Annotated in this window: 202 protein-coding genes, 4 tRNA genes and 2 pseudogenes (1 of these 208 cut by a window edge); 93 read left to right on the top strand and 115 right to left on the bottom strand. The window is 65.5% G+C overall.

Features of this window, described 5'->3' with window-relative positions; genetic code table 11:
• From ribA to IFT54_RS01025, 4 genes are all read right to left on the bottom strand, one after another.
• Positions 1-418, bottom strand: partial view of a GTP cyclohydrolase II gene (gene ribA, locus IFT54_RS01040; RefSeq protein ID WP_244648434.1) — the beginning only. The gene continues 638 nt to the left of window position 1, outside the view; the window shows 418 of its 1,056 coding nt (coding positions 1-418); the start codon lies at positions 416-418; the stop codon falls past the left edge of the window.
• Positions 415-1,197: an exodeoxyribonuclease III gene (gene xth / locus IFT54_RS01035; protein WP_192069349.1), complete on the bottom strand. Its 783-nt coding sequence runs from the start codon at positions 1,195-1,197 to the stop codon at positions 415-417. Before xth ends, ribA begins: the two co-directional genes overlap by 4 nt.
• A gap of 261 nt (positions 1,198-1,458) precedes the next feature.
• Entirely contained in the window at positions 1,459-2,079 is a 621-nt protein-coding gene (locus tag IFT54_RS01030) for a LolA family protein (protein WP_192069348.1), read from the bottom strand.
• 210 nt (positions 2,080-2,289) lie between these two features.
• Complete coding sequence (locus IFT54_RS01025; protein ID WP_056406624.1) at positions 2,290-4,605, bottom strand: DNA translocase FtsK; 2,316 nt, start codon at positions 4,603-4,605, stop codon at positions 2,290-2,292.
• Between the two features lie 143 nt (positions 4,606-4,748).
• On the opposite strand from IFT54_RS01025, the gene IFT54_RS01020 reads away from it, so the two are divergent.
• Positions 4,749-5,963 carry a UbiH/UbiF/VisC/COQ6 family ubiquinone biosynthesis hydroxylase gene (locus tag IFT54_RS01020; RefSeq protein ID WP_192069347.1) on the top strand — a complete coding sequence of 405 codons (1,215 nt, stop codon included), beginning with the start codon at positions 4,749-4,751 and terminating at the stop codon, positions 5,961-5,963.
• Here IFT54_RS01020 and IFT54_RS01015 read toward each other — a convergent pair.
• The 7 genes from IFT54_RS01015 to IFT54_RS20330 form a co-directional block, all read right to left on the bottom strand.
• A complete protein-coding gene (locus tag IFT54_RS01015) occupies positions 5,945-6,577 on the bottom strand; it encodes a DUF2238 domain-containing protein (RefSeq protein WP_192069346.1) in 633 nt (210 codons plus the stop codon). The genes IFT54_RS01020 and IFT54_RS01015 overlap by 19 nt on opposite strands.
• Positions 6,577-6,765, bottom strand: a complete 189-nt coding sequence (locus IFT54_RS01010; RefSeq protein ID WP_031395356.1) for a Trm112 family protein — start codon at positions 6,763-6,765, stop codon at positions 6,577-6,579. Before IFT54_RS01010 ends, IFT54_RS01015 begins: the two co-directional genes overlap by 1 nt.
• Positions 6,762-7,364 (bottom strand): LON peptidase substrate-binding domain-containing protein, encoded by a 603-nt coding sequence (locus IFT54_RS01005; RefSeq protein ID WP_031395355.1) that lies wholly within the window; start codon positions 7,362-7,364, stop codon positions 6,762-6,764. The genes IFT54_RS01010 and IFT54_RS01005 overlap by 4 nt, the downstream gene beginning before the upstream one ends.
• The gene (locus tag IFT54_RS01000; protein ID WP_192069673.1) at positions 7,361-8,257 is read right to left on the bottom strand and encodes a tetratricopeptide repeat protein; all 897 of its coding nucleotides are present in this window, start codon (positions 8,255-8,257) and stop codon (positions 7,361-7,363) included. The genes IFT54_RS01005 and IFT54_RS01000 overlap by 4 nt, the downstream gene beginning before the upstream one ends.
• An 88-nt stretch (positions 8,258-8,345) precedes the next feature.
• Complete coding sequence (locus IFT54_RS00995) at positions 8,346-11,729, bottom strand: error-prone DNA polymerase (RefSeq protein ID WP_192069345.1); 3,384 nt, start codon at positions 11,727-11,729, stop codon at positions 8,346-8,348.
• Between the two features lie 7 nt (positions 11,730-11,736).
• Positions 11,737-13,242 (bottom strand): Y-family DNA polymerase, encoded by a 1,506-nt coding sequence (locus IFT54_RS00990; protein ID WP_244648533.1) that lies wholly within the window; start codon positions 13,240-13,242, stop codon positions 11,737-11,739.
• On the bottom strand, positions 13,211-14,008 hold the full coding sequence (locus tag IFT54_RS20330) for a hypothetical protein (RefSeq protein ID WP_192069344.1): 798 nt from the start codon (positions 14,006-14,008) through the stop codon (positions 13,211-13,213). The genes IFT54_RS00990 and IFT54_RS20330 overlap by 32 nt, the downstream gene beginning before the upstream one ends.
• Positions 14,009-14,171: 163 nt before the next feature.
• Here IFT54_RS20330 and IFT54_RS00980 point away from each other — a divergent pair.
• Together IFT54_RS00980 and IFT54_RS00975 are read left to right on the top strand one after the other, a co-directional pair.
• A tRNA-Gly gene (locus IFT54_RS00980) sits at positions 14,172-14,246 on the top strand.
• A gap of 244 nt (positions 14,247-14,490) precedes the next feature.
• Positions 14,491-15,996 (top strand): globin-coupled sensor protein, encoded by a 1,506-nt coding sequence (locus IFT54_RS00975; protein WP_244648433.1) that lies wholly within the window; start codon positions 14,491-14,493, stop codon positions 15,994-15,996.
• Between the two features lie 52 nt (positions 15,997-16,048).
• Here the strand turns inward: IFT54_RS00975 and IFT54_RS00970 are convergent, their stop codons facing one another.
• Positions 16,049-17,695 (bottom strand): uroporphyrinogen-III synthase, encoded by a 1,647-nt coding sequence (locus IFT54_RS00970; RefSeq protein WP_192069342.1) that lies wholly within the window; start codon positions 17,693-17,695, stop codon positions 16,049-16,051.
• Positions 17,692-18,600 carry a hydroxymethylbilane synthase gene (gene hemC, locus IFT54_RS00965; RefSeq protein WP_192069341.1) on the bottom strand — a complete coding sequence of 303 codons (909 nt, stop codon included), beginning with the start codon at positions 18,598-18,600 and terminating at the stop codon, positions 17,692-17,694. Before hemC ends, IFT54_RS00970 begins: the two co-directional genes overlap by 4 nt.
• Before the next feature lie 75 nt (positions 18,601-18,675).
• Here hemC and tsaD point away from each other — a divergent pair, with 75 nt between their 5' ends.
• Both tsaD and IFT54_RS00955 read left to right on the top strand, forming a co-directional pair.
• Positions 18,676-19,704, top strand: coding sequence for a tRNA (adenosine(37)-N6)-threonylcarbamoyltransferase complex transferase subunit TsaD (tsaD, locus tag IFT54_RS00960; RefSeq protein ID WP_192069340.1), 1,029 nt, complete (start codon positions 18,676-18,678; stop codon positions 19,702-19,704).
• Positions 19,701-20,678, top strand: a complete 978-nt coding sequence (locus IFT54_RS00955) for an NAD(P)H-dependent glycerol-3-phosphate dehydrogenase (protein ID WP_192069339.1) — start codon at positions 19,701-19,703, stop codon at positions 20,676-20,678. Before tsaD ends, IFT54_RS00955 begins: the two co-directional genes overlap by 4 nt.
• 45 nt (positions 20,679-20,723) lie before the next feature.
• Here the strand turns inward: IFT54_RS00955 and IFT54_RS00950 are convergent, their stop codons facing one another.
• Positions 20,724-22,553, bottom strand: a complete 1,830-nt coding sequence (locus IFT54_RS00950; protein ID WP_342354740.1) for an AsmA family protein — start codon at positions 22,551-22,553, stop codon at positions 20,724-20,726.
• A 242-nt stretch (positions 22,554-22,795) separates the two neighbouring features.
• Entirely contained in the window at positions 22,796-22,954 is a 159-nt protein-coding gene (locus tag IFT54_RS00945; RefSeq protein ID WP_081874308.1) for a DUF1674 domain-containing protein, read from the bottom strand.
• 102 nt (positions 22,955-23,056) lie between these two features.
• On the opposite strand from IFT54_RS00945, the gene IFT54_RS00940 reads away from it, so the two are divergent.
• The 4 genes from IFT54_RS00940 to purH all read left to right on the top strand — a co-directional run bounded on the left by IFT54_RS00940 (position 23,057) and on the right by purH (position 28,614).
• Positions 23,057-24,334 (top strand): RsmB/NOP family class I SAM-dependent RNA methyltransferase, encoded by a 1,278-nt coding sequence (locus IFT54_RS00940; RefSeq protein WP_107045199.1) that lies wholly within the window; start codon positions 23,057-23,059, stop codon positions 24,332-24,334.
• A gap of 71 nt (positions 24,335-24,405) precedes the next feature.
• On the top strand, positions 24,406-25,065 hold the full coding sequence (gene rpe / locus IFT54_RS00935; RefSeq protein ID WP_166746596.1) for a ribulose-phosphate 3-epimerase: 660 nt from the start codon (positions 24,406-24,408) through the stop codon (positions 25,063-25,065).
• Positions 25,066-25,094: 29 nt separating this feature from the next.
• Positions 25,095-26,798: a heparinase II/III family protein gene (locus tag IFT54_RS00930; RefSeq protein WP_192069671.1), complete on the top strand. Its 1,704-nt coding sequence runs from the start codon at positions 25,095-25,097 to the stop codon at positions 26,796-26,798.
• A gap of 253 nt (positions 26,799-27,051) precedes the next feature.
• Complete coding sequence (purH, locus tag IFT54_RS00925; RefSeq protein WP_192069337.1) at positions 27,052-28,614, top strand: bifunctional phosphoribosylaminoimidazolecarboxamide formyltransferase/IMP cyclohydrolase; 1,563 nt, start codon at positions 27,052-27,054, stop codon at positions 28,612-28,614.
• A gap of 33 nt (positions 28,615-28,647) precedes the next feature.
• Here purH and IFT54_RS00920 read toward each other — a convergent pair whose 3' ends face one another.
• From IFT54_RS00920 to IFT54_RS00880, 9 genes are all read right to left on the bottom strand, one after another.
• Entirely contained in the window at positions 28,648-30,165 is a 1,518-nt protein-coding gene (locus IFT54_RS00920) for a lipopolysaccharide biosynthesis protein (RefSeq protein ID WP_056406599.1), read from the bottom strand.
• A gap of 118 nt (positions 30,166-30,283) precedes the next feature.
• Complete coding sequence (gene polA / locus IFT54_RS00915) at positions 30,284-33,058, bottom strand: DNA polymerase I (protein ID WP_031440871.1); 2,775 nt, start codon at positions 33,056-33,058, stop codon at positions 30,284-30,286.
• A gap of 78 nt (positions 33,059-33,136) precedes the next feature.
• Positions 33,137-34,246 carry a serine hydrolase gene (locus IFT54_RS00910; protein WP_192069336.1) on the bottom strand — a complete coding sequence of 370 codons (1,110 nt, stop codon included), beginning with the start codon at positions 34,244-34,246 and terminating at the stop codon, positions 33,137-33,139.
• A 116-nt stretch (positions 34,247-34,362) separates the two neighbouring features.
• Complete coding sequence (gene nadB, locus IFT54_RS00905) at positions 34,363-35,940, bottom strand: L-aspartate oxidase (RefSeq protein ID WP_192069335.1); 1,578 nt, start codon at positions 35,938-35,940, stop codon at positions 34,363-34,365.
• Between the two features lie 101 nt (positions 35,941-36,041).
• Positions 36,042-37,319 (bottom strand): MFS transporter, encoded by a 1,278-nt coding sequence (locus IFT54_RS00900; protein ID WP_192069334.1) that lies wholly within the window; start codon positions 37,317-37,319, stop codon positions 36,042-36,044.
• Positions 37,320-37,372: 53 nt separating this feature from the next.
• Positions 37,373-38,623: an SLC13 family permease gene (locus IFT54_RS00895; protein ID WP_192069333.1), complete on the bottom strand. Its 1,251-nt coding sequence runs from the start codon at positions 38,621-38,623 to the stop codon at positions 37,373-37,375.
• Between the two features lie 398 nt (positions 38,624-39,021).
• Positions 39,022-40,329: a xylose isomerase gene (gene xylA, locus IFT54_RS00890; protein ID WP_192069332.1), complete on the bottom strand. Its 1,308-nt coding sequence runs from the start codon at positions 40,327-40,329 to the stop codon at positions 39,022-39,024.
• 9 nt (positions 40,330-40,338) lie between these two features.
• Positions 40,339-41,784 carry a xylulokinase gene (gene xylB / locus IFT54_RS00885; protein ID WP_192069331.1) on the bottom strand — a complete coding sequence of 482 codons (1,446 nt, stop codon included), beginning with the start codon at positions 41,782-41,784 and terminating at the stop codon, positions 40,339-40,341.
• Positions 41,784-42,956, bottom strand: a complete 1,173-nt coding sequence (locus tag IFT54_RS00880) for a glycoside hydrolase family 43 protein (protein WP_244648431.1) — start codon at positions 42,954-42,956, stop codon at positions 41,784-41,786. The genes xylB and IFT54_RS00880 overlap by 1 nt, the downstream gene beginning before the upstream one ends.
• A gap of 259 nt (positions 42,957-43,215) precedes the next feature.
• Here IFT54_RS00880 and IFT54_RS00875 point away from each other — a divergent pair, with 259 nt between their 5' ends.
• Positions 43,216-44,301 (top strand): LacI family DNA-binding transcriptional regulator, encoded by a 1,086-nt coding sequence (locus IFT54_RS00875; RefSeq protein ID WP_192069330.1) that lies wholly within the window; start codon positions 43,216-43,218, stop codon positions 44,299-44,301.
• Between the two features lie 57 nt (positions 44,302-44,358).
• Here the strand turns inward: IFT54_RS00875 and IFT54_RS00870 are convergent, their stop codons facing one another.
• Genes IFT54_RS00870 through IFT54_RS00830 form a run of 9 tightly spaced genes read right to left on the bottom strand, consistent with a single transcriptional unit; the run spans position 44,359 to position 53,086 of the window.
• The gene (locus IFT54_RS00870) at positions 44,359-46,035 is read right to left on the bottom strand and encodes a GMC family oxidoreductase (RefSeq protein ID WP_031440861.1); all 1,677 of its coding nucleotides are present in this window, start codon (positions 46,033-46,035) and stop codon (positions 44,359-44,361) included.
• Between the two features lie 21 nt (positions 46,036-46,056).
• Positions 46,057-46,902 (bottom strand): sugar phosphate isomerase/epimerase family protein, encoded by an 846-nt coding sequence (locus IFT54_RS00865; RefSeq protein ID WP_166746603.1) that lies wholly within the window; start codon positions 46,900-46,902, stop codon positions 46,057-46,059.
• Positions 46,899-47,474, bottom strand: coding sequence for a gluconate 2-dehydrogenase subunit 3 family protein (locus tag IFT54_RS00860; RefSeq protein ID WP_192069329.1), 576 nt, complete (start codon positions 47,472-47,474; stop codon positions 46,899-46,901). The genes IFT54_RS00865 and IFT54_RS00860 overlap by 4 nt, the downstream gene beginning before the upstream one ends.
• Positions 47,471-48,316: a 3-keto-disaccharide hydrolase gene (locus IFT54_RS00855; RefSeq protein ID WP_244648429.1), complete on the bottom strand. Its 846-nt coding sequence runs from the start codon at positions 48,314-48,316 to the stop codon at positions 47,471-47,473. Before IFT54_RS00855 ends, IFT54_RS00860 begins: the two co-directional genes overlap by 4 nt.
• Positions 48,313-49,224, bottom strand: coding sequence for a hydroxypyruvate isomerase family protein (locus tag IFT54_RS00850; RefSeq protein ID WP_192069328.1), 912 nt, complete (start codon positions 49,222-49,224; stop codon positions 48,313-48,315). Before IFT54_RS00850 ends, IFT54_RS00855 begins: the two co-directional genes overlap by 4 nt.
• Positions 49,225-49,237: 13 nt before the next feature.
• A complete protein-coding gene (locus tag IFT54_RS00845) occupies positions 49,238-49,627 on the bottom strand; it encodes a c-type cytochrome (protein WP_192069327.1) in 390 nt (129 codons plus the stop codon).
• Positions 49,624-50,766 carry a Gfo/Idh/MocA family protein gene (locus tag IFT54_RS00840; RefSeq protein ID WP_183935941.1) on the bottom strand — a complete coding sequence of 381 codons (1,143 nt, stop codon included), beginning with the start codon at positions 50,764-50,766 and terminating at the stop codon, positions 49,624-49,626. The genes IFT54_RS00845 and IFT54_RS00840 overlap by 4 nt, the downstream gene beginning before the upstream one ends.
• A complete protein-coding gene (locus IFT54_RS00835; protein ID WP_192069326.1) occupies positions 50,763-51,827 on the bottom strand; it encodes a sugar phosphate isomerase/epimerase family protein in 1,065 nt (354 codons plus the stop codon). Before IFT54_RS00835 ends, IFT54_RS00840 begins: the two co-directional genes overlap by 4 nt.
• Positions 51,824-53,086, bottom strand: coding sequence for an MFS transporter (locus IFT54_RS00830; RefSeq protein ID WP_244648427.1), 1,263 nt, complete (start codon positions 53,084-53,086; stop codon positions 51,824-51,826). Before IFT54_RS00830 ends, IFT54_RS00835 begins: the two co-directional genes overlap by 4 nt.
• Positions 53,087-53,210: 124 nt before the next feature.
• Between IFT54_RS00830 and IFT54_RS00825 the strand changes: the two genes are divergently transcribed.
• The 3 genes from IFT54_RS00825 (at position 53,211) to IFT54_RS00815 (ending at position 55,323) form a co-directional block, all read left to right on the top strand.
• Positions 53,211-54,218 (top strand): LacI family DNA-binding transcriptional regulator, encoded by a 1,008-nt coding sequence (locus IFT54_RS00825; protein ID WP_192069325.1) that lies wholly within the window; start codon positions 53,211-53,213, stop codon positions 54,216-54,218.
• Between the two features lie 145 nt (positions 54,219-54,363).
• On the top strand, positions 54,364-54,582 hold the full coding sequence (locus tag IFT54_RS00820) for a hypothetical protein (RefSeq protein ID WP_192069324.1): 219 nt from the start codon (positions 54,364-54,366) through the stop codon (positions 54,580-54,582).
• A gap of 144 nt (positions 54,583-54,726) precedes the next feature.
• A complete protein-coding gene (locus IFT54_RS00815) occupies positions 54,727-55,323 on the top strand; it encodes a sugar transferase (RefSeq protein ID WP_042466930.1) in 597 nt (198 codons plus the stop codon).
• Here IFT54_RS00815 and IFT54_RS00810 read toward each other — a convergent pair.
• A complete protein-coding gene (locus IFT54_RS00810) occupies positions 55,317-56,405 on the bottom strand; it encodes a glycosyltransferase family 4 protein (RefSeq protein WP_192069323.1) in 1,089 nt (362 codons plus the stop codon). The genes IFT54_RS00815 and IFT54_RS00810 overlap by 7 nt on opposite strands.
• Before the next feature lie 248 nt (positions 56,406-56,653).
• On the opposite strand from IFT54_RS00810, the gene IFT54_RS00805 reads away from it, so the two are divergent.
• Genes IFT54_RS00805 through IFT54_RS00790 form a run of 4 tightly spaced genes read left to right on the top strand, consistent with a single transcriptional unit; the run spans position 56,654 to position 61,268 of the window.
• Positions 56,654-57,538 (top strand): glycosyltransferase family 2 protein, encoded by an 885-nt coding sequence (locus IFT54_RS00805; RefSeq protein WP_244648529.1) that lies wholly within the window; start codon positions 56,654-56,656, stop codon positions 57,536-57,538.
• On the top strand, positions 57,535-58,629 hold the full coding sequence (locus IFT54_RS20850; protein ID WP_192069321.1) for a glycosyltransferase: 1,095 nt from the start codon (positions 57,535-57,537) through the stop codon (positions 58,627-58,629). Before IFT54_RS00805 ends, IFT54_RS20850 begins: the two co-directional genes overlap by 4 nt.
• Positions 58,622-59,770 carry an acyltransferase family protein gene (locus IFT54_RS00795; RefSeq protein ID WP_192069320.1) on the top strand — a complete coding sequence of 383 codons (1,149 nt, stop codon included), beginning with the start codon at positions 58,622-58,624 and terminating at the stop codon, positions 59,768-59,770. The genes IFT54_RS20850 and IFT54_RS00795 overlap by 8 nt, the downstream gene beginning before the upstream one ends.
• Before the next feature lies 1 nt (position 59,771).
• Entirely contained in the window at positions 59,772-61,268 is a 1,497-nt protein-coding gene (locus IFT54_RS00790; protein WP_192069319.1) for a lipopolysaccharide biosynthesis protein, read from the top strand.
• 48 nt (positions 61,269-61,316) lie between these two features.
• Here the strand turns inward: IFT54_RS00790 and IFT54_RS00785 are convergent, their stop codons facing one another.
• Positions 61,317-62,291 carry a glycosyltransferase family 32 protein gene (locus IFT54_RS00785; RefSeq protein WP_192069318.1) on the bottom strand — a complete coding sequence of 325 codons (975 nt, stop codon included), beginning with the start codon at positions 62,289-62,291 and terminating at the stop codon, positions 61,317-61,319.
• Positions 62,292-62,461: 170 nt separating this feature from the next.
• Here IFT54_RS00785 and IFT54_RS00780 point away from each other — a divergent pair, with 170 nt between their 5' ends.
• Positions 62,462-63,514, top strand: coding sequence for an acyltransferase family protein (locus IFT54_RS00780; protein WP_192069317.1), 1,053 nt, complete (start codon positions 62,462-62,464; stop codon positions 63,512-63,514).
• A gap of 8 nt (positions 63,515-63,522) precedes the next feature.
• On the opposite strand, the gene IFT54_RS00775 is transcribed toward IFT54_RS00780, so the two are convergent.
• From IFT54_RS00775 to IFT54_RS00755, 5 genes are all read right to left on the bottom strand, one after another.
• Complete coding sequence (locus tag IFT54_RS00775) at positions 63,523-64,977, bottom strand: hypothetical protein (RefSeq protein WP_192007829.1); 1,455 nt, start codon at positions 64,975-64,977, stop codon at positions 63,523-63,525.
• Positions 64,968-66,641, bottom strand: a complete 1,674-nt coding sequence (locus IFT54_RS00770) for a hypothetical protein (RefSeq protein ID WP_192069316.1) — start codon at positions 66,639-66,641, stop codon at positions 64,968-64,970. Before IFT54_RS00770 ends, IFT54_RS00775 begins: the two co-directional genes overlap by 10 nt.
• Positions 66,638-67,678, bottom strand: coding sequence for a glycosyltransferase (locus IFT54_RS00765; RefSeq protein ID WP_244648525.1), 1,041 nt, complete (start codon positions 67,676-67,678; stop codon positions 66,638-66,640). The genes IFT54_RS00770 and IFT54_RS00765 overlap by 4 nt, the downstream gene beginning before the upstream one ends.
• 151 nt (positions 67,679-67,829) lie before the next feature.
• Positions 67,830-70,064 carry a GumC family protein gene (locus IFT54_RS00760; RefSeq protein WP_342354739.1) on the bottom strand — a complete coding sequence of 745 codons (2,235 nt, stop codon included), beginning with the start codon at positions 70,062-70,064 and terminating at the stop codon, positions 67,830-67,832.
• 58 nt (positions 70,065-70,122) lie between these two features.
• Positions 70,123-71,424, bottom strand: a complete 1,302-nt coding sequence (locus IFT54_RS00755; protein ID WP_192069315.1) for an outer membrane beta-barrel protein — start codon at positions 71,422-71,424, stop codon at positions 70,123-70,125.
• 624 nt (positions 71,425-72,048) lie between these two features.
• Here IFT54_RS00755 and IFT54_RS00750 point away from each other — a divergent pair.
• From IFT54_RS00750 to IFT54_RS00735, 4 genes are all read left to right on the top strand, one after another.
• The gene (locus IFT54_RS00750; protein WP_192069314.1) at positions 72,049-72,366 is read left to right on the top strand and encodes a hypothetical protein; all 318 of its coding nucleotides are present in this window, start codon (positions 72,049-72,051) and stop codon (positions 72,364-72,366) included.
• Positions 72,363-73,475 (top strand): acyltransferase family protein, encoded by a 1,113-nt coding sequence (locus IFT54_RS00745; RefSeq protein WP_192069313.1) that lies wholly within the window; start codon positions 72,363-72,365, stop codon positions 73,473-73,475. The genes IFT54_RS00750 and IFT54_RS00745 overlap by 4 nt, the downstream gene beginning before the upstream one ends.
• Positions 73,476-73,541: 66 nt before the next feature.
• Positions 73,542-74,114: a polysaccharide biosynthesis/export family protein gene (locus tag IFT54_RS00740; RefSeq protein ID WP_192069312.1), complete on the top strand. Its 573-nt coding sequence runs from the start codon at positions 73,542-73,544 to the stop codon at positions 74,112-74,114.
• A gap of 57 nt (positions 74,115-74,171) precedes the next feature.
• Positions 74,172-74,741: a hypothetical protein gene (locus tag IFT54_RS00735; protein WP_192069311.1), complete on the top strand. Its 570-nt coding sequence runs from the start codon at positions 74,172-74,174 to the stop codon at positions 74,739-74,741.
• Here IFT54_RS00735 and IFT54_RS00730 read toward each other — a convergent pair.
• The 10 genes from IFT54_RS00730 to IFT54_RS20845 form a co-directional block, all read right to left on the bottom strand.
• Positions 74,728-75,951, bottom strand: coding sequence for a glycosyltransferase family 4 protein (locus IFT54_RS00730; protein WP_192069310.1), 1,224 nt, complete (start codon positions 75,949-75,951; stop codon positions 74,728-74,730). The two genes, IFT54_RS00735 and IFT54_RS00730, sit on opposite strands and share 14 nt — an antisense overlap.
• Positions 75,948-77,129, bottom strand: a complete 1,182-nt coding sequence (locus IFT54_RS00725) for a polysaccharide pyruvyl transferase family protein (RefSeq protein WP_192069309.1) — start codon at positions 77,127-77,129, stop codon at positions 75,948-75,950. Before IFT54_RS00725 ends, IFT54_RS00730 begins: the two co-directional genes overlap by 4 nt.
• Positions 77,130-77,447: 318 nt before the next feature.
• Positions 77,448-78,659: a nucleotidyltransferase family protein gene (locus IFT54_RS00720; RefSeq protein WP_192069308.1), complete on the bottom strand. Its 1,212-nt coding sequence runs from the start codon at positions 78,657-78,659 to the stop codon at positions 77,448-77,450.
• A complete protein-coding gene (locus IFT54_RS00715; RefSeq protein ID WP_192069307.1) occupies positions 78,653-79,156 on the bottom strand; it encodes a lasso peptide biosynthesis B2 protein in 504 nt (167 codons plus the stop codon). Before IFT54_RS00715 ends, IFT54_RS00720 begins: the two co-directional genes overlap by 7 nt.
• The gene (locus tag IFT54_RS00710; protein ID WP_192069306.1) at positions 79,135-80,187 is read right to left on the bottom strand and encodes a 50S ribosomal protein L11 methyltransferase; all 1,053 of its coding nucleotides are present in this window, start codon (positions 80,185-80,187) and stop codon (positions 79,135-79,137) included. The genes IFT54_RS00715 and IFT54_RS00710 overlap by 22 nt, the downstream gene beginning before the upstream one ends.
• Positions 80,187-82,151 (bottom strand): asparagine synthase-related protein, encoded by a 1,965-nt coding sequence (locus IFT54_RS00705; RefSeq protein ID WP_192069305.1) that lies wholly within the window; start codon positions 82,149-82,151, stop codon positions 80,187-80,189. Before IFT54_RS00705 ends, IFT54_RS00710 begins: the two co-directional genes overlap by 1 nt.
• A gap of 37 nt (positions 82,152-82,188) precedes the next feature.
• Positions 82,189-82,470 (bottom strand): PqqD family peptide modification chaperone, encoded by a 282-nt coding sequence (locus tag IFT54_RS00700; RefSeq protein ID WP_192069304.1) that lies wholly within the window; start codon positions 82,468-82,470, stop codon positions 82,189-82,191.
• Positions 82,471-82,607: 137 nt separating this feature from the next.
• Positions 82,608-82,967, bottom strand: coding sequence for a hypothetical protein (locus IFT54_RS00695; RefSeq protein WP_192003553.1), 360 nt, complete (start codon positions 82,965-82,967; stop codon positions 82,608-82,610).
• A gap of 385 nt (positions 82,968-83,352) precedes the next feature.
• Positions 83,353-84,273, bottom strand: a complete 921-nt coding sequence (locus tag IFT54_RS00690; protein ID WP_192069303.1) for a hypothetical protein — start codon at positions 84,271-84,273, stop codon at positions 83,353-83,355.
• Positions 84,270-86,072 (bottom strand): ATP-binding cassette domain-containing protein, encoded by a 1,803-nt coding sequence (locus tag IFT54_RS20845; RefSeq protein ID WP_192069302.1) that lies wholly within the window; start codon positions 86,070-86,072, stop codon positions 84,270-84,272. The genes IFT54_RS00690 and IFT54_RS20845 overlap by 4 nt, the downstream gene beginning before the upstream one ends.
• Positions 86,073-86,438: 366 nt before the next feature.
• On the opposite strand from IFT54_RS20845, the gene IFT54_RS00680 reads away from it, so the two are divergent.
• Positions 86,439-86,936, top strand: coding sequence for a PilZ domain-containing protein (locus IFT54_RS00680; RefSeq protein WP_084215047.1), 498 nt, complete (start codon positions 86,439-86,441; stop codon positions 86,934-86,936).
• A 217-nt stretch (positions 86,937-87,153) separates the two neighbouring features.
• Positions 87,154-88,935 carry a hypothetical protein gene (locus IFT54_RS00675; RefSeq protein ID WP_183935916.1) on the top strand — a complete coding sequence of 594 codons (1,782 nt, stop codon included), beginning with the start codon at positions 87,154-87,156 and terminating at the stop codon, positions 88,933-88,935.
• 40 nt (positions 88,936-88,975) lie between these two features.
• On the opposite strand, the gene IFT54_RS00670 is transcribed toward IFT54_RS00675, so the two are convergent.
• Positions 88,976-89,899, bottom strand: a complete 924-nt coding sequence (locus IFT54_RS00670) for an ABC transporter ATP-binding protein (RefSeq protein ID WP_192069301.1) — start codon at positions 89,897-89,899, stop codon at positions 88,976-88,978.
• 280 nt (positions 89,900-90,179) lie between these two features.
• On the opposite strand from IFT54_RS00670, the gene IFT54_RS00665 reads away from it, so the two are divergent.
• Both IFT54_RS00665 and tldD read left to right on the top strand, forming a co-directional pair.
• Complete coding sequence (locus tag IFT54_RS00665) at positions 90,180-90,413, top strand: zinc-finger domain-containing protein (protein ID WP_031393477.1); 234 nt, start codon at positions 90,180-90,182, stop codon at positions 90,411-90,413.
• 18 nt (positions 90,414-90,431) lie between these two features.
• Positions 90,432-91,862 carry a metalloprotease TldD gene (tldD, locus tag IFT54_RS00660; RefSeq protein WP_056406534.1) on the top strand — a complete coding sequence of 477 codons (1,431 nt, stop codon included), beginning with the start codon at positions 90,432-90,434 and terminating at the stop codon, positions 91,860-91,862.
• Positions 91,863-91,886: 24 nt separating this feature from the next.
• Here tldD and IFT54_RS00655 read toward each other — a convergent pair whose 3' ends face one another.
• Positions 91,887-93,089 (bottom strand): phospholipase D-like domain-containing protein, encoded by a 1,203-nt coding sequence (locus tag IFT54_RS00655; RefSeq protein ID WP_192069665.1) that lies wholly within the window; start codon positions 93,087-93,089, stop codon positions 91,887-91,889.
• Between the two features lie 164 nt (positions 93,090-93,253).
• On the opposite strand from IFT54_RS00655, the gene rpoZ reads away from it, so the two are divergent.
• Positions 93,254-93,598, top strand: a complete 345-nt coding sequence (gene rpoZ / locus IFT54_RS00650) for a DNA-directed RNA polymerase subunit omega (protein WP_031439727.1) — start codon at positions 93,254-93,256, stop codon at positions 93,596-93,598.
• Between the two features lie 408 nt (positions 93,599-94,006).
• Here the strand turns inward: rpoZ and IFT54_RS00645 are convergent, their stop codons facing one another.
• On the bottom strand, positions 94,007-94,687 hold the full coding sequence (locus IFT54_RS00645; RefSeq protein WP_031393473.1) for an RlmE family RNA methyltransferase: 681 nt from the start codon (positions 94,685-94,687) through the stop codon (positions 94,007-94,009).
• The gene (locus IFT54_RS00640) at positions 94,684-95,703 is read right to left on the bottom strand and encodes a Ppx/GppA phosphatase family protein (protein ID WP_031439729.1); all 1,020 of its coding nucleotides are present in this window, start codon (positions 95,701-95,703) and stop codon (positions 94,684-94,686) included. The genes IFT54_RS00645 and IFT54_RS00640 overlap by 4 nt, the downstream gene beginning before the upstream one ends.
• 185 nt (positions 95,704-95,888) lie before the next feature.
• On the opposite strand from IFT54_RS00640, the gene IFT54_RS00635 reads away from it, so the two are divergent.
• From IFT54_RS00635 to IFT54_RS00620, 4 genes are all read left to right on the top strand, one after another.
• Positions 95,889-95,962, top strand: a tRNA-Gln gene (locus IFT54_RS00635).
• A gap of 424 nt (positions 95,963-96,386) precedes the next feature.
• Positions 96,387-97,028: a polysaccharide biosynthesis/export family protein gene (locus IFT54_RS00630; RefSeq protein ID WP_341786141.1), complete on the top strand. Its 642-nt coding sequence runs from the start codon at positions 96,387-96,389 to the stop codon at positions 97,026-97,028.
• A gap of 19 nt (positions 97,029-97,047) precedes the next feature.
• Complete coding sequence (locus IFT54_RS00625; protein WP_166746627.1) at positions 97,048-99,261, top strand: GumC family protein; 2,214 nt, start codon at positions 97,048-97,050, stop codon at positions 99,259-99,261.
• Positions 99,262-99,299: 38 nt separating this feature from the next.
• Complete coding sequence (locus IFT54_RS00620; protein WP_192069300.1) at positions 99,300-100,430, top strand: tetratricopeptide repeat protein; 1,131 nt, start codon at positions 99,300-99,302, stop codon at positions 100,428-100,430.
• A gap of 499 nt (positions 100,431-100,929) precedes the next feature.
• Here the strand turns inward: IFT54_RS00620 and IFT54_RS00615 are convergent, their stop codons facing one another.
• Entirely contained in the window at positions 100,930-101,100 is a 171-nt protein-coding gene (locus tag IFT54_RS00615) for a hypothetical protein (protein WP_192069299.1), read from the bottom strand.
• Positions 101,101-102,943: 1,843 nt separating this feature from the next.
• Here IFT54_RS00615 and IFT54_RS00610 point away from each other — a divergent pair.
• From IFT54_RS00610 to IFT54_RS00600, 3 genes are all read left to right on the top strand, one after another.
• Positions 102,944-104,269: a hypothetical protein gene (locus IFT54_RS00610; protein WP_192069298.1), complete on the top strand. Its 1,326-nt coding sequence runs from the start codon at positions 102,944-102,946 to the stop codon at positions 104,267-104,269.
• A gap of 34 nt (positions 104,270-104,303) precedes the next feature.
• Positions 104,304-104,459 carry a hypothetical protein gene (locus tag IFT54_RS00605; RefSeq protein ID WP_192069297.1) on the top strand — a complete coding sequence of 52 codons (156 nt, stop codon included), beginning with the start codon at positions 104,304-104,306 and terminating at the stop codon, positions 104,457-104,459.
• Between the two features lie 517 nt (positions 104,460-104,976).
• The gene (locus IFT54_RS00600) at positions 104,977-105,156 is read left to right on the top strand and encodes a hypothetical protein (protein WP_192069296.1); all 180 of its coding nucleotides are present in this window, start codon (positions 104,977-104,979) and stop codon (positions 105,154-105,156) included.
• A 405-nt stretch (positions 105,157-105,561) separates the two neighbouring features.
• On the opposite strand, the gene IFT54_RS00595 is transcribed toward IFT54_RS00600, so the two are convergent.
• Together IFT54_RS00595 and IFT54_RS00590 are read right to left on the bottom strand one after the other, a co-directional pair.
• The gene (locus IFT54_RS00595; RefSeq protein ID WP_192069295.1) at positions 105,562-106,665 is read right to left on the bottom strand and encodes a sulfatase-like hydrolase/transferase; all 1,104 of its coding nucleotides are present in this window, start codon (positions 106,663-106,665) and stop codon (positions 105,562-105,564) included.
• A 211-nt stretch (positions 106,666-106,876) separates the two neighbouring features.
• Complete coding sequence (locus IFT54_RS00590; RefSeq protein WP_192069294.1) at positions 106,877-108,307, bottom strand: O-antigen ligase family protein; 1,431 nt, start codon at positions 108,305-108,307, stop codon at positions 106,877-106,879.
• Between the two features lie 507 nt (positions 108,308-108,814).
• Between IFT54_RS00590 and IFT54_RS00585 the strand changes: the two genes are divergently transcribed.
• Positions 108,815-109,852 carry a hypothetical protein gene (locus tag IFT54_RS00585; RefSeq protein ID WP_192069293.1) on the top strand — a complete coding sequence of 346 codons (1,038 nt, stop codon included), beginning with the start codon at positions 108,815-108,817 and terminating at the stop codon, positions 109,850-109,852.
• Here IFT54_RS00585 and IFT54_RS00580 read toward each other — a convergent pair.
• The 10 genes from IFT54_RS00580 to IFT54_RS00535 all read right to left on the bottom strand — a co-directional run bounded on the left by IFT54_RS00580 (position 109,781) and on the right by IFT54_RS00535 (position 118,394).
• Complete coding sequence (locus IFT54_RS00580) at positions 109,781-110,875, bottom strand: hypothetical protein (protein ID WP_192069292.1); 1,095 nt, start codon at positions 110,873-110,875, stop codon at positions 109,781-109,783. The genes IFT54_RS00585 and IFT54_RS00580 overlap by 72 nt on opposite strands.
• The gene (locus tag IFT54_RS00575; RefSeq protein ID WP_192069291.1) at positions 110,872-111,606 is read right to left on the bottom strand and encodes a hypothetical protein; all 735 of its coding nucleotides are present in this window, start codon (positions 111,604-111,606) and stop codon (positions 110,872-110,874) included. The genes IFT54_RS00580 and IFT54_RS00575 overlap by 4 nt, the downstream gene beginning before the upstream one ends.
• A gap of 8 nt (positions 111,607-111,614) precedes the next feature.
• Positions 111,615-112,511 (bottom strand): methyltransferase domain-containing protein, encoded by an 897-nt coding sequence (locus IFT54_RS00570; protein ID WP_192069290.1) that lies wholly within the window; start codon positions 112,509-112,511, stop codon positions 111,615-111,617.
• A gap of 50 nt (positions 112,512-112,561) precedes the next feature.
• A complete protein-coding gene (locus tag IFT54_RS00565) occupies positions 112,562-113,533 on the bottom strand; it encodes a glycosyltransferase family 2 protein (protein ID WP_192069289.1) in 972 nt (323 codons plus the stop codon).
• Between the two features lies 1 nt (position 113,534).
• Positions 113,535-114,254, bottom strand: a complete 720-nt coding sequence (locus IFT54_RS00560) for a WecB/TagA/CpsF family glycosyltransferase (RefSeq protein WP_192069288.1) — start codon at positions 114,252-114,254, stop codon at positions 113,535-113,537.
• On the bottom strand, positions 114,251-115,387 hold the full coding sequence (locus IFT54_RS00555) for a hypothetical protein (RefSeq protein ID WP_192069287.1): 1,137 nt from the start codon (positions 115,385-115,387) through the stop codon (positions 114,251-114,253). The genes IFT54_RS00560 and IFT54_RS00555 overlap by 4 nt, the downstream gene beginning before the upstream one ends.
• Before the next feature lie 94 nt (positions 115,388-115,481).
• Positions 115,482-116,594 (bottom strand): DegT/DnrJ/EryC1/StrS family aminotransferase, encoded by a 1,113-nt coding sequence (locus tag IFT54_RS00550; RefSeq protein WP_192069664.1) that lies wholly within the window; start codon positions 116,592-116,594, stop codon positions 115,482-115,484.
• A 2-nt stretch (positions 116,595-116,596) separates the two neighbouring features.
• Complete coding sequence (locus IFT54_RS00545; RefSeq protein WP_166746642.1) at positions 116,597-117,007, bottom strand: WxcM-like domain-containing protein; 411 nt, start codon at positions 117,005-117,007, stop codon at positions 116,597-116,599.
• Positions 117,004-117,489, bottom strand: coding sequence for an acyltransferase (locus IFT54_RS00540; protein ID WP_166746643.1), 486 nt, complete (start codon positions 117,487-117,489; stop codon positions 117,004-117,006). Before IFT54_RS00540 ends, IFT54_RS00545 begins: the two co-directional genes overlap by 4 nt.
• Positions 117,486-118,394: a sugar transferase gene (locus IFT54_RS00535; RefSeq protein ID WP_166746644.1), complete on the bottom strand. Its 909-nt coding sequence runs from the start codon at positions 118,392-118,394 to the stop codon at positions 117,486-117,488. The genes IFT54_RS00540 and IFT54_RS00535 overlap by 4 nt, the downstream gene beginning before the upstream one ends.
• Before the next feature lie 694 nt (positions 118,395-119,088).
• Here IFT54_RS00535 and rfbC point away from each other — a divergent pair.
• The 6 genes from rfbC to IFT54_RS00505 all read left to right on the top strand — a co-directional run bounded on the left by rfbC (position 119,089) and on the right by IFT54_RS00505 (position 126,234).
• Positions 119,089-119,658, top strand: coding sequence for a dTDP-4-dehydrorhamnose 3,5-epimerase (rfbC, locus tag IFT54_RS00530; RefSeq protein WP_192069286.1), 570 nt, complete (start codon positions 119,089-119,091; stop codon positions 119,656-119,658).
• 11 nt (positions 119,659-119,669) lie between these two features.
• Positions 119,670-120,725 (top strand): dTDP-glucose 4,6-dehydratase, encoded by a 1,056-nt coding sequence (gene rfbB, locus IFT54_RS00525; RefSeq protein WP_192069285.1) that lies wholly within the window; start codon positions 119,670-119,672, stop codon positions 120,723-120,725.
• Complete coding sequence (gene rfbD, locus IFT54_RS00520; protein ID WP_244648418.1) at positions 120,722-121,663, top strand: dTDP-4-dehydrorhamnose reductase; 942 nt, start codon at positions 120,722-120,724, stop codon at positions 121,661-121,663. The genes rfbB and rfbD overlap by 4 nt, the downstream gene beginning before the upstream one ends.
• Entirely contained in the window at positions 121,660-122,529 is an 870-nt protein-coding gene (gene rfbA, locus IFT54_RS00515; protein WP_192069284.1) for a glucose-1-phosphate thymidylyltransferase RfbA, read from the top strand. The genes rfbD and rfbA overlap by 4 nt, the downstream gene beginning before the upstream one ends.
• Positions 122,530-123,320: 791 nt before the next feature.
• Positions 123,321-124,847 (top strand): DUF1800 family protein, encoded by a 1,527-nt coding sequence (locus tag IFT54_RS00510; protein ID WP_197984535.1) that lies wholly within the window; start codon positions 123,321-123,323, stop codon positions 124,845-124,847.
• A 4-nt stretch (positions 124,848-124,851) separates the two neighbouring features.
• Positions 124,852-126,234, top strand: a complete 1,383-nt coding sequence (locus IFT54_RS00505) for a DUF1501 domain-containing protein (RefSeq protein WP_192069283.1) — start codon at positions 124,852-124,854, stop codon at positions 126,232-126,234.
• Positions 126,235-126,364: 130 nt separating this feature from the next.
• Here IFT54_RS00505 and IFT54_RS00500 read toward each other — a convergent pair.
• Positions 126,365-126,715: pseudogene (locus IFT54_RS00500) on the bottom strand (YciI family protein); the annotation flags it as partial.
• Between the two features lie 332 nt (positions 126,716-127,047).
• Here IFT54_RS00500 and IFT54_RS00495 point away from each other — a divergent pair.
• Positions 127,048-127,436 (top strand): annotated as a pseudogene (locus IFT54_RS00495) (recombinase family protein).
• Positions 127,437-128,194: 758 nt separating this feature from the next.
• Here IFT54_RS00495 and IFT54_RS00490 read toward each other — a convergent pair.
• Entirely contained in the window at positions 128,195-128,665 is a 471-nt protein-coding gene (locus IFT54_RS00490; protein WP_192069282.1) for a GFA family protein, read from the bottom strand.
• Between the two features lie 243 nt (positions 128,666-128,908).
• Between IFT54_RS00490 and IFT54_RS00485 the strand changes: the two genes are divergently transcribed.
• The 4 genes from IFT54_RS00485 to hisN all read left to right on the top strand — a co-directional run bounded on the left by IFT54_RS00485 (position 128,909) and on the right by hisN (position 132,238).
• A complete protein-coding gene (locus IFT54_RS00485) occupies positions 128,909-129,343 on the top strand; it encodes a VOC family protein (RefSeq protein ID WP_192069281.1) in 435 nt (144 codons plus the stop codon).
• A 170-nt stretch (positions 129,344-129,513) separates the two neighbouring features.
• Entirely contained in the window at positions 129,514-130,305 is a 792-nt protein-coding gene (locus IFT54_RS00480) for a DeoR/GlpR family DNA-binding transcription regulator (protein WP_192069280.1), read from the top strand.
• 17 nt (positions 130,306-130,322) lie between these two features.
• Positions 130,323-131,465, top strand: coding sequence for an MFS transporter (locus tag IFT54_RS00475; protein ID WP_192069279.1), 1,143 nt, complete (start codon positions 130,323-130,325; stop codon positions 131,463-131,465).
• Positions 131,462-132,238, top strand: coding sequence for a histidinol-phosphatase (gene hisN / locus IFT54_RS00470; RefSeq protein ID WP_192069278.1), 777 nt, complete (start codon positions 131,462-131,464; stop codon positions 132,236-132,238). Before IFT54_RS00475 ends, hisN begins: the two co-directional genes overlap by 4 nt.
• Positions 132,239-132,286: 48 nt before the next feature.
• On the opposite strand, the gene IFT54_RS00465 is transcribed toward hisN, so the two are convergent.
• On the bottom strand, positions 132,287-132,796 hold the full coding sequence (locus IFT54_RS00465) for an ester cyclase (RefSeq protein WP_192069277.1): 510 nt from the start codon (positions 132,794-132,796) through the stop codon (positions 132,287-132,289).
• Between the two features lies 1 nt (position 132,797).
• Positions 132,798-133,715: an aromatic alcohol reductase gene (locus IFT54_RS00460; RefSeq protein WP_192069276.1), complete on the bottom strand. Its 918-nt coding sequence runs from the start codon at positions 133,713-133,715 to the stop codon at positions 132,798-132,800.
• 67 nt (positions 133,716-133,782) lie between these two features.
• Between IFT54_RS00460 and IFT54_RS00455 the strand changes: the two genes are divergently transcribed.
• The gene (locus IFT54_RS00455) at positions 133,783-134,259 is read left to right on the top strand and encodes a winged helix-turn-helix transcriptional regulator (protein WP_166746657.1); all 477 of its coding nucleotides are present in this window, start codon (positions 133,783-133,785) and stop codon (positions 134,257-134,259) included.
• A 75-nt stretch (positions 134,260-134,334) separates the two neighbouring features.
• On the opposite strand, the gene IFT54_RS00450 is transcribed toward IFT54_RS00455, so the two are convergent.
• Positions 134,335-134,847 carry a TlpA family protein disulfide reductase gene (locus IFT54_RS00450; RefSeq protein WP_342354738.1) on the bottom strand — a complete coding sequence of 171 codons (513 nt, stop codon included), beginning with the start codon at positions 134,845-134,847 and terminating at the stop codon, positions 134,335-134,337.
• A 139-nt stretch (positions 134,848-134,986) separates the two neighbouring features.
• Here IFT54_RS00450 and argH point away from each other — a divergent pair, with 139 nt between their 5' ends.
• The 5 genes from argH to IFT54_RS00425 are packed head-to-tail and all read left to right on the top strand — an operon-like array spanning position 134,987 to position 139,594.
• Positions 134,987-136,354, top strand: a complete 1,368-nt coding sequence (gene argH, locus IFT54_RS00445; RefSeq protein WP_192069660.1) for an argininosuccinate lyase — start codon at positions 134,987-134,989, stop codon at positions 136,352-136,354.
• A complete protein-coding gene (locus IFT54_RS00440) occupies positions 136,351-136,602 on the top strand; it encodes a hypothetical protein (protein WP_031394336.1) in 252 nt (83 codons plus the stop codon). The genes argH and IFT54_RS00440 overlap by 4 nt, the downstream gene beginning before the upstream one ends.
• 12 nt (positions 136,603-136,614) lie before the next feature.
• On the top strand, positions 136,615-137,877 hold the full coding sequence (lysA, locus tag IFT54_RS00435) for a diaminopimelate decarboxylase (protein WP_192069274.1): 1,263 nt from the start codon (positions 136,615-136,617) through the stop codon (positions 137,875-137,877).
• Positions 137,874-138,644, top strand: a complete 771-nt coding sequence (locus tag IFT54_RS00430) for an NAD(P)-dependent oxidoreductase (RefSeq protein WP_192069273.1) — start codon at positions 137,874-137,876, stop codon at positions 138,642-138,644. Before lysA ends, IFT54_RS00430 begins: the two co-directional genes overlap by 4 nt.
• On the top strand, positions 138,641-139,594 hold the full coding sequence (locus IFT54_RS00425) for a zinc transporter ZntB (protein WP_056409642.1): 954 nt from the start codon (positions 138,641-138,643) through the stop codon (positions 139,592-139,594). The genes IFT54_RS00430 and IFT54_RS00425 overlap by 4 nt, the downstream gene beginning before the upstream one ends.
• A 4-nt stretch (positions 139,595-139,598) precedes the next feature.
• Here IFT54_RS00425 and IFT54_RS00420 read toward each other — a convergent pair whose 3' ends face one another.
• The 14 genes from IFT54_RS00420 to IFT54_RS00355 form a co-directional block, all read right to left on the bottom strand.
• Complete coding sequence (locus tag IFT54_RS00420; RefSeq protein ID WP_043158241.1) at positions 139,599-139,991, bottom strand: flagellar export chaperone FliS; 393 nt, start codon at positions 139,989-139,991, stop codon at positions 139,599-139,601.
• Positions 139,991-141,505, bottom strand: coding sequence for a flagellar filament capping protein FliD (gene fliD / locus IFT54_RS00415; protein WP_192069272.1), 1,515 nt, complete (start codon positions 141,503-141,505; stop codon positions 139,991-139,993). The genes IFT54_RS00420 and fliD overlap by 1 nt, the downstream gene beginning before the upstream one ends.
• 51 nt (positions 141,506-141,556) lie before the next feature.
• Positions 141,557-142,696 carry a flagellar type III secretion system protein FlhB gene (gene flhB / locus IFT54_RS00410; RefSeq protein WP_192069271.1) on the bottom strand — a complete coding sequence of 380 codons (1,140 nt, stop codon included), beginning with the start codon at positions 142,694-142,696 and terminating at the stop codon, positions 141,557-141,559.
• Complete coding sequence (gene fliR / locus IFT54_RS00405) at positions 142,696-143,469, bottom strand: flagellar biosynthetic protein FliR (protein WP_192069270.1); 774 nt, start codon at positions 143,467-143,469, stop codon at positions 142,696-142,698. The genes flhB and fliR overlap by 1 nt, the downstream gene beginning before the upstream one ends.
• A 4-nt stretch (positions 143,470-143,473) precedes the next feature.
• Entirely contained in the window at positions 143,474-143,743 is a 270-nt protein-coding gene (fliQ, locus tag IFT54_RS00400) for a flagellar biosynthesis protein FliQ (protein WP_031395965.1), read from the bottom strand.
• Positions 143,744-143,879: 136 nt separating this feature from the next.
• Positions 143,880-144,755, bottom strand: coding sequence for a flagellar type III secretion system pore protein FliP (gene fliP, locus IFT54_RS00395; RefSeq protein WP_192069269.1), 876 nt, complete (start codon positions 144,753-144,755; stop codon positions 143,880-143,882).
• On the bottom strand, positions 144,752-145,006 hold the full coding sequence (locus IFT54_RS00390; protein WP_031394023.1) for a flagellar biosynthetic protein FliO: 255 nt from the start codon (positions 145,004-145,006) through the stop codon (positions 144,752-144,754). Before IFT54_RS00390 ends, fliP begins: the two co-directional genes overlap by 4 nt.
• Positions 145,007-145,010: 4 nt before the next feature.
• Positions 145,011-145,313 (bottom strand): flagellar motor switch protein FliN, encoded by a 303-nt coding sequence (gene fliN, locus IFT54_RS00385; protein ID WP_031394024.1) that lies wholly within the window; start codon positions 145,311-145,313, stop codon positions 145,011-145,013.
• Positions 145,310-146,260: a flagellar motor switch protein FliM gene (locus tag IFT54_RS00380; RefSeq protein WP_031441299.1), complete on the bottom strand. Its 951-nt coding sequence runs from the start codon at positions 146,258-146,260 to the stop codon at positions 145,310-145,312. Before IFT54_RS00380 ends, fliN begins: the two co-directional genes overlap by 4 nt.
• A 3-nt stretch (positions 146,261-146,263) precedes the next feature.
• Positions 146,264-147,259: a flagellar basal body-associated FliL family protein gene (locus IFT54_RS20310; RefSeq protein ID WP_244648414.1), complete on the bottom strand. Its 996-nt coding sequence runs from the start codon at positions 147,257-147,259 to the stop codon at positions 146,264-146,266.
• Positions 147,252-148,256 carry a flagellar motor switch protein FliG gene (gene fliG, locus IFT54_RS00370; RefSeq protein WP_031394705.1) on the bottom strand — a complete coding sequence of 335 codons (1,005 nt, stop codon included), beginning with the start codon at positions 148,254-148,256 and terminating at the stop codon, positions 147,252-147,254. Before fliG ends, IFT54_RS20310 begins: the two co-directional genes overlap by 8 nt.
• Complete coding sequence (gene fliF / locus IFT54_RS00365) at positions 148,256-149,947, bottom strand: flagellar basal-body MS-ring/collar protein FliF (RefSeq protein WP_192069268.1); 1,692 nt, start codon at positions 149,945-149,947, stop codon at positions 148,256-148,258. Before fliF ends, fliG begins: the two co-directional genes overlap by 1 nt.
• A 4-nt stretch (positions 149,948-149,951) precedes the next feature.
• Positions 149,952-150,314 carry a flagellar hook-basal body complex protein FliE gene (gene fliE, locus IFT54_RS00360; protein ID WP_056409658.1) on the bottom strand — a complete coding sequence of 121 codons (363 nt, stop codon included), beginning with the start codon at positions 150,312-150,314 and terminating at the stop codon, positions 149,952-149,954.
• Complete coding sequence (locus IFT54_RS00355; RefSeq protein WP_192069267.1) at positions 150,311-151,627, bottom strand: sigma-54 interaction domain-containing protein; 1,317 nt, start codon at positions 151,625-151,627, stop codon at positions 150,311-150,313. Before IFT54_RS00355 ends, fliE begins: the two co-directional genes overlap by 4 nt.
• Before the next feature lie 242 nt (positions 151,628-151,869).
• Here IFT54_RS00355 and IFT54_RS00350 point away from each other — a divergent pair, with 242 nt between their 5' ends.
• Positions 151,870-152,697: a flagellin N-terminal helical domain-containing protein gene (locus IFT54_RS00350; RefSeq protein WP_192069266.1), complete on the top strand. Its 828-nt coding sequence runs from the start codon at positions 151,870-151,872 to the stop codon at positions 152,695-152,697.
• Positions 152,698-153,086: 389 nt separating this feature from the next.
• Here IFT54_RS00350 and IFT54_RS00345 read toward each other — a convergent pair whose 3' ends face one another.
• The 8 genes from IFT54_RS00345 to IFT54_RS00310 all read right to left on the bottom strand — a co-directional run bounded on the left by IFT54_RS00345 (position 153,087) and on the right by IFT54_RS00310 (position 159,312).
• The gene (locus IFT54_RS00345) at positions 153,087-153,866 is read right to left on the bottom strand and encodes a FliA/WhiG family RNA polymerase sigma factor (protein ID WP_192069265.1); all 780 of its coding nucleotides are present in this window, start codon (positions 153,864-153,866) and stop codon (positions 153,087-153,089) included.
• Positions 153,863-155,923 carry a flagellar biosynthesis protein FlhA gene (gene flhA, locus IFT54_RS00340; protein ID WP_056672994.1) on the bottom strand — a complete coding sequence of 687 codons (2,061 nt, stop codon included), beginning with the start codon at positions 155,921-155,923 and terminating at the stop codon, positions 153,863-153,865. The genes IFT54_RS00345 and flhA overlap by 4 nt, the downstream gene beginning before the upstream one ends.
• 3 nt (positions 155,924-155,926) lie before the next feature.
• Complete coding sequence (locus IFT54_RS00335) at positions 155,927-156,793, bottom strand: lytic transglycosylase domain-containing protein (protein WP_166746670.1); 867 nt, start codon at positions 156,791-156,793, stop codon at positions 155,927-155,929.
• A gap of 72 nt (positions 156,794-156,865) precedes the next feature.
• Positions 156,866-157,183, bottom strand: a complete 318-nt coding sequence (locus IFT54_RS00330; RefSeq protein WP_031394268.1) for a hypothetical protein — start codon at positions 157,181-157,183, stop codon at positions 156,866-156,868.
• Positions 157,170-157,484: a flagellar biosynthesis anti-sigma factor FlgM gene (gene flgM / locus IFT54_RS00325; RefSeq protein WP_192069264.1), complete on the bottom strand. Its 315-nt coding sequence runs from the start codon at positions 157,482-157,484 to the stop codon at positions 157,170-157,172. Before flgM ends, IFT54_RS00330 begins: the two co-directional genes overlap by 14 nt.
• Positions 157,485-157,550: 66 nt before the next feature.
• On the bottom strand, positions 157,551-158,072 hold the full coding sequence (locus IFT54_RS00320) for a flagella basal body P-ring formation protein FlgA (RefSeq protein ID WP_320481756.1): 522 nt from the start codon (positions 158,070-158,072) through the stop codon (positions 157,551-157,553).
• Entirely contained in the window at positions 158,069-158,665 is a 597-nt protein-coding gene (locus tag IFT54_RS00315; protein ID WP_192069263.1) for a flagellar motor protein MotB, read from the bottom strand. The genes IFT54_RS00320 and IFT54_RS00315 overlap by 4 nt, the downstream gene beginning before the upstream one ends.
• Positions 158,662-159,312, bottom strand: a complete 651-nt coding sequence (locus IFT54_RS00310; protein ID WP_192069262.1) for a motility protein A — start codon at positions 159,310-159,312, stop codon at positions 158,662-158,664. The genes IFT54_RS00315 and IFT54_RS00310 overlap by 4 nt, the downstream gene beginning before the upstream one ends.
• A gap of 272 nt (positions 159,313-159,584) precedes the next feature.
• On the opposite strand from IFT54_RS00310, the gene IFT54_RS00305 reads away from it, so the two are divergent.
• From IFT54_RS00305 to IFT54_RS00245, 13 genes are all read left to right on the top strand, one after another.
• Positions 159,585-159,929 (top strand): flagellar basal body protein, encoded by a 345-nt coding sequence (locus IFT54_RS00305; RefSeq protein ID WP_192069261.1) that lies wholly within the window; start codon positions 159,585-159,587, stop codon positions 159,927-159,929.
• 3 nt (positions 159,930-159,932) lie between these two features.
• A complete protein-coding gene (gene flgC / locus IFT54_RS00300) occupies positions 159,933-160,343 on the top strand; it encodes a flagellar basal body rod protein FlgC (protein WP_031394680.1) in 411 nt (136 codons plus the stop codon).
• Between the two features lie 2 nt (positions 160,344-160,345).
• A complete protein-coding gene (locus IFT54_RS00295) occupies positions 160,346-161,026 on the top strand; it encodes a flagellar hook assembly protein FlgD (protein ID WP_031394681.1) in 681 nt (226 codons plus the stop codon).
• A gap of 36 nt (positions 161,027-161,062) precedes the next feature.
• On the top strand, positions 161,063-162,334 hold the full coding sequence (locus IFT54_RS00290; RefSeq protein ID WP_031440257.1) for a flagellar hook protein FlgE: 1,272 nt from the start codon (positions 161,063-161,065) through the stop codon (positions 162,332-162,334).
• A gap of 26 nt (positions 162,335-162,360) precedes the next feature.
• Positions 162,361-163,113 carry a flagellar basal body rod protein FlgF gene (locus IFT54_RS00285; protein ID WP_031394683.1) on the top strand — a complete coding sequence of 251 codons (753 nt, stop codon included), beginning with the start codon at positions 162,361-162,363 and terminating at the stop codon, positions 163,111-163,113.
• Between the two features lie 14 nt (positions 163,114-163,127).
• Positions 163,128-163,916: a flagellar basal-body rod protein FlgG gene (gene flgG, locus IFT54_RS00280; protein ID WP_031394684.1), complete on the top strand. Its 789-nt coding sequence runs from the start codon at positions 163,128-163,130 to the stop codon at positions 163,914-163,916.
• 14 nt (positions 163,917-163,930) lie between these two features.
• Positions 163,931-164,626 carry a flagellar basal body L-ring protein FlgH gene (locus IFT54_RS00275; RefSeq protein WP_192069260.1) on the top strand — a complete coding sequence of 232 codons (696 nt, stop codon included), beginning with the start codon at positions 163,931-163,933 and terminating at the stop codon, positions 164,624-164,626.
• 10 nt (positions 164,627-164,636) lie between these two features.
• Entirely contained in the window at positions 164,637-165,728 is a 1,092-nt protein-coding gene (locus IFT54_RS00270; protein WP_192069658.1) for a flagellar basal body P-ring protein FlgI, read from the top strand.
• On the top strand, positions 165,725-166,054 hold the full coding sequence (locus IFT54_RS00265) for a rod-binding protein (protein WP_037530507.1): 330 nt from the start codon (positions 165,725-165,727) through the stop codon (positions 166,052-166,054). Before IFT54_RS00270 ends, IFT54_RS00265 begins: the two co-directional genes overlap by 4 nt.
• Positions 166,051-167,400 (top strand): flagellar hook-associated protein FlgK, encoded by a 1,350-nt coding sequence (gene flgK / locus IFT54_RS00260; RefSeq protein ID WP_192069259.1) that lies wholly within the window; start codon positions 166,051-166,053, stop codon positions 167,398-167,400. Before IFT54_RS00265 ends, flgK begins: the two co-directional genes overlap by 4 nt.
• Positions 167,401-167,405: 5 nt before the next feature.
• Positions 167,406-168,299, top strand: a complete 894-nt coding sequence (locus IFT54_RS00255) for a flagellin N-terminal helical domain-containing protein (RefSeq protein WP_192069258.1) — start codon at positions 167,406-167,408, stop codon at positions 168,297-168,299.
• A gap of 111 nt (positions 168,300-168,410) precedes the next feature.
• Positions 168,411-169,274, top strand: coding sequence for a flagellar motor stator protein MotA (gene motA / locus IFT54_RS00250; RefSeq protein ID WP_031394196.1), 864 nt, complete (start codon positions 168,411-168,413; stop codon positions 169,272-169,274).
• A gap of 1 nt (position 169,275) precedes the next feature.
• Complete coding sequence (locus IFT54_RS00245) at positions 169,276-170,178, top strand: flagellar motor protein MotB (protein ID WP_031441540.1); 903 nt, start codon at positions 169,276-169,278, stop codon at positions 170,176-170,178.
• Positions 170,179-170,315: 137 nt separating this feature from the next.
• Here IFT54_RS00245 and IFT54_RS00240 read toward each other — a convergent pair whose 3' ends face one another.
• Both IFT54_RS00240 and IFT54_RS00235 read right to left on the bottom strand, forming a co-directional pair.
• Positions 170,316-170,807: a MucR family transcriptional regulator gene (locus tag IFT54_RS00240; RefSeq protein ID WP_192069257.1), complete on the bottom strand. Its 492-nt coding sequence runs from the start codon at positions 170,805-170,807 to the stop codon at positions 170,316-170,318.
• Between the two features lie 584 nt (positions 170,808-171,391).
• A tRNA-Leu gene (locus IFT54_RS00235) sits at positions 171,392-171,478 on the bottom strand.
• A 102-nt stretch (positions 171,479-171,580) separates the two neighbouring features.
• On the opposite strand from IFT54_RS00235, the gene IFT54_RS00230 reads away from it, so the two are divergent.
• The 7 genes from IFT54_RS00230 to IFT54_RS00200 all read left to right on the top strand — a co-directional run bounded on the left by IFT54_RS00230 (position 171,581) and on the right by IFT54_RS00200 (position 181,476).
• Positions 171,581-172,558, top strand: coding sequence for a complex I NDUFA9 subunit family protein (locus IFT54_RS00230; RefSeq protein ID WP_192069256.1), 978 nt, complete (start codon positions 171,581-171,583; stop codon positions 172,556-172,558).
• A gap of 72 nt (positions 172,559-172,630) precedes the next feature.
• A complete protein-coding gene (locus IFT54_RS00225) occupies positions 172,631-173,440 on the top strand; it encodes an undecaprenyl-diphosphate phosphatase (protein ID WP_192069255.1) in 810 nt (269 codons plus the stop codon).
• Positions 173,441-173,592: 152 nt separating this feature from the next.
• Positions 173,593-175,035: an NAD(P)-dependent oxidoreductase gene (locus IFT54_RS00220; protein WP_192069254.1), complete on the top strand. Its 1,443-nt coding sequence runs from the start codon at positions 173,593-173,595 to the stop codon at positions 175,033-175,035.
• Positions 175,032-175,613 (top strand): DUF2059 domain-containing protein, encoded by a 582-nt coding sequence (locus tag IFT54_RS00215; protein ID WP_192069253.1) that lies wholly within the window; start codon positions 175,032-175,034, stop codon positions 175,611-175,613. Before IFT54_RS00220 ends, IFT54_RS00215 begins: the two co-directional genes overlap by 4 nt.
• A gap of 2 nt (positions 175,614-175,615) precedes the next feature.
• Positions 175,616-180,130 carry a glutamate synthase large subunit gene (gene gltB / locus IFT54_RS00210; protein WP_166746678.1) on the top strand — a complete coding sequence of 1,505 codons (4,515 nt, stop codon included), beginning with the start codon at positions 175,616-175,618 and terminating at the stop codon, positions 180,128-180,130.
• Between the two features lie 324 nt (positions 180,131-180,454).
• The gene (locus IFT54_RS00205; protein ID WP_031396481.1) at positions 180,455-181,129 is read left to right on the top strand and encodes a glutathione S-transferase family protein; all 675 of its coding nucleotides are present in this window, start codon (positions 180,455-180,457) and stop codon (positions 181,127-181,129) included.
• A gap of 2 nt (positions 181,130-181,131) precedes the next feature.
• Positions 181,132-181,476: a tRNA-binding protein gene (locus tag IFT54_RS00200; RefSeq protein ID WP_192069252.1), complete on the top strand. Its 345-nt coding sequence runs from the start codon at positions 181,132-181,134 to the stop codon at positions 181,474-181,476.
• Between the two features lie 34 nt (positions 181,477-181,510).
• Here the strand turns inward: IFT54_RS00200 and pepN are convergent, their stop codons facing one another.
• Positions 181,511-184,123 carry an aminopeptidase N gene (pepN, locus tag IFT54_RS00195; protein ID WP_192069251.1) on the bottom strand — a complete coding sequence of 871 codons (2,613 nt, stop codon included), beginning with the start codon at positions 184,121-184,123 and terminating at the stop codon, positions 181,511-181,513.
• Between the two features lie 119 nt (positions 184,124-184,242).
• Here pepN and IFT54_RS00190 point away from each other — a divergent pair, with 119 nt between their 5' ends.
• Entirely contained in the window at positions 184,243-185,985 is a 1,743-nt protein-coding gene (locus tag IFT54_RS00190; protein ID WP_192069250.1) for a M28 family metallopeptidase, read from the top strand.
• On the top strand, positions 185,982-186,818 hold the full coding sequence (locus IFT54_RS00185; protein WP_183937546.1) for an NAD(P)-dependent oxidoreductase: 837 nt from the start codon (positions 185,982-185,984) through the stop codon (positions 186,816-186,818). The genes IFT54_RS00190 and IFT54_RS00185 overlap by 4 nt, the downstream gene beginning before the upstream one ends.
• Here IFT54_RS00185 and IFT54_RS00180 read toward each other — a convergent pair.
• The 3 genes from IFT54_RS00180 to IFT54_RS00170 form a co-directional block, all read right to left on the bottom strand.
• A complete protein-coding gene (locus IFT54_RS00180) occupies positions 186,731-187,663 on the bottom strand; it encodes a DMT family transporter (protein ID WP_192069249.1) in 933 nt (310 codons plus the stop codon). The genes IFT54_RS00185 and IFT54_RS00180 overlap by 88 nt on opposite strands.
• A complete protein-coding gene (locus IFT54_RS00175) occupies positions 187,660-188,661 on the bottom strand; it encodes a threonine aldolase family protein (RefSeq protein WP_192069248.1) in 1,002 nt (333 codons plus the stop codon). Before IFT54_RS00175 ends, IFT54_RS00180 begins: the two co-directional genes overlap by 4 nt.
• A 116-nt stretch (positions 188,662-188,777) precedes the next feature.
• A complete protein-coding gene (locus IFT54_RS00170; protein WP_192069247.1) occupies positions 188,778-190,967 on the bottom strand; it encodes a transglycosylase domain-containing protein in 2,190 nt (729 codons plus the stop codon).
• A gap of 118 nt (positions 190,968-191,085) precedes the next feature.
• Between IFT54_RS00170 and IFT54_RS00165 the strand changes: the two genes are divergently transcribed.
• Positions 191,086-191,712 (top strand): NADPH-dependent FMN reductase, encoded by a 627-nt coding sequence (locus IFT54_RS00165; protein ID WP_244648413.1) that lies wholly within the window; start codon positions 191,086-191,088, stop codon positions 191,710-191,712.
• Between the two features lie 68 nt (positions 191,713-191,780).
• On the opposite strand, the gene IFT54_RS00160 is transcribed toward IFT54_RS00165, so the two are convergent.
• Genes IFT54_RS00160 through IFT54_RS00150 form a run of 3 tightly spaced genes read right to left on the bottom strand, consistent with a single transcriptional unit; the run spans position 191,781 to position 197,676 of the window.
• Positions 191,781-193,265, bottom strand: coding sequence for an efflux transporter outer membrane subunit (locus IFT54_RS00160; protein WP_192069246.1), 1,485 nt, complete (start codon positions 193,263-193,265; stop codon positions 191,781-191,783).
• Positions 193,266-193,269: 4 nt separating this feature from the next.
• On the bottom strand, positions 193,270-196,467 hold the full coding sequence (locus IFT54_RS00155; RefSeq protein WP_192069245.1) for an efflux RND transporter permease subunit: 3,198 nt from the start codon (positions 196,465-196,467) through the stop codon (positions 193,270-193,272).
• A 6-nt stretch (positions 196,468-196,473) separates the two neighbouring features.
• Positions 196,474-197,676, bottom strand: a complete 1,203-nt coding sequence (locus IFT54_RS00150) for an efflux RND transporter periplasmic adaptor subunit (protein WP_031395481.1) — start codon at positions 197,674-197,676, stop codon at positions 196,474-196,476.
• 128 nt (positions 197,677-197,804) lie between these two features.
• Here IFT54_RS00150 and IFT54_RS00145 point away from each other — a divergent pair, with 128 nt between their 5' ends.
• The 3 genes from IFT54_RS00145 (at position 197,805) to mdoH (ending at position 201,913) form a co-directional block, all read left to right on the top strand.
• Complete coding sequence (locus IFT54_RS00145) at positions 197,805-198,380, top strand: TetR/AcrR family transcriptional regulator (RefSeq protein ID WP_320466530.1); 576 nt, start codon at positions 197,805-197,807, stop codon at positions 198,378-198,380.
• Between the two features lie 113 nt (positions 198,381-198,493).
• The gene (locus IFT54_RS00140; RefSeq protein WP_192069244.1) at positions 198,494-200,041 is read left to right on the top strand and encodes a glucan biosynthesis protein; all 1,548 of its coding nucleotides are present in this window, start codon (positions 198,494-198,496) and stop codon (positions 200,039-200,041) included.
• Positions 200,042-200,044: 3 nt separating this feature from the next.
• Entirely contained in the window at positions 200,045-201,913 is a 1,869-nt protein-coding gene (gene mdoH / locus IFT54_RS00135; RefSeq protein ID WP_192069243.1) for a glucans biosynthesis glucosyltransferase MdoH, read from the top strand.
• 25 nt (positions 201,914-201,938) lie between these two features.
• On the opposite strand, the gene IFT54_RS00130 is transcribed toward mdoH, so the two are convergent.
• Positions 201,939-203,906 carry a beta-N-acetylhexosaminidase family protein gene (locus tag IFT54_RS00130; protein WP_244648412.1) on the bottom strand — a complete coding sequence of 656 codons (1,968 nt, stop codon included), beginning with the start codon at positions 203,904-203,906 and terminating at the stop codon, positions 201,939-201,941.
• A gap of 204 nt (positions 203,907-204,110) precedes the next feature.
• Positions 204,111-204,185: transfer RNA gene (locus IFT54_RS00125), tRNA-Thr, on the bottom strand.
• A gap of 89 nt (positions 204,186-204,274) precedes the next feature.
• Here IFT54_RS00125 and IFT54_RS00120 point away from each other — a divergent pair.
• Positions 204,275-204,424, top strand: a complete 150-nt coding sequence (locus IFT54_RS00120; protein ID WP_192069241.1) for a hypothetical protein — start codon at positions 204,275-204,277, stop codon at positions 204,422-204,424.
• Positions 204,425-204,429: 5 nt separating this feature from the next.
• On the opposite strand, the gene IFT54_RS00115 is transcribed toward IFT54_RS00120, so the two are convergent.
• A complete protein-coding gene (locus tag IFT54_RS00115) occupies positions 204,430-206,241 on the bottom strand; it encodes an aminopeptidase P family protein (protein WP_192069240.1) in 1,812 nt (603 codons plus the stop codon).
• A gap of 258 nt (positions 206,242-206,499) precedes the next feature.
• Between IFT54_RS00115 and IFT54_RS00110 the strand changes: the two genes are divergently transcribed.
• The 3 genes from IFT54_RS00110 to IFT54_RS00100 all read left to right on the top strand — a co-directional run bounded on the left by IFT54_RS00110 (position 206,500) and on the right by IFT54_RS00100 (position 209,739).
• The gene (locus IFT54_RS00110) at positions 206,500-208,587 is read left to right on the top strand and encodes a S9 family peptidase (RefSeq protein ID WP_244648411.1); all 2,088 of its coding nucleotides are present in this window, start codon (positions 206,500-206,502) and stop codon (positions 208,585-208,587) included.
• Positions 208,588-208,780: 193 nt separating this feature from the next.
• Complete coding sequence (locus tag IFT54_RS00105) at positions 208,781-209,344, top strand: VTT domain-containing protein (RefSeq protein ID WP_192069238.1); 564 nt, start codon at positions 208,781-208,783, stop codon at positions 209,342-209,344.
• Complete coding sequence (locus IFT54_RS00100; RefSeq protein ID WP_192069237.1) at positions 209,341-209,739, top strand: acyl-CoA thioesterase; 399 nt, start codon at positions 209,341-209,343, stop codon at positions 209,737-209,739. Before IFT54_RS00105 ends, IFT54_RS00100 begins: the two co-directional genes overlap by 4 nt.
• Positions 209,740-209,846: 107 nt before the next feature.
• Here the strand turns inward: IFT54_RS00100 and ppc are convergent, their stop codons facing one another.
• The 3 genes from ppc to IFT54_RS00085 form a co-directional block, all read right to left on the bottom strand.
• Positions 209,847-212,540, bottom strand: coding sequence for a phosphoenolpyruvate carboxylase (gene ppc, locus IFT54_RS00095; RefSeq protein WP_192069236.1), 2,694 nt, complete (start codon positions 212,538-212,540; stop codon positions 209,847-209,849).
• A 105-nt stretch (positions 212,541-212,645) separates the two neighbouring features.
• Positions 212,646-213,023, bottom strand: coding sequence for an EF-hand domain-containing protein (locus IFT54_RS00090; protein WP_056409745.1), 378 nt, complete (start codon positions 213,021-213,023; stop codon positions 212,646-212,648).
• Positions 213,024-213,060: 37 nt separating this feature from the next.
• A complete protein-coding gene (locus IFT54_RS00085) occupies positions 213,061-213,627 on the bottom strand; it encodes an HNH endonuclease (protein WP_031440448.1) in 567 nt (188 codons plus the stop codon).
• A gap of 89 nt (positions 213,628-213,716) precedes the next feature.
• On the opposite strand from IFT54_RS00085, the gene gluQRS reads away from it, so the two are divergent.
• On the top strand, positions 213,717-214,580 hold the full coding sequence (gene gluQRS, locus IFT54_RS00080; protein ID WP_342354737.1) for a tRNA glutamyl-Q(34) synthetase GluQRS: 864 nt from the start codon (positions 213,717-213,719) through the stop codon (positions 214,578-214,580).
• 123 nt (positions 214,581-214,703) lie between these two features.
• On the opposite strand, the gene IFT54_RS00075 is transcribed toward gluQRS, so the two are convergent.
• Positions 214,704-216,179, bottom strand: coding sequence for a S41 family peptidase (locus IFT54_RS00075; protein WP_244180484.1), 1,476 nt, complete (start codon positions 216,177-216,179; stop codon positions 214,704-214,706).
• Between the two features lie 137 nt (positions 216,180-216,316).
• On the opposite strand from IFT54_RS00075, the gene IFT54_RS00070 reads away from it, so the two are divergent.
• The 4 genes from IFT54_RS00070 to egtD all read left to right on the top strand — a co-directional run bounded on the left by IFT54_RS00070 (position 216,317) and on the right by egtD (position 219,452).
• On the top strand, positions 216,317-216,544 hold the full coding sequence (locus IFT54_RS00070) for a twin transmembrane helix small protein (protein ID WP_031395690.1): 228 nt from the start codon (positions 216,317-216,319) through the stop codon (positions 216,542-216,544).
• A 19-nt stretch (positions 216,545-216,563) separates the two neighbouring features.
• Positions 216,564-217,130, top strand: coding sequence for a cob(I)yrinic acid a,c-diamide adenosyltransferase (locus IFT54_RS00065; protein ID WP_031395689.1), 567 nt, complete (start codon positions 216,564-216,566; stop codon positions 217,128-217,130).
• Positions 217,131-217,197: 67 nt separating this feature from the next.
• Positions 217,198-218,475, top strand: a complete 1,278-nt coding sequence (gene egtB / locus IFT54_RS00060) for an ergothioneine biosynthesis protein EgtB (protein WP_192069234.1) — start codon at positions 217,198-217,200, stop codon at positions 218,473-218,475.
• On the top strand, positions 218,475-219,452 hold the full coding sequence (gene egtD, locus IFT54_RS00055; RefSeq protein WP_037531658.1) for an L-histidine N(alpha)-methyltransferase: 978 nt from the start codon (positions 218,475-218,477) through the stop codon (positions 219,450-219,452). Before egtB ends, egtD begins: the two co-directional genes overlap by 1 nt.
• A 144-nt stretch (positions 219,453-219,596) precedes the next feature.
• On the opposite strand, the gene ppa is transcribed toward egtD, so the two are convergent.
• From ppa to IFT54_RS00040, 3 genes are all read right to left on the bottom strand, one after another.
• A complete protein-coding gene (ppa, locus tag IFT54_RS00050; RefSeq protein ID WP_031393175.1) occupies positions 219,597-220,175 on the bottom strand; it encodes an inorganic diphosphatase in 579 nt (192 codons plus the stop codon).
• Between the two features lie 77 nt (positions 220,176-220,252).
• Complete coding sequence (locus IFT54_RS00045; protein WP_192069233.1) at positions 220,253-222,166, bottom strand: M61 family metallopeptidase; 1,914 nt, start codon at positions 222,164-222,166, stop codon at positions 220,253-220,255.
• A gap of 238 nt (positions 222,167-222,404) precedes the next feature.
• Positions 222,405-223,055, bottom strand: coding sequence for a DUF1345 domain-containing protein (locus IFT54_RS00040; RefSeq protein ID WP_031393173.1), 651 nt, complete (start codon positions 223,053-223,055; stop codon positions 222,405-222,407).
• 49 nt (positions 223,056-223,104) lie between these two features.
• Here IFT54_RS00040 and hisS point away from each other — a divergent pair, with 49 nt between their 5' ends.
• From hisS to IFT54_RS00020, 4 genes are all read left to right on the top strand, one after another.
• Entirely contained in the window at positions 223,105-224,349 is a 1,245-nt protein-coding gene (gene hisS, locus IFT54_RS00035) for a histidine--tRNA ligase (RefSeq protein ID WP_192069232.1), read from the top strand.
• 106 nt (positions 224,350-224,455) lie between these two features.
• A complete protein-coding gene (gene prfA, locus IFT54_RS00030; RefSeq protein ID WP_037531654.1) occupies positions 224,456-225,529 on the top strand; it encodes a peptide chain release factor 1 in 1,074 nt (357 codons plus the stop codon).
• 117 nt (positions 225,530-225,646) lie between these two features.
• On the top strand, positions 225,647-226,498 hold the full coding sequence (gene prmC, locus IFT54_RS00025) for a peptide chain release factor N(5)-glutamine methyltransferase (protein WP_192069231.1): 852 nt from the start codon (positions 225,647-225,649) through the stop codon (positions 226,496-226,498).
• Positions 226,499-226,758: 260 nt separating this feature from the next.
• Positions 226,759-227,994, top strand: coding sequence for a DUF4167 domain-containing protein (locus IFT54_RS00020; protein ID WP_192069230.1), 1,236 nt, complete (start codon positions 226,759-226,761; stop codon positions 227,992-227,994).
• Between the two features lie 99 nt (positions 227,995-228,093).
• Here IFT54_RS00020 and IFT54_RS00015 read toward each other — a convergent pair whose 3' ends face one another.
• Positions 228,094-228,384, bottom strand: a complete 291-nt coding sequence (locus tag IFT54_RS00015) for a hypothetical protein (RefSeq protein WP_031394022.1) — start codon at positions 228,382-228,384, stop codon at positions 228,094-228,096.
• Positions 228,385-228,455: 71 nt separating this feature from the next.
• Here IFT54_RS00015 and IFT54_RS00010 point away from each other — a divergent pair, with 71 nt between their 5' ends.
• The gene (locus tag IFT54_RS00010) at positions 228,456-228,908 is read left to right on the top strand and encodes a CBS domain-containing protein (protein WP_031394021.1); all 453 of its coding nucleotides are present in this window, start codon (positions 228,456-228,458) and stop codon (positions 228,906-228,908) included.
• A gap of 30 nt (positions 228,909-228,938) precedes the next feature.
• On the opposite strand, the gene IFT54_RS00005 is transcribed toward IFT54_RS00010, so the two are convergent.
• On the bottom strand, positions 228,939-230,474 hold the full coding sequence (locus tag IFT54_RS00005) for a lipopolysaccharide biosynthesis protein (RefSeq protein WP_192069229.1): 1,536 nt from the start codon (positions 230,472-230,474) through the stop codon (positions 228,939-228,941).
• Positions 230,475-230,686 lie beyond the last annotated feature (212 nt).

The raw sequence follows: 230,686 nt of genomic DNA, 5'->3' as shown, positions 1-230,686 counted from the left end.
CGCTGCCCAGGAAGAAGGCGGGCAACAGCCCGGCGATCCGTGCGAGCCGCAACGCCGCCGCGGCGGCGTCGGGGTGCGGGACGGGCAGGGTGCGGAACGGACCCTTGAGCGGCGTCGCGAGGTCGAACTGCGGGTCGGCAAGCGCGGTCGCGGCAGGAAAATCGATCCAGGGCGCGCGATCGACCAGGACGGGGGCGGTCGGGTCGGCCGCCTCGAGCTGATTGGCGAGCTTCAGCGTCACCGCCCGTCCCGACGAGATCAGCACCCCGCCGGTCGCCGGCGGATCGAATGCCGCGAGCCGGTCCGCGTCCGCCGTCTCGACCGCGAGCAACGTCAGTCCGTCGATCGCGATCGGCCAGCCGCGGCGCAGGGCATCGACCACGCGGGCCGCGGCGCGCGGATTGGGGCGATCGCTCAAAAGGCGAACTCGGTCAGGATCGGGATATGGTCGGAGGGCTTGAGCCAGCTGCGGCACGGCTCGAAGACGTGATGCGCGACGGCGGCGTCCGCGGCCGCGCCCGTCGCCCACATGTGATCGAGCCGCCGCCCGCGATCGGACGTCGCCCAGTCCTTCGCGCGGTAGCTCCACCAGGTGAACAGCCGCGCAGGGGCGGGATGGAAGCGGCGGCCGAGATCGACCCAGTTTCCTGCGGCCTGGAGCCGGGCGAGCGCCTCGACCTCGACGGGCGTATGGCTGACGACATCGAGCAGCTGCTTGTGGCTCCAGACGTCCGCCTCGAGCGGCGCGATGTTGAAATCGCCGACCAGGATTGTCGGGCCGCTCAGCGTTTCCGACCAGCGCGTCATCCGCTCGAGAAAGTCGAGCTTCTGGCCGAATTTCGGATTGGCGTCGCGATCGGGGACGTCGCCGCCCGCGGGAATATAGACATTCTCCAGCCGCACGCCGTTTTCGAGGCGCACGCCGACGTGGCGGGCTTCGCTGTTCGCCTGCCAGTCGAACCGGTCGTCGGCGACGATCGGCACCTTGCTCAGGATCGCGACGCCGTGATGCATGCGCTGGCCGTGGAGCACGATATGCTCATAGCCGAGCGCGCGGAACGTCTCGAAGGGGAAGTCGTCGTCGACGACCTTGGTTTCCTGGAGGCACAGGATATCAGGCGCGGCTTCCTTCAGAAACTGCTCGACGATGGCGATCCGGAAGCGGACCGAGTTGATGTTCCAGGAGACGATTTTCACGCGTGCGATGTAGCGCCGCGTGGGGGTGGCGACAAGGATCGCGCGGCGGCGTGCCGATCAACGAAAAGACCCCCGCTCCGGGGGCGTGGAGCGAGGGCCGACTCAGCGTTCGTCACGCAGGCAGACAATGGGGACACCATCCGGGCAACAGGGGGAAAAATCCCGAATGCCCCACATCCGCGACTCAACCCCTAGCGCCAGGAACCTGTCGCCGGGATGAATGAAACGACAATGCCGTTCATTTTCAGGAGGTGAACAGACTCACCGGGTCCGGCGCGGGTCGTTCCACCGGAAGGTGTTGTCGCTGACCGGTCCGCCGAATTTCTGCTTGGACAGGCGGATGGTGGTCCGGTTGTTCTGGCTGTCGAGCGCGACCCAGCCCTGCAGCATCAGCCCGCCGGGGGCGGCGGCATCGCGTGCGAAGACCAGGGTGATCCTGCCTGCCTCAGGGTGTTTCGGATCGTTCACCTCAACGGATACAATCCGCGGGTCATAGCCGGGGACGAGCTTGGCATAACGCGTGATATCGCGTGACGGATCGAGAAAAACGACCAGCGGTGAATTCTTGATCGGCCAACGCTGCACCTGCTTCACCGAATAGTCGATGAAGGTCAGCGCGCCGCCCTCGGCGACGATCAGGATTGGCACGCCCTTCTCATACTGGAATCGGATCTTGCCGGGCTTTTTGAGCGTCAGCACGCCGGTCAGAACCTTGCCGTTGCGATCCGCCTGCGAAAAATCAGCGGTCATCGTCACCAGAGATTGCAGAGATTTCTGCACTACGGCCAGATCCCCGGTCGCCTGTGCGGCGATCGGCGATGGCACTGCGGCGACCGAGAAAGCGGCGATCGTCGCGATCACCGCGGGGCGGGTGTTGAACATCGAAATCTCCTTGGACGCCGGGCAATGCCGGGCCCGGCTTGAACGGGTTGTGAACTGGGATGCGTGAGGATTGGGCCATCACCGCCAGAGCCTGCGTCATCCTGGGCCTGACCCAGGATCCAGAGCCGCATAGGCCGGGTTTTGTGGCTCTGGATCCCAGCCTTCGCTGGGATGACGGGCAGGCTGTGCTGGACGCCACCCCCCAAGCCCTCAGATCGCATGCCCTTCGGTATCGCGCAGGACCTCGCGGCGTCCGACATGATCGGGCCGGCCGACGATGCCATCCTTTTCCATCCGCTCGATCAATCGCGCGGCCGAGTTGTAGCCGATCCGCAACTGCCGCTGCAGCCACGAGGTCGACGCCTTTTGCGATTCGCAGACCAGCTGGATGGCGTTGCGATATTGCTGGTCCTCCGCCGAATCCTCGCCGGTCGGGGAGCCTTCGAGCGTGAAGCCGTCCTCGGGCTCCTCGGTGACCGACGAGATGTAGTCGGGCAGGCCCTGCGACCGCCAGTGATCCGCCACTAGCCGGACCTCGTCATCGCTGACGAACGGGCCGTGGACGCGGACGATGCCCTTGCCGCCGGGCATGTAGAGCATGTCGCCCTTGCCGAGCAGCTGTTCGGCGCCCTGTTCGCCGAGAATAGTGCGCGAATCGATCTTCGACGTGACGTGGAAGCTGATCCGGGTCGGCAGGTTTGCCTTGATGACGCCGGTGATGACGTCGACCGACGGCCGCTGAGTCGCCATGATCAGGTGGATGCCCGCCGCGCGCGCCTTCTGCGCCAATCGCTGGATGAGGAATTCGACCTCCTTGCCCGCGGTCATCATCAGGTCGGCGAGCTCGTCGACGATCACCACGATCTGCGGCAGCACGTCATATTCGAGCTTCTCCTCCTCGTACATCGGCGCGCCGGTGTCGGGATGATAGCCGGTCTGCACCTTCCGACCCAGCGGTTGACCCTTGGCCTTGGCACCACGCACCTTGTCGTTGAAGCCGGCGAGGCTGCGCACGCCGACCGACGACATCTGCCGATAGCGATCCTCCATCGTCTCGACCGCCCATTTGAGCGCACGCACCGCCTTGGCGGGGTCGGTCACGACCGGCGACAGCAGATGCGGGATGTCGTCGTACATGCTCAGTTCGAGCATCTTCGGATCGATCATGATCATCCGGCACTGGTTCGGCGTCAGCTTGTACAGCAGCGACAGGATCATGCTGTTGAGCCCGACCGACTTGCCCGACCCCGTCGTACCCGCGACCAGCAGATGCGGCATCGGCGCGAGATCGGCGATCACCGAATCGCCCGCGATGTTCTTGCCGAGGATGATCGGCAGCTGCGCGGCCTGATCCTCGAACGTCTGACTGCCGACGAGCTCGTGGAGCGACACCGCCTCGCGCCGCGCATTGGGCAGTTCGATGCCAATCACATTGCGTCCCGGAATCACCGCGACGCGTGCGGAGATCGCCGACATGTTGCGCGCGATGTCGTCGGCCAGCGCGATCACGCGGCTCGCCTTGATGCCGGGCGCGGGCTCGAGCTCGTACATCGTCACGACCGGGCCCGGCCGCACCTCGATGATCGATCCCTTGACGTGGAAATCGTCAAGCACGTTCTCCAGCAGCCGCGCGTTGCGTTCGAGCCCGGCCTTGTCGACGACATTGCCCTGGCTCGGCGGCGACGGCGTCAGCAGGTCGACGCTGGGCAGCGTGTAATTGTCGCGCAGGTCGAGCTGGCGTTCCTTGGGTTTCGCCTGCGACGGCGCGTTCTGGCGGTCGGCGATGACGGGCGCGGGGCGTGGATCGGGTTCGGCGATCGCGCGCGGCTCGACGGGCTTGCGCGTCAGCGTCAGCGGCTCGTCCTCGTCGTCAGGCCCACCGACATAGCCGTCGGCCCCGTCATCATAGCCGAGCGCCGGGATCCGGTTGCGCCGGAAGCGCCACTTGCGCTCGCCCAGATCGATCTCGATGCTCTTGCCCCAGACGATCGCACCCGCGATCGCGGCGACCAGCCCGACGGCGCGCGCCGACCAAAGTTCGGCGACCGGCTGACCCAGGAATCCAAGACCCCAATGCACCGCATTGGCGACCGACAGGCCGATGATGCCACCCCAGCCTGCAGGAAGTGCGAGCACCGACGCATCGGACACGAAGGCGAGCGCGCTGGCCATCAGCGCGACGCCGAGCGCCGCACCGCGCAGCATCCGTGCCCAGCGTCCGACCGGCAGGTCGCGCCACAGCCGCATCGCGAGGATTGGCCCGACCGGCAGCAGCAGCGCGACGGCGGGGCCGAACAGCGACAGCGCGATATCGGCGAACCACGCGCCCGGCGGGCCGATCAGGTTGGCGGGATAGCCGCCCGACGCGGTGTTCAGCGCCGGATCGCTGGCATGATAGCTGGCCAAAGCCAGTGCCATCAGCAACGTCGCGACGAACAGCGCGATCGCGGCAATCAGCGCGCCGCTGCGCACCGCTCCCGCCTTTACCGTCTCACGCCATAAGGCTGGCTGCGCGCGGCTGGCCATGACCTCAAATCCTTCAATGTGCGAAAATCCGACTTTTCATCGCGCCGGGCGGGTCCGACGTCAAGGCGAGCACGCGACAACACGGGTTAAAGCGACCCCGGATCTGCGTTGGCAGCGGCGGGCGGGCGGGATAGAGCGGCACCATGGACACAGATGTACTCATCCTCGGTGGCGGGCTGGTCGGTGCGACGCTCGCCGTGGCGCTCGACGTGCACGGCATCTCGACGATCGTGATCGATCCGGCGGACCCCGCGGTCACGCTGGCGCCGGGCTTCGATGGCCGGGCTTCGGCGGTGGCGAGCGCGAGCCACCGGATGCTCGATGCGATCGGCGTCGGCGCGACGCTGGCGGGGCAGGGCTGCGCGATCCGCCAGATCCGGGTCAGCGACGGGCTGGAACCGGGCAAGCTCGATTTCGTCCCCGCCGCGGACGACGGCGCGCTGGGCACGATGTACGAGAACAAGCTGCTCCGTCACACGCTGTTCGATGCCGCGAGCGCGGCGGCGCATGTCGACCTGCGGATGATGACGCGCGCGACCGATCTCGACCGCAGCGCCGCGGGGGTGACCGCGACGCTTGATTCGGGCGCGGTGGTCCGCGCGCCGCTGGTCGTCGTCGCCGAGGGGCGCAAGTCGCCGACGCGCGAGGCGGCCGGGATCACGATGGCGCACTGGTCCTATGATCACACCGCGATCATCGCCGCCTTTCATCACGAACGCTCGCATGAGGACGTCGCCTACGAGATCTTCTACGCCAGCGGCCCATTCGCGCTGCTGCCGCTGCCCGACGATGCGGAGGGGCATCGCTCGGCGATCGTGTGGACGGTCGACACGAAGAACGCCGCGGGCATGCTCAAGATGGGTGACCGCGCGTTCCTCGCCGAAGCGACCAAGCGCATGGGCGGATTTCTCGGCGAGCTGTCGACGCTGACGCCGCGCTCCTCCTATCCGCTCGGCTTTCAGCACGCCGCCCGGATCACCGACACGCGGCTCGCGCTGGTCGGCGATGCGGCGCACGGCATCCATCCGATCGCCGGACAGGGGCTCAATCTCGGCTTTCGCGACGTGGCGACGCTCGCCGAGGTGCTGGTCGAGGGCAAACGCCTCGGCCTCGACCTCGGCGATGCGGCGCTGCTCGCGCGTTACCAGCGCTGGCGCGGGCTCGACACGTTCATGACCGCCGCCGCGACCGACACGCTGACCCGGCTGTTCGGCATGCCCGGCAAGACCGCGAGCGCGGTGCGCCGCTTCGGCATCAGCGCGGTCAACGCGATACCACCGCTCAAGGATCGCTTCATGGCAGAGGCGCGCGGCGAGAGCGGCGACCTGCCGAAGCTGCTTCAGGGTCTGACGATCTGACCATCGCCCGTCCGCGCGATCTGGCGATCGTGCGGGCGGGACAGCAGCATGACGGAAAGCGCGCCGCCGATCAGGCACATCAGCATGTCCCACTGCGTATCCCAGGGGTCGCCCTGCGTCCCGAGAAACGCGTCCGCACCCTCGCCGAGCGAAACCGCCGCGCCGAATTCGATCAGTTCGTACAGCGCGCTGATGGCGAGGCAATAGGCCAGGACGGTGACGGTCAGCAGCCGTGGCGACGCGATATGCCGACCCCGGATCAACAGCTCGCGCAGCACGATCGCGGGGACGAACCCCTGGATCAGGTGACCGAACCGATCATAGGGATTGCGCGCCAGATACAGCCAGTCCTGCACCATGAAACCGACCGGGACGCGGGCATAGCTATAGGCGCCACCCAGCATCAGCACGAAGCCATGAAACGCGATCAGGACCAGCGCCAAAGGGGTGAAGGCGAACCGGTGACGCAGCGCCACCAGGATCGGAAAGGCGATCAGGACGGGCGCTACCTCCATCCACCAGGTGGCGCGGTCGAAGGGCGACCATCCCGATGCCGCGAGCCCGATGCTCCAGGCCACCCCTAGAATGACGAGGCGGCGGTCGGGTTTCGCCATCAGGCGGTTGCGGCACCATCGATTGGCCGCGCCTCTTCGACCAGCATCACCGGCACGCCGTCACGGATCGGATAGGCGAGCCCGGCGGCGTCAGAGATCAGTTCCTGCGCGGCCTCGTCGTAGCGCAGGGGCGTGCGCGACACCGGACAAACGAGGCGTTCGAGCAGCCAGGGATCGAGTCCGCTCATTGCAGCGTCACCTGTTCGTCGCCGTCGTGTCGCCCGAAGAACTGCATCAGCTGGATGATCAGTTCGGCACGCGTTTCGATGTCGGGAGCCTCGAGCAGCGCCTGCTTGGCGGCGGAATCGAACGGGGCGATCTGCGCGATGCCGTTGACCAGACTCTCGTCGTCGAGCCGAGCGACCGCGTCCCAGTCGACCGCATAGCCCTGCACGTCGGCGAAGCGGCGGGATTCGAGTTCGAGCGACGAGCGGCGGCCGAGCGACAGCGTGTCGTCCTCGATCACCGGCAGCAATTCGGCCTCGACTTGGCGGAAGGGCGTGGTGACATCGAGTTCGCGGACGATGCGGAACATCGCGACGCCCTCCAGCACGACATTGTACCGGCCGTCCTCGAGCGCCTCGACCTCGGCGATCTTGCCGACGCAGCCCAGTGCGTAGAGCTCTCCATCATCACCGCGCGGCTGGATCATGCCGATCCGCCGGTCGCGCGCCATCGCGTCGCTGATCATTGCCCGATAGCGCGGCTCGAACAGGTGCAGCGGCAACTGCATGCCCGGGAACAGCAGCGCGCCGGGCAGGGGGAAGATAGAGAGCCGGGTCGTCATCCGAACAGGATCGCAGACAGGCGCCGCCGCTGTCCAGAGACCCAGGGATCCTCGAGCCCCACCACCTCGAACAATTTCAGCAGCTGCGTCCGCGCGGCGCTCTCGTTCCAGTCGCGATCCGCGGCGATGATGGCGAGGAAGCTGTCTGCGGCGGCATCGCGGTCGTTCGCCGCCATCTGGCCATTGGCGAGCGCGAAGCGCGCGGCCAGGTCGTCTGGTGCTGCCTCGACCGCGGCGATCAGTGGCGATAGGTCGGCGACCGGCGGCGCGGACTGCGCCAGCGCCAGCGCGGCCTGCGCGCGGTGGATCGCCGGATCCTTGGCGATCGCCGGGTCCAGATTCGCAAGCCAGTCCGCCGCCTCGTCGAGCTGCCCGGTCAGGACGAGCGCGCGGACGAAGCCGGCATGGACCGCAGGGTGCTCGGGGGCCATGTCGGCGATCTGGCGGAAGATCCCCAGCGCGCGTTCCCCGTCGCCCTCGGCAAGAACCTCCTCACCCATCGCGATCAGCGGTTCGATGTCGGGGGCGTCGGTATTGGCATCCGCTTCGATCGGCAGCTGCTTGAGCAACTGATCGAGGATCACGCGCAGCTGTGAATCGGTGCGTGCGCTCGTCATGTCGGCGACCAGTTGTCCCTGGTACATCGCATAGACGGTCGGGATCGACTTGATCTGGAATTGCGCGGCAATGAACTGGTTCTTGTCGGTATCGACCTTCGCCAGCACGACGCCCTTGTCCGCATAATCGGCGGCGACCTTTTCCAGCGTCGGACCGAGCGCCTTGCACGGCCCGCACCATTCCGCCCAGAAGTCGATGATCACGAGTTTCGTCATCGACGGTTCGACGACATCGCGACGGAACGCCTCGACGGCGTCCTTCTCGGCAGGCGACATTCCAAGCGTGGCCAACATACACTCCCGTATTGAACTCTGCGCTATCTGGGGCGGCGGCGCGGTGATTGCCACCATCTTACCGACACTCTCAATGGAAGTCGCGCGACTTGGGCAGGACACGCACGTCGCGGGGATGCTGCGCGCGCGAGGGTTGCGACAGCGACGTCCGTGGATCCGGACTGCGCGTCGGGACGGAGCGGACCACTTCATCCGCGCGGCACAATGGCGCATCGAGTGCGTGGTCCTCGGACAGGAACCGGAGCATCGCGCTACGATCCTGGACGCGCGATGCGATCAGATGCGTGACACCCTCCTCGCTGCGCTGGATCACCCCTTCGAGAACCATCAGCCGCGAGGCCATCACCGCGCGGCGGTTCGCCTCGAAATCGCGCGCCCAGATCAGCCCGTTGGTGACGCCGGTCTCGTCCTCGATCGTCACGAAAATCGCATTGCCCTTGCCCGGGCGCTGGCGGACGAGGACGATGCCTGCAACTCTGGCGCGCCGGCCGTCCCTGGTGGCACAGGCCTGGGCGCTCGACAGGATCCCCTCGGCGGCGAAGCGATCGCGCAGGAACGCCATCGGATGCGCCTTCAGCGACAGGCCGGTCGTCTGGTAATCCGCGGCGACCTGTTCGGACAGCGGCATCGCGGGAAGCTGCGCATCGGGTTCGACCCCCAGCTCGGGCACGTCGGCGGCGGCGAACAGCGCGAGCTGCCTGGGCGGGGTGCGGCGGGCGTCCCACAGCGCCTCGCGGCGATCCTTGGCGAGCGAGCGGAACGCATCCGCATCGGCGAGCAGGTTCATCGCGCGCTGCGGCAGGTCGGCGCGGCGGGCGAGGTCCTCGATCCCGGTGAAGCGCGCGCGCGTGCGCGCCGCGACGAGATTGTGCGCCCATTCCGCACGGAACCCGTCGACCTGCCGAAAGCCAAGGCGCAACGCCTCCTGCCCGGCGGTGGTGCCGGCTTCGAGGCCATTGTCCCACAGGCTCGCATTCACATCGACGGGCAGCACGGTCACCCCATGTTCGACCGCGTCGCGTACCAGCTGTGCCGGGGCGTAGAACCCCATGGGCTGCGAATTGAGCAGCGCGCAGGTGAACACCGCGGGGTGGAAGCATTTGATCCACGACGAGACATAGACCAGCCGCGCGAAGGACAGCGCATGGCTTTCGGGAAAGCCGTAGGATCCGAACCCCTCAATCTGTTTGAAACAGCGTTCGGCAAACTCCGCTTCATAGCCACGGCGAACCATGCCTCCGATCAGCTTGGCGTGGAAATTATCCATGCCGCCGACCTTGCGGAACGTCGCCATCGACTTGCGCAACTGGTTCGCCTCGCCCGGCGTGAACCCGGCCGCGACGATTGCCAGCTTCATCGCCTGTTCCTGGAAAAGCGGAACGCCATAGGTGAAGCGAAGCAACTGCTGGAGTTCGTCGGGCGGGCCGAAACGCGGGTGGGGCGAGGGGAAGTCGACCTTCTCCTTGCCGCTGCGACGGCGGAGATAGGGATGGACCATGTCGCCCTCGATCGGTCCGGGGCGGACGATCGCGACCTGTACGACCAGATCATAGAGTTTGCGCGGACGCAGCCGCGGCAACATGTTGATCTGCGCGCGGCTTTCGACCTGGAACACGCCGATGCTGTCGCCCCTGCACAGCATGTCATAGACACGATCGTCCTCGGCGACGGCGATCGTGTCGAGCAGGTGATCGCCGTGGCCATGCTCGCGCATCAGGTCGAAGCTCTTGCGGATGCAGGTCAGCATGCCGAGCGCGAGGATATCGACCTTCATCAGCCCCAGCGCGTCGATATCGTCCTTGTCCCATTCGATGAAGGTGCGGTCCGCCATCGCGCCGTTGTGGATCGGCACCATCTCGTCGAGCCGCCCCTGCGTCAGCACGAACCCGCCGACATGCTGCGACAGATGCCGCGGAAATTCGAGCAGCCGGTCGACCATCTCGCGAAGCCGCGCGATTTCCGGATTGTCGGGATCGAACCCGGTTTCGGTGAAGCGGCGTTCGTCGAACCGGCTCGAAAAACTGCCCCAGACCGTGCTCGTCAGTTTCTGCGTCACGTCCTCGGTCAGGCCCAGCGCCTTGCCGACCTCGCGCACCGTGCTCTTGGGGCGATAATGGATGACCGTCGCGGCGATCGCCGCGCGGTCGCGACCATAGCGACGATAGATATACTGCATCACCTCCTCGCGCCGTTCGTGCTCGAAATCGACGTCGATATCGGGGGGCTCGTCGCGTTCGCTGGACACGAAGCGCGAGAAGAGCAGGTCGTATTTCATCGGATCGACCGAGGTGACGCCGAGCAGATAGCAGACCACCGAATTGGCCGCCGAGCCGCGCCCCTGACACAGGATCGGCGGGTCGCAGCTGCGCGCAAACCGGACGATGTCGGAGACGGTCAGGAAGTAATAGGCATAGTTCTTCTCGCGGATCAGCGTGAACTCCTCGTGGAGCAGCGCCAGCATCCTGTCGGGTACGCGGTCGTCATAGCGTTCGAGCGCGGTCTGCCAGACGAGATGCTCCAGCCAATCCTGCGCCTCCCATCCCGGCGGAACAGGCTCATGCGGATATTCGTAGCGCAGGTCGTCGAGCGAGAACGCGATCCGCGCCATCAGGCGGGCGCTTTGCCCCACCGCATCGGGACGATCGCGGAACAGCCGCGCCATCTCGTCTGTGTCCTTCAGATGGCGTTCGCCATTGGCGGCGAGCAGGCGACCGGCCTTGTGGATGCTGGTCCCTTCGCGGATGCAGGTGACGATGTCGTGCAGGTCGCGGTCGTCGGGATAGGCATAAAGCGCGTCGGTGGTCGCGAGCACGGGTATGCCCGCGGCGTCGGCGAGCCGCGCCAGCCGTGCCAGCTGCCGCCGATCGCGTCCGCCGCGCGGCATCGTCACGCCGAGCCAGACACAGTCCGCCCCCAGCCGCTTCACCGCGTGGAGGACGCTCGACAGGTCGCGGTCGCGGCGTTCGGGCAGCGTGTCACCGTCGGGCAGCGGCGAGACGGCCGTTGCGCCACGCGAGCTGCTCTCGGGCATCACCACGAGCATCATGTCGGCATGATGCGCGATCAGGTCGCCGAGCCCGAGGATGCAGCCGCCTTTTTCGGCACGTCGGTTGCCGACGGTGAGCAAGCGGGTCAGTCGCCCCCAGCCACGCCGGGTCGAGGGATAGGCGACGATGTCGGGGGTCCCGTCCTCGAACACCAGCCGCGCCCCGACGATCAGCCGGAAGTCGATCGGCGGCAGCATCATCCCCAGCAGTCCGTCTTTGGCCTTCTTCAGCGCCTGGTGCGCGCGGACCACGCCGGCGACGGTATTGCGATCGGCGATGCCGATGCCACCAAGGCCCAGCTCGACCGCGCGACCGACCATGGTTCCGGCATCGCTCGCGCCGTCGAGGAACGAGAAATTGGTCGCCGCAACGAGTTCAGCAAAGGCGGGATCGGCAAAGGCGGTCACGGCGCGGTCATGCGAAGACGCCGTGGAGATACCAGCGCGGGGTCTCGACCTCCGAATACAGGCCGTGCCGGAAGATCCAGAAGCGCCGGCCGCGGCGATCCTCGACCCGGTAGTAATCGCGCGTCGGAATGTCCTGACGCCGCCACCATTCGCCCGCGATGCGTTCGGGGCCTTCGCTGTGCGCGACGTCGTGGACGGTGCGGCGCCAGCGGAACCGGTGCGGCGGACCGTCCGGGACCTCGGCCATCATCGATTCGATCGGGTGCGGGGGATCGAACAGGTAGATCGGGCGCAGCGGTGGTTCGCCCGATTCAGGCGCGGCCCACGGTGCCGGGCGCGCACTGACCGCGGCGGCGTCCGCCGCCGGCAGCATCAGTTCGGCCTGTTCGGGAATATGGCTGTCGCGCGCCGCGAACCGCCTTACCCGTGCCCGACCGAGCCGCGTGCCGAGCTGGTCGACGAGTTGCGCCACGTTCCGGTTCTGGCCGTCCCGGTCCTGACCGTCTCCCTTCTGCCCGCCCTCCAGTTTCAGTTGCGTCGCATCCAGCCGTTCGGCGAGCGCGATGTCGAGGCGGATCAGGTCATAGCCGAAGCCGGGGTCGAGCGGATCGGCGAGACTGTCGATCCGCTCGCGGAACAGCCGCATCAGCACGGCGACGTCGCGGGTCGGCTGACCCGTCTCGATCCGCAACCGCTGGACAAGCCCATCGGCGCGAAACAGCCGCGCCTCCCAGCGCCTGCCACCCTCATGGCGTTCGGCGAGCTGGATCCCGGCCTCGGTCGCAAGCTCGGACAGGATCTCGAGCGCATAGTCGGTGCGCGCGATCGGCTCGGCAAAGCGGCGTTCGACGCCAATCCTCGCAACCGTCTGCCGCGGCACGATCGGCCCTTTCACCGATCCGTCGAGCCTGCGGATCATCATCGCGGCGTCTTCGCCGAATCGCGCCGCGATCACGCTGAGCGGGCGTGCCATCACGTCGCCCACCGTCTTCAACCCGGCGCGCGACAAGGCGGTCGTCGCATCGTCATCGAGGCCGAGTGCTGCGACCGGCAGGCGCTTCACCGCGCGGCGTTCGTCGGGGGCAGGCGCCCCGGCGAACCGCGCGAGCGCCCGCGCGGTATCCGGCGTGTCGCCAAAGGCATGTCGCACCAGCAGGCCGCGGCGGGCCAGCCGTTCCTCGAGATCGGCGGCAAGCCGGCGCTCACCCTCGAATTCATGGACACAGCCGGCGATGTCGAGGATCAACCCGTCCGGGGCATCGAGCGCGACCGACGGGGTATAGCGCTGACATCCGTCCGCCAGCCGCTCGAGCCATTCGTGATCGGCATGCGGATCATGCTGATAGGTTTCGAGTCCGGGCACGCGCGCCCGCGCATCGGCAAGCGTCAACCCGGGTTCGAGCCCGGCGCGAAGCGCTTCGCGGTCGAGCGACTTGAGCCGTACCCCGCCCGCAACCGTCTCGACGAACGCGATCGGTGCCTCAGCCCGTCCTACGAACAGATGGGGGCGCATCGTCCGCAGCCGCTCGATCGGCAACCATGGGAATACCAGCGCCAGATAGCGGCGCGGTATCGATGCCGGTTTCGGTGCCGGGTTGGGGGAGGGCTTGTTCGAAGTCATACGCGTCACGATTCCACTCCACGCGCCAGCGCAGGCCGGCCTGGCCTCCGCGTCGACGCAGCAATTCGATATCGAAGGCCGGCTTGCCCGGGGCGTCCGCGTCCAGCGGTTGCGACCGGCACGATGTCACCTGCCAGCGCGTCGCGGCGGCGCTGGGCATGGGGGCCGCATCGATCCTGAGGCTGAGGATGGTCACGCCCGAGGTTTCGGCGGCCAGCATCAGCCGACGCGTCGCCGTCAGGTCGATGCTCGCCGCCCGACCCCAGGATTCGATGACCAGCGTTCCCAGCCCCTGGCACCGTGCGGCATCCGCGGCGGTGCGCAACAGGCTGGCCTCGTCATCGACCAGCGCGAGGACCAGCGACGAGACGTCGAGCCCCATTTCCACCAGACCGTTTGCGTGGAGTCGCCCGCCCTGGCGCTCGCTCGCCTCGGTGCGCAGCCACAATAGCGGCACCGCTCGCGCGGCCAGAGTTGTCGCGACCGCGAAACCCGCGGCGCTTGCCGAATCGTCGACCGACGCGAAGATCTCGTGCAGCTGCGCCTTGGCCATGCCCTCGGTCATCCAGGCCTCGACCGCCCGGCCATCGCGCTGCGATGGCAGGCCGGTCGTCGCGATCCGCTTGAGGCGGGCGATCAGGGCGGTCGAGTCGTTCACAATTGTTCTTGTAATGTTCTATTGGGGGAGTCGCCAAGGACATTCTTCGCGATGATCGCTGCAAATTTTGCAAAGAAGGCGCTTGCCGGATCCGAAACCCCGGGCTAATAGCGCGCCTCACCCCGCCACCGTGTCGTTACTGACCGGCGGCACAGGCGCCAGAGCGGGCGTAGCTCAGGGGTAGAGCACAACCTTGCCAAGGTTGGGGTCGAGGGTTCGAATCCCTTCGCCCGCTCCAGTCGCTGCCTCGAACGGCAGCGACTTTTGCCGATCGGGTAATTCCAAGCCCCCACACCAGACCATCAGATCCTGTCATGCCGTGCGTACGGCATGCTTGATCTATGTATGTCCGACGATGACGATTTGTTGAGGCGGCCCTGACCGATAGCGACGTTGCGTTCCTATAAATTGGTCATCTACCGCTATATTCGGAGCCGTCCGTGTCCGTTGACCAAGTTTCGTCGCGTCTCGCATTCATGGAAATGGGAGCCGATCAGCAGGCGACCGTCGCTGCCGTCCGGCCCTTGATCGAATCCCTGATCGGCGGCGCGCTCGACAAATTCTACGACCGGGTCCGCAATCAACCCGAAACCTCGCCCTTCTTCCGCGATGCCGGCCACATGACTTCGGCCAAGTCGGCTCAGGCCAAGCACTGGATGAACATCGCGCGAGGCCAGTTCGACGCGAGCTTCTATGACAGCGTACGGCGGATCGGGACCGTTCACGCGCGGATCGGGCTCGAGCCACGATGGTATGTCGGCGCCTATGCGCTCGTTCTCGAAAATCTGCTTGAGGGGATCGGCCGCCACTACAGCCCCTGGCGGCGGCTGGTGAAGGGGCTCCGCACGCCGAGCGCGACCGATGCCAGCATCGCGATCGTCAAGGCGGCGCTGCTCGACATGGAATTGTCGCTGTCGATGTATATCGAGGAAGCCCAGGTTGAACGCAACGCGGCGATCACGACCATGGGCAAGGCGCTGAACGCGCTCGCCGCCGGGGATCTGTCGACGACGCTGACGGGGCTCCCGGCCAGCTTCGCGCCGCTCGAGGACAGCTATAACGACGCGCTCAACCAGTTGCGCACGCTGATCGGCGCGGTGTCCGAAAGCGCCACCGCGATCCGCACCGGATCCAACGAGATCGCGCAGGCATCGGAGGATCTTGCCCGCCGGACCGAGAGCAATGCCGCGTCGCTCGAGGAGACCGCTGCGTCGGTGACTCAGATGGATGGCCGGCTTCGTGCTTCCGTGACCGCGGCCGGCCAGACGGTCGAACGTGCCGATCAGGCGATCGCGACGGTCGGGGGCGGTCGCACGGTGGCGGATCTGGCGGTACAGGCAATGGGCCGCGTATCGGACAGCGCCAAGGGTATCGACAGCGTGATCGAGGGGCTGGACAAGATCGCCTTCCAGACGCGCGTTCTGGCGATGAACGCCGCGGTCGAGGCGGGAAGGGCCGGCGATGCGGGTCGCGGATTCGCGGTCGTCGCCGATCTGGTATCCGCGCTCGCCATGCGTGCGGAGGAAGAGGCCAAGCGCGCGCGCGACCAGCTGACGGTGACTCAGACCGACATCGTCACCGCGGTCGATGCGGTGACAAAGGTCGATGGCGCGCTCGCGGCGATATCGGACGACGTGGCGCAGGTTCACGCCCTGCTCGCCACCATGGCGCGGGACAATCAGGCCCAGTCGGTCGCGATCACCGAGATTTCCGCGACGATCGGGACGATGGACCAGACGACGCAGCAAAATGCCGCGATGGTGGAGGAAACGTCGGCGGCGGCGCGCAACCTAGCCGCCGAGGTAGGCACGCTGGCCGACCAAGCCCGACGGTTCCGCACCAGCGATTCGCGCGCTGCCAAGCCGCCGGTCGCGCCTGCGAAACAGGATTATGGCCAGCCCGAAAGCTATACGTCGCCGGTCAAGCCGCTGCCGCCAGCCGCAATCCCGGCGATGGTTCGCCACGAGGACGACTGGAACTCCTTCTGACGCCCTGACAAGTCCTAGGCGACAGGCCTCGGCCGGTCGACCCGACGGGGTGTCAGGGGGCGGGTACGGCGACCGGCGCCTCGGTCTGCGTCGATGTCGCCACCGGTGGCAGCACCGGGGTGGTGACCACGATCGGGCTTGGCTGGGGCTGGCCCGCCTGGCCCATCAGCGCGGTGTTCTCGAGGATATCCAGCGCCTTGCGCGCGACGATGTAGCGGCGGGCGGCGTCCATCCAGTTGCTCGCCTGCGTCGCGCCGGGCAGGCGCTCGACCTCGGCGCGGGCCGCCTCGACCTGGCCGGCCTCGAGCAGACGACGCGCCCGTGCAAGGCGGTCTGCCGGCATGGGCGAGGCCATGCTTTCCTCGCGCAGCACGATCAGGTTGCTGAATTCACGCCGCACGGTCTGCAACCAGCTGTCATTGGTCGTCCCGTTGGTGCTCGTGATCTGCGGCGCGATCGTATCGAGCCCCTGGCGCAGATCCTCGATCGTGACCGGCTGGTGCGCGGCCTGGATCACCGCGGCCGTGGCGCGCGGCTGGGCGCGACCGAAGCGCAGTCGCAGCTGCTCCTCGATATAGCCCAGTCCAACCCCACGATCGATCGCCCGACGCGCGGCGAACGCGACCATCAGGCCTTCCGCGCGGGTCGCCTGACCCCCGGCTGCCATCGCGTCGCTCGACACGGCCGCGGTCCGGGCCTCGAGCGCGGTGAGCTGGCCCGCCAGCGTCGCCTCGCGCGTTGCCAGCATTGCGGTGTCGACCCGCGGCTGTTCGCCATTTGCGTTAAGCGGTTGCGCGGGGGTGAAATCGGGATTGCCCGATGCCGCCGCGGCCGTGGTCGATCCAGCGGCCGTCAGACCGGTGCGCTGACCAAACCATGGCATTGTTTTCAGCGCATAGCCCATCGCTACCGATCCGGCGATAAAAGCCAGTCCGATCAATATGATGATAACACCCAGGCGGGGGCCGCGTGCCCGGGGACGCTCGATCGGCACGTGGTCGCTCATGACGCGCTTATCCCCGCGACGCGCGTCAGGGTCAATCGCGCGCTTTGCGGCGATCGTGACGAGCGCATCGTCGGTGGGAGTCTCCGCCACGACCACCGCAGCCCAGCCGCTGCCCGCCGCGTCTGCCGCGGCTTGGCTGATCGCAGCGATCGTGACGCGCGACCGGTCGACGCCGGCCTGTGCGACATGCTCGGCGAAGGCACGCGCGGCGCGGGGCGAATGGATCAGAACGAGCAGGTCTTCGTGCCGAGGCAACACGCTATCGCCGATCCCCAGCGCCTCACTCGCATAGACGGTGCACGCGACGACGTCCGGGCCGGTCGGCCTGCGGTCGCGGCCCGCCGGGTGGAACAGGCGGTCGAACCCGGATGCCCGCGCTGCGTCGATCGCGGCATCGACGTTGCCGGTGCCGGTCACCGCGACATTGAAGCCAGCGCGTCGGGCGGCGGCGGCGGTGGCGTCGCCGACCGCGATCACCGGCAGCGTCTTGAGCGTGTCGGGCAGGGCGCCATGGCGAATCGCGTTCGCGCTGGTCAGCAGAACGGCATCGAACCCGCCCAAGTCAGGCGGCGTCCAGGCGACGGGGACGACCGTGAACACCGGCATCGCCAGGGGCTCGAGCCCCAGTCCGCGAAGCTTGGCGCATGTGTCGGCATTGCCCGGTTCGGGGCGCAGCACGACGATGCGGGTCATGCGGCGAACAGGCGCCGGACGCTGGCGGGGGCGCGGGTCAGCAGATCGAGCGCGAGCGCGGTACCAAGATCTTCGTCGATCCCGCCTTCGATCGCGCCGGCGACGTCGCACGACCCGTCCTCGGCGATCAGTTCGCCGCGCAGCGTCAGCGTTTCGCCGGCGAGCGAGGCAAGCGCTGCCACCGGCGAATGGCAATCCGCTCCCAGCCGCGCGAGCAACGCGCGTTCGGTCCGGACGCACAGACTGGTATCCACGTGATCGATCGCCGCGACGATCGCCTGTGCCGGCTTGCCGACCAAGGTCTCGATCCCGACCGCACCCTGAGCGGGCGCGGGCAGCATGATGTCGGTCGGGATGGCATGACCGATCGCCGTCCGCCCGAGACGATCGAGCCCGGCGGCGGCAAGCAGCGTCGCGTCCATGTCGCCGGCCGCGACCCGCGCGAGTCGCGTATCGACGTTGCCGCGGATCAGCACGATGTCGAGATCGGGGCGCGATCGCAGCATCTGCGCGCGTCGCCGCGGCGAGCTGGTGCCGACGACAGCACCCTGGCGCAGGTCGGCAAGCGTTTCCGCGCCGATCAGCCGGTCGCGCACGTCCGCGCGCGGCAGCATCGCGGCGATCTGCAGGGTCTGCGGGCGGATCGTCTCGACATCCTTCATCGAATGCACGGCGCAATCGATCTCACCGTCGTGCAGCGCGCGATCGAGTTCCTTCGTCCACAACGCCTTGCCGCCGATCTCGGCGAGCGCGCGATCCTGCACACGGTCGCCCGTGGTGCGGATCACGACCGTCTCGATCCGATCCGGGGACCAGCCATGCGCGGCGCACAAGGCGTCGCGCACCATGCCTGCCTGCGCGAGGGCGAGGGGCGAGCCGCGTGTGCCGAGCCGAAAACTAGTCATGACGCCTGCATGCAGAAACGCGGCGCGTTCGACAAGCGTGAGGACAAGCCTTGTCCGGCGCGATAGGGATATGGGATGATCATTCTGGGTATCGAATCCTCCTGCGACGAAACCGCCGCCGCGCTCGTCACCGCCGATCGACAGGTGCTGGCGCACCGGTTGCTCGGGCAGGAGGCGGCGCATGCGCCGTTCGGCGGGGTCGTGCCGGAGATCGCGGCACGCGCGCATGTCGAGGCGCTAGAGCCGCTGATCGTCGCGGCGCTGGCCGATGCGGGGCTCAAGCTGGCCGATGTCGATGCGATCGCGGCGACGGCCGGGCCGGGGCTGATCGGCGGGGTCATGGTCGGGCTCGTCACCGGCAAGGCGCTCGCGCATGCCGCGGGCAAGCCGTTGATCGCGGTCAACCATCTGGAAGGCCATGCGCTGTCGCCGCGGCTGTCCGATCCCGATCTCGCTTTCCCCTATCTCCTGCTGCTGGTGTCAGGCGGGCATTGCCAGTTGCTGCTGGTCGAAGGGGTCGGCGCGTATCGACGGCTCGCGACGACGATCGATGATGCGGCCGGCGAGGCGTTTGACAAGACCGCCAAGATTCTCGGCCTCGGCTTTCCCGGTGGCCCCGCGGTCGAGCGTGCCGCCGCGCTGGGCAATCCAAAGGCCGTGCCGCTGCCGCGCCCGCTCAAGGGTTCGGCCGAACCGCATTTCTCCTTTGCCGGTCTCAAAAGTGCGGTCGCGCGGGTCGTCGGGGACTATGCGCCGGAGGATATCGCCGCGTCGTTCCAGGCCGCGGTGGTCGATTGCCTGATCGACCGCACGACCAGGGCGCTGAACGGTCTGACGGTCACACCCACCGCGCTGGTCGTCGCGGGCGGGGTCGCGGCGAACGGCGCGGTCCGCGGTGCGCTGCAGACGCTTGCCACGACCCGCGGCCTGCGGTTCGTCGCGCCGCCGCTCTGGCTGTGCACGGACAATGCGGCGATGATCGCCTGGGCCGGGGCGGAGCGGTTCGCCGCCGGACTGACCGACCCGCTCGACACCGCGGCCCGCCCGCGCTGGCCGCTTGATCCGGATGCCGAGGCGGTGCGCGGCGCAGGGGTGAAGGCATGAGGATCGGCGTCATTGGTGGCGGCGCCTGGGGCACCGCGCTGGCACAGGTCGCCGCGCATGAAGGTCGCGACGTCATCCTGTGGGCGCGCGAGCCGGCCGTTGTCGACTCGATCAACGCGACTCATGCGAACGCGCTGTTTCTCGCCGGCGTCGCGCTGTCGCCGACGATCCGCGCCACCGGTGATCTCGGCGCGCTGGCGGAGATGGACGCGATCCTCGTCGTCGCGCCGGCGCAGCATGTCGGCAGCGTGCTCGCCGCCGCGCCGATCGGCGGCATCCCGCTGGTGCTGTGCGCGAAGGGGATCGAGGCGGGGAGCAAGCGGCTGGTCGGCGAGGTCGCGCGTGCGGTGCATCCCGACGCGCCGATCGCGGTGCTGTCGGGGCCGACCTTCGCGCATGAGGTGGCGGCGGGGCTGCCGACCGCGGTGACGCTCGCCTGCGAGGACGAGGCGCTTGGCGAAGCGCTCGCGACCCGGCTCGCCGCGCGGCATTTCCGGACCTATGCGTCGACCGACGTCGCGGGGGCGGAAATTGGCGGGGCGGTGAAGAACGTGCTCGCGATCGGCTGCGGCGTGGTCGAGGGCGCCGGGCTCGGCCAGAATGCGCGTGCGGCTCTGATTGCGCGCGGCTTTGCCGAGATGACGCGGTTCGGGCTTGCGCGCGGCGCCCGCGCCGAGACGCTCGCCGGCCTGTCGGGGCTCGGCGACCTCGTGCTTACCTGTTCCTCGACGAGCTCGCGCAATTTCTCGCTTGGCGTCGGGCTGGGGCGCGGCGAGGCCGCCGCCGCATTGCTGGCTGATCGCCGCACGGTCGCGGAAGGCGCATTCACCGCCCCCGTGCTGCGCGAGGCCGCGCGCGATGCGGGCGTCGACATGCCGATCACCGAGGCGGTGTGCCGCCTGCTCGAAGGCGCCCCGGTCCGCGACGTGATCGGCGACCTGCTCGCGCGGCCGCTCAAGGACGAGGCGGGCTGATAGGAGGCGATTGCTTCATCCTCCCCCTCGCGGGGGAGGATCGGTTTAGCGCAGCACGCGCGCCGCGAGCCCCGAGCAATCCGCATCGCGCGCAGTCGGGCCCTGTTTCCCCGTGATCGCGCGGCCGATCGCCTTGAAGATGTTGCCTACCGACTTCACCTCGGGCGGGATCGTCACCGCCGGCCGCTCGATCGTGCCGGTCATATAGGCCGAGCCCGGCACGCGCAGCAGCGCATGCTGTTTCGGCGTGCCCGTCAGCCGGATGTTCAGCGTCTCGCCGGGAAACACCACGCTCCCCTGACCGCGCAACAGGCTGGCGGTCGTGTCGACGATCATTGGGTCGATCCGACCATGGCCGCGCGTCACGTCGAGTTTCAGCACGACGCAGCGCAGCCCGGCGCGCTCGCCATCCTTTGCCAGCAGCGCGCGCGCCGCATCGAATCCCAAAGCCGCCGCGATTCCCTGCGGCAATTGCCCGTCACGCGCGACGAAACCGATCGTGCCGTTCGCATTGCCGACCGCCGCGCGGATCGTCGTGCCCGGCCCCCTCAGTCGTGCGCGCGCGCTGACATTGCCGCTGAACTCGCCGCCGCCGCCCGCGAGATCCTGCACGCTGCTGCCGCGCAGCCGCAGGTTGATATCGACCATCGGCACCTTGCGGTCGCCGCGCTGGTCGACCGTCAGCTTCCCCTCGACCCGACCATGCGGCAACCGTGCGTCGAGGTCGCTGAGCGTCAGCAACTGGTGGTCGATCGCCAGCACGCCCCTGGCGGACAGGATCGGCGACGCGCCCTGGGCGCTCACGATCCGCTTGATCCGGAACGCCATCCGCGCGTCGGTCGTGTCGATCTTGCCGATATCGATCCGCGTGTTGGGCACGAGCCGTGGGCCGATTGCGCGTTCGAGCGCGGCCCCCTTCGCCTTGCCTTCGTCCGACGCCAGATCGCCAAAATCAAACTGTCGCGACACGATCGCGCCGTCGACCTTGCTACGGCCATCCTGCTTGTCGACGCTGACATGCCCGGTGAAATCGGACCGTCCGACCACGCCCTTCAGCTGCGTGACGGTCCATTTCGGCTGATCGTGGCGGACATGCGCGGAGAACGACACCGGTTGCGTGCGGAACAACCCAGCCTCGATCACCGCGTCGATAAGCTTGAGGTCGGTCGCGCGTGCGGTCACGTCGAGCTCCATCGCGTCGGTGTCGAGCGGGTGGTCCATCCGGCCCTTCGCGGTGATCGAGAGCGCGTCGCCGTCGATCGACGCGGTGAACGGCCAGGGCTTGCCCTGGAACCGCGCTACCGAAGGCCCCGCCACGGCGATCCGCACCGCCGCACCGCGGATCGTGCCGTTGCCGGCCGCGCGGATGCCGTGCACCGGATCGGAGGTGAAGCGTGCGGTGACGAACCGGTCCTGCTTGTCGTCGCGATAGGCGATCACGCTGTCGCTGATCGTCAGTCCGTCGAGGTCGGTGGAGCTCCCGCCGCCCTTCGGCTTGCCCGGTCGTTCCCAGTTGGTGCGGCCGTTCCTGTCGCGGACCAGCACGAGCCGCAGTCCGCGCGCCTTCACGTCGCGCGGCCCGAACGCACCTTTCAGCAGTGCGAGCCCGGAGAAGGTGGCTTCGGCCTCGCGCAACCGGACGAAATCGCCCGTTCCGGCCCATGCCGCCTGCGGAATACGGACGTCGGTGATGCGGATCGTGGGGTTGAACCCGAACGTGTCGACGCGCTCGATCCCGCCAATCGTCACCGGCCGGCCGAACCGCGCGGTGAGCTGCCGCTGGATCACCCCCTTGAGCGAGCCCCAGGGGAAGGCGGCGAGCACGATCAACCCCAGCACCAGTACGCCAGCGACGACGATGCCGGTGATTTTCACCCAGCGTTTTGCGAAGAATCCCCTCATCCTACCGCGACGCGCCGCCGTGCGATACGTTCCGCGTGCGTCAGGACCGCTGCCGCAGATTTACCGACACAACCTCTGTCATTCCCGCGTAGGCGGGAATCCATAGGGGCGAAGCGTGCGGCCTCACCGCCGCCAACCGGGAATATGGATCCCCGCCTGCGCGGGGATGACGGATGTGGAGCAGCGCTCGATCAGGCCTCGAAACGACGAAGCGATCAGAAGTCGATCGCCATGCCCTTGAGTTCCCAGTCGCCATAGCGCGTCGGGTCGCGCGGTTCGGGGTCTTTGTCGGGCACGATCGGCTCGGGCTGTGGCACCGGTGTATCCTTTGACAGATAGGCGGGTGGCTTCACATGGTCGGGGCGCTGGCCCATCATGGCTCTCCGGATTGCGTGTTGGCGTCGTAACCGCCACATGGGGGGCGCCGTGCGACTTGCCAATGCAGCGCGCGGCACCCGAACGCGAAGGACCTTCTCATGCCCGACTACACCCACGCCCCCGAGCCGCTTGGCGTCCCCACCCGCCGCGCCGCGCTGCGCCTGCTCGATGCGGTGCTGCGTCGTGGCGAATCGCTCGAATCCGCGCTGCCCGCCGCGACCCGCGCGATCCACGGACCCGATCGCGGGCTTGCACATGCGATCGCCGCCGAGACGCTGCGCCGTCTCCCCGATCTCGACGCGATGATCGATTCGGTCACGAAGACCAATCTGCCCGATGATGCGAAGGCGCGGATGGCGCTGCGGATCGCGCTCGTCCAGGTGCTGATCCTCGGCACGCCGTCGCACGCCGCGATCTCGACCGTGCTGCCGCTGGTCGATGGCGGTCCGCGCAAGCTGGTCCACGGCGTGTTCGGGACGCTGTTCCGCGCCAACATGCTGCTGCCCGAGGTGCCGACGCTGCCCGCTCCGGTCGAGCTGCGCTGGGAAGCCGCATGGGGCGAGGAGATGGTCGACGATGCGGGCCGTGCGATCGCCGCACCACCGCCGCTCGACCTGACGATCGCCGACCCGGCCGAAACCGAAGGCTGGCGCGAGAAGCTCGGCGGCGAGAGCTTCATGCCCGGGCATCTGCGGCTGGGCGATCATGCCTCGGTCCCCGACATGGAGGGCTTTGGTGACGGCGCCTGGTGGGTGCAGGACATCGCCGCCTCGCTGCCCGCGCGCTTGCTGGGCAAGGGGGAGGGCCATGTCCTCGATCTGTGCGCGGCGCCCGGCGGCAAGACGCTGCAGCTCGCTTCGGCGGGTTGGACTGTCACCTCGGTCGACAATTCGCAGAGCCGGATCAAGCGGCTGCGCGAGAATCTCTACCGGACGCATCTGAAGGCCGAGGTCGTCAACGCCGACCTCCTCGAATGGGCGCCCGCCGAGCCCGCCGACGCGATCCTGATCGACGCGCCGTGCAGCGCGACCGGTATCTTCCGCCGCCACCCCGACGTGCTCCACCGCGTCCGCCCCTCGATCATCGCCGAGACCGCGGCGCTGCAGGCGCGGATCTTCGCGCGCGCGGCCGACTGGGTGAAGCCCGGCGGCACGCTCGTCTACGCGACCTGCTCGCTCGAACCGTCGGAGGGCGAGGCGCAGCTCGACGCGTTCCTCGCCGCGCGCAGCGACTATTCGATCGTGCCGGTCGACCAGGCCGAGCTCCCCGCCGGGATCACGCCGACCGACACCGGCACCGTCCGCACGCTGCCGGGCATGCTCGCCGAACAAGGCGGTTGCGATGGCTTCTTCATCACCCGTCTGAAGCGCGCCTGATCATTCCTCCCCCGCTTTGGGGGAGGATTGAAGGCCTTCGCACCACGTGAATCCCCCGCTAGGACACATTCATGCAACCCGTCCGCATCGCCCCCTCGATCCTGTCCGCCGACTTCGCCAAACTGGGTGAGGAGGTCCGCGCCATCGATGCGGCCGGCGCCGACTGGATCCATATCGACGTCATGGACGGGCATTTCGTCCCCAACATCTCGTTCGGCCCCGCGGTCATGAAGTCGGTGCGCGGCGTCACCGCCAAGCCGTTCGACGTCCATCTGATGATCGCCCCCGTCGACGCGTATCTCGATGCGTTCGCGGAGGCCGGCGCGGACTGCATCACCGTGCATTACGAGGCCGGCCCGCACATCCACCGCTCGCTCCAGCACATCAAGTCGCTCGGCAAGCGCGCGGGTGTCGTGATCTGCCCCGGTACGCCGGCGAAGATGCTCGATTACCTGCTCGACATGGTCGACCTCGTGCTCGTGATGAGCGTCAATCCGGGGTTTGGCGGGCAGAGCTTCATCCCCAGCCAGCTCAAGAAGATCACCGCGATCCGGACGATGATCGAGAAGAGCGGCCGCATGATCGATCTCGAGGTCGATGGCGGTGTCGACGCCGAATGGGCGAAGCGCTGCATCGATGCGGGTGCGGACGCGCTGGTCGCGGGGACGTCGGTGTTTCGCGGGGGGCCGGCACAGTATGCCGCCAACATCGCGGCATTGAGGGGCGATTGACCGACCAGCCCGATCCCGTGACCGATCCAATGCTCGACGGTATCGACGAAGGACGTCGCCTGATCCGGCTCGGCGGCGACAACGGGCTGTCGCTCGCCGACCGGCTGGCGGAGCGCTTTCACCGCCTGACCTGGCGTACGCCGCTCCATGCCTTGCGGCTCAAGGGACGCTATCCGCTCAAGCTGATCGCAGTCCCCGAGGATCCGGTGCTCGGCGACATCCCGCGGGGCACGATGCTGCTCGAGGGCCTGCTGTCGTTCCGTGGCGAGGTGCGCGATATCGAGACGCTCGATCTGGCAAAGCCGTTGCCCGGTCCCTTTGCCGACTATTTCCACAGCTTTGCCTGGCTGCGCGACCTGTCGACCGTCGCAACCCGCGCACGCGGGGCACCGATCGCCGAATATCTGATGGGGCTGTGGCTGACCGCCTATGCCGACACGCCGGGGGGGATCGCGTGGCGGCCGGACCTCTGGGGCAGGCGGATCCTGTTCTGGACCGCGCATGCGCCGCTGATCCTGTCGTCGGCTGACCTAGTCTACCGCTCGAAGGTGCTGAACGCGCTCGCGCGGGGCGCGCTGCACCTCGATCGAAGCGCAGACAAGGTGCCCGCAGGCGCACCGCGGATCGCGGCATGGTGCGGCGTGGTTGCCGCCGGGCTGCTGGTCCCGGGCGGTGACCCGCGCCGCGCGTTCGGCGAGGCCGGGCTGCTGCGCGCGCTCGGCACCGGGTTGTTCGACGATGGCGGCTCGGTTTCGCGCAGCCCGGCGATGCTGCTCGATTCGATCCAGCTTCTGACGCTGCTCCAGGACAGCTACCTGGCGCGCAACCTGGCCTTGCCCGAACCCGTCGCGACGACGCTCACCAGGATGGTCGCGGCGCTGCTCGGCGTGACGCATGGCGATCTTGGACTGTCGAGCTGGCAGGGCGGCGGCCCCGCCAGCGAGACCCAGGTCGCCGCGGTGATCGAGGCGAGCGGCGTCCGGACCCGGCCGCTCCGCCAGGCGCGCGACTGGGGCTATCAGCGGCTGGCGGCGGCCTCCTCGGTGCTGATCGTCGACGCCGCGCCGCCACCCGTCGCACGCCTGGTCGAAGGCGGGTGCGCTTCGACACTCGCGTTCGAATTCTCCGATGGCCCGGCGCGGCTTGTCGTCAATTGCGGCGGCGCACGGGCAGGGATCGCGCAATTGCCGCCGGCGATGGTCGAAGGTCTGCGGTCGACCGCCGCGCATTCGACGCTGACGATCGCCGACAGCAACTCGACTGCGATCCATGCCGACGGGACGCTCGGCCGCGGCGTCGCCGAAGTCGAGCTGAGTCGGCAGGAATCGGACGCGGCGAGCCGGATCGAGGCGAGCCATGACGGCTATGTCCGGCGCTGGGGCTTTGTGCACCGCCGCCAGCTGATGCTGACCGGCGACGGCCGTGAATTACGGGGCGAAGACGCGCTGTTGCCCAAGGGCAGCAAGCGGCGCCTGGGCCTTTCGCTGTTCGCGATCCGCTTCCATCTGGGCGCAGGGGTGCAGGTGTCGCCGACCGCGGACGGTCTGGGCGCAATCCTCCGCCTGCCGGGCGGCGCGATCTGGCAGTTCCGCTGCCGCGGTGGCGCCCTGGTGGTCGAGGACAGCGTCTGGATCGACGCGGACGGCCGCCCGGTCGCGACGCAGCAACTGATGATCACCGGCGAGGCCGCGGCGGGCGGCGCGAGCGTGAGCTGGGCACTGAAAAAGGCCTGAGCGCCAAACCGAGAGCGTTTACAATCACCCTCCCCGGCGGAGGCCGGGGTCCAGTTGGAAAGGTGGCGATGACGAAGCGCCGTCTTAGGTTGGCGACGTTCCCCAACTGGACCCCGGCCTCCGCCGGGGAGGTGCTATATTCGTGGCGTGACGCGAGACGGCGACATCTGCGCGCGACCCGCCCCCTGTTCCCCAACCCCAACCGACGCTAAGGCCCGCCGCACGGCGAAACCCGGATCACGAAAGACCTGTCATGACCAGCATCCCGATAAAGCGCGCACTCCTGTCCGTCTCCGACAAGACCGGGATCGTCGATCTCGGCACCGCGCTTGCGAGCCAAGGTGTGGAACTGGTGTCGACCGGCGGTACCGCCACCGCGCTGCGGGCGGCAGGCCTCACGGTGCGCGACGTGTCGGAGCTGACCGGCTTTCCCGAGATGATGGATGGCCGCGTGAAGACGCTGCACCCGATGGTGCACGGTGGCCTCCTCGCGGTGCGCGACGATGCGGGGCATGCCGCGTCGATGGAGGAGCACCAGATCGGCGCGATCGACCTTGTGATCGTCAATCTCTACCCGTTCGAGGCGACCGTCGCCAAGGGCGCGGACCGCGACACCGTTATCGAGAATATCGACATTGGCGGTCCCAGCATGGTGCGCTCCGCCGCCAAGAACCACGCCTATGTCGCGATCGTCACCGATCCCGCGGACTATGCGCTGGTCGCGGGCGGCAGCACGACGCTCGACGACCGCAAGCGCCTCGCCGCCAAGGCGTTCGCGACCACCGCGGCCTATGATTCGGCGATCGCGACCTGGTTCGGCACGGTCGACCAGGGCGAGCAGTTTCCGGCCACGCTGCCGATCACGCTCAAGCGCGGCGATGCGCTCCGCTACGGCGAGAACCCGCACCAGTCGGCGGCCTTCTACACCGCGAGCGATGGCGTCCGCGGCATCGGTCAGGCACGTCAGGTGCAGGGCAAGGCGCTGAGCTACAACAATCTCAACGACGCGGACGCCGCGCTCGAGCTCGTCGCCGAGTTCCGTGATGCCGCCCCCTCGGTCGTCATCGTCAAGCACGCCAATCCGTGCGGCGTCGCGACCGCCGCGACGCTCGAGGAGGCCTATGCCGTAGCGTTCGCCTGCGACACGGTGTCGGCGTTCGGCGGGATCATCGCGGTCAACCGCCGCCTCGACGTCGAGACCGCGCGCGCGATCACCGGCATCTTCACCGAAGTCGTCGTCGCACCCGATGCGGATGAGGAGGCGATCGCGCTGTTCGCCGCGAAGAAGAACCTGCGTCTGCTTCTGACCGGCGACCTGCCCGATCCGGCGCGCGCCGGGCTCACCGCCAAGTCGATCGCGGGCGGATGGCTCGTCCAGGGGCGCGACAACGGCACGCCCGGCGAGTTGCAGGTCGTGACGAAGCGCCAGCCCACGCCGCAGGAGCTCGCCGACTGCCGCTTCGCCTGGACCGTCGCCAAGCACACCAAGTCGAACGCGATCGTCTATGCCAAGGACGGCAGCACCGCAGGCATCGGTGCGGGGCAGATGAACCGCCTCGAATCCGCGCGCATCGCCGCGTGGAAGGCCAAGGATGCGGCGGACAAGGCGGGCTGGGCGACGCCGCGGACGATCGGCTCGGCGGTTGCCTCCGACGCGTTCTTCCCGTTTGCCGACGGCCTGCTCGCCGCGGTCGAGGCAGGCGCGACCGCGGTGATCCAGCCGGGCGGGTCGATCCGCGACGCCGACGTGATCGCGGCGGCGGACGAGGCGGGGCTGGCGATGGTGTTTACCGGGATGCGCCACTTCCGGCATTGATCGCCGGCGGCCCCCCGGCTTCGGGGGGCCGGATCAGCGGACCGGTGATCCGCTCCGCGGCAGCGTCGCTTCGCTGGGCTCGGGGGTCTTGGCGAACAGGGCACGGTCGGCGGGCCCGAACGCCCATTTCCACAGGATGAAGAGATAGGTCGCGGCGATCGCCGGCTCGCCGACCGCGAGTTCGACCCATTCGAGCCGCTTGGGCAGCGCGGTAAAGCCCGCGCCCACGACGATCGCGGCAAGCGCCGCCCAGACCAGCGGCCAGCGCCACGGCGAGACGCTCGCGCCGAGCAGGCTTCCGAGCAGCCGCGATTTGATCACCGACGTCAGCGCGACCGAGATCATGAGCGCGATCGCGGGCCCCGCAGCCTGATAATTGACCGGATAGCCAAGCCGGCGGATCGCGAAGATCAGCGTGAAGCTGAGGCCGATCTGGAAGGCGAGCATCACCGCCGAAATCATCAGATTGCGGTGCCGCGCGATATAGACGAGCGCGGATTCGCTGACCGCGCCGCTCGAGGCGAGGAATTCGGCGGTCAGCAGGAAGGCGAGCGCGGCGGTGCCAGCGACGAATTGCGGGCCGACCACGCCCATCACCGCCTCGCCGGGAATCGAGCCCATCAGCGCGAGGCCGCCCTGTGCCGCCATGATCCAAAACGCGACCTGGCGGACCTGGTTGGCGATCGCCGCGCGGTCGTTGATCGCCAGGCTTTGCGTGATGACGGGGCCGAGGATCGGGTCGAAGCTCGTCTTGAGCTTCTGCGGCAGGCTCGCGACCTGTTGCGCCATGTAATAGATGCCGACGACCTTGGGCTCGAACATCACGCCGAGGATGAAGCGGTCGACGTTGCGGCTGCCCCATTCGAGGATGTCCGCGCCCGCCAGCGGCACATTGGCGCGGGCGAGCGCGTAGAGCGGGCGCAGATGCGGCGACCAGCCGCGCGGCAGCCCGTAGCTGCGCACGAACGGCACGAGGCTGGCGATCAGCGCCGCAGTCATCGACGCGACATAGCTCAGCACGAGCCCGTCGCGGATCGTGAAATAGGAAAAGGCCCAGGCGGCGATCGAGATCGTCCACGGCTCGACCACCGCGCGCGCGGTGACCGCGGCCTTGACGTTCAGCCGATAGGCGAGTGCTGCCAGGCTGACGTCGGACCAGGCGACCGCGACGATGATGAGCGGCAAAAACCGGTCGAGCCCGGTGATCGCCGTATTGGGATACATGATCTCGGGGAAGGTGAAGAGCACCGCGCTCGCGATCAGCGACGCGACGAACGCCACCGCCATCGCATCCCACACGACATAGGCGTGCGGCCGCTCGGTGCTGCTCAGCGCCTGCGCGAGACCGCGCTTGAGCCCGAGCGTCGCCAGCAGCGCGGCGAGTTCGACCACCACGACCGCGATCGCGAACCGGCCGACCAGGTCCGGGCCGTAGATGCGGCCCGCGATGAACAGGAACGGGATGCGCGCGGCGAGGCGGAGGACAAAGCCCGCAATGTTGGTCCGACCGCCCTTGGCGAGCGTGTCGATATCCTTGGTCGATTCGGTCACGGGCGGGCGCCGCTGGTGCGCCGCGCCGCGGCACGGCCGCGTCGTCGGTCGGAGCGAAGGCTCCGCCGGCCGCGCTTGTGCGAGTCAGCCGGGCGTGGCCGGCTGCCGCCCCGCGCGATCAATGCGCTGCGCCCCAGCTCAGGCCGGTGCCGATCTCGATCCCCAGCGGCACGTCGAGCGTCACCGCCGGCTCGGCCGCGGTCGCCATCACGCGTTCGATGACGGGCTTGGCCGCCTCGACATCGCCCTCGGGCAGTTCGAACACGAGTTCGTCGTGGACCTGGAGCAGCATGCGCACGTTCGGCAGCCCGGCTTCGAGCAGTGCAGGGCCCATGCGGACCATCGCGCGCTTGATGATATCCGCGCTCGTCCCCTGGATCGGCGCGTTGATCGCGGCGCGCTCGGCGCCCTGGCGTTCGTGCTGGATCTTCGAGCGGATCCGCGGGAAATGCGTCTTGCGGCCGAACAGCGTCGTCGTGAACCCGGTCGCGCGGACGCTTTCGGTGGTGTCGACGATGTAGCTGGAGATGCCGGGGAAGCGATCGAAATAGCGGTCGATCATCGCCTGTGCTTCGTCCGCGGACACGTCAAGCCGGCCGGCGAGCCCCCAGCGCGAGATGCCGTAGAGGATCGCGAAGTTGATCGTCTTGGCGCGACCGCGCGTGTCGCGGTTGACCTCGCCGAACAGCTCCTGCGCGGTGAGGCTGTGAATGTCGTCGCCATTCGCGAACGCCTGTTTCAGCGCGGGGACGTTGGCCATGTGCGCGGCCAGTCGCAGCTCGATCTGCGAGTAGTCGGCGGCGAGGATCACGTTGCCGGGCTCCGCCACGAACGCGTCACGGATCTGGCGGCCGATCTCGGTGCGGATCGGGATGTTCTGCAGGTTGGGATCGGTCGACGACAGCCGGCCGGTCTGCGCGCCGGTCAGCGAGTAGGACGTGTGGACGCGACCCGTCGCCGGGTTGATCTGCGCCTGCAACGCATCGGTATAGGTCGATTTCAGCTTCGAGAGCTGGCGCCAGTCGAGCACCTTGCGCGCGATCACCGCGCCGGGCGAATCCTTGTCGGCGGCGATGCGCTCGAGTTCGGTGACGTCGGTCGAATAGACCCCGGACTTGCCCTTGCGGCCGCCCTTGATGCCCATCTTCTCGAACAGCACGTCGCCCAATTGCTTGGGGCTGCCGATCGTGAACGGCGCGCCGGCGAGCGCGTGAATCTCAGTCTCCAGGCTCGCCATCTGCGCGGCGAACTCGGTCGACAGCTTCGACAGCTTCGCGGCGTCGACCTTGATCCCGTGCATCTCCATCTGCGCGATGACGGGGACGAGCGGGCGGTCGACCATCTCGTAGACCCGCGTCGAACCCTCGGCGGGCAGGCGGCGCTTGAACCGGCGCCACAGGCGCAGCGTCACGTCCGCGTCCTCCGCGGCATAATGGGTCGCGGCCTTGAGGTCGATTTCGTTGAAGCTGCGCTGCGACTTGCCGGTGCCGACCACGTCCTTGAACGCGATGCAGGTGTGCGAAAGGTGCGTCGCGGCAAGCTCGTCCATGCCGTGGCCGTGAAGCCCCGCGTCGAGATCGAAGCTCATCAGGATCGTGTCGTCGAACGGCGCGATCGTCACGCCTCCGGTGGCGGCATAGGCGCGGGCGAGGACGATCATGTCGTATTTCAGGTTATGGCCGATCTTGAGGATGCTCGGATCCTCCAGCAGTGGCTTCATCTTCGCCAGCACGACCGCGCGGTCGATCTGGGCCGGGTTTTCCGCGAGCAAATCGGTGCCGCCATGCGCGATAGGTACGTAGCAGGCGAGGTTCGGATGCAGCGCCAGGCTGATCCCGACCAGGTCGGCGCGCGTCGCGTCGATCCCGGTCGTCTCGGTGTCGATCGCGATCCAGCCCTGATGCTTTGCCAGCGTGATCCAGCGGTCGAGCGCCGCCTCGTCGACGACGGTCTCGTAATCGTCATGCTTGCACGGCTCGTCCGCGTCCATGTCCGCGACGACGGTCGACTCGGCGACCGGTGCTTCGGCGACGGCCGACAATTTGGCGATCAGCGACTTGAAGCCGTGATGATCGAGGAACGCGCGCAACGGTGCGTCGGGAATGCCCTTGAGCTCGAGATCCTCGAGCGGCTCGGGCAGCGCGACGTCGCATCTGAGCGTGACCAGCACCTTCGACAGCCGCGCCATCTCGGCATGCTCGATCAGATTGTCGCGCAGCTTGCCCTTCTTCATCCCCTCGGCGGCGGCGAGCACCGATTCGAGATCGCCATGTTCGAGGATCAGCTTGGCGGCGGTCTTCGGGCCGACGCCGGGGACGCCGGGGACGTTGTCGACGCTGTCGCCCATCAGCGCGAGCACGTCGCCGAGCTGCGCCGGGGTGACGCCGTGGAATTTTTCCGCGACATGCTCCGCGCCCAGCCGGCGGTTGTTCATCGTGTCGTACATGTCGAGCCCGGGCTCGATCAGCTGCATCAGGTCCTTGTCCGACGAGACGATCGTGACCGACCAGCCCTGCGCCAGCGCGGCCTTCGAATAACAGGCGATGATGTCGTCGGCCTCAAGCCCCTCGGTCTCGATGCACGGCAGCGAGAAGGCGCGCGTCGCGTCGCGGATCATCGGGAACTGCGGGACGAGATCCTCGGGTGGGGGCGGACGCTGCGCCTTGTACTTGTCGTAGAGATCGTTGCGGAACGTCTTCGACGACTTGTCGAGGATGACCGCCATGTGGGTGGGGCCATCCGCGGCATGGACCTCGTCCGCGAGCTTCCACAGCATCGTGGTATAGCCGTACACCGCGCCGACCGGCTCGCCATGCTTGTTGGTAAGCGGCGGCAGCCGGTGATAGGCGCGGAAGATATAGCCGGAGCCGTCGACGAGATAGAGATGGGGCATCGCGCGCGGTCTAGCGGATGCGCGCGCGCGGACCAATGGGCGAAGCGTGGTTGTTGGGTATCAGGTGTGAGGAAAATCTCAGACCGACGGGCGGGCGCCACCGGCATGCGCGGCGACCGCGGCGGCGACCGCCTGGATCAGCATCTGGCGTTCGCGGATCGGCCGCAGCGTGTCGCCGATCATCACCGCGATCGCATAGCGCTTGCCGTCGGGCGCCGTCAGGAGCCCGACATCGTTGAAGCCGGCGTTGCGGGGACCGAGATCCTGGCCGGTGCCGGTCTTGTGCGCGATCCGCCACCCCGCGGGCAGCGCGGCGCGCAGCCGGGCGCGGCCGGTGACCGACGCGCCCATCGTGTCGAGCAGGACCTGCGTCGAGCTGGCGCTGAGCAATTCGCCCCGCGCGAGCCGGGCCAGGGCGTCCGCGATCGCGATCGGCGCGGCGCCATCGGGCGGATTGGCGACATAGGCGTCGAGTGCGGCGGCGCGGATCTGCGGATCGAGCCGTGCGCGGGCGACCGCAAACGCGTTACCGAGCGCATAGGCGGGTTGCCAGACGAGCCCCGCCGTCCCGCTCTGCAACAGCCGCTCGCCCGGACCGAAGCGGATCTCGCCCAGCTGTTTGCGCAGGATCATGCCGCGCACCGCGCGCGGGCCGCCGACATAGCTCAGCAGCCGGTCGTTCGCGGTATTGTCGCTATGCGTCAGCGCACGCCTGAGCAATTCGCCGACGGTGGTGTGATAGCCGTCGCCGGTGACGAGCATCGCGATCGGCTGATGGAACAGCGTCAGATCCTCCGCGCGGACGACGACCGGATCCTCAAGCTTCGCCTTGCCCTGGTCGCGCAGGTCAAGCAGCGTGATCGCGACCCAGAGCTTGCTGACCGATTGCTGCGGCAGGCGCTGGCGCCCGCCGGCCTCGACCGTCCAGCCCTCGTCCACCGCGCGGATCGCAATCCCCGCCTTGCCCGCAAAATCATGGTGCAAGGCGTCGATCGCGGTGACGAGCGGAGCGGGCGCGGCACAGGTGGCGCGTGCGGTGGGTAATGGGACCGGGATCGATACGCTGGCGGTTCCATCGGCCTGCGGCGCGGCGCCGGTCGCCCCGGGGCGTGACGTCGAGCCACAGCCGGTCAGCGCGAGCGCGATGCCGCCGGTCACGAAAAGACGCGCGAACCTGCCAAATGCCATGGGTGTCGGATATCCTGCGATAGCGCTACGATCCTGATACGGTCCGGATCGCCGCGATACGCTCCGCACGCCCGGCTGCGACGAACTGCACGTCCGATGCGCCGGGACGCGGAACGTCAGGGCGTCAGGACCGTGTCGACCGCCTCCGGCAGCATCTGCGGATAATCGAGCGTGTAGTGCAGGCCACGGCTTTCGTGACGGTGCAGCGCCGAGCGGACGATCAGTTCGGCGGTCTGGAGCAGGTTGCGCAGCTCGATCAGGTCGGGCGTGACGCGGAAGTGCTGGTAATATTCGGCGACCTCCTCGTTCAGCATCGCGATCCGGTGCTGTGCGCGTTCGAGCCTTTTGGTGGTGCGGACGATGCCGACATAATTCCACATGAAGCGGCGGATCTCGGTCCAGGTCTGCTTGATGACCACCTCCTCGTCCGAATCGGTGACGCGGCTTTCGTCCCAGGGGCGGATCGGCGGCGGCGGGGGCAGGCTGTCCCAGTCGGCAGCGATGCTGTCCGCCGCGGCCTCGCCGAACACGAAGCATTCGAGCAGCGAGTTGGACGCCAGCCGGTTCGCGCCGTGCAGCCCCGATTCGGTGCACTCGCCCGCCGCATAGAGCCCTGGAAGGTCGGTCTTGCCATGCTCGTCGACGACGATCCCGCCACAGGTGTAATGCTGGGCGGGGACGACCGGGATCGGCTGCGTCGTCATGTCGATCCCGACCGTCAGCAGCTTTTCGTGAATGTTCGGAAAATGATGCCGGATGAAGTCGGCGGGCATGTGGCTGATGTCGAGATGGACGTAATCGAGCCCGTAGCGCTTGATCTCGGCGTCGATCGCGCGCGCGACGATATCGCGCGGCGCCAGCTCCATCCGGACGGGATCATAATAGGTCATGAAACGCTTGCCGGTGGTCGGGTTGATCAGCCGTCCGCCTTCGCCGCGCACCGCCTCGGTGATCAGGAAGTTCTTGACCTCCAGATTGTAGAGGCAGGTGGGGTGGAACTGCATCATCTCCATGTTCGACACGCGCCCGCCCGCGCGCCAAGCCATCGCGATGCCGTCGCCCGTCGCGCCGCGTGGCGCGGTCGAGAACAGGTAAGTGCGGCCCGCACCCCCGGTCGCGAGGATCGTCGCGCGCGCCGTGTAGAGCGCGACGCGTCCGGTGCCGCGGTCGACCGCATAGACGCCCCAGACCCGGCCCGCGCCCGAATAGCGCATCTCGTGCCGCCCGGTGGCAAGGTCGATCGCGACCTGGTCGGGGACCAGCGTGATGTTGGGATGCGCCTCGGCGGCCCTCTGCAGCGCCTCCTGCACCGCCCAGCCGGTCGCGTCGGCGACATGGACGATCCGCCGATGGCTGTGGCCGCCCTCGCGCGTCAGGTGCAGCGCGTTCCCCTCGGTCTCGAACGGCACGCCGAGATGCGTGAGCCGTTCGATCGCGGCGGGGGCGCCCTCGACCACCATCTCGACGATCCCGCGGTCGTTCAGCCCGGCGCCGGCGACCATCGTGTCCTCGACATGATTCTCGAACGTGTCGCCGGGTTCGAGTACCGCGGCGATCCCGCCCTGCGCCCAAGCGGTCGACCCTTCGTTCAGCGCCCCCTTGGCAAGCACGGTGACGGTGAAACGGTCGGCGAGGGTGAGCGCCGCGGTCAGCCCGGCCGCGCCGGAACCGATGATGAGAATGTCGCTGGTCATGCGGCTCGGGATCCGGGGCAGGGGACAGGGTAATGCGGGGTCCTGCTGTTGCACGAAAGTGAGACCACAGGACAGGGGGTGTTCCGATCGATCGCCCGGACTTATCCGCGCGCGCGCTTCTTAGTCTCGGGCATAGCGACCAGATAGAGCAGGAACCCGGCCCCCGCGATCGCCGCGAGCGTGAGGAAGTTCGCGCTATAGCCTGCCCAGACGATGATCGATCCCGCCAGCGTCGCCGACAGCGCCGCGCCGAGCCCCTGCGTCGTCGCGACCGCGCCCTGACTGACGTTGAACCGGCCGCTGCCCTCGGTCAGGTCGGCGATCACGACGGGGAACAGGGCACCGAAAATGCCCGCGCCGACGCCGTCCAGTGCCTGCACGCCGACCAGCCAATACGGATCGTCGGAGAGCGTGTAGAGCGCGCCGCGCGCGGCGAGGAACCCGAAGGCGACGAGGAACAGCGGCTTGGTGCCGAGCCGTTCGGTATGACGCCCGACGAAGATCGCGACGGGCACCATCACGAGCTGTGCCGCGACGATGCACGCGGCGGTCAGCGACGTCGCCTGATCCTTGCCGACGGTGCGCGCGAGCAGCTGGCTGACCGAGGTCAGCATCGCGGCATTCGCCAGATGGAAGAGGAACGCGATCACCGCAAAGGTCATCAGCGGCCGGTTCTCGATCAGCGTCTTCCAGCCGCTCGGCTCGTCGCAGTCCGCATCGGGCTCGCAGTCGAGGCCACGCGCGACGGCGTTGTCGATATCGTCGTTGTGGAGCCGCGTCGCGGTGACGATGCTGGCGACGGTCAGCGCGCCCATCAGCCAGAAGACCACGACCGGCCCGAACGTCCAGGCGAGCACGCCCGCGAGCCCGGCGGACACCGCATTGCCGGCATGGTTGAACGCCTCGTTACGGCCGACCCGCTTGGCGAACATCTTTGGCCCGACCAGACCGAGCGTGATCGCCGATATTGCGGGGGCGAAGATCGCGCCCGCGACGGCGGCGACCGACTGGGTGACGGTCACCACGGGGAAGCCCGTGACGAACGGCAGCGATACGCTGGCCAACGTCACCAGCAACGCCGCCACCATGACGATCCGCGGCTTGTTGCGGCTCTTGTCGATCAGGCTGCCGGCGGGCGTCTGCGCGATCAGACCGACGATCCCGGCGATCGTCAGGACCATCCCGACCGTCGCCTCGTTCCAGCCATGCGCGGGGCCGCGGACCGCGACCAGATAGATGGCGAGATAGGGCCCGAGCCCGTCGCGCACGTCGGCAAGGAAGAAGTTCAGCGCATCGAGCGTACGTCCCGCCGGCGCATGACGGTGCGGAGCTTTGCCGCCGGGGGGGTGGGAGGGCAGGGAAGCGGAGAGGGTGGCCATGGTCGGTCCTTGGTCCTGGAAAAGAGGGGGCTGGCAGAGGGGAGCGTCGAGGGTCAGCCGATCAGCAGACGCGTGCCGAGCGCGGCGGCGAGCGCGGGAATCATCGTCACCGCGCCGACCTTCAGGAAGCGCAGGAACCCGACATCGAGGCCTTCGCGGCGGATCGCCTGGAGCCAAAGGATCGTCGCGAGCGACCCGGTGATCGACAGGTTGGGGCCGAGATCGACGCCGATGAGCAAGGCGTCGACGACGACGCGCGGCGGCTGCGCCTGCGCGACCGCGGTGCTCGCGATCAGCCCGGCGGGAAGATTGTTGACCAGGTTCGACCCGAAGGCGAGCAGGGTCCCCGCGGTCAGGGCTGCACGCGCCGGATCGGCGGCCTCTGCACGCAACCACGCAGCGACGTGGCCGATGACGCCGCTGTGATCGAGCGCCTCGACCAGCACGAACAGCCCAGCGACGAGCGGCAGCACGCTCCACGACACGTCGCGCACGACCAGGAGGGGTGACATGCGGACCAGCAGGCAGATGGCGAGCGTCGTCGCGACCCCGGCGATGCAGGTCGGCAACCCCAGTTGCACGTCGAACGCCGAGGCCAGCAGCAGTACGACCGCGGTGACGACGATCCCCGCCAGTGCCGCCTTGCCGCCGATGGTCAGCGGCGTAAGTGCGATCTCCGTCTCGCACTGTCCGACGAGCCGCGCACGCTCGGTCCAGCGGAGCGCGACATAGGTCACGACGATCGCCGCGACCGATGGCAGCGCGAACGACGCGAACCACTGGCCGAGCGGGGGCATCGTGCCGCCATAGAGCACGAGATTCGCCGGATTGGAGATGGGCAGCACGAAACTTGCCGCGTTGGCGATGAGCGCGCAGGCGAACAGCAGCGGCAGCGGATCCGCCTTCGCCTTGCGCGCGGCGGCATAGACGGCGGGCGTGAGCACCACCGCGGTGGCGTCGTTCGACAGGAAGGTCGTGGTGACGATCCCGGTGACGTAGACGAGCGCGAACAGGCGGACGGGCGACCCCTGTGCACCGCGCGCGGCGGTCGCGGCGATCCAGTCGAACAGGCCCTGCTGGCGCGCGGTCTCGCTGAGCAGCATCATGCCGATCAGAAAGAGATAGACGTCCATGCCCTTGCCGACCGCGGCCAGCCCCGCGGCGACCGGCAACAGGCCCAGCCCGAGTAGCGCGACCGCGCCGGCGACCGCCCAGACCGCCTCGGGCAGGCGGAACGGGCGCGCGATCACCCCGGCCGTCGCCGCCGCGCAGATCGCCCAGGTCAGGCCAATCCCGGGTGTCACGCGCGGCGTCCGTCGCGGTTTTCGATGCGGCACCGCTCCGGCGCGACACGGCAGTCATTATCGCCACAATGACCAGCATAGCCGGTCATCACCCTGGTCCTCGTCATGGTCTTTTCAGACTAGGCGACGTGATCGGGAAGTGTTGTTGCCATAATTATTGTATTACGCATCGATCCGGCCCCTGACATGACTTGCGGACAACTGGTGTCAGGCGCGACAACACAGCAGCAGGGGCAAAGGGCCCCGCCGCGATCGTGACAAATCGTTCATGTGGCAATCGGACCCGGATTGACGGGTTTATCGCCTGTTCTCAGCGGCTTGATTGCAGCGACTGGCCGGCGAGCGCCGGCAAGGCCGGGACCCGTCCGTCAGGACGTGGCCCCGGCGTCGCGGGTCGATCAGAGGAAGCGGTTGATCAGGTTTTCAAGGCGTTCCTGCTGGCCCGAAACCGGCTTCGGATCGATGTCGCGCTCGACCGCAAGATCGGCAATACCGGCCAGATCCAGCCCGCCGATCGTGCTGCCGAAGTCACCGTCCCAGCCGGCATAGCGCTTGGCCTTGATCGCATCGACCCGACCATCCTCGATGATCGCGGCAGCGGCGAGCAGGCCCTTCGCGACGACGTCGATGCCGCCGACATGGCCGTAGAACAGGTCGGCCGCGTCCATGCTCTGGCGCCGGACCTTGGCGTCGAAGTTGAAGCCGCCGGTGGTGAAGCCGCCGCCGCGCAGGATCTCGACCATCGCCAGCGTCAGTTCCTCGACCGAGTTGGGGAACTGGTCGGTATCCCAGCCATTCTGCGGATCGCCGCGATTGGCATCGATCGAACCGAAGATGCCGAGCGCGTTGGCGGTCGCGATCTCGTGTTCGAAGGTATGCCCCGACAGCGTGGCGTGGTTCGCCTCGATGTTGACGCGCACCTCATTCTCGAGCCCGTAGCGCTTGAGGAAGCCGTACACCGTCGCGGTGTCGAAGTCGTACTGATGCTTGGTCGGCTCGTGCGGCTTGGGTTCGATCAGGATCGTGCCGGTGAAGCCGATCTTGTGCTTGTGCTCGACGACGAGGCTCAGGAAGCGGCCGAAATTGTCGAGTTCGCGCTTCATGTCGGTGTTGAGCAGCGTTTCATAGCCTTCGCGACCGCCCCACAGCACGTAGTTCTGGCCGCCGAGGCGATGCGTCGCCTCGAGCGCGTCGCGGACCTGCAGCGCGGCAAAGGCATAGACTTCGGGATCGGGGTTGGTCGACGCGCCGGCCGCATAGCGCGGATGGCTGAACGCGTTGGCGGTGCCCCAGAGCAGCTTGCGGCCCGACGCGGCCTGGAGCTGTTCGAGATGGTCGGCGGCTTCGGCGAAGAACCGGCGATGCTCGGTCACATTGGCGGCATCCGCCATGACGTCGACGTCGTGGAAGCAGTAATAGGGCACGTCAAGCTTCTTGAAGAAATCGAACGCGACCTCGCGCTTGTGCGCTGCTGCGGCCGAGTCGTTGGCGCCGGCATGCCAGGGGCGGTTGAACGTACCCCCGCCGAACACGTCCGATCCTGGCCAGCAGAAGGTGTGCCAGAAGCACGCGGCGAAGCGCAGATGCTCCTCCATCGTCTTGCCGAGCACGACCTTGCTCTTGTCGTAATAACGATAGGCGAGTTCGTTGCTGCTGTCGGGGCCCTCATATTTGATCTGGGGGATATCGGCGAAGAAGTCGGACATCGGGGATTCCTATGACTTGGGGGTGATACGGGAATAGGCCTGGCGGAACGCCGCCTTTTTCTCGGCGAGCGCGGCGACGAGGGCGGGGTCGGGGGCGATGCGGTGCGACACGGGCGGTGCGACGCAGACGGTCGCAGGATCGCCGCCATCGACTCCGAGCTGCGCGAGCCGTGCGGCGCCGAGCGCGGGGCCGACCTCGCCGCCCTGGAGATAGACGAGTTCGACCTCCATCGCCGCGGCGAGCACCGCGCCCCAGTAGCGCGAGCGCGCGCCGCCGCCGATGACCGCGAGGCGTTCGACCGTGGTCCCCGCCGCGCGCAGCACGTCGAGCCCGTCGGCGAGCGCGAAGGCGACGCCCTCGAGCACCGCCTGCGACAGTCGGCCGGCATCGGTGTCGTTGTCGAGCCGGAGGAACGCGCCGCGGACCTCGGCATCATTGTGCGGCGTACGCTCGCCCGACAGATAGGGGAGGAAGATCTCGGGGCCGCTGGCGGGACCGGCGGCTTCCGCGCGTGCGAACAGGTCGGCCGGGCCGGTCGCACCGGTGATTCTCGCGACCCAGTCGATGCACGACGCAGCCGACAGATGGACCGACATCTGGTGCCACATGCCCGGCAGCGCGTGGCAGAAGGCATGGACCGCGCTATCGGCGTTGGGACGGAACTCCTTCGTCGCGACGAAGATCACGCCTGAGGTGCCGAGCGAGAGCAATGCGTCGCCGTCCGCGACCACGCCGACGCCGACCGCACCCGCGGCATTGTCGCCGCCCCCCGCCGCGACGGGGACCGGCGGCATGCCCCAGAGTTCGGCGACCTCGGCGGTGAGCGTGCCGGTGATCTCGGAGCCTTCGTACAGCCGTGGCATCTGTGCCTGCGTCAGTCCGCACGCGGCCAGCAGCGCGTCGCTCCAGCTCCGCGCGGCGACGTCGAGCCAGAGGGTCCCTGCGCTGTCCGACAGGTCGGACGCCTTGTCGCCGGTCATCAGCAGGCGGACATAGTCCTTGGGCAGCAGCACGGTGGCGATCTTCGCGAAGATCTCGGGCTCATGCTCGCGCACCCAGAGCAGCTTGGGGGCGGTGAAGCCCGGCATCGCGATGTTGCCCGCGATTTTGCGCAGGTCGGGCACCGCACGCTCCATCGCTTCGCATTCGGCGAAGCTGCGGCCGTCGTTCCAAAGGATCGCGGGGCGTAAAGGGCGGTCGTCGGCGTCGAGCAGGGTCGCGCCGTGCATCTGCCCGGCGAGCCCGACGCCGCGGACCGAGCGGCGGACGGCCGGGTCGATGGTCTGGACCGCGGCGGTCGTCGCATGCCACCACGCATCGGGATCCTGTTCGGACCAGAGCGGATGCGGGCGCTGGACGCTCAGCGCGGCGACGCCCTGGCCGACCACGCTGCCGGCCTCGTCGAGCACCACGGCCTTCACGCCGGAGGTGCCGATGTCGATTCCGAGGAACATCAGTTGACGAACGGATCGATGGTGGGGATCGAGCCGTCGGCGGCGAACTTCAGCTCGGTCACCTTGACGTTGCGCAGGTGATTCTTGTTGCTCAGCTGCGTGTCCGCATAGAACAGCCACCATTTCTTGTTCCACTCGATGATCGAATGGTGGCTCGTCCAGCCCTGCACCGGCTTCAGGATATGCCCCTTGTAGGTGAACGGCCCGTACGGGTTGTCCCCGGTCGCATAGTTCAGGAAGTGCGTGTCACCGGTCGAGTAGGTGTAATAATATTTGCCGCCGCGCTTGAAGACCCACGACGCCTCGAAGAAGCGCCTTTCATGATCGCCGCCGAGCACGGGCTTGCCGGCCTCGTCGAGGATCTGGACGTCGCGCGGCGTCTCGGCAAAGCTCTTCATGTCGGGGTTCAACCGCGCGATCTTGCCCGACAGCGCGGGCTGGTCGTCCTGGCCGAGATCGGTGTCGGAGCCGTTGGGGTCGAACTTGCCGTCCTTCCAGCGCTGCAGCTGGCCACCCCAGATGCCGCCGAAATACATGTAGCTGGCGCCGTTCGCGTCGGTGAACACCGCGGGATCCATCGAGAAGCTGCCCGCGATCGGCTTGGGGTCCGCCTTGAACGGGCCGACCGGGCTCTTCGACGTCGCGACGCCGATGCGGAAGGTGCCGAGCCCGTTCTTGTCGAGCTGTTTGTCGCGCACCGGGAAATACAGATAATAGGTGCCGTTCTTATAGGCCGCGTCGGGCGCCCACATCTGCTGCGACGCCCAGGGCACGTCCTTCACGTCGAGCGCGACGGGGTTCACCTTCACCGGCCCGCCGATCCGGTCCATCGACAGCACGCGGTAGTCGCGCATCGCATATTGGTTGCCCAGATCGTCGTCGGCGGTCGTCACGTCGATGTCGTGGCTCGGATAGACATAGATCTTGCCGTTGAAGACATGCGCGGACGGGTCGGCGGTGTAGATGCTGGTGACCAGCGGCTGCGACAGATAGCGCTTGCCCTCGGGGCTGCGCGGTTCGCCCTGCGGTTTGGCGGCGGACTGCGCCGTCGCGGTCCCGCCCGTGAACAATGTGGGTGCGAGACCCGCCAGCACGGGAACGACCAGAGCGGAGGCGGCCAGCAACGGGACCGCGCGCGCACGGCGGGCAGGCATGGGGAAACGGAGGCGCATGACCTTATGATCCTTCCTAAAAACCGGTCTTCTACGAGACCTGTCCTCCGCCGTGGCGGGAGATAGCGCTATCATATCCCTCCCGTGCGCCGGAGCAAGGGGGTTCCGCATCATCGCGCACGAAAAATACCCCGTGAAAAGAACGGCCGGGGTCCCGCAACGGGGCGAGCCGTCCATCGGGGTCCGACGACGTTGACCGACTCGGGATCGGATCGCGTGGGGCTTTGCCGCGTCAAGGGGGTGCGCTAACGGTTGGTACATGAACACTTCCTCGATCGGCCGCGTCAAGACTTCGCGGCGCACCGGCGGCGCGCCGACCATCAGCGACGTCGCGCGACTCGCCGGGGTCTCGCCGATGACCGTGTCGCGCGTGATCAACGGCACGAGCAATGTGCGCGCCGCGACGCGCGATGCGGTGACTCACGCGATCGCGACGCTGAACTATGCGCCCAACCCGGCCGCGCGCAGCCTGGCCGGGGCGGGGCAGGTCCGCATCGGCCTGCTCTACAGCAACCCGAGCGCGGGCTTTCTCAGCGAGTTCCTGCTCGGCAGCCTCGACCAGGCGGCGCGCAGCGACGTGCAGATCATCATCGAGAAATGCGACCTGGGCGAGCACGAGATCGCGGTGACGCGTCACCTGATCGAGGGCGGAATCGACGGCATCATCCTGCCGCCGCCGTTGTGCGAGGCGGATGCGGTGCTCGACCTGCTGGCGGCGGCACAGGTCCCGACCGTGTCGCTAGCGAGCGGTCTGCCCGTGCCCGACATGCTGGCGATCCGCATCGACGACCGCGAGGCGGCGCTGACGATGACTCGGCACATCATCGCGCTGGGCCATCGTCGGATCGGCTTCATCACTGGCAACCCTAATTTGTCGTCGAGCGCGCGCCGGCTCGAAGGCTATGCGGCGGCGCTGGACGAGGCCGGGATCGCGCGCGACGAGTCGTTGATCGCGCACGGGCTGTTCACCTACCGATCGGGGCTCGATGCGGCCGAGACGCTGCTGGGGCTCGCCGAGCAGCCATCGGCGATCTTCTCGTCGAACGACGACATGGCGGCTGCGACGGTCGCGGTCGCGCATCGGCGCGGGCTCGACGTGCCGGGCGACCTGACGGTGTGCGGGTTCGACGACACGACTTTGTCGACCGCGATCTGGCCCGAATTGACGACGATCCACCAGCCGATCGCGGACATGGCGCGGTCTGCGGTAGAAATGCTCGCCTCGACCATCCGCCGGTCGCAGGCGATCGATCCGCATCACCGGCACAAGACGTTCGATTTCACGCTGATCCGGCGCCAGTCCGACTCGGCACCGCGGCGCAGGCCCAAGGTCTCCGTCGACTGATCCGTCGCCTGCCCCTGATCAATGATAGCGATATCATAGATCAGGGGCAGAAGTCGATCAGGCGCGGGTGCGCTGCTTCACTGCGTGATCGGCGGCGCGCGCAGTCAGCGCCATGAAGGTGAGCGACGGATTGACGCAGGAGGCCGAAGCCATCTGCGCGCCATCGGTGACGTAGAGGTTGGTGGCCTCGTGCGCGCGGCTCCACGCGTCCAGCACCGAGGTACGCGGATCGCGACCCATGCGCGCGCCGCCCATCTCGTGGATCGCGTCGCCGGGGACGTGCTCCTGCTCCGAACTCTTGACGTTGGTCAGCCCGGCACCGCGAAGCATCGCCTCGCCCTGCGCCCGCGCATCGGCCATCATCTTGAGTTCGTTGTCGTGGAAGCGCACGTCGAACCGGAGCAGCGGCACGCCGAACCGGTCGACCTTCGACGCATGCAGCGACACATGGTTGTCGGCATAGGGCAGGCATTCGCCGAACGCGCCCATGCTGAAGTGCCACGGCGCATAGTTGCGCATCCCGTGCTTCATCGATGCGCCGAACCCGACGGGTGCCGCAGGCGTGCGATAGGCGCCGCCCTGATAGCCATAGCCGCGTTTGAAGCCGACGCCGTCGTCGCCGCCAATGTTGCGGAAGCGCGGGATGTAGACGCCCCCCGGGCGGCGGCCATATTCGATGAACTCCTGCATCCCGCCGATCTCGCCGTCGACCCCGACGCGGAAGATATGGTCCATCACATAGCGGCCGAGCGTGCCGCTCGTGTCGAAATGGCTGCGATCGCTGCCCGCCGGACGTGAATTGAGCAGGATCTGCGTCGATGCCATCGCCGAGGCGCAGAGGAAGACGAGGTCGGCCTGGACCGACTGCGCCTGGCCGGTCTTGGTATCGATGTAGCGGACGCCGGTCACGCGCTTGGCCTTGGGATCATAATCGAGGCTGGTGACGACCGCGTCCGACTGCAGCGTCAATCGGCCGGTCGCGCGCGCCGCGGGCAGCGTCACCGCCTGGGTCGAGAAATAGGCGCCGAACGAGCAGCCATTGCTGCACTGGTTGCGGAACTGGCATTTGGTCCGGTTCTGCTCGGGCTTGTCCTCGGTCATGTTGGACAGTCGCGTGTTGATCAGCTTGCGACCGGGGAAGCGGCTCTCCAGATTCTGCTTCAGCCACTTTTCCGCGACGTTCATCGGGATGGGTGGCTGGAATTCGCTGTCCGGCAGATAGGGCAGATTCTCGCGCGAACCGGACACGCCGATATATTTCTCGACATAGCTGTACCAGGGCGCGACGTCGCCATAGCGGATCGGCCAGTCGCCATCGATTCCGTCGCGCTTGTTCGCCTCGAAATCCTCCTCGCTCCAACGGAAGCACCAGCGTCCCCAGATCAGCGACTTGCCGCCGACCGCCGCGGGCCGGATCCAATAGAATTTGCTACCCTCGTCATAGGCATAGGGGTTCAGCCGGTCGTCATTGTAAAAGGCGCGGTTGCTGGGTGCGACATAGCCGTGCTTGGCGATGAAATAATCGCTTTTGACGAGCGCCGGGGGCATGATGTTCCGCGCGGGCACCTCGTAAGCGGGCTTGCCGTCATAGGCATAGCCTTCGCCGTGCTCGACCATCACGCCGCGGTCGAGCATCAGGACGCGCAGGCCCTTTTCGGTGAGTTCCTTCGCAGCGAACCCGCCGCTCACGCCCGATCCTATGACGATCGCGTCGAACCTGTTGGTTGCGGCCATGGTCTTGGTCTCCTGTCTCGATCAGAAGCGCAGTGCGCGCAGCGTCCGGAAGCTGGTGGTGATGTCGGGCAGATAGGGCGCGGGCGCCTGGTCGTTCTCGACGTAGAAATGCTGCACGCCGGCACCCGACTTGCGCTTGAACAGCGCCGCGAAGTCGAGCGTGCCCTGGCCGACCGCGGTCATGCTGCGATCGGGGCGCATGTCCTTGACGTGATAGGCGTAGAGGCGGGTGGATAGCCGGTCGATCAGCGCCGCGGGATCCTCGCCCGCATGCGCCGCCCAGTAGATATCGAGCTCGAGCTTGACGAGCGCGGGATCGGTTTCCTTGAGCAGGCGGTCGTACAGGCTGACCCCGCCCGGCCGCACCGTGAATTCGAAATCATGGTTGTGATAGGCAAAGCCGAACCCCGCCGACTTCAACTGAGTCGCGAAACGATTGAAATTGGGGAGCGCGGCGTTCCAGCCCTGTTCGTTGCGATGTTCGTCGGTCATGTACGGCAGCACGACGGTCTTCGCACCGAGCGTCCTCGCCATCGCCACCGACGGTTCGAACCGCTGAAGCAGCGCATCATAGCCGATATGCACCGAGGGTGCGGTCAGGCCGAGCCGGTCCATGGTCTTGCGCAACAGCGCGTGATCCATCGTCTCGTACCCGCCGCCGCCGAATTCGACCTCGCGGTAGCCGATCCGCGCGACCGCCTCGAGCGTGGCGACGGGGTCCTTCGCGAACAGCTCGCGTACGGTATAGAGCTGCAGGCCGATCGCCTTGAGCTGTGCGGCGGACGCGGGCGAGATCGAGCGATCGGCCAGCGCGAGCGCCGCCACCGCACCGGTGCCCGTAAGCAGGGTTCTACGGCTGAGGATCATGAGGAATACACCTTGTTGACCTGGGAATAGGGGAAGGCACCGTTATATTCGCCGGGGACCGGCAGATATTCGCGTTCCTGCGTGATGCCGATTTCGGACGTGTAGTAACCGGTGATGACGAGCTGCCGGAATGCGGTGAAGAACGCGCCGCCCGACGGCAGGCCGTCGTTCATCGCCAGAGTGAGCAGCGCGTCGTGCTGTGCCGCGGTCGCCCGGGCGCCGGCGACCTTATAGTCCTGCAGACAGCGCGCCTCGATCGCGTCGAGCCCGGCGATGATCGGCACGCGGTCCTCGGGCCGGGCCCAGTCGGCCAGCAGTTTTTCGATGAAGGCAGGGACGTCCGCCGCGATCGCGCCGGGGGTATCGGTGGTCGGCAGGACCCGCTCGCTGAGCGCGGTCATCAGTGCACGTTGGGCAGGCGTGAAGACCGGCGCGCTCGGTGGCCCTTCGCTGATCGGCGGGATAGCGCCCGCCGGCTGCTGTACGAGCCCGGCCGCGCGCGCGATCGGGGCATAGAGCGCTGCGCCGAACATGCCGGCGACACCGGCCAGCGCGGTTCTGCGATCGATCATTTACCGTCCTTTCCAAGGTCCTGCGCGATTGCCGCATCGGTCAGCGGGCGGATCCAGATGTTGCGGAACGCCACGGGGGAATCATGGTCCTGCAGCTGGATCGGTGCTGCATCGGGATGCGCGGTATAGCGTGCGACATGGCGCCAGTTGGTCGTGCCGAGCATCGCCTGATGGTTCTGGACGAGCACGCCGTTGAGCAAAGCGGTGACATAGGCCGGCCGAACCAGACTGCCGTCGGCGGCAAAGCGCGGCCGCTCGAACACGATGTCGTAGGTCTGCCATTCGCCCGGTTTGCGCGCCGGGTTCACCAGCGGCGGCTTCCAGCCATAGACCCCGCCCACCGTGCCATCGGCATAGGTCGGGTTCCGATAGCCGTCGAGGATCTGCAGCTCGTAGCGCTGCATGAACCAGATGCCGCTGTTGCCGCGGTCCTGCGAGCTCTTGGTCGGCGGATTGGGCGAGCGGAATTCGAGATGCATCTGCACGTCGCCGAAGCTCTGTTTCGAGACAAGATTGTTCTCGCCGCCGCTTTTTGCGCGCGACGGGATTATCAGCACACCGTTCTCGATCGGCCAGGCGATGCGATCGGGCTTCCACGCATCGAGCGAACGGCCATCGAACAGCACGATCGCGTCGGCGGGCGGACCGCCGGGGGCGGCGGCCGGCGCGACGGCGACGGGCGCAGGGCGGTCGGCGTCGTGGACACGCCATTGGCCGCCGGGCAGCATCGGCGTATCCGTGAAGCCCGGCTTGTCCTGCGCGGCAACGGACCCCGTTGTCGTCAGCGCCATCGCCGCGACGACCCCCGCCATCACATAGCTCGTCATGCTCTTCCCCCTCATGCCGCGTCGATCGCGCGATAGGCGGCGATCAGGCGATCCTCGCCCGCGCGTCCCGCCACCGAATTGCCGTGTTCCATGCCGATCACCCCCGCATAGCGCCGGCCGCGCAGCCAGCGGACGATCGCGGCATAGTTGATCTCGCCCGTCATCGGCTCGTTGCGGCCCGGATTGTCGCCGAACTGGAGATAGCCGATCTCGTTCCAGCAGCTGTCCAGCGTGGGGATCAGATTCCCCGACTGGATCTGCTCATGGTAGAGGTCGGCAAGGATCTTGACCGCGGGGCTGTTCGCGCCGCGGGCGACCGCATAGCCCTGCGCGATCGTCTGCATATAGACGCCGGGATGGTTGGTGCGCGTGTTGAGCGGCTCCATCACCATCGCGATGCCGTGCGGCGCGACGATGTCGCCGGCCCGTCGCATGACGTCGATCACGCGCGCCGTCTGGATCTCGACGGGCAGTTTCGGGTCCATGAAGCCGGTGACGACCGTCATCCGGTTTGCGTTCAGCCGCTTGGCGACAGCGATCGACGCGCGGATATCGGCAAGGAACCCTTCGCGATCCGCGTCGTCATTGGCGCCCAGCAAGGGGCGCGACTTCGCCCATTTTGGCATGCTCGCGACGAAGACGCCCATCGTCATGCCCCGCTGCGCCAGCGCCTTGGCCATCCGCTCCTGGTCGGCGAGGGGGCGGGCCGCGGCCTCATTGTCCTCCCAGGCGGTGAAGCCCTGGTCGGCGGCGAAGGCGATCTGCTCGATCAGTCCGCCGCGGCTCGCAAAGCTGCCCTCATGCGGCGCATAGCCGAGCGAGAAGCGGGCGGCGGTCGTGCCGCGGCGCTGCGCGGCGATACCCGCGGGGAGCAGCGACGCCGCGGCGCCGGCCGCGATCAGCGTGCGGCGGGAGAGCGTCATCGCCGGATCCGTCTCATTTCGAGCCCGCCGCCTTCAGATAGGCGATGATCGCGGCGCGCTTTGCGGGATCCGGGGTCGCGATCGGCATGCGCGATCCGGGGACCTTCTTCGACGGGGCCGCCAGATATTCGCTCAGCGTCGCGTCGTCCCAGCGCAGCTTCGACGCCTTCAGCGCAGGCGAATAATTGAACCCCGGCGACGCGGCGGCGGCACGGCCGACCACGCCGTAAAGATTGGGGCCGATACCGTTGCGGCCGCCCTTGTCGACCGTATGGCAGGCCCGGCAAGCGGCGAAGGCCGGGGGCGCCGCGGCGGGTGTCGTCTGGGCGCTGGTCGGCGCGCAGACGGCGATGAGGGCCGCCGCGCCGATACCGGCTGCGCCAAGCCCGATGAAGAATTTCATTCCGTCTCTCCAGGATAGAGCGGCGACCATTTGCGGTCCGATGCCGCGTTGGCGATCACCGCCTCGATAAACCGCATCGTGCGAAGCCCGTCGACGACGCCGGGGAACCAGCGTCCGCCCTCGCCGCGGACGGTTGCCGCAAAGGCGCGGTACAGATTGGCGAACGCCTCGATATAGCCTTCGGGGTGGCCCGACGGGGTTCGCGTCAGCGTGGCGACGCCGGGCTGCAGCGCGGGGCCGCCGGTGCGGACGATCTCGGCAGGGCGGTCGAGCCAGCGCATGACGAGCGTGTTCGGCTCCATTTGCGCCCATTCGAGCCCGCCTCGCTCGCCATAGACTCGCAGCGTGAGCGCATTTTCCTCGCCGGCGGCGACCTGGCTCGCCTTCAGCATGCCGCGCGCGCCGCCCTCGAACCGCAGCATCGCGCTGACATCGTCGTCGAGCCGGCGGCCTGGCACGTGCGTCGTCAGATCCGCCGAGACCGCCTCGACCCGCAGCGCGCAGACATGTTCGGCGAGGTGGAAGGCGTGCGTGCCGATATCGCCGAGACAGCCGCCCAGCCCGGCACGGGCCGGGTCGGTCCGCCATTCGGCCTGGCGGTTGCCGTCGCCATCGATCGGCAAACTGAGCCAGCCCTGCAGATATTCGACCTGGACGAGGCGGATCGCGCCGAGATCGCCGCGTGCGACGCGGGCGCGCGCCTCCTCGATCATCGGATAGCCGCTATAGGTGAAGGCGAGCGCGAAATGCCGGCCGCTCGCCTTGGCGGCGGCGGCGATCGCCTCTGATTCGGCGACGCTCATCGCCATCGGCTTTTCGCACAGCACGTCGAAGCCCGCGTCTAGCGCGGCAATCGCCATCGGCGCGTGGAGATGGTTGGGCGTGACGACCGCGACCGCCTGCGCGCGGATGTCCGCGGGCAGCGCACGTTCGCCAGCGATCATCGCCTCGAACGACGCGTAGACGCGTGCCGGGGCGAGCCCGAGCTGTGTGCCGGTACGCGTGTTGCGGCCGGCATCGGTGCTGAACGCGCCTGCGACGAGGTCCCAGTCGCCGTCGAGCGCGGCGGCCATCCGGTGGACCGCGCCGATGAACGCGCCCTCGCCGCCGCCGACCATCGCGAGCCGCAGCCGGGTCATGCGCGGTCCTCGGCCAGCCCCAGGATCGCGCGGATCGATGCGCGATCGATCCCGCTGGCGGCGAAATCGTCGAACGGGCGCTCGGTCAGGCGGATGATGTGATCACGGATGAACGGTGCACCCTCGCGCGCGCCGTCCTCGGACCGCTTGAGCGCGCATTCCCATTCGAGCACCGCCCAGCCGGCAAAGCCATATTGCGCCATCTTGCTGAAGATCGCCGAGAAATCGACCTGTCCGTCGCCGAGCGAACGGAACCGCCCGGCGCGGTCGACCCAGCTTTCATACCCGCCATAGACGCCCGATCGGCCGGTCGGGTTGAACTCGGCATCCTTGACGTGAAAGCAGGATATCCGGTCGTGATAGCGGTCGATGAAGTCGAGATAGTCGAGCTGTTGCAGCACGAAATGCGACGGGTCGAACAGGAGGCGCGCGCGCGGATGGTTGTCGACCGCGGCAAGGAAGCGTTCCCAGGATGCACCGTCATGGACGTCCTCGCCGGGATGTACCTCGAACGCGCAGTCGACGCCGACATCCGCAAACACGTCGAGGATCGGGGTCCAGCGCCGCGCGAGCTCGGCGAACGCCTCCTCGATCAGCCCGGCCGGGCGTTGCGGCCAGGGATAGACATAGGGCCAGGCGAGCGCGCCCGAAAAGGTCGCATGCGCGGACAGGCCGAGATTGGCGCTCGCACGCGCCGCCAGCTTGACCTGTTCGACCGCCCATTGCTGGCGCTCGGCGGGCTTGCCGTGCAGCTCGGGCGGGGCGAACCCGTCGAACAGCGCGTCATAGGCGGGGTGGACCGCGACGAGCTGGCCCTGGAGGTGGGTCGACAGCTCGGTTATCGTGATGCCGTGCGCGGCGAGCCGGCCGCTAAGATCGTCGCAATAGGTCTTGCTCTCGGCAGCCAGCGACAGGTCGATCAGCTGCGACGTGCAGGGGATCTGCACGCCGACATAGCCAAGGCCCGCAGCCCATTGCGCGAGTCCGTCGAGCGTGTCGAACGGCGGCTCGGAACCGAGAAACTGGGCGAGAAAGATGGCTGGTCCGCGCAGTCCGGTCATGCTGCAATCTCCCGTCGGGTATCGTCGCGAAACAGGATCTGGAACAGCAGCGCGATCACGGCGGCGGCGATCGCGGGATACCACCACATATGCTGCCAGTCGGCGATGGTCGGGGCGGCGGGCAGCTGCGCATAGAGCATCGCGCCGATCTGCGACCCGAGCAGCATGCCGACGCCATAGGTGAACAGCGTCAGCATCCCCTGCGCCTGTGCGTTCACCCCCTTGGGCGTTGCGATCGTGCCGGTGTAGATCGCGCCCGCGACGAAGAAGAAGTCATAGCAGACGCCGTGCAACGCGACGCCGAGATAGACCGCCCAGAGGCTCGACCCGCCGTCGCCGATCGCGAACAGTGCATAGCGCGCCGCCCAGGCGATCATCCCGACCAGCAGCAACGGCTTCACGCCGAACCGGCGATACAGCCACGGCATCGAGAACATGAAGACCAGTTCGGACATCTGCCCGATCGCGAGCGTGCCGCCGACATTGGTGATGCCGGTCGCGCCGACATAGGGCGAGGCATAGGCATAATACATGGCGAGCGGGATCGAGATCAGCGTCGCGCAGGTCATGAAGATCAGGAACGACCGCTGGCGGAGCAGACTGAAGGCCTCGACGCACAGGACTTGGCGCAGCACGCTTTCGTCGCGCGGCGCGTCGGAGGCGACATTGGGCAACGTGAAGCTGTAGAGCCCAAGCGCGATCGAGACGATCGCCGCGACGCGGAAGATCTGCGGGCTGGCGGACAGCCCCGCCCAGCCGATGATCAGCCCCGCGGTGATCCAGCCGAGCGTTCCGAACGCGCGCACGAACGGAAAATTGTCGGTCCGATCGCCAAAGCTCTTGAGCGCGATCGTGTTGGCGAGGCCCACGGTCGGCATGTAGAGGATCATGTAGCCGAGCAGCAGCCAGACGAAGCTGGCGCCGCGTTCGGGCGTCACGAACGACGGCAGCACGAACAGGATCGCGCCGCCGACGAGATGGAGGATGACCATCAGCATCTTCGGACTGACATAGCGCGCCGCCGCCATGCCCAGCAGGAACGAGCCGACGATCGAGGCGATCGGACCGACCGAAAAGGCATTGCCGATCAGGTTGCCGATCCCGACGGTCTGCATCGCCAGCCCGAGCGTGACGTTCCACGCACCCCAGACGAAAAACTGCATGAACATCAGCGCACTGAGGCGCGCGGTGAGCATGCCGCCCGTCGCGGTGTCGACACCGCGCAAGGGGGCCGTTCCCAGATCGTCCGCTACCGCCATTCGCCACCTCTCAACCGCAGTTTTGCTGCTTGTCTGACATAAGGCTAGGTCGGCGCAGCATCGATGTAAAGGATTACATCGGTTATCGGTCGACAGCGGCAGCGGCCGGATCCATGACCCGGCGATGCCGACGATCATCGAAGTGGCCGCGATGGCTGGCGTCTCCACCGCAACCGTGTCGCGCGTGCTCAGCCGACCGGACCAGGTGTCCGAAAAGACCCGGCTGCGCGTGCTCGCGATCGTCCGGTCGTCGGGCTACGCCCCCAATGTCGCCGCGCGCAGCCTGCGCACGCTGCGCGCCGCCAAGATCCTGCTGACGGTCCCCGACATCTCGAACCCGTTCTTCGCCAGCGTCATCCGCGGCGCGGAGGAGGCGGCGCGCGACGCGGGCTATTCGGTCGTCGTCGGCGACACGCGGCATGATTCCGCGGTCGAGGATCAATATGCCGACATGTTGTCGCGTCGCGAGGTCGACGGGCTGATCTTCCTCGGCCACCGCCTGCCCGACAGCCTCGCGTCGCTGCTCGCGCGGGAGGGGGGCGCCGCACCGATCGTCAATGGCTGTGAATATAGCGCGGATCTCGGCGTCCCCAGCGTCCATATCGACAATGCGGCAGCGAGCGCGGAGGCGATCGCGCATCTCGCCGATCTCGGCCACCGGGCGATCGGCGTCGTCACCGGCCCCGAGATCAGTCCGATCAGCCGCGACCGTCTGACGGGTGCGCTGCGGGCGGCCGAACTGCGCGGTCTGCGCGACGCGCTGCACGTCGAGATCGGCGATTATTCCGCGGGATCGGCGTTCGTGGCGACGCACGCGCTGCTCGCCGCCGGGGTAACCGCGATCTTCTGCTTCAGCGACGAGATGGCGCTGGGGGCGCTGAGCGCGATCGGCGAGGCCGGATTGTCCTGTCCGCGCGACGTGTCGGTCATGGGGTTCGACGATCTTCCGCTCGCACGCTATTTCCAGCCCGCGCTGACCACCATCGCGCAACCCAAGGGGATGATCGGCCGGCGTACCGTCGAGCTGCTCGTCGACATACTGCGCGGCGTCGAATGCCCGCGGCGGCAGACGACGCTCGCGCATACGCTCGTGGTGCGCGGCAGCACAGCCGGGCCGCGCACCGACCGCTAAGGCGCGCGCGCGGCACCGTCCGACGGGCCGCCCGCATCGTCCCTGAGGCCGCGTCCCGCCAAGCGCGCGCGCCGGATGTCGTCGACCGTGCCTCGGCCCCGGCGGACCGCCGCGCCTGCCCGACCCTCGACCATTCTCAGAAAATATGAAGTTCCAGCAGGCGCTTAATGGTGCGGCCCGTCAAAACTATCACGAAGGCAGCGGAACTCATCTATTAGATGCTTACAATATGTTCGGCCTTATGTTTGCCGATGAAGTCTATAGAATGATTGTAGATATTCAGAAAACAAGATTGTATTATTGGATAGAGACTCGAAAAGCGCGATATTTATACAATTACATTGCCTTATTGAATGCAACATAGAGGGAGAGTTTGTGTTGCATTGCAGAATAACAAATGCGCTTTGCTATCACCGTGGGGGGTTTTGTGGCGACACGCGGGGAAATTCTTCAATATGGCGCTGAGCGCAGCCCGGCACCGCCAGCCATTTCTGTCGAACGACGCCTCATGCGGCTTTTCGACATTCTGCTCGCGCTCGTTGCCCTGCTTTTCTTTGCGCCGCTGCTCCTCGTCATCGCCGCGGCCGTTTATGTCAGTGACCCCGGGGCGATCCTGTTTGCGCAGCGCCGCATCGGCTATGGCGGCGCCTATTTCCGGTGCTTCAAGTTCCGCTCGATGGCGGTCAACGCGGAGGCGCTGCTCGCCGATCTGCTGGCGTCCGACCCGCAGGCCCGGCTCGAATGGGAATTGAGCCACAAGCTCAAGGAGGATCCGCGCGTCACTCGCGTCGGCAGCTTCCTGCGCAAGAGCAGCCTGGATGAATTGCCCCAGTTGTTCAACGTGTTGCGCGGAGAGATGAGCATTGTCGGGCCAAGGCCGATCGTCGAGGCGGAAAAGCGGCGCTACGGCCGGTATTTCGAGCATTACTGCATGTCGCGTCCGGGGATTACGGGGCTGTGGCAGATCAGCGGCCGCAGCGATGTCTCCTATCAGCGCCGGGTCGCTTTCGACGTTGCCTATTGCCGGTCGCAGTCGCTGTCGCTCTATCTCAGGATCATCCTGATGACCGCACCCGCGGTCCTGATGGCCAAGGGGTCCTACTGACCCGGTTGCACGGTCTGGAGATCGAAGATCGCGGAAAGGATGATCCGCGCCTGTTCGCGCCAGGAATATCGGCTCGCCTGGGCCAGCCCGCGACCCGCGAGCGTCCGCGCATAATCGGGATCGTCGAGCACCGAGGTCACCGCACGGTGGATCGAGTCGTGATCATAGGGATCGCAATAGGCCGCTGCATCGCCGCACCGCTCGCGCCTCGACGGGATGTCGGATGCCACCACCGGGCAGGCGAAATGCATCGCCTCGAGCGGGGGGAGGGGGGAGGCTTCGTAGAAGGACGGGAATAACAGGCACCGCGCGTTGCGGTACAGATCGCCGAGCCGGCCGAGATCCTCGACCTGACCCTCGAGGCGGATCAGATGTTTGACGTCATCGGGAATGCTGACGGGGAGCGGCGACAGGAACGCGCCGGACGATCCGACCAGCACGAGCGGGATGCCGCGTTCGCGCGCCATCGCGATGCCGACCGCCAGCACCCCGGCGATGTTCTTGCGATGCGACAGCGAGCCGACATAGAGAATATAGTCGCCGCGGGGCGCGTCGATATCGGGCGGCGGGGCCGCACGCGCGTCGCAGCCGGCACGCCAGCCGCCATTCTGCGCGACGATCAGGCGGTGGCGTGCGCCCGGCACCAGGCTGGTGAACATTGCCTTTTCTGTTTCGGACACCGTCACGATCGGATCCGCGCGGCGCAACAGGAACGGCAGCATGAACGCATGGCCGAGTTTGTAATGACGGCGATAGGCATCGGGAAACAGCCGATAGGACAGATCGTGGATCATCAACGCGACCGGCTTGCGGCCGAGCAACGTCACAATTGGTGCGGTATTGCCGAGGCACAGCAGGCGTCCGCCCTTCACATGGCGGGGCAGCACGAACTGTTCCCAGACATGGCCATGCGCGTGACGCGTCCGTTCCACCTGCATCGCGCGCAGGTTGAGATCGCCGATATCGGCATCGGCTTCGCACACCAGGCGGACGCGCAGCGGCACGTCGCCGTTCGCAACGAGGTGATCGATCTCGCGTGTGATTTCACGTGCAACGCGTTGAACGCCGGTCGTGGGCTGCATCAAAAAGCGCCCGTTGATGACCAATTCCCGCAGCTGGTCCGTCATTATTATCCCCGAACCAAAAGACATGTCGTCCGCGACTAACATCATCATTATGAAAATAAAGTATTTCTATTTTATCAAATTGTACAAAAGATTTTCCAAGCAGTAATAGTAAGCGACATGCTTGCTATGAATAGAAGGTACGTTACAAGACAAGTCGTCAAGCAGCTATGCTGGATATTGCTTGGGGGCGAATAGTGGCTTTGATGTATGTCGTCGTGGCCACGGTCGGTCGGGCGTCACTGACGCGTCGAACGATCGATCTGCTGGAACGACAGACGCGACGGCCCGATCGGGTGATCGTCGTGTCGGTCTCGCCGCAGGACGTCGAGGGTGTCGCGGAAAGCCCGGTGCAGCCCGAGATCGTGTTCGCCGGACGTGGCCTGTGCCGACAGCGCAACGCGGCGCTCGACATGATCGGCGACGCGGCGGCGTTCGTCACCTTCTTCGATGACGATTTCGTTCCCGCGCCCGACTATCTCGAAATGGTCGAGCGCGTGTTTGAGAGCGATCCTGCGATTGTCGGGATCACCGGCGACCTGCTCGCCGACGGCATCAACTCAAGCGGGCTGAGCGTCGAGGCCGCGTTGGCGATCGTCGCGGCGCGTGCCGCCAGCCCCGATTCCCAAGCCGATCCCCAAGCCGACCCGGCGCTGCGCGATCGTCAGGCGCTCTATGGCTGCAACATGGCGATCCGCCTGAGTGCCGCGACCGGACTGCGCTTCGACGAAGCGCTGCCGCTTTATGGCTGGCAGGAGGATATCGATTTCACGACGCAGATCGGACGACGCGGCCGACTGGTTTCGTCCGCGTTGATCACCGGCGTGCACATGGGCGTGAAGTCCGGCCGCACGCCGGGCAAGAAGCTCGGCTATTCGCAGATCGCGAACATCGTCTATCTGAAGCGGAAGGGTACGATGCAGCCGCGGCTGGGCGAACGGCTGATGACCGCGAACGTCATCGCGAATCTGGTGCGCAGCCTGTGGCCCGAGGCGCATGTCGATCGGCGCGGGCGTTTGTGGGGCAATGTCCTGGCCTTTGCCGACCTGACCCGCGGCAAGCTCGATCCCCGCAAGATCGAGCGGATGTGAGCAGCACCGCGACGCCGATCTATTTCAACGGCAAATTCTATGCGGGCGGGATGAACGGGGTGCACCGCGTGTCCGATCGCCTCATCCGCGAAGTCGACGCACTGCTCGCCGCAATGCCGCCCGAACGTCGCCCGCCGGCCCGCCTGCTGATACCCGCGCGGCGGCAATGGCAGCCCGCTCTGCGCGCGATTGAACTGGTCGAGCAGGTGGACGGCGATACGCAGCGATGGGAGCAGCTCGTCCTGCCCGCGCGCGCGGCCGACGGCGTGCTGGTCAACCTCGCCAATCTCGCGCCGATCCGGCATCGCCGCAAGATCCTGCTGATCCACGACGCGCAGTTCCTCTTCCCCGACAGCTCCTATCCATGGCGACAGCGGGTCGGATACCGGCTGCTCGTGCCGCGCATGGCGCGCAGCAGCGCGGCCGTCCTTACCGTGTCGGCTTATTCGCGGCAGATGCTCGACCTGCTCGGCGTGGTCGATCGGCGGATGACCGAAGTCCTCCATAACGGCGTCGACCATATTCTCGACGGCGAGTCCGACCGCGACGCGCTGGCGCGACTGGGGCTCTCCGCGGGGCGCTATGTGCTCCTGTTCGGCAGCCCCAAGGCGTATAAGAACAACCATGTCGTGTTCGAGGCCTTTGCCGATAGCGCGTTGGCGCCGTTGCAGCTGGTGGTGGTCGGCGCGGATCGCGCAGCGCTCGACGCGGCCGGTCTGACGCCGCCGACCGACGCGGTGTTCGTCGGTCGCTGCGACGATGCGACGCTGCGTGCGCTCTATACGGAAGCATATGCGCAGGTCTTTCCGTCGCGCACCGAAGGCTTCGGGCTCCCGCCGCTCGAGGCGATGCTGTGCGGTTGTCCCGCGATCGTCGCGCCCGCGGGCGCGATTCCCGAAATGTGCCGCGATGCGGTCCTCTATGCCGATGTCGACGATCCGGCGGGGTGGCGGCAGGCCATCACCGCGCTGGCCGATCCGGTCGTCCGGTCGGCGAAGCGCGCTGCCGGCTATGGCCGGGCCGCGGCGTTCCGCTGGGATTCGGCAGGACGGCAGCTGCTGGACGTTATCGAGCGTGTCGCGCGTGACTGAGGGGATCGATGCGCGCGCGTATGCACCGGCGGGGCCGGGCGCTGATCGAAGCGATCGCGGCGTGACCCGCCAGCGCCCGCATTATGCCGCGCTCGACGGGCTGCGCGGGCTGGCGGCGATCTCGGTCCTGCTCTTCCATCTCGGCCATTGGCAGGGTCATCCCTGGCTGGCGGCGAATGCGGGGCTCGCGGTCGATTTCTTCTTCTGTCTCAGTGGCTATGTGCTGTCGGTGGCGTATCGCGAGACGCTCGATCAGGGGATGGCGACGCGGACGTTCGCCGTCCTGCGGCTCGTCCGGCTGATGCCGCTCGTCATTCTCGGCACGCTGATCTCCGCCGCCTATCTCGCCGCGCGCATCGTCCTGCTGCACGACACCACCATCACCGTCGCCGAACTCGCGCGCGCGACCGCGTTCGGATTGCTGTGCCTGCCGATGCTCGACGCGAGCCGGGCGATCGGCGGGCCACAGGTCTTTCCGCTGAACGGCCCGCAATATACGCTGTTTCTCGAAATCGTCGTCAACATAGCCTGGGCGGCGCTGCGCCGGATCGACGGAATGAGGAGCGCGCTGGCGATCGTTGTGGCGGGATATGCGCTGATGGCGCTGGTCGGGATAGGCGGGGACGAGGTGGCGAGCTTCTGGACCGGCCTGCCGCGCGTGTTCGGGGCCTTCTACGCCGGGGTCGGGCTCTATCATGCGCAATCGCGGTTCGCGCTGATCCGCAATGCGCGGTGGCGGTTCCTGTTCTGGCCGCTGCTCGGGCTCAGCGCGCTGCTCTTCTACTGGCCGCAGGGCCTCTCCTTCTGGGTCGGATGGAGCTGGTCGCTGATCGTCTCGCCGCTGCTGGTGCTCAGCGGGGCGCATGTCGTGTTGCGCGGCCGGGTGGCGCGGGCATCGGCAGTGCTGGGGGCGCTCTCGTTCCCCGTCTATGCGCTGCATTATCCGATCTTCGTCTGGATCAACGCGGCCTATCAGGCGATCCTCGGCAGCAGGAGCTTTGCGGTCGGGACCGGGCTGGCGCTGCCCGGCGTGCTGATCGCTAGCTGGCTGATCCTGCGGTGGTGGGACGAACCGATACGCCGCGCCATGACGACGTGGTTGCGCACCCGCGCGCCGCAGCGCGTCGCGAACGGCGTCTGAGATGACGCAGGCGGCCCCCATTGCCGGACGCACCACCGCAGGTGCCGCGTGGCTCATCGCCTCGCGGTTCCTCGCGCGGCTGATCGACTTTGCCAGCCTCCTGCTGCTCGCCAACTATCTGGTGCCACAGGACTTCGGGCTCGTCGCGATCGCGATGACGCTGGTCCGGATCGTCGAGGCGATCTTCGAACTGCCCGTGGGCCAGGTGCTCGTCCGCGCCGAGGCGATCAGCCGGCCGATGCTGGAGACCGCGTTCACGCTCAGCGTGATACGCAGTGCCGTGCTTGCGGTGGGGCTGGCCTTGCTCGCGATACCCTTTGGCTATTTCTACGGCGACCCGCGACTCGTCCCGCTGATCTGCTTCATCGCGCTCGCCCCCGCGCTGCGCGGCCTCGTCAGTCCGAAGATGGCGCAATATGCCAAGGATATCAGTTTCCACCGCGATCTGATCATCGAGGTCGGCGGCCGCGGCTGCGCCTTTGTCGCGGCCGCGGCATGCGCGATCCTGACGCGCAGCTACTGGGCGATCGCCGCGGGAACGGTCGTCGCCCCCGCCTTCATGGTGCTGGCCTCCTACTGGTTCGCCCCCTTCCGCCCGCGCTTCGGACTCGGGCGCTGGCGCGAATTCGCCGACCTGCTCGGATGGACGACCGCCGCGCAGGCCGTGACCGCGATCAACTGGCAGATCGACCGGCTGGTGCTCGGCTTCACCGTCTCGCGCGCGCAACTCGGGACGTTCTCGCTCGCCAGCGACCTTGCCAGCCTGCCCGACCAGGCGGTGCTCAAGCCGACGATCCGGCCGCTGCTGGCGGCCTTCTCGATGGTGCGACACGATCCCGAACGCCTGCGCGAGGCCTATCTGCGGACGACCAGCACGATCGTCAGCGCCGTCCTTCCCGTCCTCGTCGCGATCAGCATCCTCGCGCAGCCGCTCGTCGCCTTCGCGCTCGGGCCGAAATGGCAACCGGCATCGCCGCTGCTGCAATGGCTGGTGCTGGCGATGATCCCGACGCTGTTCGCCGCCGCGCTCGCGCCGCTCGCCATGGCGCTGGGCCAGACCGCGATCTTCTTCCGGCAGAGCCTGTGCGAATTGTGCATAAAGGTGCCTGCGACGATCCTCGGCGCGCTGTATTTTGGCGTCGCCGGCGCGATCGCCGCGCGGGCGGGATCGTCCCTCGTCATGGGCATCGTGTCCGCGGCCTATGTCCGGAGCCTGATCGGCGTCCCGCTCGGCGTTCAACTTGTCAGGCCGTGGCGGGCCTTTGTCGCATCCGCTGCGATGGCCGCGCTCTTGCTCGCGCTGCGGCCCTGGCTGCAGACGCTGACCGGGTTCGACCGCGGGCTCGGGCTCGTCGGCGTCGGGGCGGGGGGGATGATGCTGTATCTCGTCGTGCTGATGCTGGTCTGGCATGCCAGCGGCCGCCCGCGAGGGATCGAGACGGTCGCCGCGGACCGGTTTCACCGGCTCGTGTCACGGCGTATGCGCGGGGTCGCCTGACCCCCGCGGCCCGCCCCCTCGCGCGGGGCGGGTCACAGCAGGCCGCAGTTACCAGGAATGACTCCAATAGGTGACGACCGCGGCGTCCGGAAAGAGAGTGCGGCCGACCTCGATGGGCAGGATGCGGCGGTCGGTGCGCAACCGGTTGCACAGCCGCTTGTGGAACATGTTGGTCCAGTCGAGCGGATACCAGTTCCGCCCGTCGAGCAGCGTCGGCCGTGCATAGCGCAGCCGGGTGCGCTGTCGCTCGGTAAGCTTGGCGAGGAGGGGGGCGAGCAGCGCCATGACCGCGGCTCCGTCGAGCGCGACGAACGCGTCATAGGCCTGTTTCAGCAGCACCGGGCCGGTCATCGTCTCCGGCCCGGCGGCGATCCGTGCGGCGGCATCCGGGATGCGCTCCGCCGCCTCGATCATGCAGTGGATCGCGAACAGCCAGAAGATCTGTGACGGCCGGGATGCCATGATCGCGTTGGGGATGGCGTGCGCGAAATCGGGATTGCCCCCCATGCGACACAGCACGACCGCGCCGGTCGACGCGCTGGGCCGGATCGGGCGCAGGCATTCGGTATCCATGTCGGCGTACAGACCGCCGAATTCGAGCAGGAAGAAGAACCGCACGGCATCCGCGCGGAAGATCTCTTGCGGATAACTGTCATAGACCGGCAGCGCCCAGGCGAACCGATCGGCGATGAAGGCGCGGTTGTCCGCGTCGTCCCAGAGCAGCACGCGACAGTCGGGGTTGGTGTCGACGAAGGTCTGCCGCCAGTGCCGGTAATTGCCGGGAATCACCGACCGGCTTTTCCACGTCTGGAAGATCACGGGGGGAAAGTCGTCCGGATCCGCGTCGTCGAGCGTGACCACGTCATTGCGATAGCTGCCCGCAACGGGATCGTCGGACACCACAGGCGTAACGGCCGCGCGATCGCGTGCGTCGTCGCGCAGAAACCGCGCGATGCGCCAGGCGGAATCATCACGCAGCGAATGCACGACGCGTTTCACTCGCAGACTTAAAGCCTCCGCCATTGCCGTAAATCCCTCATTATTAATCATAAGTCTGAACATAGAAGAAAGTCGAGTTGTATCCCGTGATACAGGATATTGAGCCAAGTAATGGAATCAAAGTCAAAACATACTAGTGTCTAAGAAATAAAGTCTGCCGCACGAAATATACACAAAATACATGCGGAAAGAATGTGGAGAGGGTCAGATTTGATGTTCTGGACGGCCTGCGGGGCGTTGCCGCCTTCGCTGTTCTTGTCATGCACGTCACGCCGTATAATGCGATCCTGATAACCCCGCACGCCGCGCTGGCGGTCGACTTCTTCTTCGGCCTGAGCGGTTTCGTAATCGCGGCCGTCTATGAGGAGCGGATCAAGGCGGGGATGTCGTTGAAGGCCTTCATGTGGGTGCGCGTGGTTCGCCTGTATCCGTTGATCGTTCTCGGCGCCGTCATCGGTGCGGCAGGGTTTGTCCGTCTTTACGATGGCGGGATGCTGGCGCTGCTCTTCGTGACCGGGGTGCTGATGATCCCGACCCCCTATGGTGCGCTGTCCGAAGACCAGTGCATGTATGCGCTCAATGCGCCGAGCTGGTCGCTGCTGTGGGAATTGCTCGTCAATCTTCTCTATGGCGCGATCGCACCGCTCCTGCATAACCGGATGCTTGCGGTCATCGTCGGCGTATCGGCCATCGCGCTGGCGGCGACCGGCCTTTATTTCGAGACGCTCGCGGTCGGCCCTTATTGGCCGGAAGGCTGGGCGGGGCTCCCCCGCGTGATGTTCTCGTTCTTTGCCGGTGTCGGGGTGTACAGGCTGCGCCGGGCGGGGCTGCTCGACCGACTGCGCGCGCCCGTCTGGGCGGTAATCGCGACGCTGTGCGGGATTATGGCGATGCCCCGGCTGGGTGCGTGGACCGGCGTGTATGAGGTCGCCGCGGCGATCCTCCTCTTCCCGCTTCTGGTCGCGGCCGGCGCCAATGGCACGGTCACGCGCACCGTCCCGCTGTGCCGCACGCTGGGCGCACTCTCCTATCCGGTCTATATCCTGCAGGGCGGTATCGCTCCGCATATCCGCGGGCTGGCCGGTCATCTGCACATCCAGGGGCTGGCAGCAACGCTGCTGGCGATCCTGATGTCGGTCATATTCACGGTGTTCGCATGGGTTGCGGTGAAGACGTTCGACGAGCCTGTGCGCAAGTGGTTGCTCCACCGCACCCGCCTGGCACATCCCGCCAAGGCGGCAGGCTAGGCCCAGGGTCAGGCCATCGCGGTATCGTGCATCGCCGCCTGGCCGGACGGCGGTCCGGCCTGGATCCGCTGCGGTTTGCGCGATACCGCCGGGCGCAAGGCCAGCGCGGCCCCGGCAAATACCGCGAAGAGCACGCCCGGGTCGGGCGTCGGACTGCCGACCGCGGCGGGCACCATCGAGGCGAAGCAGACCCAGGACGCCGCGGCGCCGACTGCGGCGCGAGGATCGGCGGGGGAGACATAGGTGCTCAGGCGCAGGGGTTTGAAGACCTGCAACAGATAGCTCACGAAGCAGACGATCCCGATCACGCCCATCGATCCCATGATCGCGGTGATCAGCGACGACGACCGGAAGCTGCCTGCGCCGATACCGAGGCCATAGCTTTCAAGAAACGCCCGGTAACCGATCAACGACCAGAATTGCCGTTGTTCGCTCGATTGCGACTGGGATTTTTCGAGTGTGAAATGGGTGATCATATCGCCGAATTCGGCGACCAGCTGCGGGTACCAGACGCTGGCCGCGGCGACCATCATGAGGAAGAGCATCGTCGTCGCGCCGAGCACGAGCAGGCGATCCACCCGCATCGTCTTGGGAAAGACGACCGACCGGAGAAAGACCAGGACGGCATAGGAGACGAGGCCGAGATAGGCCAGGCTCGACGTGCTGGCGCCCAGCGCGAGCCCCAGCGCGAGCGCACACGGGCCGGTCAAACGCGGCATCACGTCGCGGATCCAGCATTCGAACAGGAACACGAACAGCATGAATCCGAATCCGCCATAGGCTGACGCCTCGGGCGCGATGCCGTTCATCCTGACGAAACCGCGATAACTATTGTCGATCTGCGCATAGGCGCCGTTGCGAAAGAAGGTCAGGACCGCGTTGCCCGGCACCGCCACGCTGGCGATGCCGATGACGACGTGGATCAGCGCGACCACGGCGACCGTCTTGACCAGCAGACGCCATGCATCCTTGTGCGTGAGCGCCACATAGGCACAGATCGCGACCATCACCGTCCCGAGAAGGTAGATGGCGGTGGTCAGATTCTGCGACGTCGGCAGCAGGCGCTGGGTCGCATAGGTGAAGCGTTCCATCGATTCGTAGCGGTTGAGCGCGCGGACGCGCATCGGCACGACGTCGATCTGCCCGGCATAGAGCCGCGGCAACAGGATCGCGCCGACGATGCCATAGGCGACGAAGATGATCATCAGGATGTTGGCGCGCAACGCGGCCGCCAGCGCGGGCACGTTGATCGATCCGGGCAGCAGCACGCGGATCGTGAGGAACACGGCGGCGAACTCGATCGGCGGGATCGACGACGCGCCGATCGCGGGAAGATCGATCGCCGACGACCCCATCATCAGCGCGGAGACGATCACGAAGGCGAGCATGCCCGGCACGGTACCGAACATGAGCAGGAGGAAGCCGATGACGAGCTGAGCGGCGCCGATGAGCGTCAGATGCATCCTGCAGGTCCCTTGGTGGCGTCGGGCGAAATGGTGCTGCCCGCTTCGGTGAGCCGGATCCGATAGGTAAAGGCGTCGTGTCCCGGGATCTGGTTGGGGCCGACCGACAGATCGACCGTCTCGCCGGTGCGCAGCGTCACACTCTGATCGGTGGCCGTCCAGCGATCGACGACGACCGCGCCTGCGACCCGCTTGCCCCTGACCAGAAGCGCGACGTCGAGCCCGTCGCCACCGGGTGATTTCGCGATGCAGGCCGCGACGCGCGCGGTCATCGCGGCGGGGGCGGTGTAGCGGATCACGGCGCGGGCCGCATGCGCCGCATCGCCCGCGACCGCGCCGCCGGTGTCGCTGATCGCCAGCGGCCGCGTGAAGCGGCTGCCAAAGGCGCTCGTCCACATCCCGTCGAGGATGCCGAGCGCGTGGCGCTGTCCGTCGGCGCCTTCGACCCAATAGGACCAGGGGGCGCTGCCATAGCCGCTGAGGCTGTCGGCGAGCACCGTGCCGCGCGTGAAGACGAAGCGTCCAGCGCCGATCACCACGACCGGATCCGGACCAATCGTGACGCTGGTGCCGGGCAGGGGCCGGTTGCGCGCCGATAGGATGCGCCCCGCATCGAACCGCAGCGTTCCCGACGGGCCCCAGACCACCCAGCGATCCGCACCGAAGCGGTAGAGCCGGACATCGCGATCGCCCGTGTCGATACGCTGCGCGCGTCCGGCGGGCAGCATGTGCGTCGTCAGCAGCGTGAAGGCCTCCGCTGCGGGCTTGGCCGCCTGCGACTGTGTGAAGAGACCCATGTTGCGAAAGAATCGCTGGTCGATCAGCGCGTACCAATAGGCGCGCCGGACCCCGCTCGCGCTCATCAGCGTGACGAACTTGACCAGTTCGGGCGCGGCGAGATCGGGTGTCGGGTAATTGTCGCTGAACTCGGTCGCCCAGATCGGAATCGGCGTGCCGTAGCGGCGCATCGTCGCGTCGAGATGCGCGATCTCCCAGTCGATATTGTCCGCCAGATGGCGATAGGGATGCACCGCGACGCCATCGGCGACTCCGAGCATCCCGGCCTTGAACAGCGTTTCGAGGAATCCGGTCCCGATCATGTTGGTCGATCCGCCGAGGATCGCGACGGACGCGTGGCGCGGCTTGATCCGGTCGCGGACGACCGTCAGCAGCGCGACATAGGCGGCGGCGGGGTCGACGCCCTTCGGATAGGCCAGGTTGCCGCTATTGATCTCGTTGCCGACCTCGATCGCGGTGACGCAGCCGGGGAGGCGATCGAGGACCGTGCCGACATAGGCCGCATAGGCGGCCATCGCCGCCGGCGTGCTGACAGTATGGCCGCCGTCATATAGCGGGTGGCGCGGGTCGAGCGTCAGCAGGACGTCACCGCCGCTGCGGTGGCAATAGCGGGACAGGGTGCCAGCGACGCTACCCTCGATCGCATATTTGCCCGGACGCGGTTCGCCCGAGGCCCAGGGGAGCGAATCGCGCAACGACCCGGCGGTGACGTCGATCGCCCGATCGCCCCATGCGGCGGGCCAGTTCTGGCTGAAATGGGTCTGGACGCCGAGCCGCATCGGCGGGGTCGCGGGCTGCTGCTGCGCGCTGCCGGCGACCGCGAACGCCGCGCTGATCGCCGCGATCAAGGCCCTTCGGCGCATCATGCCTCCAGCGCCGCCAGGATCCCGGCATCGAAATGCTCGGGGGCGAACCGTTCCGCCTGCGCCACCGCATCGGCGGGGTCGAATTCCGGCAGCCATGCCTCCATCGCGCGAACGCCGTCGATCAGCGATCCGACCGTCTGGTGTTCGAAGAACAGTCCGGTCTTGCGCTCGACCAGGCTGTCGCGGATCCCGCCGCGCGCATAGGCGAGGACCGGGCGACCCGATGCCATCATCTCGACCGGCACTATCCCGAAATCCTCCTCGGGCGTGAAGATGAGCGCCTTCGACGTCGCATAGGCGTGGCGCAGCTCGTCGAAGCGCATCCGCGGGATGATCCGGATCGTCGGGCCAGCGCGCTTGCGCAGCTCGGCCGCCATCTCGCCGTCACCGACCATGAGCAGGGGCAATTGCAGCGCGTTGAACGCATCCACCGCCAGGTCGGCACGTTTGTAGGGCGTCATCTGGCCGACCCACAGATATTCGTCGCCAACCACGGCGGCCGGGGTGAAGAGACTCGTGTCGACCGGCGGATGGACGACGACCGCATCGCGGCGCCACGCCTTGGCGATCCGTTTCTTGATGAACTGCGAATTCGCGACGACGATGTCGATCCGCGCCGCGCTCGTCATGTCCCAGTAGCGGAGCCGGCCGAACAGCAGGGTCATCATCAGACGGGTCAGGCGTCCCGCGCTGCCGCGATACTGATGGTAATGATCCCACAGATACCGCATCGGCGAATGCGCATAGCAGAGGTGCACTGTATCGGGATCGGTGATCACGCCCTTTGCCGGGCCCGATTCGCTGCTGATGACGAGGTCGAAGCCGCGCAGGTCGAGCTGTTCGAGCGCCATCGGCATCAGCGGCAGATATTTCTGATAATGACGCCGGGCCCCCGGCAGACGGTTGATGAAGCTGGTATGGACCGGGCGCTCGCGGATCGTTTCAGACACCGCGCTGGCGTCATAGACATGCGTGAAGATCTCGGCGTGCGGAAACAGGTGCAGCAGCCGCTCGACCACCCGTTCGCCGCCGCGCATCGTGACGAGCCAATAATGCACGATCGCCACCCGCTGCGGCCACCCTTCCGGGCGGCGGCGATTCGGGGCGGACGGGGCGCGACACAGGTCACCGGGCATGATCGTTTCAGCCTGGCGGGCCAGACTGCCGATGCCGGCATCGACGGCCAGCTCAGGCATAATAGCCCTTGTAGTCGTGGTAATAATAGGTCGAGTCGCCATAGCCGAACCGCGCCTGTTTGCGGATGTCGACCTTGGTCAGCGCGATTCCGGCAAGGTGGATGCGGTCGAGCGGCAGGAGCCGCAGTGCCGAGCGGATCGCATGATCGGGTGTCTTGCGCCACCGCGCGACAAACACCGCGACATCCGCCTTGCCGAGCATCAGCCGCGCATCCGCGATCGGCAGGACCGGCGCTGTATCGAGCACGATGACGTCGAACCGGTCACGCAGCGCGTCGAGCAATCCGTCCATCTTGTCGCCGATCATGAGGTCGCCGTCGAAATCATCATCCGCCGCGATCGGCAGGACCATCATCCCTGTCGCTGTGTCCTCGACCAGCGCGGCTTCGAGTGTCGCCTCGCCGCGAAGCACCTGCATGAGGCCCGGGCGATCTGCTTCGGTGCGCAGGAACCGGCTGACGCCGTGGCGGCGAAGGTCGCAATCGACGAGCACGACCTTTTCCCCGGCCAGACCCATCGACCGTGCCAGGCAGATCGAGGTCGTCGTCTTGCCTTCCTGCGCGAGCGCGGACGTGATCGCGATCACCTTGGCGGGGGCGTGGGCGGCAAAGGTGATCGACGCGCGCAGGCTGCGGATCGATTCGGCGAACGCCGAGCGCGGCTCGGCCGCGATCGCCGAGGGCGGGGACTTCGCCGATTTGGTCACCGACGCGAGCAGCGGCACCGCGCCGAGATAGCGGACGCCCAGACGCTGTTCGATATCGTCGCCCGTGGTCAGCCCCGTGAACGCCATCTCGGTGAGGAAGGCGGCGACCAGGCCAAAGCCGAACCCGAGCACGGTCGTCAGGATCAGGTTGAGCAGGATATTGGGGCTGGTCGGGGTGTCGGGGATCGCCGCCAGCTTCAGGACGGAGGCATCGGCCTGCTCGGTGCCGAGCCGGGCCAGCTGCTCCTGATAGCGCGTCAGATAGGATTCATAGGTCGACCGTGCGGTCTTGTTGTTCTGTGCCAGGTTGTTGAGTTCGACGGTGGCGGCGTTGTTGCCGGCCAGTTCGGCCTGCGCGCCGCTCAGCGTTCCGGACAGCGACGCGAGACGGCCCTCCGACACCCGCGTCTTCGCCGCGAGGTTCGAGATGACACGCGCGATTTCGTTGCTGATCTGCTTGTCGATCGCGGCGAGCTGGCTGTTCGCGCGCAGCACGTCGGGATGACGCGCGCCATAGCGGGTCGTGAGCTCGGCGACCTGAGCACTCAGCGCCGACTGGTTCGCGCGCAGACCCGACACGACGGACGACCCCAGCGCCTCCCCGACATCATCGCCGCGCGAGCCGGAACGAAGCTGCGCCCGCGCGGTCGACAGGCGGGCCTGGTCTTCGGCCAGCGCAGCGCGGGCTGCGGCGACGGCCTGATTGTACGTCGAGATCTCCTGCTCGGTGAGCGACAGGCCCTGCGTGCTCGTCAGGTTGTGCTGGATGCGATAGCGTTGTTCGGCCGCATCGGCGGCCTGCCAGCGTGCGCGCAGATCCTCCGCGCGGCGGGCGATCATCGCGGTCGAATCGCGGTTCTCGACCTGCTTCTTCGCCAGCGACCCCTCGGTATATTGCCGCGCGAACTCGTTGACGATCCGCGCCGCCATCGCCGGGTCGGTGTCGCTGAACGAGATGTGGAGTGCGTAGGTCGAGTTCAGCCGCGTCGCGGTGACGCCGTCCTGAACATAGGTGATCGCCGCGGCTTCCGCCTCCGCCGCAGTCGGTCGCGCGAGTTTCGGCGGCGCCGTGAACCAGCTTGTGATCCAGGTGCGGATGCCGTGCGGCTCCTGCACCGTTGTGAACCGCGGATCCGACGGCAGCGCCAGTGCCGAGGCGACGCGCCGGGCAAAGGCCTCGGAGCGGATGATTTCGACCTGGGTATCGACGAAATTCGCGCTGGGTTCGGCGCGGTCGAGATCCGGCCGCTCGCCGACCCCCGCTGGCGTGAGCGCCGATTGTTTGACGTTCAGCGACACCTGCGCGACCGCGGTATAGGACGGCGTCTGCCGGAACGTCAGTACCAGGCCGATTATCAGGATGCTGAGGAAGACCAGGAGGAAGATGCCGAGCCGCCGACGGAACATCGCGACAAGCGCGCGCGCATCGATCCGATCCTGCGCGACCTCGCTAGCCTGCGGGGTATAGGGGCTGATCGGCATGGCATTGCCGCCGCCATAGACTTGGATCGCGGTTGTCACTTGCTCATTCTCCATATCCCGGGAATGTCGTTTGCTGGTCGGATCATCGGCGTGCGGCTCATAGTTGAAGGCGCATGCCGAGAAATATTCGGGTCTTGTCGAAGCGTCGGCCAATGCCCAGGCTGTCGACTCCGCTCGCCTGATCGGGGCGAGTTCGAAGATAGTCGAGCCGGAGCGTCGACGAGATCAGTCGGCTGAACAGATAGGTCGCACGCGCCGAGCCTGTCATCTGCGTCTGCGTGCGGTCGATCAGGCCGTATAGATTGCGCGAATAGCCCGCGGTCGCGCCGACGATCAGGTTCCGGCGAAGCTCGTAGTCGGCGATCAGCGTCCCGGTGGTCGTCGTGATCGCGCCCAGCGTCGGGCTGGGTGCACGCTGCAGCGCACGATTGAGCGTGAACGACGCGGTGGCGAGCGGGGTCGGGTTCCAGGTGATCGCCGCGGAATAGTTCAGGCCATTGGTGCCCTCGAGCGAGGGCTCGCGGTAGGTCTGGGCGAAATATCCGATGCCGATGCTGCCGTAGAGCAGCGGGGTTACGCCGAACGCGATGCCGGTCAATGCGCTATAGCTTGTCGAATCGCCGCTCGGCCCGGCAGGTTCGTTGATATAATCGGCCGTATTGACGGTGCCGCGAACGAAGACGCCGGCGGCAGGCGCGACGGGCAACGTGAACTGGATGTCGCCGAGGATCGAGCGGTAATTGCGCTGGCTGTTGTCGACCTTGCGCCCGCCCGCGGCTTTGCGATCGCCATAGCGGAATTCGTCGAACGTGAAGCTGGCGCGGGTCAGAAGCGGCCCGAAATCATGATCCGCGCCCGTGCCGAAATGATAGTCCATGAAATTGACCGGTTCGCCGTCCAGCGCGGTGTCGCCGGTGCTGCCGCGTGCTTCGATGAGCCGGCCGACGCGGGCGTCCGCGACCAGATGCGTCCTGCTGCCGATATCGAAGCGACCATCGGCGCCGATTTGATATTGTTCGGCATTTTCGACGGGACGGTCGACAAAGCGTTGGATGTCGCTGCTCGCCCGCACCGTGACCGCATTGCGCGACCAGTTGGAGCGCGCGACGACCGCGGGGCGCAACGTGAAGATGAGGTCGTCGAGCACCGGGCTTTGCAGCGCGCGGACATTGCTGTCGTAGCCGGTGTTCGCGTCGAGCGAGGGCAGGATCGTGAACGTCCCGAGGCGAAGCCCGATCGGATCATAGTCCGGCCGCGTACGCTCGAGCACTGACTGCGCGCCGAACCGGCCCGCCGACATCTGCGCCGACGCACTGCCGGCCCTGCCGCCGCCGCCGATGAGCAACGTTGCGCACACTGCCCGCGCGATCAGCGCGACACTCTTTTTACGCTCAACCAATACGCCGCCCCCCAAGAGCTCTGCCCGGCCCCGCCGCCGTCTTTGTGTCGAACTTCGGCAGGATCGGAGAAGCCGTGCCCCATCACATCCGTATAAATACAATATTCTGCCGATGCGGCAAATGATCGTTATTGTATGTAAGTTACAGGTGGTATCTCGTTTGGTAAAAAAGTTGATCTTACATTCGATGATGTAACATGCGTCCTGTGAAGCAGGCTTCAATACATTTCATAATGTAGGCGGGGGTTGTATGGGGAGGCTATGAAGGCGGGATAAGGCCAGAGGACATATGATCAGGCGTCCTGCCTTCGGGCTCGATCGGAACATGATATCAGACGATCGCGGCAATCGAGGCTAGGTCTTGCTGATCCGCAGTGAGCGGGTGTTTGACCGATAAGCACCTGAACTGTATAGAAAGACTTTGAGTTGTGCGCGCTGAACCCCTTGGGGTTTTTGCGAGCCGGGCGCTTTTTTTCGGCCTGGCCGCATCGGCATCCTGCGTCCGCGGTGCGACGTTCCCGCGGACCGGGGGCCGGGTCGGCATCGGCAGTCCCGATGCTATCGCCATTCGGCCCTGGCCGAAACGCCTCGCTCCAATGAATGCGGCGATTATTTACAATGGTCATGAATAGCGATGTCTTGCCCGAAGAAAACGTAGATACCGTCGTCAATGCACATGATGTCGGGCAGGCCCGGTCTGACTGTGTCTGGGACTTTGGCAGTAAAGTTTCTGTTCTCAACGCCGTACGGATCCCTGATCCTGTCTCCGTCTCATTGTCGAACCGAAGGGCGAAGCGAATCATGACGGCGATCATCACGCGTTCGATTGCGGGTGCGCGGCGGCGGGGCACGCGTGTCGGCCGTCACGTCGATCGTCATCCCTGCGCCGCGTTGCGCGGCAATCGATTCCATTTTGCGGCGCAGTGGGCGGTGCGGCGATGACGGCCCTTACCCCGGCCGCGCGCACCGGGGCCGATCACGACCGCAAGTTGCTGCTCGATCTTCTGCGGGGGCTCGCGGCGATCGCGGTGATCGCGCTGCACGTCGGCGATATCGTCTTCGTGCCGCTGATGCCCGGCGGGTATCTGGCGGTCGATTTCTTCTTCGTGCTCAGCGGCTATGTCATCGCCACGGCGTATGACCGTCGTCTGTCGACGACGATGCGGTTCGGGCCGTTCGTGGGAATGCGGCTCATCCGGCTCTATCCGCTGTTCCTGGTCGGGGCAGGCCTGGGGTTGGTCAAGGTTCTGGCGCAGTCGCATCTGCACGCGCGGTTCGCGCTCGACGGCGGGCAGCTGGTGCTCGCCACGGTCAGCAACCTCCTGATGCTACCCTATCTCCTTCCCTATCCCAGTGTGTTTCCGCTGAACGCACCAGCCTGGTCGCTGTCGTTCGAGCTGTTCGTCAACCTGCTCTACGCATGGATCCTGTTCCGCGCCCGAACCCTGTGGATCGTCGCGCTGGCGGTCGCTGCGGCGGTGGTGATCGTCGCGGGGCCCATGCTCTACGGGACCGACCGGCTGATCGCCGGATCGACCGCGGATCGACTGCCGTTCGGGCTGGCGCGGGTGTTGTACGGCTTTCCGATCGGGATGCTGCTGGCCCGATTACCGGCGATCACGGCGCGGTCATCGGCCAAGGCGAGCATGGCGCTGGCAGCGGTGCTGCTGCTCTGCCTCGCGCTGCCGCTCACCGGCGCGGCGTCGCTGGCGAGGGATCTCGCGTTCGTTCTGGTTGGCGGGCCGCTGCTCGTCTGGGCGGGGAGCCGGTTCGAGGTGCCGCCCCGATGGCGGCGGGTGGCCGCGTTCCTGGGCGATCTCTCCTATCCGCTGTACATCCTTCACTATCCGATAGTGTTGTCAGTCGCGTTTATCGGGTTGCGGCAGGGTTTCGCGCCCGCGACCATTATCGTGGCATCCCTGGCGATCGCAATTGCCGCCTCGATTGTCGCCATGCGCTATTATGATGGACCGGTTCGGGTATGGCTATCAAGACGATACCATCGCCGGGAATCGGCCATGCCATTGTCGGCGACGGTTATCCCAAGCTGATATCTCTGTATTTCTCTTTGTCGGCAATTCCGATACAGTCATGACAATCATAGTTTGGGGAAAATCATGCGTCCTATAGTCTATTTTCGGGCCGTCATCATTGCATCCCTGGCGGTGGCGACCGGATGCACGCAGGCGGAGCCGCCGGTTCTTTCCGCGTCCGACATGGCGATCGTTGAGGGATACAGGCTGGGTGCCGGCGACAAGTTGCGGATCACGGTGTATAACGAGCCCAATCTGACCGGCGAATATAGCATCACGCCGTCGGGGACCGTGGCGTTCCCGCTGATCGGCGCGATCAAGGCGGGTGGCCAGACGATCGAGCAGGTGTCGCAATCGGTGACGGCAAGCCTTGCCCAGGGCTATGTCAACAATCCGCACGTCAGCGTCGAGGTCCTCAACTATCGCCCTTATTATATCCTGGGCGAAGTCGCGCGGCCGGGCGAGTTTCCGTTCGTGAACGGCATGACGATCGAGCAGGCGGTCGCGGCCGCGGGCGGGTTCTCCTATCGGGCCAATCGCAACCATATCTATATCCGTCGCGCGCGGGCGACCGAGGAGCGCACCGTCGTCATTCGCGAGCAGCCGATCGAGGTTCAGCCCGGCGATACGATCCGCGTCGGCGAACGCTATTTCTGATCGCGATCCACGACGGGTTTAACCCGAAATTGAGGTGTCCCGGTTATGGCTATAGCCATGATTCGAGGACCCTCCCACTGGATCACCGGCGCAGACGTGGTCATGGCCGCGCGCGGCGGCCTAGTGCTGCTCGTCGTCGCGGCGGGTCTGCTGTCCGCCGCGGATCTGGTCGCGGCTCCACTCGGCGCGATCCTCGCCTATGCGCTCGCGCTATTGCTGCTGCTCGGCCTGCCGATGGTGCGCAGCGCGGATATCGCCGGGCTTGGCGCGATCGGCCTGACGCTCGGCGAATTTGCAGGATCGGCGTTTTTCCATCATTCGATCGACGCGATGCGGTTGCTCTATGGCATGGCGGCCTTGGGCGCGGCGATCCTGCCGATGCGTGCGCAGCGGCTACGCGCGACGGCGCTCGCCAATCCCTATCGGGTCCTTGCCGGTAGCGAGCGCCGTGGCGCCGGCAGCGTCCGCGCCGGAAAAACCACTATGGCCGACGACGGTAAGGGCGTCGTCAAGACCGGCTATGCGACGACAACCGCGGCCAGGACCGCCCGGGCGGACCGCCGGGGCGCACGCGGGGGCGCATTGCCGCTGCTGCTTCCCGCGCCGGCGTCAGTCACGCTGCCATAGCGACGCGACGCGCATAGGCGTCGAGCAGGCGGTCGATCCACGCGTCGGGCGTCAGCGCGAGCCCGCGGGTGTGGCCATAGGCCGCCTCGCTCATCCGGCGTGCGAGCGCATCATCCTCGGCAATCAGCCGGATCGCGGCGGCAAACGCGAGCGTGTCGCGCGGTTCGATCGCCAGCCCGGCGCCCGCTGCGACGATATCGTCTGCGAGGAAGGCGGTATCGGTGATGATGACGGGCAGACCGCTCCACAGCGCCTCCGCCGCGACCAACCCATAGGGCTCGGGGTAGCGGCTCGGCATGACGAGCATCCGCGCGCGTTCCGCATAGCCGCGGATCGCCGCCGGCGGTTGCTGGCCCATGAAGGACATTTCGGGATAGCTGGCTTGTAACGACTCGCGCAGGACGCCGTCGCCGATCACGCGCAAGGTGCACCCCGCCGCCCGCGCCGCCGCGGCGGCGAGATCGGGTCCCTTGGTCGCTTCGAGGCGGCCGATGAACAGGATTTCGGCATTGCGTTCGGCCTCGACCCGGGCGCTGCACCAGGGCACGACCGGATTGGGCAGCGCTTCGATCGCCGCGTCCGGAATGCCCGCGCGCATCAAATACGGGCGCATCGATTCGTGAATCGCCAGAACCGGCGGCGAATGGCGCGGATCGTAGTGATGGCGTTGCACCGCCTGCCGACCGACCCGCCAGAGCTTGTGCGCATAACTGCGACGATCGCAGTTCGCGCCGATGCAGCCGGGCGACATCGGCGTCAGCGTGCAGACCGCGCCGGTCTTCAGAAATGCGAACGCACCGTTCGGACAGGCCAGGAAGAAATCATGCGCCGAATAGACGAGCCGCGCCCGGACCGGCGCGATCGCGGCGAACAGCGACGGCGACAGGATCTGCGCCCAGCCATGCACATGATACACCGTCGACGGGCGGTCATTGGCGGCGATCCAGCGCGCGACCATGTCGGCGGCTGCGCGATTATAGACGCCGCGGGTCAGCGCGGTGAGCGCGCCGCCCGACAGCAGCCGCTTGCTTCCCAGTGCGACGATCTCGACACCCTGGTCGCGGAGCGCCGGGTTGTCGCCATCATCGCCGGTGACGAAGGTGACGCGGTAGCCGCGTGCGCGAAACGCCGATGCGGACGCCAGCGCGAGTGCGGTCGCCCCGCCCTTGGGTACCGACAGGTCGTTGATGACGACGATATGATCGATCATGAACGCGCCGCGACCGCCGCCCTGAGCGCGCGGGCAAGCGCCGCAACGTCGCCCGCCGCCGCATCGATCAACGCCGTGCACGCGGCCCGATCGACCCCGGCCTGCTCGGCCCGTGTGGCCAGTTCGGCCAGCGCGGTCGGCGTGATCGTCGCGGGGTCGACGAAATAGGCCGATCGGCCCGCAATCTCGGCGAAGCTTTCCAGCTTCGGATCCCATTTGAGCAGGATCGTCGGGACCGCGAAGGAATGCGCGGCGATGCAGGCGTGCATGCGGTGCGCAACCATCAGGTCGCAGCTCGAGATGAACGTGGCGAGGTCACCGGGCGTGGCGAAATCGGCGATGCGGGTGATGTGGGTCGGCCCGGCTGCCGCGATCCAGTCTGCCGCGTTGCGATTGAGATACGCCCGGTCTTCGGGGCTGCCGTTGGTGAACAGCCCGACGGTCCATCCCGCCTGGGCAAGCGCCGTCGCGACGCCACCATACCAGTGCGCCATGTCTCCGGCATCCGTGTCATGGCCGTGATAGCGCAGCGCGAGCGGATCGGTGATGCAGAGCCCGACGCTACGGCGATCGGCGGAGGCGGGGCCTCGCGGATAGTGCCGGCTGGCCAGCAGACCCGGGTCGCGAACCAGCCCCGCCCGGGGGATCGGTGCGGGAAGGAGGTCGTCCCAGATCTCTCGCGATCGTTCGTCGCGCACCGTCGCATAGACCATCGTGGCATTCCGCAATCCGTCGGCGAACAATCGCCTTCCGGTCGCGGACCAGTTCCGCGCCACGCCGACCGCAAAGACCGCGGCGGGCAGGTTGACCGCTTCGGACAGCGCGGCGTGGATCTTGACCGGGAAATTGAGATCGCTGTCGCTGAACAGATTGCCGCCGCCAACGACGACCGCATCGCAATCGACGAGCTGGCGGCGAAACGCCGGGCGCAGCCGGATCGCCGCCAGCGCCGAGAGGATCGTGCGGGTCGCGACGCGGCGCAGCGGTGCGGGCATTCCCTCAAGCACGGCGAGCATCCTGCCCCGGCTGGCATTACCGGGCGCGTAGCCCGTCCTGCCGGCAAGATCGATTGAGACCGCATCGATCCCGGCGCGGTGCAATTCGAGCTCGGTGCATTCGGACAGCAGCCCATCGCCCAGATTCGGGCTGTATTTTACATTGAAAAGCGCGACCTTCAAAGCAGCGCCTCCTAGGCTGACAGCAGAACATGACGGGGACCCGACGGTTGGCGCAAGTGCGGAATCCGACTTTATTGCGCCGATCGGATCAAACCTAACGACGAAATATCCTGTGTGCAACATCAGAGCAGGGTTACGAGTAACTATAATCTAAAAATGATCAATCAAATCGGTAAATTGATGATAACATTTGGCGATTGCACGGTATATTCACGAACATCAGAGATCTGAAACATTGCAGACATATGAACTGCAAATGCCAGAAGCAGGCCTTCATTGTTAATCGTGACTTCAGATCATGGTAAAATCCGTCGAGCCTCAGCTATTTTGGGCATGGTGTCGGCCGCCGGACAGTGCCCAAAGTCGTCGCGACACTTGGCCTAGCCGCGAGCCCCCCTTCAGCCCCTCCGCACTGCGGTCGAGCAGATCGTAGCGCAGTTCGTGGATCGCGAAACGCGGATCGCGCGAGATCAGATAGTGGCTGAGGTTCTTGCGCGTCGTCGCATGCGCGACCTGCTCAAGTTCGCGGCCATCCTCGTCGCCGATCAGGCTCGCATAAGCGGTGCGCACCAGCGATCGCAGCCGCCAGTCGCGTGCCAGGTCGTCCCGGATCGCGCCGGGCAGCGCGGTCTCATACAGGGTATGGCTTAGAATAAGTCCCGCCGCCACCAGTCGTGCCGCCCCCCGCTTCTGTGCACGCGCATAGAATTGATCGAGGTCGGCGGGCGTCTCGGCGCCAAGGATCGCGCCGATATCGGCCAGCCATTTCAATCGCGCCCAGCCATGTTCGGTACCGTGCGCGAACAGGTACAGGATCGCCGGCGCGCGCGGGAGAGCCGCCACGCTGGCGCCCGGCACGAGCTGCATCGGCTCGCGCGCATCGAGATCATCGCCGCGCAACAGATAGGGATTCTGGAACAGGCGCCAGTGCAGCTCGACCATCAGCCCCGAATCCGGATGCTCGAATGCGAGATCCTTGTAGCGCGCCATCCGCGCCCGCATCGTCGCCGCGCTGGCGTCGGCCGCCGGCGCGATCCGCACATAGCCCCGCGCATCGAGCAGGCTGGCGGCGTGCGCGACCTGGTCCTTGGCGACGATCAGATCGATGTCCATGCTGTAGCGGACACCATAGCGGCCAAAGGCGAGCATCGCCGCAGTCGCGCCCTTGAGCACCCGGACGGGAATGCCGGCCCCCTCCAGCATGCGTACCAGGTGTAGCGTTTCGAAGACGGATTGCAGCTCCTGCACCGCACTGTCCCGCGCGAGCGCCCCGATCGCGGCGCGCGCTTCGGTCCCGGCATCGATGTCCGGCAGGCCCGCATGATTCAGGCCTGCCGCGAACAGGCCCGCAACGCGGTGGCGCTCGACGATCGTCGCGACGCGCGGCCAATCGGTGACCCGTGACGCCAGCTCGCGAATCCGTGCTGCCCCGCGCGGATCATGCGGCCACCGCGTCGCTGCTACGACGAGCGCGAATTCCGGGGTAGCGATCTGGGCATCGCCGTCGATCAGCACATCGAGGTTCAACACGGCTGAAATCCGCTGGCCTCACGTCCCGGCGGAAACGACGCCAGGATCGCATAGCCTCCATCGGGTGGCGTGCCCGTCACGTCGAATCCCTGATCGAGAACCCAGACATGCGCGTCGAGCGGCATCTTCGAACCGGGGCGGATCCCATAGAACAGCGTCGAATCGACCCCGCGCCGCCGCAGCATGACCTGTGCGGTGAGCCCGCGCTCGAAACACAGCGCGCGCAGGCGGCTGCGCTTGGCCGCGCGATCGACGGCCCAGGCGATGATCTCGGCCAGGTCGCGCCGGCGTGGCCCGGGCGGGAGCGGGCGGGGCAGCTGGCGTGAGGCGATCCGGCCAAGCCGGGGCAGCGCCGCGTGGCGGATTAGCGGTGCGGAGATCGTCAGCAGGATGGTCGCCTCGGCAAGCGCGAACCGCTCCTCCCACGAAAAGCGGCCGAACTTGGTCCAGAATCCGTCCTGGCGGTGTGGCACGATCACGCCTCCAGCCAGAACCATGGCACGTCGCGGTCGTGCCGGCCGCAGATCATCACCGCCTGCCCGTCCGTGACGTCGAACGGCTCGACCGGCGTCACCTCGGTTTCGAACGCCCGCACGCCGGGATCGATCGTGTCGTAGACGATCCCCTCGGCCAGATGGAACCGGATCCACTGGACAATCCCGTGCACCCGTCCTGCGGTGGCGTGGACCGTGACCGCGTTGCGCGCCGCCGGGATCGGCGGGCCGGTAAAGTCCATGTCGAAGATCGCGACGCCGTTCGAGCGAAGGTCGATCGCCTCCCGGTCCGGCGTATCATGGCTGACCGCGAGCTGGTTGAACGGGGTCATGTCGAAGCCGTCGACGATGCCCATCGCATAATCGGCGGGGCGACGATGCGTGGCGAGCCCGACCATGATCTCGGCCCGGTACGGCATGATCATCGCGTCCCGCGTGAGCAGCCGCGCGCGCGCATCCTCGACCGTCTTCAGTCCGCCCGCACCGATCAGGTTGTTCGCGAGATTATCCCACAGCAGGACATTCGCAGGGGCGGCCAGATCGACCCCGATCTGCAGGTCGCGCGCGTCCTTCGCGACGATCGTCACGCGGTCCGCATAGCCGTTTCTGGCGATGACCGCGGATGCGGCCGCGGCAACCGCGGAATCCCGCTCGCAGGCGATGACGCGCGCGGCACCGGCCCGCGCCGCGATCATCGCGAAGAGGCCCGTCCCGGCGCCGATATCGAGCAGCGTCGCATCGGCGGGCATCACGCTGCGCAGCGTCGCGGCGTAGAGCGCGTGGCGATCATCGTCCTGCACCATCGTGAAATACCATTTGCCGACGCCGGAAGATCGGATCCGGCGCGCCTGTGCCGCGATCTCGCGATCATCGGGGGCGAGCGCCAGCGCCGCGTCGCACAACCGTCGCGCGGTTTGCGCGAGGCCGCGCGGCAGCAGCAGCGTCAGGGCCAGCGCGACCATCGCATCGGGGCGGCCGTCGACCGCCGCGATCAGCCGCTGAATACCCGGATCGAGACGCTCGTCCGCGGTCATCAATAATTGCTCCCAGCGGTCCGACGCATGTGGCTGGCCAGTGCGACGGCGTGCAGCAGATTTTCGCGATAGGCGATCTCGTAGGCGATATCCGTCCACAGCGGCGAATCGGCGGGCGGCATGTCGTCGACCAGCTTCTGGAGCCGGTCGACATCCATCGTCCCGGCGGTCTGCTCGAACATCTTGATCCGGTCGATCTCGTCGCGCAGCCGGTCGCGCGAGGCGACGAGCGCGACGGGCCAGTCGGCGCCCTGATAGCCGCGCAGCCGGGTATCGAGCACACTCGGCGGTGCCTTGCCCCGCATGGCCTCGCGCAGGATCGCGCGGGGCTCGCCGCCCCAGGCCCAGCGTTCGACCGGCACGCGCAGCGCCCATTCGACGAGGCGCCGGTCGGCAAGCGGATCGCGGACGTCGATCCTGAACTCCGCCAGCATTGCCTTGAAAAAGCTGCCGTCCTCATTGCCGGCCACCATGCGCAGATTGGCGCCGACAGGATCGGTGCCGTACCGCATCGCGTCGGACAGGTCCGCCGCATGCGCTGGGTCGATCGTGGGGTTCTCTGCGGCGATGCGCGCCTCGACCCGGGCGAGCGTCTCAGGAAGCAGCGGGATGGCGGTCGCCACCGACGGCATCACGATGCCCCGCGCGCGCATCACCCGTTTCCACAGCGATACGGGCAATAGCGGGCCGATCGTGTTCCAGCCGACGCCCGGCCAGCGCATCCACCCCGACCGGACCAGCCCCCGGCCGAGCCGCGCCCAGGCGAGCAAGCGTCCGCGTCGCACCAGCGACGGCAGCGCCGCGACGCCCGATGCGCTGATCGAGAGATTGCCCATCGTGCCTTCGAGCAGGACCCGGATGCCGCGGCGCTGCACCGCCGTGTTGATCGCGTCGACCCACACCATGTTGCACAGATTGGGGATCGGCTCGGGATAGAGATCGACGGTGCGGTCGAGCGCCGCGAGCGTCGGAGCATCGCTGCGGATCACGACATGTTCGACATTGGGATACATCGCCGCGGTTTCGGCAGCGAGCGCGCTTTCGTCGGAGAAATGATGCGTCTGGTAGGTCTGCGGCGTGTGATGCGGGGCCGCGGTATAGGCGACAATCCGCTTCGGCGTATCCGCGAGAAGCCGCGCCGCCGTCACGACCACCGTGGTCGAATCGAACCCGCCCGAGAGATGCGCGGCGATCTCGTCGCCCGCACCGCGCAGCGTTGCCGTGACCGCAGCGTCGAGCCGGGTGAGCATCTGGGTTTCATAGTCGCGCTGCGTCTGGCGTCGCAGCGGCGTCAGATCGGGTTTCCAATAGGCGTGCGTCGTCGCCCCTTGCGCGGTGAAGACGCCGTAATAGCCCGGCATGATGCGCGAGATACCGGCCATCGGCGTGCGACCCGGCGAAAGCGGCGCGCGGCGGAACAGGCGTAGATATTGGTCCTCGTCTGCCGCACGTGGGACGATGCCGAGCGCGTGTAGCGCGTCGGGCATCGAGGCAAAGGCCAGCGTGCCGTCCTCGGCGCGCAGATAATAAAGCGGGCGTTTGCCGATGAAGTCGCGCGCGAGCAGCAGCCGCTGGTCCTGCGTGTCCCAGGCGGCGATCGCAAACCAGCCATAGAGGCGGTCGAACGCGCCCTCGCCCCAATGTTCGATCGCATCGGCGACCAGCATCGCATCGGACAGCGCCGCCGCCGATCCACCCGAATGGCCGAGTTCGCGTTCAAGATCCGCACGCTCGGTAAGATGCACGTCCGCAACCACGGCGTAGCGGCGGTCGCGGGCGTGGATCGGGGCGACGAACCGGTCCTCGTCGAGCAGGAAGGCGTGACGCGCGCCCAGCGCGATCGTCCCCCCCCGCCAGATTTCGTGCGCGTCGCGGCCATAGCGGGCCAGCACCGTACCCATGCGGTCGGCATCGGCATCGACGTCCCGGTCGGACCAGTGTGTCAGGCCATAGATCGCTGTCACGCCATGCGCTCCCGATCGATGCGCGTGCCTCCGCGGATCAGGCGGATATCGCCAACTCCGCCGCGAGCAGCTCGAGGATCAGATCGAGCGTCTGCTCCTCGGCGGTCGTCTGGTCGACGTCATATTCGTCCACGAGGATCGCGCTGATCGCTCGCGCGGACATGGGGGATTCGATCAAGCCCCAGATGCGCGTGCCGACCTCGTTGAGGCCGTAGCAAACGCCCTTGTTGATATCGAGCGCGACCAGTTGCCCGTCAATCTCCGCCGTTGCCGCCGATGTGCTGCGGCGGACCGGCGTATCCAAATCTGCACGAGCCAAACAGAATTCCCATGCTTTTTGAAGCGTTTCGCAGGCCGTCCGCGGAGGCGGCGCGCCTGGCGGGCCGATCGATGCCCAACAAAAAATCGCGCGGCATTACCGCCGCGCGATTTCCCGTGCCTATTCAGGCCTGAAGATCAGGATGGGCCCATCTGACGACGGAACGTATCACGGTTGTAATTAAGCGCGAAATTCTCGGCATCTGCTGCGTCCATGCGAACAAGCGCAGGGCGCTGCCAGGTCTTGCGAGTCTTCATCATATCGATACCCCTTGTAGCATTTTGCTGTACCGGTGGCATGTCGATTAGCTTCCGGCTTTCGCAATAATTGCATGAACAGGCCAAAAGACGTGAATAGTTTTCCTTACCATTTGCGATTTGACGGCTAACATGAATGATCGTAGCGATTTGACACCCGTGAACCAACAGGATTTGCTTGAAGAATCCCGGTGGCGTGATCGAGCGACTGTGAAAGTCAGCGAAATCATGCAGCGTCATTATCAAACCGGAATGCGAGTTCAGCGCGGTTCGGAGTTGGGGGACCGCACATTTCTGGGCGCGGCACAGCTATGATCGTGACTGGGTTCCCGAGGTCAACGCGCCCCGGTGCGCTTCGTCGACCCGCCGGGACTGTGGAATCAAGACGGGCCCATCTGGCGGCGATAATAGTCCCGATTATACATCAGTGATGCGCTCTCGGCATCGGCGGCATCCATGCGAACAAGTACTGGACGCTGCCATGTTTTGCGATGCTGTGTCATGACTGATTCCTAAAGATCGTGTTTGAATGCGGTCAAAGAATATTAATTTTTGTTATCCGGTTGTTGCACACATCATCGAAGTCATAGCAAAATTTTTATTTATAATGGCAGCATTGCGTCCCTTATTGGGTCATCTTGACGCCGAGTAGATGGGCTTCGGCAAGGGCGGCATCTTCGACAACGTTCTCCAGCCCCCATCGTCGATTGAACCGGAAAATGGGAACGCTGCGGATCAGCGCCATCGATTCCGTCAGATATCCCGGCGCGCGGCCAAGGAGGTCGGCGATGCGGCGGCGATAGATGTTTGCCATCACCGCATTGGCAGCGTCGAGCCCCTGCAGACGGTGGATGCCCGGCGGCGCATCCTCGCCGGCCTGACGCAGATGATAGATGGCGGCGACGGGATAGCGGCGATCCTCGGCGGCGCGTGACATCGCGACCTCGAACTTGTCCTCATACCAGGGAATGCGGGTGACCTCCGCGCCTTCGCGGCCGAGTGCGGTAAACGATTCGATCCAGAGCTTGAGCCGTGGGATTCCCGGGGTGGCCGAAAACCGGCCTTCCGCATCCGCTGCGACCGCGCACAGATCGTCGGTGAGGAGGGGATAGCCGCGCGCTTCGAACACCGCGGCCAGCGTCGACTTGCCTGCGCCGGAATCCCCGCAGAACAGATATGCGCTGCCGTCATGGACGATCGCGTTGCAATGCAGCGGCAGCAGCGCGCGCTGATGGAGCAGCGCCCCCAGCGCGGTCCCCAGGAGATAGGGTGGCATGTGTTCCGCCGGGATGCCGGCGCGCGCCTCGTAGATGATGCGCGCACCCCCCGTCACGTCGAACCAGCCGCACTCGGGCACCGACAGGCGCAACGAGTCGGCGTTGATCTCGACCCGCATATCGTCGACCGCGACCCCCGGATCGGGGCGTGCCGGGGTGCCGCGTCGGATATCGACATCGGGCTGCTGCGCCGCGATGCGGTTCGCGGCAAGCGACCCGAGCGGGATATCCGAGCGAAACACCAGTCCGAACGCGCGATAGAAATTCACGATGCCCCCTGCGTCTGTCCGGCGTGCGGCGCCGCGGCGGTCGCATCGTCGCGCTCGACCGCGACCAGCCGCGATCGCATCGTTTCGAACGATCCCTGTGCAACGACGCGCCCGGCATCGAACAGGAGGATCCGGTCACACCGGCGCAGGCTTTCGAGCCGGTGCGCGATCATCAGGATGGTCGTGTCGGGACAAGCCTCGCGCAGCCGGTGAAGGATGATCTGTTCACCATCGATGTCGATCGCGTTGGTGGCCTCGTCGAGGATCAGCAATTGCGGATCGCGCAACACCGCGCGGGCGAGCGCTAGCCGCTGGCGTTCGCCCCCGGAGATCAGGCTGCCGCGTTCGCCGACCCAGGTGGCGAGCCCCTCGGGCAGTCGTGCGAGCAGGTCGTCCGCGTCGGCGATCCATAGCGCCCGGGCGATCGCCGCATCGCTCGCGCCCGGGTTGGACCAGAGCAGGTTCTCGCGAATGCTCGCATGGCGCATGAACGGATCCTGCGCGACATAGGCGAGCCGGTCGCGCCAGGCGCTGTGGTTCGCCAGCGTGACGGGGGTGCCGTTGAGCAGGATGCGCCCAGCCTGCGGGTGGTAGAGGCCGACGAGCAGATCCGCGAAACTGGTCTTGCCTGCGCCCGATCGCCCCGCCACGCCCAGAAACTCGCCGCGCCGGAGTTCCAGCTCGAGCGCGTCGACGCCGGAACCCGCGCCGTCGGCCCCGCGCGGGTGACGATAGCCGACCCGGTCGAACGACAGGACCTCCATCGCCGGCAGGATCGCGTCGGTCGCAAGACCGCGATCGCTGGCGAGTTCGGCCTCCAGCTCGCGAATCTGAGCATAGGCCGGCAGCGCGCGAACGACCTCGAGCGCCTGGGTCTGCAGCGCCTGCGCTGGTCCAGCCATCCGCGACAGGATCAGCAGCAGCGCGACCAGCGTCGGGACGGGGACTGCGACCACGCCCAGTCCGATCCCGGCGATCCCGCCCGCCATCACGATGCCCGCCACCGTCATGCGGAGCCGCGATCGGTTTTCCCGCGCGACGAAGGTCAGCTCGGCCTGAACCGAGTCGGTCATGGCGCCCGAAAAATCGGCGACGAACCGGGGGGCCAGGTTCTGGCTCATTGCGAGCTTGAGGGCCCCGAGAAACTGGCCGACTTCGTTCACCATCATCAGGTTGGCATCGGTCACGCTGTCGCCGACCTGTCTGGCGGCGCGGAACAAGGGTGCACTGAGCAGCGCGCCCGTCGCGACGAACAGGACCGCCAGGAGCGTGAGCACCGGGCTGAGCAGCATCGAGATGGTCAGCTGCACAATCAATGTGATCGCCGCCACGATGGACTGGACGAGCCCGATCGCGGCCTGGCCGAGCCGCTGGATGTCGCTGCCGAGGATACGATTGACCCGGGCATGCCGCAGCCCGACGATCGCACTCCAGGGTGCTGCCCCCAGGCGTTCGATCAGCCTGATCTGCAGCGAGGACAGGAATTCCAGTTCTAGCCGGATGACCGCGCTCTGCCGGATCGAGATCAGCGCGGCGCGCACGAGCATGAGCACGGCAAAGGCCGAGAGCACGAGCGTGATCTGCTCCGGGCGGCTGTCGATATGCAGCCGGGCGAGCAGTGTGGACCAGTGTCCGCGAGCGCCCGTCCCCCCGGCAATCTGGAGAAGTGGAATGATGAGGACGAGGCCAAGCGCCTCGACCAGGCCGGCAATCGCGACGAGCAGGCCCGTCGCGAGCGACGCGCGCGGCTTGAACATGCAGAATGCGATGACGAAGGCGCGTGCTTCCTGCCAATTCACAAGGTCATGCCCGTACCGTCGTGATGCGCAGCGCGATCCCCGAAGCGGCGTCACAGGCCGTCGGATCGATGCTGGCGATGTCATGCCGATGCGCGTCGATCGGGGAGCTTGGGGTATATGTCATTGGCACACCATATAGTCTTTCCGCCTAAGGCAGTGTGCGATGATCAGCAATGATACGGGCCATTATTGGACGTTTAAGCGTTATTCTCTGAGGATATTGTTTAAGAAAACAAATGCTGAGTTGCTAAGCATCTGTATAAAGGCATTTGTTAGGGGGTTAACTGCAAAAATGATGATGCCGGACTGCGCTGATAATCTTGTGTTAAGAGCCGCGACTTATACGGCCCTTAACCTGGAGGACCGATGTCACTCACCGCAACCATGCAGATCATGCCCATCGATGCGCTGACGATGCGCGAAAGCCGTGCCACACGGCGCGTCGTGTCCGCCGACAGCACCTTGCGGCTCATGCCGGGTGTCGCGCATGACGTGATCGTCGAGGATTTCTCGACGACAGGGTGCCGTCTGCGGTCCTCGATCCCGATGACCGTGGGGACGCGTCTGCGTCTCGCACTGAGCGGCGGCGGCGCTACCGTCGAGGCAGACGTCGTCCGTCTCGCACCTGGCGGCTATGGATGTGTCTTCGCGGTGCCCATTCCAGAAGAGACGTTCGCAAAGGCCTTTTCCGGCCAGACGATCGTCCACGCGATGTTCGAAAAGGACCCGGCGGCGCACGATGCACCCGTGTCTGAGTCCGTGCCCGACATCACACCCTGGCCGCGACCCGTGCGCGCCGTCGTCATGGTCGGGTGCGGGGTCGGTGCCTGGGTGCTGCTCGGACTGGTCGTTGGCTGGCTCTGACCACCAATTCCGAGATATCAGTACTTAGATCAGCAAAACTGCTGTTTGCCAGTAGTTTGGCAGTCTTATTATTCAGCAGTACTGAAAGAATACGATATTAAAGCCAAAAAATGCCGACTTCATCCATTTTAGACTCATCGGTTCTACAAGTGGGGTAGGAAAAGTGCGGCGACTCGTCGTGAGGGCGACGGGCATGTTTGGCGCGGGGGGCGTTCGAATGCAGGCGAAACTAGCGGTCGGTCTGGCAGCGGCGACGTTGTTGTACGGGGTCACGGCATTTGCGATCGGCGCGAGCGGCGCATCTGTGTCCGACCCGGCGATCACGGTCGTCTCGACATCCGCGACGGCGTCTCAACCGGCAAGTGGCCAGCAGGCCCCAGGCGTGACGACCGGCACTGCGGCGACGAGCGCTCTGCCGAGCGAGACCGGGTTCGCGTTCGGCGTGCAGACCCATTTCAGCCAGGGATGGAGCCCCGCGTGGCTCGATCTAACGACGCCGCTCGCGACCAAATCCGTGCGCGATACGGTCAACTGGGCCAGTGTCGAGCGGACGGCGGGCGTGTACGACTTTTCCGGTACCCCGGTTCAGACGCTCGCCACATTTTGCGGACGCGGCGGTGCGCTGACGCTCACGATCACGCCGAAGAACGCGCTCTACGACGGCGGGCGGATGGTGTCGTCGGCGGCGGGCCGGACCGCCTATGCGAATTATATCGCCGCGCTGCTGACGCGGTTCGGATCCTGTGTCGTGGCGATCGAGGTCGGCAACGAAGTCAACAGTGCCGGCGCGCTCGATTATCCGGCCGGCGTCGACAAGTTCCGCGCCTATGTCGACATGCTGCGGGTCCTCTATGCCCGGGTGAAGCCCGCCAACCCGCAGGTCGCGATCCTCGGCGGATCGACCAACGTGATCGGGACGGGGTTCCTGACCTCGCTGTTCGCGGTCGGCATGCTCGACGTGATCGACGGCGTCGCGGTCCATCCCTATCGCCCCGATGCGGAGGGGATTGATTTCGAGATCGCCAATCTCAACGCCGCCATGAGCCGCTACGGGACGCCAAAGCCGATCTGGGCAACCGAATTCAGCTTCGGATATGCCGATACGCGGCGCGCCTCGGCCGGTTTGGTGAAATCGGTCGTCGAGCTCTATGCCGCCGGCGTCCGGCATGCGTCCTGGTACGCGCTCGTCGAACAGACTCATTTTCCGTATATGGGGCTGTTTACCGGATCGCTGATCAAGCCGCAGGGCAGGGCCTATCGCAACGTCATCGATTCGCTGTTGCCATACGGCCAGCCGGTGCGGGTCGATACCGGGGACCAGCCGTTCAACCTCTACCGGATCGGTGCCGATCGCTGGGTCGTCTGGGGGCTGCGCGGCACGATCAGCTTCACCGGCGGTGTTGTTCGCGACATGTACGGGGTGGCGTTGCCCGCTGGTCCGGTCAAGATCGGGTCCGAGCCGCTGATCGTCACCGGGGCCACCGGCTATACGATCACCGCGTCGCAGGTCGTTGCCGACACGATGCTGCAATATGGCAGCGGATCCTGGAGCTACTGGCGTCGCGACAAGGCGAATGTCGATACCCGGCTCGGCGTGTTCGACACCGATTTCGCGAGCCATTTCGGCGATCGCTGGTCGAAGCCGCTGCGCATCAACAATACCACCGCAGCACCGGCAGGCGATGGCGCGAACCCGATCCGCGCGGTGATCCGCTATACCGCGCCACGCGCGATGCAGGTCGAACTATCCGCCTGTTTCAGCAAGGCAAATACGGGCGACGGCGTCGATTACCGGATCACCCGCAACGGCGTGACCGTCGCCTCGGGGATCGTCGTCGACACCGCGACGGTCAACGGGGTCAAGTTCGGCCTCGAAATCGGCGACAAGGTCGATCTCGTATTCGGCCCCAACCAGACCTATGGCAGCGACTCGTTCTTCTACCGCGCTACGCTGAGCAACCGTGGCCAGGGCACGACGGTGGTCTGCCCCACGGCGTGAGCCGAACCGGCCCCGGCGCTGCGCCCGGGGCCGCGCGCGCTCAGGCGTTGGCGGCGCGGGTGAGGCTGAGGAACACGTCCTCGAGATCGGGTTCCTTGGTCGAGACGTCGACGATCCCGAAGCCGCCCGACTGGACCGCGGCGAGCACTTCGCCGGCGTTGACGCGGTCCTTGGCATAGGTGATTTCGAGCGTGCGCGTGCCCTTGAGCGCGATCTTCTGGAAGCAGGCGTTCGCCGGGACCATGCCGACATCGCGGTCGACGGTGACGGCGACGATCTTTTCCTGCGCCTTGCCGACGAGCTCGCGGGTCGGCTCGTTGGCGATCAGGCGGCCGTTGTTGATGATCGCGATCCGGTCGCAGAGCTCTTCGGCTTCCTCGAGATAATGCGTCGTCAGGATCACCGTGACGCCCGCGGCGTTGAGGCTGCGGACATAGGTCCAGAGCTGCTGGCGCAGTTCGATGTCGACGCCCGCGGTCGGCTCGTCGAGGACGAGGACGGGGGGTGAATGCACCATCGCCTTGGCCACCATCAACCGGCGTTTCATGCCGCCCGACAGCGTGCGGGCATAGGCGTGCGCCTTGTCCTCCAGATGCACCGCGCGGAGCAGTTCCATCGTCCGGCGCTTCGCCTTGGGCACGCCGTAGAGCCCGGCCTGGATCTCGAGCGTCTCGAACGGCGAGAAGAACGGGTCGAACAGGATCTCCTGGTTGACGATCCCGATCGACGCCTTGGCGTTGCGCGGGTGGCCGTCAATGTCGAAGCCCCAGATCGCGGCGCTGCCATCGGTCTTGTTGACCAGCCCCGCCAGGATGTTGATCAGCGTCGACTTGCCAGCACCGTTGGGGCCGAGCAGCCCGAAGATCTGGCCGCGCGGGACGTCGAACGTCACCCCGTCCAGCGCGCGCTTGCCGCCCGCATAGGTTTTGCAAAGATTGGTGATGGCGATCGCGGCTTCGGTCATCGTCGCGGCATAGCGGGGCGGGGAGGGCGGGTCATCCCCTCGGGCGTTGCAAAGAAGATTTGTTCACGCGGAGGCGCGGAGGCGCGGAGATGTCGCATCCAGCCTGTCGGTCGGGAGACCCACTTCCTGTTCCGCCGCATCTGATGTGAAGGTCGCTTCGCGAGAAGCGCAACACCTCCGCACCTCCGCACCTCCGCGCCTCCGCGTGAACAAATCCTTCCTTCCTATCACCACCGAAGAACCAATTGCCCGCCCCGCCCGCGCTTGCTATCGCGCCCGCATGCATCCGCCGCTCGAAACCACCCGCGTCACCCACGCCCGCGTCGCCTGCGATGGCGCCACCGACATTCCCGGCGGTGCAGCGCTCGGCCATCCGCGCGTGTGGCTGCAGATCGACGAGACCGGCTATGTCGATTGCGGCTATTGCGACCGGCGCTTTATCCTGGTCGGCGGAGCCGCCGATGGCGCGGACCAGTCGACATTGCGCGACCATGGGGATGGCGCAGGGCGCTAAGCCGCTTATATCTATCGGATGACGATAGCTGCAGACCCCCGCTCGTTCCTCTACCGCGACACGCTCGACCCCGAGCAGGCGCAGGCCCTCACCGCCAAGGCGCTCGCCAAGGCCGATGACGGCGAACTCTATCTCCAGTACCGCAAGGCGGAGGCGTTCGGCTTCGACGACGGCCGGCTGAAGACCGCCTCCTATGACACGAGCTCGGGCTTCGGCCTGCGGGCAGTGTCGGGCGAGATGACCGCGTTCGCGCATTCGAACGAGATGACCCCCGCCGCGATCCGCCGCGCCGCCGAGACGATGGCGCTGATCGAGCCGGGCGTCGCCGCCAAGGCCGGCCCGCCCCAGGGCACCAACCGCCACCGCTACACCGCCGCAGATCCGCTCGACCTCGTGCCGTTCGCGGACAAGGTAAACCTGTGCCAGACGATCGACGCCGCCGCGCGCGCGCGCGATCCGCGTGTGGCGCAGGTGTCGGTCAGCCTGTCGGGAACATGGTCGGTCGTCGAGATCGTCCGCGCCGACGGCTTCGTCGCGACCGACGTGCGGCCATTGGTGCGGCTCAACGTGTCGATCGTCGCCGAGCAGAATGGTCGTCGCGAGACGGGCAGCTACGGTATCGGCGGTCGCTATCTCTATACCGACCTCTTCCAGCCCGAGACGTACAACCGTGCGATCGACGAGGCGCTGTCGCAGGCGCTGGTCAATCTCGAGTCGATCGCGGCGCCCGCCGGCGAGATGACCGTGCTGCTCGGCAATGGCTGGCCCGGCATCCTGCTGCACGAGGCGATCGGCCACGGGCTCGAGGGCGATTTCAACCGCAAGGGCACGTCGGCGTTTTCGGGCCGCATCGGCGAGCGCGTCGCGGCCGAGGGCGTGACCGTGGTCGACGACGGATCGCTCCAGGATCGCCGCGGCTCGCTGACGATCGACGACGAGGGTACGCCGACGCGCGAGACGGTGCTGATCGAGGACGGGATCCTCAAGGGCTATATGCAGGACCGGCTCAACGCACGGCTGATGGGCGTCGAGGCGACCGGCAATGGCCGCCGTGAAAGCTATGCCCACGCGCCGATGCCGCGGATGACCAACACCTTCATGAAGGCGGGCAACGACGATCCCGCCGAGCTGTTGAGCCGCGTCAAGAAGGGCATCTTCGCCAAGGCGTTCGGCGGCGGGCAGGTCGACATCGTGTCGGGCAAGTTCGTGTTCAGCTGCACCGAGGCGTATCTGGTCGAGGACGGCAAGCTCGGTGCGCCGATCAAGGGCGCGACGCTGATCGGCGACGGCCCCAGCTCGCTGACCAAGGTGCGCGGGATCGGCAACGACTTCGCGCTCGACGAGGGCATCGGGATGTGCGGCAAGGGCGGGCAGTCGGTGCCGGCGGGCGTCGGCCAGCCGACGCTGCTGGTCGACGGCCTGACGGTCGGCGGCACGGCGGCGCAGTAACCGGCGCCGCCGTTCAGCGGCGTCCTAGTCCTCAATCCCGAAGTTCAATCCGCGCGAGACATTGGGATCGACGACCGCGACCAGGAAATAGGCGCCGAACTGCTTCACGCGCTGCAGCCAGCCGGTCTTTGCCTTGTAGAGCGCCGGTGTAATCTCGGTCGACGCGGCGATTTCGGCGTCGACATAGCGGCGGACATGCGCAGCGAAGTCGGCATCCTCGATCCGGATCATCAGCTCCATGTTGATGAACAGGCTGCGCATGTCGAAGTTGGCAGAGCCGATATGGACCGCGTCGTCGATGACATACAGTTTGGTGTGCAGCTTGGTCGGCTGATATTCGAAGACGTGCACTCCCTTGCGCAATAGTCCGGCATAAGTGAACCGCGCCGCGGCGATCGTCGCGTTGTTGTCCGATTTCGCGGCGGTGACGATGCGCACGCGGTCGGTGCGACGCCCGGCACGATCCAGCCTGCGCAACATCGTCGGGCTCGGCGTGAAATAGCCGGCGATGATGTCGATCCGCGTCGCCCGGCGCATGTCGTCGCGGACCGCCCGCGCCCAGGGTGACAGCCGCCGCGTCGGTCCGCCGATCAGCCAGCGTGTCGGCCCCTGCGTCTCGCTATAGCGGCGCAGCGCGTGGTTCAGTTTGCGCAGCTTGCCCTTGGGCTGGTGGATCCAGCTGCTCAACGCATCGAAATAGCCCGTCAGCCGCCCCGCGGCCGGGCCTTCGATCAGCAGGCCGAGATCGCGCCAGGCATTGTCGGCAATCGTGCCGAAATAGTCATCCTCGACGTTGAAGCCGCCGACGATGATCCGCGCGTCGTCCCGTTCGCCGTCCGCCAGCGCAAGCTTCTGGTGATTGCGCAGCAGATATCGCCGACCGAATCGCGCGGAGAACCGGCACACCGCGATTCCGGCGGCTTCGAGCGGGTCGAAGAAATCGGCGCTCGCCGCATCGTCGCTGCCAAAGCCGTCGACGATCAGCGCGACTGTCACGCCGCGTTTCGCCGCCGCGATCATCGCCGCGTTCACGCGCTGGCCGGCATCGTCGTCGGCGTAGATGTAATAGAGGATTCGCAGCGACTGCCGCGCGCCGTCGATCAGCCCGATCAGTGCCGTCAGGCGTTCGGGTCCCGCCTCGAGCAGCGTCAGCCGGTTGCCATCGACGGTGAAGACCGACTCCGCCGCCTGCGGGGTCGTGGTGCGATCGAGCTCGGGGGCGGGCATGGTCATGGCCCGGGGTAGTGGACATAGCATCGGGCCGATGCAACCTTGCGGCGGGGCGACACGGGGTAGCGCCGGACACCCAACCGGCAAAATCTTGACTTTGTGGCGCGGTGTGGGTAGGCGCCTGTGTTCTCCCTATCGGTGTTTGTTGCGAAGGAAGCGTCATGGCGCGCGTTACCGTCGAAGATTGTGTCGACAAGATCCCCAACCGGTTCGACCTGGTGCTGTTCGCAGCGCAGCGTGCGCGGCAGATCTCGGGCGGCGCCGAACTGACGCTCGACCGCGATCGCGACAAGAACCCGGTGGTCGCGCTGCGCGAGATCGCCGACGAGAACGTCAAGCCGGCGCATCTCAAGGAATCGGTCATCCAGGGCCTGCAGAAGGTCCGTGTCGACGATGACGACGAGGTCGATGCCGTCGGCAGCCTCGCGGCATCGGCCGAGGCTTTGCGCCTCACCGCCGCCGCCCCGCCGCGCAACCAGAATCTGGGTGCCGATTACGAGGGCTGATCGCACGGACGTGGTGCGGCGCGAGCCTGGCCATGTTGTGATCTGACCCTGATCGGTTTCCGGCGAACGATGCTGCGGCATCGCTTGGTTGGTGTGATTGAAAGGCTCGTGGACCTGAAGGTCCGCGGGCCTTTTCTTTGCGTGGGTGTCTTTGGGGGTGAGGCGGGGGGTAGCGGGGGCGGTTCACATTCGCCGTCACGGTGGCCACCGGACGCTACCCTCATACCGGCCGCCACCCCGACACCGGTCGCCATCCCACACCGTGCGTCACCGCCCGCACCGTGCGTCACCGCCCGCACCGTTCGCCACCCCCCACACCGTTCGCCCTGAGCGTAGTCGAAGGGCATGGGACTCAAGGTGCTTCGACTACGCTCAGCACGAACGGGGTAGGCCGGGTCGATCGGTCGATCAGCGCTCCCGATCGACCGATCGCCCCTTGAACCCCTGCGCCACCACGAACCACTCGACCGACCCCTTGCGGCTCGCCGGCGGCTTGGCGTGCTTCACGCTGGTGAAATTGCGCTTCATCTCGGCGACCAGCGCGGAATCGGCGCCGCCCGCGAACACCTTCGAGACGAAGGTTCCGCCCTTTTCCAGCACGTCACAGGCGAAATCGAGCGCCGCCTCGACCAGCGCCATCGTCCTGAGCGCATCGGTCTGCGGATGGCCGACGGTGTTCGCCGCCATGTCCGACAGCACCAGGTCGGGCGCGCCGCCAAGCGCATCGATCAGCATCGCGGGCGCCGCGTCGTCCATGAAATCCATCTGGAAGATCGTCACGCCGTCGATCGGATCGACCGGCAACAGGTCGATCCCGACCACCGCCGCCTTGGGCAGGCGGCGCTTGATCACCTGTGCCCAGCCACCCGGCGCGATACCGAGATCGATGACGCGCTTCGACCCCTTGATCACCTCGAACCGTTCGTCGAGCTCGGTCAGCTTGTACGCCGCGCGGCTACGATAGCCCTCCGCCTTGGCGCGCTTGACGTACGGGTCGTTCAGCTGGCGCTCGAGCCAGCGCGTCGACTGCGCGGTCCGCTTGCGTGCGGTAAGGACGCGGGTGTGCCCGCCCGAGCCGCCGCGGCTCATGGCCTGGGGCTCCCCATCAGGCGGCGCAATATGCCCTCGCGAATGCCGCGGTCGGCGATGCCGAGCCGTTCGGCGGGCCAGATGTCCATGATCGTCTCCAATATCGCGCAGCCCGCGACCACCAGGTCGGCGCGCTCGTTTCCGATGCAGGCGAGCTTCGCCCGCTCCTCGATCGCCATGTGCGACAGGTCCGCGCTGATCCGCCGCATCGCGCTGGCGGGCACGATCAGCCCGTCGACTTCCGACCGGTCGTAATGGCTGAGCCCCAGATGCACACTGCCCAGCGTCGTCACGGTGCCGCTGGTACCAAGCAGCCGGGGGCGCTCGACGTCGAGCGGCAGCCGCGCGGCGAACGGCGCGATGCTGTCCGCGACGACCTGGCGCATCCGTGCATAGGCCGCGCGTCGGCCCGCCTCGCCCTTGCCGCCGCCCGCATGTTCGGTCAGCGACACGACGCCCCAGGGGGCGGAATGCCAGTCGAGCACGGTCGGGATCGGCGTCGACGTATCGACCAGCACGAGCTCGGTCGAACCGCCGCCGATGTCGAAGATCAGTGCGGGGTCGTTCCCAGGTTCGATCAGCGCATGGCAGCCGAGCACGGCCAGCCGCGCCTCTTCCTCCGCGGTGATGATGTCGAGATGGATGCCCGTTTCGGCAAGCGCGCGGGCGATGAAGGCGGGGCCGTTGCGCGCCTGGCGACAGGCTTCGGTCGCGACCGAGCGCGCGAGCGTGACGTTGCGGCGCTTCAGCTTGTCCGAACACACGCGCAGCGCGGCGATCGTGCGCTCGATCGCGGCGTCGCTCAGCTGCCCGGTGGATGCGAGCCCTTCGCCGAGCCGGACGATCCGCGAGAACGCGTCGATCACCGCGAATCCGCCAGCCTGCGGGCGCGCGATCAGCAATCTGCAATTGTTGGTGCCGAGATCCAGCGCAGCAAACGCCTGCGCATCGGCCCACCGCCCTCGACCGGGCCGGGTCGCCGCCGGACGGGCAGGACCAGCCTGCCGGGACGGCATTCGGGCGGAAACATCCCCCATCGCCGTAAAACTCACTATCTATATCTGCCGCCGCGGGAAAATACCCGCCCGGTGCTTGGCAGCGAATGTAGCGCAGCGCGGCGATTACGCAAGCGACGTGGCGAATTGGCACCATCAGGGCGTTGACACGGCGCAAACCCCCGCTTAGATCGCGCCCTCGCTGATGCCCCGTCGTCTAATGGTAAGACTGCGGTTTCTGATACCGCCTATTGAGGTTCGAATCCTCACGGGGCATCCAGCGCTTTATCTTTTGACACCGAAATCGGACCTCCGTGACAGGAGCACACCTTAGGCTTGCTTTGCCTTGGCGGTGGCAGACATCCGTGTTTCCCGGGGATGTGAGACTGAGCTGCGTGGTGCGCGTAACGCCGCTGGAATGCGGGTGCCGCTTTGCCCCCAGAGAGGCGCCGAGAAGATCATATCCGCCGGATTGGGGGGCGGTGGTCCCTAAGACCCACTTATCGGGCATAAGGGTGGCGGGTGATAAAGGACATTATCATCCGTTTTGATATCATTTATGTACGAGATTCTGACAGCTTTACGGCCCAACCGCCAAAATGTAGATGGGTCGCTTCTCATGGAAGGTCGTGTTCGTGCGTAGAAGGTTGCTGCCGCTGATTATGTTGCCCGCCCTTGCGGCGTGCGCGAGCGATCGAAGTTATGTGAGCGATCCGCAGATTCGTCTCGCCGGAACGGAAGGACTGCCCGTTCCTGGCAAGAATGATATTTATGGCCAACAACGCCCCTATTTAATCGGCCCGCTCGACAAGCTGGACATCAAGGTCTTTGGCGTGGATGACCTATCGCTAAAGGTACAAACGGATGCCAGCGGCCGTATTTCAATGCCCTTGGCCGGTGTAATTGAAGCTTCCGGGAAGTCTCCGGCCGAGGTCGCAGCACTAATTGAAACCGGGCTCCGTGGTAAATATGTTCGCAACCCCGAGGTTACTGTCAATCTTGAGGACACGGTAAGCCAAGTCATTACTGTCGAAGGCGAAGTGAGGGAGCCTGGCATATACCCAGCGGTTGGCAAGATGTCGCTGCTGCGATCGATAGCCACGGCAAAGGGAACATCGGAGTTTGCTCGCCTGCAGGACGTTGTTATATTTAGAACAGTTGATGGTCAAAAGATGGCCGGTATCTATAATCTTAAGGCTATTCGGCAAGGTAACTACGCAGATCCCGAGCTATTTCCGGGCGACGTCGTCGTGGTTGGAGATTCCCAAGCACGCCGGTTCTTCCGAGATGCGGTTCAGGTCGCCCCTGCCGTAGTGACACCGCTGATTTATCTCTTTTCTCGCTAATCGCCTCCTAGGACACACCATGAATAATCATGTCCCTTCCGAGGCGCGAACCCTCAGCTCCGTCTCTCCTACAACGATGACTGCCCATAAGCCGGCGACACCAGAGCGCGAACCAGTTTTACTTTCGTACTGGTTCATTGTCCTGCGTCGCAAGTTTGTCATTATTCCTATCGTAGTCGCCGCTCTAGCTATTGGGCTCGTTATAACGCTGCTCACTACACCACGCTTTACCGCGACCGCGCGGATTGAGATTAGCAAAACTCGCACTGATCTCGCTCGGATTGGTGAGACTGATCAAGACGGTGACAAGCTGTCGGACCTAACCTTCTACCAAACTCAATACGGCCTCTTGCGAGCTCGAAGCCTCGCGGAACGCGTTGCCCGCTCACTGCGCCTAGTTGACGATCGGGCTTTCTATGATGCCTTTGGGCTTAAACGGGGTACCGATTCTGAGGTCAGCGGCCGAGCACAGCCGCTGACGCAACCGCAGCGCGAAGCCGAGTTAAGCAAGGTCGTAAACGTATTGTTGGGTAATCAGGCTGTCTCGCCCGTTCGTGACTCCAGCCTAGTCGATGTCCGGTTTGTTTCTGCTGATCCCTCAGTCGCCGCTAAGGTTTCCAATGCTTGGGTACAGCAATTCATACAGGCCAACATGGACCAGAGATTTGCCGCCACGGCAGATGCGCGTACCTTTCTCGAGCGACGCCTCGGTCAGGTTCGTGGCCGGCTTGAGGATTCTGAGCGTAATCTTGTCAACTATACTGCATCTCAGCAGATCGTATCACTCAGCTCGTCAGTTAGCGCTGACGGCAAGACACGATCAGAACGCACTCTGACTGGTGACGAACTGGAAACATTCAACCGGGCTTTATCTGAAGCAATCGCGGATCGAATTGCAGCCGAAAGCCGTTTGGGCCGCGGGGAAGCTGCAACTACTGTAGGACAGCAGTCTGGCGGCCGCAGCACCAGCGTTGCAGCACTCCGTCAGCGACGCGCAGAAGTCGCCGCCGACTACGCCAGGATGATGGTTCAGTTTGCCCCCGACTATCCCCCCGCTGCTGCGCTTAAGTCACAGGTCGATTCACTCGATCGCGCAATCGCTGGAGAAACGTCTCGTATTAGTAATAATGTGGCTGCAGAGTATCAGGAGGCCTCCGCGCGCGAGCAGCGGTTACGTCAAGCTGTTGATCAACTGAAGCAGCAGCTTAACGTACAGCAACGCCGAGGTATTCAAGCAAACATATATCAGCGAGATGTCGATACTAACCGCGAACTATACAACTCACTACTGCAGCGAAATAAGGAAATAGGCGTAGCTGGCGTGGGTACTAATAATGTTATGATCGTCGATCCGGCAAAGATTCCACAAGCTCCGTCGAGTCCTAATCTTATTTTGAATATGCTAGTGGCATTAATGCTCGGTGGCATCATTGCTGGTGCAACGGCATTCGCACTCGAACAGATCGATGAGACGATCAAGAATCCGGGCGATATCGCACGAATTATAAACGAGCCGATGTTGGGTGCAATTCCTAACAATGACAAGGATTCGCTACTAACCTTACTGGACGACCCAAAGTCTTCGACTGCAGAGGCATATTTTTCTACTTTAACCAGCCTACGCTTCGCCACGAACCATGGCATTCCTCGGTCCCTCGTCGTCACGAGTACTCGCGCAGCCGAGGGAAAAAGTACGTCAGCTGCGGCGCTTGCTCGTAGCATAGGTCGCACAGGCAGATCCGTTGTGCTCATTGACGGAGATATGAGATCGCCATCATTACACAGCTTCTTCAACACCGATCACGAGCGCGGGCTTAGCGACTTTTTGGCGGGGGAGCGAGACATCGAAACTCTACTTCGACCTACAGATTGGTCCAATGTACAGCTCATGACAAGTGGACCTCGACCACCCAATACAGCGGAACTGCTTAGCGACACGAACATGCGCGATCTCATCTCGACATTGATGACTCGGTTTGACCACATTGTCGTCGATGGCCCCCCACTGCTGGGCTTGGCTGATGCTCCTCTCATATCTGAGGTAGTGGAGGGCGTCGTGTTTGTCGTGTCTGCCTCTGGGCCTTCTACACGCTTAATACGAAATGCACTGGATCGCCTCCACGCGGCGAATGCTCACATCTTCGGGATTATTCTTACAAAGTTTCGTATCGAGACCAGCCAGTACAGCTATGGCTATGGCTATGAGTCTACGTACGGGAAAGACGAGAGATAGATTCTTTGATGCGTGTAATGCCTATCCAACGCTACGTAGTGGCGGCACTGTTTTGCGGCTTAGCCAGCATGCTGGTCATTCTCATCACGGTGTCGACAACGTTGCGATATCGGGCGCCTGACATCGCCATAAAGGTATGGCCATGGAACGGAGAGGCGCGTGGAGTGCTCGCAGGCCGGATGTTACTCAAAGGCGAGCTCTTGGGTGCTCAACAGTTAGCAAAGCAGGCTGTTCGTCAGGTCCCTGGCGATGCGATCTCATTACGTGCTTTGGGCATGCTACAACCTGCTCGCGAAACGACAGGCAAGGCACTCCGGATCATGCAACTCGCTACAAAAGCTAGCCGTCGTGATCTTCAAACAAACTTGTGGTTCATTGAATACTATGTTTCTCAAGGTGATATCACTAGCGCGATCCGTTATTATGACTATGGACTGAAAAGCTCCGCCGAAGCTGAAAGTCTGCTGTTTCCTGTATTAGTACCCGCAATGGCAAACCTAGATATTGCGGCAGCAGTTCGTGCAAAGCTGATAACGCGTCCTGTATGGACAACCTCGTTTCTACAGTATTCGTTTTCGTCGGGGGAAGCCGACGATCACATGATTGGTATTGCGCTTTCTATGGCTCATGATCGCATTGGCCTACCAATTGATCTGAAGCGGCAATATGTACAACGCCTTGCGGAAAGAGGCAATCTTCAAGGTCTTAGTCGTTTCGTACGTGGCCTGGGTCAGCCTCTATTGGAGGGAACGTCGACATTGAGCAAAATTGGTGATTTCCCGCCAGCAGATTGGCGCCTATTGTCCGGACCGGATCTGTCAACTTTTTCTAATTCTAATGCTGGGTTTAGCTTTATTGCCAATCAGAACGGGACGCTGTCGGAGCGAATCTTGCATTTAAAGCCCGGGTTTTATTCGCTTCACCTCGGCCTACGCCTCGACAATGAAGAACGTGATACCCGTCTTCTCTGGTCGATAGATTGCCTCCCTGATAACCGTATAATACCAATCTCTGCAGCAGTTAATCAGGCAACTTTCGTAGTGTCGAAAGACAACTGCTCCTACCAGAAGTTGTCACTTTTAATTAAGAATGAACGACTTGCGGACGGATTGGAAGTTTCAGGATCGGTCACTGATATGAACGTTAAGCGTATACACGAAATACCTTGAGCCAACTACAATTGTGTTGGAAGAATAGGGTTGATCGCAGGCGGGCTCGTAATTCAGAATAGAACCAGGCGGGCCCATCGACTTCTGCGGGCGCCATCTACACGGGCACTGCAATTAGCTTGGTCCCCTTTTGCAGATTCTAGACGGTCGCAGCAAGGAACCACGCGTCCTTTGACCCATTGGGACCTCGCAGCGGCAATCAATCCAGCTTCAGGGTGCGCTTGAGAAGTGAAAACAGCATCTCGATTTTTAACGCCGGCGGCTTTACATAACATCTGCATCGTTGGTGGTATATTGCGGACTAGTTCTCGAGTGCCTTCGTGAATGAAGCGCGTGACCCTGCGGGCCGGCATGTCGGGCGTGCAGCGTTGCCGCAGGTCGAATCGGGCAGAATCCTGCGGCGGGCAAGATATCAGATGAAGGCGCTTTTACCGACATCGCCGTGGGCCTGTGTGAAGTTGCGGTCGCCGGCACGCAGGCGGCTGCTGGCTGGGCAGACCTAGTTGTCGTCGCTCACGTCATAGCGGACCGACTTGCCAAATACTGTGATGTGAGGGGGGATATTGCGTTCGCAGGCGAACCACTCCAGCGCCTCGGCCAAACCATAACCGGTACCCGACGCTAGCCGTTCGAGATAAACGCCGAAGCGGTCTTCCACGCGCTCGATCATCCGTCTTCAGGCGGCCACCTCGGCCTGTCTAATCACGGTGCTCGCCTCCACTTCCATGATGACGGCATCGTTGAGGTCTATGAAGTAGTTGGTCCAGTAGGCGTTATAGGCTTAGCCGCCATGCACGCAGGTTCAGCGGGACGCCGGATCTGCCGGCACCTGATACTTTGGCACGACCGGCGTGGCCGCATCGAATGCGGTGCCGTCGAGGGCGGCGAGATACTCGCGAACGGTATAAGTATATCGTCGGGCGTCCTGCAGGCGCTACCCGGGCTGCGGGTCTGATGAATGGTATCCGCTCCGATCAATCTAGCATAGACAGCTAAGCCTTCGTCACCAACCAGCCATTCGGCCATGCAGCGCTCGACCGTCGTTTTGAACAGCCGGCGCAGCAGGTCGCTGTCGCGGAAGCGGCCATGGCAGTTCTCCGAAAAGGTGGATGGTAGGGAACATCGCCCTGCAGCCCGAACGGGCATGACCAGCGATAAGCCAGGTTCAGATGCGCCTCGTCGCACAACCGACGCTTAGTGCTCCAAACTGAAACCGTAGAACAGCGCTTTCCGCGACCATCGTCGCCCGCCACCATCGGCTTGTCTCCGCTCACCACGTGACGAGTGGATCGGCTGACGACACTAATGCAAGGCTGACCTTTCCAACACGATCAGTGGAATATCGGACATTGGAGATTGGATTCACTGTACCCGCCAGAAAATCCGTGTTTTCTGATTGTAAGCATGACAGCACAGTTTTCCACAGGATGTGTCAGGAGAACACGTTCTCTGCGCGCGCCCCATGTGCTAAACTCATGAACACGAGAGATCGGAACTGTAACAACGCGTGCACCTATTCTCGCAAGTTCGGTGTCAAGATGATTGACTGTACGAAAGGTCCGGTAGAGTGCTACGATGGGACCTGCGAACCCGACGGGCAGTGTGTTAAAGGTAGCTATGTCGTCCGGTCCATAGAGCTGGAACACTACCCTGTTTCGCAATGATACCGGTACGTGAGCAGCTACTGTCTTCGCAGACAGCTTGAAGTCACTTTTCAGGTATAATACAACAACAAATGACGACAGTTTTAGTTCACCGATAATATCGTCTAGCGTGCAATTATTATTGAATAGAGCTGGAGGAGTTCGTACATTCTTCCCCTCGGCTCCGTGGAAGCAATGAAGCTTACCATCACTACCCAGTGCTAGATCTACCTCTACAAGTACAAATTCGCGAGCGATCGACTGGCGTAGGGCTTTCAGCGTGTTGCGATCTCGATTGCTCCGCCACGCCCCCAAGGCATGAGCGATTCGGACTGTACCGCTTTGATCTGGAGCAGCCCAGCCGAAATCCAAGTTCGGGCGCAGCTGCTTGGCTGTGGACCAATCTTCAGTTTGCCTTAGTTGCACATATTTATCCGTTAGCATGTAGCCCAGTAGTCGGGCATCTAGTCCTTTGATCAATGGACGTACATTTATTGTCATGTACATTAGCACTGCAAATATGATAACGACTTTGAGGGTAGTGTTTAGTGTTTTCACATCGCCTCGCGCAAATCTTCATTAATGACGAGTTCTAACTGATCGTCTGCAGTGCCATTGCAATCTTCTACCCGCCTAAGGCGAACGTGCCTTGCCGGACGCCTGGCTTTTCGCCATAACGGCCTTCCGTTCCGACCGCTGCCTGCGTACGTGGTATCCGATGCTCGAGAGTCATTTCTGTCGTGATTGGTTCGGTGCAAATACGCCATCGCTGGGGAGGGCAAGCTGAGACTTGATAGACGCGATGCTTTGTCGTCGCTTGCACTGCTGCCGCTCATTATTCTTCCCGGATGCTTTTCAAAGGATGGCACTATGGCCTCCACTCCCATTAATGTCTTAGATCTAATTCCACCGTCTTTGCATGCCGGAATAAGGAATTATTCGTCGGATGTCGACGTCTCGTCTTATTTTCAGCAAGCCACTATATTAGCAAATTCCGGTCAAACGTCAGGCGAGGCCCGCGGAGGAACCGTTTTTGTTCCTAACGGACTCTATTGCATTGGGTCGGTTGGTATCAGGGATACCTGCCTTATAGGTGAGAGTCGCACCGGTACAATTTTGCGCAGTATCTCGTCTGGAAATGCCGGACAGTTTATGCTCGATGCTATGCTTGATCGCGATGGACGCAGCAAGAATACACGAGGTCGAGGCTGGGCTGAGCGTATGACCATTGATGCCAATAACACTGGCCGGTCGTGTCTTCGTGTATATGGCGGAGGAATAAGTTGTCGAGACCTAACTCTTCAAAACGGGAATTACGGGCTTGCTGCTGGCTTACCTATGTGGTCGACATTTAGCAACATCCATTCTGAGCGCAACAATGTCGGATTCTATACGTTTCACGACGTTCCCGGCGATATTGGCACGTCAGCTACATTTACTAGTTGCTGGGCAGATACCTGCACGACTTATGGTTTTCATATTTCTCAGTTAGCTTACTCGTCGTTCATAAGCTGTGTTGCTCAAGACTGCGGTGGTATAAATTGGTACGTTCAGGGAGACTTAAACGGCGTTCCAGCCGTCTATTCCCTAATATTTCTTACTTGCGCATCTGAAGGCTCAGGTCAGCCATTCAATTTTCGAAAAGTCCGCGATTTAACAATGATAAATCCGCGAATTATTGGATCGCCATCCTCGGATTTTGTAATTCTCGACGATGCTCAGGGCTCGCTTCGCGACTTTTCGACAGTCGCTTCTCCTCAGCCAGGCCGATACCATTTGAGAGTTATAAGCCATACAAGTGATATCGGATCTATTCTCATCGACAATTCTACTGTGACATACCCATTAGATCAGGACTCCTTCTTTACTGTTAGTGGAGGCGTGGTGAATGGTACAAGACGTAGTATAAATTATGAGTACCGTTGGAATGCTATTTCGGCTGCTGAGCAGGTGAGTAGTAGAATAGAGAATGTCGATGGATATTCGGGTCTAACATTGCGCGACGGATTAGGTAATCGTATCGCTGCATTCCGGCGTGTCGGTACGCCCGTTTTTAAAACGAATGGACCTTTAAACTCACCAGAGGCTAGCCTTGGAATTGGCGACGTATCTTTTCATGTCGAGGGTCAGCGCTTACGCTTTGTGGTAAAAGACAACACGGGACAAGTTCGCTTTGGCGAATTACCAATTGCATAAGTTGCTAACTGACGTCCTCCCTATTTTTCCTCTGATGAAGGTTAATTTTCCGGCCTTTGTGACGATCCACGAGGAGGCGCTGGAGATAAAGGAGACGTGGCACACCGACGGGCAGATCGCGCGTATGTTGAAACAGGCTGAGACCGGCCCGGCGATGGCGGAGGCAATCCACCGAACAGGGGGGGTCTGAGCAGACTATTTGATCGCTGGAAGGTAAGCTGGAAGGCGGCCTTGGCGCCGGCAAGCTGCGACGCCTGAAGTCGTTTCGGGAGCGAAACGGCAAGTTTAGGCAGCTAGTTGCGAGCCTCAGCTTGGACAAGCATATCCGCCAGGACGTTCTGTCAAAAAATTCTGACGCCTTGACGACAGCGTGAGATCGTCGTGCATCTCCAAACGCCCCATGGTGGCAGCGGACGGCAGTTGCCTGGCACTCGGCGTGGATCGGCCATTGGCGCGGTACGTATCGCATTGGCTAGATCAGGCATTGCTGACGCCGCGCATCCGTTATCGGGCGGCGACGCAGACATGGTATGGCTACCTCAGAATTTATATTTTGCTGCGTAGGGAGGGGGGGGGGCGAACAATAAGCGGGTGTATCAGGTTCACCGGGAATATGGTCTGAGCCTTCGCCTCAAGCGGCCTAAGTGCAACATCAGCGATAGCAACCACGAAAGACAATCAGCTCGCCGAGAAACAGGATATTACGGATGGGCTACGTCTCGGACGCATTGTTCGATGGTCACCAGCTGCTTGGGTTGACGGTGGTAGGCCCTTTTACGCGTGAGGAGTTGGCGATCGAGGTCGACCAAGGCATTCTGGGCGAGCAGGTGGTCAAAGCGATGATGCTAATCGCGCTGTCGCTCGTGACGCTGCAGAGCATCAGGTGAGCAACGGGCCAGAGTTTGGCTCGAACGCGCTCGATCACTGCGTACATCGGAACGAAATAATGACCTAGTCACTTTTTAAGTGGCTAAGATTACCCCGGCAGGCGGCCCGATCATCATCATCAAACGTCGATCGCCACATTGCTGCTGTGGCGCCAGTGTCTCATGCCACTTTGCGAGCCGCTGCCACCGAACGGCGCTCGCGACGCTGACACCGCACCGTACCGCGGCCTGCCGACGCGACAAATCACTCGCGATCGCCGCCACGACCCAGTCATGAAGATCCACCAACAATGCCCGCCCCACTCCATGCCAGCCTCCGGCAGCGGCAGGAGGCCTAAGTCAAAGGAACTGCGGCGATGGGAATTCTACTATGATTCAGCTTGGTGAAAAACCGCTCTAACAGCCCTATGGGTGCCAGCTCATGAGTAAATAAGGAACCTTCCCAATAGGAAGGCCTAGCGCTTCTTCACGACCGGGTGGATTATGATCACCTGCCAAATAGACTACAACAGGCTGATGTGTTTTTATGGCAGTCTCATTAGCTTTTGAAATTGCGAGTCTTACAAGCGCTTCATTGACTTGCTTTCCACCCAACGGTTGCCCCGACGGAAGTCTTAGATATACTCGATTCACTAAGTCAGCCGAGATCGGCTCATGTGCACTTAGGGACATCATATAAACAAACTGCCGACCAGGTCTACGAAGCTGATTAATGGCTTTCTCTAACACTACATCGTCGCATATCCCGTCGAAGGCGCCCCCGCAGCGACTTAGGTCGCCAAAGTCTGACGCAAACCAAGAATGCTCAAATCCGATTTGCGGATATATTATCTGTCGGTTGTAAAAGTACCCATCATAGCCGTGAAAAGCTGTGGTGTCATATCCTGCCCGCTTCGCCTCATACGGTAGACAATCGGCTAACGAAGCATCGACGCTGCTAAATGATAGGATGCGCCCGCATAAATCGCGCAACTCACCTGCCAAAGTTGGTCCGGCGTAATCGGTAAATCCTCCCACAACTTTAGCGGATGCGTAAGCTCGCCGGAGATTTGCTATTAGCGCCGCCATATCAGCTGGTGTCTCGCCCCAGGATTCAAGCAGAATAACTAACACTTTTACGGGATGGTTCGTCGCAGAAATCCACATTGCGAGTTGGGTGTGGCCTGGCGACTGAGCATCGTAATGGGGTGGTGCTACAGATACAGAGCCAATACGAACAGCGTCAGTCCACGCTACCTGAAGCGCACGCGGAGCGGGTTGTCGCAACCATGTCATATGTGGCTTAGTTACGCCCCAAGCCTTGGCACCTAGTAATGCACCGTAGATCACAACGACTGCAAGACTGCGGCGCCAGCGTGGCTGCCACGGTGATGGAAGCATGATGAACACAGCAAGAAGAAGCAAGCCGAGAGCAATTGCGCGGCCTTGGGGAAACGACGCAACGTGTAGCATGATCTTAATATAGAATAGATAGCTTTCCGGGAAAATATTCCACTCCAGAAGAATCATACTAACGCATAATATACACCAGATTAGCCGAATAAGTCGCGCAGCGGGCTGCCATACAAGGCCTTCAATGACAGCAAGTATTACAACATCTGCTACAATTTTAGGTTCTCGGTAGACAAGACTCCAGGTAACACTGGGGATAGTTAAGTATAAGAGCGCGAAGAATATTCCCATGACTGGTGCACTGCGGACCCAGACGGCATACTTGACATTAACCCGGAACACGATGTTCGCGATCGCGCCGAGCGCTCGTTGGATGATCTTTCCGGTCAATTACATCGATATCAGCTGCATCATGATTGGCGACTGCTCGGGACATCCATCCAATAAGAAGAGCAAAGATCATTGCCGCCAAAGGTGTGCGGAGCGGATAATCAACAAGACTAGAGATCATAAGAAGCGCAGTGACGATGGTTGCCATGCGCGCTGTATCGCCCACCCGTGGTCGGGCCCAGATCGTAAAAGTCGTTTTCAGCCACCAGAATACAAATGCCAATAGGATACATGCAGCGGGCACGCCGCCATCACTGACAAACTCAAGCGGGTCCGAATGGGCATGATTCAGATAAGTACGGAACAGCTGCGAATAGGGCTCGATGGCACGGAAGGCCGGGTCGAATGTCCCAAAGCCAGTGCCGATCGGTAGGTTCTCGCGGATAAGGCGCACGATTGGCTCGACGACAAGGACACGTTGCTCTTCACCGACATCGGTTTCCGTTAACCGTTTCATGGCTAGCGAGCGGTCGCTCAACAAGGTTGCAACAAGCCCCAATGCGACGATTGCTACTAGCCCTCCCCCTACCGCTAACCACTTCCGCGACAATTGCAGCTTACGCATGAAGGGCCAGACCAATGCCATGGTGGCAATTAGAGACACTGCTGCAACTACCAGTCCACCGCGCGAGCCGGTAATAAATATCAGCGGTAATAAGAATATCGCAATGGCCATACAGGACAACGCCACAGCCAAACCGCGCCCCCGCACCCGTGCCGCCCGCACTCCTAACACGGCCAGCATGGGAAACATGGTTGCCAACAGCACAGCCTGATGGTTGCGATTTGCAAACAAACCAACCGCGCCGCCCTTCTGACGAACGTTGTAAAGGTACCAAGAGGAGTCGGGTGAGCCAGATATTTGAACAAGCGCAAGTACGGCTGATACAACGCCTACGGCAACAATTATTCGGATTTGGGTCATCCAAGTTTCCTTGGGGAGCCAAGCCGTCATAACAAGCGCCGCGGCCGGGATAAGCAGCGCTAATAGACTATTTAGTGTGCGCATCGGAACGATAGAGATTGCCATCCACGGCTGTGGCATTCCGACGGTATTTGCAGCGCTAGCGAGCCGCTCCCGTCCAGGTAAAGTTGTCCAGATCGATGGAGGTAACGGCACTAATTGCAGAACCATCCAGATTGCCAGCAACGCCAGTAGTGCCAGCGGTATTCTTACGCCTTGCAGCCGCGCAGTAGGAAGTTTCACAATCGCTGCCGCGAGGCAAATTACCGCCATAAGCCGGACGACCATGACAATTATGACATCACCCCGGTTCAGACCACCGGATATAGCCGCGGTTATTATCAGTAGAATCAGCAGAGCAAGCGGCAGCCGGACGGCTCTAGCAGACGGATCATTGGATATCATAACGGCACATCAAAACCCGCATTACGCCTTAGGAGATCACGTGATAGCGCATCTATCACCCACGTCCCCGCTCTTCGCTTTACCATGGCTTCATTATGCCGCAAGCGACCGCGTATGAGCGATTTTGACCCTGTCCGACGTGCGACACTTGCTGGCGCAAGCAGTGCCTTCCTGAGTCGTTCGAGTGTTGCCCTGCCACCTACGGGGCCCTCCTCCACCACGGCAACGGTATCGGTTCTCGACTATATTCCGTCAGCCCTACATGGCAGTATCCGCCAAGGCAGATGCCGGAACGATTTAACTCGTTTTTTTCAAGCCGCAGTAATCGCTGCTAATGCTGGTAGGGTTCTTGGCGAGGGTCCAGGCGGTGTCGTCTTTGTTCCTGCAGGCACCTATCCCGTGTCCAGTATTGGCATTCGCGACACGATAATCCGCGGTGAGCATCGGAGTTCTAGTTGTATCGTTGCCAGCACGACTCCCCGAGGCGACGCTTTTCTACTCGATGCTATGCTTGATCGTGATGGCCAAACTAAAAATGCATCTGGAAATGGCTACGCCGAAAGCCTATCCATTGACGCTGGAGGCTTGGGCTACTCAGGGCTAAGAACTTATGGTGGAGGTTGCTCTCCTCGTGACCTTACGATTACTGGTGCGAAGGTTGGCATATCTGCAGGGCTTCCAATGTGGTCGACTTTTAGCAATATTTACTGCATAGATTGCGAAATCGGCTTTTATACTTTTGCCGTGCAGGTGGGCGATAGTGGCACATCGGCTACATTCATTAATTGCTGGGCAAATCGATCAAAGCGTCATGGCTTTTATATTACACAGTTAATGTATTCATCTCTTTTAAACTGTGCGGCACAGGACAGCGGCGAGAACGGGTTTTACGTGGAAGGCGATGCCAACGGTTCATCTGCTGCTTACTCTTTGCAGTTCATAGGCTGCGGCAATGAGGGCCGCGGCCGTCCGTTCTATTTTCGCAAATGCCGCGATTTGACTTTAATCGGCGCACGGATCGTGTCGCCGGCTGTAAATACTGATTTTATAACGCTTGATGATAGTTCCGGATCAATTCGTGACGTGTCAACAGTTGGCCCGCCCCGCCCACCGGCACTGTCTGTCCGGCTAGTCAATCACGGTGCGCCTCCCGGTGGGGTCCTTATTGACGGTAGCATTTTAATAATCGATCCACGTTCACAAGCCGCATTTACTGTGATCGGTGGAGGAATAAATGATCAGACCGGTCTTCAGGCTCCCGGCCTCACGCTAGCATCTTCGATCGGCATGACAGACGCGCGGGTTGAAATGACGGAAGACATCCCCGCAATGACGCTGCGTGCAGGTAAGACCAGGCTAGCTGCCTTTCCGCTACGAGGCGGAGCCATTCTCTCAGCTCCGCCAGCGACTGATCTCGCCAAGATGATCGAGCGAGACGATGTAGCCATTACACTGACCTCGGATCGTCGCGGATTAAGGTTTCTTTTCAAGGACGGTGACGGTCGTACCAGAGCAATTGAGGTTATCGGGCAGCTTATCGATTAAGCCCGTCTCGCGTGCAGCCACGCCACGAGCCCGCAAAATAGCCCAAGCCGCAAGTGGAACAGGTAGAACAAAGCCTGCATACATCAGCAGCGTCACGGCCGGCATGAAGTGATCCTTGCCGATCCACAGCGCTGCCAGTGGCAGAATTGTTGCAATAAGATTTAACGTAAAACCTCTGCCGCGATTCAAGTTTGCCAAAGCAACCGTCGTGCCCAACCACATTGAGCCCCTAAACCCTTCCGCCACCAAAATTGCAGCAGCAGAAGTTATCGTCCCCTGAGGAAGAGCCGCGCCAATTACCGCACCAGTGAAACTTACTACCCAGAGCACAAGAGCTGCGCGCTCTAGTGAAAAGGTAGCGCGCATGACAGCCGCCGTCCAAACCGCCGCACCAACACCGTTCACAATCAAACCAAAAGACTCAATATGAGTGCGGTCTATCACACCGCCCCCATCGAAAACATCACGCAGTGCGATCAAAACAACCGGAGCGATGCAGATAGACGGCAACTGAACAATAAATGAGTCAAAATGAGCATGCCCCTCATCCCGATTAAGAGGCCTTCTAAAAAGTCTAGCAATATATGCGCAGCTGAGAACGCTACCAGTTACGGTGAGAAAGGGATGCGCCATCAGAATTAGCAACACCGGTGGTGCGAGAAGGTCCCACGCAGAATTGCGGATTTGGCCAAGCTCGCTACGGATATTGATTATAGCAAAGGCCATTAAGTAGAAACTGGCAATTATTGACAATAGTGATCTTGTTAACACAAACTCCGACGAAAACATTGATAGCAGGATTAAGGAGAAAAGCGGAAGCAGGTATAGAGATAAATGTCTTGGTCTATACTTTGATGAATAACTCGCCCCACGCAACTCAACCATCATGTATATTGAGAATATTGCAATATACCCACTGCGCGCCAGTGATATTATCTGAGATGGAATATAAAGATGGGGTGCTAGCTGTACCAATCCGAGCCATAATACGCCGGAAACTAACAACCAAAAGAGCGATCTCATCGCCGCTCTCCCACTATTTTGCGGGTAAGCCCGTAGATTTGGCTACCCAACCACGTTCGAGGTCGAAGTGAGATTAGATGGGTCGGAACTGCGTCAAATAGATGATGCTCGACAAAAATGCGTGGCAACCGGCTTGCGGCACTCGCTTCATTCCAACGACCATCTTGCTTCTGCATCCAATGACTTAGCTGTGCGGCAGCAGCCGGAGAGAACAAAGGTTCGCTATTTGCCTGCCGTTCAGCAAATGTATGTATTGCCGCGGCAATAGAATGTTGAAGAGTCGAAACCAACGCGGTTGGCATGACAATGATTCTGCTGTTGACCTTGCGCGATGTGCGGGTGAAGTTGTCCAGCCAACCTGCAATACGCCCCCCGCGGGCGTCCGCTACCATGGCAGACAAGATGTACCGGCCTGGCCATTTGATCGTCCAATTGCGACTGTAGCTATCATTCAGCAGAATTGTCAGGCCGCCGTCGTCAGGTTGCGCATGGTTCAGTCCAGCGATCCAACCTGAGAACTCCCAGAAATCATTTGCACCTGCTACGAACTCAATCCGATCAGGAGCTGAAACGCTTTGTAGGTGCTCTCCATTGTCTATCACGACGACGGTATCGATCTTCAGTCTGCTGGAACGCTCAAAGTCCCCGACAAGGACACGAATTTCATCTGGCGAGCGGATGTAATAGGCGACTAGAACTAGCTGAGTGGTCGCGTATTTAGCAATTTCCATGACAGCCCTTACACGTGCGGCTTGCGGGCAACGAAGACTATCTCCTCCCCCCGATCACTTGTTCCCGCCTGCGCGCGGAAGGCTTTATCGGCGCGGCGCAGGCGCGCCAGACGGCCCAGCGGGATCGAAGTAGCACCAGCAGCTTGCCCGCTCACCTCGTCAACCCAAGCCGCGCTACGCGCTGACGATCGATTGCAAGTTACTTCGAAACCAGTATCGCGCGCCAGCATGTCGAGCGCGGCAAGCGTAAAAATAGTCAAGTGGCGCGGAGCTTCAAATCCGCGCCAGAATCCTCCCCAACGCTCTCTTCCTATGCTGTTGATATTTGGCGTGACAATTGACAACTCGCCGCCTGACTTCAAGATCCGATGCGCCTCGACAAACGCTTTTCGCGGGTCGCGCACATGTTCGATGACATGATGCATTAATACGGCATCGGCGCTATTGTCCCCCATCGGTACAGCCTCGGCGCTACCGACGTTAACGTCAATTGATGCGGCGCGTGCGGCTTTCACCGCTTGGGGATCAGGCTCAACGCCTGCCACCTGTGTCCATCCAGAATGTCGCAGCCGCTTAAGGCGCGCCCCGTCACCGGCGCCGATATCAACGATCAGCCCATCGCGCGGCTTCAGACCACCTAGCTCCCAAGCAATTTGTTCGGCCAGCCAACCTATCACCGGGAAGTGCCGGATCTTACCATATGCCCGCGCACCCAACGTTGAAAGATGCGCTTCGATCCGGCCTGGCAGCGAGGTGCCTCCGCTGTCTTCATGGGTATAATAGGTCGAATAGGCAGTGGCCAGTTCGGCATCAGTTGGCGCGGGCAGAGGAAAGGCGACGCCGCACACAGCACTGGTACAACGTTGATATGCCCATTCTCCCGGGGACCCGAAAAAGTGATCCACAAGTACAGCCAGGTTTTTAGATGGCGCCCCGCACAAGGGACAGGCAGACGTCATGACAGCAGCGACCTCAGTTTCATGGCTACGGCGCGATAGCGCGGTTCGGTAAGAATGGCAGCATATGGGCCGACTATCGACAGTCCAAGTGCCTTAAGTGGTGCACCTTGAACGTAAGCAGCGCGTAACAGCTGTCGCGCCCGTATGCGATCTCCACCGTGAAAGCTCTTCAGTGCCTCAAGGATCAGGTAGTAAGTTGCGCGTTTTCGGATATGCTTCGCATAGCGTGGAAAGCGCGCTGTGAGGAGTCCTAGAGCCATAAGATTTTCCTCAAGCACCATGCCGCGAACCGTTTCGTCGCGGCCGATGCTCCCTAAATGCTTGCGATAGCGCACATACACCCCAGCGACACGGATATAGGGACCGCCTGTGGCGATCATTTCAAAATCAAATATGTAATCGTTGTGAAACCGGAACCGAGCGTCAAACGCGGCCGGCATTCGGTCTCGCCGTAGTAATAACGTCGAGGGCAGCATCTGTACCCTTGGATCAAGCATTTTACGAGCGTCAACCTTATCGACAGAGAAGGCTCGGCCGCCATAGAGTTGCGAAAACAAACCAAGTGTTTCGTTTTGAGGCCAAGAGAACACCTCCGCATCGTGATAGCAACCTGATGCAGTCTGATCCTCTTCGAGGACTTTTACTTGCTGGATGATCTTCCCCGGAAGCATAACATCATCGCCGCCAAGCCAAGCCAGGTAAGTACCGCGAGCGGCTCCTAATCCAGCGTTAAAGTTGGCAGCAATCCCGCGATTAACCGTGCCCCCTACCAGCCGGACTAGGCTTGGATAGTTCTTGATCCATCGGTCAATTATCTCACGCGTTCCGTCGGTCGATCCGTCATCGGCGACGATGATCTCAATATTGGGATAGTCCTCACTTTGCTTAACACAGCCATTGAGGGCCAAGTCGATAAATTCGGCCTGGTTGTACGACACTACAACGATGCTAACTAACGAGCCTACCATTTTAGTCTTTCCCGCCTGTCAGCCGTACTAGCGATGGCACCATCATCCGTAGAACAAAGAATGTGGCATAACTTCTTACGAGCCGATCCCAACGCTTGCTGGATGGTTCAATAAGTAGACGCCAGACTCCTTCCATCCCGATCGCCTGAACCCATTCCGGGGACCGAGGAAGGGTGTCTGCAAGAATCTCAAACGAGCCGCCAATGCAGTAAATTGGCGCATTAATTCGATGCCAGAGCGCTTGCGCTAGTAATTCCTGCTTTGGCACCCCAAGCGCGATCGCTATAAGACCCCATGGTCCTGGATGACATGCAAGAATTGCATCCGCTTGTGTTACTGCATCAGCCAATGAGCTGATTTGGATGATTCTTTCATCAACTACCGTTTTTAAGTCTGGATACTTATCTGTTACCTTACGAACGGTTTCGGCACTAGATCCAATAACAAGCAGTCGACTATTTTTTGTTCGCGTCAGCCATTGGCTAAGCAGTACATTTCCTTGTACCAGCTCCATACTGGCCGCCAGGACTCGCTGAAACAATGTCGCGGCTCCACGACCATCTAGACAGTGACGTGCGCCAGCATCATCAAACATGGCAGCGGCTGCTAAGGGCGAGCGACGCGCCTCATACACATGCTGCATATTAACTGTGATCAAATAACCCTCTTCAAGGTTCAAGCACTGTTCCATGGTTAAGAAATTTGGAAATGACGTTGTCATGCAATATTAACTCGTGCGATCGACTGCCTCTTAGGCATTAACTCGGCAGTATCACCCTGCGCCCGCGGTGCGCTTGCCATTACCGCCAAGATTGCACCGATCAAAAGTCCGCCAATCATGCTGCCATAGTCGAGTAATGGCACGATCATGAAGTAGGCGATAATTCCTGCGGCAACGATATAGGTTCCAGGAATGGTCACTGTCTTCACGAAAAATCGTAGCCACATGTATAACATGGCTATGGCAATACCAACTCCAACTATCCCATAGCGATATACAAGCAGTATTGGGCCATAGTCCGAGGCAAAAAAGTTTCCAGCTGTCCCCAACTGGATTTTTTGAATCGCTTCTGGAACTAAGCCGATGCCAAAAGGAAAGGCATCACGTGAATAGGCTATGGCTGCGCGATAGTCGCGACCCGCAATTTGGGAATCACCAGATGGCTGTATCGAAACATAAGCAAAGTAGATAACTCCCAACACAATTGCCAATAGTGGCCAGCGTAGGAGTGGCTGCCTAACATATATCCACTGACCGATTATAGACCCGCACAGCATAGCCTCACTTCGGCTAGTGCTAAATAAAACAATGTGTAAAAATGCAATACTCAGAGACCCGAGTTCTTGGTACCGTAGAGGCTCATTGCTCTGGATCGAAATAATCATTCTAATCCAGACAAATAATACAATCGGGATTACCGAAATTACATATCGGCTTGACCCACGGCCACCAATAGAAAGGTATCCCGTCCTAACGAAAAACCAAGTTACTAGAATGTCAGCGATAATTAGTACGCCAGTTAATCCCAAAACCATATCGCCAATATTGCGCACTGTCATATTACGAAATAGCAGAAACGCTACCGGGGCAATTGTGATAAGGAGACCAAATCTTCCCTCTTGCAAAGCTCCCGCTAACGTACTTCCATAGCGTACATAACCGATCAGCCACGCATATACAAAACGGAGTACAACCAGCAGTAGTATAATTCCAAACCAACGGCCAAGTTTAGGAACCATCCGCGTCTGCCATAGTAGAATGGCAAGTACTGCAAACTCGCTGATTGATAATCCTACCTTAGCAATAACGTTTTCTTGAAGGAGGGGCAGCTGCGACAGTGATGCTATTTGCATTAGTGCTGCTAGCACAAAAAGCCATGTCCGCGTTGGACCAAACGTACGTTCATGGGTGTCTAGTTGGGCAGGGCGTAGTTCCATAGCGGCCAAATCAGTTCGGAGCGACGATCGACGTGCCACGTAGTGCGTCAACCACCCGGGTCGCATCCTCAATGGATAGATGCGGGCCGATAGGTAGGCTGAGCACCTGATCGGCTAGCCGATCAGTGACGGGTAAATTACACCCTGCGAGTGGCGTTCCGCTATAAGCTTGCTGTCGATGGGGGGGGATTGGGTAGTGAACGATCGTTTCTATTCCCTGCTGGGCAAGGGAAGTCTGAATCTCACTGCGATTTGCTGCGCGAACAACATACAAATGCCACGAGCTCTCACAGGCCGCATTGGTAACTGGCAACACAAGATTCGTATTGACCAGCCCCTCGTCGTACAACTTAGCTATCTGTTTTCGGCGCGCATTCCATTCTATTAGCGCAGGCAATTTGGCGCGCAGCACGGCCGCTTGGATCGGCGCTAAACGACTATTTAATCCAATGACCTCGTTAACGTATTTACGGGACGATCCGTAGTTACGTAGTGTCCGTATTTTATTCGCCAGATCGTCATCGTCGGTGGTCAACGCCCCGCCATCACCAAACGCGCCGAGGTTTTTGCCGGGGTAGAAGCTCCAAGCGGTAACGGTGCTGTGACCGCCAATCCGTCGGCCGCGATAGGCCGCCCCATGGGCTTGCGCAGCATCTTCAACGACAGCCAAGTTATGGCGCCGAGCGATACTAGCAATCGCATCAAGATCAGCGGGACTCCCGTATAGATGCACGGGTATGATCGCGCGTGTCCTTGACGTTACACGTTCCTCGATCAATGCGGGGTCGATGAGATGCGTTACAGGATCGGGTTCAACCGGCACGGGCACCCCTCCTACTTGCGACACTGCCAAGCATGTCGCGATAAAGGTGTTGCCAGGTACGATAACCTCGTCACCTGGCCCTATTTCTAGGGCCATTAACGCGATGCGGAGCGCGTCAAGACCATTACCAACACCGATGGCATGCCGACACTCGCAGAAATTGGAGAACTCGTTTTCGAAAGCTTCCACTTCGGGACCCAGAATGTACCAACCCGAGTCAACTACGCGCTTGATGCCTTCATCGATAACGTCTCGCCGCTCCTGCGTCGCACGGCTCAAATCTAAAAAGGGGATTTTCATCGTCACTGGCGATCCTTGAAATACGCATCATAGTCGCGGTAATAATCTTCCTCGTCGTACCTCTCTGATGCCAAAACCATGCAGACCGAGCCGGACGAGAAATTATCCAGCTCCCTCCATATCATAGGACAAACGAGAAGCCCCTGATAAGATCGATTGAGATGGACCCGTTGCGTCTGCAGGCCATCATCGAGAACGACGTCAAAGCTGCCGGACATGGCAATTATGAGCTGCCGCAACTGCTTGTGAGCATGCCCTCCACGCTCTCCCCCACCAGGAACATCATAGAGGTAATAAACCCTCGCGATATCGAACGGCACATGCCTACCGGCCTCAATAAAGGTCAGATTTCCGCGGGGGTCCGAGATCTTAGGCAGGTCGATAATCGTGCATTTATCAAGCAGGGGTGTCACAAGGGCCTCGCGGGGTTGCCAACGACAGTCACATTAGAAGCGATATTTTTGGTTACTACAGCACCAGCGCCAACCATCGCCCCTTCACCAATTTCGATACCAGGCAAAATGCATGCCCCGGCGCCGATACTGCATCCCCGTTTCAACAATGTACGTTCCAAAGCAAATTCACGGTTTCCCGACCGTGGGTACCGATCATTTACAAAAGTCACATTGGGACCAACAAAGACGTCAGATTCTATTGTTATACCGTCCCATAGCTGAACTCCTGCTTTTATTGTTACTCGGTCACCTATGAGTACGTCATTTTCAACAAATACGTGGGAGCATATATTCACATCCTTACCAATTACCGCCCCGCCAAGAATTACAACAAATTGCCAAATCCGCGTACCGGGACCGATTTGTTTTGTGTCCACAAGAGCTGAAGGGTGCGTAAGAACGTTATATCCCCGTTTTTCATCGAAATTAGGCAAGCTCATTTTGCACCGTGCCCGGTTATCATGATCTTTATAGTCAACATAACTATAACTATATCTAGCCAGAAAGAGTAGTTTTTAATGTAGTAAAAGTCATAGTATAGCTTATTTCTCACGTCATCAACGTCAGCTACATGTCCTTGGCACACTTGTGCCCAGCCGGTTATACCAGGCCTAACAATATGACGGTAATGATAGAATGGCAGTTCTTTCTCATACCATTTAGTTAGTGCAACCGCTTCTGGGCGGGGTCCAATCCACCCCATCTGCGCTTGCAAAACGTTTATAATTTGCGGCAACTCATCAAGCCTCGAGCGGCGAAGTAAACGTCCCACGCGTGTAATCCGAGCGTCACCTGTTAACGTGATTGCCGAATGCCGGGCATCATCGTGGAAGCCTTCTGAACGATGCGTCATGGTTCGGAATTTGAATACCCGAAAGGGAATGCCCCGAAATCCGATGCGCTCCTGACGGAAGAATACTGGGCCTACGCTATCCCATCTGATGGCAAGGGCGATTATTCCGAACAACGGTAGTAGGAGAAGCAAGGCTAAGCCTGCCGCAAGCCACTCGATTGCCTGCTTAATTTTAAAATATACCTCATTGGGATTCACAGAACCCAACGTATTTAATGACAGGCGATCAATCTCACTACGACCGGTCATCTGTTCAACGACCTGCTTCACATCATATACCCGCAACCCTGTGAGCGCGCTATCAGCGATGAAACGCTCCCATTTTTCAAGGTGATCTGCATTTAGGTCGACGACAATGCCTTCGCAATTATCGAGAGCGTCTTCAGGTGACTGCAGCATCTGCCAGCGGACATTCTGTAGCCGCTCCACTCTCTCGGCCTCCCCTCCTGGAACAATTGCCAGTCGTATTATCTTGTCACGATAAACGATCATAAATATTGCTCCGAACCACGCCAGAGCCATAATATAGCATATGAAGAGTGGAAGACGGCTATAGTCTAAGCGTAGTGCAAACATTACTAGGACAGCTAGAGCAAATGTCGCCGAAAAGCATGGCATTACGTAACCAAGCGCATTTATGCCGGGAAAAACGTGTAACCGACGCAGAAATATATATCCGAATACAACTGCTATTGTTGCGGCGCATAAACTATTAAATTCAGTTGGTGCGCTGATCCATAAAGGAGTCAACAAATACCGAGTGGCGGCCGGAAATGCGATGCATAACAAGACTCCTAGCCCCAACTGCCATCGAACACGCTCAAGCCACTGAAGTTGCTGTCCCATCGTATTGGAACCAGTGTTTGGGGGAGGTACGTCGTTCACATCACGATCCTATTCGGCGATCTTGCTACGGATCACATCGCCGCAACGTGCCAGGACCGCTACATCGCCGGATATCCCTGGCATTAAAGATCGCGCACTACATTTGCCGTCGCGGCGACGCAAGCTCGGCCTCCACCTTCAGGGCGGAAGGAGTTCGCCCCCCGATGCTGGATCGCATACCCGCCATCCAGAATCCATACCCGCCCGTGTCCTTCACCATCCTTGAACGGCGCGAAACCTCTTCCCGCTACAGCGTCTCATGGGCTAAGCGTCGCGCGAACAATAGGATCGTCAAAAATCAATGCCGCCCCCCATCCAGCTCATTCGTACTCGCCGCCACGGCGACTCACGCGGCTGGTTCACCGAAACCTATAATCGCCAGACGTTCAACGCCCTCGGTATTTCGTGCAATTTCGTGCAGGACAATCATTCGTTGTCGTGCTCGGCATTTACCTTGCGTGGGCTGCACTTTCAGACACCGCCACGTGGCCAAGACAAACTCGTGCGGTGCATACGTGGCCGGATTTTCGACGTCGCTGTCGATGTACGCAAAGACTCGCCTACCTGGGGTAAGTGGGTTGGCGCTGAACTCAGTGCGGCAAACGGGCATCAGTTGTATATCCCGGTCGGTTTCGCTCACGGATTTCTGACGTTAGAGCCCGATTGCGAAGTCACTTACAAATGCTCTGATACTTATGCTCCGGCGAATGACGGTGGAATTCGATGGGATGACCCAGAGATTGGAATAAACTGGCCAGTGCCAAAATGCACAACTCTTGAATTGAGTGCCAAAGACGCCGTCCAGCCGTTGCTTGCCGATTTCGACAGCCCATTTGCTTATGATGGCCGCCCTTTGGCCCCGCTCGCCTGAAGGATATAATAATGCGCATTTTCGTCACCGGCGGGGCCGGCTTCATCGGTTCGGCGCTCGTCCGTCACCTGATCGAAAACACCGACCATGAAGTCCTCAACTTTGACAAGCTGACCTATGCGGGCACGCTGACGACGGTCGAGCGCGTCGCGGATTCGAACCGCTACCGCTTCGTCCAGGGCGACATCTGCGATGCGGACGCGGTCCGCGCCGCGATCGCCGGGTTCAAGCCCGATGTGATCACGCATCTCGCCGCCGAGAGCCATGTCGACCGCTCGATCGACGGCCCCGGCGCGTTCGTCCAGACCAACGTCGTCGGCACCTTCACGATGCTGAGCGAGGCGCGCGCCTATTGGCTGTCGCTCGGCGACGCGGCGAAGGCGGCGTTCCGTTTCCATCACATCTCGACCGATGAGGTGTACGGCTCGCTCGGCGAGACCGGGCTGTTCACCGAAGAGACGCCCTATGATCCGCGTTCGCCCTATTCGGCGTCGAAGGCGGGGTCGGATCACCTCGTCAGCGCCTGGGGCCACACCTTCGGCCTGCCGGTGCTGATCACCAACTGCTCCAACAATTACGGGCCGTATCACTTCCCCGAAAAGCTGATCCCGCTGATGATCGTCAAGGCGCTCGCGGGCGCCGACCTGCCCGTCTACGGCAAGGGCGATCAGGTCCGCGACTGGCTGTATGTCGAGGATCATGTCCGCGCGCTCCACGCGGTGTTCGAAAAGGGTGAGCCCGGCCGGACCTACAATGTCGGCGGAAACAACGAGAAGCAGAATCTCGAGGTCGTGAAGACTGTCTGCACGATCCTCGATCGCCTCCGCCCGCGCGCCGATGGCCAGCCTTACGCGACGCAGATCACCTATGTCGCCGACCGCCCCGGCCACGACAAGCGCTATGCGATCGACGCGACGCGGATCAAGGACGAGCTCGGCTGGGAACCCGCCGAGACGTTCGAGACGGGCATCGAAAAGACCGTCGCCTGGTATCTCGACAACCAGGACTGGTGGCAGGCGATCGTCGCCGAGCACAAGGCCGACCAGCGTCGCGGGCTTTCGGTATGAGCGATGCTTCCGCAGCTGGCGGTATGAAGCGGATCCTCGTCACCGGCGGCAACGGCCAGCTCGGCACCGAGCTCAAGCGCTATCCCTGGCCCGAGGGCTGGGCGGTCACCGCGATCGACATCGACGAGCTCGACCTGCGCGACACCGCGGCGATCGCCGCGATGGTCGCGGGCGGCCATGACGGCACGCCCTGGGCCGCGGTGATCTCGGCCGGCGCCTATACCGCGGTCGACAAGGCGGAAAGCGACATCGTCACCGCCTGGGCGGTCAACGCGATGGCCCCCGCGGCGTTCGCGGAGGCCTGCGCCAAGGCCGGCATCCCGATCGTCCAGGTCTCGACCGATTACGTCTTCGACGGCGCGCGCGACGGCGCGTGGGAGGTCACCGATCCGGTCGCGCCGCTCGGCGTCTATGGCGCGTCCAAGCTTGGCGGCGAGCTCGCGGTCCGCACCTCTGGCGCGCGCCACGCGATCGTCCGGACCGCCTGGGTGGTCAGCGCGCACGGCAACAACTTCGTCAAGACGATGCTGCGCGTCGGCGCGACCAACCCGCGCCTGCGCGTCGTCGACGACCAGCATGGCAGCCCGACGTCCGCGACCGATCTCGCCACTGCGCTCGCGACGATCGCGATGCGCCTCGTCGAAGATCCCGCTGCCCCCATCGGCGTCTATCATTTCAGCAACGTCGGCGCGGTCACCTGGGCCGGCTTCGCACGCGAGATCTTCGCGCAGAGCGCCGCGCGGGGCGGGGCCAGCGCCGAGGTCGAAGGCATCCCGACCAGCGACTATCCGACACCTGCGACGCGCCCGGCAAACTCGTTGCTCAGCCATGACGCGATCACGCGCGACTATGGCATCCATCCGCCCGCGTGGCAGACCGCGCTCGGCAATATCCTCGACGAACTGCTCGGGGCCCCCAAGAAGGACATCTCCCAATGAAGGGCATCATTCTCGCCGGCGGTTCGGGCACGCGGCTTCATCCGGCAACGCTCGCCGTGAACAAGCAGCTGTTGCCGGTCTACGACAAGCCGATGATCTACTATCCGCTTTCGGTGCTGATGCTGGCCGGCATCCGCGACATCCTGATCATCTCGAGCCCCGAATATATCGACAATTACCGTCGCCTGTTTGAGGACGGATCTGCGTTCGGTCTCGCCATCTCCTATGCCGAACAGCCCCGGCCCGAGGGCCTCGCCCAGGCGTTCACGATCGGCGCGGACTTCATCGGCGACGACGATGTCGCGCTCGTGCTCGGCGACAACATCTTCTTTGGCGCGCACCTGACCGACCTGCTGGCGAGCGCGGTCGCGCGCAAGGGCGGCGCAACGGTGTTCTCCTATCGCGTCGACGATCCCGAGCGCTACGGCGTGGTCGAGTTCGGCGAAGGCGGCAAGGCCGTCAGCCTCGAGGAAAAGCCGGCAAAGCCCAAGTCGCACCATGCGGTCACCGGCCTGTATTTCTACGACAACCGCGTCGTCCAGTTCGCGCGCGACCTGAAGCCCTCCGCCCGCGGTGAGCTCGAGATCACCGATCTCAACCGCATCTACATGGAAGCGGGCGACCTGTTCGTCGAACAGATGGGGCGTGGCTACGCCTGGCTCGACACCGGCACGCACGATAGCTTGCTCGAAGCTAGCGAATTCGTGCGCACCATCCAGCACCGCCAAGGCATTCAGGTCGCCTGTCTCGAAGAGATTGCGTTTCACCAAGGCTTCATAACCGCCGATCAGGCTCGCGAGGCTGGCGAGCGCTTTAACAAAACGAACTATGGCCGTGCAATCTTGAACGCAGTGGATGGAAATTAACTCACCCATTTTCAGCGTGATTGAGCTGTGCGTTCATAATGCGCCCCGTCCAATGCACATCGGCTTTGTGCAGTAGTTGAGTTGAGCCCGGAAATCCCCTCGATCGGATTCAGGACCGGCCAGATCTGGCCGGTAAATCCCCCGCCGTTCACCGGGTCATCGAAGACACAGAGAGCGACAATGTCTTTGTGCCGCTGATTGCGATGGGGGGTAACGTTAAATTACGTTTAACCTATTTTAAAGCCAAGGCGAAGGCAGCTTTCATGCTCATGAACATCGCAACCATGCAAATCCGGCATATATCGTAGAAATATTTGGGAACAGGGGATTTCCAAACCCGCTGTTAACTACCACCCGGCAAATGAGGGGAGCACGGAGCCGTTAGCATCTCCGTCGCGACCGCCGGGGATTGTTGCGTGCTGAAAGACCGATTTGCTGATTTCACAGCGGATGACGGAATAACGGAAGCCACGTCTGAGGCGGTCAGCGTGAAACTGGCAACACCGGCTGCAGGACTGCTCATGGCGGCATGCGGCGGAGGCGGTGGTAGCGGCAGTGGCGCTGCTGCCGGGGCAGGGTCAATCGTTGTGGTGCCGGCGCTGATCCCAACGCCTGTTCCAACACCCGTGCCTGTTCCGACGCCGGAGCCCGTTTCAACGCCGACACCCGCTCCCACGCCAACCCCGTCGGTTTCGACGCCGACACCGACACCGACACCGAGCCCGACCCCAACTCCGACACCAGCACCCCGTGAGCCGGCGACCTCCGGTCCGTCCACCGAGCCGATCCAGGTGGTCCGTGCGCCGGTCACCCAGGAGGAGGCGAGCCGTTTCCTGCTGCAGGCGACCATGGGCGCGACCCGCGCCGACATCGACAAGGTGATGACGCTCGGTTTCGAGGGCTGGATCGACGAACAGATGGCGATGCCGCGCGAGATCTCGCACTGGGACTGGCTGGTCAGCGTCCGGGTCGAGGGCGACCGTTCCTACATCTCGGGCACGGGGTATGGATGGGACCAGACGATCTGGCGCCAGCTGATCGGCGGGCAGGACCAGTTGCGCCAGCGCGTCGGTATGGCGTTGCTCGACTTCCTGGTCGTCGGGATGGACGGCGTCACCGGCTCCTGGCCGACGATGCAGGTCGCCGCCTATATGGACGTGCTGATGGACAATGCGTTCGGCAATTACCGGACACTGATCGGGCAGATCACGACCAGCACCGCGATGGGCTCGTTCCTCACCTATCTCGACAACCGCAAGGGCGATCCCGTCAGCGGGGCGGAGCCGGACGAGAATTATGCCCGCGAACTCATGCAGCTGTTCACGCTGGGGCTGCATCAGCTGAATATCGACGGTACGCCGCAGCTGGCGGGCGGCGAGCCGATCGAAACCTACGGCAGCGAGGACGTGGCACAGTTCGCCCGGGTGCTGACCGGGCTGACCTATGCGAATGCCGACAAGAACACGCCGGATCGGCTGCGGCTGCCGATGATCGTCAACGAGTCGATCCACGAGGGAGGGGCCTCGACCGTGCTGGGCGCGACGGTCAGTGGTCCCGGCGCCACGGCGATCCCTGCGGCGCTCGACATCATCTTCCGTCATCCCAATGTCGCGCCCTTCCTCGCGCTAAACCTGATCAAGCGGCTGACAAGCAGCAATCCGTCGCCCGCCTATGTCGCCAGCGTCGCCCGCACGTTCGTGGACAATGGTCGGGGCGAGCGCGGGGATCTGGCGGCCACGGTCCGTGCGATCCTGCTGCATGCCGAGGTGCGTGGCCCTGGCGCGTTGACCAACCCTTCCGCAGGCCGGCTGCGCGATCCGGTGCAGAGATTTACCGGCTGGGCGCGCGCGTTCAACGCGGTGACCGCCGGCAAGTGGAAGATCGGCGACCTCAGCGCCATCACCAAGCTGGGCCAGTCGCCGGGGCGATCGCCCTCGGTCTTCGGCTTTTTTCGCCCTGGCTATTCTGCACCGGGGACGCAGGTCAGTGGAGCTGGGCTCGTCGCACCCGAGTTCCAGCTGGTCAATGAGCAGACGGTGCTGTCGTTCATCAACTTCATGTACACCACGGTTTCGGGCGGGGTCGGCGACGTGAAGGCCGATTATACCGAGATACTCGCCAAGGCCACGGACGCGAACGCGCTGGTCGACGAGGTCATACTGCTGCTCGCAGCCGGCCAGTTACCCCCCGCCACCGTCGCCGCCATCCGCGCGGCGGTAGCGAGCATCAGCCTGTCCAAATCGGATGGCCCCATCAACCGTGTCGGGGTGGCGATCATGCTGACGCTCGCCTCCCCCGACGGCCTCGTACTGCGATAGTCCCATGCACCTGAACCAGCATCATTCGCGCCGATCCTTCCTGACGCGGAGTGCTCAGCTCGGCCTGGCCGGCGTCGCCGCGCCTTTGGTCGACACGCTCGGCTGGATCGGCGAGGCGGCCGCAGCGAGTGCCAGCGATTACAAGGCGCTCGTCTGCGTCTTCCTCTATGGCGGCAATGACTATGCCAACACGCTCGCGCCCTATGATGACACCAGCTACGCCGCCTATCTGAAGGCCCGGCCGAGCGTCGCGCTGACCCGCGAGGCACTGGCACCGATGCTGTTGCGCCCCGACCAGGCGCTCCCGGGCGGGCGCCATTACGCCTTGGCGCCGGCGATGGCTCCGCTGCTTCCGCTGTTCGATCAGGGCAAGATGGCGATGCTGCTCAATGTCGGCACGCTGATGGAGCCGACGACCAAGGCGCAATATCTGGCCAAGACCGTCCGCGTGCCGCCCAAATTGTTTAGCCACAACGACCAGCAGAGCTTCTTCCAGGCGTCCCATCCCGAGGGTGCCGCGACCGGCTGGGGCGGGCGGATCGGTGATCTGGTCGCGGCGGGCAATGGATCGGCGACGCTGACCTGCATCAACGCGAGCGGCAATGCGGTGTATCTGGCCGGGCGGCAGGCGATTCCCTATTCCGTCTCCGGCAGCGGACCGGTTCCGCTGCTCCGCAACAGCAAGACGCTGTTCGGCTCGGCCACGTCTGCCGACACGCTGCGCCAGCTGATGACCGGTGGCGGCCAGACGTTGATGGCGGACGATTATGCCAAGGTCGTGCGGCGGTCGCTCGACACCTATGCCCAGGTCAACGCAGCCCTGGCCAATGCGCCGGAGGATAATTTCGGCCTGTTCCCCGATTATTCGCTTGCCGATCAACTCAAACTGGTTGCCCGGATGATGTCGGTATCGTCCGACCTGGGGGTGAAGCGACAGGTGTTCTTCGTATCGATGGGCGGGTTTGATCGGCACAACGGCCTGGTGACACAACAGCCGAACATGCTGGGCGCGGTCGCGCAATCGATGAAGGCATTCTACGACACAACCGTCACGATGGGGATTGCCGACCGCGTCACGAGTTTCACGGCGTCCGATTTCGGACGTACCTTGTCGGCCGACCGCGACGGATCGGACCATGGCTGGGGGGGCATGCACTGGGTCGTGGGCGGGGCCGTCAAGGGACGGCAGATCATCGGCAAGCCACCGATCGTCGGCAGCAACACGCCTGACGATGTCGGTCGCGGCCGGCTGCTGCCGACCACCTCGGTCGATCAATATGCCGCGACGCTGGCAAGCTGGTTCGGGACCAGCGACGGCGAACTGACTACTGTGCTGCCCAATCTGGCGGCATGGGACCGTTCGTCATGGAATCTCGGCTTCCTCTAGCGTAGCGCCGCGGCGTCGTACGAGCCGTCGCCCCCTTTGCGCACGCTCGTCAGCGCTCTGCCAGCCTCTTACCGACGCCGTCGTGGATCTTTGATGCTTCGGCCGGGATGAGGTCGGCGAAGTCCTCGGCTTCGTACAGTGGACGGATCTCGATCTCGCTCGGCCCGAACATCGGGTTCGGACAGCGCTTCACCCACTCGACGGCCTCGTCCATGGTGCTGACTTGCCAGAGCCAATACCCTGCGACGAGTTCGCGCGTTTCGGCAAAAGGTCCGTCAATAACTGTGCGGTCCGGACCATCGAATGCGATGCGCTTTCCATGCGACGAGGGCCTTAGCCCATCACCGGCGACTAGAATGCCGGCCTTCACTTGCGCCTCGTTGAATCTGCCCATGTCCACGAACATCCGGCTGAGTTCGGGCGAGGGCTTCATACCTTTCTCGCTATCCTCGGTCGCCTTCACGAACACCATCACGCGCATCATCATTCTCCTTACGCCGCCGCCACTGTCCTGGCTGCTACAACGACGAACGAGATTTTCAGGATTCGATAGCTTCGCAGCAGAAGCTCTCTTCACAAGATGATCATCCACGAGGAGCGCGTCTCTTCCGACACGGCCAACGTGGATTAATAGCTCACGTCGCGCATGTCCTACGTTTTGCAACAGAGCGCCAAGCGCTCGTTTTCTCTCAGGAGCTAATGTCGCAAAAGTGTGCTGCATGGCCGGCGGTTTTCGATGCAATTATGCGACATGCTGATCGGCTATGTCCGTGTGTCCACCGATGACCAAAATCTCCGGCTGCAACGCGACGCGTGAAACAGGCGGGGTGCAAGCGGACATTCGAGGAAAAGGTATCTGGTGCGAAGCGGGACCGGCCCGAACTGAGCAAGATGATTGAGCAGCAGCGCGACGATAACATGGTGGTGGTGACGCGGCTGGACAGGCTGGCACGCTCCACTCGCCATCTGCTCGATATCTTTGAAAAGTTGAAGGATGTGGGGCGGGCCTACGCTCGCTAGCCGAGCCTTGGGCAGTTACGATTTCGCCAGCAGGTCGCATGGTACTAACCGTGTTCGCCGGCGCCGCCGAGTTTGAGCGCGAACTCATCCACCAACTTACTAGCAGTGGGCGGGTGGTCGCCAAGGCGAGGGAAGTCCGCTTCGGGCGCCCGCCAAGCCCACACTTGACCAGATCGCACTAGGCGAGCGTTTCGTGAACGAGGGCACCTCGGTGCGCGAAGCTGCCAAGCTGCTCAAGTGCCACCATGCCACGTTCTACCGGGCACTGACCGCTGCGGCATCGACAGCCTGAAGCCGACCTTCCCGCAATCGACGTGTCGTAAGGGGGAGCCTAACTGAATCACACCGGACAAACCGGTGTCAAAAACCCGGTTGATCGGTTAAAAGGCCTGTCACCTGTTTTGGCAGATCGCGATATGTTCTGACCTAAGGGGGCAGATTGTCGTGTCAAAGGACACGCTTCACCCTTCGACGCCGAGGCCGGACCTCCATGACAGGGGCAGACGGTGGCATGCCGTCCTCCGGGAGCAGCCGAGTGCTGTCCTATCGCTTTTCTGGCTGCTGCCCCGCTCGTGGCTTTGCAGTCTTTGGCCGTTCCGCGGCGGCGATGTCGGTGTTCGGCCGACACAGGCGGGTCAGAGGCTGGCACGCGATGCCCGGGCTCGAGCAACGCTGCTTCCCGTCGGTCGTCGTGCAGGCGCGGCATTCGCGCCGTGTATCGACGCATTCTTGCGGTGCTGCGAGCAGGAGCGCCAACATGAGAACCATCATTGTCTCCTTACATCGCGGCGGGCGTGAGCAGAATGCAAGCGCATGCGCTGCTGCGTCAAGCGACGGATCGGAGCCGCAAGCAGGCCTCCGAATGCATGACGATGCTGATGCGACAGCTTCGATTCGTGCAGCATGAATGACCGGTCTGCAGAGGAAAGCGGACCGCGGTCTATGACTTCGGTGGCCAGTCGACTGTATCGTGGTCAGGATGCTGGAGAGAGACAATTCCTGCCAGATGCGCCGCCGCTCGTGGCTCATCTAGCGGGCGTTCGGGCAGATTGGCCAATGCCTGAAAGTCGGCGATGCGCTCGGACGACGCGAGCTGTTCGGTCAGATGGACCAGGTGCGGTTCGTCCATGGCACCGAGCGTGAAACTGATGCTTCCCTCACCATATTCGAAGGTCAGCGGCGTGCCACAATCCCGACAAAACCCACGACGAGCCTTGTTCGAACTCTGAAAATGACCCGGCTGACCGCGGGTCCAGGTCACGGCAGACAAGGGCGCTCCGACATAAGGCCCGAACAGTCCGCCCGTCGCCTTCTGGCACATTCGACAATGGCAGATGGAGGCGTCTTCCAGATCGGCGTCAATCCGGAACCGCACCGCGCCACACTGACATCCTCCAGTGCTGGTCATCATCGCTCGAGAATTTCATATCGGTCGACCATTCGCAATGGGGAGGACGCGGAATATTCGGGGTGGAGCGGCAAGCGGAATGGCAGAATTTGAGGGGGGGCGTAGCTAGCCACACCAAACGCGGCGTCTTTGCCGAAGACTAAGGCACTTTGGGAAGCGCGACGAACCCAGTTGAGCTTGCGGAGCGACGATTTTGCCGGGCATGGTCTGATAAGACAACGAGCAGCAATCTGATGGAGAGATCCGATGGCAGACGCTTCCAATTGGCTCCTTGATCATACCGGCATCGGTGTCACTGACATCGTTCGATCTGCGCGGTTCTACGAAGCGGCACTTCGCCCCCTCGGGGCTAAAGTCGTTATGCGGATCAACGCGACTATGGGGCTGGCCAACGATGGGGACGCCGACCTGGCAGGCGTTGCGTTCGGTACCGATTATCCCGCGTTCTGGCTCGACGTTTTCCATCCAACCGGCGCGAAGCAGCACACGGCGTTCCGCGCTACATCGCGCGAAGCTGTCGAAGACTTTTACCGCCACGGGCTGGCTGCGGGAGGGGTGGATAACGGCGCACCCGGTCTGCGAACGGATGGCTATCCCGAGGGTTACTATGCGGCCTTCATGTATGATCCCGACGGAAACAATATTGAGGCTGTGTACCGTGAGTCGAGGGGATCGACCTGAGGCGCTTACCCCGTCCCGATCGGAAGCCCCTGACAGGGCTTCCCGATCTCCCATCCGCGAGATGGAACATGGGGAGTAATGAGTCTCAACATGTGGACATGATGCCCGATCATGCATGATTGATGGATGACCATCTTGTTTATGCACGGTATGAGGGCTAGGAACAGCGGATGCCCAATGACATCCCGTCCAGCCGTCGCGATACGATCCTTGCCCGTCTATCCCTAGGCGAATCGGTTCATGCTGGTGCGCTTGCCAAGGAGTTCAGCGTTTCCGAGGATGCGATCCGGCGGGATCTGCGGGGTCTTGCTGCGGAGGGCCTGTGTCGCCGCGTCTATGGCGGCGCCTTGCCCGTCGTCGAAGGGGCGAGGCCGATGGCCGAGCGCGTCGGCGAGGATGTGCACAGGAAGCGGGCGCTGGCTGACGCCGCCGTTCGGGTCATCGAACCGAGCAGCCTTGTTTTCATCGACAACGGCAGTTCCAATCTCGCCCTTGTCGAGACGCTGCCGTCCTATCTCAATCTGACCATCGCGACGAGTTCGGTGACGATCGCCGCGGCGCTCCAGCATCGCGACGACATCGATCTGCTGGTGGTGGGGGGCATGATCGACCGGATGGTCGGCGGCGCCGTCGATGGTACGGCGCTCGAGGCGATCGCGCGGCTCAACATCGACCTGTGTGTCCTCGGCGCGTGCGCGGTATCCGCCGAGGGGGGCGTCAGTGCCTATGACCCGGCCGACGCCAGTTTCAAACGTGCGCTGACCGCGCACAGCCGCAGCACGATCGTCCTCGCGACGAACGACAAGCTCGGCCAGCACGCCCCGCACCGGGTCCTCGGCGTCGATGCCCTTACGCAGATCGTCGTCGAGCACGACGCCGATGCCGACCTTGTGCGCGATCTGACGAAGGTCGGCGCCACCATCGCGCGTGCCGACCCGCAAGACCCGCGCGGCCAGCGCTGATCCGAGGATATCCGCCAGTGACGATTCAAACTTCCGGCGCGCGCCTTGCGACGCGCCTGGCCTTTCTCGTGTCCGGCTTCGGGCTCGCCTGCTGGGCACCGCTCGTTCCACTTGCCAAGCAGAGGCTGGCGATCGGCGACGGATCGCTCGGGCTGCTGCTGCTGTGTCTCGGCCTCGGCTCGGTGGGCGCGATGCAGCTTGCGGGGCCGCTGACCTCGAAGCTCGGCGCGCGACCGGCGATCCTCGTCGGCGGCATCGGGCAGGCGATCCTGCTGCCCTTCCTCGCCTTTGCTCCCACGGTGCCCACCATGGCGGTCGTGCTGCTGCTGTTCGGCGCATTCCTCGGCGTGATCGAAGTCGGCATGAACGTGCATGCGGTCGAAGTGGAGAAGCAGGCCGGCACGCCGCTGATGTCCGGGTTTCACGGGTTGTTCAGCGTCGGCGGCTTCGTCGGATCGGCGCTGCTGACCGCCGTCCTGTCGTTGAAGATCAGTCCGGTCGCCGGGGCCGTCGCAGCGTCGGTCCTGATGATCGCAACGCTGGCACTGGCCGCGCGCCGGCTCATCCCGACCCCCAGGACCGAGGAGGCCCCGCTGGTCGTGATCCCGCGCGGGATCGTGGTGCTGCTCGCGGCGCTCGCGGCGATCACCTTCCTGACCGAAGGCGCGATGCTCGACTGGGGGGCGTTGCTGTTGAGCGGCAAGGGCCTGTTGCCGGTCACGCAGGCGGGACTGGGCTACAGCGTCTTTGCGGTGGCGATGACCGCCGGCCGCCTGACCGGCGACGCGATCGTCGCCAGGCTCGGGGATCGGCGGACGATGCTGTGGGGCGGGCTGCTCTCGCTGCTCGGCTACGGCGTCATGCTGCTCGCGCCGGTTGCATCGGTCGCGCTGCTCGGGTTCCTGCTGATCGGTCTTGGCGCGTCGAACGTTGTGCCCATCCTGTTCCGCCAGGCCGGCAAGCAGATCGTCATGCCGGCGGGCCTCGCGATCGCCGCGGTCACGACGATCGGCTATGCCGGGATCCTCGCCGGTCCCGCCGTGATCGGCTTTGTCGCGCAGGGCATCGGCCTGCCCGCCGCCTTCTGGCTGCTCACGGCCCTTCTGTGTCTCGTACCGCTGTGCGCGAAGGCCGCCACCGCCAATGGACGTAGATCATGATCCTTCCCGACACCGCCTTCCTGCATCGCCTTGCCGACCTTGCCGATGCCGAGACGATGCTTCGCTACCGCACCGACATCGCGGTCGATACCAAGGTGAAGGAGGGGTACGGTTTCGACCCCGTGACCGAGGCGGACCGGGAGGCGGAGGTCGCGATCCGCGCCGAGATCGGTGCGCATTTCCCCGACCATGCCATCCTCGGCGAGGAATTCGGGCTGACGGGCAGCGGGCGTGTTCGATGGGTGCTCGATCCGGTCGACGGCACCCGCCCGTTCATCTGTGGTCTGCCCGTCTGGGGGACGTTGATCGGGCTGACGGTCGACGGCCGGGCCGAGCTGGGGATGATGAGCCAACCCTTCACGCGCGAACGCTTCTGGGCGGATCGCGACGGCGCGTGGACCGAGCGGGACGGTGTGCGCCGACCGCTGGCGACGCGCGACGTCGGCAGCCTCGATCGCGCGATCCTGCACACCACCTCGCCCGAGCATTTCGGCGACGACCTCGCGCCCGGTTTCGCACGGTTGAAGGCGGCTGTGCGGATGATCCGCTATGGCGGCGAATGCTATGCGATGGCGATGATCGCGGCAGGCCGGATCGACCTGGCGATCGAGCCCTTGCTCCAGCCCTATGACATCGTCGCGCTGATCCCGATCATCGAGCGCGCGGGCGGTGTCGTCACGCGGCTCGACGGAGGGCGGGCGGAGGAAGGCGGCGCGGTGCTGGTCGCCGCGACTCCGGCACTCCATGCCGAAGCATTGCGGATCCTAGGATAGTTGGGGAGCGTCGCAGCGCTGCGAAAAGAGGCTCGCGAGCACAAGACGTCATTTGGGGATTATCGTGGCGAGTTGGCGATGCAGTGTCTCGTGATCCTCGACGTGCCAATTCTCGACAACATGTCCGTCAACGACCCGCATGATATCGGTCGCAAGATAGTCGATGGCCTGCCCGGCTCCATCCATGCCCCCGCGGCGCCCGGTGAACGTCCCTGTAACGCGGAGGTGACTGACGATGCGGTCTTCCGCCAAGATCTGCTGGAGGATCTTTACCCGACCATCGGGGAAGGCCGCAAAGAAGGCCGCGCCAGCATCCGCCAGACCGGACGGACCTTGCTGACGACCGGCGGGCAAGGTGTGATCCGTGTAGCGGGGGGAAACGGTTCGTTCGAAAAGCGTCGCGCTGCCGTTGTTCCAGAAACCGTAATAGGTCGCGGCGAGGTCGGCGAGCCGGGAAGCCGTGCGATCATCGGCGCTGACCAGAACCTCGGGACGCGCGACGGCGACAGCGGCATGATCGTCGAGTCGCAAGCGCTGCGAAGGCGATGAGTCGCTCATCTCACGCGGCCTCCCGCCGACCAAGCCATGCCGCCACGTCAGTCACTGCGATCCCGTGCGCGGCGTTGAACGTACGATCCTTGTCCCACGCCACACCAGTATCGCGTGCGAAGGCGAGGCGGTATTTCCGCATCCCGTCGTCAGGATGCACCGCGACCTCGGACCGCAGCTTGTCGATATCCCACAATACCCGCTCCACATCGCGGCCAAGGTGACGCTGGACCGTTTCGGCGAGCTGGGCGTAGGAGAACGTATCTCCCGCGATATACACCACTTCATCCCGAAGACGCGGCTCATGCGCTAGGATCGCGGCGGTAAGCCGTCCGATATCGTCGGCGGTCGTGACGGTCAGCCGATTGGCCCAGCTGCCGAGAGCGTGAACGCTGGCGTGTTCGAGATCGACCACGCCAAAGGCCGGCTCGAACAGGAAACTGGTGAACATGCCCGTCGAAACGATAATCCATTGCGTCGCGGTTTGCGCCCGCAGCAGGTCGCGCACGTCCGATTGCTCATCGAAGACGTCCTGACCGCTTCCCCGACCGACGACATCGTAATCGACACCGAACTGCCACGGCACATAGCGTTTCGCGCCTGCCTGCAGGACGGCTGTGGTGATCTTGCGCTGTGTGCCGGGGCCGCCGACGAACCCGGTGCAGCAGATCACCGTGTCGAACCCGGCGAACAGGGCGGCAAGACCATCGACCGTATCCCGTGCCAGGTCGCCATGGACGATATCAACGCCCTTTTCCTGCAACTTCCGGGCGGTCATCGCGCCTGCCTCGCCGGATGGCCGGAGGAGAACGCTGATTGACGGTGCTGCTGTCGGGTCCCGCGCCAACAGGCCATCGATAACCGCCAACCCGAGTTCGCCCGCGCCGATGACGAGGGTGGTGGCAGCTGGCGTTTTCGTGTCTGGCATCAGGCGTTCCTCATGATCCTGATGGGTAGATGAGGCGCACGGATGCAATGCAGAAGAAGGCACACGCGTGATACCGAGTGATGATCCGGACTTCGAGGCGGTGATCGCCCGCTCGCAAGCGGCCTGCGACGCACTGAGCGACGAAGATGACGGGCTGAAGCGGGACGTGCTGGCGCATGCCGGCAACCGCTGGTCACTCGGCATCGTCCACGCCTTGGGCGTATCGGGCACGCTGCGTCATGCGGAATTGGCCCGCCGTCTCGAAGGGATCACACAGCGAATGCTGACGAGGTCGCTGCGTCACCTGCAGCGCGATGGCCTGATCGTGCGGCGGGATCACGGCGAGGTTCCGCCAAGGGTCGATTACACGCTCACACCGCTGGGACGGGGATTGCTCGTCGGGATGATGCCGCTTTGGACTTGGATCATCGACAACGCCGCCACCTTCCAGGCGGCACGTACCCGGTTTGATCGCGGTGCGTCCGATTCCAGCGACGTCCTGGACGCTCACAACGGTCCAGATCCGGACGATCGTGCAGGGTGACAGGGCGGGATCATGCCGTCGCCGACGCGCCGCTCCAGCTTTCGCGGCGGAGCGGGGCGTCGTCGTGCGGGGCGGTCAGCGCGCCTCGGCGATCAGCTTTGCCGCGGCGGGGGTGTTCCATTCATAGCCGCCCAGCATTCGCCAGACTTCGCGCCCGTCCGAATCGTAGAGGATCGTGGTCGGCAGGTTCGCCTGATAGGCGATGCTGAGCGAGGCCTTGGCGTCGAGATAGGGTTTCAGCGTCGTGAACGCCTTTTGCGCGAAGAACGGCGTGACCTTCTCGGCGCCCTGAAGGTCCTGGCTGACTGCGACGACCTGGACCTTGTCCTTTATTGCGCCCGCGACCGCGTCGAGTGTCGGCATCTCGGCTACGCAGGGCGCGCACCAGGTCGCCCACAGGTTAAGCAGCAGCGGCTTGCCCTTGAAGCTGGCGAGCGTGACGGACTTTCCATCGGGGGCGGTGAAGCTGGTTGTCGGCCCCGTCTCGCCCTTGTGGCTGCGGTCGATCTTGTCGACCGGGGCGACGGGGGTGCCGGTCGCTTCGTCGGGCGAGGCCGCGACTTCGTCCGATGCGGCGCCATTGCCCATCGCGGCACCTGCCGCGTTTGCTTGCTCCGGAGCCGGCGATTTCCTATCGCAGCCCGCAATCAGCATTGCGCCACCCAGGAGACAGACGATCGACGCCCTTGAGAGCAGAGAAGGGGAGGACATGGACGGCTCCAATGCGATGTGGGGTGGACGCTTCGCCGAGGGTCCGGCCGCGGTCATGCGGGAGATAAACGCCTCGATCCCCTTCGACAAGCGACTGTGGAAGCAGGACATCGCCGGCTCCAAGGCGCATGTCGCGATGCTCGGCGCGCAGGGTATCGTCTCGCCCGACGACGCCGCGACGATCGCCGCGGGACTCGACCGGGTCGCGGCGCACTATGCCGCCAATGGCGTCGCCGAGGACCTCGTCCTCGAAGATATCCATATGCAGACCGAGGCGCGGCTGGCCGAGGCGATCGGTCCGGTCGCGGGGCGTCTGCATACCGCGCGGTCGCGCAACGACCAGGTCGCGACCGACTTCCGGCTCTGGGTCCGCGATGCGATCGACCAGGTGCTCGCGGCGCTAGGCGGGTTCCAGGCAGCGCTGCTCGTGCGGGCCGAGGAGCATGCCGCGAGCGTCATGCCGGGGTTCACGCATCTGCAATCCGCGCAACCGGTGACGCTCGGCCATCACCTGATGGCGTATCACGCGATGATCGCGCGCGACGTCAGCCGGTTTGCGGATGCGCGCGTGCGAATGAACCGCTCGCCGCTCGGCTCGGCGGCGCTGGCGGGGACGGGCTTTCCGATCGACCGCGAGATGACCGCGCATGCGCTCGGCTTCGACGGACCGATGACCAACTCGCTCGACGGGGTCAGCGACCGCGACTTCGCGCTCGATTACCTCGTCGCGGCCACCCAGTGCGCGTTGCATCTGTCGCGGCTGGCGGAGGAATTCGTGCTCTGGGCGTCGCAGCCCTTCGGCTTCGTCGCGCTCAGCGACCAGTGGTCGACGGGCAGCTCGATCATGCCGCAGAAGCGCAATCCCGATGCCGCCGAGCTCGTGCGTGGCCATTCGGGGCGGATCATGGGCTGCATGACTGCGCTGATGGTGACGATGAAGGGGCTGCCGCTCGCCTATTCGAAGGACATGCAGGACGACAAGCCGCCGGTGTTCGAGGCGCATGACCTGCTCGCGCTGTCGATCGCGGCGATGACCGGGATGGTCGAGAGCGCGACGTTCCGGACCGAGCGAATGCGCGCAGTGGCCGAGGCGGGCTTTGCGACCGCGACGGACCTTGCCGACTGGCTGGTGCGCGAGGCGGGGCTGCCGTTCCGTGAGGCGCACCATGTGACCGGGCGTGCAGTGAAACGCGCGGAGGATCTGGGCATCGCGCTCGACGCGCTGTCGATCGAGGATCTGCAGGCGATCGATGCGCGGATCGACGACCGGGTGTACGGCGTCTTGTCGGTCGACGCGTCGGTCGCCAGCCGGACCAGCTTCGGTGGCACCGCGCCCGACAATGTACGCGCCGCGATCCGCGCCGCACGGGAGACGAGCGAATGACACGCCTGATCCTTCTCGCCGGGCTGACCCTGTCGGGCCTGTCGCTGACCGCCTGCGGGGCGGCCGACGGGCTCGAACCCGCGCCCGGCAAATCGCTGCCGGTCGCGCCTTACGGGGCGAAGACGACACCGACGCCGACCGCGCTGCTGACGCCGACGCCGCAGCAGCGCCCCGAACGCAGTGATGAATTGCTCACCAGCTCGCGCGAGCGGCGGAGCGACGAATTCAACCTGCCGCCTTCCAACTGATCACAGGCCAGCATGGACCATTTCCACTATCGCGACGGCGTCCTCCATGTCGAGGACGTCGCGCTTCCCGCGATCGCCGAGGCGGTCGGGACCCCCGTCTATGTCTATTCGACCGCGACGTTCCGCCGTCACGCGCAGGTGTTCCGCGACGCGCTGAAAGGCGCGGGGCGCGTGCATCTGGCCTATGCGATCAAGGCCAATCCGAACGTCGCGGTGCTGCGCGTCCTCGCCGACGAGGGTTACGGCGCGGACGTGGTCTCGGCGGGCGAGATGGCGCGCGCGCTGGCGGCGGGAATCCCCGCGTCGGACATCGTGTTTTCGGGCGTCGGCAAGACCCGCGACGAGCTCGCCCGCGCGCTCGATGCCGGGATCGGCCAGTTCAACCTCGAGCTCGAGGAAGAGGGCGAGGTGCTCGCCGCACTCGCCCGCGATCGCGGCATTCGTGCACCGGCGGTGCTGCGCGTGAACCCCGATGTCGATGCGGGCACGCACGCCAAGATCTCGACCGGGCGCAAGGAGAACAAGTTCGGCGTGCCGATCGACCAGGCGCCGGCGATGTTCGACCGGCTGTCGAAGCATGACGGGCTCGATCTGCGCGGGGTGGCGATCCATATCGGCAGCCAGCTCGCTGATCTCGCCCCGCTCGAGGCGGCCTATGCACGGATCGGCGAACTCGTCGCCGAACTGCGCGCGGCGGGGCACGTCATCAGCCGGGTCGATCTGGGCGGTGGTCTCGGCGTGCCCTACAAGCCCGACGACGTGCTGCCGAGCCCGGCCGACTATGGCGCGATGGTCGCGCGCGCGACCGCGGGCTGGGACGTCGAACTGATGTTCGAGCCGGGGCGCGTGATCGCGGGCAATGCGGGCGTGTTGCTGACCAAGGTCATCTGGGTGAAGCCGGGGGTCACCAACCCCTATGTGATCGTCGATGCGGCGATGAACGACCTCGCGCGCGTCGCGATGTACGATGCCTATCATGATTTCGTCGCGGTCGAGCCGGGCGGTGAGCGGATGACCGCGAACATCGCCGGGCCGGTGTGCGAGACCGGCGACACCTTCGCGATGGGGCGTGACATCGACGTCGTGAAGTCGGGCGATCTGGGCGTGTTCCGCACCGCGGGCGCGTACGGCGCGACGATGGCGTCGACCTATAACAGCCGCGCACTGGTGCCCGAGGTGCTGGTCGATGGCGACCGGTTCGCGGTGGTCGCCGACCGGATCGAGCCGGAGACGATCCTGGCTGCCGAGCGCGTTCCCGAATGGCTCAAGCGGTGAGCCTGCACAGCCTGCCGCTGTTCGTGCGGCTGGCGGGCCGCCCGGTCATCCTGCTGGGCGAGGGCGAGGCGGCGGACGCGAAACGCCGGCTGCTCGACCGCGCCGGCGCGCACGTCGTCACCGATGAAACCTCGGTCGCGGCGCTCGCGATCGTCGCGATCGACGACGAGGCGGAGGCGCTCGAGGCGGTCGCGCGGCTCAAGGCGCGCGGTGTGCTCGTCAACGCGGTCGACCGGTCCGAGCATTGCGACTTCACGCTGCCCGCTATCGTCGACCGCGAGCCTGTGCTGATCGCGATCGGGACCGGCGGCGCGTCGGCCGGGCTGGCGGCGGCATTGCGGCAGCGGCTCGAGGCGCTGGTGCCGGCGGACCTGGGTGGGCTGGCAAACGCCCTGCAGCGCGCGCGGGGCGCGATGCGTACGCGCTTCCCCGATGGCGGCGCGAGACGGCGTGCGCTGGCCGATGCGCTCGCGCCGGGGGGCGTGCTCGATCCGCTCGGATCGTCGCGCGACGTGGCCGGCTGGCTCGACCGGGGATCGGTACAGGACGGGACGATCGTGCGGATGACGCTCGCATCGCGTGACCCCGACGATCTGACATTGCGGCAGGCGCGGGCGCTCGCCAGCGCCGACCGGGTCTATCACCGCAGCGACGTGCCGCCGGCGATCCTCGATCGTGCGCGCGCGGATGCCGCCCGGATCCTGTGCGACGCGCCGCCCGATGCGCGGGGATCGGGGCTGGTCGTCGATGTGGCGATGCGCGCGTGAGCGGGTTCGGGTTCAAGGTCGCTGACGGAGTCGCGTCGCGGCTCGCGGTCGAGGCGGCGCCCGCCGCGAGCGGCGATCTGGTCTGGGTGCATCTGTCGACCACCGAGGACGAGGCGCAGGCCTGGCTCCGTGACGAGGCCGGGCTCGAATCCTATGTGATCGACGCACTGACCGCGACCGAAACGCGGCCGCGTTGTGAGGCGGTCGGCGAGGGGGCGTTCTTAAACCTGCGCGGGCGGACGAACGAGGAGATGGATTCGTCCGACCTGCTCGCGTCGCTGCGCATCTGGGTGGTCAAGGGACGCGTCTATTCGCTGACACGCAAGCCGCTGGTCGCGATCCCGCTGGTTGAAAAAGAGGTCGAGGCGGGGCGGGTGCGCGATCCCGGCGATCTGATCACCGCGTTCGCGACCGCGATCACCACCGATCTCGACCCCGAGGTGGCGGCGCTCGGCGACGAGCTCGACGATTGCGAGGAGCGGCTCGATGCCAAGCATGTCTTCGCCCTGCGCCGCACCGTCAGCGAGGTCCGCGTGGCGGCGATCAGCTATCGCCGGTTTCTCAATCCGCAGCGCGCGGCGCTCGAAAAACTGGCTGCGCTGCCGGGCGACTGGCTGCGCGACGACGACCGGCTGCACCTGGCGGCGGCGGCGGACCGCGCGGCGCGGATGGCCGAGGAGCTCGAATCGATCCGCGAGCGATCCGCGCTGACGCACGAGGCGCTGACCGACCTGCGCGCGGAACAGATCGACAATCGCTCGCTGATCATCTCGGTCGCGGCGATGGTATTCCTGCCGCTGACGTTCCTGACCGGGCTGTACGGGATGAACGTGAAGGGGCTGCCCTTTGCCGAGGAGCCCTGGGCGTTCGATGCGATCGCGGGCGGCTGCCTGGTGATCGCGCTGGGTATCGTGATCTACTTCGTCCAGCGGCACTGGTTCGAACGGTAGCGGCTCAGGCCGCGCTGGCGGTGCGCCAGGCCTGCGCGATCTCGTCGAGCGTGTCCGCGGTGGTGCGGAAGATCGAGCCGTCCTGGCCGACCGATGCGTCGACGATCGTCCGGCGCGCGCCTGCATAGAGCCGCGCGAGCGTTTCCGACACCGCGCCGCCGCGGTCGAAATCGAGCCCCGCTTCGAGCGCGAACAGGATCGCGGTCGCGCGGGTCACGCGGTCGCTCTTGGTCGCATATTGGCGGTTGTCGGAGGCCCAGGCGGCGGCACGCAGCGCCGCGACCAGTTCCTTGTAGAGCAGCTGGACGAGGCCCGGGCCATCGGTCGTGGTGCGGCCGACCGCGTCGATCTGGCGATAGGTGGCGAACGGGTCGCGCGTGAGGGTGGTTGCGTACATCACGAGTCGCTCTTGTTCCAGGCGGCGATCTGGTTGGTGAGGAAGCTCTGGATCGACTTGTACGACGACACGCGCGAATTCATGCTCGAGAATTGCTGGGTCAGGCGGGTGGTCATCGCCGCGGACTGATCCGCGATCTTGGCCTCGGCATCGGCGATCGCGGATTGCGCGGCGGTGTAGCGCGTCTGCGAGGCGCCGAGCCCGATCGTCGTGTTGGTCGCGCTGGTCGTGATCGCGTTCAGCACCGCGCCAAGCCCGGCCTTGCCGTCCGCCGAGCCGTTCAGCATCGTCTCGATCGCGGTCGAATTGGTCAACATCGCGTTCGACAGCGCGGCGGCATCGACGCGCAACGTGCCGTCACGATTGGTCGCGACGCCGATCTGCGCGAGCGTCGTCGGGCTGCCGGCACCGGTGTCGCCCGACAGCGGCGCCAGCGTCAGCGCCTTGAGCGACGACAACAGTGTCTTCGCCGCCGGATCCGCGCGCAACACGCCGGTCACCGGGTCGGTCTGCTCGGTGAGCGTCGCCATGACCTGGTTATAGGTCTCGACGACGTCGGATACCGCCTGCGACAGCGCGCTGGTCGGCGTCGTGCTGCCCAGCGTGACCGGGCCGGTCGACACGGCGTTGAGCTGGAGTTTGACGCCCGTCACCAGGTTGTTGATCGTGTTGCTCGCGCGCTCGACCGCGATCCCGTCGACGGTCAGCTTGGCATTCTGTGCAGCCGCCGTGACGCTGGTGTTGGTGGCGCCGGGACCGACATTATAGGCGGCCAGCTTGCCGCTCGTATCCGTCGTCGCGTTCAGCGTGAACGCCTGCGACGCGCCGGTCGCGCCCTTCATCGACAGATAGGCGCTGCCGTTCGAATCAGTCACGACCGAGGCGGTGATGCCTGCGCCCTTCGCGTTGATCGCCGCGGCGATCCCGTCGAGGCTGGCGTCGGTGACGTCGATCGTCACCGCCGTGCCGCCGCCTGCGGTAAAGCCGGTCATCTTGGTGCCTGCCGCGTCATAGGTGGCGGTGCCGAAATTGAGCGTGAAGCTGCCCGAGCCGATCACCGCGGTGCGATCGGCGACCGCGGCGGTGGTGCGGATCGTCTGCGCGCCGGCGAGCTGGTTGACCGAGATGGTCGACGACAACCCCGAGACCTTCGCGCCCGCCAGCGCGCTGACGCCGAGCGCGGCGGTATTGGAGCTGGTCGGCTGGCTGGTCAGCGTGCCGCCCTTCACCAGCGCGGCATAGGCGGTCGAGAAGCCCGAGATCGCGCTCTTGAGCGTTGCCAGCCCCGAGATCTGCGTGGTGATCGTCTTCGACTTGGCGGTCAGCTGCGCAGTCTTGGCCGCGAACTGCGCCTCGACCAGCGAGGGCACCAGGCTTGCGGTGTCGATCCCCGAGCCGGCATTGAGCGAGGTCAGCAGCGACTGCGCCGCGTTCTTCGTCACGCTCGCCGCGGTCGGCGTCGGCGTTGCCGCCGGGGTTGGCGTCGCGGTGCTGCTCGTCGTCGAAATTGCCATGCCGGAATCCTTGCGCGCTCGAATGGAATAACGACCGCGGCCGCCGGATCTTTAGGGAAGTTTCACGCCGTTTTCGTCGAACCGCGCATCGACCGGCACGGTGATCGCGGGCTGCGGCATCGGCGTGCCGCCCGCCGCAGCGTTCAGCCCGAACACGAAGGCGAGGATGGTCGCGATCGCCATGTACAGGTCATCGCGAACCTCCTGATTTTCCTTGCTGGTATAATAGACGGCGCGCGCGAGCAGTGGGTATTCGAGCACGGGTACGCGGGTCTCCGCGGCGAGTTCGCGGATCGCCAGCGCGGTCGCGCCACGGCCCTTGGCGACGACGACGGGAACCTGGTCCTTGCCGCGGTCGTAGCGGAGCGCGACCGCGAAATGCGTCGGGTTGGTCAGGATGACATGCGCCTCGCCGACCGCCTTGCGCATGTTGCCGCTGGCCATTGCGCGCATCTTGGCGCGCTGCTGACCCTTGGCCTCGGCATTGCCCTCATTGTCCTTGTGCTCGTCCTTCACCTCCTGCTTCGACATGCGCATCTTGCCGAGGCGGCGGATGATCTGGATCGGCACGTCGATCCCGGCGATCGCGACGAGCCCGAATGCCATCGCGATCAGGATCGACGAGAAGGTCCCGCCGAGCGTCGTCAGCGCCTGGTTGAGATCGGCGGACGAAGCGAGCCCCATCGTCGTGTGCGATGCCTGCCACAGCATCCAGCCGCCAATCGTGCCGAGCAGCGCGACCTTCAGCAGCGACTTGCCGAGCTCGATCCAGCCGGTCGGGCCGAAGATCCGCTTGAGCCCCGAGGCGGGGTTGATGCGCGTGAACTTGGGCGCAAGCAGCTTGCCGTTGAAGCCGAGCGAGCCAAGCCCCGCCTGGCTGAGCACCGCGGCGACCAGGCTGACCACGAACAGGGTGACCAGCGACGGCGCGAGCTTCCACCCCGCTTCCTGGAGCGGGCGCCAGGGCGAGAAATCCTCGACGTCCGCGCGCCCGAACTGGAAGCTCGACGCCATCACCGCCTTGCACGCGGCGATCAGCGAGGGGCCGGCATAGATCAGCCAGGCGACGCCCGCGAGCATGCTGAGCGCGGTCGCGAAGTCGCGCGAGCGGAGGATGTCGCCCTTCTCGACCGCATCCTTCTTGCGCTTGTCGGTCGGGGCTTCTGTCTTTTCGCCGAATTCGTCCGCCATCAGCCGAGCACCAGGCTCTGCGTGGCTTCGAGGCCTTCGCGGATGATCACGACCATATAGTCGCCCATCGCCGGGAAGCCGACCGCGAGCGCGACGACACCGACCGCGAGGCTCGCGGGCAGGCCGACCGAGAACAGGTTGAGCGCGGGTGCTGCGCGGCTGATCATGCCGACGACGATGTTGAGGCACAGCAGCAGGAAGCCGACCGGCAGCGCGAGCAGCAGCCCGGCGAGAAACGCATAGCCGCCAAAGAACACGATGCCGCGCAACCGGTCGACGCCGAGCCATGCGGCGCCGGGCGGCATCACGTCATAGCTTTTGACGAGCATCTCGACGAGCACCAGGTGCCCGTCCATCGACAGGAACAGCAGCGTCAGCATGATCGAGAAGAACTGGCCGAGCGCAGGGCTCGACCGGCCGTTCTGCGGATCGACCGACGAGGCGAAACCGAGGCCCATCGACCCGCCAATGATCTCGGCGGCGATCACCGGCGCGGCGAACGCGATCTGCAGCACGAACCCGAGCGCGAGCCCGACCAGCGCCTCGGCGGCGACCGCGAGCACGGTCGCCGTCGCGAAGATCTGCTGCGGCGGCTGGACCGGGTGCGCGGCGAGCACGAGGAAGCCGATCGCCCCCGACAGCGTGACGCGGACCGTGACGGGGACCGACACGTTGCCGAACACCGGCGCGGCGATGAACGTTGCGCCGATCCGCACCATGACGAAGATCAGCGCCCAGAGCTGCGGCTCGATCGAGAGGCCGAAGCCTAGCATCTGCCTATTTCACCAGATCGGGGATGCGTTCGAAGATGCTGACGGTGAAGTCGCTCAGCAGCCCGAGGATCAGGCTGCCGAAGATCATGATCGACACCGCGACGACGAGCAGCTTCGGCACGAACGACAGCGTCTGTTCGTTGATCGATGTCGCCGCCTGGATCATGCCGAGGATCAGCCCTGCCAGCAGCGCCGGGATCAGGATCGGCGCGCTGGCGAGCGCCAGCACCCACATCGTCTGGTTGGCGATGGTCAGGAAATATTGCGCGTCCATGGCTTATAATGCTTCCGTTCGCTCTGAGCCCATCGACTGCCTGCAAGGCAGGCGTTCGGGGGGACGGCGAAGGGCCTGGGACTCATGTGCTTCGACTGCGCTCAGCACGAACGGGAGTGTGGGTGCATCCACCGGGTCAGGTCGCGAACGAGTTGGCGAGGCTGCCCATCGTCAGCGCCCAGCCGTCGACGAGCACGAACAGCAGCAGCTTGAACGGCATCGAGATGATCGTCGGCGACAGCATCGCCATGCCGAGCGACATCAGCACGGTCGCGACGACGAGATCGATGACGATGAACGGCAGGAAGATCAGGAAGCCGATCTGGAATGCGGTCTTGAGTTCCGAGGTGACGAACGCCGGGAGGAGCACGGAGAAGGGGATGTCGCGCGGCGACGCATAGGGGCCCGACTTCGCCATCTCGGCGAACATCGTGACGTCCTTGATCCGCGTCTGCTTGACCATGAACGCGTGGAGTGGGACGCCCGCGGTCGTGATCATCTGCGTGCCCGCGAGCTGGCCGGCGGCATAGGGCTGGATCGCGGTCGTGTTGATCTGGGTGATGGTCGGCGCCATGATGAAGAAGCTGAGGAACAGCGACAGGCCGAGCAGCACCTGGTTGGGCGGCGTTTGCTGCAGACCGAGCGCCTGGCGCAGGATCGCCAGCACGATGATGATCCGCGTGAAGCTGGTCATCATCAGCAGGATGCCCGGCAGGACCGTGAGCAGCCCCATGATGATGAGGACCTGCAGCGACAGCGACAGCGAGCCGCTCTGCCCGGTATTGCCCGCCGCCTGGCCGCCGAGCTGGCCGAGCGCGCGGTCGACCGCGTCGCCGACCGCGGGGCTGGCAGGGGCGGGGACGGCCTGCGCGAAGGCGGGCATGGCGAGGAACAGGGCGACCAGCAGCGCGAGGCCGACCCACAGCCACGCAGCGCCACGCGACTGCGGCCTGGCCTGTACAGCGGTAATCAGCGCCGGGCCCGACCCCTTGCGCGTAACGATCAGGCTCATGCGTCGACCTTGTCGATCAGGTGCACGCCACCGCGACCGACCGAGACGAGCAGCCGCCGGCCCTCGAAATCGATCACCGCGAGGCGCAGGCCCGGCGAGATCATCATCGTTTCCTTGACGCCGATCAGCCGCGACGTGGGCTTGCCGGGCATGCGGCTCTCGAATTTGCGCCACAGCAGCAGACAGCCGACCATCAGCCCGCAGACGAGCGGCAGGAGGATGACGAGCTTCAGGATATAGGACCAGAGCATCGGATCAGCCGCGCGCCGCGAGCGACTTGTCGGGGCTGACCAGCTCGGTCATCCGCACCCCGAACCGCTCCCCGACGGTGACGACCTCGCCGCGGCCGATCAGCGTGCCGTTGACGAACACGTCGAGCAACTCGTTGGCCTGGCGATCGAGCTCGATCACGCTGCTTTCGCTTAGCGCGAGCAGTTCGCGCAGCGTCAGGCTGGTCGAGCCGATCTCGACGGTCAGCTTGACGTCGACGTCCTGCAGCAGCCTGAAATTGGCGGCCACGGCGGCGTCGACCGGAAAAGTACCGGCCATGTCGGTCATGCTGCGAATCCTTCGTCGATACGGGTAATGGAGGTGAGCTGGATGGCGGCGAAGCCGTTGGACGTGCCGACCGTGCCGCAGCCGAGCCGGTCGTTGCCGACCATCACGGGGACGTCGCCCGAGATCGTGATCGGGATCACGTCGCCGGGTTTCAGGTCCATCAGCATCTGCAGCGACACGACGGGTTCGGCGAGCACCGAGCGGATCGGGAAGCGGATGTTCATCGCCGCGCGAGTCAGCTCGTTGCGCCAGGCCGGATCGGGCTCGGCGGTCTTGCCGAGCACCTTGGTGGTGAGCGACGGGGCGTGCGGCTTGAGCGCGGTGACCGGATAGACGAGGTCGAGAAAGACCGGCTTGCCCGCCCCCGTCGCCAGCCCGAAGCGGGTGACGATCATCGCATCCTCGCCGTCGAGCTCGGCGATCATCGCCGGGTTCACCTCGACACGGGTCGGTTGGAACTCGAACCGCGCCATCGGCTCCCATGCGGTCTTGAGCGGCGTCGCGATCAGCTGGCCGATCCGCGCGATCATCGCCTCGCCCGCGGGCGAGAATTCGGCCGGCAGCACCGGTGGCACCGCGCCCGTCCCGCCGAAGAACAGGTCGAGCAGCTCGAGGATGAACCGCCCGTCCATCACGCACAGCGCCTGCGCGGCGCCCGGCGTCATCACCATCGGCAACCAGGCGATCAGCCCGTCGCCGCGCTCCGCCCGGTAATCGGCAAAGCGCTGGACGACGAGCGGCTCGGCCCAGCTGCGCACTTCCTGGCGCAGCATCGGCTCGAACACGCCGCGCAGCGTCCGCGCGAACCGGGCGGACAGATGCTGCAGCGTGTGCAGGTCGCCGAAGGGATTGAGCTTGGCCGACCCCAGCATGCCCGAATGGGCCGCCTGGGGACGATCGCGCTCGCGCCGCTCGCGCATCGTCGTGTCTGGGGGGGCGTTAACCATGCCTCACTGAACGACGAAACTGGTAAAGTAAACGTTACCGATCCCCCCGAAACCTTCCTTCTGCTTGAGCGTCGCGTTGATGGCCTTGGCCAGTTCGCCCTGCAATTTGCGCTTGCCCTGCGCGGTGAAGACCTCGTCTTCGGTCGCCTCGCCGAGCGCCATCAGGATCGCGGAGCGTACCGCGATCTCGTTGGTCTTGAGATGGTCGATGACGCTGTTGTCATAGGGCGTCGAGACGGCGACGCCGACCTGGATGAAATGCGCGCTGTCCTGGAGGTTGGCGGTAAATTCCTTCTCCAGCGCATAATAGGTCGACGCATAGCGGTCGCCGCCTTCGCCCGCAGGCGGCGCCATGCCGTGATTCTCGGGTGCGGCATCCTCGCCGCCGCCATGCCCGCCGCCTTCGCCGTCCCCTTCGGCCCCGGCGGAATCGGCGAGCAGTTCGGTCGCGGATTCGATCCGTCCGGCGAGCAGGTCGGGCGAGATGCCGATCTCGCCGACCAGCTTGCCGACCAGTAGCAGAACGGTCTGACGAAGCTGCGTCGCGACGCGGTCGCGGTCGAGTCGGTCGGTGGCGAGCGCGGCGGCGAGCGACGCGAGCAGCGCCTGGTCGCGCGCGGCATTTCCCTGCGCCACCGCGGCTGCGGCGGCGAGGCCCTCGGCATAGCCCGCGGCATGCGCGGCGGCGAGCGGATCGAGAAAGCTCTCGGTCTCGCTGGCGGGATCGAGCGGATCCCAGCCCTCGGTCGGATTGCTGTCCTTGTCGGCGGGACTGAAATGCTTCGGCCCCGGAGGCGGTGCGCTCGGGGGCGGCGTGGGCGTGGCACCCTGCGGTGCGAACCCGGTCGCGCGGCGCGGCGCGGCGGCGACACGATCGCGGATATCGGCAGCGGCAAAGCCCATCGGCGGCGCGAAGGCATGCGCCAGCAACTGCGCCGCGGTGTCGTGGCGTGCGGCGAAGCCCGCGACGAAACCGGATGCCCCGACAAACTTAGACATAATCGTCCTCGCCTCCGCCCATCATGATCGTGCCATCCTTGGCGAGCCCGCGTGCGGTCGCGATCATCGCCTTCTGCGCCTCGAGCACCTCGGCGAGCCGCATCGGTCCGCGCGACTCCATCTCGTCGCGAATGCCGTCGGCGGCGCGCGCCGACATGCAGCCGAGGAAGCGGTTGCGCACCGCCTCGTCGACGCCCTTGAGCGCCTTGGTGAGGATCTCGCCATCGACGTTGCGGATCAGCGTACCCAGATTCTTGTCGTCGAGCTCGAGCAGATTGTCGAACACGAACATCGCCTCCTCGATCGCCTTGGCGACGTCGCGGTCGATCTTGAACAATTTGGGCATGACGCGCTGTTCGGTCGCCTTGCGCGCGCCGGACAGGATCTTGGCTGCCTCGCGGGTGCCGCCCAGCGTCACGCCCTGGCCGCTCGACCCGGTGCCGGTGCGGTTGGCGAGCAGCGTGCGCAGCGTGTCGACCGCCTCGGGCGTGATCGGCCCGAGCCGGGCGATGCGGTGGAGGATATCAGGCTGGACCGCATCGGGCATCAGTTCGAGCACCTGGCCGCCGACCGACGCGTCGAGATTGGCGATCAGCACCGCGGCGATCTGCGGATGCTCCTTCTCGATCATCGCGGCGATCTCGCTCGCATCGAGCCAGTCGAGCAGTTCGAGTTCGCACGCCGCCTCGGCCGGGGTGATCCGCGCGAGCACGCTCTCCGCCTTTTCGCGGCCGAGCGCGCGGTTCATCACCGCCTCGATCTTGGGACGGGGGTCGAAGCCGATCGTCGTGCGCTCGCGTGCGCGGTCGACGAAATCGTCGAGCACCGTCTCGACCTCCTGCTCGGAGACATCGGCGACTTTGAACATCGCCGCGCCGAGCTGACGGACCTCTTCCGGGTCGAGTTTCTGCAGGATCGCGGCGGCTTCGTCCTCGCCCACCAGCATCATGAGCACGGCGGCACGTTCCACGCCGGTATAGGTGCGCAAGCCCTCCATCAGCGTGCGTCCGCCTTGATCATGTCGCGCACGGCGAGCGCGGCGCGGGTCGGATTGTCGCGGGTGAAGCCGCGGACCGCGCCGACCCGCTCGTCATAGCCGCGCGAACTTTCGAGCTGGTCGAGGCTGACCGGGGGGACGACGACCGGACCGGTCAGCGCCTCGGCATCCTCGCCCTCGGCACCCTCGATCGTCTGGCCGAAGGCGGGCCGCGGCGTCGCGTCCTCGCGCTTCTTCATCAGCGCCTTGGCGATCGGGCGAACGCCAAGCAGCAGGACGAGCAGCGCGATGACGATCGCGGTTCCGTTGCGCGCGAGCACCGGCAGCCACGCATTGTCGTACCAGGCGGGGCCGGTATCGGCGGCGGCATCGGCGCCGGCGAACTTGCGGCTGATCACCGTCACATTGTCGTTGCGCGTCTGATCGAAGCCGACCGCGCTCTTCACCAGGTCGGTGATCTGGTTGATCTCCATCGCGGTGCGGCGCGTCTTGTCGGGATCGCGCAGCAGCACCGCGACCGACAGGCGCTTGACGCTGCCCGGCGTGGCGCGGGTCACCGACACTTCGCGGCCCAGGTCATAGGCGCGCTGATACTGGTCGGACTGCTTCATCGCGTCGGGGGCGGGGCCACCGGCGACGGGCTGCGGCATGCCGGGATTGCCGGTCGCGGGCTGCGGTGCCTGGAGCGTGCTGGCGGCGGGCGGCGTGTTGCTGAGCGCGCCGGGGATGCCCCCCGGGGTCGCGGCGCCGTCCTTCTGGTTGCCGGTCCAGTTGCCCGTTTCGGCGCGCAGCACGCCCTGCTTGTCATAGCTTTCGCGCGTCGCCTGGGTCTCGTCGAGATTGACGTCGGCCTGGACCTCGGCGGTGAAGTTTCCGGCCCCCACCAGCGGGGTCAGCAGCTGGATCAGCTGGGTGCGGTACTTGTCCTCGACGCGACGCTGGATCTCAATCCGCTTGTCGCCCGCCGCACCGACGCCGTCGACGCCGCCGGGCTTGGTCAGCAGCGCGCCCATCTGGTCGACGATCGTCACCGAATCGGGCTTCATGCCGGGTACCGACGATGCGACGAGGTTGATGATCGAGGCGACCTGTGCGTCGCTCAAGGATCGGCCGCCCTGCAGCTTCAGGATCACCGAGGCCGAGGGCGCGGCATTGTCGCGGACGAACACCGAGGCTTCGGGCGTCGCGAGATGCACGCGCGCCTCGGCGACCGCGTCGATCTCCTCGATCGACCGGGCGAGCTCGGATTCGCGTGCCTGGCGCAGGCGTTCGCCTTCCACCGCGCGGCTGACGCCCATCGGCAGCTGGTCGAGGATCGCGTAACCACCGGGTGCCGCCTTGGGCAGGCCCTGGCCCGCGAGCAGCATCCGCGCGCGCGAATAATCCTCCTCGGCGACCGTCAGCGAACCCGTCGAATCGTCGATCCGGCTCCTGATGTTCGCCGTCGTCAGCGCGGAGGTGACCGCGGCCTTGTCGGCATCGGGCAGGTTGGTGAACAGCGTCTTTTGCGTCGGCGAGGACAGCGTCATCCACGCGAGCGCGGCGGCGGCGATCAGGCCGATCATCAGCACCATCGGCAGCGAGCGGCGTACCGCGGGCTGCGCGAAGGCGGACTTTATCTGTTTGAGCGGGTTAGCGAATTTCTCGGGGAGGCCATTGGCCGACGAAGCGGGGATGAGGGCAGTGCTCATATCATTACACCGGCATGCTCATGATGTCCTTGTAGGCGGACAGGAGTTTGTTGCGGACCTGCAGCGTCGCCTCGAACCCGACCGACGCCTGCTGGCGCGCGAGCATCACTTTGGCGATGTCGACGGTCTCGCCGCGCTCATAGCTTTCGCTGAGCTTGGCGGCCTGGGTCTGGCCCTCGTTCACGCTCTTCAGCGCGGTTTCCATCGTGTCGCCGAAGCTGACGGGTTTCGTCTCGGTCGGCGCGACCATCGGGCCGGTCTGGCTGGCACGCGCGAGCGCCTGGTTGCGCTCGAGAATCTGCGAGCGCAGCGCCATGACGCGGTCGACGCTCATCGCGCCGCCGCCGATTCCGCTGACGCCGCTCATGCCGACATCACCCGGGCGAAGTCCTCACCCTGTTCGCGCGCCTTGGCGAGGCGGTAGCGCAGCGTGCGTTCCGAGATGCCGAGCCGGCGCGCGGTCTCGATCCGGCTGCCGCCGCATGCCTTCAGCGTCTCGCGGATCGCGGCGAACTCGCTCATCTGGACGATGGTGCCCAGAGTGTCGGTCGGCGTTTCGGCGGGCGTCTCGGCAACAGGCACGAGCGGTTCGGCGATCGGCGCGACGACCGGCGCGGGGCGCGGGGCGAAGGTCATCGTTACCGGGCGATCGAACAGGATGTGGCTCGCCTCGATCGTGTCGCCGCCGCAGAACAGCAGCGCGCGCTGGATCACGTTCTCGAGCTCGCGGACATTGCCCGGCCAGTCGTGCAGCATCAGCGCCTCGATCGCCGCGCGCGACGGCCAGGGAATGACGTTGCGGTTGCCGGCATGGCGCAGGATCATCGTCGCGGCGAGCGCAGGGATATCCTGCGGCCGCTCGGCGAGCGACTTGGTGGTGAGCGGGAAGACCGCGAGCCGGTAATAGAGATCGGCGCGGAACCGGCCTGCGGCGACCTCGCCCTGCAGGTCGCGGTTGGCGCAGGCGATGACGCGGACGTCGATCGGCTGCGGCACGGTCGCGCCGAGCGGGACGACCTCGCGCTCCTGGAGCACGCGGAGCAGCTTGGCTTGAAGCGTCAGCGGCATCTCGGCGATCTCGTCGAGCAGGATCGTGCCGCCGTTCGCGGCGCGGAAAAAGCCTTCGCCGCCCGACGACGCGCCGGTGAACGCGCCCTTCTGGTGGCCGAACAGCATCGCCTCGAGCATCGATTCGGGGAGGGCGGCGCAGTTGATCGCGATGAACGGGCCGGCCTTGCGCGGCGAACCATTGTGGATCGCGCGGGCCAGCACTTCCTTGCCGGTGCCGGTCGGGCCGTTGATCAGCACGGTGATGTCGGCGGCGGCAACGCGCTCGGCCAGTGCGAGCAGCGCGAGCGATTCGGGGTCGGCGGCGGTCGGCATGTCGGGCCCGCCGATCAGCGCGCGGGCAAAGCCGTTGCCGACCGCGGTATCCTCGGCGGCAAAGCCGATCCGCGCGGGCGCGCCGCTGCGCGACGGGGTGACGCTGCGGCCTTCCGAACCGATCACGACGGTGCGCGCGGGGTAGGCGACGGGCTCGCCCTCGGCGACGAGGAACAGGTCGTTCGCGCCCGGCTGTGCGGTGTCGAGCGATTCGATCCCGAAGCCCTGCGCACGCAGGGACGAGACGAGCGCATATTTGCGCGCCGTGACGGCGGCGGATGGAAAGATCGAGCGCATGAAGTCCCCCTGTGACGATTCGGGAATGCGGCCTCGAGAGTAAAGGCGCGGTTAAATCGTGCCGCGTCGCGGCAAACTATTTCCGGGCGCGTTCGCGCGCGCGTGTACGGGAGCGCGCCACGCGGGTGCGCGAGGGGCGGATTTTTTCCCTAAAGCCCGGCGCAGGCCGGCCGTTACCCATCCTGACGGCTCGGTCCTTCGCCACGGGGGCGGCGGGGTAGCCGGCGAAATGGAGATGAATCATGAGTGTTATTGCGACGAACGTCTCGGCACTGCGCGCCGCCAATGCCTCGACCAGCGCGTCGAACATGCTGTCGACCGCGATGGAGCGCCTGTCGACCGGCAAGCGGATCAATTCGGCCAAGGACGATGCGGCCGGTCTCGCCATCTCGACCTCGATGACGGCGCAGGTCCGCGGCATGAACCAGGGCATTCGCAACGCGAACGACGGCATCTCGATGGCGCAGACCGCCGAAGGCGCACTCGACGAAGTCACCAACATGCTGCAGCGCGTTCGTGAGCTCGCCGTGCAGTCATCGAGCGGCACCTACAGCGCCGAGGACAAGACCAACATCCAGGCGGAAGTCACGGCGCTGACCGCGCAGATCACGAGCACGCTAAAGAATACCGAATTCAACGGCAACAAGCTGTTCGACGGTACCACGGGCGCCACCGGCGTCGTGACGATCCAGGCGGGCGCCAACGCCGACGACAAGATCAGTCTGACGCTGACCAAGCTGACCGACAATACCACGATCACGGCGGCGACGGCGCTCAACCTGGGGACCGCAACGGACAACAGTGCGATTGCCACTGTCGATGCGGCTCTGGACACCATCACGACCGCACGTGCCGGTCTTGGTGCAGGCCAGAACCAGCTTCAGTCGGCGGTCAACAACCTGACGTCCAACTCGACCAACCTGTCGGACGCAAAGAGCCGCATCGAGGACGCCGACTTCTCGGCCGAGACGACCGCGCTCGCCAAGGCGCAGATCCTGAGCCAGGCGTCGACCGCGATGCTCGCACAGGCGAACCAGAGCCAGCAGGGCGTGCTGAAGCTGCTTCAGTAATCCGATCCCGGCGCCGGCACCGGCCCCCGATCGGGTGCCGGCGCCAGTCGGATCGCCCCCCGGTAACGGGGCGCAGCGAACCCCGGTGGTCTCATGGCCGCCGGGGTTTTGCGCGTTGGGGCGGCGGCGGGTTGCGCGCGCGAGCGCGTTGTCTGACGCTATGGTCTTGATGGCGATCGGAGAGGCGGCGCGCATCCGCGCGGCGGCGGGATGATTCGCGGGCAACACATCATCCGCACGGTTCATACGCTCTATCCTCCCCCGCCAGAGGAAGGTGGCGCCAAAGGCGACGGAGCGGGGAGGACACGCAACAGCGGTTTTCCCTTTCCGCCCCCTCCGTCAGGCTGCGCCTGCCACCTCCCCCTTGGCGGGGGAGGATGCGGGGTACGTCAGACCTTGCGGGCGAGCGCGCGTTTCAGTTTGGCGTGCGCGGATGCCTTGATCTGGCAGACGCGCGCGGCGCCGATGTCGAAGACCGCGCCGATCTCTTCGAGGTTCATCTCCTCGACATAATAGAGCTGGATCACCTGCGCCTCGCGTTCCGGCAGCGCGGTGATCGCGGCGATCAGCGCGTCCCGCAGGTCGCTGTCGGCGAGCTGTTCGAACGCGTCCGGGGTGTCGTCGGCGAACCACGGCATGTCATCGGCATAGACCTCGTCGATCGAATCGAACCGAATCGCGTCCGCGGTCACATAGTCGCTGCGCAGCTTGTCGATGCTGACGCCGATATGCTGGGCGATCATGGCGTCTCCGGGGGCTTTGCCCGTCCGGGCGGTGAGCGTGGAAATGGCGTCGGCATATTGCCGGCGGCGGCGCATCGCGCCGCGCGTCGTCGTCGCCTGGCGCCGCAGTTCGTCGATCATCGCGCCGCGCAGGCGGGTCGCGACATAGGCCTTGAACGGCGTGCCGCGCTCCTCGAACCCGGCCGCCGCCTCGACCAGCGCGACGAGCCCGACCTGCACCAGATCCTCGACCTCGACGATGCTGCTCATGCTGCCATGCACGTGCCACGCGATCCGGCGGACCATGGCGAGATGCTGTTTGACGAGCTGGTCGGGGTCGCCGCCGGGGCGTTGCTGGGGACGATAGGTGAGGGGCCCCGTCGGAATTTCGCCGGCGCGTGCGGGGCGGGCCTTGTCGAACGCCGCGGTCATCGGTTCGGCGCTCATGCGGCCAGTGCCTGCTGCGGTGCGCCGATGACCGCGACGACCTCGACAGCCTTGTCCTCGGGCACTTCGAAGAACGACATGACCGGGGTGTCGGGCAGGCAGGTGCGGACCAGCTTGCGGATCGCGAGGCGGATCGCGGGCTGGACGACCAGCGCGAACGGCTTGGCCTCGGCGATCAGCGGCTGCGCGGCATTTTGCAGCGCCTCGACGATGCGGCGGCCGAGATCGGGTTCGATGACGTGGCGGCGCGACTGGTCGGCGCGCATCGCCTGGCCGAGCAGCCCTTCGAGATGCCCCTCGAGCGTCATCACGCGGAGCGGCTCGCGCATCCCGCACAGTTTCTGGATGATCAGCGCGCCGAGACGCGGGCGGATCAGCTCGATGATCTCCTCGGCATCCTGGCTGCGCTGGGCGGCGACCGCGATCGCGGCGGCGATGCTGCGGAATTCCTTGAGTGGAATGTTCTCGGCGAGCAGGCCCTTGAGAACCTGGGTCAACGTGGTGATCGGGATCGGCGCGAGCGCGGTGACGAGTTGCGCCGCCCGCTCCTTCAGCCCGTCGAGCAGCGCCTGGACCTCGTCAGGGCCGAGCAGATCGGACGCGGTCTGGCCGAGCAGGTGGTTGAGGTGCGTCGCGACCACGGTGCCGGGATCAACAACGAGATAGCCAGCCCCGGTCGCCGCATCGGCGTCCGCGGTCGAGATCCAGGTCGCGTCGAGCCCGAAAGTCGGATCCTTGGTGGTCTTGCCGATCAGCGAGCCGAACGCCTGGCCGGTGTCGAGCGCGAGCATGTCGTCGGGCGACACGGTGTCCTCCCCGACGACGACGCCGTTGACGATGATGCGGTAGACATAGGGGGCAAGGTTGATGTCGTCGCGGACGCGGACCTGCGGCACGACGAAGCCCAGTTCCTTTGACAGCTGGCGACGGACGCCGGTGATGCGGCCCATCAGCGGCGATCCGCGGCGGTCGTCGACCAGCGGCACGAGGCCGTAGCCGATGTCGAGATTGACCTGCATGCCGTCGGTGACCTCGTCCCAGCCGATCTTCGACTGGTCGATTGCCTCGACGGGGGCGATGACGACGGGGGCGGGGCGACGCTCGATCTGGCGCAGCTTCCAGGCTGCGAACCCGGCGATCGCGGCGGCGGGCAGGATCACCATGTGCGGCATGCCGGGCAGGACGCCGAGCAGCGCTAGGATGACCGCGACCGGCGTCCAGGTGCGCGGGGATCCGAACTGGCCGCCGATCTGGCCGGCGAGATCCTTGTCCGAGGTGACGCGCGTGACGATCGACGCCGCGGCGATCGACAGCATCAGCGAGGGCAGCTGCGCGACGAGAGCGTCGCCGATCGCGAGCAGGATGTAGTTGTGCGCGGCGTCGGCGATCGACATGCCGTGGCTGACGGGCCCGAGGATCAGGCCGCCGATGATGTTGGCGGCGAGGATCAGCATCGCGGCGACCGCATCGCCCTTCACGAACTTCGACGAGCCATCCATCGAGCCGTAGAAATCGGCCTCGGTGGACACCTCGATGCGGCGCGCCTTCGCCTCGTCGGGGGTGATGAGCCCGGCGTTCAGATCGGCGTCGATCGCCATCTGCTTGCCGGGCAGCGCGTCGAGCGTGAAGCGCGCGCTGACCTCGGAGACGCGCCCTGCGCCCTTGGTGACGACGATCATGTTGATGATCATCAGGATCGCGAAGACGAAGATGCCGACGACGTAGTCGCCGCCGATCAGGAAGGTGCCGAACGCCTCGATGACGTGACCCGCCGCGCTCTCGCCCTCATGGCCGTGAACGAGCACGATACGCGTCGAGGCGACGTTGAGGCCGAGGCGGAACAGCGTGGCGAACAGCAGCACGGTCGGGAAGGCGGAGAAGTCGAGCGGCTTCTGCGCGTTCAGGGCGACCATCAGCACGGCAAGGCTGATCGCGATGTTCGCGACGAAGAAGATGTCGAGCATGAATGCCGGGATCGGCACGACCATGACGAGCACGAGCATCAGGATCGCGAGCGGCAGCACAGATGCGCGGGCGTTGGAGAGCAGGCGGTTCATGGCTTAGCCCCCCATCTTCGCGAGCATCAGATAGGCGAGCCGCGCGGTGTCGGGCGTCGGGCGGAGCAGGCTCGCCGAGGTCTGGCCCGCATTGAAACCGGCGTTCCGGGTGCCGAACCGGCCCATCGTCGACGTCGCCCAGGCGAGCGCGTCCTCGGCGCTTTCATTGTTCCCGGTGACGACCGTGCTGCCGTCCATGTCGAGCGCCTGTGCGGCGAACTGGACCGAGCCGGTCGTGGCCGAACCGGTCGCGCCCGCGGCGGCGGCGCCGAGCTTCGTCGAGAATCGCTCGTAGATTGCCGACAGCGAGCGCGGCGTACCGTTGGACTCGTAGAAGACGCCGCGGTTGGCGCGCGCGGCGGAGGGGAACAGCGCGGCGCCGCTCGCGTCGGGATTGGCCTGCATCGTCGTCAGGAACTTCGACGCGCCGCCGAGCCCCAGGAAATGCGCCATGTACAGATCGGTGCCGGTCGCTGTGCGGCCGAGCTTGCCCTCGAGCGCGTCCTTGTTGTCCGACGCATGTTCGGCCGCCATCATCGAGGCGGCGGCGGGATCGTTGCGCAGCGCGAGAATCGCCTGACGCGTGCCCGCATCCGCAACGCCCAGATGCCCGCCCGACGACTGGCCGATGCTGTCGGCCGCCCAGCCCAGGCCGTGCTCCGCGCCGTGCTTCTTGACGACCGCGAGCCAGCTCTGTTCGATGAACTGGTACAGACCCGACGCGCTCGACGTGCCCGCCTTGGCATTGGCGTTAAGCCCGCTTTCGAGCTTCGCCTGGCCGAGCAGATAGTCGAAATCCACGCCCGTCTTGCTGCTCGCAAGCGCGATCGCAGACTGGATCCGGCCGGTAGTGATAGGATTGACGGTCATCCCGCGAGTAATGTCCCTGTTTCAGGACACTACACAGCAAGGGGCGTGCCAGATCTTGCCCGGCCGCGCGGATCAGGCGTAGGCCGCACCCATGCGCGGCCGATAGCCGGCAATGCCGCCCTCGCCGGTCAAGGTTTGCAGGCGGCGGCGGACATTTGCCGCCATCAGGTTGGTATAGATGCGGCAGGTTTCGTTGAGGCGGTTCGCCTCGTCCGCCAGTTCGCGCAGTTCGGGACCGGCGGGACCGGTGCCGAGCGTTGCGACCGCATTGATGCCGTCGAGCTTCTGCGTCGTCGCGCGCTCCAGCCCGGCGACATCGTTGGATTTCAGCGCCGCAATCTCGGCATGCAGCGCGTCGATCACGCGCACCAAGGCGTCACGCCGGGTCATTCGGTGCCCATTCCAGTTTGAAGGCGAGGAGCCGGTCGGCGATCGTCGCGGGCAGGATCGGGAAGGTGCCATTGGCGACCGCCTTCTTGACCGCGGCCACGCGCGCTTCGTTGATCGGGGCGGCGGCGGCCATCGTCCGCGCGAGCGCGATCGACGAGGTTGCCGAAGGTTCGGCCTCGACCGCACGGTCGGGCGTCTGCGCCAGGGGCTGGGCGGATGGCTGAACAGGCGTCGTCGCGGCGATGCGCGCGACGCTGCGCTCGCCTCCCGTCAACGGCTTCGAGCCGATCGATTCCACCATGTCTGCACCCTCTGGTTCTTGCTGACAGAGGGAGAAACGGCCGGCGTGCGAAAAGCTTTAACAAAATTAATTCGTCCAGCCGGGCAGCGTCGCGCGGCCGCTGGCGACCGCGATCGCCTGGACGGGGGTGCGGGTGTCGTCGACCTTGACCATGAAGCGTGCGCCGGGGGCGGCATCGGCCAGCGCGACGCCCTCGCGGCTGATCGAAAAGCCGTCGGTGCCAGCCTCGATCACGATCGGATCGCCGCGGCGGATGACGGGAGCGGCCTTCACGACCGGGGCATAGGCCGCACGGGTGGTGGCGGGCGTCGCGCCGGGGGCCGAGGCCGGGCGGATGACGGGGACGAAGATGCGCCAGGCGGGGCCGGCACAGGCGACGACCACCGCGTCATGCGCCTCGGTCCGCCACGACATCGCGACGGTCGGGCACGTCGCGAGCCGCAACCGCGAATCGACCGTCGTCCGCGCACCACCCTCGGCACCGATCGGCCGGCCGGTGAATGCCGAGACCGCGCGATCGAGTGCGGCGATATCCTGAAAGCCGGCGGACGGCGCACCGGCAGCGATCATCAACAGGGCGAGCATCATGAGGGGGTCCTTGGCGGTTCGCCGACAAAGGCTTGGGTGACGATGGCGGCGCGGCGGCCGGTGGTCGGCGAGGTCGCGAGCGTCACGCGGCCGGGGGCGACATGGGCGATCGCGGCCGCGACCACGCGCGCACGGTCCGAGGCGAGGATCGCTGCGCTGTGCGTGCCGGGGTCGACATCGCCGCGCGAGCCGTCGACCGATCCGGTGACGGTGATCTGGACGCGCGGGTCCTGCACCGCGTCACGCGCCCATGCCGCCAGCGTATCGGGTGACGTCGGCAGCACAGCCGAACCGACCGCGAAGTCGAGCATCCCGGCAGCGGCAACGGGTAGGGCCGTGGGCTTGGCCACTGCACGTGGCGCGGAAGCGGCGAGCGATCTCGACCGTGCGGTGTCGGCCGGTGCCGTCGCGGGTGAACCGAAGCCCTCGCGCAACCCGGCTGCCAGTGCTCGGGGCGCGAGCGGACGGTCGCTGGCGGTCTGCGTCGCCTGCAGGAGCACGAAGAAGCCGACCAGCAGCAGCGCGAGATCGGCGAGCGTGATCAGCCAGAGCGGACGCCCGGGCTGCGGCTCGGGATAATCACCGACCGTCATGCGACGCTCATCAACGGTGCGCGTGGGGCCTCGCGCGCAGCGAGCGCGACCAGTGGCGCCTCGATCCGGGCACGTTCGAAGGCCTCGTTGCGGCCTCGCGCGCGCAGGCGGTTGGCGACCGGCATGAAGACGAGGTTGGCGAGCAGCGCGCCATAGAGCGTCGCGAGCAGCGCGATCGCCATCGCGCCGCCGATCGCGGTCGGATCGCTCATCGTCGCGAACATCCGCGCGAGCCCGATCAGCGTGCCGACCATGCCCATCGCGGGCGCGAGTTCGGCGGCTCCTGCCCAGACGTCGGCGGCGGCGACGTGGCGTTCGATCCGGGCATGGCGGCGATGCCGGATGAGCAGCGCCACGTCGCTGGCGCTCGCGCCGTCGACGATCGCCGCGATACCGGCGGCGATGTCGGGATCGGCGATGACGGTGCGGTCGAGCGCCATCGCGCCGTGGCGCTGGGCGATGCGGCCGAGCGCGACGATCTGCTGGAGCAGCGCATCGCCGTCGAGCCGGGCGCGGCCGAGCGTCTTCAGCGCCGCGATCGCGCGGATCAGATCGCGCAGTGGTGTCCGCAGGGCGACGCCGAGGATCGTGCCGCCGCCGACGATGGCGAGGGCAGCAGGGTCGAGCAGATGGGCGAGCGTGATCATGTCCCGCAAGTCATTGCAAGGGCCGGGCCAGTTCGCGATCCCCCGGTGAGCGGGACTCGCGCGGGCCGGTGGTGTGCGGGCTGCGCGACGGGTCGGCACCACGCCTGCCGGCGCGCTTGCCGCCACCTCTGCCGGGGCGGCAATGCGTTGCCGGCCGGGTTGCCGCGCGCTTGCCGCCGGGCGGCAAAGCGGCGTCATCCGGTCGGCGAGCGCGAACTGGCACGGCCATTGCTTCGGACAGCTTGCGCAATTCAGCGCGGGAGTTCGGTCCAGTGTCAGGTGACTCGCTGTTCGGCGTTCATGGTGCGGCCCTTGAGGTGCGATCGCAGCGCATGGGGGTGCTCGCGTCGAACATCGCCAATGCCTCGACCCCCGGCTTCAAGGCGCGCGACATCGACTTCAAGTCGGCGCTCGCGTCGCTCGAGGCGGATGGCGCGGGCGGGATCGACGCGGCGACCAAATACCGCGTGCCGACGCAGACCTCGATGGATGGCAACACCGTCGAGCTGAACCAGGAACAGACCGCGTTCGCCGAGAATGCGGTGCAGTACCAGACCACGCTGTCGTTCCTGAACGGCCGGATCAGCCAGGTCACCCGCGCGCTGAAGGGGGACTAAGCGATGGCCAATGCGCCGATGACGATTTTCCAGGTCGCGGGCCGCGCGATGTCCGCGCAGCTGTTGCGGATGAACACCACCGCGTCGAACCTCGCCAATGCGGGCGGCGTCGCCGGCTCCGCGGAGGCTGCGTACAAGACGATGAAGCCGGTGTTCCGCACCAGCTTCGACGCGGCCAGCGGCATGTCGACGGTCGATGTCGAGAAGGTCGTCACCGCCGGCGAGGCCCCCGCCAAGCGCTACGATCCGAACAACCCGATGGCCGACAAGGATGGCAACATCTTCGAGGCGGCGGTCGATGAAACGCGCGAGCTGGTCGACATGATGGAGACCGCGCGCAGCTACCAGAACAACGTCGAGGTGATGCAGACTGCGAAGTCGCTGATCATCGATACCCTCAAGCTAGGCCGCTGATCATGGCAAGTTCCTTCGACTCCACGCTTTCGAACCTCGGCATCACGCGCGCGACGACCGCCGCGACGACGACCACGGCATCCAATTCGACGACACTCAACCAGTCCGACTTCCTGAAGCTGATGACCGCGCAGATGCAGAATCAGGATCCGTTCAACCCGGTCGACAACACCCAGATGGTCGCACAGATGGCGCAGTTCTCGAGCCTCGCCGGTATTTCCGAGATGAGCACGACGATGAAGTCGATCGCCGACAAGCTGAACGTGACCAGCGCGAGCGATGCGATGGCCTATGTCGGCAAGACCGTGCTGACCGCGGGTGACACGGCCTATGGGCGGACCAGCGGCGGGCTGGCCGGCGGGATCGAGCTTGGCGCCGCGGCGAGCAACGTCAACGTCACGATCACCGATGCCAATGGCGGCGTGCTGAAGACCATGTCGCTCGGCAGCGCCGACAAGGGCACCGTGAACTACGACTGGGACGGCAAGACCGCGACCGGCGAGGATGCCGGGACGGGACCGTTCAAGGTCATCGTCAACGCCCAGAATAATGGCACGACCGTTGCATCACAGAACCTTGTCTGGGCGCCGGTCCAGTCGGTTTCGACGACGACCGGTGCCGCCATCCTCACGCTACCGGGCCTTGGTGAGGTCCCCGTCACCGCGGTTCGCCAGATCGGCTGATCGCCCGCTGATTGCCAGAATTCCAGGAGTAACCCGATGTCCTTCTATACCTCGCTTTCCGGCCTCCAGGCCTCGCAGACCGAAATGTCGACGATCTCGCACAACCTCGCGAACGTCTCGACCAACGGGTTCAAGAAGAGCCGCACCGAATTCGCCGACGTGATCGCGTCTAGCGTGTCGCTGAACCCCGCGCAGCAGATCGGCTCGGGCACCGTGGTGCAGGGCAATCGGCAGCAGTTCAGCCAGGGCAACCTCATCCAGTCGGCCAACGCGCTCGATCTCGCCGTGTCGGGCGACGGCTTCTTCGTGGTGAAGCCGAGCACGACGTCGCTCAACGTCAACTATACGCGCAATGGCGGCTTTCTGGTCGATGCCGATCGCTATGTGGTCGATTCGAACGGCAGCCATTTGCAGGTCTATCCGGTCGACGGCTCGGGCAAGGTCGTCGCATCGGGGCTCGATTCCGCGGTCAGTCTTCAGCTTCCCGCGACCAGCGGCAAGGCCGTCCCGACCGCGAACGTGTCGATGTCGCTGAACCTCAGCGCCAATGCCGCGATCCCATCGACGACGACGTTCGACCGGTTCGACCCGACCAGCTACAACCAGTCGGCGCAGACGACGATCTATGATGCGAGCGGCAATGCGCAGACGCTGACCAATTATTTCAAGCGCACGACGACGCCCGATGCCGCCAACGGCAATACGAGCAGCTGGGAAGTGTTCAGCTATGTCGGTGACAAGCCGATGACCACCAACGGTGCGGCAAGCGTCGAGCTGGACTTCGACACCACCGGCAAGCTGACCGCGCCGACGACTGCGGTCGCGTTCGACCCGTTCACCACTGCAGGCAGCAGCACGACGCAGCAGTTCGGCTTCACCTTCGGGCTCGACACCACGCAATTGGCATCGGCGTTCAACGTCGCCGCGCGCGCGCAGGACGGCAAGGCGGTCGGCCAGATCCAGGGCGTGACGATCGACGAGTCCGGCATCGTCAAGGCGAGCTTCTCGAACGGCGACACCCAGGCGCTCGGTCAGGTGATGCTCGCCAACTTCTCGAACCCCGAGGGTCTGCGCCAGCTCGGCAGCAGCTACTGGTCGGCGACCGGCATTTCGGGCGAGGCCAAGCTCGGCATCGCCGACGTCAACGGCTTCGGCAAGCTGATGTCGGGAACGATCGAGCGCTCGAACGTCGACATCACCGAAGAGCTCGTCTCGCTGATCGCGGCACAGCGCAACTTCCAGGCGAACTCGAAGGCCTTGGATACCGCGAGCCAGATCTCGCAGACCATCTTCAACATCCGCAGCTGATCCAGGGCGCGGACGGAGAACCCTGAATGGACAAGCTGGTCTACACCGCGGCGACGGGACTGCGCGCGCACATGGCGGCGCAGTCGGCGATCGCCAACAACATGGCGAACGCGTCGACCACCGGATTCCGTGCCGACCGCGTGGTGTTCGACCGGATCGACCTGAAGGGTGGCGGCCAGCAGTTCGAGGCGCGCGCGCCGACGTCGGAGGAAGTGACCGACGCCGACCGCGCGCCGGGGGCGATCCAGACCACGGGGCGGCCGCTCGACGTCGCGGTCACCGGCGCGACCGCATGGCTCGCGGTGCAGGCGTCGGACGGCTCCGAAGCCTATACGCGGCGCGGCGACCTGGAGATCGCTCCGTCGGGCGTGCTCCAGACCGGCGACGGTTTTCCGGTGATGGGATCGGGCGGTCCGATCACGATCCCGCCCTATGACACGCTCTCGATCGCGGGCGACGGGACGATTTCGATCGTGCCGCAGGGTGGCGATGCGAATGCGCCGCAGGTGATCGACAAGCTGAAGCTGGCCGACACCAAGGGGTCGGACACGGTCAAGGGGCTCGACAATCTGCTGCGCGTGCGCGGTGGCGGCGTGCTGCCCGAGGATCTCGATGCGAAGGTGCAGGGCGGGGCGATCGAGGGATCGAACGTCAACATGACGCAGGCGCTGGTCGACATGATCGAGAATCAGCGCAGCTACGAGGTCCAGGCCAACATGCTGAAGTCCGCCAAGGACATGGATGAAAGCGGTGCATCACTGATGCGCCTGCCGAGCTAAGGAAGGATTAGGCCATGAGCAGTTCCGCCATGCATATCGCGCGTACCGGGCTCGACGCCCAGGATACGCGCATGCGGGTCATTTCGAACAACCTCGCCAACGTCAACACGACGGGGTTCAAGAAGGATCGCGCCGCGTTCGAGACGCTGGCGTACCAGGTCGTGACCGCGCCGGGCGCGCAGTCGACGTCGGAGACCAAATACGCGACCGGGCTCAACCTCGGCACCGGCGTCCGGATCCAGGGCACGGCGCGGATCGATACGCAGGGGTCGATGCAGACGACGGGCAACAGCCTCGACCTCGCGCTCGACGGCGACGGCTATTTCCAGGTGCAAATGCCCGGTGGCACGCTCGGCTATACCCGCGCGGGCAATTTCTCGCGCAGCCCCGAGGGGCTGATGGTGACGAGCGAGGGCTATCAGGTGATGCCCGGCATCACCGTGCCCGAGGGGACGACCAACATCACGATCGGCCAGGACGGTACCGTCTCGGCGACGATCCCCGGCCAGTCGGAAGCGCAGCAGATCGGCCAGATCCAGGTCGCGAGCTTCGCCAATGGCGCCGGGCTGCAGGCGACCGGCGACAATTACCTGGTCGAGACCGCCGCGTCGGGCGCCGCCAATCTGGGCGTTGCCGGGCAGGACGGCCGCGGTCGCGTGCGGCAGGGGATGCTCGAGGCGTCGAACGTCAACGTCGTCGAGGAGCTGGTCGACATGATCGAGACGCAGCGTGCGTATGAGGTCAATTCGAAGATGATCTCGGCGACCGACGACATGCTGAAATACGTCAACCAGAACATCTGATCGCAGGGCGCATCATGGCATTTCCGATCCCCACGCGCGCGCCGATCGCGCTCCTCGCGATTGTCGCCGGCACGCTCGCGCCGCTGTCGGCGCAGGCCAGGCTGTTCGGCAAGAAGGCGCCGCCCGAGGACTTCACCGTCGCACGGCCGCTGCCCGTGCCGGTGGCGTCGCCCGCGACCGGATCGATCTTCCAGGCGCATGACGGCTATGCCGCGCTGTACGAGGGCTGGCGGGCGCGGAAAGTCGGCGATCCGCTGACGATCGTGCTGGTCGAGCGCACCGCGGCGTCGAAATCCTCGGGCTCGAAGCTCGACAGCAGCGGCTCGGCGAGCATCACGCCGCCGACGACGGGCGCGCTGAACCTGTTCAACCGCGCCGATGCGACGATCAGCGGCGGGCGCAACTTCAACGGCGCAGGCGCCGCCGACCAGGCGAACTCGCTGTCGGGTGAGGTCAGCGTGACGGTCGCCGAAGTCTATCCCAACGGCACGATGCTGGTGCAGGGGCAGAAGCGCGTGACGCTTAACCGCGGCGACGAGTTCCTGAAGATCAAGGGGCTGGTGCGCACCGCCGATGTCGACCGCGACAACCGCGTGCTGTCGACGCGGGTCGCCGATGCGCAGATCTCGTACACCGGCAAGGGTGATGTCGCCCGTGCCGGCCGCCAGGGGTGGCTCAGCCGCTTCTTCTCCGTTGTCAGCCCTTTCTGAGGCCGTGACCATGCGCTTCCTGCTCGCCCTCCTTGCCTCGCTCCTGATTGCAGCACCGGCGTCTGCCGACCGGATCAAGGATCTGGGCGGGTTCCAGGGGATCCGGTCGAACCAGCTGACCGGCTACGGCATCGTCGTCGGGCTGCCCGGCACGGGCGACGACAATCTGGAATATACCGTCCAGTCGCTGAAAGCCGTCGCGTCGCGCTTCGGGCTGCAGCTGCCGCCCAACGCCAATCCAGGGATGAAGAACGCCGCGGTGGTGATGATCACCGCCGAACTGCCGCCCTTCGCCAAGCCCGGCCAGCGGCTCGACATCACCGTCGCGTCGATGGGCAAGGCCAAGAGCTTGCGCGGCGGCAGCCTGATCATGACGCCCCTGCTCGGCGCGGATAACCAGATCTATGCGATGGCGCAGGGCAATCTCGCGGTCGGCGGGCTCGGCGCGGAGGGCGCGGACGGGTCGAAGATCGTCGTCAACATCCCCTCGACCGGGCGCATTCCCGAAGGCGCGACGGTCGAACGGGCAGTTGCGACCGGGTTCGACAGCGCGCCGATGCTGACCTTCAATCTCGCGCGTGCCGATTTCACCACCGCGCAGAACGTCGCCGGCGCGATCAATTCGAAGCTCGGCTTCGGCAGCGCACAGGCGATCGACGCGGTCTCGGTCGCGGTCCGCGCACCCGTCGGCGCCGACATCCGCGCGACCTTGATGTCGACGATCGAGAATCTCGACGTGGTCTCCGCCGAGCCCTCGGCAAAAGTAATCGTAAATGCGCGCACCGGTACGGTCGTTATAAACTCCGCGGTGCGCGTGGGGCCTGCCGCGGTGACGCATGGGAAGCTGACGGTGCGGATCGACGAGAAGCCACAGGTGAGCCAGCCCGCGCCGTTCAGCCAGGGCCAGACCGTCGTCACGCCGAACAGCGCGGTCGCGGTCGAGGAGGAACGTCGCCCGATGTTCCTGCTGAACCCCGGCCCCAGGCTCGCCGACATCGTCAAGGCGGTGAACGCGATCGGCGCGTCGCCCGCCGATCTGGTCGCGATCCTCGAGGCGCTGAAGGAAGCCGGCGCGCTCAAGGCCGAGTTGATCGTCCTGTGAGCCCGATCGCAGCCCCCGGCCCGATCGATGCGGGCGGCATCTCGACCGATACGAGCCGGCTCAAGTCGAACGACAATCTCGACAAGGCGGGCAAGAAGTTCGAGGCGGTCTTCACCGGCATGATGCTGAAGAGCATGCGCCAGGCGAAATTGAGTGATTCGCTGTTCGAATCCAAGGCGCTCGACACCTTTACCGAGATGCAGGACGCCCGCGTCGCGCAGACCATGGCCGAGCACACGCCGCTCGGCATCGGCAAGGCGATGACCGATTTCCTCGCCAAATCGCAATCCGATCTTAACCCGGACGCGGCAGAGCCGTCGCCATGAGCGACCTCCTGTCGATCGGCGCGTCGGGCGTGCGGGCGTACCAGACCGCGCTGAACACCGTGTCCGAGAACATCGCGAACACCGGCACCGCGGGTTATACCCGGCGGACGACGAATCTCGGTCAGGTGACCTCGATCGGCAGTGGCATCAATGCGAGCGTCGCGACCGGCAGCAACGGCGTCACCGTCACCGGCATCTCGCGCTCGGCCGACACGTTCCGTTCGCTCGCGGTCCGCAACGCCGGGTCGGATCTTGCCAGGACGGAGACCGCGGCGGCCTGGCTCGGGCGGATCGAGACGTCGCTGACCGACAACAAGCTCGGCGATCGTCTCACCAGCTTCTTTTCCGCCGCGCAGACCCTGTCGGCGGACCCGACCTCGGTCCCGGCGCGGTCGGTGATGCTCGAATCCGCGACCAGCGCGGCCGCGGCATTCACCGCGACGGGCAAGGCGCTCGACACCGCAGCGGCCGATCTCGACACCGCGACGCGCCAGGCGACGCAGACGCTCAATTCGTTCGGCACCGCGCTGGCCAAGGTCAATGACGGCATCGCGCGTAGCCAGAAGGGGTCGACCAACGCCGCGCAGCTCGGCGACCAGCGCGACCAGTTGCTCGAGCAGATGAGCACGATCACCGATATCAGTACGGAGTTCGACGATCTCGGCCGTGCGACGGTGCGGCTGGGCGGCGCGAGCAGCCCGGTATTCGTGGCGGGCCCCGATGCGGGCAATGTCAGCTATCTGAAGAATGACGAGGGCGCGGTCGGGTTCGTCGTGCAGCGGACGGGCACGACATCGGCGGTGACGCCGTCGGGCGGCGCGCTGGCCGGCTATGCCGAGGGCGCGCAGAAGATCGTTGCGGCGCGCGACACGCTGAACGGCATCGCGACCGACTTCACCACGCAGGTCAACGCCATCCAGGCGCAGGGGCGCGATCTCGACGGCAATCCGGGTGTGCCGCTGTTCAAGACCGGCGACACGCCGACAAGCATCGCCGTTGCACTGACCGACCCGCGCGGCATTGCCGCGGCGGGCGCGACCGGCGGCGCGCGCGATGCGTCGAACCTGGCCGCGCTGCTCGCGACGCGCGACCCGACGACGGGCAGCGAACAGCGGCTGACCAACATGATCACGAGCAATGCGGCGTCGCTGGAGCAGCGCAAGCTGGTCGGCGATGCGCAGGGCGCGATCCGCGACGGTGCGGTGACCGCTCGCGATTCGGGCAGCGGTGTCGACCTCGACAGCGAGGCGGTCGACCTGCTCCGCTTCCAGCAGGCCTATCAGGCGTCGAGCCGCGTCATCCAGACCGCGCGGGACATCCTCCAGACCATCCTCGAGATCCGGTAGGCCTTATGCAGATCGCGACCAGCCTGTTCTACGACCGCTCGGCCAAGGCGATGAATGCGCTGTCGAAGCAGGCGGACGCATTGCAGACGCAGATCTCGACCACCAAGAAATTCACCGCGCCCTCGTCCGACAGCGCCGCCTATCAGCGGCTGGCGGGGCTCGCGCGCGATGCCGTCGACGACAAGGCCTATGCCGCGAACCTGACGACCGCCGCATCGGTGCTGAAACAGTCGGACACCACGCTCAGCGCGATCACCGCGCAGTTGCAGCGCGTGTCCGAACTCACGGTGCAGGCGCGCAACGGCACGCTGAGCGGCGATGCGCGCAAGGCGATCGGTGTCGAAATCGCGGGCATCGTCGATACGATCGCGAGTCTCGCGAACGTGAAGGACCTGCGCGGCCAGCCGATCTTCGGCGGCGCGGACGGCGGTCCCGCGGCGGTGAAGCAGGCCGATGGCAGCTATGCGCTAGCCGCGACCAGCGTCTCGCCGATCCCGGTCGGCGATGGCGCGAGCGTCCAGGCGAACGAATCGGCGTCGCGCGTGCTGCGCGCCGACGGCAAGGACACGCTGGCGGTATTGAGCGCGATCGCGACCGCGCTCCAGGCCGAAAGCTATGATCCCGCCGCGCTCGATACCGCACTCGACGATCTGTCGGCGGCGTCGGAACAGGTGTCGTCGATCCAGGCGTCGCTCGGTGCGCGCGCGTCGCGAGTCGATCTGGAAACCGCCCGGCTGAAGGACGTCGCGGTCGACCGCGAGGATACCCGTCAGTCGATCGAGGGCACCGACATCACGACGGCGATCACCGAATTGCAGAAGACGATGACGATCCTGTCGGCGACTCAGGCGAGCTTCTCGAAGCTCAGCGCGCTGTCGCTGTTCGATTATCTTCGCTGAGCGCATTTATAGGACGGATCGAGCGGGTCCGGTAACCGGATGGCTACGAAATCCGGTTAATCCTCCGGTGACAGGGCCGGCATTCCGGGCTTTGGGGGAATTTCCAACACCATGTTTCCGATTATCGGCATCGTCGTCCTGCTCGTCATGGTGTTCGGCGGCTTTGCGTTCACCGGCGGGGCGCTCGGCCCCGTGCTTGAGGCGATCCCGCACGAGATGCTCATCATCGGCGGCGCGGCCGCCGGCGCGCTGATCATCGGCAATTCGGGCAAGGAGCTGAAAGGGCTCGGCGGCGGGCTGATGAAGGTGTTCAAGGGCCCGAAATACAAGAAGCAGGATTATCTCGACGTCATCTTCCTCGTCAGCAAGCTGATGAAGATGTTGCGCGTCGACGGGCCGATCGCGCTCGAGCCGCATGTCGAGGATCCCAATTCCTCCGCGGTGTTCGCCGAATACCCCAAGCTGCTGAAGGATCACGCGCTGATCAACCTGATCGCCGACACACTGCGCCTCGTCGTGGTGTCGAGCGGTACGCTTGACGTGCACGCGGTCGAGGAGGTGATGGACCAGTCGATCAAGACGCATCATCACGAGGAGGAAAGCGCGCACGGCACGTTGACCAGCCTCGCCGACGCGCTGCCCGCGCTCGGCATCGTCGCGGCGGTGCTCGGCGTGGTGAAGACGATGGGATCGATCGACAAGCCGCCGTCGGTCCTCGGCTCGATGATCGGGTCGGCGCTGGTCGGCACGTTCATGGGCGTGCTGCTGGCCTATGGCATGGTCGCGCCGCTCGCGAACCGGCTGAAGCAGGTGCTCGATGCCGATGCCTCGATCTACGGCGTGGTGAAGCAGATCATCATCGCCTCGCTCCACGGCCATCCGCAGCCGCTGGTGATCGAGGCGGCGCGCTCAGGGATAGCACACCGCAATCAGCCGGGCTTCGCCGAAGTCTTTGACGGGCTGCGCGGGAAGTAGGATGGCACGCGCGCCGCACGGGGCGAACCAGCCGCCCAAGATCATCGTCAAGAAGGTCTATATCGAGGGCCATGGCGGCCATCATGGCGGTGCCTGGAAGGTCGCCTATGCCGATTTCGTGACCGCGATGATGGCGTTCTTCCTGCTGCTCTGGATCCTCGGCGCGACGACCGAGAAGCAGCGCAAGGGCATTGCCGACTATTTCGCGCCGACGCTGATCGACACGCATACGCTGGGGATCGGCGGCGGCGCGCTGCTGGGTGGCGAATCGATCCTGTCGAAGAACAAGATCGGTCCGCAAGCGGGGCAGACCAGCCTGCCGCAGATCGCCATTCCGAATGCGGGCGCGGGCGGCGCGGACACCGGCACCGGGCCCAAGGGCAACAAGAAGGGGCTCGACGCGCTGAATGCGGAGGATCGCCGCAATTTCGACGCGATGCGCCGCAAGGTGCTCCGCCAGATCGAACAGTCGAAGAACCTGTCGCGTCTCGCGAGCCACATCCGCTTCGTGCCGACCCAGGACGGGATGCGCATCGACCTGATCGACGATGCCGATTATTCGATGTTCGCGCTGGGCACGACGGCGCTCGACGCCAGGGCAGGGGATCTGATCGGGATGATCGCGGGATCGATCGCCGGGTCGGCGAACCCGATCATGATCCGCGGGCATACCGACAGCGTGCCCTATGGCGATCCGCGCGCGATGAACAACTGGATGCTCTCGTCGGGCCGCGCTGAGGCGACACGACGGCGGCTGCTCGCCGGCGGCACGCCCGAGGCGCGCTTCGAACGGATCGAGGGTGTCGCGGACCGCGAGCCGCTGATCGTCAAGAACCCGAGCGATCCGCGCAACCGGCGCGTCGCGATCACCCTGCTCTACCGTCGGGGTCGTTTCGGCAGCTAGCCCGGCGCGACGACCCGGCCGGTGTCCGCCGGGGTGGTGAGGGGCGGCAACGGCGCGTGCGACCTGCCTAATGCGAATAGGGGCCGGTGGCGCACCACCGGCCCCTGCAGGCGCTCGTATCGGTCGACCCGCGTCGCTTATTCGGCGACAGCCTCGACCTTGCGCTTGCGCTGCGGCGCGGCAGCCGGGGCTTCGGTCTTGCGGGCGCCGGGCTTGCGACCGAGACCGATCTTCTTGGCCATGGCGCGACGGCTTTCCGAATAGGTCTCGGCGACCATTGGATAGTCCGGCTTCAGCCCGTAGCGTTCGCGATATTCGATCGGCGTCATGCCGTGCGTCGCCAGGTGACGACGCAGTGTCTTGTAGGGCTTGCCGTCGATCATCGAGATGATGTGATCTTTCGATGACAGCGATTTCCGGACCGAGACTGCCGGGGTGTATTCGGCGACGGGCTCGACCACGGGCTCCTCCGTCGACGTGCCCAGCAATGCAGACACGGTGTCGTGCATCTTGCCGAGGAACGACGGAACCTCTTCGGCGGACGTGCGCGTATTGGGGTTTGTCAGCCACGCGATCGTCAGTTCGGTCGCCAATTCAACAGCGTTCAGCTCAATAATGTCTTCGGACATGATATGCTCCAGTCTTTGATCGACGCCTACGCCTATAGAGCCCTATAATCAACATCCGATTTGAACCTATTATGCAATTTGCTATGCATTTTCTTCCAAAAGCCGTACGGCACGGTCTCAAGACGCAATTTCTCCCGCATGGATGCAGTCCCGAGGAAGATCGGGAAGTGGTCCGGGCAGACACTTACTATAGGGGATAATGTCCGATATCTTCATTAACTATGATGCAGATCAGGCCTGATTGATCCGTGGAATGAATATGGGACCGATACCATGGACCTGAATGCTACTGCAGAGGAAGGACGGTTGACCCTAACCCGTCACTGTCTTTGACAGTCTTTCCGAAGTCTGGGGCGGCGTGCGCCTGAGGTCAGTCGGCTCAAGCCGGACGCGTGTGCCGCAGTGCATCGAACCCGGGCAGCAGGCCTAGCGCTGGAGCGCTGATCTGACGGGGGCGGACCGGGCTTCGGTTGCCAAGGTGGTCGGTAATTCGTGAGCTAAGATCTGATTGCTTGGGGCATTGCCGATCGGCCGCCCGACGGATCGCCTAAGGCGCTACCGTCGTCTCACCCACCTGGCGAGAATGGTGCCCGGAAGAGGACTCGAACCTCCACGACCTTGCGATCGCCAGCACCTGAAGCTGGTGCGTCTACCAATTCCGCCATCCGGGCACGGGGTAGGAGGGCGCCTCTAGTGGAGGGTTGCGATGCTTGTCAACAACCCTCTTGCTGGGGCAAAGGGCGGGCAGGCATAAAGAATTGGACGGACGGGCGATGAACGACAGACTGGTGACGCTGATCGGGGGCGGAGGTTTCGTCGGCCGCTATGTCGCGCAGGCGCTGCTGGCGTCGGGTGCGCGGGTCCGGATCGCACAGCGCGATCCGCGACAGGCGTTTTTTCTCAAGCCGCTCGGCGGGCTCGGGCAGACGCAATTTGTCGGCGCCGACGTGACCAAGCCCGCGACGATCGCGCAGGCGGTGCAGGGCGCGGACATCGTCGTGAACCTGGTCGGGGTGCTGGCGGGCGATTTCCACGGCGTCCAGGCGCTCGGCGCGCGGACCGTGGCGGAGGCTGCCGCCAAGGCGGGGGTCGGCGCGCTGGTCCATGTCTCGGCGATCGGTGCGGACGCCGCATCGGACTCGGCCTATGGCAAGTCGAAGGGCGAGGGCGAGGCGGCGGTCCGCGCGGCCTTCCCAAACGCGACGATCCTGCGGCCGTCGATCATCTTCGGGCAGGAGGATCAGTTCGTGAACCGCTTCGCCGGGATGATCGCCAAGGCGCCGGTCGTGCCCGTGCTGCGCGCAGGAGCAAAGTTCCAGCCCGTGTTCGTCGGCAATGTCGCGGACGCGATCGTCGCCGCGGCTGCGGCTCCCGAGACGTTCGGCGGCAAGACGCTGGAGATCGGCGGGCCCGACGTCATCACCATGGGCAACCTGATCCGCTGGATCGCCGCCGCAATCGGCCGCGAACCGTCGATCGTCGAATTGCCCGATTTTGCCGGGGCACTGATCGCCAAGGCCGGGTTCCTGCCAGGCGCGCCGATCACCCAGGATCAGTGGCGGATGCTGCAGAGCGACAATATTGTCACCGGGGTCGACGGGCTGAAGGCGATGGGGATCGAGGCGACACCGATGTCGACGGTCGCGCCGGGCTGGCTCGTCCGTTTCCGCAAGGCCGGGCGGTTCGGCCGCCGTGCCGCAACTCGGGCCGACGCCCAGGCGGACACGCATTCGGCGACCCACGTGGTCTGATCCCGATGCGGGTCCAGCCGCCATCGACACTGATCGACCAGTCCTGATTCACCGCGCTGCGGGAGCTTTTGCGTGTCCGAACTTCTTACCGTCATCCTTCTTGGCATCGTCGAGGGGATCACCGAATTCCTGCCGGTCTCGTCGACAGGCCATCTCATCCTCGCGACGCGGCTGCTCGGCTATGATGCGGGGCGCTGGGAGGTGTTCAACGTCGTCATCCAGCTCGGCGCGATCCTTGCGATCGTGGTCCTGTACTGGCGGACCTTCTGGGCGGTGAGCATGGGCCTCATTCGCCGCGAACCGAAATCCTGGCTGTTCCTCCGCAATCTGGTGGTCGCCTTCATCCCTGCCGCGGTGATCGGCCTGGCGCTGCACCATTATATCGAGGCGCTGCTCGGCAATGCCGAGGTAGTCGCGATCGCGCTGGTCGTTGGCGGCTTCGCCATTCTGGCGGTCGAGCGGTTCGCACCGCGCAGCGACATCAGCGGTGTCGCGGACATCCCGCTGCGCACCGTCGTCGGGATCGGCCTGCTCCAGTGCCTCGCGATGATCCCTGGCGTCAGCCGCTCGGGCGCAACGATTCTCGGGGCGCTGGCACTCGGCGTCGAGCGGCGCACCGCCGCCGAGTTCAGCTTCTTCCTCGCCATCCCCACGATGCTGGGGGCGAGCGGGCTCGAACTGATGAAGAACCATGCGGCGCTGACCAGTGGCGAGGGTGTCGGCCTGTTGTCGATCGCGATCGGCGCGCTCGTTTCGTTCGTCGTCGCGTTGCTGGTGGTCAAATGGTTCGTCGGGATCGTCACAAAGCACGGGTTTGTGCCGTTTGCCTGGTATCGCATCGCTGCGGGCTCCGCCGCACTGGTATGGCTCCTATCGAAATAGGTCCGAGTCGGGATATATTCCGTGAGATTTGCGAATACATCCCCCGGCCTGCGAGATTTGGCGTAAATTATATGTCAGTTTAGCTTACCCAATGGGCGTTTTTGCCGTGACAAACCTCCGACGACGCAATAACGCGATTGTCGGAGGCATACATGGCGAACGATTCGATGCTCAAATTCGTCGGGCGGGAGCAATCCTATCCCGACAAGCGTAATGCGACGGAACGCGCGGACGATTTCCGCGAGATCGCTGCGCGCTATGCGGTCGAACCCGCCGAGGAGCAGGCGGGGCGCTGTTCGCAATGCGGCGTGCCCTATTGCTCGGTCCATTGCCCGCTTCACAACCATATCCCCGACTGGCTGCGCCTGACCGCCGAGGGCCGGCTTCGCGAGGCGTATGAGCTGAGCAACGCGACCTCGACCATGCCCGAGATCTGCGGTCGCATCTGTCCGCAGGACCGGCTGTGCGAGGGCAATTGCGTCATCGAGTTCACGGGCCACGGCGCGGTCACGATCGGCTCGGTCGAGAAGTTCATCACCGACACCGCCTGGGAGAATGGCTGGGTCGAGCCGCTGATCCCCGGCAAGTCGCGCGGCCAGTCGGTCGGCGTGATCGGGGCAGGGCCTGCCGGGCTGAGCGCCGCCGAATATCTGCGCGGTCACGGCTATGACGTGCACGTCTATGATCGTTACGACCGCGCGGGCGGTCTGCTCACTTATGGCATTCCCGGGTTCAAGCTCGAAAAGCCGATCGTCATGCGTCGGGTCGAGCGACTGAAGACCGCGGGGATCGTGTTTCATGAAGGCTTTGCGGTCGGTGACGATGCGAGCCTCGACGAGCTGCGCCAGCGCCATGACGCGATCCTGATCGCGACCGGCGTGTACAAGGCGCGCGCGATGGACCTGCCCGGTGGCGGTTCCAATGGCGTGGTCGCCGCGCTCGACTTCCTCGTCGCGTCGAACCGCAAGGGTTTCGGTGATGCGGTCCCCGCTTTTGACGACGGCAGCCTGAATGCCGAGGGCAAGGACGTCGTCGTGATCGGCGGCGGCGATACCGCGATGGACTGTGTCCGCACCGCGATCCGCCAGGGCGCCAAGTCGGTGAAGTGCCTCTATCGCCGCGACCGCGCGAACATGCCGGGGTCGCAGCGCGAAGTCGCCAATGCCGAGGAGGAGGGCGTCGAGTTCGTCTGGCTGTCGGGCCCGCAGAGCTTCGACGGCGGCGAGAGCGTGTCGAGCGTCAAAGTGCGCAAGATGCGTCTGGGCGCGGCCGATGCGAGCGGTCGCCGCACGCCCGAACCCGATCCTGCCGGTGACTATTCGGTCGATGCCGACCTCGTCATCAAGGCGCTGGGCTTCGATGCCGAGGACCTGCCGACCTTGTTCGCGACGCCCGAACTGGGGGTAAGCCGCTGGGGTACCGTGCTGGTCGACGGCAAGACGCTGATGACCAGCCTCGACGGCGTGTTCGCGGCGGGCGACATCGTCCGCGGCGCGAGCCTGGTCGTGTGGGCGATCCGCGACGGCCGCGACGTGGCCGCGACGATGCACAAGTATCTCAAGGCGAAGGCGGCCAGCGCGAAGGTCGCGGCATGAGGCTCGGGTTTCTCGGGGCGGTGTTGCTGGCGGGTGCGGTAGTCCCGTCGGCGGCGCATGCGCAGGCAGCGCCTGTTGCCGCCGCGGCCCCTGATCCGGCCCGACTTGCAGCAGCGCGCGAATTGATCGACGTCTTGATGCCTCCCGAATCGCGCGCGCGGATGATCGAGGGCATGATCGCGCCGATGTTGGGCAATCTCCAGCAGGGCATGGCGCAGAGCCCGATGTTCAGCAGCGCAATGGCTAAAAATCCGCAGATGCAGGCGCAGTTTGCCGCCTTCATGAACCAGCAGCAGACTCGCACGCTGACGTTGATGGGCGACGGCATGCCGGGCATGTTCGATGCGATGGCGCGTGCCTATGCACGCCGCTTCGACGTTGCCCAGTGTCGCGACATCAAGGCGTTCTTCGCGACGCCGAGCGGACGCCTGTACATGCAGCAGTCGCTGACGATCATGGCCGATCCTGACGTCGCCGCGTGGCAGCGGTCGATGATGGAATCCTCGATGCGCCACATGCAGGCCGATGTCGCCGAATTCGCCAAGCACGTTGCCACGCCCGAGCAAAAGAAGAAGTGACGATGACCGATTCCAGCACCGATCAGCGCCAATATCTCGCCGAGCACGGCATGTACCGTCCCGAATTCGAGGGTGATGCCTGCGGTGTGGGTCTCGTCGCCGCGACCGACGGCCGCGCGTCGCGGCGCGTCGTGCAGTCCGCGGTCGATGCGCTAAAGGCGGTGTGGCACCGCGGCGCGGTCGATGCGGACGGCAAGACCGGTGATGGCGCAGGTCTTCACATCGACCTTCCGCTCAAGTTCTTCGACGATGCGGTCGCCGCTTCGGGGCACAAGGTGCGGCCGAACCGGCTCGCGGTCGGCATGATCTTCCTGCCGCGCACCGATCTGGGGGCGCAGGAGGATTGCCGGACGATCGTCGAGAGCGCGATCATCGAGGCGGGCTATACCATCTATGGCTGGCGCCAGGTGCCCGTCGACGTGTCTGTGATCGGCCAGAAGGCGCAGGCGACGCGCCCCGAGATCGAGCAGATCATGATCGCCGGGCCGCTGCCCGACGAGCAGGACGCCGCCGAATTCGAAAAGACGCTGTACCTGGTCCGCAGGCGTATCGAGAAGCGCGTGATCGCGGCGCAGATCCAGGGCTTCTACATCTGTTCGCTGTCGTGCCGCTCGATCATCTACAAGGGGCTGTTCCTCGCCGAATCGCTTTCGGTCTTCTATCCCGACCTGTGCGACCAGCGGTTCGAGAGCCGCGTCGCGATCTTCCATCAGCGCTATTCGACCAACACCTTCCCGCAATGGTGGCTGGCGCAACCGTTCCGGTGCCTTGCGCATAACGGTGAGATCAACACGATCCGCGGCAACAAGAACTGGATGCTGTCCCACGAGATCCGGATGGCGAGCCTCGCCTTCGGGGACAATTCGGAGGACATCAAGCCGGTGATCCCGGCAGGCGCGTCCGACACCGCCGCGCTCGATGCGGTGTTCGAGGCGATCTGCCGCTCGGGCCGCGATGCGCCGACCGCAAAGCTGATGCTGGTGCCCGAGGCTGCGAGCCCCGATATGCCGCCTGAGCACCGCGCGATGTACCAGTATCTGGCGTCGGTGATGGAGCCGTGGGACGGCCCGGCCGCGCTGGCGATGACCGATGGCCGCTGGGCCGTTGCGGGCATGGACCGCAACGCGCTCAGGCCGCTGCGCTATACGCTGACCGTGGACGGGCTGCTGATCGTCGGATCGGAAAGCGGGATGGTCGTCGTTCCCGAATCGACGATCATCGCCAAGGGGCGGCTGGGGCCGGGCGAGATGATCGCGGTCGACCTCGACGAAGGGCGGCTGCTGCAGGACCGCGCGGTCAAGGATCGCATCTCCGGCGAGGCGGACTATGCCGCGATGATCGGCGAGTTCCACACGCTGGCAGACCTGCCGTCGGTCGAGGACGCCGTGGTCCGCTATGATCGCGCCGAGCTGGCACGACGCCAGGTCGCGGCCGGGCAGACGATCGAGGACATGGAGCTGATCCTGTCGCCGATGGTCGAATCGGCCAAGGAAGCGATCGGATCGATGGGCGACGACACGCCGCTCGCGGTCATTTCGGACAAGCCGCGGCTGATCAGCCAGTTCTTCCGCCAGAATTTCAGCCAGGTGACAAACCCGCCAATCGACCCGCTGCGCGAGCGGCACGTGATGTCGCTCAAGACGCGGTTTGGCAATCTCGCCAACATCCTCGACGTGCGCGATCAGCGCGAGCGCGTGCTGGTGCTCGATTCACCGGTCCTCACTGGTGAGCATTGGGCGCGGCTGAAGGCGCATTTCGGCGGCGCGGTTGCCGAGATCGATTGCACCTTCGATGCCGGCGGCGGCCCGGAGAAGCTGCGCGCGGCGATCCAGCGGATCCGCAACGAGGCCGAGCAGGCGGTCCGCCAGGGCAAGAGCGAGCTGTTCCTGACCGACGAGGCGATCGGCGAGGACCGCGTTGGCATCGCCGGCGTGCTCGCAGTGGCGGCGGTGCACACGCATCTCGTCCGTCGCGGCCTGCGCTCCTATGCGTCGATCAACGTGCGCACGGCGGAATGCCTCGACACGCATTATTATGCGGTGCTGATCGGCGTCGGCGCGACGACCGTGAACGCGTATCTGGCCGAAGCCGCGATCGTCGATCGCCAGAGCCGCGGGCTGTTCGGTGATCTCGATCTCGCCGAATGCCTGCGTCGTCACCGCGTCGCGGTCGAGGAGGGGCTGCTCAAGATCATGTCGAAGATGGGCATCGCGGTCATCTCGTCCTACCGCGGCGGCTATAATTTCGAGGCGGTCGGCCTGTCGCGCAGCCTGGTCAACGACCTGTTCCCCGGCATGCCCGCGAAGATCAGCGGCGAGGGCTATGCCTCGCTTCACGTCAACGCGACCGATCGCCACGAGGCGGCGTTCGATCCGGCGGTCGCGACGCTGCCGATCGGCGGCTTCTATCGCCAGCGCCACACCGGCGAAACGCATGCCTATTCGGCGCAGCTGATGCATCTGCTCCAGACCGCGGTCGCGACCGACAGCTATACGAGCTATCTGCAATTCTCGCGCGGGGTGTCGGACCTGCCGCCGGTGTATCTGCGCGACCTGCTCCAGTTCAACTTCCCCGCCGAGGGCGTGCCCGTCGACCAGGTCGAGGCGATCACCGAGATCCGCAAGCGGTTCGTGACGCCGGGCATGTCGCTCGGCGCGCTCTCCCCCGAGGCGCACGAGACGCTGGCGATCGCGATGAACCGGATCGGCGCGAAGGCGGTGTCGGGCGAGGGCGGCGAGGACAAGTCGCGCTTCGTGCCGTACGCGAACGGCGACAATGCGAACTCGACGATCAAGCAGATCGCGAGCGGCCGGTTCGGCGTGACCGCGGAATATCTGAACGCGTGCGAGGAGATCGAGGTCAAGGTCGCGCAGGGTGCCAAGCCCGGCGAGGGCGGCCAGCTGCCCGGCTTCAAGGTGACCGAGTTCATCGCCAAGTTGCGTCATGCGACGCCCGGCGTGACGCTGATCTCGCCGCCGCCGCACCACGACATCTACTCGATCGAGGATCTGGCGCAGCTCATCTACGACCTGAAGCAGATCAATCCGCGCGCGCGCGTCTGTGTGAAGCTCGTCAGCTCGGCGGGCATCGGCACCGTTGCGGCGGGCGTCGCGAAGGCGCATGCCGACGTGATCCTGATCGCGGGGCATGTCGGCGGCACCGGCGCGTCGCCGCAGACGTCGATCAAATATGCGGGCACGCCGTGGGAAATGGGGCTGTCCGAGGTCAACCAGGTGCTGACGCTCAACGGCCTGCGCGGCCGCGTGCGGTTGCGCACCGATGGCGGGCTCAAGACCGGACGCGACATTGTGATCGCCGCGATCCTCGGCGCGGAAGAGTTCGGGATCGGCACGCTGTCGCTGGTGGCGATGGGCTGCATCATGGTCCGCCAGTGCCATTCGAACACCTGCCCGGTCGGTATCTGCACGCAGAACGACGCGCTCAGGCAGAAGTTCGTCGGCACGCCCGAGAAGGTCATCAACCTGATGACGTTCATCGCCGAGGAAGTCCGCGACATCCTCGCGCGGCTGGGCGTGAAAAGCCTCGACGACGTGATCGGCCGTACCGAGCTGTTGCGGCAGGTCAGCCGCGGTGCCGAGCATCTCGACGATCTCGATCTCAACCCGATCCTCGCCAAGGTCGACGCGTCGGATGCCGAGCGGCGTTTCTCGCTCTCGACCTTCCGCAACGAAGTGCCCGACAGCCTCGACGCGCAGATCATCAAGGATGCCGCCGCGGTGTTCTCTCGCGGCGAGAAGATGCAGCTGACCTATTCGGTGCGCAACACGCACCGCGCGGTGGGGACGCGTCTGTCGAGCGAGATCACCCGCAAGTTCGGCATGTCGACGCTCGCGGACGATCACGTCACGATCCGGTTGCGGGGCTCGGCGGGCCAGTCGCTCGGCGCGTTCCTCTGCAAGGGGATCACGCTCGAGGTGTTCGGCGATTCGAACGACTATGTCGGCAAGGGACTGTCGGGGGGCACGATCATCGTCCGGCCCGCGGTGAGCTCGCCGCTCGCCAGCCAGGACAACACGATCATCGGCAACACGGTGCTCTATGGCGCGACCAGCGGCCGGTTGTTCGCGGCGGGGCAGGCGGGCGAGCGGTTCGCAGTCCGCAACTCGGGCGCGACCGTGGTCGTCGAGGGCTGTGGCGCGAACGGCTGCGAGTATATGACCAACGGAATTGCGGTCGTGCTCGGCGCGGTGGGGGCGAACTTCGGCGCTGGGATGACCGGCGGGATGGCGTTCGTCTATGATCCCGAGGGCCTGTTCGCAAAGCGCGCCAACCCTGAGAACATCACCTGGGACCGGGTGAAGTCGCTCCACTGGGCGGATGTCCTGCTAGACCTGGTGCGCGACCATGCGGATACGACCGACAGCAAATGGTCGAAGGGGCTGCTGGAGGACTGGGACCGGGTGGCACCGCATTTCTGGCAGATCGTGCCGAAGGAAATGCTGACGCGCCTGCCGCATCCGCTGGACGACAGCGCGGAGCTGGTCGCGGCGGAATAGCTCTGCCGCTTATTCCACCCCGGCGAAGGCCGGGGCCCAGTTGGAAAGGTCGCAGTAACGGAGCCCGGTGCTTCGTTACCTACGGCCCCCAATTGGGCCCGGCCTTCGCCGGGGAGGGGGAAGAAGGGGGTTCACGCGGAGACGCGGAGACGCGGAGCTTGAATCCCCTCGTCGCTTCTTGATCGCGAACGGTGATGAAGGAGCTTTGCTCATAGCGAGCGCGACACCTCCGCGCCTCCGCGTCTCCACGCGAACCCAATCTTCTTACGCACCGGCAAACCCGCGCTAGTGACACACCCGCCCGATGCCGCCTAAACGGACGCTATGTGGCAGCTTTATCAATTCCCCTTATGTCCCTTCTCGCGAAAGGTGCGCTTGCTGCTGGGCGAGAAGGGCATCGGCTACGAGCTCGTCCGCGAATCGCCCTGGGAGCGGCGTGACGAGTTCATGGACATGAACCCCGCGGGGCAGACGCCGGTGATGGTCGATGCGTCGCGTGGCGTGGCGCCGCTGATCGATTCGATGGCGATCTGCGAATTCTTCGAGGAAACCGTCGAGAAGTCGGCGATGATCAACGGCACCGCGACCAACCGCGCGGAGATCCGCCGGCTGGTGACGTGGTTCGACACGCATTTCTACCGCGACGTGACCGGCCCGCTGCTCCACGAGCGGATGGTCAAGCGCCTCGCGCACCGCGCCGCGCCCGACGCCAAGGGCCTGCGCGAGGCGATGAAGGCGGCGGTGGGACATCTGGATTACACCGACTACCTGCTCGATCACCGCAACTGGCTGGGCGGCGCGACGATGAGCCTGGTCGATCTGGCCGCCGCGGCGCAGATCTCGGTCACGGATTATCTCGGCGGGATCGACTGGAAGGGGCACGACCAGACGGCACGCTGGTATCGCGGGTTCAAGAGCCGGCCGAGCTTTCGTCCCTTGCTCAGCGAGCGCATGGAATTGATCGCACCGCCCGCACATTACGACAATGTGGACTTCTGACGATGGCCGAGCCCGTGATCGCGTTCGACGACTTTGCCAGGGTCGATATCCGGGTCGGGACGATCATCGCGGTCGAGCCCTTTCCCGAGGCCCGCAAGCCTGCATTCAAGCTGACGATCGATTTCGGTGACACGATCGGGACCAAGCGATCCTCGGCCCAGATCACCGACCATTATTCGCCGGAGACGCTCGTCGGCCGCCAGGTCGCCGCGGTGGTCAACTTTCCGCCGCGGCAGATCGGGCCGATGATGTCCGAGGTGCTGACGCTGGGCTTTCCCGATTCAGACGGCAAGGTCGTGCTGATCGCACCGTCCGAGCCCGTTCCGAACGGCGGCCGCCTCTTCTGACGCGGCGCCGTCCGGGCCGAATACGGCCCGGCGCCTAGCCCTCGAGGCTTTTCGAGCTCTGCTCGACCATGTCGCGCGACAATCCGGGCGTGTGCAGGATCCGCTCGAGTTCCGCACGCATCAGCCCGGCGCGTTTGGCGTCGAACCGGCGCCAGCGACCGAGCGGCGGCAGGAGCTTTGCCGCCGTCTGCGGATTGAGCCGGTCGAGCGCAATCAGATGATCCGCTAGGAAGCGATAGCCGCTGCCGTCGATCGCATGGAAGGCGCGCTGGTTCGCCGCGAACGCGCCGATGAGCGCGCGCGCCCGGTTCGGATTGGTCAGCGTGAAGTCGGGATGGCGGGCGAGCGCCGCGACGACCGCGCCGGTATCGTCGCGTGACGACTGGGCCTGGGTCTGGAACCACTTGTCGAGCACCAGCGGATTGCTGCTGTAGCGCGCGTAGAAGCGGTCGAGCGCCGCGTCGCGCTGTGCCGCCGTCGAACTGACGAGCGCGGTCAGCGCGCCCTGGCGGTCGGTCATGTTGTCCGCCCCCTCGAACTGCGCGAGTGCCAGTTCGGCAGCGTCGGGGGCGTCGCTCGCCATGATATAGCCGAGCGCGACCGAGCGCAGCCGGCGCAGGCCCTTGGCCTCCGGCGTATAGGCAAAGGGTGCCGAACCGGCGCGCGCATGCGCCTGGCGCCACTGGCGTTCGAGCTGCGTGCCGAGATCGCGACGCAGGCCGTCGCGCGCGCGGAAGATGGCGTCGGGATCGACGATCCGCATCTGGTCGCCGATAAAGCTCTCGGACGGCAGCATCACCGCTTCGGCGATGAAGGCGGGGTCGAGCTCGGGATCCTCCAGCGTCCGGGCGACCGCGGCGATGACGCCGTCATGCTCCGCCCGACCCGTGCTCGCGCTGGCCACGAGCGTCTCGAGCATCAGCTGCTGCATCGCCTCGTACCGTGCGAAGGGATCGTCGTCATGCGCGCTGAGAAAGGCGAGGTCCGCCGCGCTGCGATCGCTTTCGACCACGACCGGCGCGGAAAAGCCGCGATTGATCGACAGGACCGGGCGTTCGTCGATCCCCTCGAACCGGATCGTCTCGCCCGGCCCGTCGAGCAGGACGAGCCGTTCGTCGATCAGGGCGGTGCCCGTGTCGGCGCCGAACAGCTTGATCGCGAGCGGCAGGACCATCGGCGCCTTGTCCGGCTGGCCCGGCGTGGCGGGTACATGCTGCGCCAGTGTCAGCGTCGCGCGCTTGGCCACAGGATCATGCGACAGGCTTGCCGAGAGGCGTGGAGTGCCCGCCTGCGAATACCAGAGGCGGAACTGCGTCAGATCGATCCCGCTCGCCTCCTCCATGCTGGCGACGAAATCCTCGCAGGTCGCGGCGGTGCCGTCGAAGCGGTCGAAATACAGATCGGTCCCCGCCCGGAAGTTCTTCGGTCCGAGGATCGCCGCCATCATGCGGATCAGCTCGGCGCCCTTGTTGTAGATGGTCGCCGTGTAGAAGTTTGAGATTTCCTGGTAGGATTCGGGGCGGACGGGATGCGCGAGCGGCCCTGAATCCTCGGGAAACTGCGACGCGCGCAGGCCGCGGACGTCCTCGATCCGCTTGACCGCACGGCTGCCCTGGTCGGCGGAGAAGCCCTGATCGCGATAGACCGTGAAGCCCTCCTTCAGCGACAGCTGGAACCAGTCGCGGCAGGTGATCCGGTTGCCCGACCAGTTGTGGAAATATTCGTGCGCGACGACCGCGGCGATCGCGTCATAGTCATAATCGGTCGCAGTATCGGGGTCGGCCAGGATGTAGCGCGAGTTGAAGATGTTGAGCCCCTTGTTCTCCATCGCGCCGAAATTGAAGTCGTCGACCGCGACGATGTTGAACACGTCGAGATCATATTCGCGGCCATAGGTCGTCTCGTCCCAGGCCATGGAGAGCGCCAGCGCCTCAAGCGCATGATCGGTCTTGGCGAGGTCGGCCTTGCGCACCCATATGCCGAGCGACACCTCGCGCCCCGACATCGTCGTGAAACGGCCCGAATTGACCGCGAGATCCCCGGCGACGATCGCGAAGAGATACGAGGGCTTGGGGAAGGGGTCGTTCCATTCCGCCCAGTGGCGGCCATCGGCGAGATCGCCCTGTGCGACGGGGTCGCCGTTCGCCAGCAGCACGGGGAAGCGCGCCTTGTCCGCGGTCATCCGCACCGAATAGCGGCTGAGCACGTCGGGGCGGTCGGGGAAATAGGTGATGCGGCGAAACCCCTCCGCCTCGCACTGCGTGCACAGATTGCCGCCCGAGGCATAGAGCCCCATCAGCTGGGTGTTGCGGTCGGGGGCGATCTCGACCTCGGTTTCGACGACATGCGCGTCGCCCGACAGGGGGATCACCAGCTGCTCGCCCTCGAAATGCCAGTCGTTGACCGCGACGCCGTCGACCATGATCGACAGCGGTCGCTGGCCTGCCCCATCGAGCTTCAGCGGATCGCGGTGGTCACCGTTGCGGGTGACGGACAGCGTCGCGATGACGCGCGTCGCGGACGGATCGAGCGTGAACTCCAGCCGTGTCGTCGGCACCAGCCAGGCCGGCGCCGTATAATCGACCCGGCGAATGGCGACCGGGGCAGCGATGTCGGGCTGGGCGAGGCTGTGTTGGATGTCGAGCATAGACGTCGAATATAGGGGCCGTCGCGGGCTCCGCCAGCCAAAGCTTGCCGGGCTGTGCTTGCGTGTCGCGGCCGGCGTGCTACCCGGCTGCAACACGTTCGTCTTGCGAGGATTTCGGCATGTATCGGTTCATCGGCGCGCTCTCGGTGCTCGCCCTCTCCACGGCGACGCTGGCGCAGACGTCGGCCCCGCAACCGAAAGCCGCCGCGCCGACACCGGCACCCGCATCGGGGGCCACCCCGGCCGCAAAGCCCGATCCGGCGATCCTCAATGCACGGCTCGCAGCGCCGCTGCCGGCGGATCAGGCGGCGATGAAGGCGCACGTCCTGTTCCTCGCCTCCGATGCGATGAAGGGGCGCGAGGCGGGCAGCCCCGAGTTCGACATCGCCGCGCAATATGTCGCGGCGCAATTCTATGCCGCCGGTCTGCGGCCGGGCGGTGACGATGCCGGCTATCTTCAGCGCGTGCCGCTGGTCAGCTACAAGGCCGCGGACAAGGGCAGCTTCACCTGGATGCCGCAGTCGGGAGCCGCGCAGCCGCTGGTGTTCGCGGCAGATTATGTCCCCGCCGCCAACGGTGCGACGGCCGATACCGCGGTGTCGGCGCCGATCGTGTTCGTCGGCTATGGCATCGACGCCCCGCAATACGGCCAGAACGACTATGCCGGCGTCGACGTGCGCGGCAAGATCGTCGCCTATTTCGGCGGTGCGCCGGCGCGGTTCAGCGGCGAGGAACGTGCCTTTTTCGGATCCGGCGGCACCAAGGCCCGGACCGCCGAAAGCAAGGGGGCGGTCGGCGTGATCACGCTCGAAAGCCCGCGGACCGCCAAGGCCCGCCCGTTCGCGCGATCGGCGCAATTCTACGACGCCGCCCGGATGACCTGGGCCAACCCCGACGGCACCGGCAAGGTCGACGCGCCCGGCGCGCCGTCGCTTGGCACGCTGAGCGTTGCAGGCGCGACCAAGCTGTTCGGCGCGTCGTGGAAGGCGATCGCCAAGCAGGCGCGGTCGGACAATGCGAAGTTCAGGTCCGCACCGCTTGCAGGCACGCTGACGGTCGCGACCAAGACGAGCTTCGCGCCAGCGGCAAGCAGCAATGTCGTCGGCGTCATTCCCGGCACCGATCCGGTGCTCGGCAAGGAGGTCGTCGTGCTGTCCGCGCATCTAGACCATATCGGCATCACCCGGCCCGCGAACGGCGCGAAGGACGGCGATGCGCTCAACAACGGCGCGCTCGACAATGCGATCGGCATCGCCAGCCTGATCGAGGAAGCCAAGCGCTTCACGACCAGCGGCAAGGGCTCGAAGCGCACGCTGATCTTCCTCGCGGTCACGGGCGAGGAAAAGGGTCTGGTCGGCAGCGATTATTTCACCAACCACCCGACCGTGCCGCTCGCCAATATCGTCGCGGACGTGAACCTCGACATGCCGATCCTGACCTACAAGTTCGAGGACATGGTGGTGTTCGGCGCGGAGCGCTCGACGCTCGGCCCGATTGTCCAAAAGGCGGTCGCGGCGATCGGTGTCGGCCTGTCGCCCGATCCGATGCCCGAAGAGGGAATCTTCGTCCGCTCGGATCATTTCCGCTTCGTCCAGAAGGGGATCCCGGCAGTGTTCCTGTGGCCGGGGCAGAAGGGGCCGGGCAAGGCCGCGGTCGCCTATTTCATGGCGAACAATTATCACAAGCCTTCGGACGATCTGTCGCAGCCGATCCTGTGGGATCAGGGCGTGCGGTTCGTCGATGCGAACTACCGGATCGCGCGCGAGATCGCCGATGGCGCGGAGCGGCCGGTCTGGAATGCGGGCGACTATTTCGGCACGCTCTACAAGGGGCCGATGGGCCGGGCGGCGGCCGCGAAATGAGCCGGCTGCTCGTCTTCGGCCTCGGCTACACCGCGTCGCGGATCGCACGCCGCCTGGCCGGGGACGGGTGGCATGTCGTCGGCACGTCGCGCGACGGTCGCGACGGCACGATCCGGTTCGACGACGCCGCCGCGGTCATGACGGAGATCGCCGCAGCGACGCATATCCTGTCCTCGGTCCCGCCCGAGCATGACGCCGACCCCGTGCTGGCGCGCTACGGATCGGCGCTGCTGCGGACGCGCGCCTGGCTCGGCTATCTGTCGTCGACCGGCGTGTACGGCGATGCCGGTGGTGCCTGGGTCGACGAGACCGCGCCGATTGGCGGCGGACGGCGAAGCGCGCGCGCGGCGGCGGATGCCGACTGGCTCGCGATCGGTGCGCGGACGTTTCGCCTGCCCGGCATCTACGGCCCCGGGCGGTCGCCGCTCGACCGCGTGCGCGAGGGCAAGGCGCACCGCATCGACCAGCCGGGACAGGTGTTCAGTCGCGCGCATGTCGACGATATCGGCGCGGGCGTGATCGCGGCGTTCGATGCGCCGCCGGGCGCCTATAATCTGGCGGACGACGTTCCGGCGTCGCAGAACGACGTCGTCGCCTTCGCCGCAGCGCTGCTCGGTCTGCCCGCGCCGCCGTTCGTGACGATCGAGCAGCTGTCGGCCATGGGCCGCGGTTTCTATGCCGAGAACCGGCGGGTCGCGAACGGCAAGGCGAAGCGCGTCCTCCGCTGGACGCCGACCTGGCCGGATTACCGGGCGGGTCTGCGGGCGCTGAGCGCGATGACGAGCCCGGCACCGGCGAGCACCGCACCGGCCACCGCCAGCGTCGACCAGTGATAATGCTCGAAGATCGTCGATAAGATCATCGCGATGACCGGGACGATCACCCCCGAATAGGCCGCCTTGGCAGGCCCGATCGCGCGGATGACGTTGAAATAGAGCGGGAAGGCGAGCGCGGAGGCGAAGATGCCGAGATAGAGGATCCCGGCGATATAGCCCAGCCGCAGCTCGAACACCGGCGGCCCGGTGGTGATCCAGGCGAAGGTCGCGTCGAGCGTCGCGCCGATCAGCATCGCGATCGCCAGCATCGGGGCCATCGGATAGCGTTTGGCAAACGCGCTGCCCTGCATGACATTGGCGATCGACGCGGCCAGGACGCCGCCCAGCGTCAGGGCGATGCCGATGGTCGCGGACTGCGGACCATGCGGATCGACCCTCGCCTCGTTGACGAACAGCAATGCGACGCCCGCCATCGCGACGGCGCATCCGACCATCAATTGTCGCCCGAGCTTCTGCCCCAGGAAGATGCGGCCGAACACCGCGTTGGGGACGAGCAGCAACGCGAAGACCACCGCGACCAGCCCCGACGTCACATAATGTTCGGCGCGGTAGACGAAGTTGAAGTTGAATGTGAACAACGCGGTGCCGATGACCGCGGCAAAGGCATAGCCGCGGGCGTCGAGGAGAAGGCTTTCGCGCTTTACCCGCGCATAGATCGCCATTGCGATGCCGGCGATGAGGAAGCGGTAGCTGATCGACCAGCTCGGCGGCACCACCGCGATCTGGTCGCGGATGACGAGCCAGGTCGACCCCCAGATCAGCGTGACGATCCCGAACGGGACCAGCACCGCCGCACGCGTCGACTGGATCGGGGGTTGCGGCGAACCGGACGGCCCGGTCATAACGCCCGGATCGCGTCCGCGAGCTGGTCGACCGGACCGACCGGCGTGTCCCACGCGGTCACCAGCCGGATCTCGCCCGCTGCCCAGTCGTAGAAGTCGAACCCCTGCGCGCGGAGTGCGGCGGCTTCGTCGGGGGTCGCGCGGAGAAAGACCTCGTTGGCCTCGACCGGATGGACGAGGCGGTCGCCCGCGGCCGCGGCCAGTCGCGTGGCAGCCTGGTTCGCAGCCTTGCCATTGGCGAGCCACAGATCGTCCTCGAGCATCGCGAGGATCTGCGCAGCGAGGTACCGCCCCTTTGACAGGAGCAGGCCCGCGCGCTTGCGGCGATACTGGGTGACGGCGGCGAGCTCGGGCTTGAAGAACACCAGCGCCTCCGCGCTCATCGCGCCATTCTTGACGAAGCCGAAACTCAGCGCGTCGATGCCTGCGCGCCACGTCATGTCGGCGGGCGAGCATCGCGCATGGACCATCGCGTTTGCAAAGCGCGCGCCGTCCATGTGGAAGCCGAGCCCGCGCTCCTTTGCGAGCGCGCCGATCTCGGCGACTTCGTGGGGGCGGTAAACCTGGCCATATTCGGTGGCGTTGGTGATCGAGATCGCGTGCGGCTGGACGCGGTGAACGTCGTCGGGGATCGCGTCGAGAACGGTGCGGATCGTCGCGGGCGTCAGCTTCGCGCCGTCCCCATCGGCGAGGAACAGCTTGGCGCCGTGGGTGTAGAATTCGGGCGCGCCGCCCTCGTCATTCTGGATGTGCGCGTCGCGGTGGCAGACGATGCCGCCATGCGGCGGACACAGCGCTGCGAGCGCGAGGCAGTTGGCGGCGGTGCCGGTGGGCACCCACAGCACCGCGACCTCGGTTTCGAACAGCGCCGACAGCCGGCCGTCGAGCTGCTGGCTCCATTGATCGCCCGCATAGGCGGTGTCGAGCGTGTCGGCGGCGGCGATCGCGGCCATGACCTGTGGGTGGATCCTGGCGGCGTTGTCGGAGAAAAAGCGCATCGTCAGGACATGCTGCGATGCGGTGATGGCGTCAACGGGCGCTTCGCCTGGGTCGCCCCCTTCTACGTCGTTATCCCGGCGCCCGACTTTCGTCAGGATGACGGCGGGGGATCGAACTACTGCCCCTCGTCAAACCCCGGTTCCTCCTCGGGCGGCCGGCGATCGTCGCGTGGTGGCCCATCCTCAGGGCGATCGCGGCGTGCGGGGCCGACCGAGATCGTCCCGTCCTCGCCCATCTTCAGGTTGAAGCCGAGCCCCTCGATCTCGCCACCGAGCGGCAGTACGCTGTTGTCCCCGTCTTCGGGGGGCAGTGCATCGGGGTCGATTTCCTCAACCGGCGGCGCGGGGGCGGCGACGGGGGCGATGCCCAGCGCGGACTGCATGAAGTCGCGCCAGATCCGCGCAGGGATGCCGCCGCCAGACAGGCCGGGATTCGAGCTGTTGTCGTCGTTGCCGACCCACACGCCGACCACCAGGTCGCGCGCGAAGCCGACGAACAGCGCATCCTTGTTGTCCGACGTCGTCCCGGTCTTGCCGAACGCATCGACCGTCAGGTTGGCGCTCCGCCCGGTTCCGTTGCGGATCGAGGCGGCGAGCAGGTCGAGCATCTCGTCATGGATCTTTGGCGGCAGGGCGGTCGAACCCCCGGTCAGCGACTGATACCAGCCCTTTTCCCGAACATCGGCGAGCCCGCGCGGCTGCACCGGATAGGTCTCGCGCGCGATCGCGGCATAGGCGGCGGTCAGTTCGAGTAGCGACACGGTCGAGGTGCCGAGACCGATCGTCGCCTCGTTCGGAATGGGCGTGGAAATCCCCAGGTCGCGCGCCGCCTTGATCACCGCCCGGACGCCGACTTCCTGCGTCAGCCGGGCGGCGGCAACGTTGGACGAGCGGGCAAATGCCTGGCGCAGCGTGATCGTCCCCTGATAGCGGCCGTCGCTGTTCTTGGGCGTCCAGTCGCCGATCGTCACCGGGCGGTCCTCGATCGTCGAATCGGGCGTCATCCCCGCGCGCATCGCGGCGAGATAGACGAACAGCTTGAACGTCGATCCGGGCTGGCGCCGCGCCTGAGTCGCGCGGTTGAACGGGCTCTTGCGGTAATCCTTGCCGCCGACCATCGCGACGACGCGCCCGTCGGGACGCATCGCCACCAGCGCGACCTGCGCCTCGCGCAGCCCGGCGCGCGCGACGGTGCGTTCGGCGGCGCGTTGCAGCCGCGGATCGAGCGTGGTCCGGACGGTTGTTTCGGTCTTCACCTCGCCCGCCTGGTCGCGCGCCTCGGGCAGAATCCAGTCGGCGAAATAGGTGCCGTTGGGGAGTTGCGTCGGGCGGTTCGACAGGACGCGTTGCGGGCGGACCGCATCGCCCTCCGCTTCGGTGAGGAAACCCGCGGCGACCATCGCGCCGACGACGACGGCTTCACGCTTTCGCGCACCCTCGAGGTTGGAGGTCGGGGCAAGTCGCGACGGCGCCTTGACCAGCCCGGCAAGCATCGCTGCCTGGCCGACGTTCAGCGCCGCGGGTGTCCGGCCGAAATAATGCTTGGCAGCCGCGCTGATCCCATAGGTGTTGTCGCCGAAATACACGTTCGACAGATAGCGCGAGAGAATCTCGTCCTTCGACAGCCATGCCTCGAGCCAGACGGCGATCATCGCCTCCCGGATCTTGCGCGTCGCGGTGCGGTCCGAATCGAGGAACGCGTTCTTCGCGAGCTGTTGCGTGATCGTGCTGCCGCCCTGACGCACCCCGCCCGACCCGAGATTCGCCCAAGCCGCGCGCGCGATCCCGCGCGGGTCGATACCCCAGTGCGAATAGAAGCGGCGGTCCTCGATCGCGAGGAACGCCTCGCGCACGTGCGGCGGCAGCGTCGCCGCGTCGACCGGCTTGCCGATAATCGCGCCGCGTCGGGCGATCGGCGTGCCGTCATCGGCGGTGAGCGTGATCGAGGGCGGGGTCGGCGGCTGCAGCGATTTCGACAAAGGCGCGGTGATCGCCAGCCAGATGATCGCGATCACCAGCAGGATGATGCCGATACCGGTGCCGCGCACGACCCACCGGCCGATCCCGCCCCGCCTGCGCCGCGGTGTCGCGGGCTGGGGGTAGCTATCGTCCTGGCGGGGATCGTAATCTCCGCTCGGATCCTGGCCCAGTCGCTCGCGTTCATATTTCTCGCGCAGGCGTTCGCGCTCGGTGATCAACCGTTCGCGTTCATAGGCATAGGGCTCGCGTTCGCCGGACATGCCGGAGCCGGATCGGGCGGGGTCGAAGGGATCGGGGCGCATCGGATCGTTCCAGCGGTCGGGCATCTGGTGTGTTATCGTTCTATGACAGTTCGGACAAGCCTATGCGCACGCTTAACGTGTACGCGCGCTGAGCGACAGCATTGGCCTGTTGTCATCACCGGGCGAAACGGGGAAGAGCATAATGATGACGTTCGAACAGGGTGACACCGTGGCAGCTACCGACTCTCTATCGCCCTCCCTGCCGCTTGTCGTCGGCATTGGCGGGACGATCGGCGGCGTGTCGTCGACCGAGCGCGCATTGCGGATCGCGCTCGATTCGGTCGAACGACACGGATACCGGACACAGATGTTCGGCGGTGCGGACATGGCCCGGCTGCCGCTCTACGATCCCAAGGCGACCGAGCGGACCGAGGACGAGCGTGCCTTTGTCGCGGCAGTGCGCGCGGCCTCGGCGGTGATCATCGCCAGCCCGGGCTATCATGGCAGCATCTCGGGCGTGGTGAAGAACGCGCTCGACCTGCTCGAGGAAACCGCGCGTGATCCCGACCGGCCCTATCTGGCGGACATGCCGGTCGGGCTGATCGCGACCGCCTATGGCTGGCAGGCGACGGGCAGCACGATCGCGGCGCTGCGCTCGATCGTCCATGCCTTGCGCGGCTGGCCGACGCCGTTTGCCGCAGCAATTAACACGCAGGTGACGAAATTCGATGCCGAGGGCGGCGCGAGCGATCCGGCGGTCCTCGAGCAGCTTCGCCTGGTCGGCCGGCAGGTCGCGCGGTTCGCGCCGCTGTCCGAACCGGCAAACTGATCGCGCGTCGCACCGCCCCGTCACCCGGGCCTGGCCCTAGATGACGCGGCGGGCGTGACGGCCCGGTGTTAGCGCAGCCCGCCGCCGAGCGCGCGATAAAGCTCGACCGCATTGGTGTCGCGAACCAGCCGCGTCGCGAGCAGGCTCTGCTGCGCGGTGTAGAGCGACCGCTGTGAATCGAGCGTGTTGAGGAACGGATCGATCCCGGCACGGAAGCGCAGTTGCGACAGGTTGAACGCGCCCGCCGCATTGTCGCGCAGCGACGTCTGCGCCTCGAGCTGGCCGTTGATCGTACCGCGGCGGGCAAGCGCGTCGGCGACCTCGCGGAAGCCGGTCTGGACGCTCTTCTCATAGGTAGCGAGCATCGCGTCGCGCGATGCCTTGGCGTAGTCCAGATTACCCTTGTTGCGACCGAAGTCGAAGATCGGCTGCGTGATCGACGGCGCGACCGACCAGGATTCGCTGCCCTTGCCGAACAGGTTCGACAGGCCGAGGCTCAGCGTGCCGAGCGACGCGGTCAGCGAGATATTGGGGAAGAATGCCGCGCGGGCCGCACCGATATTGGCGTTCGCCGCGATCAGCTGATGCTCGGCGGCCGCGACGTCGGGGCGGCGCAGCAGGACTTCGGAGGACAGGTTGGCGGGCAGGTTTTCCAGCGTCGGCGTCTTCTCCGGCATCCGGGCTGGCAGCAGGTCGGCGCTCAGTGTCGTGCCTGCTAGCAGGTTCAGCGCGTTCTGGTCCTGCGCGATGAGCGTCGTTGCGTCGGCGATGTCGGAGCGCGCCTGGTCATAGGTCGTCCGCGCCTGGCGCACTTCGAGTTCGGACGCGATGCCGATGCGGAACCGATCCTGCGTCAGCTTGAGCGTTTCCCCGAAGGCCCGTTCGGTGTCCTGCGCGATCTTCAGCCGATCCTGGTCAGCCGCCATCGTCAACCAGGCGGTCGCGGTTTCCGCGATCAGCGACACCTGCGCGGCGTTGCGGTTTTCCTCCGCGGCGAAATAGGCCTGTTGCTGCGCCTGGGTCAGATTGCGGACCCGGCCGAACAAATCGACCTCCCAGGCCGAGACGCCCAGATTGGCCGAATAGATGTCGAACCGGCCGCCGCCAGCGACCGCCCCGGCACCGGTGCCGCCGCCGCCGGTGCCGCCTCCAGTACCGCCGCCCGTGGTGCCGCCCGTACCGCCACCGACGGCGCCGAAGGGGGACTTCTGATAGGTTGCGCTGCCCGTCGCACCCAGCGTCGGGAACAGGTCGGCGCGCTGGACGCGATATTGCGCCCGCGCCTGCGCGACATTGGCAACCGCGATGCGGACGTCGCGGTTGTTGTCGAGCGCGGTGCGAATGACGCGGCGCAGGCGGTCGTCGGTGAAGAACGCCTCCCATGCGGTGTCCGCGGGCACGATCGCACCCGCCGCATCGGTCGCCGCATAAGCCGGTCCGGTCGGCGTGGACGGGGCCACCGGAAGCTCGGGCCGGACATATTTCGGGGCCAGGTTGCAGCCGGCGAGCGTGAGCCCGGCAGCGAACGTCAGAGCGATTTTGCGCGAGAACATTGGATCAGGCCTCCTGCGGCCGCTGGTCGTGGGGCGTGGTGTCGCCGTCACGGGTGTCGTCACGTGTGTCATCACGGCGGCGGTCTCCGTCGTGCTGGCCGGGCTTGTCCTGCTTGAAGACGCGCTTCACGAGCAGGAAGAACAGCGGCACGAAGAAGATCGCGAGCACGGTCGCGGACAGCATGCCGCCCACCACCGCCCAACCGATCGCATTCTGGCCGCCGGCGCCCGCACCGCTCGACAGCGCGAGCGGCAGCACGCCGAAGATGAACGCGAACGAGGTCATCAGGATCGGGCGAAGACGCAGCTTGGCGGCCTCGACCGCGGCATCCGCCGCATTCATCCCGTCACCCATCTTCTCCTCGGCGAACTCGACGATCAGGATCGCGTTCTTCGCCGCCACGCCGATCGTCGTGATCAGGCCGACCTGGAGATAGATGTCGTTGTTCAGCCCCGCGACCATCGCCGCGAGCACCGCACCGAGCACGCCGAGCGGCACGACGAGGAGCACGGCGATCGGGATCGACCAGCTCTCGTACAGTGCGGCAAGGCACAGGAACACGATCAGCAGCGACAGCGCATAGACATAGGTCGACTGCCCGCCCGAAAGCTGTTCCTCATAGCTGAGGCCGGTCCACTCATAGCCGATGCCGGGGGGCAGCTTGGCCGCCATTTCCTCCATCGCCTTGATCGCGGTGCCGCTGCTGACGCCGGGTGCGGGCGACCCCATGATCTCGAACGAGGCGACGCCGTTATAGCGTTCGAGACGTGCGGGGCCGTAGGTCCAGTCGGTCGTCGAGAAGGACGACATCGGCGTCATCGCGTTGGTCGCGCCGCGGACGAAGAAGTTGCCAAGGTCGGCGGGCGACTTGCGGAACGGTGCATCGGCCTGGACGAACACCTTCTTCACGCGACCGCGGTCGATGAAGTCGTTGATGTACGATCCGCCAAACGCGGTGCTGACGGTGGTGTTGATATCCGCCTGGCTCAGCCCGAGCGCGCCCGCCTGAGCCTGGTCGACGTTCAATTTGAGCTGTGGCGCATCCTCCAGGCCGTTCGGACGGACCTGCATCAGGCGCTTGTCCTGGCTGGCCATGCCGAGCAGCATGTTGCGGGCCTCGAGCAGCTTGTCGTGGCCAACGCCGGCATTGTCCTTCAGCATGAAGTCGAAGCCGTTGGCGTTGCCGAGTTCCTGCACGGCGGGGGGCACGAAGCCGATCACCATGCCGGCGCGGATCCCGGCAAGCGCCTGGTTGGCGCGCTGGGCGACCGCGGCGACGGTGTTCGCGTCGCCTTCGCGATCCTCCCACGGCTTGAGCTGGATGAAGGCGAGTCCGACATTCTGGCCCTGGCCGACAAAGCCGAAGCCGCTGATCGTGAAGATGCCCGCAATGTTGGCCTTCTCGTCGACCAGGAAGTGATCGCGCAGCTTGTCCATCGTCCGCGCAGTCTCTTCCATCGTCGTGCCCGTGGGCATCGACACCTGCGCGAACATCAGCCCCTGATCCTCTTCGGGCAGGAAGCCCGAGGGCAGTCGCAGGAAGACGAACAGCATCGCGCCGACGATGACCGCATAGACGATCATCGTCCGCACCCAGCCCTTTTCTACGCGGCGCAGGCCCTTGCCATATCGGTCGACGCCGCGATCGAAGGTCCGGTTGAACCAGCCGAAAAAGCCCTTCTTGTCGCCGTGATCCTGCTTGGACGGCTTCAGGATGGTGGCGCAGAGTGCGGGCGTCAGGATCAGCGCGACCAGCACCGAAAGCACCATCGACGAAACGATCGTGATCGAGAACTGGCGGAAGATCACGCCGGTCGAGCCGCTGAAGAACGCCATCGGCAGGAACACCGCGGACAGGACGAGACCGATGCCGACCAGCGCGCCGCTGATCTCGTCCATCGATTTCTTGGCGGCCTCCTTGGGGCTCAGCCCCTCTTCCTGGATCAGGCGTTCGACATTCTCGACGACGACGATCGCGTCATCGACGAGCAGGCCGATCGCCAGCACCATGCCGAACAGCGTCAGCGTGTTGATCGTGAAGCCCGCGACCTGAAGCACGGCGAGCGAGCCGAGCAACACGACCGGCACCGCGATCGTCGGGATGAGCGTGGCGCGGAAGTTCTGGAGGAAGAGGAACATCACGAGGAAGACGAGGATGATCGCCTCGATCAGCGTGTGGACCACCTGTTCGACCGACAGCCGGACGAACGTCGAATTGTCGACCGGATAGGCGATCTTGACGTCGGCCGGGAACTGCTTGGCGATCTTCTCCACCTCGGCCTTCACCAGCGTGACGGTGTCGAGCGCGTTGGCGCCCGGCGCCAGCTTCACGCCGAAGCCTGCTGCCTGCTTGCCGTTGTAGCGCGCCTGGAAGCTGTAGTTTTCCGAGCCCATTTCGACCCGGGCGACATCGGCGAGGCGCACGGTGGCGCCGCCGGTGGCCGAGCGGATGATGATCTGGCGGAACTGTTCCGGGGTCTGCAGACGCGACTGCGCAGTGACGGTGGCGTTGAGCGCCTGGCCCTTGACCGCGGGAAGGCTGCCGACCTGACCGGCGGAAACCTGTGCGTTCTGCGCGGTGATTGCCGAGGTGATGTCGGTAACGGTGACGCCGAGGTTCGACATCTTGAAAGGATCGACCCAGATCCGCATCGAATATTGCGCGCCGAACACCTGCGTGTCGCCGACGCCCTTGATCCGGCTGAGCGGATCCTGAAGCTTGGAGGCGATCAGATCGCCGAGATCGACCTGATCATGGCTGCCGTCCTGCGAATAGGCGGCGATCACGAGCAGGAAGTTGGCGGTCGCCTTGGTCACGCGAAGCCCGGCCTGCTGCACTTCCTGCGGCAGGAGCGGGGTCGCCTGTTGCAGCTTGTTCTGCACCTGGACCTGCGCGATGTCCGCGTCGGTGCCCTGTTCGAAGGTCAGCGTGATCGCGAGATTGCCCGCGCCGTCGCTGGTCGAGGCAAAGTAGCGAAGGTTGTCGATCCCCTTCATCTGCTGCTCGATGATCTGCGTCGTCGTATTCTCGAGCGTTTGCGCGTCGGCGCCCGGATAGGACGTCGCGACCGTCACCTTGGGGGCGGCGATCTCGGGAAACTGCGCGATCGGCAGCGACCGGATCGCCAGGACGCCGGCCAGCATCAGGATGATCGCGATGACCCATGCGAAGATGGGTCGATCGATGAAATAGCGTGACATGAGGCGTTACTTCCCGGCCTGCGTGGAGGCGGCGCCGCCAGCTGTGGCATTCCCGGCAGCGTCCTTGCCACCGGCCTTGCCGACCTGCTGCGGAGCGGCGGGCTTGACGGTCGTGCCGGGGCGCAGGTTGAGCAGCCCCTCGACGATCAGCTTGTCGCCGGGCTTGAGCCCGCTGGTGACGATCCACTTGTCGCCGATCACGCGGTCGGTGACGACATTGCGCTGCTCGACCTTGTTCTGCGCGGTGACGACCATCGCGGTCGCCTTGCCGCGCGGATCGCGCGTGATGCCTTCCTGCGGGGCCATGATCGCCTGGCTGCGGATACCCTCGACCAGCTTGGCGCGGACATACATGCCCGGCAGCAACAGCCCGTTGGGATTGGGGAAGCTGGCGCGCAGCGTGACCGCGCCCGTCGCCGGATCGACGGTGACTTCGGCGAACTGCAGGCGGCCCTCGATCGGATAGGTCTGGCCATTAGGCAGGATCAGCTGGACGCGTGCGGTACCGTCGCCGCGGGTCACGCCGCCCGACGCCATCGCCGCCTTCAGGTCGAGCAGCTGCGCCGCCGACTGGGTGACGTCGACATAGACGGTGTCGGTCCGCTGGATCGTCGCGAGCGCGTCGGTCTGCCCGGTCTGGACAAGCGCGCCGGCGGTGAAGATCGACCGGCCGATACGACCCGAGATCGGCGCCTTGATGCGGGTGAAATTGAGGTTCACGCGCGCGGCTTCGACCGCTGCACGCTGCGCTGCAACATTGGCGCGTGCCTGTTGTGCGGAGGCGGTGGCGTTGTCTGCCTCCTGCTTGCTGACCGCGTTCAGCGCGACGAGCTGGCCGTAACGCTGCGCCTGGAGTCGGGTCGCATTGATCTGCGACTGCGCGGCGCCGAGCTGGCCCTGCGCGGTGCCGAGCGCGGCGCGATAGGGGGCGTCCTCGATCTCATACAGGACCTGGCCCGAACGGACCATCGCGCCTTCGGTGAACAGGCGACGGCGGATGACGCCCGATACCTGCGGGCGCACTTCGGACGTCTCGACCGCGGCAATCCGCCCCGGCAGCTCGGTGGTGAGCGTCACCGCCTCCTGCGCGACCGTCACGACGCCGACCGTGGGCGTCGGCGGGGGCGGGGGGGCCTCTTCCTTGCTGCACGCCGCCATCAGCGCCAGCGCGGCCAGGGCCACCGATCCCTTGAGATTCAATCGCTGCATGTTGAGCATCCCGACGTCCGTGCAGAAGAGTTCACCGGAATGAACGTTCATTCCGCTTGCGCCGCCGCTATGGACGTGCAAACGCCGGGTCAAGTTAAAACGTCGTCCGGAGTGGAATTTTGAGTGCAGTGCAACATGAGAAGTCGGCGCGTTCGCACATCGTTGATGCGGCCCGGCATCTTTATGCGACGCAGGGATTCCATCAGACGTCGATGGCCGAACTGGCTGCCGCTGCGGACGTCAGCGTCGGCCAGATCTATCGCCTGTTCACCGGCAAGAACGCGCTGATCCAAGCGCTGATCCTCGAGGATGCCGAGGCCAAACTCTCAGACCTGCGCAAGCTGACCGACGACGTGTCGACGGGGCGGCTGTCGATCGAGCGCGGATTTGTCGAGCTCGCGCGGCGGTCGCTCGCCAAGGGGGACGAGGCACTGTCGTTTGATATCATGGCGGAAGCGCATCGCAACGGCGAGGTCGCGGACACGATCGGCTCGCTCTGCACCGGGTTTCGCACGGTGGTGCGCGATCTCGCCTGCGTCGCCAATCCCGCGCTGTCGGCAAATGCGCTCGACGGCGCGGAGGAGCTGGTGCTGGCGTGCATGTTCGGGCTGGGGCACCGGACCTTGTCCTGTCCGCGGCTGTCCGAGACCGAAACCGCAGAGGTCACCGGGCGGATGATCCTCGCGGCGCTCCACGCGCTCTGAGACACGACACGGTGTCCTGACGACGGGGCAGGCGGCCCCGTTTGGCGGGCGGGCGGCGGCGCGGGGCATTACCGATTGTTGCACTGCGGCGCGCGAAGTCGGATAAGCGGTGCATGACCGAAACGACACGACGCGACATCATGATGGCCCTTGCGGCCACGGGCCTGTGGCCGGCGGCGGCACTGGCACAGACGGGGGCGGGCACCCCCCGCAGGCGCGGCGCCGCGGCGTCGTCCGCCCCCGCGCTGGGCAAGCCCGAGTCGTTTTCCTGGGAGGCGCTGCAACAGCGCGCCGCCGCGCTGGCGCGCGCGCCTTATCGCGCGCCGGCCAAGGTCGCGGCGGCCGAGGCGATCGATTATGATGCGGTCGGCTCGATCAGCTATCGACCCGAGCGCACGCTGGCGGGGGGCATCCGCCTGTTCCCGCTCGGCCGCTATGCGCCGACCCCGGTCGCAATCCATGTCGTCGAACGCGGGCAGGCGCGCGCGGTCGATTTTGCCGCGGATCTCTTCAAGACCGAGTCCGGGCATCACGCCGCCCTCGGCATCGCCGGCTTTCGCGCGGTGTCGAGTGATGGCAAGAGCGACTGGATGGCGTTTATCGGCGCCTCCTATTTCCGTACCGCCGGTTCGCAGGACCAATATGGCCTGTCCGCGCGCGGTATCGCGATCGACACGGGGATCGACGGCAAGGAGGAATTTCCCGCCTTTACCGCCTTCTGGATCGAGGCAACGGGCGCGCAGAGCTACACCGTCTATGCCCTTCTCGACGGGCCCAGCGTGACCGGTGCGTACCGCTTCGTGTGCCGGTACACCGACGGGACCGATGGCGGCGTCGTGCAGGATGTCTCGTCGACGATCACGCTGCGCAAGGACGTCGCGCGGCTCGGCATCGCGCCGGCGACGAGCATGTTCTGGTATGGCGAGGGCAACCGCGCCGCGGCGATCGACTGGCGCCCCGAAATCCATGATTCAGACGGGCTGGCGATGGCGACCGGTGCCGGCGAGCGGATCTGGCGTCCGCTCGCCAATCCCGCGACCCCCACGCTCGACAGCTTCCAGGACGACAATCCGCGCGGCTTCGGCCTGATCCAGCGCGACCGGGCGTTCGATCATTACCAGGACGACGGTGCCTTCTACGATCGCCGAGCAAACCTGTGGATCGAGCCGAAGGGCGACTGGGGCAAGGGGGCGGTGACGCTGTACGCCTTCCCGACCGCGAGCGAGACGGTCGACAATGTCGCCGCCTTCTGGGTCCCCGCCGCGCCGGCGACCGCGGGGAAGACGATGCAGTTCGACTATCGGCTGACCTGGTCGTCGCGCGATCCGTCGGTCGCGCAGCCCGCGCATGCGGTCGAGAACTGGCGTGGCTCGGCCGGCCGGCCGGGCGCGGAGCCAACGCCGGGCGCGCGGAAGGTCGTGGTCGATTTCGTCGGTGCGACGCTCGCCGGTCTCGACCGCTCGAGCGGGGTGACGGTGCAGGCCGATGTCAGCCGTGGCCGGGTCCTCGCCAGCGCCGCCTATCCGGTCGTCGGCCAGCCGAACCGCTGGCGCGTGACGCTCGATGTCGCCCCCGAACGCGGCGTCCTGGCCGATGTCCGGCTGTTCCTGAAGCGCGGCGGGCAGTCGCTCAGCGAAACCGTGCTGACGCAGGTGGGTTGAGCCATGACCGTGGACAGCCCGGGCCGCCCCGGTCATCCCGCACTTCCGGCACGATTGCCCGCCGACGTCCCGATCGACATGCCGCTGCAGAATTTCCGGGCGCGCGGCACCGGCGGCGGGCCGACACCCGACCCGTTGGCCGGACCGTCCAATGGCTCGGACACGCTCACTTCGCCCGAGGGCATGTCGTCGCGGCGACTGCTCCTGTTCCTGCTGACGATGCTGCTCGCCACCACCGCCTCGGCGGCGGTCCAGGATTCGTTGCTCGGCGACGGCATCGACCTGTGGGACGTCGCGCTGCTCGTGCTGTTCTTCCCGCTGTTCGCGTGGATCGCGTTCGGATTTCTTAACGCGCTGATCGGGTTCGTTCTGCTGATGACGCGGATGCATCCGGGCTTCGTGCCGGTCCCGCAGAACCGTCAGCCGCTGACCGGGCAGACCGCGGTGCTGATCCCGGTCCATAACGAGGATGTCGACGCGGTGTTCGGCCGGATCGCGCGGATGATGCATGCGATCGAGGCTGCGGGCGAGGCGGGGAGCTTCGCCTTCTTCGTGCTGAGCGATTCGGGCGAAGAGTCGGGCGCACAGGAGGTCGCGGCCTGGGAGGTGCTCGCCCCCGGATCGCGCGTTCCGCTTTATTATCGCCGCCGGACCGACAATGTCGCGCGCAAGCCGGGCAATGTCGCCGACTGGGTCCGGCGCTTCGGCGGCGGCTATGATCACATGCTGGTGCTCGACGCGGACAGCCTGATGAGCGGCGACGCGATGATCGGCATGGCGCAGGTGATGGAGCGCCGCCCCTCGGTCGGCCTGTTGCAGACCGTGCCGACGATCCGCGGCGCGACCACTCTGTTCCAGCGCTGGATGCAGTTCAACAGCCGGTTGTACGGTCCGATCTCGACCGCCGGTCTGGTCTGGTGGTCGGGGTCGGAGGCGAGCTTCTGGGGGCATAATGCGATCATCCGCACCCGGGCCTTTGCCGAGAGCTGCGGCCTGCCCGTGCTGCCCGGCGGCCCGCCGTTCGGCGGCGCGATCATGAGCCACGACATGGTCGAGGCGGCGTTGCTGCGGCGGCGCGGCTGGGCGGTGCACCTGATCATGATCGACGACAGCTATGAGGAGTTTCCCCCGACGCTGATCGATATGGCGGTGCGCGACCGGCGCTGGGCGCAGGGCAATATCCAGCATCTGAAGCTGCTGGGGTCGGACGGGTTCCATCCGGTCAACCGGCTGCAGCTGGCGATCGGGGCGTCGGCATACATGACGTCGCCCGCCTGGCTGGTCCTGATCCTGACGACCATCGCGCAGGCCTTTGCCGGCGAAAGCAAGCTGGTCGAGGCGACGACCTCGTCGCGCGTGCTGGCGCTGACGGTCATCCTGCTGTTCGGTCCCAAATTGCTCGGGATCATCTGGGCGGTGTCCGACCGGAGCCGGCGCGCGGCGTTCGGGGGCGCGCGGGCGATCATCCTGTCCGCCATTGCCGAGATCCCGCTATCGATGCTGTCCGCGCCGGTCATCATGCTGACGCAGACGATGGACCTGATCAGCATCTTCCGTGGCCAGCCCTCGGGCTGGAGCCCGCAGAACCGGGATCGCGACGGGCTGTCGATCGCGGATGTCGTGCCGCGCTATCGCTGGCATCTGGCGGCGGGGGTCGTCCTGCTCCTGATCTCGCCCGCCGTCCCGATCACCGCGCTGTGGCTGGCGCCGGTGACGCTCGGGCTGTTGCTGTCGCCGTGGCTCGCCAAATGGAGCGCGAGCAACGCGGCGGGGAGCCGCGCTGACGCGCGCGGCCTGTTCCAGGTGCCCGCCAGCGGCATCGACCAGCTACCCGCGACCGAGGCGTCGGCGCTCCGCGCGATCGCGCACTGACGCGCGACGCGCGGCGCAGCCGCCGCTACCGCACGGCTTCGGCGGAGGCCGAAACGGCTGGGGCGGATGCGGCGGCGATCAGCGTCGGGGCATCCGCGACGAACCGGTCGAGCACGCCGTCGGCGACCCGGATCGCACCGTCGAACCGCGTCGCACCGGGGATGGTCTGGACGGCCGCAGCCTGTGCGGCGAGACGGCGCGCTTCGGCGAAATAGCCGGGGGGGGCCGTGCCGTCGTGGTTCGCGGCGTCAAGTCCGGCGGCGGTCATCTGCAACGCGCGACCCCAGATCTGCATCGCATCGAGCCAGGGCCGAGCCTGGTCCGCAAAGCCCGGATCGATCGTGCCCGAGCGGATCGTGTCGGGCGCCGCCGCGAGGGCGTCGGCCGCCCTGGCCAGATCCGCGAGCGCGAGACCGCGGGCGGCCGCATCGCCCTCCGCCAGCGCGAGGCGCACGGCGTCGAGCTGGGCCTTGAGCCTGGGCGCCTGGGGCTGCCAGGGCTGGCTGCCGAAGGTCGGGGCAAGATGCTGCGTGTCAAAGAAGCTCAGCAGCGCCGCGGTCGCGCGCGCATCGCCGCCCGCCAGCTCGCGCGCGGCGAACTGCCACGTGCGGTCCGCGTCATAGTCCTTGTCGTTCCAGCCGAACGCGGCAACGCCGGTCACCGCGACGCGGCTTGGCGCCTCCTGGTTCATCGGGTTCGACAGGATCCCCGTCAGTTCGCCCGCCAGCCCCGCCTCGCGCCGCGCATAGGGCGCGAGCAGCAGCCGCCCGGTGGTCTGCGCATAGTCGTTGACCGGATAATTGTCCCACAGCAGCGTCTTGCGCCCAAAGGCCTTGGTCGCGGTCTTCGCATCGGCGATCGAGATCGCGGGGGGGACGACATCGGTGCCGGTCCACTGCACCACGACGCGGGGATCGAGATATTTGCGCAGCGCCGCCTTGTACGGGGTTTCCTTCGCGTCGTAATATTCGGTCGGCACCATGATCAGCGGGCGCGACGACGGATCCTTCGCGAGCAGATCCGCCTGAACCGCGTTCAGCAGGCGCGATTGCGCGATGCCTGCGGCTTCGGCGCCCGATGGTCCGAAACTGGCCTTGTCCCGCTCGCAGTTCCATTTGGTATATTCGATGTCGTCGAGCGCGACGTAGAAGCTGTGGACGCCGATCGATCGCAGCGCGCCGAACTTGCGTTCGAGCGCCTGAGCATCGGCGGGGTCGGAGAAGCACACCGACGGGCCCGGCGAGACCGCATAGACGAAATCGACATGGTTGCGCCGTGCGGTCGCGACCAGCGTGCCGAGCGCGGACAAAGTCGCCGCGGGATAGGCCTCGCGCCAGCGATCGCGCGCATAGGGATCGTCCTTGGGGCTGTAGACATAAGTGTTCGCCTTGACGGTGGCGAGGAAGTCGAGATGCTTCGTCCGGTCCGCCATCGTCCAGGGCTTGCCGTAAAAGCCCTCGATCGTGCCGCGCATCGGCATCGCGGGATGATCCTGGATCACCAGCGCGGGGAGGACCGCACGTGTTGCGAGCTGGCGGAACGTCTGGACGGCGTGGAACAGTCCGTCCGCGTCCTGGCCCGCCAGCGTGATAATGCCGCTGTTGCCCGCCGCGAGCGTGGCGATCGTATAGCCTTCGGGATGTGTATCGCCGACGGTACCGGTGCGGGCAAGCGCGTCGCGGACGATCGCGGTGTCGCCGGTGCCGAGCAGGATGTGCGGGCGATCGGGGGCGGCGGGCAGCCGCCGTGCGGTCGTAATCGTCGTGACTCCGGCGGCGCGCAGGATCTCGCGGACCAGCGCGACGCTGTCACCGTCGGTGCCGGCGGGGGCGACGAGCACCACCGATCGGCCGAGCGTTATCGTGCCGGTCCGCAGCGCGACCGACGTCGGCGCGGGGAAGATGGCGGGCATCGTCACCGGCTGCGCGGCACCCTGCGCGGAGACCGTGGTCGCCAAGCCCGTCGCGATCAGGGCCGCGTACGTCCCCGTCATGGCCATGCGTCGCGTCATAACAGCTCTCCGGTATTTCATTGGTATTATGGGAGCGGTTTAGGCACAGGACGGCGTCACGGCAAGGCGTCGCTGCCATAGCGGCCATTGCCGACAGACTTTGGTCAGGATGGGTTGGCCGACCTTGGGCCCCTATCGCAGGGCCGGCGGGACGTCGGGTCCACGCGGCGGTCGGATGAAAAAAGCTGGTGCTGCCGGTGAGGATTGAACTCACGACCTCAGCCTTACCAAGGATGCGCTCTACCACTGAGCTACGGCAGCACTCGTCGACATCGCTGTCGGCGGAGTGGGGCTAAGAGACGAGGGCGGGACGATTGTCAAGGCGTCGCGCGACGATGTAGGGCGTTATTATGCAATCGAACGATGAAAAAGCGGCGGAAAAAGCAGCCCGCATGGCCACCGCGCTGCGCGAGAATCTGCGCCGTCGCAAGGCGCAGGCGCGTGCCGCGGCGGCCGAGCCCGCCGTGGCTCCCCCTACGGACGAGCCGCCTGTGGACTGAGGCGGTCAGCCGATCGGCGCGCATTTTGCCTGAAGCCAGGCGAGGTCGTCGCCGGTCATTTCAGGCGAGAGCGTGTCCAGCACCTGCGCGTGATAGGCGTTGAGCCAGGCGAGTTCCTGACCGGTGAGCAGCGAGGGTTCGATCAGCGTGCGCTCGATCGGGCAGAAGGTCAGCGTCTCGAAGCCGAGCATCGCGCGGTCCGCGCCGGGAATCGTGCGCGGTTCGATCAGCAGCAGATTCTCGATCCGGATGCCGTATTCGCCTGCTTTGTAATAGCCGGGCTCGTTCGAGAGCATCATCCCCGCACGCAGCGGCTCCATCGCCGCGCCGCCGGGATAGTTGGGCGAGGCGATCCGCTGTGGCCCCTCGTGCACCGCCAGATAGGCGCCGATGCCGTGACCGGTGCCGTGCGCGAAATCGAGGCCGGCCTCCCAAAGCGGACGGCGGGCGAAGGCGTCGATCTGACCGCCGAGCGTGCCGTCGGGGAAGACCGCGGTCGCGATCGCGATATGGCCCTTGAGCACGCGGGTGAAGCGGTCGCGGATCTCCTTGCCCTGTTCGGGTGACAGTGCGCCGATCGGCATGACGCGCGTCACGTCGGTGGTGCCATCGGCATATTGCCCGCCCGAATCGACCAGATAAAGCTGGCCGGGCTCGAGGGGGACGTTCGACTCCTCGGTGCAGTGGTAGTGCGGGCTGGCGCCGTGTGCGCCGGTGGCCGAGATCGTGTCGAACGACGTGTCCTTCAGCAGCCCGGTCGCCTCGCGGAAGGCGAGCAGCTTCGCGGTGGCGGACAATTCGGTCTGGCTGCCGTCGGCGCAGTCGGTCTCGACCCAGCGCAGGAAGCGCGCGAGCGCGGCGCCGTCGCGGACCGAGGCGGCGCGGTGGCCGGCGATTTCGACCGGGTTCTTGAGCGCCTTGGCGAGGACGACGGGATCACGCAGCGCGAGGACCTTGGCCCCGCCGGCGGTCAGTGCGTCGGAAATCGCGGCGACGGCGCGTTCGGGGTCGGCGGCGACGCGCTTGCCGGCGAAGTCGCGTAGCGCGGGCTGGAACGCGGCGCGGTCATGGACGCGGACCGCGTTGCTGAGATGCTGGCGGACGGTGTCGTCGAGCTTTTCGGGTGCGACGAACAGGTCGGTGGTGCCATCGGCGCCGACGATCGCATAGCTGAGCGCGACGGGGGTGTGGCTGACGTCGTCGCCGCGGATGTTGAGCGTCCAGGCGATCGAATCGAGCGCGGAGAGCACGACCGCGTCGGCGCGCTGTTCGGCGAGCCAGTCGGCGATCCGCGCGCGTTTTTCGGCGGACGAGGCGCCGGCGAACGCGTCTGGCTGGATGGTGATCCTGGCGGGCGAGGGCGCGGGGCGGTCGGTCCAGATCGCGTCGATCGGGTTGGCGTCGACCGCGACGAGCTGCGCGCCGCGATCGGCGAGCACTGCGCTGGCTTCGGCGACCCAGGCGCTGGTGTGCAGCCACGCGTCATAGCCGATCCGCGCGCCCTCGGCGACGTGCGTTCCGAGCCAGGCGGCGACGCTGGTCTGCGGCACGGGGGCGTATTCCCAGTGATCGCCATCGACCTGTTCGCGGACCTGGAGCGTGTAGCGGCCATCGGTGAAGATCGCGGCGCGGTCGGCGAGCACCGCGGCGCTGCCCGCCGAGCCCTGGAAGCCGGTCAGCCAGCCGAGCCGCTGCGCATAGCCGCCGACATATTCGCTCATATGCTCGTCGGTCAGCGGCACGACGAAGCCGTCGAGGCCGGCGGCGGCGAGATGGGCGCGCAGGGCGGTGAGTCGGGTCGGGTTGGATCGGGTCATCGGGGCTTTCGTCGATCTGAATGTTGTGAATGTTGAGACGCTGGCAGCAAAATATGCGGCATTGTCAGGTCGAGCGTGCCGGTCGGGTGCCGCGCGGGCGGGGCGTGTGCGGGCGATTGGGGCCGGGACAGGGCCTTGGGAGGGGCATGGCGCGTATTGTGACAGAAACGCGGCGTGTAGGACAGCGGGGTTTGCTTGCGGGGAGGGGGCGTGGTGCGTTGGCTTCCGGTCGTGGGGGCGGTAACAGGGGGGATGACCATGAATTCCCCTGCCATCTCTTCGCCCGAGACCCCATCCGTACCGCCGCGTGCCGAGCAGCGGCCGCACAGCTTCACCGCGCATGGCGTGACGATCGAGGATCCCTATGCGTGGCTGAAGGATCCCAACTATCCCGAGGTCGATGACGCGGACGTGCTGGCGTATCTCGCCGCCGAGAACGCCTATTTCGAGGCGCAGATGGCGCCGCACAAGGCGCTGACCGACACGTTGTACGAAGAGATGAAGGCGCGGATCAAGGAGGACGAATCCTCGGTCCCGCAAAAGGACGGCGACTGGCTTTACTGGACCGCCTACGAGACCGGCGGCCAGTACAAGAAATGGTGGCGCAAGCCCGTCGCGGGCGGTGACGACGAGCTGCTGCTCGACGAGCCCGCGCTGGCCGAGGGGCATGAATATTTCCGGCTCGGCGCGTTCTCGGTCAGCAATGACGGGCGCTATCTCGCCTATGCGATCGACGACAATGGCAGCGAGCGGTTCGAGGTCCGGGTCAAGGACCTGAACACCGGCGAGCATCTGCCCGACGTGATTCCGGGGATGCTCAGCGAGATCGTGTGGACCGCGGACGATGCGGGCTTCCTCTATGGCCTCGCCAACGAGCAGTGGCGGACCGACAATGCGCGGTTCCACCGGCTGGGGACGCCGATCACGGACGACGTCGTGCTGTTCCACGAGGAGGACGAGGGCTTCCGCGTCGGCGTCGGCGAGACGAGTTCGCGCAAGTGGATCGTGATCGCGACGAGCGACCATGTGACGAGCGAGATCTACCTGCTGCCCGCGCACGAGCCGCTGGCGGTGCCGATCCTTGTCTCGGCGCGGAAAGTGGGCCGCGAATATGACGTCGACGAGCATGACGGGACGCTGTTCATCCACACCAACGACGTCGATCCGAATTTCCGCCTGTGCACCGCGCTGGTCGAGGAGCCGGGCGCGTGGACCGAGCTGATCCCGGCCAGCCCGACCTTCTACATGACCGGGGTGGAGTGCTATCAGGACTTCTTCGTGGTCGACGGGCGCGAGGACGGGCTCGATCAGATCGCGATCCACCGGTACGAGACGCCGACCGAGGGCAAGCGGATCGAGTTTCCCGAGGCGAGCTATGTCGCCGGGCTCGGCGATAACCCCGAATATGACATGACCGTGCTGCGGCTCGGCTATGAGTCGATGGTCACGCCGGGGACGGTGTATGATTATGACGTCGATACCGGTGAGCGGACGATGCTCAAGGTGCAGGAGATCCCGAGCGGTTACGACGCGGCGAAATACGCGACCGAGCGGCTGAAGATCACCGCACGCGACGGCACCGAGATTCCGGTGTCGATCGTCTATCCGGCCGGGTTCGTGCGCGACGGGTCGGCGCCGTTGTTCCTCTATGCCTATGGCGCGTACGGCTATGCGATCCCGCCGGGCTTCTCGACCGGGCGGATGAGCCTGCTCGACCGCGGCTTCGCCTATGCGATCGCGCATATCCGCGGCGGCGATGACCTCGGCCAGCAATGGTATCTCGACGGCAAGCTGGAGAAGCGCGAGAACACGTTCAACGATTTCGTCGACGTGGCCAAGGCGCTGGTCGACGCGAAGTGGACGTCTGCGGGGCGGATCGCGATCGCGGGGCGGTCTGCGGGTGGCGAGCTGATGGGGGCGGTGGTCAATTCCGACCCCGAGCTTTGGGGCCCGGTGATCGCCGACGTGCCGTTTGTCGACGTGCTCAACACGATGCTCGATGCCGAATTGCCGCTGACGCCGGGGGAATGGCCCGAATGGGGCAATCCGATCGAGGATCCGGCGGCGTTCGCGCTGATCCGCTCCTATTCGCCGTACGACAACGTCAAGGCGCAGGCCTATCCGCCGATGTTCATCAGCGGCGGGCTCAACGATCCGCGCGTGACCTATTGGGAGCCCGCGAAATGGGCGGCCAAGCTGCGGCTGATGAAGACCGACGACAATGTCCTGCTGCTCAAGACCAACATGGGCGCGGGGCATGGCGGCAAGTCGGGCCGGTTCGAGTCGCTGCGCGAGGCGGCGGAGGAGCATGCGTTCGTGCTGTGGCAGTTGGGCGTCGCGGGATGATTCTTGGTTCGCGCGAAGGCGCGAAGCCTGTCCTGAGCTTCGCCGAAGGGGCGCGAAGATTTAGAGTTTTCGCGCGGAGACGCGGAGGACGCAGAGAGAAGATGCACGCCATTCTCAGCGTCCTCTGCGCCTCTGCGCGAACCACCTATCTTTGCGCCTTCGCGCCTTCGCGTGAATTAGAATCGGTTTCCGCGTGACGATCGAGGCGTTGGTGGCGCGGTACGGCGTCGTGGCGATCTTTCTGGGGGCAGGGGTCGAGGGGGAGGCGGCGGTCGTGACGGGCGGGGTGCTGGCGCATCAGGGGCTGGTGTCGCTGGCGGGTGCGATGGCGGCGGCGGTGATCGGGTCGTTCGTCGCGGACCAACTGTTCTTTGCGGGCGGTCGGTATTTCCGCGAGTCGCGCCCCGTTGCGGCGATCCGGCGGCGGTCGGCCTATGCGCGCGCGATCGACCTGCTCGAACGCTATCCGCGGCGGTTCATCTTCGCCTATCGCTTCGTCTACGGGATCCGTACCGTCAGCCCGATCGCGATCGGGACGAGCCGGATTTCGCAGCGCCTGTTCCTGGCGGTGAACCTCGCCGCGGCGATCGTGTGGGGCTGTGTGTTCAGCGCGATCGGCTATGCGTTCGGCAACGTCATCGAGGAGATGCTCGGGCGGATCGGCACCGGGCGGCTGATCCTGCTCGGCGCGGCGGCGCTGCTGGCGGTCGGCGGCGGCTGGTTCGCGTGGCGGAAATGGCGGGAGCGCAGCGCATGACCTTCACGATGACGATCACCGCGGCCGAGGCGGATATCGACGAGCTGGGGCACGTCAACAATGCGGTCTGGGTCCAGTGGATCCAGCGGATCGCGACCGCGCATTGGGAGGCGGTCGCGCCCGCCGAGCACAAGGCCGCCTATGTCTGGGTCGTGACGCGGCACGAGATCGACTATCGCGGCAGCGTGGTCGCGGGCGAGACGGTGACCGGCGAGACCTGGGTCGAGGGCGGGCCGAAGGGCGCGCGGTTCGACCGGCATGTGCGGTTCGTCGGCGACGACGGGCGTGTGAAGCTGGACGCGGTGACGACCTGGGCGCTGCTCGACCGGGCGAGCGGGCGGTTGCTGCGCGTGCGGCCGGAGATTGCGGCGCCGTTTTTTGGTGCGGCGGACTGAGGGTTCTGGGTGGGGGGTTTGGGGTGAGGGTCTTGGCCTCACTGGCCCTCACCCTTCCCGCGGCAAGGGCCGCGGGCCCCTTCCCTCTCCCCCGAGGGGAGAGGGAGTTAGCCTGAGTTTCTCAGGCCGGTGGCGATGGCGTTGATCGAGAGGAGGATGCCTTCGCCGATGCGGGCATCCTCTTCGCCGGCGCGGCGGCGTTTGATGAGTTCGATCTGGAGCAGGTTGAGCGGCTCGATATAGGGCAGGCGGAGGCGGATCGACGCCTCGAGCGCGGGGTGCTTTTCGAGCAGGCGCGACTGGCCGGTCGCGTCGAGCAGCCCGTCATGCGTCTGCTGCCAGCCGTCGCGGATCCGGCCGAAGACGGTGTCGCGCAGCGCCGGATCCTCGACCAGCCCAGCATAGCGCGCGGCGATCGCCATGTCCGACTTGGCCAGCACCATCTCGAGATTGGCGAGCGCGGAGGCGAAGAGCGGCCAGCCCTGCGCCATGTCGCGCAGCAGCGCCTTGTCCTCGAACCCGGCGAGCGCCTGGCCGACGCCGTACCAGCCGGGAAGCATGACGCGCGCCTGCGCCCAGCTGAACACCCAGGGGATGGCGCGCAGATCCTCGATCCGGTCGGACTTGGTGCGGCTGGCGGGACGGCTGCCGATCTTGAGCCCGGCGATCTCGGCGATCGGCGTCATCTGGCGGAAAAAGGTGCGAAAGCCGCGCTCGTCGCCACCGACCGTGCCGTAGACGAGGTCGCGATAGCTGTGGAACGCGGTGTCGCTGAGCCAGTCCATCGCGGCGCAGAAGCGCGTGGTGTCGGCGTTCGACAGGCGTTCGGGTTCGAGGCTGGCGAGCAACGTGGCCGAGGCGATCGCCTCCAGATTGGTCATCGCGGCGTCGCGCGTGCCGTATTTGGCGGCGATCACCTCGCCCTGTTCGGTGATGCGGATGCGGCCCTGCACGGTGCCGACGGGCTGCGCGCGGATCGCTGCGAAGGCCGAGCCGCCGCCGCGCCCGACCGCGCCGCCGCGGCCGTGGAACAGCTGCATGCCGACGCCTGCCTGCTCGAACACGGGCCTGAGCGCGGTCGACGCCTTGGACAATTGCCAGGTGGAGGTGAGGTAGCCGCCATCCTTGTTGCTGTCCGAATAGCCGATCATCACCTCCTGATGACCGCGCGCCTTGGCGATCGTCGCGATCTCGGGCAGCGCGAACCAGGCGGTCATCACCGCGGGCGCGGCTTCGAGATCGCCGATCGTCTCGAACAGCGGCACCGCCATGATCGCGGCGGTCGGCGTGTCGCCGGGGCGGTAGAGCCCGACCTCCTTCAGCAGCAGGTTCACCTCGAGCAGATCGCTGACCGACTGCGCCATCGAGACGATGTAGTTGGTGATGCAGGCGGGGCCATAGGCGGCATGCGCGTCGGCGGCGGCCTGGAGGATGGCGAGTTCGCCCGCGGTCTCGTCGCTATACGCGGCAAAGCGGGTGGTGAGCGGGCGCGCATTGGCGAGTTCGCGGCGAAGCAGCGCGACGCGCGCGTCCTCGTCGAGCGCGAGATAGTCCGGCTCGACGCCCGACACCCTGAGCAGTTCGGCGACGACGCGTTCGTGGACCGCGCTGTTCTGGCGCAGGTCGAGCGTGGCGAGGTGGAAGCCGAACGTCTCGACCGCGCGGATCAGCCGGCCGAGCGCGCCGCCGCTCTTGAGCGCGGTGCCGAGCCCGTGGGCGAGCGTGACGAGATCGGCGCGCAGATCGGCGGGGCTGGCATAGGGGGCGCCGGTGAGGCGGCCGGGGCGCGGCGCGGCCTTGCCGGTCAGTTTCTGGTGCGTCGCGGCGAGGCGCGCATAGATCCCCGACAAGGCGCGGCGATAGGGTTCGTCGGCGCGGCTGGTGGCGTCGTCGCCGCTTGCCGCAGCGAGCGCCTCGACCGCGGGGTCGGCGACGGCGTGCTCGGTCGAGATCGAGAGCTCGGCGCCGAGCGCGTGGACCGCCTGGCAATAATAGCCGAGCACCGCCTCGCTCGCGCGGGCGAGCGCGGTCTTGAGCGAATCGGCGGTGACATAGGGGTTGCCGTCGCGGTCGCCACCGATCCAGCTGCCGGGCTTGAGGAAGCTCGGCGTGCGTTCGCCGAGTGCGCGATCCCAGCGCTGATAGAGCGCGGGCAAGGCGGGGAGGAAGACGTCGCGCAGATAGCTGAGCGCGGTATCGACCTCGTCGGTGACGTAGAGCCGGTCGCGGCGCAGCACGCGCGTCTGCCACAGCAATGCGATCTGGCGGAGGATCGCGTCGTCGACCCGGTCGCCATCGGGGGTGGTGTCGCGACCCGCATCGCGCAGCGCGAGCAGCTCGGCGATGCGGTTGCGGTGGTCGATCATGCTCTTGCGCCGCACCTCGGTCGGGTGCGCGGTGAGGACGGGGACGATCAGCGCATGGTCGAGCAGCGCGCGGACCTGCGTCCGGTCGATCCCCTCGGCTTCGAGCTGCGCGATCGCGGAGGCGAGGTCGGCGCCATGCTCCGCCGCGATCCCCTGCCGGTCCTCGGCCAGATTGGCGAGCATCGAGAACAGCATGAAGCCGCGGACGAAATCGAGCGTCTCGTCGAGGCTGAGCTTTTCGAGGCTGAGATCGACCGCGGCATGATCGTCGGTCCGGCCCTCGGCAAGGCCGCGGTGACGCTCGACCGAGGCCTTGCGGATCGTCTCGGTCGCCTCGAACAGACGCGGTCCGCCATAGCTGCGGATGACGTCGCCGAGCAGCGTGCCGAGGAAACGGATGTCGGAATTGTTCGCGATTGCGGGAAGACTGGCCATGCGCCTTGCTGCGCTGCGACAGGGATCAGGTCAACCGCCGAACCCGCAATCGGCGATGAAATCCGCGCCTGAAGCCGTGCGGTCAGGACATAAAGTTACAGGCGATCACCGCCCCTCGCGCTTGCGGGCTTCGGCGCGCTCTTCGGAGGTGACGGTGCCGTCGTGGTTCAGGTCCATCCGGTCGAACCATCGCAACGTGCCCTCGCTCCACTCGACTTCGGTGATCACGCCGTCCTTGTTGCGGTCGAACGCCTTGATCCGTGCATTGGGGGAGGGCAGCTCGTCCTTGGTGATGCGATCATCGGCATTGCGGTCGAGCGTGCGGAAGCGGCGTTCCATGCTGGCGCCGAAATCGAGCCGCGAGGTGACCGAGGGGGGCACGAAGCCGACCGCGCCGGCATCCGCCTCTGCGCGCTGCGCGTCCTTGTCGCCGCAACCCGCGACGATCAGTCCTGCCGCGATCACACCCATCATCACCCGCATCGACCCGTCTCCCGCACAATGCTGCGCGGCCGGACGGTCACGCTTCGAGTTCAATGTCCCAGTAGAGCCAATCATGCCAGGTTTCGTGCAAATAATTCGGCGGGAAGCTGCGGCCATGTTCGTGCAGATGCCAGTTGGTCGGGCGGATCGGCTCGAGATGGAGCGGCATCGCGGCCTGGCGCGGGGTGCGCCCGCCCTTTTTGAGGTTGCACGGCGCACAGGCGGTGACGACATTTTCCCAGGTGGTCCGCCCGCCTTGCGCGCGGGGAATGACATGGTCGAAGGTGAGATCGCGCAGCTTGCCGCAATATTGGCAGGTGAACTTGTCGCGCAGGAACAGGTTGAAACGGGTGAAGGCGGGAAATTGCGACGGTTTGACGAATTGCTTGAGCGCGATCACCGACGGGAGCTTCAGCGCGAAGCTCGCGCTGCGCACCTCGCGTTCGTAATTGGCGACGATATCGACGCGATCGAGGAAGACGGCCTTCACGGCGGTCTGCCAGGGCCAGACGCTGAGCGGATAATAGGAGAGCGGCGTATAATCGGCGTTGAGCACGAGCGCCGGACATCCATCCGGGTGGCGTATCAGGTCGGGGTGAAACACGGCTCCTCCCACAAAAGTCCCGGACGCGCTTTCGCGCACCGGCATGACAGGGTCATGACAGCACGGCGCGGGACATGGGGTCAAGTCCAGTGAAGGGCGCGGAATTCGTCACGACGCGGTTCGCGCCCAGTCCGACGGGGCGGCTGCACCTTGGCCACGCGCTGTCGGCGATCCGCGCGCACGACTTTGCGCGGGCGCGGGGCGGGCGGTTCCTGCTGCGGATCGAGGATATCGACATGGGCCGCAGCCGGCCCGAGCATGTCGCGGGAATCGTGGAGGATCTGCGCTGGCTGGGGCTGGACTGGGACGATCTGTCCTACCAGTCGGCGCGGCTCGCATCCTATCAGGCGGCGCTCGACGGATTGAACGCGCGCGGGCTGCTCTATCCGTGTTTCTGTACGCGCGCGGAGATCGCGGCGAGCCTGTCGGCGCCGCATGAGGGCGAGGGCGCGGTCTATCCGGGGACGTGCCGGAAGCTGGCGCCCGCCGAGGTCGCGGCGCGGATGGGGGAGGCGCATTGCTGGCGGCTCGACATGGCGGCGGCGCTCAGCGTGACGGGACCGCTCGACTGGGCGGATGCGCGCGCGGGGACGGTGCGGGCCGATCCGGCGGCGCAGGGCGATGTGGTGCTCGCACGGAAGGATGCGCCCGCCAGCTATCATCTCGCGGTGACGCTCGACGATGCGGTGCAGGGTGTCACCGACGTGGTGCGCGGCGACGACCTGTTCGCGGCGACCGACGTGCACCGGCTGTTGCAGGCGCTGCTGGGGTTGCCGACGCCGCGTTATCATCATCATCCGCTGATGCTGGGGGCGGATGGCGCGCGGCTCGCCAAGCGCACGGGTGCGCCCTCGCTTGCGGCGATGCGCGAACGGGGGGAGGACGGGCTCGCGGTTGCGGCGGGGGTGCGCGGGATGCTGGCGGAGGATGCTCCCCACCTGCCGTCATCCTGACGACCGTCAGGATCCAGAGTTACGGAGCGCGGCGTGTTTGGCTCTGGGCCCTGACTTTCGTCAGGGTGACGGGGTGGGTGGGGGTGTCAGCGCGTTCAGTCCAGGGCGTCCGATAGCGCGCGATCAGTAGAGGCCGGGGACTTCGCGTTGCGGGGTGGTGGGGTGGTCGGGGATGAGCAGCGCGCGCGTGGGGAGGTCGGTCGTCGGCGTGGGCGTGCTGGTGCGGGCCGACGCGGTGGCCGCGGTCGCGGTGACGGGGAGGCAGCTGCGGCCGGCGAGGAAGTCGATCGCCTGCCGCGTCGAGGCTTCGCGCGGGTCGCCGAGCGGATAGCGGATATCGTCCTCGGCCCGGCAGCTCGCCTCGACCGTGCCGGCGAGCCCGTCATAATAGGCGCCCTGGCGTGCGGCGTTCTGCGTCGACAGCGCGACCACGCGCAGACGGTCGTCGCAGGCGGCGCGGTCGAGCCCGATCTGGCCGACGGGCTTGCCATAGGTGTTCGTGCCGATCAGCCCGGCAGCGCTGTGCAGATACGGGATCATCGCGTTGATGACGAGTTCGCTCGCCGAGGCGGTCCCGCCCGTGCCGATGAACGCGACGCGCGTCGGCGCGATCGATTCGGGCTGCGGCGCGAAGAAGCGCGTCGTGTTGTTGGCGGATTTTTCGGTGCGGAAGGTCGTGTAGCTCGAGACTTCGGAGGTCGCGCGGTTGCGACCGAGCAGGTCGGTCATCAGCTCCGCGATCGAGATCAGCCCGCCGCCATTATAGCGCAGGTCGATGACGATATCGGTGACGTTCTGCGCGCGGAAGCTGGCGAAGGCGGCGCGCAGCGCGGGGTCGGCGGTCGAGATGAAGGTCCGGAGGTTGATATAGCCATAATTGCGGCCGCCATCGGCGATGACCTTCGCGCCGTAGCGGCTGGAGACCGGGAGCAGCGCGAAATCGGTCTTGGTCAGCGTGATGTCGCGCGTCCCCTGCGCGTCGCGGATCTGCAGCACGCGGCTGGTGCCGACCGTGTCCGGGCCGAGCGCGGTCGAGACGCCCGCGCTGCCCTCTGCGGCAAAGATCGCGCTGACGGTCCGCAGCGTGTTGGCGTTGGTCCCGATCGCGACGATTTCCGCACCGCGATCGACCTGCGCCGCCAGCGCGGCGCCGCCTTCGAAGGATTCGATGACATAGGCGCGCCGCCCGCTGCCATCGATGCCGAGACGGAAGCCGAAGCCGGCATTGGAACCCGCCTCATAATAGGCGTCCTCCTCCTTGATCGACGTCAGATAGGTGAAATAGCGGTCGCGGCGCTGGCCGCGCGCGGTCGCGGTCAGCGCGTCGATATAGGCGTCGACGGTCGTATAGGGTGTCGGGTCGAGGCTGGCGGGCAGCGTCTCGGGGAACAGATACCATTCGCGCAGCTGCGCCGCGGCCCAGTCCTGCCGCTCGCGCAGGCTGCACCCGGCGACGGTCGTCGGGGTCGTCGTGCCGGTCGTCGGGGTGGACACCCCGGGCGTACCGCCGGTCGATCCCGACACCGCGCCGGAGTCTCCGCCGCACGCACTCAACATAGCCAGCATCGCCAGGCTGGCGCCGATCCGTCCGTTACGCATACTCATTCCCCCATTTGTCACGATGCTAGCCGGGAAGATTGGGGCTGTCAGCGTAGAATTCCGCCCGTTTCGAGGCTTGTCCGGCGACCGGCGGAACGGCCATTGCGGGGCGGGGCGCGCATGCCTAGATTGTCGTCATGAACACCTTCCTCGTCATCCTCCTGATCGCGGCGATGATCGCGACGCTCGTTGCTCTGGTGCGCGGGGTGGTGACGTTCCTGCAGGACCAGTCGGCGCAGGTGAAGGACGGGGGGCCGAGCGCCGCGTCGCTGAAATCGAACCGGATGATGCAGCAGCGCATCTTCTTTCAGGCGATCGCGATCCTGATCGTCGTGCTGATCCTGTTCGCCGCGGGCCGGACCTGAGCCCGAAGGGCGTACCGTCATGGTGAAGCTGAACAAGATCTACACGCGGACCGGCGACGCGGGGACCACGGGGCTGGTCGACGGGTCGCGCGTGTCCAAGGCGTGCCCGCGGATGCAGGCGATCGGCGATGTCGACGAGGCGAACAGCGCGATCGGCGTGGCCGCGGTGGCGCTGGGCGATCATCCGCTTGGCCGAGCGCTCGAGCGGATCCAGAACGACCTGTTCGATCTCGGCGCGGACATCGCGACGCCGGGCGAGGATTTCGCGCCGTCGGAAATGACGCTGCGGATCATCGGTTCGCAGGTCGAGCGGCTCGAAGGCGAGATCGACGCGATGACCGCACAGATGGCGCCGCTGACCAGCTTCATCCTGCCGGGCGGATCGCCGGGCGCCGCAGCGCTGCATCTGGCGCGCGCGATCACGCGCCGCGCCGAGCGCGCGGTGGTCGCGGTCGACGACCCGATCAATCCGCTGGCATTAGCGTATGTTAACCGCTTGTCGGATTTCCTGTTCGTCGCCGCGCGTGCGGTGAACCAAAACGGGGCGAGCGACGTTCTTTGGCGACCGGGGGCAACGCGCGGATAGCGCTCCGTATCGCTGCATCCTTTTATAAGGGGCCGTGCCGCGTGCATCGCCCGCACGAGGACAGTCGATGCCGAACCCCGTCCCCACCCATGATCCCGCGACCCTGCCTGACACGGACGCGCTCGGTGCGCGGTTCACAGCCGTGCGCGACCTGTCGATCGCGCTGGCCGCGCCGCTGTCGGATGCGGATGCGACGGTGCAGTCGATGCCCGACGCGTCGCCGACCAAATGGCATCTGGCTCATACCAGCTGGTTCTTCGAAACGTTCGTGCTGCGCGATCATGTCGCGGGCTACCGGCTGCACGACGAACGCTTCCCGTTCCTGTTCAACAGCTATTACGAGGCGGAAGGTCGGCGGCATGCGCGCGACCGGCGCGGGATGATCACGCGGCCGACACTCGACGAGGTCCGGGCGTACCGCGCGCATGTCGATGCGGCGCTGATCGCGGCGCTGCCCGACCTGCCCGAGGCGGCGCGCGAGCTGGTGGCGCTGGGGTGCCATCATGAGGAGCAGCACCAGGAATTGCTGGTGACCGACATCCTCCATTTGTTTTCGGAAAATCCGCTCGAGCCCGCGGTTTGGGCCGCGCCGCGAAAGGTGCCGGTCGAGATGCCGGGCGCGATCGGCTGGATCGAACGCGACGCCGGGATCGCGCGGATGGGGCATGACGGCGACGGCTTCGCGTTCGATTGCGAGACGCCGCGGCACGACACGCTGCTCGCGCGTCACGCGATCGCCGACCGGACGGTGACCAATGGCGAATGGGCGGCGTTCATCGCCGATGGCGGCTATAGCGAACCGCGCCACTGGCTCGCCGATGGCTGGGCCTGGGTGAAGGCGGAAGGCATCGTCGCGCCGATGTACTGGGAAGAGCGCGACGGGGGCTGGACGCGGTTCGGACTCGACGGGCGGCGCGCGATCGATCCGGCGGCGCCGGTGACGCATGTCAGCTTCTACGAGGCGGACGCCTATGCCAGCTGGGCGGGCGCGCGGCTGCCGACCGAGGCCGAATGGGAGGCCGTCGCGGCGGACTATGCCGGCGATGGCGGCAATCAGATGGATGCGGCGGGCCCGGTCGAGCCGCGGCCGGCACGCGCCGGCGGCCCCGCCTTTTTCGGCGACGTCTGGGAATGGACGGGCAGCGCCTACCGGCCCTATCCCGGCTTCCGCGCGGTCGAGGGCGCGGTCGGCGAGTATAACGGCAAGTTCATGAGCGGCCAGTTCGTGCTGCGCGGCGGGAGCTGCGCGACGCCGCGCGGCCATGCGCGCGCGAGCTATCGCAATTTCTTTTACCCGCACCAGCGCTGGCAGTTCACCGGCGTCCGGCTCGCCAAGGATATCTGATGTTGAAGCGTGAAATCGAAGACGGCGAGCAGAGCCTGGCCGATCCCGCCTTCCGGGCGGACGTGCTCGCCGGTCTGGAACGGCGGCCGCGCGCGATTCCGGCGCGCTGGTTCTACGACCGGCGCGGGTCCGAACTGTTCGAGGCGATCACCGACCTGCCCGAATATTATCCGACGCGGACTGAGCGCTCAATCCTCGAGACCGCCTGTCCCGAGGTCGCCGAGATTGCCGGCGCGGGACGTGCGGTGGTCGAATTCGGGTCGGGGTCGTCGACCAAGACGCCGATCCTGCTGAGCGCGGTGGCGCCGTCGGTCTATGTGCCGATCGATATCTCGGGCGATTTCCTGCGCGAATCGTCGCGTGTGCTCGCGGCGCAGTTCCCCGAGCTGCTGGTCCTGCCGTTCGAGGCGGATTTCATGCGGCCGCTCGCATTGCCGAAGACAATCGCCGACACCCCCAAGCTCGGCTTCTTTCCGGGGTCGACGATCGGCAACATGATCCCTCTGATGGCGGTCGACCTGTTGAAGGCGATGCGCGCGTCGCTCGGGATCGGCGCGATGCTGCTGATCGGGATGGACCGGATCAAGGATCCGGCGGTGCTGGTCCCCGCCTATGACGATGCGCAGGGCGTGACCGCGGCGTTCAACATGAACCTGCTCGAGCGGATCAACCGCGAGCTCGACGCCGACGTGCCGGTCGAGGCGTTCCGGCACAAGGCGGTGTGGAACGATGACCGCGCGCGGATCGAGATGCATCTCGAGGCGCAGCGCGATGCCGCGTTCACGATCGAGGGGCGGCCATTCGATATCGCGGCGGGCGAGACGATCCACACCGAGAACAGCCACAAATACGGGTCACGCGATGCGCGGATCCTGTTGCGGTCGGGCGGGTGGACGCCGATCCGCGAGTGGACCGATCCGGCGGGGTTGTTCTCGCTGTACCTGGCGGAAGCGCAGGCGGAGCGGCCGGCGCCGTAAGGGCGGGGCGGCTGGGTGAGGGCGGGGCAGGTGCTTCGACTTCGCTCAGCACGAACGGGGGGGCGTAGTTCGCGGCCCCGTTCGCCCTGAGCGCAGTCGAAGGGCGCACCGCGTGCGCGCCGCTTCGACTTCGGTCGCTTGTGATCAGCGACCTGCGGCGTCGTCCGCGTTCATCGGCTCGTCGCCCTGCTTCTTGGCTTCTTCGTAGCGCTCGATCGCCTCGATCGTGATGCGCTTGGCTTCCTCGGCATCGCCCCACTTGCCGACGCGGACCCACTTCTTCTTCTCGAGGTCCTTATAGTGGGTGAAGAAATGCTCGATCTGCTCGAACACGATCTCGGGCACATCGGCACGGCCGCCGACGTTCGAATAATAGGGGAACACGTCGTTGACGGGGACGCAGACGAGCTTCTCGTCGCCGCCGGCCTCGTCCTCGAGGTTGAGCACCGCGATCGGGCGCGCGCGGACGACGCAGCCGGGAATGAAGGGCGAGCGCGCGATCACGAGCGCGTCGAGCGGGTCGCCATCGGGGCTGAGCGTGTGTGGCACGAAGCCGTAATTGGCGGGGTAGCGCATCGGCGTGTGCAGGATGCGGTCGACGAACAGCGCGCCCGATGCCTTGTCGAACTCGTACTTCACGGGCTCGCCGCCGGTCGGGACTTCGATGATGACGTTCAGGTCTTCGGGCGGATTCTTGCCCGTCGGGATGAGGTCGATACGCATGGCGGTCCTTTCAGAAATGGCGGTGCCGGCCGCTTCCCCTTGGGGAGGCGGCCGGCACCGGAAAAATATCGGAACTGTCAGCGCGGCATCAGCAACTTGTCCAGTCCGCCGTCACCTGTACCGACCTTCTCGAGCCGCGGATAGCGCGGGCCGTCATGGTAATCGAGCGAGACGTCGCGGAATCGCTCGTTGTTTTTTACAGTCAGGCGGATCGGCAGCTTGGTGCCCTGGGCCGCGAGAATTGCCGCTTTCATGCGGTCCGACGAGTAGGATTCGCCGTTGACCGCCTCGATTTCGGTGCCGACGTCGATCCCGGCGCGGAACGCGGGGCTGTCCCAGATCGAGGCAGTCACGACGCCGTCCTTGTTCATCACCAAGCCCAGCGAATAGCTGACATCGGTGCCGCGGGTCTTCTCCGCCTGCTTCAGATACGGGCTCTGCACGGGGCCATAGACCAGCTTGTAGCCGTTCATCGCAAAGCCGTTGATCGGCGCGGGCTTGCCCGTCTCGGTCAGCCGCGTGGTGAGGAAGCCGGCCCAGTCATAGGGCAGGATGCCGTTCAGCGTCTTGGCGACGTCGTCGAACGTGTAGGTGACCTCGCCATAATCGCCGTTGCGGATGCCGAAGAACGCCTTGGCAAAATCGTCGATCGACTTGGTGCCGCCCGACTTCTGGCGGAGCATCGCGTCGACCTCCATCCAGACCATCAGCCCTTCGTTGTAGTAATCCTCCGAGCGCTGCCAGCTGGTCCAGCCCTTGGGACGACGCGACGAGATGACCGGATCGTTGGTGGTGTCGATCAGCGGGCGCCACTGGCGACCCTGCGCGGTGTCGTAGGTGCCGAGAATCGAGGCATAGCCGTCGAGCGTGTCCTGCTTGCTGACCAGACCCGAGCGCGCCTGGAGCACATAGCCCCAGAACTGCGTCTGGCCCTCATAGACCCAGAGCAGCGAGTTGCGCATCGGCGTGCGGAAATCGGGCGTCCACAGGTCGGCGCCGCGGCGGAACTTGCCGTCCCAGCTGTGCGTGAACTCGTGCGGCAGCAGGTTGCGCGCCGCCGCGCCCGTCTCCCATTCAGTGAAATAGCCGGGGCGGACGCCGTTTTCCGAGCTGCGATGATGTTCGAGGCCGATCCCGCCAAGCTGGTCGGTGATCGAGAGCAGGAACTCGTAATGATCATAATGCTCGGCGCCGAAGGTGCGCGCGGCCTGGTCGACGAGCCGCTTGTGCGCGTCGATCTGTTCGGGCTTGGCGGCGAGCTGGTCGGGGGTGTCGGCGAAGACGTTGAGGTCGACCTTCGGGCTCAAAGGCCAGACCTTGCCGTATTTGCCCGCGAGGATCGGCGAATCGACGAGGATCTCGTAATTAATCCGGTCATAGGCATAGGTCGCGCCCGAGACCTTGGCGGGGACCGCACCCGCGGCGGTCCAGCCGGTCGGATAGGTGACGGTCATCTTCACCGGGATCTGACGCGTATAATAGCCGGCGGGATAGAGGCTGACCGAGTTCGGCTGGAGGCTGATCATCGTCGGGGTCATGACGACACGGCCCTGGTCCGCCTTGGTCGCGGAGATGAACTGGAAGCTCGCGTCGAGCTGTCTGGTGCCCGCGGGGACGTCGATGTGGAAGGCGTAGACGTCGACCGGATCGCGCGTCCAGGGAAGGATCCGGCCGTTCGCGCGGATCACCAGACCGGCGAGCTTCTCGATCTCGCCGCGTGGCGCATGGTTGCCGGGCAGCCATTTCGGGAAGAGCAGCGCCATCTTGCCCGATTTGGCGACGGGGATCGTCTCCTTCACGCGGAAGATGCCGCGCTCGGTATCGGTCGCGTCGATGTCGAGCAGGATCGTGCCGGGATAGGGCGTGTCCTGTGCGGCGGGGATCGTGTCGACGAACGGCACCGGCTGTGGTGCGGTGTTGCCGGCGGGGACTTGCGCGACCGCGGGAAGTGCAGACGCGAGCAGGGATGCGACGAGAAGCTTGCGGATCAAGGAAAAGGCCTTCCGGCAGAGAGACGATGGTCAAGGTGTAAGCGGCAGAAAGGGCAGTCGTCCAGCCCTTTGCCGGGGGGTATAGTCTCGCGTCGCAGGCGTTTGGTGCGTCGCGCTTTGCCACATGCGCCGTCATCCTGACGAACGTCAGGATCCAGGGTTACGGGCGGTGGTGTTTATGACTCTGGATCCTGACCTTCGTCAGGATGACGGAAGAGGGATGACGGGAGGGGCGGCCTCAGCTGCTGCCGAGCACGTTGATGGTGAAGGCGAGCACGCCGATGTTGAAGACGAACGCCGCCATGCACTGGCCGAGCGCGACCTTGCGCACGCGCCGCGACGTGATCTCGACGTCGGAGGTCTGGAAGGTCATGCCGAGCGTGAAGGCGAAATAGGCGAAGTCCCAGTAATCGGGCTCGGCGCAGGAGGGGAAATCCAGCCCGCCCGCATCGCTGCCATCCGCGGCGTCGCTGTAGAACAGATGCGCATAATGCAGCGTGTAGACCATGTTGGAGAACAGCCAGGCGAGCACCAGGGTCGCGACCGAGATCAGGATCGCGACGAGATCGGTCTTGCCCTGCAATTCCTTCGCCACCGCGACGAGCACGACGATCAGGATCGTCCCGCTGAACGCCAGCAGCACCGCGCGGTTGGCGTCGTTCTCGTCCGCATAGCGCCGCATCCGTTCCGCGGTGGCGTTGCCGAACAGGGTTGCGACGGTGGCGAGGAACAGGACCGCGGCGATATCGAACGCCGCCATCGTGCCGCGGCCCAGCCCCAGTCGGGGGATCAGCGCAACGAGGCCGATCGCGAAGACGCATGCGAACAGCACGAAGCGCGGCGGGGCGATGCGCCGGCCGAGCCCCCAATAGCGGACGTCGTTGCTCATGTGACGGCGCTAGCGCTTCGCGGGCACGTCGCCTAGATACGCGCGCATCATGGCCAGAACAGAAACCCCGCGTCGCATCCGCGGCACTCAGGACATCTTCGGCGACGAGCAGCGCCGTTTCGCGCATGTTCTCAGCACCTTCGAACGCGTGCGCGCGCTCTATTGCTTTCAGCGGATCGACATCCCGGTGTTCGAATCCACCGCGGTGTTCGCGCGCTCGCTCGGCGAGACGACCGATGTCGTGTCGAAGGAGATGTACACATTCGAGGACCGCGGCGGGGATTCGCTGACGCTGCGGCCCGAATTCACCGCGGGGATCGCGCGTGCGTATCTGACCGAAGGCTGGCAGCAGTTCGCGCCGCTCAAGATCACGACCAGCGGCCCGGTGTTCCGCTACGAACGCCCGCAAAAGGGGCGGTTCCGGCAGTTCCACCAGATCGATGCCGAGGTGATCGGCGCGGCGGAGCCCGCGGCGGACGTCGAGCTGCTCGTGCTGGCGGACCAGCTGCTGCGCGAGCTTGGCATTGCGGACGGCGTGACGTTGCAGCTGAACACTTTGGGCGATGCCGAGACGCGTGAAGCGTGGCGCGCGGCGCTGGTCGCGCATTTCGAGGCGCATCGCGGCGAGCTGTCCGAGGACAGCCTGACCCGGCTCGAGAAGAATCCGATGCGGATCCTCGATTCGAAGGACCCGAAGGACCGCCCGATCGCGGACAGCGCGCCCGATATCGACGCGTATCTGACGTCCGAGGCGCGCGCGTTCTTCGACGCGGTGACCGCCGGGCTCGATGCGGCGGGTGTTGCGTGGGAGCGCAATGCGCGGCTGGTGCGCGGGCTGGATTATTACCGGCATACCGCGTTCGAGTTCGTGACCGATCGGCTGGGGTCGCAGGGGACGGTGCTGGCCGGTGGGCGCTATGACGGGCTGATCGGGTCGCTCGGCGGGCCCGAGACGGCGGGTGTCGGCTGGGCCGCGGGCGTCGAACGGCTGGCGATGCTGCTCGACGAGCCGGCGGCGGCGGGGATCGATGCGGTGGTCGTGCCGATGGGTGCCGCGGCCGAAGCACGCGCGACCGGCATCGTCGCGGATCTGCGCCGTGCGGGCGTGGCGGTCGAGATGGCCTACAAGGGCAAGATGAAGGCGCGGATGGCGAAGGCGGATGCGCTCGGCGCGCGGTTTGCGATCATCCTCGGCGATGACGAGCTCGCCAAAGGCGTCGGCGCGGTGAAAGCGCTCGCGACCGGCACGCAGACCGAGGTCGCGTTCGCAGATCTGGCGGAGGCGCTGCGTTGAGCCTCCCCGTCATCCCGGCGCAGGCCGGGATCCAGCGCCATGAAGGCTCCGTCCGGTCACCCTGGATCCCAGCTTTCGCTGGGATGACGGAAGAGGGAGCGTCCGCATGACCCAGATCTCCCCAGACCGGATTCGCGCGATCGAGGCGCGGCGGGACGAGTTGCAGGCGCTGATGTCGACCGGCGACCTGCCGTCCGACCGCTTCGTCGCGGTGTCGAAGGAATATGCCGAGCTCGAACCCGTCGCGCAGGCGGCGACCGAGGTGCGGCGGCTGCGGCAGGAGGCCGAGAGCCTCGCCTTCATGGCCGAGGATGCCGATGACGAGCTGCGCGCGATGGCGTCGGAGGAATTGCACGAGAATCGCACGCTGCTCGAGACCGCGGACCGCAAGCTCGCGCTCGCGTTGCTGCCGCGTGATTCCGCGGATGAGCGCTCGGCGATGCTCGAGGTGCGCGCCGGGACCGGCGGGGACGAGGCGGCGTTGTTCGCGGGCGACCTGTTCCGGATGTACCAGCGTTATGCCGAATCGCAGGGCTGGCGGGTCGAGCTGATCTCGGGATCGTCGTCCGACGCGGGCGGATTCAAGGAAGTCGTCGCCAGCGTCACGGGGCAGGGCGTGTTCGCGAAACTGAAGTTCGAAAGCGGCGTCCACCGCGTCCAGCGCGTGCCCGCGACCGAGGCGGGCGGGCGGATCCACACCTCGGCGGCGACGGTCGCGGTGCTGCCCGAGGCGGAGGAGGTCGACGTCAAGATCGACGACAAGGATCTGCGCATCGACGTCTATCGCTCGTCGGGGCCGGGCGGCCAGTCGGTCAACACGACCGACTCTGCCGTGCGGATCGTGCATATCCCGACCGGGCTGACGGTGATCCAGCAGGACGAGAAGTCGCAGCACAAGAACAAGGCGAAGGCTTTGCGCGTGCTGCGGACGCGGCTCTACGAGGCGGAGCGCGACCGATTGCATGCCGAGCGCGCGGGTGCGCGCAAGTCGATGGTCGGGTCGGGGGATCGATCAGAGCGGATCCGGACGTATAATTTTCCGCAAGGCCGCGTGACCGATCACCGGATCAACCTGACGCTGCACCGGCTGCCGGAAATCGTCGCGGGCGATATGGGCGAGTTGATCGGTGCGCTGGTGTCGCAGGACGAGGCGGACCGGCTGGCGCAGCTGGATGGGTGAGGTTGCCTTCTTCCCCCCCTCCCGCAAGCGGGAGGGGGCCGGGGGGTGGGCGCGCGGCGTGTTCCATGAGGGCGGGGCACTGGAATCGTTCGACACATCGCCGACGGTGCGACCGCGGTGAACGCGAGCCCACCCCCCAGCCCCCTCCCGCACGCGGGCGGGGGGGTACGTCAGGCCCTCGCCACGGCGGCCGCGCGCCTCGCCTTTTCCGCCACCCCCCGCCTCGACGCCGAATTGCTGATGGCGCATGCGCTGGGTGTCGAGCGGAACGCGATCCTGCTCGATCCCGACCGCTACGCCGTTCCCGCCGGTTTCGCGGCGCTGGTCGAGCGCCGTCTGCGGCATGAGCCGATCGCCTATATCACCGGCATGCGCGGCTTCTGGTCGATCGATGTCGCGGTCGGGCCGGGGGCGCTGGTGCCGCGCGCGGACAGCGAGACGCTGCTGATCGCCGCACAGGCGCATTTTGCCGGCGGTGCGCCCGCGACGATCCTCGATCTCGGCACCGGCCCCGGCACGCTGCTGCTCGCCGCGCTCGACGAATGGCCCGCGCGCGGTCTCGGCATCGACTTTTCGGCGGACGCGCTCGGCTATGCGCGCGCCAATGCGGCGGCGCTGGGGATGGCGGACCGTGCGCAGTTTTTGCGCGGCAGCTGGGCGGACGCGATCACCGGGCGGTTCGACCTGATCCTCGCCAACCCGCCCTATATCGGTACCGCCGAGACGCTGCCGCCCGAGGTCCGCGATCACGAACCGCACGCGGCGCTGTTCGCAGGCGCGGACGGGCTCGACGATTACCGGATCCTCGCGGCGCAGCTCCCCGCGCTGATCGCGCCCGGCGGCGCGGCGGTGATCGAAATCGGCGCGACGCAGGCGGCGCCGGTCTCGGCGCTGCTCGAGGCGGCGGGGCTGCACGTTGCGCTACATCATGATTATGGCGGAAACCCGCGCGTCCTGCTTGCGCGATGACCGGCGCGACTTGACGATTATGGCCTGCCGCCGCATATTTCACTTGTGGGAGGCCCTTCCGGGCCGCTATCACGTGGGCAGGGGCACGCAATCTCGACAACTTGGTCGTTTTTGAGCGTTGACCCGCATCCTTCGCCTTAAAGTCGCTGCAGTCCGGCGGCCCTGGCAAGTCCGACGCATCGTCATCGGTGCGCGGCGGGGGGTTTGCACCGCATTTCGGAGCACGACCAGATTTTGGTTCGACGACTGAGGACACAAGCTTGATCAACAACCGGCAAGCCGGCCGCCGTCGCGGTCGTGGCAACAATAATAATGGCGGCGGTGGCGGCGGTGGCGGTCAACGCCAGGGCGGCGGCGGTGGTGGTGGCCAGGGTGGCCGCGACACGGGCAACCGCATCGACAGCCGCGCGCGCGGCAACGCGAGCCAATTGTACGAGAAGTACAAGAACCTGGCGCGCGACGCGCAGATGCAGGGCGACCGCGTCAACATCGAATATTATCTCCAGTTCGCGGATCATTATTTCCGCGTGCTGAGCGAAACCCGCGCGCGCTTCGAAGAGAGCCAGCCCCAGGCGCAGCAGCAGCCGCGTCGCCAGCAGCCGTTCGATCTCGACGGCGACGACGATTATGGCGACGAGGGCGAACCGATCCGCTCGGGCGAGCAGCAGGGCAGCCAGCAGAACGGGCAGCAGCACGGGCAGCAGGGATCCGGCGATCAGGCGGCGATGGCGAATGGCGGCCAGTCCAATGGCCAGTATTCCAACGCCCGCGCGCCCCGTGAGAACCAGGGCCGTGAAAACCAGGGCCGTGATGGCCAGGGCCGCGACGACCGCTCGCAGCGCGACGATCGCCCACGCTACGATGCGAACCGCAACGAGGGTCAGCGTAACGAGGGCCAGCGCGGGGATGCCCAGCGTGGCGAGCCCCGTGGCCCGCGGATGACGCAGTCGCGCGACGAGCAGCCCGGTGACGAGCAGGGCCAGCAGCGCGAGACCCAGCCCCGCGAAAACCAGGGCCGTGACGAGTATCGCGATGCCCCGCGCCGCGACACCATCCGTCGCACGCCACGCGCCGCGCGTCCGGTCCAGGCCGAGTCCGAGCAGCAGGGCGAGCGCACGGACGAGGTCACTGCCCGCAGTGTAACGCCGGCCACGCCCGACGCAGCCACGTCCGACGACCGGTCGTCCGCGCCCCAGTCCATGGGCGAGCCGGTCGACGTTGTGGCCGCAACCGCCCCGGCGCCCGCGTCGGACGGTTCGGGCGAGGAGCAGCCCCGCCGTCGTGGTCGCCCGCGTCGCGACCGCAGTCTCGACGCGCCGGTCGCCACGGACGATGCCGCACCCGCGGCGTTCGACGCAGACCGCCTGCCGCCATCGCTCGGCATTTCGGCCTCGGCGCCGGCACCCGCTGCCGACGCTTCGGCGGATGGCGCAGCCGCGGAAAAGCCGCGTCGCCGTCGCGTCCGCGTCGCCACCGACGAGGTCGAGGCGGGCTGACCGTCGCGCCAGACGGCAGGATAAAAAAGGCCGGTATCGCGACGCTGCGGTACCGGCCTTTTTCGTGTCATCGCTCGGCCGCGCGCATCGCCCGGACGGCTAGTCGATCCGCGTCACGTCCTCGTCATGGCCGCTGCCCGAACTCAGGAAGACGAGCCCCATCAACAACCCGGCCATGATCACCGATCCGCCGACCCCACCGAGAATCGCGAGCATCGTCACGAGGTGCAGCGCCCCCTGAAGATGCGCCATCGCGACGATGACGCCCGCGGCGCAGATCGCCGCCGCCAGTATCATCCACGCCATGATCGTCCGGAACCGGCCCCAGGCGAACGCGGCATAGTGTGGATCGTCGAGTCCGGTCGGTGTCTCGGCAGAAGGATCGGTCATCGCTTTTCATTGCCGCGCAAACATGGTTTTCTCAAGCCACGCGCATGGAGACGCGACAAGGAGAGGCGGAGATGACGATCGCGACGATCCTCGAGACGAAGCGGCGGACCGGTGACGGCACGCGCGCGGACATGGTGCTGTCGCTGCACCCCGATGCGAGCGTCGCGGACGCGGTGGCGATGCTCGCGGAACAGCGGATCGGCGCGGCGCCGGTGCTCGACGACGGCCGCGTGGTCGGGATATTTTCCGAACGCGACGTGATCCATTGCCTGCAGGCCAAGGGCGCGGGCGCGCTGACGCAGCGGATCGGCGACGTGATGACGCGCGCGGTCAAATCGGTGGCGCCGACCGAGTCGGTGATCGGCGCGCTGTCGCTGATGACTCAGCGGCGGATCCGGCATCTGCCCGTGATCGACCATGATCAGCTCGTCGGCTTCGTCTCGATCGGCGATCTCGTCAAATTCCGGATCGACCGGATCGAGGCGGATGCCGCGGCGATGCGCGCCTATATCCAGTCCGCCTGACCCGCGGACCCGATCAGGGCGCAGGCCCGATCAGACCGCAACGGGGCGTTTGCGCAGCAGCGCGACGAGCTCGCCGAGCGCCGCGCGCGCGAAGGCGAGCATCCAGCCCGAATAGACCACGCCGCCGACCGCGAGCAGCACCGCGAGTCGCCAGACCGGATCGAGCACTGGCAGGCGCTGATCGACCAGCCAGACCGCGAGCGCCATCGCCATCGCGGCCAGCGCGGGTGATGCGACCGCGCGGGCGACCGCACGTGCGGGGACGCCGATCACCGGCAGGCTCCGCCACGCACTGATCGCGAAATAGAGAGGATAGGCCGCGATCCAGGCGAGGCCGAGCCCGGTCGGCCCCCACTCAACCCCGATCAGGAACGCGGTGCCGAGGATCGCCGCGCCGGTCGCGCCGTTGCGCACGCCGATACCCGGTCGCCCGCGCGCGTCGGAGGCGGGGGTCAGCAGCACCTGGAGCGTCATGAACGGCATCGCCAGCGCGAGCAGCCGGACGATCGGTGCGGTCTCGACCCATTTCTCGCCGAGCACGGTCAGCACCAGCGGCTCGGCGGTGACCGCGAGCCCGAGATAGAAGGGCATGGCGACAATCATCACCAGCCGCACGCCCTTGACGAACGCCCGCCCGATCGCGTCGGGATCCGCCTGCATCCGCGCATAGGCGGAAAAGGCGACTTCGTTGAGCGGCGGCACGAACTTGCTGACGAAGATCTGCGTGAGGAACAGGCTGGTCGTGTAGATGCCGAGCATGTGCGGCGAGAACCGGCGCCCGGCGATGAACACATCGGCCTGGCTCTGCAGGAACCAGAAGAGCTGGCTCGCCGCCATCACCCCGCCATAGCGTGCGAGCCGGCCCGCGCCGCGAAAGTCGAAGCTCGGCCAGACCAGCGACCGCGCGCTCCACGTCATCATCGCGCCGCGCACCGCGAACAGCACGAGCGGGGCGATGACGAGCGTCCATACCCCAAGGCCATAGAGCGCGCCGCCAAGCGCGGTGCTCGCCGAGGCGATCGAGGCGGTGATGTTCGCCTTGGCCTGATGGCGAAAATCCATCGCGCGTGACAGCAGCGCATAGGGCAAGGCGATGAACGGCGTGGTGAGATAGAGCAGCGCCTGGACGCGCAACATGTCGGCGACGACCGGCTGGCGGTAATAGGCGGCGGCCAGCGGCGCGAGCACCAGCTGCGCCGCGGCCAGCGTCGCATTGAGCAGGATCAGCATGCCGAAAAGCTGGCGCACCTCATGGCGGCTGATCGTCGCCTGCTGGATCAGCCCGCTCGCCAGGCCATAGCCGTTGAGCATCGCCATGAAGGTCAGGATCACCTGGCACATCGCGAACAGACCGTAATCGGCGGGGGCGAGGATGCGGATCACCAGGAAGGTGGCGCTCCACTGGACGAGCTGCGCGACGATCTGGCTTCCCGACCGCCAGATCAGCGCACTGCGGACCTGCCCGGCGAGCGGCACCGGGGCGGCCAAGCCGTCGATCGGCCCGTCGGGCGGCCGGTCCGCCAGCGGGTCTGCCGCCGGCGGGGCGGTGGGAATCGGCGTGGTCATCGGACCGGCCCTATAATCGCCTGCGCTTCACAAGCACTTAAGAAACCTGCGCGGGGATACTGCCTGCCGTCCCTTGCTGGCACGCAGGGGCGCCGTCGCCGTGCCCTGCACGGCCCACACGGGCTGCCTGGGGGCGTAAGTCGGTCGAAATGAAAAAAATTGCCATAAAAGTGAAATTTGCATTTGACGGGGTTGGGGATGGGCCCTAGAGG

The sequence above is a fragment of the Sphingomonas sp. CFBP 13714 genome, assembly GCF_014842205.1.
Taxonomy (GTDB): Bacteria; Pseudomonadota; Alphaproteobacteria; order Sphingomonadales; family Sphingomonadaceae; genus Sphingomonas; species Sphingomonas aerolata.
Note: the sequence above shows the minus strand (reverse complement) of the source record. Positions and strands in the feature narration are given on the sequence as shown.

Bases quoted from the DNA above. Each gene is read 5' to 3' on its own strand.
- IFT54_RS00855 (WP_244648429.1), bottom strand. From the start codon at position 48,316: ATGAGGGGGAAGAGCATGACGAGCTATGTGATGGCGGGGGTCGTCGCG.
- IFT54_RS00440 (WP_031394336.1), top strand. From the start codon at position 136,351: ATGACACGCCTGATCCTTCTCGCCGGGCTGACCCTGTCGGGCCTGTCG.
- IFT54_RS00765 (WP_244648525.1), bottom strand. From the start codon at position 67,678: ATGCGCGGCGGCGAACGGGTGGTCGAGCGGCTGCTGCACCTGTTTCCG.
- IFT54_RS00710 (WP_192069306.1), bottom strand. From the start codon at position 80,187: ATGACCGCGGACGAGCGTCTCGATCCGGGTATTCAGCGGCTGATCGCG.
- fliE (WP_056409658.1), bottom strand. From the start codon at position 150,314: ATGAGCGGCGTCAGCGGAATCGGCGGCGGCGCGATGAGCGTCGACCGC.
- IFT54_RS00230 (WP_192069256.1), top strand. From the start codon at position 171,581: ATGAACGACAGACTGGTGACGCTGATCGGGGGCGGAGGTTTCGTCGGC.
- nadB (WP_192069335.1), bottom strand. From the start codon at position 35,940: ATGACCAGCGACATTCTCATCATCGGTTCCGGCGCGGCCGGGCTGACC.
- IFT54_RS00790 (WP_192069319.1), top strand. From the start codon at position 59,772: ATGACGCAGGCGGCCCCCATTGCCGGACGCACCACCGCAGGTGCCGCG.
- IFT54_RS00940 (WP_107045199.1), top strand. From the start codon at position 23,057: ATGCCCGACTACACCCACGCCCCCGAGCCGCTTGGCGTCCCCACCCGC.
- IFT54_RS00350 (WP_192069266.1), top strand. From the start codon at position 151,870: ATGAGTGTTATTGCGACGAACGTCTCGGCACTGCGCGCCGCCAATGCC.
- rpe (WP_166746596.1), top strand. From the start codon at position 24,406: ATGCAACCCGTCCGCATCGCCCCCTCGATCCTGTCCGCCGACTTCGCC.
- IFT54_RS00315 (WP_192069263.1), bottom strand. From the start codon at position 158,665: ATGACGGTCGGTGATTATCCCGAGCCGCAGCCCGGGCGTCCGCTCTGG.
- IFT54_RS00910 (WP_192069336.1), bottom strand. From the start codon at position 34,246: ATGGCATTTGGCAGGTTCGCGCGTCTTTTCGTGACCGGCGGCATCGCG.
- IFT54_RS00540 (WP_166746643.1), bottom strand. From the start codon at position 117,489: ATGAGCTTGCCTAATTTCGATGAAAAACGGGGATATAACGTTCTTACG.
- IFT54_RS00505 (WP_192069283.1), top strand. From the start codon at position 124,852: ATGCACCTGAACCAGCATCATTCGCGCCGATCCTTCCTGACGCGGAGT.
- IFT54_RS01015 (WP_192069346.1), bottom strand. From the start codon at position 6,577: ATGGCGAAACCCGACCGCCGCCTCGTCATTCTAGGGGTGGCCTGGAGC.
- fliR (WP_192069270.1), bottom strand. From the start codon at position 143,469: ATGCTAGGCTTCGGCCTCTCGATCGAGCCGCAGCTCTGGGCGCTGATC.
- IFT54_RS00605 (WP_192069297.1), top strand. From the start codon at position 104,304: ATGAAGGTTAATTTTCCGGCCTTTGTGACGATCCACGAGGAGGCGCTG.
- IFT54_RS00850 (WP_192069328.1), bottom strand. From the start codon at position 49,224: ATGACGCTCTCCCGCCGCACGCTGATCGCGGCCGGCGCCGCGGCGTCG.
- IFT54_RS00120 (WP_192069241.1), top strand. From the start codon at position 204,275: ATGCAATCGAACGATGAAAAAGCGGCGGAAAAAGCAGCCCGCATGGCC.
- IFT54_RS00565 (WP_192069289.1), bottom strand. From the start codon at position 113,533: ATGGTAGGCTCGTTAGTTAGCATCGTTGTAGTGTCGTACAACCAGGCC.
- IFT54_RS00835 (WP_192069326.1), bottom strand. From the start codon at position 51,827: ATGACCGGACTGCGCGGACCAGCCATCTTTCTCGCCCAGTTTCTCGGT.
- IFT54_RS00270 (WP_192069658.1), top strand. From the start codon at position 164,637: ATGCGCTTCCTGCTCGCCCTCCTTGCCTCGCTCCTGATTGCAGCACCG.
- IFT54_RS00015 (WP_031394022.1), bottom strand. From the start codon at position 228,384: ATGACCGATCCTTCTGCCGAGACACCGACCGGACTCGACGATCCACAC.
- IFT54_RS00680 (WP_084215047.1), top strand. From the start codon at position 86,439: ATGTCACTCACCGCAACCATGCAGATCATGCCCATCGATGCGCTGACG.
- rfbB (WP_192069285.1), top strand. From the start codon at position 119,670: ATGCGCATTTTCGTCACCGGCGGGGCCGGCTTCATCGGTTCGGCGCTC.
- motA (WP_031394196.1), top strand. From the start codon at position 168,411: ATGTTTCCGATTATCGGCATCGTCGTCCTGCTCGTCATGGTGTTCGGC.
- IFT54_RS00590 (WP_192069294.1), bottom strand. From the start codon at position 108,307: ATGATATCCAATGATCCGTCTGCTAGAGCCGTCCGGCTGCCGCTTGCT.
- IFT54_RS01010 (WP_031395356.1), bottom strand. From the start codon at position 6,765: ATGAGCGGACTCGATCCCTGGCTGCTCGAACGCCTCGTTTGTCCGGTG.
- IFT54_RS00955 (WP_192069339.1), top strand. From the start codon at position 19,701: ATGAGGATCGGCGTCATTGGTGGCGGCGCCTGGGGCACCGCGCTGGCA.
- IFT54_RS00840 (WP_183935941.1), bottom strand. From the start codon at position 50,766: ATGACCCGGCTGCGGCTCGCGATGGTCGGCGGCGGCGAGGGCGCGTTC.
- IFT54_RS00140 (WP_192069244.1), top strand. From the start codon at position 198,494: ATGACCGAAACGACACGACGCGACATCATGATGGCCCTTGCGGCCACG.
- IFT54_RS00460 (WP_192069276.1), bottom strand. From the start codon at position 133,715: ATGCCAGACACGAAAACGCCAGCTGCCACCACCCTCGTCATCGGCGCG.
- lysA (WP_192069274.1), top strand. From the start codon at position 136,615: ATGGACCATTTCCACTATCGCGACGGCGTCCTCCATGTCGAGGACGTC.
- IFT54_RS00070 (WP_031395690.1), top strand. From the start codon at position 216,317: ATGAACACCTTCCTCGTCATCCTCCTGATCGCGGCGATGATCGCGACG.
- egtD (WP_037531658.1), top strand. From the start codon at position 218,475: ATGTTGAAGCGTGAAATCGAAGACGGCGAGCAGAGCCTGGCCGATCCC.
- IFT54_RS00255 (WP_192069258.1), top strand. From the start codon at position 167,406: ATGCAGATCGCGACCAGCCTGTTCTACGACCGCTCGGCCAAGGCGATG.
- IFT54_RS00600 (WP_192069296.1), top strand. From the start codon at position 104,977: ATGGGCTACGTCTCGGACGCATTGTTCGATGGTCACCAGCTGCTTGGG.
- IFT54_RS00875 (WP_192069330.1), top strand. From the start codon at position 43,216: ATGAACACTTCCTCGATCGGCCGCGTCAAGACTTCGCGGCGCACCGGC.
- rfbD (WP_244648418.1), top strand. From the start codon at position 120,722: ATGAGCGATGCTTCCGCAGCTGGCGGTATGAAGCGGATCCTCGTCACC.
- IFT54_RS00390 (WP_031394023.1), bottom strand. From the start codon at position 145,006: ATGCTCTGGTCCTATATCCTGAAGCTCGTCATCCTCCTGCCGCTCGTC.
- IFT54_RS00295 (WP_031394681.1), top strand. From the start codon at position 160,346: ATGGCAAGTTCCTTCGACTCCACGCTTTCGAACCTCGGCATCACGCGC.
- IFT54_RS00380 (WP_031441299.1), bottom strand. From the start codon at position 146,260: ATGGTTAACGCCCCCCCAGACACGACGATGCGCGAGCGGCGCGAGCGC.
- IFT54_RS00160 (WP_192069246.1), bottom strand. From the start codon at position 193,265: ATGTTCTCGCGCAAAATCGCTCTGACGTTCGCTGCCGGGCTCACGCTC.
- IFT54_RS01030 (WP_192069348.1), bottom strand. From the start codon at position 2,079: ATGTTCAACACCCGCCCCGCGGTGATCGCGACGATCGCCGCTTTCTCG.
- flgC (WP_031394680.1), top strand. From the start codon at position 159,933: ATGGCCAATGCGCCGATGACGATTTTCCAGGTCGCGGGCCGCGCGATG.
- IFT54_RS00930 (WP_192069671.1), top strand. From the start codon at position 25,095: ATGCTCGACGGTATCGACGAAGGACGTCGCCTGATCCGGCTCGGCGGC.
- polA (WP_031440871.1), bottom strand. From the start codon at position 33,058: ATGCCCCATCTCTATCTCGTCGACGGCTCCGGCTATATCTTCCGCGCC.
- IFT54_RS00285 (WP_031394683.1), top strand. From the start codon at position 162,361: ATGGACAAGCTGGTCTACACCGCGGCGACGGGACTGCGCGCGCACATG.
- flgM (WP_192069264.1), bottom strand. From the start codon at position 157,484: ATGGTGGAATCGATCGGCTCGAAGCCGTTGACGGGAGGCGAGCGCAGC.
- IFT54_RS00190 (WP_192069250.1), top strand. From the start codon at position 184,243: ATGTATCGGTTCATCGGCGCGCTCTCGGTGCTCGCCCTCTCCACGGCG.
- IFT54_RS00220 (WP_192069254.1), top strand. From the start codon at position 173,593: ATGGCGAACGATTCGATGCTCAAATTCGTCGGGCGGGAGCAATCCTAT.
- IFT54_RS00695 (WP_192003553.1), bottom strand. From the start codon at position 82,967: ATGACGCTGCATGATTTCGCTGACTTTCACAGTCGCTCGATCACGCCA.
- IFT54_RS00640 (WP_031439729.1), bottom strand. From the start codon at position 95,703: ATGCCGTCCCGGCAGGCTGGTCCTGCCCGTCCGGCGGCGACCCGGCCC.
- fliN (WP_031394024.1), bottom strand. From the start codon at position 145,313: ATGACCGACATGGCCGGTACTTTTCCGGTCGACGCCGCCGTGGCCGCC.
- fliF (WP_192069268.1), bottom strand. From the start codon at position 149,947: ATGAGCACTGCCCTCATCCCCGCTTCGTCGGCCAATGGCCTCCCCGAG.
- ppc (WP_192069236.1), bottom strand. From the start codon at position 212,540: ATGGCCAGTCTTCCCGCAATCGCGAACAATTCCGACATCCGTTTCCTC.
- IFT54_RS00970 (WP_192069342.1), bottom strand. From the start codon at position 17,695: ATGACCCGCATCGTCGTGCTGCGCCCCGAACCGGGCAATGCCGACACA.
- IFT54_RS00205 (WP_031396481.1), top strand. From the start codon at position 180,455: ATGTGGCAGCTTTATCAATTCCCCTTATGTCCCTTCTCGCGAAAGGTG.
- IFT54_RS00310 (WP_192069262.1), bottom strand. From the start codon at position 159,312: ATGATCACGCTCGCCCATCTGCTCGACCCTGCTGCCCTCGCCATCGTC.
- IFT54_RS00645 (WP_031393473.1), bottom strand. From the start codon at position 94,687: ATGAGCCGCGGCGGCTCGGGCGGGCACACCCGCGTCCTTACCGCACGC.
- flhB (WP_192069271.1), bottom strand. From the start codon at position 142,696: ATGGCGGACGAATTCGGCGAAAAGACAGAAGCCCCGACCGACAAGCGC.
- IFT54_RS00745 (WP_192069313.1), top strand. From the start codon at position 72,363: ATGACGGCCCTTACCCCGGCCGCGCGCACCGGGGCCGATCACGACCGC.
- IFT54_RS00810 (WP_192069323.1), bottom strand. From the start codon at position 56,405: ATGCAGCCCACGACCGGCGTTCAACGCGTTGCACGTGAAATCACACGC.
- IFT54_RS00490 (WP_192069282.1), bottom strand. From the start codon at position 128,665: ATGATGACCAGCACTGGAGGATGTCAGTGTGGCGCGGTGCGGTTCCGG.
- IFT54_RS00990 (WP_244648533.1), bottom strand. From the start codon at position 13,242: ATGCGCCCCCATCTGTTCGTAGGACGGGCTGAGGCACCGATCGCGTTC.
- IFT54_RS00480 (WP_192069280.1), top strand. From the start codon at position 129,514: ATGCCCAATGACATCCCGTCCAGCCGTCGCGATACGATCCTTGCCCGT.
- IFT54_RS00740 (WP_192069312.1), top strand. From the start codon at position 73,542: ATGCGTCCTATAGTCTATTTTCGGGCCGTCATCATTGCATCCCTGGCG.
- purH (WP_192069337.1), top strand. From the start codon at position 27,052: ATGACCAGCATCCCGATAAAGCGCGCACTCCTGTCCGTCTCCGACAAG.
- IFT54_RS00290 (WP_031440257.1), top strand. From the start codon at position 161,063: ATGTCCTTCTATACCTCGCTTTCCGGCCTCCAGGCCTCGCAGACCGAA.
- fliD (WP_192069272.1), bottom strand. From the start codon at position 141,505: ATGGCAATTTCGACGACGAGCAGCACCGCGACGCCAACCCCGGCGGCA.
- xylA (WP_192069332.1), bottom strand. From the start codon at position 40,329: ATGTCCGACTTCTTCGCCGATATCCCCCAGATCAAATATGAGGGCCCC.
- IFT54_RS00550 (WP_192069664.1), bottom strand. From the start codon at position 116,594: ATGAAAATCCCCTTTTTAGATTTGAGCCGTGCGACGCAGGAGCGGCGA.
- hemC (WP_192069341.1), bottom strand. From the start codon at position 18,600: ATGACTAGTTTTCGGCTCGGCACACGCGGCTCGCCCCTCGCCCTCGCG.
- IFT54_RS00100 (WP_192069237.1), top strand. From the start codon at position 209,341: ATGACCTTCACGATGACGATCACCGCGGCCGAGGCGGATATCGACGAG.
- IFT54_RS00865 (WP_166746603.1), bottom strand. From the start codon at position 46,902: ATGATCCTCAGCCGTAGAACCCTGCTTACGGGCACCGGTGCGGTGGCG.
- tldD (WP_056406534.1), top strand. From the start codon at position 90,432: ATGACGATAGCTGCAGACCCCCGCTCGTTCCTCTACCGCGACACGCTC.
- IFT54_RS00715 (WP_192069307.1), bottom strand. From the start codon at position 79,156: ATGGTTCTGGCTGGAGGCGTGATCGTGCCACACCGCCAGGACGGATTC.
- IFT54_RS00670 (WP_192069301.1), bottom strand. From the start codon at position 89,899: ATGACCGAAGCCGCGATCGCCATCACCAATCTTTGCAAAACCTATGCG.
- IFT54_RS00735 (WP_192069311.1), top strand. From the start codon at position 74,172: ATGATTCGAGGACCCTCCCACTGGATCACCGGCGCAGACGTGGTCATG.
- IFT54_RS00240 (WP_192069257.1), bottom strand. From the start codon at position 170,807: ATGTCCGAAGACATTATTGAGCTGAACGCTGTTGAATTGGCGACCGAA.
- IFT54_RS00655 (WP_192069665.1), bottom strand. From the start codon at position 93,089: ATGCCCGCCCCCGAGCTCGATCGCACCACGACCCCGCAGGCGGCGGAG.
- IFT54_RS00575 (WP_192069291.1), bottom strand. From the start codon at position 111,606: ATGGAAATTGCTAAATACGCGACCACTCAGCTAGTTCTAGTCGCCTAT.
- IFT54_RS00275 (WP_192069260.1), top strand. From the start codon at position 163,931: ATGGCATTTCCGATCCCCACGCGCGCGCCGATCGCGCTCCTCGCGATT.
- prfA (WP_037531654.1), top strand. From the start codon at position 224,456: ATGACCCAGATCTCCCCAGACCGGATTCGCGCGATCGAGGCGCGGCGG.
- hisN (WP_192069278.1), top strand. From the start codon at position 131,462: ATGATCCTTCCCGACACCGCCTTCCTGCATCGCCTTGCCGACCTTGCC.
- IFT54_RS00625 (WP_166746627.1), top strand. From the start codon at position 97,048: ATGAATAATCATGTCCCTTCCGAGGCGCGAACCCTCAGCTCCGTCTCT.
- IFT54_RS00335 (WP_166746670.1), bottom strand. From the start codon at position 156,793: ATGACCGTCAATCCTATCACTACCGGCCGGATCCAGTCTGCGATCGCG.
- IFT54_RS00040 (WP_031393173.1), bottom strand. From the start codon at position 223,055: ATGAGCAACGACGTCCGCTATTGGGGGCTCGGCCGGCGCATCGCCCCG.
- IFT54_RS00175 (WP_192069248.1), bottom strand. From the start codon at position 188,661: ATGCGCTTTTTCTCCGACAACGCCGCCAGGATCCACCCACAGGTCATG.
- IFT54_RS00665 (WP_031393477.1), top strand. From the start codon at position 90,180: ATGCATCCGCCGCTCGAAACCACCCGCGTCACCCACGCCCGCGTCGCC.
- IFT54_RS00005 (WP_192069229.1), bottom strand. From the start codon at position 230,474: ATGACCACGCCGATTCCCACCGCCCCGCCGGCGGCAGACCCGCTGGCG.
- IFT54_RS01025 (WP_056406624.1), bottom strand. From the start codon at position 4,605: ATGGCCAGCCGCGCGCAGCCAGCCTTATGGCGTGAGACGGTAAAGGCG.
- IFT54_RS00815 (WP_042466930.1), top strand. From the start codon at position 54,727: ATGCGGCTTTTCGACATTCTGCTCGCGCTCGTTGCCCTGCTTTTCTTT.
- IFT54_RS00110 (WP_244648411.1), top strand. From the start codon at position 206,500: ATGAATTCCCCTGCCATCTCTTCGCCCGAGACCCCATCCGTACCGCCG.
- IFT54_RS00750 (WP_192069314.1), top strand. From the start codon at position 72,049: ATGAATAGCGATGTCTTGCCCGAAGAAAACGTAGATACCGTCGTCAAT.
- IFT54_RS00785 (WP_192069318.1), bottom strand. From the start codon at position 62,291: ATGGCGGAGGCTTTAAGTCTGCGAGTGAAACGCGTCGTGCATTCGCTG.
- tsaD (WP_192069340.1), top strand. From the start codon at position 18,676: ATGATCATTCTGGGTATCGAATCCTCCTGCGACGAAACCGCCGCCGCG.
- IFT54_RS00450 (WP_342354738.1), bottom strand. From the start codon at position 134,847: ATGGGCAATGGCGCCGCATCGGACGAAGTCGCGGCCTCGCCCGACGAA.
- IFT54_RS00130 (WP_244648412.1), bottom strand. From the start codon at position 203,906: ATGACGGGGACGTACGCGGCCCTGATCGCGACGGGCTTGGCGACCACG.
- fliG (WP_031394705.1), bottom strand. From the start codon at position 148,256: ATGGAGGGCTTGCGCACCTATACCGGCGTGGAACGTGCCGCCGTGCTC.
- IFT54_RS00610 (WP_192069298.1), top strand. From the start codon at position 102,944: ATGGCCTCCACTCCCATTAATGTCTTAGATCTAATTCCACCGTCTTTG.
- IFT54_RS00775 (WP_192007829.1), bottom strand. From the start codon at position 64,977: ATGCATCTGACGCTCATCGGCGCCGCTCAGCTCGTCATCGGCTTCCTC.
- IFT54_RS00585 (WP_192069293.1), top strand. From the start codon at position 108,815: ATGCTTGATCGTGATGGCCAAACTAAAAATGCATCTGGAAATGGCTAC.
- IFT54_RS00345 (WP_192069265.1), bottom strand. From the start codon at position 153,866: ATGAGCGCCGAACCGATGACCGCGGCGTTCGACAAGGCCCGCCCCGCA.
- IFT54_RS00580 (WP_192069292.1), bottom strand. From the start codon at position 110,875: ATGAGATCGCTCTTTTGGTTGTTAGTTTCCGGCGTATTATGGCTCGGA.
- IFT54_RS00215 (WP_192069253.1), top strand. From the start codon at position 175,032: ATGAGGCTCGGGTTTCTCGGGGCGGTGTTGCTGGCGGGTGCGGTAGTC.
- IFT54_RS00330 (WP_031394268.1), bottom strand. From the start codon at position 157,183: ATGACCCGGCGTGACGCCTTGGTGCGCGTGATCGACGCGCTGCATGCC.
- hisS (WP_192069232.1), top strand. From the start codon at position 223,105: ATGGCCAGAACAGAAACCCCGCGTCGCATCCGCGGCACTCAGGACATC.
- IFT54_RS00115 (WP_192069240.1), bottom strand. From the start codon at position 206,241: ATGACCCGATCCAACCCGACCCGACTCACCGCCCTGCGCGCCCATCTC.
- IFT54_RS00355 (WP_192069267.1), bottom strand. From the start codon at position 151,627: ATGCGCTCGATCTTTCCATCCGCCGCCGTCACGGCGCGCAAATATGCG.
- IFT54_RS00165 (WP_244648413.1), top strand. From the start codon at position 191,086: ATGATGACGTTCGAACAGGGTGACACCGTGGCAGCTACCGACTCTCTA.
- IFT54_RS00555 (WP_192069287.1), bottom strand. From the start codon at position 115,387: ATGCAAATAGCATCACTGTCGCAGCTGCCCCTCCTTCAAGAAAACGTT.
- IFT54_RS00945 (WP_081874308.1), bottom strand. From the start codon at position 22,954: ATGGGCCAGCGCCCCGACCATGTGAAGCCACCCGCCTATCTGTCAAAG.
- IFT54_RS00880 (WP_244648431.1), bottom strand. From the start codon at position 42,956: ATGCGCCTCCGTTTCCCCATGCCTGCCCGCCGTGCGCGCGCGGTCCCG.
- IFT54_RS01020 (WP_192069347.1), top strand. From the start codon at position 4,749: ATGGACACAGATGTACTCATCCTCGGTGGCGGGCTGGTCGGTGCGACG.
- IFT54_RS01005 (WP_031395355.1), bottom strand. From the start codon at position 7,364: ATGACGACCCGGCTCTCTATCTTCCCCCTGCCCGGCGCGCTGCTGTTC.
- IFT54_RS00155 (WP_192069245.1), bottom strand. From the start codon at position 196,467: ATGTCACGCTATTTCATCGATCGACCCATCTTCGCATGGGTCATCGCG.
- IFT54_RS00010 (WP_031394021.1), top strand. From the start codon at position 228,456: ATGACGATCGCGACGATCCTCGAGACGAAGCGGCGGACCGGTGACGGC.
- rfbA (WP_192069284.1), top strand. From the start codon at position 121,660: ATGAAGGGCATCATTCTCGCCGGCGGTTCGGGCACGCGGCTTCATCCG.
- IFT54_RS00845 (WP_192069327.1), bottom strand. From the start codon at position 49,627: ATGAAATTCTTCATCGGGCTTGGCGCAGCCGGTATCGGCGCGGCGGCC.
- ppa (WP_031393175.1), bottom strand. From the start codon at position 220,175: ATGCGTATCGACCTCATCCCGACGGGCAAGAATCCGCCCGAAGACCTG.
- fliP (WP_192069269.1), bottom strand. From the start codon at position 144,755: ATGAGCCTGATCGTTACGCGCAAGGGGTCGGGCCCGGCGCTGATTACC.
- IFT54_RS00805 (WP_244648529.1), top strand. From the start codon at position 56,654: ATGTATGTCGTCGTGGCCACGGTCGGTCGGGCGTCACTGACGCGTCGA.
- IFT54_RS00975 (WP_244648433.1), top strand. From the start codon at position 14,491: ATGGGAGCCGATCAGCAGGCGACCGTCGCTGCCGTCCGGCCCTTGATC.
- IFT54_RS00860 (WP_192069329.1), bottom strand. From the start codon at position 47,474: ATGATCGATCGCAGAACCGCGCTGGCCGGTGTCGCCGGCATGTTCGGC.
- flgK (WP_192069259.1), top strand. From the start codon at position 166,051: ATGAGCGACCTCCTGTCGATCGGCGCGTCGGGCGTGCGGGCGTACCAG.
- IFT54_RS01000 (WP_192069673.1), bottom strand. From the start codon at position 8,257: ATGTCGCCTGCCGAGAAGGACGCCGTCGAGGCGTTCCGTCGCGATGTC.
- egtB (WP_192069234.1), top strand. From the start codon at position 217,198: ATGCCGAACCCCGTCCCCACCCATGATCCCGCGACCCTGCCTGACACG.
- xylB (WP_192069331.1), bottom strand. From the start codon at position 41,784: ATGTTCCTCGGAATCGACATCGGCACCTCCGGCGTGAAGGCCGTGGTG.
- IFT54_RS00730 (WP_192069310.1), bottom strand. From the start codon at position 75,951: ATGATCGATCATATCGTCGTCATCAACGACCTGTCGGTACCCAAGGGC.
- IFT54_RS00830 (WP_244648427.1), bottom strand. From the start codon at position 53,086: ATGGCGGTAGCGGACGATCTGGGAACGGCCCCCTTGCGCGGTGTCGAC.
- mdoH (WP_192069243.1), top strand. From the start codon at position 200,045: ATGACCGTGGACAGCCCGGGCCGCCCCGGTCATCCCGCACTTCCGGCA.
- IFT54_RS00420 (WP_043158241.1), bottom strand. From the start codon at position 139,991: ATGTACGCAACCACCCTCACGCGCGACCCGTTCGCCACCTATCGCCAG.
- IFT54_RS00770 (WP_192069316.1), bottom strand. From the start codon at position 66,641: ATGATGCGCCGAAGGGCCTTGATCGCGGCGATCAGCGCGGCGTTCGCG.
- IFT54_RS00320 (WP_320481756.1), bottom strand. From the start codon at position 158,072: ATGATGCTCGCCCTGTTGATGATCGCTGCCGGTGCGCCGTCCGCCGGC.
- IFT54_RS00535 (WP_166746644.1), bottom strand. From the start codon at position 118,394: ATGATCGTTTATCGTGACAAGATAATACGACTGGCAATTGTTCCAGGA.
- flhA (WP_056672994.1), bottom strand. From the start codon at position 155,923: ATGAACCGCCTGCTCTCCAACGCCCGCGCATCTGTGCTGCCGCTCGCG.
- rpoZ (WP_031439727.1), top strand. From the start codon at position 93,254: ATGGCGCGCGTTACCGTCGAAGATTGTGTCGACAAGATCCCCAACCGG.
- IFT54_RS00150 (WP_031395481.1), bottom strand. From the start codon at position 197,676: ATGCAGCGATTGAATCTCAAGGGATCGGTGGCCCTGGCCGCGCTGGCG.
- IFT54_RS00485 (WP_192069281.1), top strand. From the start codon at position 128,909: ATGGCAGACGCTTCCAATTGGCTCCTTGATCATACCGGCATCGGTGTC.
- IFT54_RS00560 (WP_192069288.1), bottom strand. From the start codon at position 114,254: ATGACAACGTCATTTCCAAATTTCTTAACCATGGAACAGTGCTTGAAC.
- IFT54_RS00065 (WP_031395689.1), top strand. From the start codon at position 216,564: ATGGTGAAGCTGAACAAGATCTACACGCGGACCGGCGACGCGGGGACC.
- rfbC (WP_192069286.1), top strand. From the start codon at position 119,089: ATGCCGCCCCCCATCCAGCTCATTCGTACTCGCCGCCACGGCGACTCA.
- IFT54_RS00180 (WP_192069249.1), bottom strand. From the start codon at position 187,663: ATGACCGGGCCGTCCGGTTCGCCGCAACCCCCGATCCAGTCGACGCGT.
- IFT54_RS00185 (WP_183937546.1), top strand. From the start codon at position 185,982: ATGAGCCGGCTGCTCGTCTTCGGCCTCGGCTACACCGCGTCGCGGATC.
- IFT54_RS00900 (WP_192069334.1), bottom strand. From the start codon at position 37,319: ATGGCCACCCTCTCCGCTTCCCTGCCCTCCCACCCCCCCGGCGGCAAA.
- IFT54_RS00090 (WP_056409745.1), bottom strand. From the start codon at position 213,023: ATGCGGGTGATGATGGGTGTGATCGCGGCAGGACTGATCGTCGCGGGT.
- IFT54_RS00615 (WP_192069299.1), bottom strand. From the start codon at position 101,100: ATGATCGAGCGCGTGGAAGACCGCTTCGGCGTTTATCTCGAACGGCTA.
- fliQ (WP_031395965.1), bottom strand. From the start codon at position 143,743: ATGGACGCGCAATATTTCCTGACCATCGCCAACCAGACGATGTGGGTG.
- IFT54_RS00825 (WP_192069325.1), top strand. From the start codon at position 53,211: ATGCCGACGATCATCGAAGTGGCCGCGATGGCTGGCGTCTCCACCGCA.
- IFT54_RS00465 (WP_192069277.1), bottom strand. From the start codon at position 132,796: ATGAGCGACTCATCGCCTTCGCAGCGCTTGCGACTCGACGATCATGCC.
- IFT54_RS00820 (WP_192069324.1), top strand. From the start codon at position 54,364: ATGAAGTTCCAGCAGGCGCTTAATGGTGCGGCCCGTCAAAACTATCAC.
- argH (WP_192069660.1), top strand. From the start codon at position 134,987: ATGTGGGGTGGACGCTTCGCCGAGGGTCCGGCCGCGGTCATGCGGGAG.
- IFT54_RS00595 (WP_192069295.1), bottom strand. From the start codon at position 106,665: ATGATTCTTCTGGAGTGGAATATTTTCCCGGAAAGCTATCTATTCTAT.
- IFT54_RS00675 (WP_183935916.1), top strand. From the start codon at position 87,154: ATGCAGGCGAAACTAGCGGTCGGTCTGGCAGCGGCGACGTTGTTGTAC.
- IFT54_RS00870 (WP_031440861.1), bottom strand. From the start codon at position 46,035: ATGGCCGCAACCAACAGGTTCGACGCGATCGTCATAGGATCGGGCGTG.
- IFT54_RS00170 (WP_192069247.1), bottom strand. From the start codon at position 190,967: ATGCCCGACCGCTGGAACGATCCGATGCGCCCCGATCCCTTCGACCCC.
- IFT54_RS00245 (WP_031441540.1), top strand. From the start codon at position 169,276: ATGGCACGCGCGCCGCACGGGGCGAACCAGCCGCCCAAGATCATCGTC.
- pepN (WP_192069251.1), bottom strand. From the start codon at position 184,123: ATGCTCGACATCCAACACAGCCTCGCCCAGCCCGACATCGCTGCCCCG.
- flgG (WP_031394684.1), top strand. From the start codon at position 163,128: ATGAGCAGTTCCGCCATGCATATCGCGCGTACCGGGCTCGACGCCCAG.
- gltB (WP_166746678.1), top strand. From the start codon at position 175,616: ATGACCGATTCCAGCACCGATCAGCGCCAATATCTCGCCGAGCACGGC.
- IFT54_RS20310 (WP_244648414.1), bottom strand. From the start codon at position 147,259: ATGTCTAAGTTTGTCGGGGCATCCGGTTTCGTCGCGGGCTTCGCCGCA.
- IFT54_RS00200 (WP_192069252.1), top strand. From the start codon at position 181,132: ATGGCCGAGCCCGTGATCGCGTTCGACGACTTTGCCAGGGTCGATATC.
- IFT54_RS00075 (WP_244180484.1), bottom strand. From the start codon at position 216,179: ATGCGTAACGGACGGATCGGCGCCAGCCTGGCGATGCTGGCTATGTTG.